Raw genomic sequence first — 230,686 nt, 5'->3', positions numbered from 1 at the left:
CTAGCTTGACGAAACCACTACCGTGATTCGCCTTCATCACAAAGCTTGTCGGCAGAGAATCGAACTCCTCGCGGGTGAACCTCTCTGGTGTGGCGATTATCTCGGTCAGGTATTGCTCACCGACCTTGCGCTGAACGTAGTCGCGCACGTTGAGCTTGTCCGCAAGGTCCGCATACCGGGGGTCCGGAAAAAGACACCGGTAAAGAATCTTCTCGTTGAACGTCTCGGGAGCGCGCACGTTGGGAAAACGTCCTACCTTGTGACGATGGTAGAGCATGAGATACGCGGTATCAGGGAGCCACCCCTTTGCACCGTTGAACAGTCTCCTCGGAAGCGACATCCCTCTCTCCTTAAGAATTTCTATGTAACGCTTGCTGTGATCCATCCATTCGAGCCCACAAGCCACTGCGTCACCTTACTCGGTGACCTCGTCTTGTGAATGCACGATCATGCAAGGAAGAACTCTCGAAACTTTCGATTGGTTGACCACAGTATGAACAGCTCGAATGCTCGACGTTGTGCGCTAACCAACAGACGTACGATCTGCGTTTTTAAGCACGACGTCCGGTCATTCTTTACTGGAAACGATATACGCGGCAGGGCAAAACGCCCGAAACAATTTCACCTATTTTGAGGATTCCCTTGCAATTCGTTGGCGGCCATCGAAGTGTTAGGTACACCACAAAAATTGGGATTTCTACCTAGGACCATAAGGCCTTAAGCCCAAGAAAGTCTCCTCATTCGTTTCTCTAAACGAGGGAAAACCGTGAAAATTGCGATTGTCCATGATTGGCTCGTGGTGTCTGGAGGCGCGGAAAAAGTTCTGCAGCAAATTATCGAGTGCTTTCCAGGCGCCGAGATTTACACCATCGTTGACTTTCTTAAAGACCGCGCTTGCGTCAAGGATTGCAAAGTACACCCGTCCTTCATTCAAAAAATGCCCTTTGCAAAAAAGCGCTACAGGTCTTATCTGGCGCTAATGCCTATAGCAATCGAACAGCTCGATCTTTCAAGTTACGATCTCATCATTTCCAGCTCTTACGCGGTTGCCAAGGGAGTAATTACCGGACCGGATCAGCTTCATGTCAGCTATGTTCACTCGCCGGTTCGTTATGCCTGGGACTTACAGCATCAATATCTCAACGAAGCGGGCCTGACCAAGGGGTTGAAGTCGGTCATGGCGCGGCTTTTGCTGCACTATATTCGCGTATGGGACGCACGCTCGACCAACGGCGTGGATTATCTGATCGCCAATTCGCACTTCATCGCGCGCCGTATCAGGAAGGCATACCAACGTGACTCGACTGTGATTTATCCTCCGGTCGATGTGCGTTCACTTCCCATGCGAACACAGAAAGATGACTTCTATTTAACCGCATCGCGACTTGTACCGTACAAGCGCATCGACCTTATCGTAAAGGCGTTTTCCCGCACGCCGGAGCGGCGTCTTGTCGTGATCGGGGACGGTCCCGACATGCAAAAGATTCGTGCGTCCGCAGGTCCGAACGTCGAGATCCTCGGCTATCAGTCATTCGAGGTCTTGCGTGACCACATGCAGCGCGCGCGCGCTTTCGTGTATGCGGCCGAGGAGGACTTCGGCATATCGATCATAGAAGCCCAAGCATGCGGCACGCCGGTCGTCACGTTCGGCAAAGGCGGCGCACTGGAGACGGTGATCGGCCTGCCACGCGAACGCCCCACAGGCCTCTTCTTCAAGGAGCCAACGTGTGAGTCGCTTATCGATGCCATCGAGCGCTTCGAGCGCAACGCGCATCTGTTCGATCCGCGCGCATGCCGCGAAAATGCCGAAAGATTTTCCACCGAAAAATTCAAGGCGTCGTTCTCGGCGTTCATCGAAGTCAGGCTAGCTCGTTTCCGTGCCGAAAAAGAAGTGGCTCCTGTACCAAGTCGAAGCAATGTAGCGGTGACCGAGTCGCAAGTGTGACCGAACACCTCGGATGCGAAAAAAGGCGTTGCGAGTAATCAACCCGCAACGCCTTTATCTTTTAGGGATTACTTCGGCTCAACCGTGGGCCGACCGATGGCCTCGTAGACAAAGCCCAGCTCCGCCATATTCTCGGGATCGAACAAGTTGCGCCCATCGAAGATTAACGGCTTCTTCAAACCAGCATGCAGCGCTGCGATATCGGGGCTCTTGAACGCTTTCCATTCGGTGACGATTACAAGCGCGTCGGCGTCCTTCACTCCTTCATACTGGTTGCTACAAAATTTAAGCCTTGCGCCGTACGAAGGGTCGTCTGCCAAGTCAAGCGCGAAAACCCGTTGCGCCTCCTCCGAAGAAACCGGATCGTATGCACGAACAGTCGCGCCTCGCTTGAGCAATTCGGCAATCAACCTGCGGCTCGGTGCTTCGCGCATGTCGTCGGTGTTCGGCTTGAAGGCCAGCCCCCAAACCGCAAGTGTTTTCCCCGTCAGGTCCTCACCAAGCCGCGCGCAGACCTTGCTGACAAGCACGTCCTTTTGCGCATGATTCACCGACTCCACCGAGTTCAGTATCTGCAGATCGCGGCCGTACTCATGCGCTGTTTGAATCAATGCACGCACATCCTTAGGGAAACACGAGCCACCGTAGCCGCAACCCGCATAAAGAAAATCGTAGCCGATGCGCGGGTCCGATCCTATGCCACGCCGCACTGCCTCGATGTCCGCGCCCACCATATCGGCGAGATTCGCCAACTCGTTCATGAACGAGATACGCGTCGCAAGCATTGCATTAGCAGCGTACTTCGTGAATTCGGCGGAGCGCACATCCATATACATCGTACGTTCGTGGTTCCGATTGAATGGCGCATAAAGACGCGTAAGCATGGCGCGCGCGCGTTCGCCCGAGGTATCGGACGCGCAGCCAAGTACGATCCGGTCCGGGCGCATGAAGTCGACAACGGCTGCGCCTTCCTTCAGAAACTCAGGATTAGACACGACCGAGAATTGATGATTTACGCCCCTGGCATCAAGCGCTTTTCGCACGGTGTCGGCGACTCTATCTGCTGTGCCGACCGGAACGGTCGACTTGTCGACGATCGTCTTGAAACCTTGCGCGTACTTGCCAATCTGCTCGGCAGCCGCTAATACGTATTGAAGGTCTGCGGAACCATCTTCATCAGGTGGCGTACCTACGCAAATGAACTGTACGTCTCCGTGCTCTACCGCCTTGGCGACGCTCGTCGTGAAGCTGATTCGTCCTGCCTTCACGTTGCCCTGAATCAGCTCCTTGAGTCCTGGCTCGTGAATGGGAATGCCGCCCCGGTTAAGCAAATCAATTTTTTCTTGGTCGACATCCATGCAAAGAACGCTGTTGCCCACTTCGGCCAGGCATGCGCCTGTAACAAGGCCAACATAGCCCGTACCAACGACGGTTACTTTCATAAGCCCGCTCACAATAGAAAAGTTAAAAGGGACCGTCTAAGCGGCGCGACGGTCAAAAGGCCTTACTAACCACTTCTTGAGACGTCGAGCATGAAATCGACGGTATGCTGGCTAAAGCGACCAATGAGCATGAGCCGACGCTGTGCTTCTTGACCGCCGTATGTTTTTGTTGCAACGATGATTACGGCCAGGCCGCTAGGCGGCTTTGCCTCATCGGCTGGAACACCACGCGTTTCGAAGTCGTCCGGCAATTCGACTCTCGTTGGCCACGCCCTCGCGAGTATCACGCGCTTTATTACCGATCCTGCCTCGTTCCGTATCTCGACCGGCACGGTTAGATCGTTGTCGGCGGTGTCCGTCGATGACGCAGCAAGATTGAGAATGAGCACACGGGCCATCACAGCATCTCCTGTTCGGTGTCTGAAGCTCGTTGATGCACCTGCTCTTTTGCAAGCGACAAGCTCATTCTCTTTACGGGGTCGTGATCGTCGCCGGTAGCAAGCGATTGAACTCCGCCTTGATAAGACCGTAGCATTCGCAAGCACGCGCTTCGAGCGCCTTGCGATCAAGAACGCGAATGCAGCCGCGCGTCTGATACACGACGCCGTGCGAGTGCAATCTTCCGACTGCTTCGGTGACGCCTTCGCGACGCACCCCCAGCAAGTCGGCGATGTGCTGCTGCGTGACGCGCAATTGATTCGATGAAGCCCGGTCGAGCCCGACCAGAAGCCATCGACAGAGTTGACTGCTTAGCGAGTGATACCGATTGCATGCCGCGTTCTGCGCGATCTGCGTGAAGAACGCATGGATATAAAGCATGGAAAGGCGATCAAGGAGCCGCGAGCGCTGCAAGTGTTCTCGCAGCAGATGCGCGTCCATGCGGTACGCGGTGCCGCTGCATTCCACTGTGACCATCGTGGGCATGGTGTCGCCTTCCGTTAAAACGGGCACGCCAACCATGCCTTCACGCCCTACCGTTGCAATCTCGACCGAGCAATTGCCGTCCAACGCATGTGACAGCGAGATGACCGCGGACGCCGGAAAGTACACATGAAGAAACGAGTCATGTGCATTGCAAAGCACCTGTCCCGCTCGCAACTCGATGATCTCGAGATCGGGTGCGAGCGCCTGCCATTCTTCCAGTGGCAACGCTCGCAACAAATGATTTCCGTGCAGATCCGATTGAAGATTCAGCATAAACTCGCTCTCGTTTTTTTGGGGCGCGTAACAACACGCGCTCTAGAAGGTGAATCAGCTATTCGTTCGAATCTCGTAGCTTTCCGCTAGCGGGCACGGTGGAGGGGTTTGCGCCCATCGGATGTCGATTCTTCCGGTCTTGGCGGAATTTCGACAACCTTTCCGATCGCTGCTCCAACTTGCTGAAAAGCGACATGAGAACGACCAAAAAAACAAATGTGCACAACACCCAGACAACTGAAGCCGCACGAGCGATGAGAGCGAAGAATGCGCGCGCTCGGTCGATGATCCACATAGACGACTCCGTGAACGAAGGTTCGTAGTCCAAATCCCTTCAAGTCGAGATTAGCCAACCGCGTGCCTCTGTAGGGAGACCGTCGGCATCTCGTACTGGCGGGACGGCGGACACACGGTGGAGCGTTCGCACCGACGCGTTGTCCAATAGGGCTGTTGACTTTTCGCATGATCGTCCTTAGACGAGCGGCGCCCTACTTTGCTCTAAAGATGTTGTCGAATGCTGCGTATCAGTCGAATGCACCTCCAGAGAACAGGTCCTAGGCCTACTAACTATCGTAGATTGCTTACGAGGTTCAATGTGGACTAGGGCACCAAAGTCCAAAGCGCTCGAAATTTCAATGCTCACATTCCATCAAAACGAAAAAAGTCTTGTTCAACCAATGAGGAGTACGATAAAACGCGTGCCTGCTGCGAAGTGCCTTATGCGATCAAGTAACTCAGGTATTAGGTGCCCAGTTAGCTAGCGGAAATCGGGTCTGCTTAGAGCAAAAAACAGCAAATACGCTCCGTCTTATTCATCAGACTAATCGGCCGACTTGTTTGATTGAGCTACATGTCTTCCATCTGATGAATTTCGCGCAAACCTTTGCGCGAAAACGTTAGTTGGGACCACCAATTTTAAGATGTCAAGCACATGTAAGGATGGAGCCGATTTTATCAGTGGATTTCGCCAGGCGTAAAGGTGAAGCGCGGGCTCATTAAAGAGTGAACGTACGATCTAAAAATCGGCAACGTTTTTCAATTTTGAAACAAAAGGATTCTTAATGCTTGCTTTTTTGTACGGCATGTACGTCAGTGTTTTCCCGCACAGAGCCAAATATAGCGGCAAGAAAAACTTCTTGTGTGTCTTCATCACACCAATGCGCGTGTACCACTGACGTTGACTGCACGTGTCGCTGGGCCGGGATCCTCCTTCTCGGACTAATTTGTCCGGGACTCGCCTTCCTCGTCGTTGAGCAATGGGTATCTTCCTCGGAGAGCTTTCCATGAAAGCAGTGCAATTTGCGCTGGAGCGAATTAGGAAGTCGATTAACACCGCTGATGCCTTGAACATGCGGTCATCCGCCGTTCTCGTGTCGGACTTACGGCTTCTAATTGAAGTAGCTGAGACGGCCGAATTGGAACGTCTGACAAATGCAAGTTCACAAATTCCCGTGGCCGAACGATAAGCCTTCGTACCACGTCGTAGCCGGTACGCACCGGAATAATTCGCAGTATTGACGGGGGGTCCATGGGGTTTACCATTAATGGCAAATTTGCATCTCAACGCATCACAGGCGTGCAACGCGTTGCATTTGAATTGACGCGGGCGTTGCAGGCGCAGGCTTCGACTCCGAACGATCTGCCGCTCGTGGTGCCACCCGACGCCAAAGACCTTGGACTAGCCAGCCGCAAAGGGCGTTTGCCGCAGCTGCTCAAGGGAAACCTATGGGAGCAAGTCGTTTTGCCGCTCGAATCGGCGCAGGACACACTGATCAGCTTGTGCAATACCGGGCCGCTGCTCAAACGTCGTCAACTGGTGATGATTCACGATATGGCGGTTTACGACGTCCCTCAAGCATTCTCGAAGAGGTTTTCTTTTTGGTACCGATTCAAGTTTTCAGTTCTCGCTAAGCAGACCCGACTGATTCTCACCGTATCGGACTTCTCCAAACGGCGCATTTGCCACCATCTAGGCTTAGCGGAATCGCATGTCGAGGTCATTCGTCCCGGCGCGGATCACATGGATCGCATAGAGCCTGATCCAGCTATTCTCACTCGTCTATCGCTTGAGAAAGGGAAATTCTGTGTTCTGGTCGGGAGCCTGGATCCTCGCAAGAATCTGCAGCGCGTGCTCGATGCTACGAAGCTGCTCGAAAAAAAATCCGACATCAAGTTCGTCGTGGCGGGAGGAGCAAATCCGCGTGTTTTCGCCGCACAAGACGTGCAGGGCGTCGCGCAATCAGATAAGGTGACTTGGGCAGGTTTTGTATCGGACGGCGAATTGAAGGCGCTGTATGGAAGCGCTGCTTGCCTCGTTTTCCCATCTCTGTACGAGGGTTACGGACTTCCGCCGCTAGAGGCCATGCGTTGCGGGTGTCCGGTCATTACGTCTTCGGAAGCTTCGCTTCCCGAGGTCTGTGGCGACGCGGCCATGTACTGTGATCCGCTTTCAGCCACTGATATTGCTGCGAAGATCGAAGTGATGACCACACAACACGATGTCCGCGAGTGGCATCGTCAACGCGGATACGCGCGAGCCAACCAGTTCAGGTGGGACCGCGCTGCGTATGCGCTTGCGCAAATTCTCTATGGCGAACGCCACGAAAGTGCGCTTTACTTAAAGACGCAACCTACCAAGGATTAAATAAATACCGTAGTATTACAGATGACTTGCGGAACGCTTCCTGGATCAGCGATAACACCAACTACTGCGGATGCCGTGAAAATACTCATCGCGAACACTTTGTATCATCCGGATTCCGTCGGCGGGGCAGAGATATCGACGCGACTCCTTGCGGAGGGCCTTGTCAAGGCCGGAATGGAAGTGTGCGTAGTTTGCGCTACAGGCGCCGGCGTGGATCGGATCAGCAGACTTAACGGCGTAAAGGTCTACCATCTTCGCTCGGTCAATGTTTATTGGCCGCACAAACCGAAAAAGCATTCGTCTGTCGTCAAGCTTATCTGGCACGCCATCGATCTGCACAACGTGATCATGTCGCGCAAGCTCAAAAATATCATTGCGCGGGAAAGGCCCGACATAGTCAACACGAGCAACCTTTCCTGCCTCTCAATTGACATCTGGCGCGTGGCTCGTAATGCCAACGTGCCTATAGTGCATACGGCTCGCGACTACTATCTCATGTGCCCGACGTCCACCATGTTTTCCGGTGCGAAGCCTTGTGAGCGTCAATGCGGCATGTGCTCGTTGTATGCGGGACCGAAGCGTGCCGCATCCGCGAGTGTGGACGTGGCCGTCGGCGTAAGCAGATTTGTCTTGCAGAAGCACGTCGATAATGGCTTCTTCCCAAGCGCAATGCGCACCGAGGTCATCAGCAATTGTTATGTTCCGCTGGACGATGCTGTTCCCATGAAGCGCGCTTCAAAGTACGAAAGCGGCCCTGTACGGCTTGGCGTGCTCGGACGCGTTTCGCCGGAAAAAGGACTTGAGGTTTTGTTCGAGCAGCTTCTTGCGGATCATTCGCTCGAATGGACGCTTGCCATCGGTGGTAAGGGCGATGCGGAATATCTGGGGGAGCTGAAAGAGAACTATGCCGACCCGCGCGTCGAATTCCTGGGGCAAGTGAAGCCTGGCGAATTTCTGGAAGCTATCGACATTCTCATCGTGCCATCGAAATGGAATGAGCCCTTTGGACGCGTGACGGTCGAAGCTTACTCACACGGCGTGCCGGTCGTGGCTGCAAACACAGGTGGAATTCCGGAAGTAATCGAGCCGGGCTCCAACCTTCTCTTCGATATGGAGCAGCCGCACACGCTTATAGACAAACTCCGCGATGCCGTGAAGCTCCTGCAGGACACGTCATTGCACGACCGCTTGCGCCAATACGCCGAAGGTTTTAGCGTTGCCGCGATGGTCGATGCCTATATCGACGTCTATCAAACTGCGTTGACTAAGCCTGTTCTCAAGAACGTCGCTTAAAGCAACCCCATCGCACAATCTATCTCGCCGAGGCGGCGCCTGCCGCTTCATTCGGGAACGCCCTGCTTCAAAAAGAACGGAACTCGCTGCATATAGAGCGTTGTCGCCATGGCGATCGCGACGTATGCCTGCACTGTGAGAAGCGCTGTAGCGGCGCCTAGTTCCGCAAAGAACGTGGATAGAACGGTCAGAAGCGCAACGTTGAGAACCGCCGCGCCCAAAAGCACGCGTCCAAACTGCGACTTCATTCCAAGAGGCAGCATGGTCTGCACGCCAAAGACATCTGCAATACCTGACAGGAACGGCACGAACGCCATGAGACGCAATACGTCGACTGTAGGCTGATAGTGCGGACCGTAAAGCAATTTCACCGCTAATGGCGCGGCTGTAAAGATGGTCAAAGAGATCAACGCAACAACCGTCCCTTGGAACGCTAGCATTTTTCTCAAGAAGGAAAAAGCCGCATCGCGCGAATGATGCATGAGATAGCTGATGCGCGGATATGCGGCGGTTTTGAGCGGGCTCATGATGCCTATGGCGGCGCGGATTAGCTTATCGCCCGCAGCGAAGTAGCCGGCGGCAACGTTCCCGGAGATAAGGGCTAGCAGCACCGTGTTGCTCGACGCGCTGTATTCATTGATGGCCGTCGCGAGGAAGACGCTCCAGCCGTCCTTGAGGGACTTTGCAATCGAATCCAGCGATACGGAAACAAAGTCGAGCTCACGACGAAAGTAAAGGTACGTCATGATGGTCAGACCCGACATCAAAGGTACGAGCGAATTGACGCCCATTGCCCAGTAGATGTCGTCTCGACTGTGCACGAGCAAGTACATCGCGGGAACGCTCAGCACGCGACTCGCAAAGACAATGGCGCCCGTGATGCGCAAGTCTTCGATGCCCTGGAAATACCACGTCGGAGTGAGCATCGCGCCAACGGCAAGGCCAAAGCCTAGGAGGAGAAGTTCGCGATCTTGTGCAAGGCGGTCAAACACGAAAGACAGGGTCAGCAAGATGGTAAAGCCGCCAATCGTGACCACACCCTGCGCGCAAAGCGTCGACCAGAAGACTCGAGAGCGCTCTTCGCGATTGGCGCGGTTGACGGAGATTTGCGGCGTAGCAGTTAAGCCAAAGCCGTAGTTCGTCAAGACAATAAAATAATTAATGAAGGCCAGCGCAAACGCGAGGCGCCCGTACCCCTCCGGTGTAAGCACGCGGGTGAGCAGGGGAAGCGTGAGCAGTGGAACCGCGTAGGTCGATACCTGAAGAAGCAACAAAACCGCAAAATTCTTCCGGAACGAAGAAGCCATATATGTACTCGAGCGTGAAGGGTTTCACGTGTCGCATTCCAGTCACGGGCGAGCACACGCGATGAGTGCGGCAAACAGCGACAGACACAGCCGCGCTAAGCAGCGCTCGAAAGATCGCATGAAAGACCATTAAGTCCTTCAAACTATCGCACTGCGTCATTTGCAAAGGTGCGCTTAGCCGGTTAAGAACACAAGTTCGAAAAATTCAAGCCCTACTAAGCGGGCTTACGGGCGGGGCTGCAGCGGTATAAATTCGTTCGTGTCGAAAGCTCGGTGAAAAGACTTTGTCGTGTGCGAGACCGTACGATCAGAACGGCATCGAATGCAGTAGAACTTCATATCAACACGTCAATTCCTCGGCTACGCGAACGTTCGAAGTCGCCACCCGCCTGAAGCAGGCTGATCGAGCCCTTGGCTCGTCCGATCCGCCCTTGCCTGAACCTCTTCCGACACGAAAAAGCGCACCAAGATCGCGCTTCGACGGACCCGCATTACTTAGGCAAACTACGTTATGGAGCGCTGATGTCGTATCTCAAACTTGACCGTCGCACTTTCCTGGGCGCCTCTGCGTCCGCATTACTTGTGGCTCCCTTTCCACAAAACGCACTGGCTACAACGACATACGTACGCCTTGAATGGGAGCAATTCAAGCTGACGCCACAATATGGATCGTTCATCAACGCTCTGCAGACCATGATGGCAAACAAGACGGCTAGCAGTCCCAATTCCTGGCTGTACTGGGCGAACGTGCATGCTAATTACTGTCCGCATAAGATGCCATATTTTTTGGCTTGGCATCGCGGATATCTTTATTACCTGGAGAAGCAGTTGCGGATCGTGTCCGGTGATAACGCTCTGACGCTGCCGTACTGGGATTGGTTTCACACACCAAGCATCCCACCAGAATTCACCGATTCAGCTAGCGGCAACCCGCTTTTCTGCCCGCGGCTAAATAACAATGTGTACTCGTCGCTGGACCTGTCGCCATTCGCCGCCACGACCGTGAATTTTCAGCGCGGGACCGCTAACTCCTTCGAGGAAAAATTCGAAACCGCGCCTCACAATCCGGTGCACAACCTGATCGGCAACGTCATGGCAACAATGCAATCGCCGCGCGATCCTATTTTTTACCTGCATCATGCAAACGTGGATCGCCTCTGGCATGCGTGGGCCTTGCCTGATGGCAGAACCATGCCTGTTCCGACTGCAGCTTACTGGGCAGGCACGTTCACCTATGCAACGGGATTAACCATCAAAAAGTCCGACTGTTATTCGAACCGTCGCACGCTTGGCTACGATTACGCCAACACCAATCGCCCTACCGCGCTTCCGCCGCAGGCAAATGCAGCGCACATTATTCGCGTCCAGGCGCAAATCACACCGCTTCGCTCGCGCCCGGCACTCGTGAGCCTTGCCGCCACACCCGCACGCACGCTTGCCACCGGACGACGCGCGATAGGCGGCGTGAAAGGCTTGGCACTACGAGAAGCATCGGTCAGCGTTCGCGTAACGACGGAAGCGAGTTCGACGCAAGACCTTCAGGATTTACTATCCGCAACGTCGATTGCCTCGTCCACGGACGCTAAGAGCTCATCGGCAACGCAGGCGCTAGCCGTCCCTGCAAGTCGTTATCGGTCGGTCAAGATTGTCTTCGACGGACTCGCCTTGACGCGCGCAGGCGCTGCTGGCGGATACTTCTATAACGTCTATCTCAACTTGCCAGATAAGGTCGACGCCGAAACCGCCAAATCCACCTATTTTATTGGCACGCTCGGTCCATTCGAGATAGCCGGGGCTGCGCATCACGGCGACGTCGAGCTTGAATTTCCCGCAACCGAGGCGCTTGCCAAGATGGGCGCTGGCGCGACCCGAGAGTATGTCGTTTCCTTAGTGCGCGTGAACGGGTCCGAGACGGCAAAAGGCGAGGTCATGACAGTAGGCGAAGTTCGCGTCGAATTAACCAACGACGCGCCGTTTATCGTTCAGCCCGCAGTTTCGCGCAAACCGGGCGATGCATATTAAATGCTTATGAGGCGTCGTGTTTATCGTTCTATTTTTTTAGATGAAGACGCCTCACTTATCCCTTTTTGGGCCGGTTCAGAACCGCCTGGCATGCGTTTGCCGTATGCGCGCAAATTTTGTCAATGCAACTTGCGCGAAGCGCGCTTCCGTACGTGTGTGAGGAGGACCACATTTCCAAAAAACTCTCCCAAGGTAAATTGGGTTCAGCCTCTTCAAAGGCACGATAGGCGTTAAAGCCTGGCTCTGATGTGACATTTAGAGTTCTTTATTTCGAAGGTCACTAATTTGAAAGAAAGATCGTCTAAGACGCGGCGACCAACTAAGGTCAAACGTGTCTTCGTTTGCGCGGTTCCACCGTGCTTAGCCTCGTCTTGCGATTGATCGCCGCTCACGCGTAGCGCGTTTGTGATAGTGCGGCCCGGTTTTAACCGGGCATTCGTAAGCTTTCTATCCTGTTCCACGCTCCGGGAAATACACGTGAAAGACTCCGTCGCCACACATATGCCTGATTTTAGCCACGAGCGCGGCCAGTTATCTGTGCGCGCCATGTTGGCTCTCATGAGAGATCATTACAAGGAAATTCTCCTTGTGGCGCTTGGCGTCACATTGATCGCGGTCGCGTATGCATTTCTCGCCACGCCTCAATATCAGGGCGATGCGGTGGTCAGAGTCGATCCAACGGAGCCCAATGCGCTTGGCATCGCCCTGCAGAATCAGGATGCGCAAGTATTGATGAACCCGTCTCCTGGCGCCGAAATGGCGGTCATGACGAGCCGATCCGTGCTTCAGCCGGTCATCGAAAAATATCGATTCGATGTCGCCGTGATTCCGAAGCAGATCCCTATTATCGGGTCGCTCGCAAATAAATTGGCTACGCCGGGAAGGCCCGCGTCTCCTTGGCTTGGGCTCAGCTCATTCGCGTGGGGTGGCGAGCAACTGCAGGTTGCTTCGTTCGACGTGCCGCATGAACTGGAAGAAGAGAAATTCACTTTGACGGCAGGTGCTGATGGGCATTATCAGCTTTCGGGTCCCTCCGGCGAATTGCTCATTGCGGGCGTCGCTGGCAAGCCGGCCAGCGCCAACGGTGTATCGCTCGATATCAAGAAGATCGTCGCTCGCCCGGGTACCGACTTCACTTTGATCCGCTATAACTCGCGCGATGCCGTAGCGCGTTTCACCGACCTGCTGCAAGTGCAGGACATGGCTAAAGACACGGGCGTCATCGAATTTACATTCCTCGACAGCAACCCTTGGAAAGCGGCTCAAGTGACGAACTCACTTGTCGATCAGTACATTGCCACCGCGGTGGCCGCGAAGCAACGCTCGGACAGCGCCACGTTGGAGTTCATCAATCAGGAATTGCCGAGATTGAAGGCGGATCTCAAGCGCTCGGAACTGGCGCTCAACGAATACCGTTCCAAAGCCAAGGCATTGCAACCGACCGCAGAGTCGCAAGCGTATCTTCAAGGTGGCATCGAACTGCAAAAGCAATATGCAGCTTTGCAGATGGAGAGGACTCAGCTCCTGAATCGTTTCCAGCCGAGCAGCCGCTGGATAGTGAATATCGACGATCAGCTCAACGATCTCAAGCGCGCAATGTCGACGCTGGACACGCGCTTCTCCGAGATGCCGTCCTCCGAGCGCCAGAGCCTCGATCTTGAACGTGACGCCAAAGTTGCCGAAACGATTTACCTTGGAATGGTGCAGAAGTCGGAGCAGCTCTCCGTGCGGCGTGCGAGCTCGACAGGTGGCGCGCATATTGTCGACTACGCCATCACGCCTTTGCATCAGGTCAAACCTAATCGGCTTCTCGTGATTGGTGGCGGTGTGTTTGTCGGGCTCATCTTTGGCGTGTTCTCGGTCTTCATCCGCAAGCACGTCATGACTGGCGTGACTGACCCGTCATACATCGAAGAGCTTAGCGTACCGCTCATCGGTGCTGTCTATTTCAGCCAGCATCAGATGATGTATTCGAAGAGCGCTGCCCAACGGCTCGCCTTGCCTTCCGGCTCATCGAGAATTCCGGGCAAGCGTTCAACTGGCATTGCGGCGCCCTACCGGTCCAAACGTAGAAGCGCTGATCCGTTCCGTGATGATCATCTGGCGTTGCTTGCCGCGCAATACCCGCAAGACCCGGCGGTCGAAGCGATCAGAGAGGTGTGCTCGCCCCTACTCAATGACCTCAGTCATATCCCAAACAAAGTCATCTGTCTGACCGGACCGACACCAGGCGCTGGCAAGAGCTTTATCGCGGCTAATCTCGCGGCAGTGCTTGCGGAGATCGGTCATCGCGTGCTTCTCATCGATGGCGACATGCGTCGTGGACGTCTTGCATCGCTATTCGGTCAAGGCAACGCTGGCGGCCTACATGAAGTACTGCGCGGCGATCGTGATCTACACTCGGTCGTACGTTCTGTAGGCGTGGATGGCCTTTCATTCATGTCATGCGGATCGCGCGGCGCAAATCCGGCCATGCTCTTGATGAAGACATCGTTCGATGATGTATTGAGGGACTTGAGACCGCTCTTTGACGTGATCGTCATCGACACGCCACCGATGCTCGCGGTGGGCGACGCTTCTATCGTTGCAACCAAGGCCGACGCCACTTTACTCGTGCTGCGTTCGGGCTTGCAGAGTGAGAAGGAAATTTCGGAGACGGTCAAGAAGCTTGAGAGATCCGACGCGCGCGTGCTCGGCGCGGTCTTCAACGCTATTCCGATACGCCGTAGCGACAAGAGCTATAGCTACATCATGGCGGACACCGCGGCGGCGGCACAACCGGGCTAAGCAGCGAAGCACATCGCGTTTCTTCTTGCAGCGAATGCTAGCCGCCTTAGCGACTAGCATTCGTCGCTGCCTTGCGCGGCTTGCCCGCGGCATTACAGTCTCTTTGCCTGAATACCTTGACTAACGATCCTTCGATCCCAGAAAGCGCATTTTCCAAGCTATTTGAAAAGCGACGCACGCTTTTGCGACTGGCGTGCCTTAGCGCAGCGCCGGCGCTAAGCGTTCACGCGTTGAATTCACAAGCGCAAGGCAATTGTCCAGCCCTTAGCACCGGACCGCGACGCATTACGGACCTCATCGGCTCGAATGGTTTTCCTCAGACGCCTACCGACATCTGTATGTGGCGCGAAATGGGATTGACTTGGGGCCGTGACTCGGTGGGACCTGGTCAGCCGAATTCTTCAAGCGACGCGATGAACGTCTCGAAGACGAGTCCGGGTTTCGACGTGGACTTGTCGAGCTGCATTTTAAGGAACAATCAAAACGGCGTGCATACGCTGCTCTATCTTGGCTATACGCCGAAGTGGAACGCGAGCGTTGACGGCGATTCGAAATCCGCGCCTAAGGACGTGAGCTATTGGCAGAAATATGTCGAAGCGGCCGTTAGCAAGTACAGCGCGCCTCCGTACAACGTGAAGTATTTCCAGATCTGGAATGAAGCGGCCGGGCGCTTGTCGGGGGGATCGCCGCAGGCGACTTTCTGGCACGGATCGGGATATAACAAGGACCGTAAGCTCTCGTCCAGCTATGACAGCGCCATGCAGGACTATGTAGACAAGATCCATCTCCCGGCGGCAGCCATCATTAGGAAGTACAAAGGCTATGTTGTTTATGGCGGCTGGCCCGATCAAGGCGGCGTGGATTCGTACGTGAAGTGGCTCGAATATCGCAGCGGCACTTACCAGACTCGCATGATCGACAATGTCGATTATCTCGACACTCACTACATGAGCGTCAAGGATCTGGACAGCCTTTACTCGCGTTACGTGCAGCCTGGGACGGTCCGAGGCATCTGGCAGACGGAGATCGGCGACCGCTACATGATCGATCCACATTACCTGCCTCAGTATTTTTTTTCCTTCGCGGTATGGGCGCTTAAGCGCGGATGGGACGATCCGAACAAATATGTCTCGATGATTTATCACTGGGACGGCTACGATCCATTCCGACTCACCAAGCGTGGCACGCCACGTACCTATAACGTCCCCGGCCGCACATTGATCGTTCTCTGCTCGACGCTTCGCGGCACGCTTTCGCCCTATACAGGCCAAGTCACGGCAAGCGACGACAAGAGTCCTCAGGCGCTGTACTCGGACAACGATCTGATCCTCCTGGTGGGCTCTTCCCCAGGACAATCGACCGTACAGTTGAGCGATGGTGGCAAGCTTGCAAGCGGCGGATTGGATGCATCGCTGGTAGATGCGGTTACCGGCGCCGTGTCGACGGCTCAGGTCGAAAAGCGTCAGGGCAGTCAGATCAACGTGAGCTTTTCTACGCCTGCCGCACTCGGCACCGGCGAAAAAAAGCATCTCAGCTATCTTGTTCTGCGGCGTAAGGCCTGAGCTCAAGCATTAAATCAAGGGGACTCAGCATGGTCTACATAACGCTGATTGCGTTGTTGCTGACAGTGACGAACTTCGTGCCGTTAAGCGCGATAGGATTTCTGCCGATCCTTCTTTACGGGTGGCGTTTCTTCGGACGCTCTTACCCTTCGTTCGTCACGCCGCTCGTGGCCTTTGCCGCGTTCGCGACGATATCGACCATATTTTATGATCCCGCTTCTCTCGTCGATTTCGAATTCTATCGTCGCGATGGCAACTTTTACATCTCTTACGCGCCGATACTCGCAGGCTTCTTATACACGCACGACCTCGATCTGAACAAGCTTCTACGCCGCTTCTATATCTTCGCGGTCTGCGTCAACGCTCCGCTTTACGCTTATTATCTGGCACACGCCGGACTGCTCTCGATTCTCAAGCATCCGAGCGATAGCTACGGGAGCTTGTTCATCGCACGAAATGCGGCGGGCGGCTTCCTTGCCATGCTGCTTTGCCTGGGCATTGCAAACTACATGCATAAACCCAGCAAGCCAATGCTTGCGCTCATGGGCGCGAACTTCTTGATGCTTTGGTCGACTTACAGCCGCGGCTCGTTGCTCGGCATCGTGATGATCGTGCCTTACATTGTGCTGGGTCGCAAACGCTGGGTGCTGGCGACCATGATCGCAGGGATGATCCTGGCGTCGCTAGCGGTGGCGCAGTGGCATACGTTACCGCACATCAATTACATGGGCTACACGTTCGCGATCAGCGATCCCGACGAGAAAGTGGCGAATCTTAACATCCGCTATGAATGGTTATGGCCTCGTGCGCTGGCGTACTTCGAGCAGAGTCCTATCGTGGGAATGGGCTTTGGATCGTTCGATGATCGAATAGCCTCATACATCAATTACTTTCACCTATTCGCCCAACCGCTGCGGATCACCACGCATCATAGCGACTCGCATGCGCACAACTCGTACCTCAACTTCCTCGCGGAACTCGGGATCGTTGGACTGGTGTTGATGTTGTCGTTCTACTGGAGACTGACGGGTTGGTGTCAGCGGAAGGCACAGGAATCGTTGCTCTTGAGAGGCTCGCGCGACTTCGTTGCACTTCGCTTCGTGGAGCTTTCTTCGGTCTGCCTGATGGTCATGGCGGCCACGGAACACCGCTTGACGTCGCCATCCAACGTGTTACCGCTGGCGCTTGTGCTGTCTCTCGTGGTGTCGTCTCGCGGACTTTCTATGCGCTTTCTTCGCTCGCGCACGGCGAGAGCGCCGGTCAGAAGCGCGCTCGCCGTCCGGCCGGAACCACAGTGAACTCGACCACTGTGTTTCCGGTCACTAGCGCGGGCAATCAAGCACCAGAGCGCGCTCGGGCGAAGTTGGTGTAGCTCGAGTACACCGGGTTGATAGGCACGCCGTTGGTCATGATGCCAAAGGTGTGATCGCCGCTATCGAGCACGTAGTACATGGTCGACTGGATGTTGTGCGTCTTGCGTGCGTTGTAGAACGACTGCAAGCGCGACTGGACAAACGTGGCGCGGTAAGCATCGGTCTGCTCGGGATTCGCGTTCCACTCGGTGATCATGAAAGGAACACCGTAGCGTGCCTTGCAGTACTGCGGTAAATCGAAGTGAGGTCCCGCGCCGTCCGAACCGATGTCAAACAAGTCGCCATACACCTCGTAGTTGTGCCATGTCGTAATGTCCCAGCGAACCTTGGGATGCCCGCTCGTACCGTCGGGCTGCATGCCGTCCCAAAGTGCATCCGATGCACCGATGTCCGCCACGCAGAAGTTGATGCCGCATTTCGCGTCCGGCTGAATGGCCTTCACACCAGCCATCAGGCCCCGCATGACGCCGCGCATGACGGGCCAGTTCGCGTTGTTGAAATCCACTACGTCCGTACCCGCACGGTTCGAATGCAGCACGGTCTGCGAGCGACGGGTGAGTTCGTTGCCACACTCGTACATGGTCACACCGTGCGGCTTGAGCGCGGCGGCCACAGTCATGCCGGTGTTGTAGGCCGTAGCGTAAGCCGCTGCCTCGCTACCGAACAGATTGCCCGAAGCGTCGGTCAAGCCTTGCTGAACGAGCGCGAGGATTTTGATACCGGTCCCATTCATGGCCGAAGCCATTTTGGCTACGGCGTTGTTCTGCTGCGTGGTGCCGTTACTGCCGAGGCGATACATGGTACAGCCCAAGGCCTTCAGAATAGAGATGGTCTCGGCGGGCGTGTAGCGGTAGTCCCAGTGACCATTCATGCCGAAGAAGGTGCCTGCCGGTGCGGCGACGTCGACGCGCGGGTCGTTACATGCGAGCCACTTGTTCGACCAGACATAGAACTGATTGCTCTTGTTTTTCTGGTAGATCTTGCCGCCCGACCAAAGGAGCATGACGACGTTTGCAATCGACACAGAGGTCTTGTTCTTGTAGACCATACCGCCTGAGAGCGTCCACACGGCTCCCGTCTTATCGATGATCGACGTTCCGTTAGGGATGGTCGTGCCATCCGCTGACGCGTTCGCTGCTGCCTTGGCAGTCGAATCCGGCAAGGCGGAGTCATCCGAAGCCTTTGCCGACGACTCCGGCAGTTCGCCCACACCTCCGCCACCACAAGCGGACAGCATATAGGTTCCGGGCAGCGCGGTCATGCTAGCTAGAAATTTCCGTCGATTAATCATCGTTTCGTACTTCCGCCAAGTCGGGCGGAAAACTCCCTGAGGTTAGAGATGGATGTCTTCGTGCCCCCTTTAAAGAGGACTGCTAACGGATGAACCAAGGTACTTACGCTATCTGACAGCGTGTCGACCTTGGAAGCTCTAAGGATGGTGATCACCGATGCGCGATGCCGGAAATAACGGCCGTTGCGCGGTGACTAACCCTTGCTGCATCAAAAAACTAAGGAACTTCTGACGACTCCGAGAGACACAGTGGTTCCGCGATTTGCAGAAGACATGGCAGATACGCACCTTGTGGAACGCAAACGCTTGCCTTAGAGGTCATACGATAAGAGGATATTACCTAAAATGACACGCCTCGTGAACCCTCGTTCGGTACTTTCTGGAAGAAAAGCAAGAAAAGGGCTGTTCGAATTAGTCTGAGCGGAACAAATGACGCTAGTCAATCGCCGCTTAAGGGCAAATTGTACCTTTTTAATTTTGATGTCGTTGTTGCTAAGTAGATCTTACCTTTTGTTAATTTATTTGGCGTAAGGCCATGTCGGACGGTGGCCTCAGGCGTGAACTCTCATATCGTGGAATCATCGCATCAAAAATTTATCCGAGATTCGACTGTTTATACGAACGTGCGTACGCCAAAATCTGCCTTCATAAACGCGGTTTTTTCCGCTTCTATTTTTTCTTAGCTCAAGCGCTGCATGAGAAATAAAGCGCTCCTCCGTATGGCAAACCCGCATTTCGTTCAATCGAAGCCCTCACGCCCCTAAGTGACCGCCCTATCGAATCGTTACCGACGCATTGATCGGTTCGATGCATTGCGCATCTGTCTCCAGTCCCTGATTGCAAGCGCGCTCGCTTATGCGTGCATGAAGCTGATGGGCTCGACGAGCTTGACTTGGGCCGTCTTCTCTAGTCTGTTCACCCTTCAGGCTAATTTCGACCGCAGTCTCAAACATGGCATCGGTCAGATGATTGGCGCGGTGGCCGGTACGGTTGTCGGTCTGGCGACCCTGCATGTCTTCCCGGATGCCGGCGACGCGATACTGCGGTTAGGCGTCGCCACGCTCGCAACATGCCTGATGTCGTCGATCTTCCCGACGACCAATTACAGCATCGTGGTCGCTGCCGCAATCGCGCTCGAGCCTTCGGCAGGCTTCGCGGGCGCCATGTCGCGTGCGGAGGCCATCGTGTTGGGATCTGCCATCGGCATCGTGGTGTCGGTGAGCGTCTGGCCGCAACTGGCGCGCTCGCGTGCGTTCGGCATCATGGGGGATCTCATCGACGATTGCCGCGCATTGCTGCATGCCTTGCCGATCTTGAGCGCCGTAGAGAACCGCGCATCCGTCGACGCCTTGCATGAGCGCTTTTTACGCCATCTCGTGGACGCTCGCGCGGTCAGTAGCGATGCTCGCGTCAAGGCGCGCTTTCGCGCAGGACCGACGCTCAGTGCGGCGCTGACAGCGTTCGAAACCTTGTGGCATGGGCTGGTACTGCTCGATCGTGTTGGGGAATCGCAATGCAAGGTGCTTCCCGAAGATGAGCGCAAGCTGCTGCGCGAAAGCGTCAACGCAGTAGGCGAATGCGCGAGCGGCTACTTGGAACAACTCGCCGCGTACCTGCGCGACGGCGCCGCGCTTCCACCCAGCGAGCATTTTCTAAAGCCGCTCGGCGATGCATCCGCATCCGTCAAAGCGCGCTTCGTAGAGGCCGCCGAACGTCGTGATGAGGCGTCGCAACAACTGCAGGCGCTGGCTACGCTGTTATTCGCTCTCGAGCAAATCGAGGCGAACCTCAGGAACATAGGGTGGCTTTTGGAAACGAGATTCTAGAACGGCTGTCGAAGCGACCGCTCGATACGAATGCCGTGCCGCTTCATCTTCGCGTAAAGCGCGGGCTTCGATACGCGCAGCAACTTCGCGCAGGTCGTAACATTGAAGCGACATGCTTCGAGCGCATTCTCGATCGCAATACGCTCGGCCTCCTGAAGCGACACTGGCTCTTGACGTGAAGCGTTGCGCGTATCGCTGCCTGGCTGCGCGCTCGTCGTACTGCGCAAAAAAGGCGATACATCCGCAATGCAATCGCCTTCGTTCAAATTCACCATCTTCTCGACGAGATTTTCCAGCTCGCGCACGTTACCGGGCCAAGCGTGAACTTCGAGCTGTTGCAGCGCATGCTTCGAGAGCGATGGCGTCGGCTTGTGCATCCGCGTGCAGTATCGTTCGAGGAAGAATGCCGTCATTGCCGCGATGTCTTCGCGCCGCTCGCGCAACGGCGCAATCGTGATCTCGATTACGTTGCATCGATAAAACAGGTCTTCGCGGAAGGTTTTTTCCCGCACCATGGCCGCAAGATCACGGTTGCTCGCGCAGACGATGCGAACGTCCACCGGAATGCCGCGTGTATCGCCAATACGCGTGACCTCGCGTTCCTGCAACACGCGAAGCAGTTTCGCCTGCACGTCGATAGGCAACTCCGAAATCTCGTCGAGGAATACCGTGCCGCCATCGGCGGATTCGAACTTGCCTGGACGACCATCTCGCGCCGCGCCCGTGAAGCTGCCAGGCGCATGTCCGAAGAGTTCGCTCTCGATGAGCGCATGAGGAAGCGCCGCGCAATTGATTGCGATGAACGGCAGCGTGCTGCGCACACTCGCATTGTGAATGGCCTGCGCGAAAACCTCCTTGCCGACACCGCTTTCGCCCGAGAGTAGGACGTTGGACGCGCCGCGCGCCGCCTTCTTCGCCGCATCGAGCGCGCGCTTCAAAGCGGCACTCGAACCGATCACGCTGTCGAAGGTAAAGCGCGCATGGTTGCCCGCATAGCGTCCCGCCATCTTCCGCACACGACGCATCTCACGGAACGTGTTGACGACAGACACCACTTCCCCGCAGCGGTTCTTGATGGGAATAGCCGTATCCAGTAGATGAAGATGGCGCGCTGGAGAGTCGATGATCAACTCGCGATCCACATAGCCCACGCCGGTGCGAAAGATCGGGCCAATAATCGGCTCGAAGTCGATCACCTCGTTGAGCGTCTTGCCGATACTCGCTTTCGGATCGATGCCGAGAATACGCCCCGCCACCGAGTTGACGTGGCGTAGCACATGGCCCTGCCCGATCACCATCAAGCCATCGCCGATATGGTCGATGATCGCGCGTTGCTCTTCGACGAGCGTGTCGTACACGGCGAGATCAAAGGCGCTTTGGAGAAGCACGTCGAGCGTTGCACCCAGCAGCGTGATGAGGCTTGCAGGCAAGCCCTTGCCGTTGCCGCTTGCGTCAAGCACACGCAATGCAACGAGGAAAACACGTCGCCCATGCGTCTCGACTCGCAGCGCGAACGCTTGCGCAAACGATGCGGCGTGTCCCGCGAGCGTCAGCATCACGCAGCGTCCATCCGACATCGACGTGGCCGCTTCCGCCAACGCGGCAAGCTGCGCGGACGGACAATGCGCAAAGAACGTATCGCGTGTCGCCGCGTCCGCTTTCGTGAATTCGTCGATGCTTTCCAGCACGTGCCCCGCGCGATCCAGCGTGAACAGGCATACCCGTGCTTCGTTTGCGGCAAGCACGCGCGCGCTCGTCCATCTCGTGCTGGCGAGTGCCCCTTCGAGCGTGACGGTATCGGGATCGAGCGCGACGGTGGCCATGTCTTCCTGCAAGCGGTCGGGCAACGTCATCGAATATAGCAGTTCAAAATCCCGCCGCCGCACTGCGATTTTTCAGAGCGGACGCGTCAATCCTTCTGCGCAATCGCAGTGAGCGCGCCGCTGTTCAACTGATACACCGTGACCGGCGCATCGACCCAATCGCCGTTTGCATCGAAGCGCACGGGGCCGAGAATGCTCGTGAACGCCTGCTCGCGCAGCGCTTTGACGTATACCTCGGGCTTCGACGATCCCGTTTTCTGCATCGCGTCCGCGACGACGAGCGTTGCGGCATAGAACGCGGGCGCATAGGTATCGACATCGGCGCTGAACGCACTCTTGAACTTCGTGCGAAAGGTCTTGCCGTCCGGTAACGAGTCGAGCGGCGCGCCGCCTTGCGCACAGAACATGCGCTTGTCGGCGGCTCCGGCCGATAGCTTGTCGAATTCAGGCGAGCAAATACCGTCGCCGCCTACGAGCGTTGCGTTGATGCCGAGTTCGCCCATCTGCCGCGCAAGCGTCGCGGCCTGCGCATAGTAGCCGCCATAAAACACGACCTGCGGATTACGCGACTTGATCTGCGTGAGAATGGCCTTGAAGTCGGTTGCCTTGTCCGTGCTGTATTCACGCGCGACGACCTGCAAGCCCGCCTTCTTTGCGCTGTCGACGAATACATCGGCGACGCCAACGCCATAAGCGGTGCGGTCATCGATTACCGCGGCGCGTTGTGCATTCAACACTTTCGCCGAATAAAGCGCCATGCGGCCACCCATGACGTTGTCGTTGGTCGCGAGCCGGAAGACATAGGGATAGCCGAGGTGCGTGAGTTGCGGGTTCGATGACGCGCCGGTCATCATCACCACGTGCGCATCGTTGTAGATGCGCGCGGCGGGAATGCTCACGCCCGAGTTGTAATGGCCAATGACGGCGGATACGCCATCGTCCACGAGCTTTTGCGCTACGCTCACGCCTACTTTCGGATCGCCCTGGTCGTCCATCGAGATCAGTTCGAAGCGCACGGGCTTGCCTGCAATTGTGAAAGCCTTCGCATTGAGTTCGTCGATGGCAAGCCGTACACCGCGCTCATCGTCCTTGCCGCTTTGCGCCGCGCTGCCGGTGAGCGGCCCTGCCACACCGATCTTAATCACTTCCTGCGCGTATGCCGCGCGCGTTGCGCCGACCACTGTCAATGCGCATGCCATGAACGCCATCGCCAAGTTGAATCGTTTCATATCGTTTCCCCAGTCGCAGTCAATGACAGACCTTCAAGAACGTCCCGTACCGGCGACAGCGTGTCGAATTCGAATCGGGACGTGGCTGCCACGTTCCGAGCGTCTCTCGCGTGCGATTGATCCAGGCCACCGCCATACCAAGAGGCTTTGCTCCGTCGATATCGGCCCAGCTCGCGAGCGAACAATGCAGCACGTCGTGCGCGTTTACCGCCAGGCGGTCGAGCGCGAGCGCAAAGATCGCCTGCGATGGCTTGTAGGCCTGCGCCATCTCCGCTGTCGTCACATGCTCGAAATAGCGTGTGAGCCGCGTGCGCCGCCATAGATCGCTGTCCATGTTGGTGATCGGCATGAGCGGATAGCGCGCCGCAGCCCAATCGAGGAACGGCTCAGCATCGGCGTGTGCCGGCGATGCTTCGACCAGATGCGAGAGGAACACGTCGTTCAGCGTTTCCATCGCATGGCCTTTACGCGCGCCGGGCCAGTGCGTATCGAGGCAATCGGCGAGTGCTTGTTGCGCAACATCGCGATAGCGCGCGTAGGCCTGGCCTCGATAAAGACGCACGTTGCGGATGTCCCAATCGAGATAGATCTGGGAGACAGGTTCGTCTGCCTCGACCGAGATGCGCCGCAGGACTTCCGCCATGCCGAGCGTGCCGCCTTGATCCACATCGACGAGCGTGCCGAAGTAATCGAACGTAAGGGCTTTGGGACTCATTGCGACGTCTTCCTGTTCGCGAAGGCCTTCACGCGCTCGGCGGCATCCGGCAGCGCGAATGCCTCGATGGTGACGGCACTCTCGAGTTCGAGACTGCGAGCCAGCAAGCCCGACAGGTCGCTCGTCACCAGTTTCTTTAGCTTCGATACGGACGTCGATGAGCGTTGTGCGATACGTGCTGCAAGTTCGAGCGCGGTTTCCAGTACGGCATCGCGCGGAACCACGCGATTGACCAAACCCATCGATAGCAGCGTCTGCGCGCTCTGCCTTTCGCCGAGCAACCAAAGCTCCATCGCGCGTTGATGCCCTATCGCCTGAGGCAGCAGATGCGTGACGCCGCCCGTCACGAATTGTCCCCACTCCATCTCGGGAAAGAAGCACACGAGATCGTCCGATGCGACCACGATGTCGCAATTGAGCATCCACTCGAAGCCGCCGCCGACGGCATAACCATGCACCGCGCCGACCACGGGCTTGGCACCGAACATCAGATCGCGTGTGATGCGCTGAATGCGCCCGATATGACTGCGGATACTTTCATCGCTTTCGCTTTGGGCGTCGAACTCCTTGAGGTCGTCGCCCGCGCAAAACGCGCGTCCCGCACCGGTGAGCACGATGACGCGGCATGATGCATCGCCGAGCGCGCCTTGCAGCGCGTCGTGTAGATCGTCGAGCAACGCACCGCCGATTGCGTTCATGCGCTCTGGTCGATTCAACGTGACGATGGCAACCGGTCCTTCCATGTGTAGCGTTACGTCGCTCATGCGAGCTCCTTGTCGATCCAGCGCGTCTTGCCTTCGGTACGCGGAAAATGTTCGAATGGCACCATCGTGACCGTTGCGCTCGCGCCTATGCGATTGCGTACGGCCGCCTCGATGTGATGCGCGGCATCGCCCCAGCGAGCGATATCGAGACCGCTCGCCGCTTCCACAGTCATCGCAATGCGGTCGTAAGGGCCATCGCCCTTGAGCACGATGCGAAACTGTCCCGAGGCCCATTGCGGCAGCGCTTCCACAGCGAGCCGGACGGCACCCGGAAAGACGTTGATGCCGCGCACGTTGAACATGTCGTCGGTGCGACCCGTCACGCGAAAACGCCATGCCGTGCGTCCATCCTCGCCGGCATCGACGGCAGTCACCGTCACCACGTCGCGGGTGCGATAACGCACGAGTGGCTGACATTGCTTGCGCAAATGCGTGCACACGAGCTCGCCCGTGACGCCCTCTTCCATGGGCAAACGCGCGAGTGTCTCCGGATCGATGATCTCCGCGAACACGACATCCGCCGCATGAAACAAGAGGTCGTTGGTCCAGTCCGTCTGTCCGCCAAGAATGCTCAGAACTTCCGATAAGCCGAAGTTCGCATTGCGCACCTTGAAGCCCCACTTGTCTTCCATCGTCGCGCGTAACTCGGGGTTGTCGAGACCTGCTTCGCCGCCGAACAGTCCGAGCTTCAGGCCGAGTTCGCGCGGTGTAGGTCCGCCTGTTTCGCGCAACACTTGCTCGATAAGCGCGGGATACGAAGGCGTACAAGAAATCGCGTTGATGCCGAGACTCAGAATGGAGTCGATCAACATCCGGGTGTTGCCGACGCCGAACGGCGCCACCGTCGCGCCAGTGGCTTCGAGAATGGTGTGATCGGTGAAGCCGCCGGTCCACATGCAATAGTTGAGACAGTGGATCACGCGATCATCGGGGCGCAGACCCGCCGCCCACATCGAGCGTGCGCCGACGCGTGCAATGTCCAATGCATCGCGTGTGCTGTTCGCGAGAATCAAAGGGCGCCCGGTCGTGCCCGACGTGCGATGCAAGCGCGCAATGGCGCTTTCCGCGCAGGCCACGTGATCGCCGAATGGCGACGCACCCTCCTGACTCACGCGCAACTCGTCCTTCTCCGTGAAGGGCAGGTCCTGCAGCGAATCGAGCGTGATGTCGTCGCGTTCGATCCAGCGTGCAAGCTTCGAACGATAGAACGCCGACATCGCACGCAGATACGTCCATTGCGTCGACCAGAGCGCGTCCTGATGACGACGCACGCCGGCTGACGGCAGCGTTTCGAAGGCTTCGTCGAAGTACACGCCATGCGTTGGGGCAGTCACAGCCACGTCCATGTCTTTCCTCGGTTGAGCGGCCTTTGCCGCGAATTCTTCGTTATGGCGGGCACGCTCATGACGAACGGCGCTTCGCGGCGCGCGCCTCGATGACGCTTCTCTCGACGATGGCCCGTGCATGGCTCGCGCTGCCGACGGGGCCGCCGTTATCGGCTGCGACAACGTCGAACCAGTACAGCGCGCCTTCGATTGCACGAAACGTCGCGGTGGCGGAGACATCGGCGCCATGTGGTGTCGGTGCGAGATGATTGAGATGCGTGGTGACGCCCACGGAGAGCTGCCCGTCGCGCAGGGAGTCGCGCATGAGTTCCGCGCAGGCGCGCTCGATAAGGGACAACAATGCGGGCGTGGATAGCACGTCGGGATAGCGCTCATCCGCTTCATGCGCGTGAGCAGAGGCGAGATCGGCGGATGAGACGGTATGCGTAAGCGTGGCGGTTCGGCCTGCTTCGATCATGGACGGCTCCGGTTTGTTATCGGAGCTATCAATGCAAGGGCTGGGCCAATCATGCGAAAGCCCCGGCTGGCGGGACTCGCCGCAAATCGCTGAATGGTCGAAAGGGCTGACCGTAAAGATTCTTAAGTTGCGAATCGAAACGGTCGTCGGCTTTGCTTAACGGGTTTCGATGCGAGATTGTGCGTATCAACGAAGCGGCAGCATCGTCAGTCCGACGATAACCAACGCAGCACCGCCGCCGCGCCGAATCATCATGAGACGGCTGTGGCTCGTGATACGCCGATGCACGGCATGTGTGACGAACGCGTAAGTCGACATCACAGTGAGCACCACGGTTGTATCGATCGCGATGAGCGTGGCGAGTTGCGGCAGTATCGGCGTATGCAGATCGACTAGCTGAGGCACGGCGGCCGCGAAGAAGCCGAGCGTGTTCGGATTGACGAGCGATACCGTAGCGGCCTCAAGAAAGATGCGCAGACAAGGCTGCCTCACGTGCGGCGTCACATGCGTGACCGCGGCTTGTGGGCCTTGTCCACGCATGGCGCGTATGCCGAGCCAGATCAGATAGAGCGCGCCCGCTAGCCGCAGACCGATGACAAGCCACGGCGATGCGTTGAGCAAGGCGCTCAAGCCGAGCATGACGCCGCTTGCCATGACGAAGCGCGAACACAGATTGCCCGAGACCGTGAAGAGCGCGGCATACAGTCCGTGACGCACGGTATTGCGCACGACGAGCATGGCATTGGGGCCCGGGGAGCCCGTGGCGGCGAGCGTTGCAATGGAAAAGGCAAGCCAGGTGGCGGTAGTCACGGCTAGCTCCCACGCGTGGCGTATGCGTCGACGGAAGAGGCTTGAATACGTGCTGACATGCTGGCTCCCGAAACGTTTGCGATGGAAGCCATTGTTGTTCATGCGGATGCGCGCAGACACCCTCCTTGCGTTGGCATCGGATTGGCGGGAGCTGACTCACGACGCGCACTGAAGGCTTTAGCCGCCTTTCTTGCGTGCCGCGACGGTCTTTTTAACCGCGGGCTTACGCGTCGCACGCTTGGGCGTCGTCTTATCGATATCACGCATCGACTTGAGCTCGTCTTTCAACGACGCATGCGCCGTTTCCAGCGCGGCCAGTTTGCCTTGGAGCACGCCGGCATGATGACGGCCGTCGCCAACTTGCGCTTGCAAGACATCGACGGCACGGCGATGGTCCACATCGCGCTTGTCGGCCCGTTTGACCGCCTCGGCCAGTTCCTTTTGAAGCTTGGCCGTGGCGCTGCGTTCGCGATCGATTTCGAGCAGCGCGCGTTTCTCCGATGCTCTCAAACGCTCCTCGGCGCGGCTCGCCGTTTCGCGCAGCTTCTCGAGATCGCGCGAAAAGCCTTCGCGCACCTTGTCCAGTTCTCGGGCGCGTGCGCTTGCTTCGTCGTTGAGCCGTTTGATTTCGGCATCGACTGCCTTTCGCGTGGCCGCGTCTTCGGCGCGTTGCCGCTCCAACTCGCGAATCTCCGCCTGTGCGGCCGACAATGCAACCGTGCGCTGTTCCAGCGTCGTTTCCATGCGCCCCAGTTCCTCGCGCGCCGCAACTACCTTCTGCTCGGCCTCGGCGCGTTGCGCGTCAAGCTCTTCGCGTTGCGTGTTGAGTTCGGCCTGTGCCGACGTAGTTGCGCGCGTCCAAAGCGTGCCGATGAGTTCGCCAGCGGCATCGCTCAAATCCGGCGGCAGGTCCGGATGCTCGATGCGTACCCGGCTCTTCTCTCGCAACTCGGCCCAGAACTCGCCCAGCACCGATGCCGGCGTGCTCATGGTGCCGCGCCGAACCAGGCTGTAAAGGCGATTGGCCGTTGGCGGCACGCCGAATCGAAAGAACAGGAGCGTGCAGACTTCCCGGTAGAGCTCGCGCGTTTTCGGGAATTCGACTTTCAGGCGGTCAATGGCGGCGGCCAGTCGTGTGTCATCGGAGAGCGGTTCGGACATTGCGGTTTGGTCAGTTCTTGGAGGAGCAAGAATATAGCGTAGAGCGGCCGATAATTAACGCTCGCTCGACTGCTTGGCCATATGGACGACCCCGTACTTACCCGCGCCAGCGTTCACACGCCGGTCCGCATTGTTATAATCCTTTCAACCCACGACTAAAACCTAACACCGCACAATAGCCGTAAATCGATGGCCAAACCCGAACGCCTGCGCGTGCTCTCAAGCGCGCTCGAAAAGCAGAACGTGATGCGCTTGCGCGATGCAGCCGCCTTGCTCGGCGTCTCCGAGATGACCGTTCGCCGCGATATCGCAGCGCATCCCGGTCAATTCACTTACCTCGGCGGCTATATCGTCAGCGCGGCGGATTTGCCCAATGCAGCGGGCTATACCATCGAGGAAGAAAAGGACCACTTCGCTCAGGCCAAGGCGATTGCATCGAGCCATGCCGCGCATCTGCTTACCGATAGCGAGACCATCTTCATCGATTGCGGCACCACGCTCACCACGCTCGCGCGGCAGATTCCCACGGACATGCACCTCACCGTCGTGTGCTATTCGCTCAACGTGGCCGAGATTCTGCGCCGCAAGCCCAATGTCCGGCTGATCCTTCTTGGTGGCGTCTATGTGCCGTCATCCGAATCGTTTGCGAGCGATGAAAGCGTCGAGACGCTGAGGCGCATGGGCATCAACAAGGCGTTCATGTCGGCGGGTGGCGTAGATGAAGCGCGCGGTGTGACGTGCTGGAACTTTCACGAAGTGGCCATCAAGCAGGCGGCCATGGCAAGCGCGGTGGAGCGCCATCTCGTCGTCGATGCAAGCAAGCTCGGCAAGGTCAAGGCCGTGCGCTTTTCGCAGATTTCCGAGTTCGACTCGGTCATCACCGAGGAAGGGCAGCGCAGACGCAAGCACGCGTAAAAAAGCCCGCAAAACGCTATGCGGGCTCTCTGCGGCTTCCGAACGACCAACCCACTACTGCCGTCGTCCGAGCGCGAACAACGTCCCTGCGACGAGAATGAATGCGCCGATGATCACCTTCTGCCAAGTGCTCGGCACGCCCACTAGAATCAGCACGCTGTTGATGAGCGTCACGAGCACGACGCCGAGCAACGTGCCCACCACCGTTCCCGTACCACCGGTTATACGTGCGCCGCCCAAAATCACGGCGGCGATCACATCGAGTTCCGTGCCGACCAAGTCGAAAGGATTGGCAAGCCGGTTGGTCGATACATGCAGAATGCCCGCGACGCCCGCAAGCAATCCCGTATAGCCGAACACGAACAGATGGATCGCGCGCAGGTTGTAACCGAGCCGTTCGGCGATGGTGAGACTACCGCCCATCGCGTAGACGCCGCGGCCCATCATCGTGCGATTGAGCAGCCACCATGTGACGACCGCCGCGATCACGAGCGCGAGCACGGAGACCGGCAACACGGCACGCAAACCATCGGACGTGTGATAGAAGAAGAGCGGCAGGCGTCCGAACGTATCCATGCTGTGCGGAATGTTCATGAAGAACTGCGTGCCCACGAAAGTCAGCAACAAGCCGCGATACAAATACTGCGTGCCGATCGTCACGATCAGCGAAGGCGCCTTCAACCGATGCACGAGCATGCCATTGATGATGCCAAGCACGACGCCGCCCAGCGCGCCCGCAATCAGTATCAACGCGAACGGACACTCCGGCCACCATGCGAAGACGGCCTTGGTGATCGAATACATCGTGAGTGCCGCTATCGCCGTGAACGACACGTCGATACCACCCGAAGCCAGCACGACGAGCGTACCCAGCGCAAAGAGCGATACGGTGGTCGCCGAATGCAACAAGTCGAACAACGTGGCGAATTGGAAGAACCGCGGGTTCAGGCCACCCACGATCAGACACGTCACGAGAATCAGACCTAGGGTGAACCACTCGGGATTGCGCATCAGCCGCGCATAAAGACTGCCCTTGCGCACGCGCGGCGCGACGTCGCTCACGGCTTGCGGAACCGGCTCGCTTCCCGTGCGGCGGATGGATTCGCTCATACTCATGCTGCCTCTGAAAGTAACGCGTGATAAAGCTCGGCCTCGCTCAGACGATCCGCGCGATACTCGCTCGAGATCCGGCCCTTCTTCATCATCAAGATACGGTCGCAGTTTTGCAGCAGTTCGGGCAAGTCGTCGCTGATCAAAATGATGCCGATGCCCTCCTTCGAAAGCCGCTGCATGATGCGGTAAATGATGTCCTTCGATCCCACGTCGACACCGACAGTCGGCCCGTGCAGGATCAGCACGCGCGGATCGATGGCAAGCCACCGCCCGATCAACACGCGTTGCTGATTGCCGCCCGAAAGAGATTGCACGGGCTTGTCGACGTCGGGCGTGGCGATCTGCAAGTCCTTCACGGTGCGCTCGGCAAGCTCCTGCGCGCGCTTGCGATCGATCTGACCGAAGCGGTCCCGCAGGCTCGAAATCATCGCGGTCACGACGTTATCGCGAATCGGTTTGTCGAGAAAAAGCCCTTCGTTCAGGCGGTCTTCCGGGACATAGCCTATGCGTTGCGTCTTCGCATCCGCCGGCGTTTGCAGGCGCACGCGCATGCCGTCGAGCGTGACCGTGCCCATGTCGGCGGGCGCGACACCTGCCAGTGCGCGCGCGAGTTCGTTACGGCCCGAATCGAGCAGCCCCGTCACACCGAGTATCTCGCCCTTGTGCAGCTTGAACGATACATCGGCGAACTGGCCTTTGCGTCCGAGCGCCTGCACGTCGAGCACGATCTGCGATGCGCCTTCTTCCCCTTGCGCGCGATAACGCTCGGTTGAAAGATGCTTGCCCGTCATGAGCTCGCTGATCTGCGCCTTCGTATAGTTTTCGATAGGACCTTGCGCCATTTTCTGACCATCGCGCAGCACGATCACTTCGCCGCCGATTGCGTAGCACTCGTCGAGCTTGTGACTCACGAACAGCACGGCGACGCCGTCGGCACGCAAACGCGCGAGCACGGCGATGAGATTGTCCACTTCCTTTTGCGTGAGCGACGTGGTGGGCTCGTCCATGATGACGAACTTCGCTTCGCTGGCAATGGCGCGTGCGATTGCCACGAGCTGCCGCGTGGCGAGCGGCAATTGCTCGATCAAGGTCTTCTGAAAATCCGCATCGCCCGGCAAGCCCACGGCTTCCAGCGCCCGTGCAGCGGTTTCGGCAAGCGCGCGGCGATCGAACGTGCGCGCGAGCTTGCCGTTGTGTTCGGCAAGCTCGGATGTGAGCGCGACATTCTCCGCCACGTTCATGTTCGGCAGCAGCGACAAGTCTTGATAAACGGTCTCGATACCCGCGGAAAGCGATTCGAGCGGCGATAGCCGCGCATGTCTCACGCCTTCGATCACGAGTTCGCCTTCATCGGGCGGTTGCGCACCCGAGATGATCTTGATGAGCGTGCTCTTGCCGCAGCCGTTCTCGCCGAGCAGATGATAGATCTGCCCGCGTTCAAACGAGAGGCTCACGCCACGCAGCGCATAAACGCCTGTGAAACGCTTATGAATATCGACGACTTCGAGGAGCGGTGTCTCTTTGGTCATGGCTTATAGAAAGCAGGCAGCGCGCGGCAATGAACCACGCGCCGCGTACGTCACATCAGAACGGATACTGCTTGTAGTTGGTCTTGTCGACATCAACCCAACCGGTACCGCGCACGATCACACCCTTGCCCGGGCCCTTGCTCACGGTGACTTTGTTGTATCCGGTAATGCCGAGGTCCGTACCGTTGTCGATGGTCTTGCCTTCCACCAACATCTGCGCGACCTTGTTCATTGCGAGACCGGCGAGCTTCGGGTCCCAGAACGCGATGCCGTTGACCGCTCCGCTTTCGAGGAACTTGCCTGCTTCAGTCGGCAGGCCCGTGCCATACACGCAGATCTTGCCGACCTTGCCCGCTTCTTCCACTGCACGGCCAATGCCGATCACATCCAGCGACGACGAGCCCTGAAAGCCCGTCAGATCCGGATGCTTGCGCAGCACTTCCTTCGCGACCTGATAAGCACGCTCGCCGTCGTTATTCGTTTCAAGCTTCGGCTCGACCAGATCCATTTTCGGATACTTGGCCTTTGCATTGCCGATACCGCCATCGGCCCATTGCACTTGCGAGCGGCTGCCGAGCGAGCCCACCAGCACGGCCCACTTACCTTGGCTTCCCATGCACTTCGCAAGACGTTCGTTCAAGCCCGCACCGTAGGCGGTGTTATCGAACGCTTCGATGTCCACCATGGTGTTCTTCGCGTTGTCCGCTTCATGCGTGACGACCTTGATGCCGCGATCCATCGCCTTCTTGAGCGCGGGTTCGAGCGTCGGCGGATCATACGGCACGACTGCAATCGCCGTGACCTTCTTCGCGATCAAGTCTTCGATGATCTTCAACTGTTGCGCGGCATCGGCACGCCCCGGCCCTGTCTGATACACGGAGATGTTCGGATTGTCCTTGCCGAACTGCTTTACGCCTTCGTCCATGCGATTGAACCAGTTGATGCCGGTCACTTTCACGACCGTCACGATGGTCTCGTTGTTCGCAGCTTGCGCGGCTGCAATGGCTCCTGCTGCAAGCGCGATTGCCGTGAGCGCGGTGGTGATTTTCTTGAGTTTCATTGTGCTGTCTCCTTTGCCTCTGTCACTTGGTCTCTTTATGAATCACGGGGAAATACAAGCGTTTCAACGTCCGGTCGATGCGGGCGGTTGCGGCACTTTGCTAGAAGGCTTCGCGCCGCCTATACCGAAGATTGCGCGCACGCGTTCACCACCTGCGAATGCAAGCGATGCAAGCAGCAAGAAGCCCCACGCGCAGTCACCGAAGAATTGCGACACGCCGAGCAGATTGAACAGGCTCGACAGAAACTGCAAGACGGTCGCGGCAAGAAACACGCAGACTATACGTCCATAGCCGCCAGCGGGATTCACGCCGCCCATGACCGCGATGAGGATTGCGATCAGCAAATACGAATTGCCGTAATCCCATTTCGCGCTCGACGTATGCGTCGCGCTGATGAGTCCGGCAAGCGATGCAAGCACGCCGCAAAGACCATACGTGACGATCAGCATGCGTGTGCGCGGAATGCCCGCATAAAACGCGGCCTTCGGATTCGTGCCCATGAGATACAGCCGCAGACCGAACGGCGTGCGCTTCAATATCCAACCGAGCAACAAGACGGCGGCGACGAAAATCCACAACGATATGGGTACTTGCAGGAAGGTGCCGTTACCGATGTTGGAAAGCGGATCGACATATTCCACCCGCACCGAAGCACCGTTACTCAGCACCACCGCGATACCCGTGAATAGCAGTTGCGTGCCGAGCGTGCAGAGAATGGGCGTGAGTCTCAGCTTCGCGATCACCACGCCATTTAGGATACCGCCAAGCGCACCCATTGCCACGACGATGCATACGAACACGCCGGTATAGAGCGCCGGTGAATCGTCGCCCGAGACCATTTGCGGCAGCAACATTGCCGCGACCATGCCGGACAGATTCGCGAGCCCCACTCCGGACAGATCGATCCCGCCATTGCCCGACACCATCGACAGCATGATGCCGAGTGCGAGCAGCCCGAGTTCGGGCAACTGTCCGCCCATCGACTGAAGATTGTCGATGTCGAGAAACTGTCCTTTGGAAAGCCATGTCGCGATGATCACGACCAGCAAGTTCACGCCGACCAGAAAGTTCAGCTGGCGATCGGCGAGCCACTTCGATCCCTTCATCGCACCTCGCTCCTTTCGCCGAGCACAGCGTTGATTTCATCGAGACGCGGCATCGACGGAGCGGTGCCCGCGCGTGTCACCGAAAGGCTCGCCAGCGCGCAACCGAAGCGCACGGCAGCCAGCGCCGAATCGCCGCGTGCAAGCGCCGCTGCGAAGCCGCCTGTGAAGCCATCGCCCGCGCCTGCGGTCTCGACTACACGGCCGCAGTCGAAGGCCGGCACGAGTTCGGATTTGCCGCCCGACGTATGCAGCAATGCGCCCTTTTCTCCGAGCGTGACGATCACCGCACGCGCGCCCTTCTTGAGCAAGACATCCGCTGCGCGGCGAGCGTCATCGACCGATTCGATCGCCACGCCTGTGAGCGCGGTTGCTTCCGTTTCATTGGGCGTGATGTAGTCGCAGAGCGGATAGATGTCGTCGGTGAGCGGAAGCGCTGGCGCGGGATTGAACACCGTTGTCACGCCATGCTTGCGCGCGAGTTCGAGACCACGACGCGCAGCAGGCAGCGGCTGTTCGAGTTGTGTGACGAACACGGATGCACGCGCGATATCCGCTTCGATCGCTTCGACGTCTTCGGGTCCAAGCGTGCCCGCAGCGCCGGCCGCCACGATGATCGCGTTGCCGCCCGTGTTTTCGTCGACGTAAATATGCGCGGCACCCGTGGCGATGTCGTCCAGCACGGTCGCACGCGATGCGATGCCTTCAGCCGCCCACGTTGCCTGTGCGATTTGGCCGAACGCGTCGTTGCCAATGCGCGTGCAGAAGATCACGTCGGCGCCCGCGCGCGCGGCCGCCACGGCTTGATTCGAGCCCTTGCCACCCGGACCCATTGCAAACGCCGAGCCTGCCACGGTTTCGCCAAGCAAGGGCATGCGTTGTGCACGGAACGCGAGGTCGGTGACGTAGATGCCGAGAATGACCACGCTCATCGCGCTTCTCCTTCAGACGCGTCGGCAGCGAGCTGCACGCCCTTCTTGAAGATGAAGCAGCCATAACCGCGCGCTTCGCCCGTGGCTATCACGCAATACGCATTCTTGGCGCGTTCGTAGAACGCAAAACGTTCGATCGGCGCGAAAGCCTGTGCACGCCCTTCTGCGTCGTCCACTTCGCGTTGCGCCTCGCGTTGCACGGCAGGCAAAGTAGTTGCATTGCCAACTACTTCCATGCGGCCTGCCGGATCTTCGACGAACGTATCGAGCGGCAACACCGAAAGCACGGCACGCACCGCACGCGGCGCGCTCGCGCCATCCATGCGCAGCACCTTGCCTAACACCGTTTTCCGGGCCACCGAGTCAGCGGGAAAATGAGCGTCGCAGATCACCACTTCGTCGCCATGTCCCATCGCGGCAAGCGCGTACAGGATGTCGGCATTCAATAGTGGATCGATATTCTTCAGCACAGCGTCTCCTCCATGCATGGGCGCGCTTCGTCCCGAAGTCTTCGCCCTTCAATTCTCACATGCGTACCGTCGATCAATCGCCGTACGGCACCCAGATATTCTTCACCTGCACGGCCTGCCGCAAGAACGGCAAGCCTTCGCTCGATGCATCGTGCCAGTCGAACACGCGACCGTTGTCGACGAACGTGCGTTTCAGATTACCCACCGACTCACGTTCGGCCAGCGTCGAAAGGGCCGCGCCGTGGAAGCACCAGAGCGCGTCGACATCGTCGTGCTGCGCGAGCGTTTGAGCTAGCGAGCGTACATCGCCCGTGACGATATTGAGCGCACCGCCTGGCACATCCGACGTTTCCGCGATCTGATAGAAGTCCGTCGCCATCAGCGGACACGTCTCGCTCGGCACCGCGACCACGCGATTACCCAGCGCAAGCGCAGGCGCCACCAGCGACACGAAGCCGAGCAACGGCGCTTCGTCGGGGCACACCACGCCGATCACGCCGAGCGCTTCGTGCATGGCGAGCGCCACACCGTGCAAAGGCGGCGCATGCACCGCACCGTCGAATTTGTCGGACCATGCCGCATACGTAAAGAAACGCGCAATGGATGCTTCGACTTCGCGCTTCGCATCGCGTTCGCTGGACCCGGCACGCGTGACGAGTTGCCTTGCGAACTCATCGGCGCGCGCACTGAGATTCTCGGCCATGTAATACAGCACCTGCGCGCGATTATGCGCGCTTGCGGCCGTCCACTTCGTCATGCTGCGCGCAGCGGCCACCGCGTTGCGAATGTCCTTGCGATTGCCCTCGCCCACTTCGCCGACAATCTCGCCCAACGGCGAACGCACGAGCCGCGAATAGCCGCTATCGGGCCGCGCTTGCTTGCCGCCGATAAAGAGCTTCGCCGTGCGGTCGATGGTGCTGACATTGCCCGTATCGAGCAACGCATCGGGCTGTGCCGGTGTTGCCTTCGTTTCACCGCGAACCGGCAGCTTCGCCCAGGCACGCGGTTTCAGGTACTCGTAGATGCCTTCGCGTCCACCTTCGCGACCAAAGCCCGACTCGCGATATCCGCCGAAGCCCACGGCTGCGTCGAAGAGATTGGTTGCATTGATCCACACGACGCCGCATTGCAGGCGCGGCGCAACGTCCAGCGCGCGGCTGATGTTCTCGCTCCACACGCTGGCCGCGAGACCATAGCGCGTGTTGTTGGCCAGTGCGACGGCTTCCTCGGGCGTGCGAAAACTCATCGTCACGAGCACCGGACCGAAGATCTCCTCCTGTGCAAGCGTGCTTGCAGGCGCCACGTTGGTCACGAGCGTCGGCGGAAAAAACGCGCCGCCTTCGGGCAACGTGAGACGCGACGGTTGGAAGATGGCGCAGCCTTCGCTTTCGCCCTTGGCGACGAGCGAACGAATACGTTCGAGTTGCACGTCATCGACGATAGCGCTCATGTCGATGCCTTTATCGAGCGACGTCCCGACCCGCAGCGTCTCCATGCGGCGCTTGAGCTTGTCGACGAAAGCCGCTTCGATGCCTTCCTGCACGAGCAAACGCGAACCCGCGCAGCACACTTGTCCTTGATTGAACCAGATGGCGTCGACCACGCCTTCGACCGCGCTATCGAGATCGGCATCGTCGAATACGATGAAGGGCGACTTGCCGCCCAGTTCGAGCGTGAGCGATTTTCCCGAGCCCGCCGTCGTCGCGCGAATCTGCCGACCCACTTCGGTCGATCCCGTGAACGCAATCTTCGCGACACGTGGATGCTCGACGAGCGCCGCACCCGTGCGGCCATCGCCCGTCACGACATTGAGCACGCCTGCCGGCAAGCCCGCGCGATGCGCCAGTTCGGCGAAGAGCAACGCGGTAAGCGGCGTGTATTCGGCCGGCTTGAGCACCACGCAATTGCCGAGCGCGATAGCAGGCGCGATCTTCCAAGAAAGCATCAGCAGCGGAAAATTCCACGGCACGATTTGCCCGATGACACCGAGCGGCGCCCAGTCGGCGAACTCGCGATCCTGCAACTGCGCCCAACCCGCGTGATGCAGAAAATGCCTTGAAACAAGGGGGATATCGATGTCGCGCGACTCGCGAATCGGCTTGCCGTTGTCCAGCGATTCGAGCACGGCGAAGAGCCGCGCATGTCGCTGCACCATGCGCGAAAGCGCATAGAGATGCCGCGCGCGTCCCGCACCGCCAATCGCTTGCCAGCCTTCGAGCGCGGCTTGCGCGGCTGCCACGGCAGCCGCAACATCGGCATCGGTGCCTTGCGCGATGGACGCAAGTACGCGCCCTGTCGCCGGCTCGCGCGATTCGAAACGCTCGGCGTTGTCGTCATCGCGCCATGCGCCGTTGATGAAATGACCGAAACGGCCGGCGTGTTGATCGAGCCACGCGCGCACGGCGCGATCGTCTTCCGGTGCGGGTCCGTATTCCATCGAAGAAAAATATTCGGCTACGCTCATGAGGGCTGTCTGTTGGATGCGTGATGCGTGATTCAGGCGACGGGATGGCGATTGAACGACGAATACCGTCCGCTCACGTGATGTTCGAGTTGCCGCTCGATATCGGCGAGAAGGCTCGACGCGCCGATGCGGAACAACTCCGGTTCGAGCCATTCACGCCCGAGTTCTTCCTTCATGAGGATCTGATATTCGAGCGCGGTCTTGGCCGTCGAAACGCCGCCCGCAGGCTTGAAGCCGATGGCAACGCCGGTGCGCGCCAGATATTCGCGGATCATGCGCACCATGACGAGCGAGACGTCGAGCGTGGCGTTGACGCTTTCCTTCCCCGTCGATGTCTTGATGAAATCCGCGCCGGCCATCATGCAGATCATCGATGCCTTGGCGATGTTCGACAGCGTGCGGATGTCGCCCGTGCCGAGAATCGCCTTGACGTGCGCATTGCCGCAAGCGGCGCGGAAGTCGCGCATCTCGTCGTAGAGCGCCTTCCAGTTACCGGTCAACACGTACTCACGGGTGACGACGATATCGATCTCTGCCGCGCCGTCCTTCACCGAGGCCTCTATCTCGCGCAACTTGAGTTCGTGCGGATTGAGACCAGCGGGAAAACCCGTGGAGACGGCCGCGACCGGAATGCCGCTCCCGTCCAGCGCGTTCACGGCGGCTTTGACATAGCGGTGATACACGCAAACCGCGCCTGTCCTGATCGATCCAGGCGTCATGCCGAGCGCTTCGAGCAAATCGTCTCGCACCGGGCGACGCGCCTTTGCGCAAAGACGTTCGACGCGCGCGGTGGTGTCGTCGCCGCTCAACGTGGTGAGGTCGATGCAGGTGATCGCCTTGAGCAGCCACGCGGCCTGCGCGTCCTTCTTGACTGCGCGACGCGTGCCAAGCGTGGACGCGCGGCGCAGCACGGCGGACTGATTCACGCGCAAGCCATCGAGCCACGAGAGGTCGAAGGGTACGCCAGAATTACGATCGCTCACATGCCCGGCTTGAACTTTCCCGGGCCACGCGACGACGGACTTCGTTGCAGTTTCCAGCATGAGATCGGAGTGCTGCGGTCTTGTGCGACGCACAACATGTTTTGATAGATTGATCTCATTCTAAATCACATTTGTGAAGATCGTAACATAGGGAAAGTTCGGAGGCGCTATGGGAGGATTTAGGGCATGGGGCTTGCGGACGGTTTGCTTTCTCATACGCTGGAGCCCTCATGCATATCATTTGCCACATGATGTCCTCGCTCGATGGCCGCAGCCTTACCGACGGCTGGCATCTCGACTTTGCATCGCCGTGTTATGAAGAAACCGCCGCGACCTTCAAGGCCGATGCCTGGGCGTGCGGCCGCGTCACCATGCAGGAAATCTCGCACGGCAAGGACAAGGATTATCCGCGTGGCCTCGCCAAAGGTCCTATCGAACGCACGGACCATTTCGCCAAACGCGACGCAAGCCAGTACGCAATTTCAATCGACCCTAAGGGCCGCGTGACGTGGAAGACGAACACGGCACTCGACTCGCATATCGTCGAAGTGCTCGCGGAAGATGTCGATGACGACTACCTCGCCTATCTGCAATCCATCGGCGCGTCCTACGTGTTCGGCGGAAAGAAGGATATCGAGCTCGCGCGCGTCGTGGAAACGCTTGAGCGCGAGTTGAAGATTGGCACGTTGATAGTCGAAGGCGGCGGGCATGTATCGGGCGCGTTCGTCAATGCGCAACTCGTCGATGAAGTCAGCGTGCTGATCGTGCCGCTCGTCGACGGCCGCGAGGCGCATCCCTCTTCATTCGAAGTGGCGACGGACAAATGGCAAAAGCCCGCTTATCTCAAGCTCGATTCGGCGAGGACGCTCGATAACGACATGGTGTGGCTGCGTTATAAGCGCAAGGACTAGGCTAACGCATCCACGCGCGCGAGGAACGCCAGCAATTCGCCGACAATCGCTTCGGGCGCATCTTCCTGCATGAGATGCCCCGAGCACGCCACTCGGGTGAACCGCGCGCCCGGAATGCGCGAAGCCAATTCGACGCCGCGTTTCGCTGGAATCCACTGGTCTTCCTCGCCCCAAAGAACCGTCACGGGGCAACGCAAATCGCCAAAGCGTGCTTCGATTTCATCGGTATAACGCTGGTCCATCTGCGCGATCTGTCTGTAGAAAGCCGCCTGTCCCGGTTCGCCGATCCACGGCCGCGTGTAGATGCGCAGCACGTCTTCCGAAAGCGGCCGATGCGCCGCGCCTTGCACATAAGCATCGACCATGGCCCGATGTATGTAGGGCGGCACGCCCGCGAACGCACTCTCATGCTCACGAACGTGCAGCACGAAGGGCGATCCCCACGGCGACAGCGCGACAGGGTCGATCAGCATCAAGGAACGATAAACGCAGCCGTTCAGTAGCGCGGCCCGCAACGAAGTGGCGCCACCGAAGTCGTGCGCGAGCACGTCGGGCAACGCGCCCTTCCAGTCACGCTTCCAGTGATCGAGCAATGCCGCGAGCACGCGATTCTGCACGCCGAGCGATACGTCCTGCCCCTCGCGCTTGTCCGACTCGCCGTATCCCAGAAGATCGAAGTAATGCACGCGATGCGTCCGCGCCATCACCGGCGCAATCCGCCGCCATACCTGCGATGAGAACGGCGTGCCGTGCACCATCACGAGCGGCGCGCCCTCGCCTATCGCGCCATAACGGATAGCCTGACCTTCGAAGTCGAAAACCTGGTCGAGCGGCAATGCGCCCGCTGATGAATCGCTCATGGCTCGCTGTCTGCGTTGGATGTGGTCCGACAGCATAAACCACGAACGCGAAATCGGCCGCAACTCTGTTTGCAACTCGTTTTGATGATACGAGTTGCGGCCGATTAGTTTGCTTAACGCAGATTTGTGCGCGCCAGCTCGACGATTTCGTCGCCACGGCCGCTCAAGATAGCGCGCAGCATGTAGAGACTGAAGCCCTTCGCTTGCGATAGCTCGATGGTCGGCGGCATCGCCAATTCATGCTTGGCGGTGACGACATCGACGAGCGCGGGGCCGTCGTGCGCGAAGGCATCGCGCAATGCGCCCTCCAGTTGCTCCGACTCTTCCACGCGCACCGACCATATGCCCGCGCCCTTCGCAATCTGCGAGAAGTCGGTCTTGCTGAGATCGACATTGGTGTCGAGATAACCGCCCGCCTTGAGCTCCATCGACACGAAGCCGAGCAAGCTGTTATTGAACACGACGACCTTGATCGGCAGCTTCAACTGAATGGCGCTCAAGAGATCGCCTAGCAACATGGACAAACCGCCATCGCCCGACAGTGAGACCACTTGCCGTTGCGGATGCGCCGCTTGCACGCCGAGCGACTGCGGCATTGCGTTCGCCATGGAACCGTGATTGAACGAGCCATGCAACTGACGCTTGCCGTTCATCGTGAGGTAGCGCGCGGCCCACAACGTGGGCGTGCCGACATCGACGGTAAAGATGGCATCCTCGGCGGCGATGTCATCGACCAGCTTCGTGAGATATTGCGGATGAATCGGACGGCCAGGCGCCGAAGGTGTCGCGTAGTGATCGAGATCCTTGCGTGCATCTGCATAGTGCTTGAGCGCGTTGTCGAGGAAGCGTCGTTCCGTCTTGCGCGTGAGCTTGGGCAAGAGCGCCGTGAGCGTCTCCTTGATGGTGCCGACAATACCCATGTCGAGCGGCGTGCGCTTGCCGAGCTGCGCCCCGCGCCAGTCTATCTGCACGACCTTCGCGTGCGGCGGATAGAACGGCCGATAAGGGAAGTCGCAACCGAGCAGCACGAGCGTATCGCAGGACATCATGGCGTGATAGCCCGAGCTGAAGCCGATCAAGCCCGTCATGCCGACATCGAACGGATTGTCGTATTCGATGAATTGCTTGCCGCGCAACGCATGCACGACCGGCGCTCCGAGTGTATCGGCAAGCGCGACCACTTCGTCGTGCGAGCCCGCTACACCGCTGCCGCACATGATGGTCACGGCTTCGCAGCCGTTGAGCATGGCCGCGAGTGTGTCGAGTTGCGATTCGGCTGGAACGATTGCGCTCGGTTCGCTTGCGGTCCACCGTGGTTCGACTCCGGGTCCGTCGCTCAAGGCAACATCGCCCGGCAGCACGATTACCGCGACGCCGCGTTGATCGAGCGCCGCGCGCATCGCACGTTCGAGCACGCGCGGGAACTGCGATGCGTTCGACACCAGTTCGACGAAGTGACTGCATTCCTTGAAGAGCTCTTGCGGATGCGTTTCCTGAAAGTATCCGAGGCCGATTTCCGTCGATGGAATATGCGCGGCAATGGCCAGCACGGGCTGTTGGTTACGATGACAGTCGTAAAGCCCGTTGATGAGATGCAGATTGCCGGGACCGCAACTGCCCGCGCAGACGGCGAGCTTGCCGGAAGAAGCTGCGTCCGCGCCCGCGGCAAAGGCCGCAGCTTCTTCGTGGCGAGTATGCATCCAACGGATAGACCCGACTTTATCGAGGCTGTAGGCAAGCCCGTTGAGGCTGTCGCCCGTCACGCCCCAGATGCGTTCGACGCCCGCAGCGGCAAGCGTCTTTGCCAGATAATCGGCGATGGTGCTTTTGGCCATGTTCACTCCAATGACATACAGGTTCGTTGGACGGTTGCACGTGTACTTAGACAGAAGAAATATCACAGTGCACGCTGACACGTCGTAAACCGTGCTGTCATACCAAGGGCCCGGTCCGAAGACCAGGCCCCTGGTGAAGCGTTTTCAAAGGTCGTCGAACGTTATTTCATCGACATCAGATGCGGCAGAAACTGCGGAATATGCGGGAAGAAAATGATCAGCAGTAAGTCGATCACGAGCGCGAGAATGAAAGGCAGAATCGCACGCGTCGCCTTTTCGACCGATACACCACCAATGGACGCCGCCGTGAAGAGGCAGAAGCCAATAGGTGGAAGATTGATGCCGATAGCCGAATTGATCAGCACGATCACGCCGAATACGACGGGATCGATATGCATCTGCACGACGAGCGGCAGGAACACCGGGATTATCACCGCGATACTCGAAATGGTTTCGAGCACCGTATGCGCCGCGATCAGAAACAGGTTGATGAGAATGAGCAGGATGATCGCGCTCGTCGTGATCGCAAGGAAACTGTTCGCCACATGCAAGGGAATTTGCGCTTCGATCAGATACCGGCCGAGCACGAAGGCAAGACCCAACAGGAACGACACGCGCGTCGTGTTCACCGACGTCTTGACGAGAATCTCCTTGAAATGCGAGAGCTTCAAGGTGCGGAAGATGAACGCGCTCACCAGCGTGACGTACACCGCCGCAACCACGCCTGCCTCGACCGGCGTGAAGATGCCGCCAAGAATGCCGCCCAGAATGATGATCGGCGTGAGCAAGGCCCAGAATGCTTCGCGAAACGTAGTCCACAACTTGCGTGCGCTGAACGGCTCGACCGCGCTGTAGTCGTTGCGCACGGCGGTCACGTAGTTCACGATCATGAACGAAGCGACCACTAGGAGCATCGGCAAGATACCGGCAATAAACATCGTGCCTACCGATACATTCGCCGTGTAAGCATAGACGAGCATGCTCATCGATACCGGCGAAAGCAGCCCGAGCGATCCCGCCGCCGATTGCAATGCCACCGCGAACGCACGCGAATAGCCCTTCTTCACCATGCCCGGAATCATCACGGAGCCGATCGCCGCCGTATCCGCCGTGGCCGATCCCGAGAGGTCCGCGAAGAACATGCTCGCAACAATCGTGACCTGTCCGATACCGCCACGCATGAAGCCGACGAGCGCTTGCGAAAACTCGATGATGCGTCGCGAAACGCCGCCCGAATCCATGATCGCGCCCGTGAGCATGAAGAACGGAATCGCGAGCAGACCCACGTTATTGAGGTTCGAGAAGAGCTGTTGCGGAATGACGAGCAGCGGCGTGCCATTGATCGACAACGCCAGCGTCGCCGCGATACCAATACAGATGGCCACCGGTACACCGAGGCCAAGCAGCCCTGCGCCTAGAGCGATTGCCCACATGATGTCTTTATCCTAGAGATGGTCGGACACGCCTTCGATCAAAGTGGCGTTGGTCTGCGTCTGCGGCGCGAGGTGCGACACGACGATGCGCACCAGCGAATGAAACACGAGCAACGCGCCGCACACGGGAATGGAAAGATACGGATAGACCATCGAGATGGGAATCGATGCGGCCGTCTCCGTGCCCATCAACGCGAGCATGTCCGAGCCATACGCGACGAACACGGCGCCGAGCGCGAGAATCGCGCAGTCCGTGAAGTCCTTGAGCAAGGGCGCGATCGCCGCCGGCACGCGATCGGCCAGCACGCGCACTTCGGGATGTGCGCGTAACTTGACGCCTGCCGCCGCACCCAGGCACGTGAGCCAGACGAAGAGATACGCCGCAGCTTCGTCGGACCACGAAAGCGAGTCGTGCAGCACGAAGCGGAACACGACCCCGAGACCGGCGACGATCACCGCTGCCAGCAAGAGGCAACTGCTGACGAACAGGTTCAGCTTCAGAACCATGTCGTCGATGAACATCAAGCCACGCGCGAGCTTTTCCATACGGGTTTCCTCCGGCACTTCCGGTGACAAAGGCGTCATTTGGATGCCACGGACGAGGCCTGCTTGGCCGCGTTCATCTCAGCGTAGAGCGCGGCGCCATCCGGAATCTTCGCAACGAGTTCGTCACGCGCGGACTTCGTGGCTTCGGCCCACGGCGCAGTGTCGACCATCGTCACTTGAATGCCCTTGGCCTTCATCGTCGCGAGTGCTGCGTCGTATTCGCGCTTGTACTCCTTCAGGTCGAAATCGGCGGCGACCGCGGCTGACTCTTGAAAAGCCTTCTGGTCAGCAGGCGACAGCTTGGTCCAGGCGCTCTTGCTCCTCGCGAGCACGACGGGCAGGTAGTTCACGTGCGTCACATAGAAATGCTTGGCGACGTCGGAGAACTTGTCCTGCACGAATTGCTCGGGCGATGTGTCCGCGCCATCGACGAGGCCTTGCGACAGCGCGAGGAACAACTGGTTATAGGCGAGCGGCGTGGGGTTCGCGCCGAGCGCCTTATAGCCCGCGATATAGCCGGGGCTTTGCATCACGCGCACCTTCAGGTCCTTCATGTCGGCAAGCGACGTGACCGGACGCTTGGTCGTGAAGAGATTGCGTTCGCCGACAGCAAGCCACGTGAGACCGACCATGTTGACCGGCTGCATCATGTCGAGATACTTGCGGCCGACGGGTCCTTGCAGCACCTTGTTCGCCTCATCCATGCTGCTGAAGAGATAAGGCATGTCGAAAATTTGCCATTGCTTGATCGTATTGTCGATAGGCGCTTGCGCGGAAATCATGAGTTCCTGCGTGCCGGTGCGCAACGCCTGCGCCATCTGCACTTCGCCCCCGAGTTGCGATTGGGGAAAGAGCTGAATCTCGACATGCCCGTGCGTGCGTTGCGCGACTTCCTTGGCGAAGACCTGCGCGGTCAGTTGATAGTGATTGTCCGGTGCGAGCGTATGGCCAAGCTTCATCACGACCTTGTCCTGCGCCATCGCACTGCCTGTTGCGGCGACGCACAATGCGGCGAGCACGGCGCTCATCGTTACGCGCAACGAGCGATGCGCCTTGAAAAGCGAATTCATGTTGTCTCCTTCCCACGTTCTTTCACGATATGGACACCGCCTTCTGCCTCTTCTTATGCCTCATGTGTCGTGCATGTCGAAGAGCGACGGGTTGACGCAAGTATTTGTGATCGCGTCAACGGTGCGTTAGGACCAGGCTCCAGATTTCTTGTACTTTTTAACGCTGGTTTCCATGCAAACGCGACGTGACGCTAAAAAGTCCAAAAGATCGCGCGAACCGTCCTACCGCGTGAACCAAGCGCATCTTTAAAGTGACTTCCACGTTGACGGTGTGTCGCTCGCAAGCGATACGCCGTGTTTACCCCACCTAATACACTGGTTTGTCAACATGGCCAAACGCCCGCACATGGACTGTTATGCAATCGGCGATACCGCCGATTTCGCAAAAACCGTATCCGAATACGACATCTATGGATTTGCCGGGATAGTCGGCGACTTCTACGCCGTGCATCTGAACGAGGAGTTCGCCAAGACCACGCGCTTCGAGAAGCGCATTGCGCAAGGCTGTCTCTCGGTCGGCTTTCTTTCGACAGTGATGGGCCATATGGCGGCGAAGGCGCCGAGTCCGGGCGCGGTGTCGTATCGCTATGACATCACGTTCAATGCGCCGGTGTTTATAGGCGATACGGTCACTGCGCGTCTCACGCTCGAAGAGAAGGATGAAGAGCGCAACGTGTGCGTATTCGTCGCCGATGTCACGCGGCAAGACGGCGTGGTCGTGGCATCGGGCAAGACTTACCTCAAGGTGCTGTGACACGATGCTGATGAACACTTCGCCCGTCATAGCGGAACAGCACGGCGCACTGCGTCTCCTGACGCTCAACCGCGCCGATAAACTCAATGCCTTCACGCCGGAAATGCTCGCGGCGCTCGAAGCAGGACTCGACGATGCACTCGCCGACGATGCAACGCGCGTCATCGCCATCACGGGTAGCGGTCCCAAGGCCTTCGCTGCCGGCAACGATATCGAGCGGCTGGTCACGCTCGACAGCGCGGGCGCGTATCGTGACATGGTAGCCGGGCAGCGCGCGTTGTTGCGCCTACATGAAAGCGCCAAGCCGACCATCGCAATGGTCAATGGCTTCGCGCTAGGCGGCGGTTTCGAATTGGCGCTTGCCTGCGACTTCGTGATTGCATCGACGAAAGCGAGCTTCGGGTTTCCCGAGATCACGCTCAATACCATGCCCGGCTGGGGTGGCACGCAACTCGCCGTCGCCAAGATGGGGCTCGCCTGCGCCAAGCGATTCGTGTTGAGCGGGCGGCGTCATACGGCTCAGGAATGCGCGTCGTTCGGCTTTCTGCACGAGATCGTCGAACACGATGCATTGTTCGATACAGTGCGCGAATTCGCCGAAACACTCGCCGTCTACGACCCCTTCGCAATGGAAATGGCGAAGCGCGCGCTCAATCGCGCGAACGAAATGCCCTTGTCCGCAGGACTCGACTTTGAAGCAGCGCAATATGCGGTGAATTTCACGAGTGAAGGCGCGCGCGCGGGCTTGAGGCAGTTCATGGAAAAGCGCCTTGCACGGCGCGCCTCGACCGTGACGGTGACCGAATGAGCACGATACATCGTTTGCCTCACTGGCTCGGCGAAGAGCACGCCATGATTCGTGAAGCCGTTCGCCGCTTTGCCGACAAAGAGATTGCACCGCATTCCGAGGAGCTCTGGGAGCAAGAAACCTTTCCCTACGATATCTGGCGTCAAGCCGGCGAGCTTGGTTTCACCGGCCTGCCCTATGCGGAGCAATGGGGCGGTGGCGGTGGCGACTGGCTTTCGTTTGTCATCGTGCTCGAAGAACTGGCGCGCGTGGATTGCGCGGTCGCGAACGCCTTGATGGCCAATTCGACTGTCGCGAGTCTCTTGTCGAACTACGGCACATCGACGCAAAAGGACCTTTATTTAAGGCCTATTCTCGAAGGCCGCCAGATCGGTTCGATCGGGTTGTCCGAGCCCGATGCGGGATCGGATGCGGCCAACATCGCCACACGTGCGCGCTTCGATGGCGAGCGCTGGGTCATCGATGGTGCGAAGACTTTCATCAGCAACTCGGGCACTGAACTCGGCGGGCCGGTGGTAATCGCGGCTGTGACCGGTACGCGTGCCGATGGCAAGAAAGAGATTTCGAACTTCATCGTGCCTTCGGACACTACTGGCTATCAAACGGGCCGCAAGCTGCGCAAGATCGGCTGGCGCGCTTCGATCACGCACGAGTTGTTCTTCGAAAACTGCGCGATTCCCGCAGAGAATCTGCTTGGCGAACGCGGCGCGGGTTTGCGTCAGACGCTCGCGCAGATCAGCACAGGCCGCATTTTAATCGGCGCGCTTGCGCTCGGCATCTTGCAAGGCTCGCTCGAACGGTCCGTCGAATACATGAAGACGCGCCGCGCGTTCGGCCGCGCGATAGCGGAGTTTCAAGGCCTGCAATTCAAGGTCGCCGACATGGCGACGCACGCGCATGCCGCACGTCTCATGCTTTACGACGCCGCCACATTGAAGGACAGCGGCGTGCCGTTCGACATGCAGGCATCGCAAGCCAAGCTCTTCGCCTCGGAACAGGCGATGCAAGCAGCGCATCAGGCTTTGCAGATACACGGCGGCTACGGCGTGATGGCGGAGTATCCGGTAGCGCGCGCATTCGGCGACGCCAAGGTGCTCGAGATCGTCGAAGGGACATCCGAAATACAACGCATGATCATCGCGCGTGCGGCGCTTGCCTGATAACGCGCGGACGAAGGGGGAGTTTATGCTGGAAGGCATCAAGGTACTGAGTTTCACCCATTTTCTGCAAGGGCCCGCCGCCGTGCAGATGCTCGCCGATGTCGGTGCGGATGTCATCAAGATCGAGCCACCGGGCGGCGCGTTCGAGCGAAGCTGGACCGGCGCGGACGCTTTCGTCGAAGGCGTGAGCGTGTTCTTTCTGCTGGGCAATCGCAATCAGCGCAGCATCTCGCTCGACTTGCGTGAGGAAGCCGCGCGTGAAATCGTATGGCGTCTGATCCGCGAAGCCGACGTATTGATAGAGAACTACCGCCCCGGTGTGCTCGACAAGATGAGCTTCGGCTATGCGCAAGTGCACGAGGTCAACCCGCGTCTCGTGTATTGCTCGTGCACGGGTTATGGATCGTCGGGTCCCTATCTCAAGCGCCCGGGACAAGACCTGCTATTACAAGCGATGAGCGGCATGACCATGCTTTCAGGTGAAGCCGATTCGCCGCCGACGCCTGTAGGCTCCGCTATCGTCGATCAACATGCAGCGGTGCTGGCAGCGTTTGGCGTGGTTGCTGCACTTCAGTCGCGCGAACGCACGGGTGTGGGTACGCGTGTCGAGAGCAATTTGCTGAACGCGGCACTGGATTTGCAGATCGAGCCTTTCACGTACTACATGAACAAGGGACCGCTCTGGCAGCGCACCCAGCCGCCAACGGGTAGCCGCTTTCATCCTGCGCCCTATGGCGTCTATAAAACGCTCGACGGTTATATCGCGATCTCGCTTACACCGACGCAGAAGCTCTCCAATGCGCTCGATGTCCCCGCGCTCGCCGAGTTCACGCATCCGAAAGACAACGTGCGACGTCGCGATGAAATCAATCGACTGGTCTATGACGCGTTGACCAGGCGCACGACAGAAACATGGATGCGCGTCTTCGAGGAGCACGATATCTGGTTCGCGCCGGTCAACGACTACGAGCAGGTCGAGGTCGACCCTCAAGTCGCGCATAACCAGATGATCATGTCGTTCGAACACGAAGAGGCGGGACCGATACGCGTACTTGCGCATCCGGTGCGCTATGACGGCGAGGCGCCGCCCATGCGACGGCATCCGCCGCGACAGGGCGAGCACACACGTGAGGTGCTGGCCGAACTGGGTTATGACACTACGCGGATCGACGAACTAGTCGATGCCGGCATCGCGCTGACTTCGAGGAGAAATGCATGAGCGCCCAACTACACGCTGCTCCCGCAGCACCCGAACTGCTGCGCTTCGACGATGTGGAAATCGGCCGCTCGCAGGTGGACGTCCACACCGTGGTCGAATCGGCGGTCAATGCGTTCGGTCATCTGTCGGGCGATCTGAATCCCCTGCACATGGAGCAAGCGTTTGCGGAGCGCTCACCGTTCGGAAGACGCGTCGTGCACGGCCTGTTGACGGCCTCGCTCGTCTCGGCCGCACACACGCGACTGACCGGTCCGGGCTTCGCTTATGTCGGACAAGAACTGCGTTTTCTGGGGCCAGTGTTCATCGACGACACCATCACCATCAACGTGACTGTGGTGGAGAAGAAGGACGCCAAGCGAATTCTCGTGATGGACACCATGGTTCGCAATCAACGCGGCAAGGTCGTGCTGAGCGGGCTTTCCGCGCTAAAAGAACTCAAGTTCGAATGAGACGCGTCGGGGAATCCGCCAGTTACGGGCGGCGCAAGCATTCGTTAGACTTCGATGTAGCGCCGCGAAAACGAGCGCAGCACGAATGAAGCGCCGCCCGCAGGAGACGAAAGTTGAGTACCGCATGTGGTTGCCACGTTCCGGTCATCAAGATCGAGAACTACGAATATGGCGCGCACGTCAAGTCGATGGACTTCCACTTTGCGCCGCTCGAAGTCATGAAGTCGACACTGCCTTATCCGCATCGGCATGACTTCTATCACATCGCCTGGGTGGTGACGGGCACGGGTCATCATGTCATCGACTCGGTGCGTTACGAGGTGCGTCCGCAGTCGCTGTTCTTCATGGCACCAGGCCAGATACACGACTTCGTTCTATCCCCCGATACGGTCGGCTGGTCGATCAGCTTCTCATCCGAGTTCTTTTCGTTTCGCGTGCAGAACCGGCATTCGGAAACCGAAGTGCCGGTGCACGACTTCGATCAGCTTGCCGCAGCGGTCTATCTGAACGACGCGCAAGCGCATGAAATGATGCGTCTCATCGACGGCATGATGGACGAGTATCGCTCGGAACTGCACGGCCATCAGGATGCAATCTGGGCTTATCTGCGTATCTTTTTGCTCAAGGCCGCGCGCATGAGCAGCGCGGCAGCGGTCACGGAGTCGGGCACGTCGCGTAACGTGTTGTTGTCGCGCCGCTTCAAAAGCCTTCTGGAGAAGCATTTTCGCTCGATGAACGATGCCGCCGACTATGCGCGTCTGCTCAACGTGACCGAGCGCGCGCTCAACGAAGCCACGCGCGCGGCGCTCGGCAGCACGGCTGCAAAGCTGATACGCGAACGCGTCATGCTCGAAGCCAAGCGCTTGCTGCTGCATTCCGAAGTGAACGTCGCGGAGATCGCATCGCAACTCTCTTTCGACGACCCCGCTTATTTCAGCCGGTGCTTTCGCAAGCACACAGGCCGCTCACCGATCGACTATCGCCGCAGCCTCGACAAGTTGCATATTTGAACGCGCATTCGGTATTCCATGCAGAAATGTCCAACAGATCCCGCGTTTCATCCTAACGTCGCGTGAGCATGGGTTTTTAGAATCGACGTGCGTGTTCAACGTATTCTGCAACCCACTTGCATGAGACAAGCGCGAATTAAGCGCGTCCGCTCTCGTCCACAGGAGACAAAGTGTCGAACGCTACAACCCCGCTTTCCGATATCTATTCACTCACGCAGGACCAGACACGGCTCTTTCGCGAAACGCTCGACCGCACGGCTGTAAAAGTCGCGGCCGATGAATTGAGTTTCGGTGTCGAGTTTCCGCAAGTCACGGGTCCCGATGGCGAATGGGTGCGTCTGCCCGCTTCGCTATCCGCCGGCTATGACGGCGACGCCTGGAGTCACGGCAACTGGTTCTGTGGCTTCTGGGTAGGCCTTTTGCTCACGTCGCATCTTCATACCGGCGACGCGAAATTTCTCGAATGGGCTCGTGCGCGCATGCTGCTGGTCGAACAACGCGCGGACGATCCGAACACGCATGACATCGGCTTCATCTTCGACAGCAGCGCGGTGCCCGGCCATCACATCACGGGCGATGCACGCTTTGCCGATATCGCGTTGAAGGCGGCGGACAAACTGCGCGCCCGCCTCGTCACCACGCGCGATGGCGCTTATCTCGCGTCATGGGGACCGCTCGCCGATCCGCGCGGCAGAAGTGCATCCGCAATCGATACGATGGCCAATCTCTCGCTGCTCTACTGGGCGGCGAATCATGCCGATGACGGCAGCTATCGGCATGCAGCGGACGCGCATGCCGCGATGACTGCACGCGCCTTCGTGCGTCCCGACGACTCGACGTATCACGCCGTCGAATACGATCTCGAAACGGGCGCGCGCAAACGTGGCTACACTTTTCAAGGCGCATTCGACGAGTCTGCATGGAGCCGCGGTCAGGCCTGGGCGATCTACGGGTATGCGAATTCCGCGCGCGAAACGGGCAAGCTCGCGTATATTGAACTCGCCGAGCGTCTGGCCGAATACTATCTGCGCCGTCTCGATGGCCGTCAAATTCCCCCTTGGGACTTCGACGCAACCGGCAGCGATGCCGACATCAAGGACACGGCCGCCGCCGCTATCGTCGCATCGGCTTTGCTCGAACTGGCGCGCATTCATCCATCGGCGGATGCCGCTGCAAAATGGAGCCGTCACGGAGTCGCGATGCTCGAAGCGTTGTGCCGCGATGAGTTCACCAAAGACGGCGAACACGGCCTGCTGCACAACTCCTGCTATTCGAAGCCGCACGACATTGGCGTGGATGGCGCGACCATGTTCGGCGACTTCTTCTTTGTCGAAGCCTTGTGTCGTGTCGTGCATCCGGGCAAGCTGCGCCCGCTCGACGCACCGCGCATTCCTCTAGCGTAAAGAACAATGCCGGCGACATACGCATGTCGCCGGCATTCGTTCAGCCCTTGCGGACGGCGTCGGGCAAATCGCGTCCGTGGAACTTCTTGTAGATCGCGTTGAGGTTGCCGTTCTTCTGGTTCGTGCTGACCCACTTGTCCACCCACTCTTTCAGAGCCGGTTGATCCTTGTTCATCGCAATGCCGAGATCGAAGTTCTTCTGTTCGAACTTGAGTTCGATATTGCGTGCGGGCGCACGTTTCTGCATTTCCTGAAGGTTCGACGGCGTGCTGGAGAAGATGTCGATCTGACCCGCGACCATCGACGTGATGAGCGTGGCGTCGTCTTCATAGCGCTGAATTTGCGCGCCCTTCGCTTGCTGCGTCGTCAGCGTGTCGTTGACCGTTGCACGCGTGAGCCCGATGGTCTTGCCATCGAGGTCCGCATAGTCCTTCACCTTGATGCTCTTAAGCCCACCCACGATGATGGTGATCACCGCATAGGGAATCGAGAAATCGACGACCTTTGCGCGCTCCGGCGTGATCGACAAGTCGGCGATCACGAGGTCGGCCCGCTTTGCCTGCAAGGTCGGAATGCGCGCGGCGTTAGTGATCTGCACGAGTTCGAGCTTGACGCCGAGATCTTTTGCGAGCGCGGCGGCGGTATCGACATCCGAGCCTGCGGGCTTGAGGTTCTCGTCGGCGTAGCTGAAGAGCGGCGTGCCCATTGCGATGGCAACGCGCACGACGCCGGCCTTCTTGATGTCATCGAGCTGATCGGCCATTGCGCTGTGAATGGCGCCTGCCATCATCAATGCCGCCACGCATGCGCGTGCAATGTGTTTCTGTGCTTTCAAGTGATGTCTCCGTCTTCTTGGATTGAAAAAATGCCGTTTAAAGGCCGTTGTTCAGAAACGCTCGCAATTCGGGCGTGCGTGGCGCATCGAGCATGCTGCCATCGCCCACTTCCCACACCTTGCCCTGATGCATATAGATGATGCGGTCCGCCACGCGCTTGGCGAACGCCATTTCATGCGTGACGAGCAGCATGGTCATGCCATCGGCCGCGAGGTCTTCCATGACACGCAGCACTTCTCCCGTGAGTTGCGGATCGAGCGCGGAGGTCACTTCGTCGAACAACATGACCTTGGGGTTCATCGCGAGCGATCGTGCGATCGCCACGCGTTGCTGTTGTCCGCCCGACAATTGCTCAGGATAGGCATCGGCCTTCTGTCCAAGCCCGACTTGTTCGAGCACGTTGAGCGCGACGCGTCTCGCTTCGTCACGCGATAACTTCTTCACGTGCCGCAATGCGAGCATGATGTTTTCTTCGACCGTTAGGTGCGGAAAGAGGTTATAGCTTTGAAACACGATGCCGACTTCGCGCCTCAAGAGATGCAGATCCACCTTCGGATCGTCCACGCGAATGCCGCATACCTCTATCTGCCCTTGGTCGATAGTTTCCAACCGATCGATACAGCGTAACGCCGTGCTCTTGCCGGAACCGCTCGCACCGATCACGGCGATCATCTCGCCCTTGTTGACATCGAACGAGACGCCTTTCAGCACCTGATTGGAGCCGAAGCTCTTGTAGACCTCGTCGACCTTAACGATTGCTGACATTGAGCTTATTCTCCATCGATTGGCTCCAGCGCGAAAGCGGATAGCACAGGACGAAATAGAAAGCGCCGACCAGTCCGAAGATGAGGAACGGCTGAAAGATCGAGTTGTTGATGATCTGCCCTGCGCGCGTGAGTTCGATAAAGCCGATCACGGAGGCGAGCGAAGTCATCTTGATGATCTGCACGAGAAAGCCCACCGTGGGCGGCAAGGCAAGCCGCATCGCCTGCGGGATGATGACGAGCCTCAGACTCTGCCAGCGCGACAGCGACAGGCACTCGGCGGCTTCCCATTGCGGCTTGGGCATGGCTTCGACGCAGCCGCGCCAGATGTCGCCGAGATACGCGCTCGAATAAACCATCAGCGCAAGACCCGCCGCAACGAGCGCGGGTACCTGATAGCCATACACGGATAACCCGAAGTACACGATGAAGAGCAGGATCAGCAACGGAATGCCCTGAATCGCCTCGATAAACACGATGGCTGTGCGCGCGAGCCAGAGGCGCGGCGAGATGCGCGCCAGCATGACGAGGAGTCCGCCGATACCGCCGAGCACGAGCGCAAGCATGGAGAGCACCAGCGTCCAGCCGATCGATTGCACGAGGTACACAAAATGCGATGCCGTGAATCCGCCGCTCATGCCGCACCTCCGGGAATGACGGTATCGATGCGCGGGGAGTCCGGCGGCGTCTTGCCCGCGCGTTTTGCGGCAAGACGGATGGCGCGGCGCCGCTTGAACAGATGCTCACCGACAGCCCATGCAATGAGCTTGATGATGAGCGACAGCCCGAGATAGAGCAGCGCGACGACGATATAGGTTTCAAGCGAGCGGAAGGTATCCGACTGCACGGTGTTGGCAACGGCGGTCAGTTCCTCGGCGGAGATTTGCGAAGCGATCGCCGAGGCTTGCATCATCAACAGGAACTGGCTCGTGAGCGCCGGATAGACCTTCTCGATAGAGGGCTGCAACATCACGTTCCAGCCGATGCGCCAGCGCGAAAGACCCAGGCACTCTGCTGCTTCGATCTGCCCGCGTGGCACCGATTCCAGACCCGCGCGAATGATCTCGGCGGCATAAGCGCCGATGTTGATGGTCATGGCGAGCGCAGCCGCGGCAAAGGTCGGCATGCGCAAGCCTATACTCGCCAGCCCGAAATACAGCAGGAAGATCTGCACGAGAAACGGCGTGTTGCGCACCGCCTCGATATAGATGATGCAGAGGCGCGTCAGCACCGGCACCTTCGCGCGCTTGGCAAATGCCACGAGCATGCCGAGGATAAGGCCAAAGAACACCGCCACGCACGTCATCTTGAGCGTGAGCCACGCGCCTAAAAGGAACGTCGGCCAGTACGGCAACAACGGAGCAAAGTCGAGAGAGAACATGGCGGTCGTGCCTCAGTTCGAAGGAGCGAGTCAGACACTTCTGGATGTATGACGACTGACTACGCGAGTTCGGCATTCTTCATGCCACATGCATTACACCGGATCGAAAGGACCCGTCACCGTGAACACGCCGCCCTGATACACCGCAACTGGATCGGTCGGTGCGGGCGCCGGCGTGGCTTCGACCTTGTCGCGAAACCGCTCGGACGAGTCGCGCGGCTCGAAGCCGAGTACCGACGCGTCACGGTTGTCCCACCAGGTATGCGCATTTGCCGACATGCCGAAAACGATCGTGTGTCCTACGCCCGGCGTGAACAGCGCGCGGCGCAGCAGATCATGGAAGTCGTCGTAGCTCATCCAGCTCGCCATCATGCGGCGGTCCTTGGCCTCGGGAAAAACGGAGCCGATGCGGATGCTCACCGTCTCGATGCCATAGCGGTCGAAGTACAACTGCGCCATGTCCTCGCCGAACGACTTCGACAAGCCGTAGTAGCCATCGGGACGCTTGCGCGCGCTGGCATCGATTCGTTCGTCTTGCCGATAAAAGCCTGTGACGTGATTCGAGCTCGCGAATACGATGCGCTTTACGCCGTTGAGCCGCGCCGCTTCGTAGAGGTTGAAGACGCCCTTGATGTTGGCTTCGAGGATCTCTTCGAACGGACGCTCCACCGATACGCCGCCGAGATGGACAATGGCGTCGCAATCGGCGGCGAGTGCATCGACTGCTTGACGGTCTGCCAGATCGCACGGCGCGATTTCTTCGTGAGGCGCTGCATCGCCCGACAATACGCCGGGCAGATCCGCCACTCGCACATGCTCTGCAAACTCCGCGACACGATGCCGAATGGCTTTACCGATACCGCCCGCCGCACCCGTGAGCAGCAAGCGGTCGAAGCGCAATTCGGGTTCGAGGGTGCCCTGCAACTGCAATGCGTCCGTCTGTGATTCCATGAATTTTGTCTCCTGCATGCAATGCTAGGGATTACCCTGCGCGCATTTCTTGTACGTTGTCATATCACTCTATGCCGCATATCATCATTTGCAGAATGATTTGTCAACGTGTTGAAAGACCGATTCCCAGAACCTCTGGAAAACACTAAGAGAGCGCTGTGACACTAACGCCTGAACCTTCCGTCGACGTGTTCAATGTATCCGCATCCACGGATGTCGCCGCCCCTTCTCACGGCACACGCCGCAGTCTGACCACACAGCTCGTCGATGCACTGCGCGCACAGATCGACGCGCGGGAATTGCGCGCCGGTTGCCGAATCGCGACCGAGGCGGAGATGGTGCAACGCTTCGGCGTGAGCCGCACCGTGGTGCGCGAGGCGTTATCGCGACTGCAGGCTGCGGGCCTCGTCGAGACGCGTCATGGCATCGGTACGTTCGTGTGCGAAGCAAGTACCTCGTCGCTATTGCAGCTCGACCCCGCCGACGTCGCCGGCTCCATGGATGCGCTCGCGATCCTCGAATTGCGCATTAGTCTGGAAACCGAATCGGCGGGCCTTGCTGCCATGCGTTGCGATGCCGGCAGATTAGCGACCATGCGCACGGCGCTCGCGGAGTTTGCGCACGGCGTGGGTCAGGAAGATGGCACCGTATCGCCGGACTTTCGCTTTCATCTGGAAATTGCGCATGCCACGGGAAATCGCTATTTCGTCGAGATCATGGAGCATCTTGGTTTAAGGATGTTTCCAAGGACACGGCTAACCGCGACCGCCATTCCACACGACCATTACGCCGATTATCTGGTTCGCGTGAATCGCGAGCACGAGCAGATTGCCGATGCGATCGAACGCGGCGATGCGGACTCGGCGCGCACGGCAATGCGCTTGCACTTGATCAACAGCAGGGAGAGATTGCGAAGAGCTCAGGCCACGGCGTGAATCCAGCCGCAAAATCAAAAAGGGCCGCCGAAAATTCAGGCGGCCCTTAAGCGTTTTACCTTGCCAGATTCGGCTCGGCATCGACTTCGTCGTGCGGATCGATACTCTCAAGCGCCGGGTCGTGATGCAGCAGCAATACCGCCGCGACGCCCACCATCCCCGCGCCGGCCAGGCAAAGCAGACCTGCACCAAAGCCGCCCGTGCTGTCCTTGATCCAGCCCATTGCATAGGGCCCGAAGAAGCCCGCGAGATTGCCAAGCGAGTTGATTGCGGCAATACCGCCAGCCGCCGCCGCGCCCGAAAGGAACGAAGCGGGCAAGGTCCAGATAATCGGCAGACAGCCGAAGATACCGAAGCCGGCGATGGAAAGCGCAATCATCTTTGCTACCGGATTATCCAGGCCAGCTGAAGCCGCGATACCGCCTGCCGCTACCATCAATGCAATGGCCACGTGCCAGCGACGCTCGAGCTTGCGGTCCGAGTGGCGACCCCACAGCACCATGCTGATCACACCGACCGCGTAAGGCATGGCCGTGACAAAGCCAGTCTGCAAATTCGTCAAGCCGAATGCCTTGACGATCTGCGGCAAGAAGAAGCTCAAGCCGTAATTGGTTGCGTTGGCGCCGAAGTAAATCAAGGCAATGGCAAGCACGCGCGGATTAAAGATCGCTTCCTTCACGCTAAACGCATGAACCGACTCGCGATGCGCGCGCTCATGCGCCTGACGTTCGACGAGCCACTTGCGCTCGTCTTCAGCGAGCCAATGAGCGTCGGAGGGCTTGTCGGTCAGATAGAAGAACACCACGAATGCAAGCACCAATGCGGGCAGCGCTTCGATCAGGTAAAGCCATTGCCAGCCTTGCATGCCGGCCAAGCCATCCATTTGCAGCAAGGCGCCGGAGATAGGCCCGCCGATCACGGTCGAAAGCGGAATCGCGGCCATGAAGTAGCCCACCACTCGCCCGCGATACTTAGCCGGAAACCAAAGCGTTAGCAGGAAAATAATGCCGGGGAAAAAGCCCGCTTCGGCGATGCCAAGCAAAATGCGCAAGCCATAGAACACATAAGCGTTCGACAAGCCCGTTGCTTGAGCGATGTGCGGAATCCACGCCATCAAGGCCGCAAGAATGCCCCACGTGAACATGATGCGCGCGATCCAGCGGCGTGCGCCGAAACGTTCGAGCAGCAGGTTGGAAGGGACCTCGAAGAAAAAATAGGCAATGAAAAAGATACCGGCGCCAAAGCCAAACATACTCGCCGAAAAGCCGAGCGCCTTGTTCATCTGCAAGGCGGCAAAACCGACATTGACGCGATCGAGGTAAGCGATGAAGTAACACAGAATCAGGAACGGCACGAGACGAAACATCACGCGCTTCATGGTGCGAGTTTCAAGCTCCATCTATGTCTCCTCCGAATTGAATAACCGGTAGTTGGCTGGCATACGTTGGGATACTCGCGCAGCCTACTCTTTAAGCGGAGACGACAGAAGTGGTGTTTAGCCTGCCTCACGAACTTTCGTTCGCTTTAGCGCTAAATATTTGCGCGCCATTGCGGTGCGGCGCGCATTGCTGAAGGTGCGGAGCGGACTTGCCGCTCCTTGAGGCCGTCGTTATGCGACCGGTAACATCGCACCGTATGCCAGTTCGGGCAGGCCTTTGACGCCGGGATTCAGCGCGAAGACGCAGCCGTCGTCTTCGGTGGCGTTCGCACCGGGGCGAATCGACGTTACGTAGAGCGTCGAGAGGTCGCTGCCGCCGAACGCGCACATCGACGGCTTGCTGGCCGGCAATGCGATTTCACGGTCGAGTTCGCCTCGCGGCGTGAAGCGCAAAAGGCGGCCGGCGTCGTTGGCACAAGTCCAGTAACAGCCGTCGGCGTCCACGGCCGCGCCGTCGGGACGGCCCGCATAGTCATGCAGATCGGCGAAGACGCGGCGGTTACGCGGTGTGCCCGTGTCGGGATCGAAATCGAATGCCCATATCACGCGCTTGGTTGGATGCGAATCCGACAGATACATCGTGCGGCCATCCGGCGACCAGGCGAGACCATTCTGGGTGACGAGGCCATCGACGATAGGCTCCGACAGCACGCCGTCCGTATCGAACCGGAACAGCGCGCCAGCCGGACTTGCGAGCGACATGTCCTGCACCATCGTGCCGGCCCAGAAGCGGCCCTGACGGTCGCAGCGGCCGTCGTTGAAGCGCATGCCCGGCGCGGGAAAACTCGGTGCGGCCAGCTTCGATGGTCGAATGTCTTTTGTCGACTGCATGCCGAATGCAAACAGGCCGCTCTCCATGCCCGCCACGACAGTGCCCGACGGATCGAATGCAAAACACGCGATCTGCTCGGGCAACGTCCACTCGCTGCGCTCGCCGCTCGCGACGACGAGACGCACGAACTTGCGCGCTGGAATATCCACCCAGTAAAGCGCGCCCTCTTCCGCGCGCCACACCGGGCACTCGCCGACCGCCGCGTGTCCCGCCGCTTCGAGGCGCTCCACGCTCGCCATTACTTGCGCTCCAGCGGTTCGCCGAGGACGTATGGACCGCCTTGAAAGCGTTGCGCGGGGTCGTCGCGGTCGGCTGTCGGCGCGGTTGTGGGGAAGAGTCCGTTGAACTGTTCCGAACTGTCTTGCGGACGGAAGCCCAGAAACGCCGCGCCCGAGTTGTCCCACCACTTCACCGGATTGTTGGATGCGCCGTACACCACCGCATGGCCGACGCGGTTGGCGAAGAGCGAGCAACGCACGAGCTCGATGAAGTCGCGGTAGCTCAGATAAGTCACCAGCATGCGCGGATTCTTCGGCTCCTCGAACGACGAGCCAATGCGCAAGTTGACCGTCTCGATGCCGAAGCGATCGAAGTAGTAGCGCGACAGCGACTCGCCGAAACACTTGGTCACGCCATAGAGACTGTCCGGGCGATGCGGCGAATCCGTGTCGAGCACCTCGGTGACCGGATGAAAACCGATCGCATGATTCGAACTCGCGAACACGACGCGCTTCACGCCATGCCGGCGCGCCGCTTCGTAGATGTTGTAAGTGCCGCGAATGTTCGCTTCGATCAGATCGTCGAAGGGCGCGTCGATGGAGATGCCGCCGAGATGCACGATCGCATCGACGCCTTCCACCATGCGCATTACCGCGTCGCGGTCCGCGAGATCGACCGCGCTGACTTCCTCGTGGGAGGCTGCGTCATCGAGCGGTGCGATGTCCGAAACGCGCACGACATCGGCCCACTGCGCAAGCGCGGGCCGCAACTGGCGCCCGAGATTGCCGGCCCCGCCGGTCAGAAGCAGACGCTTGAACGGTTTGCCCGTTGCGGATGGCTGGTTCATCGAAACTCCTTGAGATACGTGAGATAAATTGAAAGCTCTATGGAAGAAAACGTTTTCGGCTTTATAGTGATGCCGATACGGCCACAGCGAAGGCGCCCCTCATCGATTTTATCGATGCGACGTTTCCCGAACCGACGTCAAAATCCGTTAACATTGGAAAAAGCCAAAGTAAACGTTACCCTCCGAATGAAGAAAACTTCTACAACCATTCGCGATGTCGCCGCCGCAGCGGGCGTCTCGGTCGCGACGGTGTCCAAATACATCAACGGCGCGCAGCGCTTTTCGGCACCGGTCGAGGCCAAGCTCAAGGCGGCGATCGAAACGCTTGGCTATCGTTCGAACCCGCTTGCGCGCTCGATGATCACCGGCCGCACGCGCACTATCGGCCTCACGATTCTCGACATCAGCAATCCGCACTTCACCAACGTCGTGAAAGGCGCGAACCGCATTGCGCTCCGGCACGACTACACGCTCTTGCTCGTCGATATCGACGAAACCCAGGCCCGCGAACGTCCGCTGATCGAAGCCCTCGCGCAACGCGTGGACGGTCTGATCGTCAGTTCGCGGCTACCCGACGAAGAAGCACACTGGATGCTCGATCTCGGCAAGCCCGTCGTGCTTCTGCGCAACGCGGAAGCGCTGCCGATTCCAAGCGTCGGTATCGACAACCGCCTCGCCGCCCATATGCTCGCGCGGCACCTGCTCAACCTCGGGCACCGGCGCATTGCATACCTCGGCTTCGGCCAGGCGCGCATCAACGACGAGCGGATTCGCGGCGTGCGCGAGTGTCTCGAAGACGTGGGCCTCGAACTCGATGTCCACGACGCCCACGCGCCCACTTCGCTTGCCGGCGAACACGCCTGCTCGCGCGTGATGCTCGGCCCGAGGCGTCCCCAGGCGGTCATCTGCTACAACGACCTGATCGCGCTCGGCTTCATGAAGGAAGCCGCAACCCTCGGCATTCGCGTGCCGGAGGACGTCTCCGTCACCGGCATCGACAACGTGCCGTACGGCGCTTACGCCGCGCCCGGACTCACCACCGTCGATATCCAGAGCGAGAAGATGGGCGAACTCGCAATGCAGAAGCTCATCGATTCCCTCGCCGGTCATCCTGACCCGGGTAATTCCATGTTCGAGCCGCGCCTGATCGTGCGTGAATCGACGGCTGCGGTGACTGCTACTGCATGATGTATTCATAACGCAATATGCCGCCGGCATCTTTCGAGTGTCGGCGGCATTTTGCATGCGATCAGGATTCCAGCTTGGCCGGCGTCATTTTCGGCGTGAGCACGTGCATGATGGCGAACGCGATCAGGTAAGCCGATGCGCCGATGGCGAACAGCGCCCAATATTGACCGGTGCGTTGGAGCACTTGGCCGATCACTTCCGAGAACAGCACGCCGCCGATCGAGCCGGCCATGCCGCCGATACCGACCACTGCACCGACCGCGCGCTTCGGGAACAGGTCCGACGCCGTGGTGAACAGGTTTGCCGACCAGCCCTGGTGCGCCGCTGCAGCGAGACCGACGATAGCGACCGCGACCCACAGATTCTGCGCCAGCGAAACGAATGCAATCGGCAAAACACAACATGCACAGATGAACATGGCCGTCTTGCGCGCCGCGTTCACGCTCCAGCCCGCGCGCATCAGCGCCGATGAAATCCAGCCGCCGCCGATACTGCCCACCGTGGTGATCGCGTAGATCACGACGAGCGGCAGACCGATATGCTGCATGTCCATGCCGCGCGATTCGTTGAGCCACTTCGGCAGCCAGAACAGGTAGAACCACCACACTGGATCGGTCAGGAACTTGCCGATCAGAAACGCCCAGGTTTCACGCTTCTTGATGAGCACCTTGAAGCCGGGAGCGCCTGCGTGAGCGTTGGCAGCATCGGCGATTTCGGTGTCGTCGCGTTCGATATCGTCGTCATGCGCGCTCGCGTCCGGTTGGCGATACATCACGAACCACACCACGAGCCACACGAGACCGATCGCACCGATCATCACGAACGCCGCGCGCCAGCCGAAAGCAACGGCGAGCGCCGGGATGATCGCCGGTGCGAACACCGCACCGATGTTCGCGCCGGAATTAAAAATACCAGTAGCGAGCGCGCGTTCGCGACGCGGGAACCATTCGGCCGTCGTCTTGATGGCCGCCGGAAAGTTGCCGCCTTCGCCGATACCGAGCAGCGCGCGCACCATGGCAAAGCCCATGACCGAGCCGACCGCCGCGTGCAGCATGGCGGCGATGCTCCAGACGAACATGGCGAGGCCGTAGGAGATGCGCGTACCGAGCCAGTCGACGATACGCCCGAAGCACAACAGTCCGATTGCATAGAACGCCGAGAATGCGATCACGATGCGCCCGTACTGAACCTGCGTCCAGCCGATGTCATGCTGCAGAACCGGTGCGAGCAGACCGAGAATCTGCCGGTCCATGTAGTTGATGACGGTGGCGAAGAAGAGCAGCGCACACACGGTCCAGCGATAACGGCTGGCTGCGCGCACGACGCCTACGACGGCTGTTTGCATGAATGTCTCCGTACGCGGCGGCGCTCGTCGTGCCGCGTGACTTGTTGCATTGACGGCGACGAGCGCCGTGGGCTTCGGCTTATCGCGTGACTAGAACGCGCTTGTCGGCCAGGTCTTGGAAAACGTTTTTTGAAGGATAATGGCTTCAGTGCGTGTTGCCTATCCCTGTACTTTCCCTAATGCCGCCAGAGCCGCTCCCCATAAGGCCCCGCCGCTAAACGAAATGTAGTTGAAAGATTGAGTTAATCGTTTTCTGCGTTGTTTCCAACAAAGCTTGGCTCCCACGCCGGTTGAATCTGGTGTTTTGCATTCAACCATGCGGCATCTTGTGTTTTGCATGCCAAACGCGCCGCGAAACGCTAAAGGCTGGTGGCTTCGCTGCCGATAACCGTCACTTACGTCTTTCACATCGCCCAGTGCTCCCCATGCTTCGTATTCGTCTAGCCCGCTTGAACGTCGGCACCAAATTCGCCGCGCTGGCGTGTTCTCTCGCGGCCGTCGTCGTCGCCACCCTCACACTTGTCGTCACCCGCTCGGCCGGCGAGCAAGTCGATGCGCACGCGCTCGCACGCGTCGAAAGTGAGAATCGCTCGATCGCATCGATGATCGGCCTCTACAACACGGCCGTGAGCGCCGAAGTCTCGCGCTTCATGACGATGTTCTCGAATCGCCTGCCTGCTGCCTTCTCACTCGACGAATCGCATACGGTCGACATCGGCGGCGTTGCGACGCCTGCGATCAACGCGGGCGACAAGCCACTCAATGGCGACTTCGCCATTCCCGATGCGTTTCTCGCGGAAAGCGGCGCAATCGCGACCGTTTTTGCGCGCACCGGCGACGACTTCGTGCGTGTGACGACCTCGCTCAAGAAGCAGGACGGCACGCGCGCCATCGGCACGCTGCTGGATCGCAAGGGACCGGCTTATGCACCGATTCTCGCGGGCAAGTCGTACATAGGCGTGGCGGCGCTGTTCGGCAAGCAGTACATCACCGAATACAAGCCCGTGACGGATACATCGGGCCGCGTCGTCGGTGCGCTGTTCGTGGGCGTCGATGTTTCCGCGGAAATCGCGGCGTTGCAGGACAACATCCGCAAGCTCACGATCGGTGCGACCGGCTATCACTTCGTCGTCGACGCTTCGAATGGTGCGAACCGCGGCAAGCTTCTGGTGCATCCGGACGCGCAAGGCGAGATGGCCGATGAACGCGTTGCGCCGTTCAAGGCGATGCTCGACAAACAGGAAGGCCAGCTCGATTTCGAAGGCGCCAAAATTGTGGGCGCGGATGCGCGCGTGCATGGCGGCGCGAAGGAAATCGTCTTTATGACCGTGCCGCAATGGAACTGGATGATCGGTGGCATTGCATATCGCGATGAACTGCTCGCCGATGTGCACGCAAGTCGCAACCGCTTCTTGCTGATCGGCCTCGTGGTGATCGCGGCGCTAGTCGGCGTGTTGCTCTATGCCGTGGCGAAGCTCGTCAGCCGGCCGCTCGACGACGTCACGCATGCCTCGGAACGTATCGCCGCTGGCGATCTGACCGTTCGTATCGATACTACGCGCGAAGACGATATCGGCCGCCTGATGCGCGCCATCGACGGCGTTGCGCGCGGACTGGCGGGCATCGTCGCACAGGTTCGCAGCGCATCGTCCGACATGAGCGATGGCACCGCTCGCATCGCATCCGGCAGCACGGATATCGCATCGCGCATCGCGACGCAGGCTGCAAGCGTCGAGGAAACGGCCGCGAGCATGGAACAGATCACCTCGACCGTGCAGCAGAACGCGGCAAATACGGCGCAGGCGGGCACGCTGGTCGCGTCGGCATCCGAAGCTGCACGTGCGGGCGGCGAAGCCGTGGGCCGCGTGGTTTCGACGATGGGCGAGATCGATGCATCGTCACGACGTATCGCCGATATCACGGCGACCATCGAAGGCATCGCGTTTCAGACGAATATCCTTGCGCTCAATGCTGCCGTCGAAGCGGCGCGCGCGGGTGAGCATGGCAGAGGCTTCGCCGTGGTGGCATCGGAAGTGCGCGCGCTTGCGCAACGCAGTGCGGGCGCGGTGAAGGAAATCGAAGTGTTGATCAGCGAATCGGCGGGCAAGGTATCGCACGGCTACAGAATCGCCGAGGAAGCCAGCAGCACGATGAACGGCATCGTCGAACAGGTGACGCGCGTGAACGCTATCGTTGATGAGATCGGCGTGGCATCGCGGGAACAGGCGAGCGGCATCGAGCAGGTAAACATGGCCGTTATGCAGATTGGCGAAGCCACACAGCAGAATGCGGCGCTCGTCAGCGAAGCGGAACACTCGACCGTCGAGTTGCGCGATCAGGCCGAGCGCCTTGCACGCGTGGTCAGCATGTTCCGCATTTGAGGCATCGGCGCTTCAGATCTCCACGAAGATGCGTCCGTCCTGCACTTTCGCGGGGTATGTCTGCAAGTTGATGCACACGGGCGCACCGAGCGCGCGGCCGTCGCGGATATCGAATTGCCCGTTGTGCTTCGGGCATTCGATCACATGGTCGAACAAGAAGCCCTCGCTCAGATGAACCTGTTCGTGCGTGCAGAGGCCGTCGCTTGCAAACACCTCGTCGTTCACTCGATAGATCGCGAACGTGCGGCCATCGTGATCGAAGCGTTTGACGTCTTCATCGTCGATGTCGTCCAACGCGGCGGCGTCGATCCATTGCGTCATGGGGCATGTCTCCTTTTTATACTCAGCTTTGCGTGGCGATGGGCACCGGCCTCTCGACGTGATACGACGGGTCCCGCGTCTGCCGCATGAGCGCCGGGATGATCTCGGCATAAGCCGCGATGGAACTCGTGTAAGGCGGCGGCATGTCGTGCTTGACGGCATCGTGCAGATCCGGCAGCGCGTGATACGGCACCATCGGGAACATGTGATGTTCGACGTGATAGTTCATGTTCAGATAAAGAAAACGAAACACGGGATTCATCATCACGGTGCGGCAATTCTTGCGATGGTCGAGCACGTTCTCCGGCATGCCTGCGTGTTGTGTGAGCCCGAAGTACAGATAAAGCCATGCGCCGTAAAGACTCGGCAAGCCGATATAAAGCAGCGGCAACACACTGCGAAACGCAATGCATGTCACGATCACTGCTGCATAGATCGCGAGCCAGATGCGCGCCTCGCGCACGACCTTCGGCCATTCCGTCTCAGGCACGAAGGTCTTTTCTTCTTCACCGATATTGCCGAACGCAGACGCCACGACCTTGGGCAATTCGTTCGCCACGTGCTTCAGCGCGAAGACGTTCAGCACCAGCGCAAGCCAGTCCGTCGGCAATTGCACACCGATTTCGGGATCGCGGCCCACTACCAAGGTATCGGTGTGATGGCGCGCATGACTCCAGCGCCATACGGTCGGTCGCCGAAACACCTGAAAGGACGCCACTTGATAAAGCGCCTTGTTCATCCACGCGGTCTTGAATGCGGTGCCGTGTCCGCTCTCATGCCAGCGCGAATCGGCGGGGCCGCAGTAAAGCGTCCCGTAGAGCAGAAACGCGGGGATGGCCCACAGCGAATGCGCCTGCCATGCGAACCAGGCAAGGACGCCGCTCGCGACGATGGCTGCGTACCAAAGAACGGTGTCGCGAATGGCTCTTGCATCACTGCGTTGCGTGAGTTGCTTGAGCACGGGGCGCGGCAAAGGGCATCTATACCAGGTGCCATTGGCAAGGCCCGCGGCTTTCGCCTCTTCGCCTGCCCCGCCTATCAGCCGATAGCGCCGCCGCTGCGTCTCCTCCGATTCCATCATGTCACCTCATCCGATGATTGGAATACATCATTTATTTTTATTTAAGTCGATGATATGAGCGAGCCCGGGCGAGCGCAAGGAACGTATGAATTTGCTATCTTTAAGCATCATTGCGTGCCCTCGCAAATCCATCATTTCCATCAAAATGACCAAGCGTCCCACGCTTCAGTCGGTGGCGGAAGCCGCTGGCGTCAGTTCGGCCACGGTGGATCGCGTGTTCAACGGACGCCTGACCGTGCGCGAAGGCACCGCGTTGCGCGTGATAGAAGCGGCAGAGCGCATCGGCTATCACGGTGCTCAACTGATGCGCGAACGCATGCGCGCTCAACTCGGAGCCATCGATGCCCCGCGCACGCTCGGCTTCTGTCTGCAGAAACGCGCCGACCCGTTTTATCAGGCGTTCGCGCGCATTCTGACGGAGACGGTCACGCGTCACGAACCCGAACGTTGCAAGGCAGTGATCGCGTATATGGACGAACTCGATCCCGCGTCCATCGCGCGTACGTTGCTGTCGCTTGGAGAAGAAGCGGATGCGCTCGGCGTCGTGGCGGTCGATCATCCGCATGTGACCGCGGCCATCGAAACCTTGCATGCAGCGGGCAAGCCAACGGTCACGCTATTGTCCGACCTGAGCGCGCCATTGCGTGCAGGTTATATCGGCGTGGACCCACGCAAGAGCGGCCGCACTGCGGCGTGGGCCGTGAGCAGGCTCACGCATCGCAAGGCAGGTACGGTTGGCGTATTCGTCGGCACGCCCCGCTATATGGGACAAGAAAGCTGCGAAATCAGTTTTCGCTCTTATTTGCGTGAACATGCACCCGGGCTGCGAGTGCTCGACACGCAAATCAATCTCGAAGACAAGCAACTGGCCTATGAAGCGACGCTTGCCATGCTTGCGCGGCATGACGATCTCGCTGGTCTTTACATTCCTGGCGGCGGCGTGGGTGGCGTGATACGCGCACTGCGCGAGGAAGCAATAGGACGACACATCGTCACCGTTTGCTCCGATCTCATGCCCGACCGTCACGACGCGCTCGTGGACGGCATCATCGATCTGGTCATCGATACGCCATTGCAACAGATCGCTCAGACCGCAGTGCTTGCCATGCTTCGCGCGTTGAATACCTTGCCTGGAGAGACAGCGCAAGCAAGCCAATATCCACTTCCGGCGCAACTTTTTACGTCCGAGAACGTCTGACCGTCCTTGCATGGCATTCGCCTTGCTGAAGAGGTCATGCTTAGTGACCTTCTCAGAGCGTTCGCCAAGCGCCGAATCTTTCAATCTGCTTGAGGTTACTTAAACAAGCGGTATCGCATGGGCGCATACGCGTTTCATAGACGCATCAACTTATATTTTGATGTGCTTAAGCGCACGGAGCGCAGCAATATGAAGGACAAACATCGATGAGATTGCAAACGAATGAGATGACTAGCGCTAAAGCGCCTGAACAAAACCGACAGGTAATCGCTGCAGCTTCTTTGAAGAATGCATCGCAAGTCTGTTGGAGTCGCTGCGTCGACTAACCGACATGTCATTGTCATTACATTGTTTTTTTGACCCGGTAATATGCAGCAGAACCCGGTCCGAAACTTGGGCCTTCCTCTCTGCCCAAGCCGACAATCACAGCTTGCGGGAACCTGCTTCAATCAATCTGATCTACTGCGATTGCTCTTCGCATCGCGCACAGCAAGCCGAAGCCAATGAGCCTCGGCAGTCCGGCCAAACAGGCGTGCAAATCGACACGCCGGCCGCCAGAAGGAGACCGCGTAATCAGGCCAGCGCATTGGCATGCACTGGCACGCCCCTGAGCCCCTTCATCCGACGGAGCATCCGATATGCCGTTTGAAAGTGACTCTTTGCGAGACACAGAACCGCTACTGACCATCGTGGTCGCGGCGTACAACATCGAGGGATACATCGAGGAAGCACTCGAGTCCCTACTGTCGCAACCCCATATCGACGCCATGCGCATCATCGTGGTGGACGACGGTTCTCGCGACGAGACCTATGCGGCCGCGGAAGCGATCGTGGAGCGCGATGGCGGCCGTCATATTCAGCTCATCAAGCAGCGCAATGGCGGTCTGAGCGCGGCACGCAATACCGGGCTTGCGGCAGTGCGAACACCCTACGTCGGCTTCCTTGACGGCGACGACATCTATCTCGAGAATTTTTCGAGCAGCGTTATTCCCGCGCTCAAGGAACGCGTGTGGGACCTCGTCGAATACAACGTGAAGATCATCGACGACGACGGCCGCCATATCGACGGCATCGATCTCGTCATGCATCACGCAAGCGGCGGTCACGCGATGAACCGCGCCGCGCTTCAGCACTTCGCGGACGGCTTCCATACCTTCGTCTGGGCGCGTATCTATCGCACGGACATGTTCAACGGCACGCAGTTCCCAGTGGGCCGGCACTACGAAGACATGGCGGTCGTGCCGTCCATGTACCTTCGCGCAAGCAGTATCTATCGCATTGCAGACCCGTTGATCGGTTATCGCCGACGTTTTGGCAGCATCACGCAGAAAGCGACGCTCACCGACATGAAGGACCTCCGCACGAACGGGCTCGAAGCGCTCGCGCGTTGCGACGGCGGCGAGATGGACGATTACTGGCTCACGATCTTCGACAAGGCGTTTCATCGCGCATGTCATGTGTGCGCGCGGGTGGATCGGGGACAATTCAAGGCGGCATCGGAAACACTGGCGGCAATGGCGGTGGATCATCGCAGAACTCGCGCCAAGCTCTCGGAACGCAACGGTCGCGAAGTCGTCGCACTCAAGCCGTTCGATTTCAACGTGCGCGCCGATCGCTCGATCTACTTCATCAAGGGCCTGCTGAAGAAGATGCTGCGCCGCAGTCTCGACCATCATCAGCGCGAGCGCCGGCATAGTCCGACGAATCAGTTTAGCGGCTAGAAACACGCGCCCAGGCCCGCCCGCGAAGCGCTTTGCGTTTCGCGGTAAACTGTTTGCATGGAAAAATGTCCTTACTGCGAGCGAATTCGCGATGAGTGGGACTGCCATGGACAGACCTGTCGCACGTTCATCGCGCGTGCCCTGCGCCGCCAGCGCCTGGGTCTGCCCATGGTGCCCAAGGTCATTCGCAACGAGATTCCGGCCGGCGCGAGCACGGGCGAGGTCATCACGCAGCTGTCGAAGCAGCGACTGCGTGCACGCCGCGCCAACGAAGCGCGACGCGAACGCAAGGCCGCAGACGATCTCGACGCAGGCGCTTGAATCTCAGGCGTTTGCAGGCGGGTCCATCGACGAAGAGCCTTCATGCCGCCATTGACGCCGCGATTGCCGCATCTTCGCTATCGCCATGCGCGCCACCTTGAGCCAGCCATACGGACGTGGATCGGCAACCATGCTAAGCGCACGCGCATAGTCGAGCGTGAGGCCAGGTGTCCAGGCCATCGTCACTGCACGCTTTCGGATCTGCGCGGCCACCCATAGTTCAGGCGTCACCAGCATACGAAACAGCGCGCCCCAGCCCGCCCGCGCGCCATAGAGCCGCCCAGCCGCCCCTTCGAGCGCCGCCTCCAGTGCGCGCGAGACGCTGCTCGAACAATTGCGATGCGTGAGGTTGTACGTCGTGTCCTCGCGATACGTGCTCCAGAAGCGCGCTAGCCGCGTTGGATCGTAATTGCGAATGCGCACTCGCGTGGTCGAAGGACACCATGTCTTCGACTCGATCGGGTAGCTCGGCTGAAACACGCCTGGCACGTCGTTATCGCTCGTGGCACGCAAGAGGCGCGCAAAGTCATCGGGCGAGCGGTCTATCTCGACTGCCGGATAAAGGCTCACATATACGCCCTCAGGCGATTCGAGCGCGGCATGTCCCGTCGATATCACGCCATTGCGATCCACCGCCGCAATGTACCGGTCGACGATCAGATACCGTTGCACCTCGCCCTTCGATGTACCCACGGGCGTCCACACATGCACGGTCAATGCGGGCTCGTTGTCCGCGGGCGGCCCGTCCCATTCGCTTGCCGGCAAGACGACTGGCGTACCGTCTTTCGTATCACTCGCTGCGCTCGCGGCCTCGGCGCTTGCATCGCCCCAGACTGCCGGATTGCTGTTCAGCTTGCGTACGCGCGACGCGATCATCACGAGATTCCAACCTGCGAACATGAAGAGCACGCCCACGCAATACACCACGGTGCTCTTGTAATGCGTCGGGTACGGTTGAATGACGAAGACCGCCAGCAATATCTCGAAGATCGCAAAACCAAGCGCCACGCGCCAACGTCGATATCGCACGACAACAGCGGATGCGGCTTGCAAGAGGCCATCCGAGAGAAAGGCCGCGCCAATGAACAACGAAAGAATGAAGTTGGCGTGATGACGCGGCCCCTGAAGCACCAGCACGGCCGCAAGGACGAACACGATACCCTTCGAATAGCGCAACCTGCGTTGCCCGCCGACGCCGGCCCATGCAACCGCAAGCGTCAGCGCGCCTTCGATCAACAACAGCCAGCCAACGAGTGGAATCGGAAAGCCGAGCGAACCGTCGAGTGCATCGATGAATATGCCCAAGCCAACGACCAGCAGCAGCCATCCTGTCACCATCAGACTGCGCCAGCGTCCGCGCAAATAGTCCACGCCCAGCAGGATCATCATTAACTTGACCATGGATTTGCCTTTCGTGTCGTTGCATGAGCGCAGAGAAGCCTCGCGCATTCATGTTAGTGCAGTGCGGGCCTTAAATGAAATCGCTCTGTCCGCTTCGTTAAGTACGACCATTCGATTCGGCATGCACGATGTGCCATACTGCCAACGCCCTTTCCACGTAGCGAGGCTGCCATGTTCGACCAATGTCAGTGGATCAACGAGCCCGCGCAATGGCGCATTGAAGACGGCACGCTGTTCGTCACCACGGACGCCAGCACGGACTTCTGGCGCAAGACGCACTACGGTTTCATCCGCGATAACGGCCATGTTTTCGCCGCGAGTGCGAACGGTGACTTCAGCGCCGAAGTCACCGTCGATGGCGATTTCTCCGCGCTCTACGACCAAGCGGGCCTGATGGTGCGCGAGAGCGCCGAGCGCTGGGTCAAGGCAGGCGCGGAGTACAACGACGGCGCGCTGACCTTCAGCACCGTGCTGACCAATGATTTCTCCGACTGGTCGCTTGGTTCGCCCGCCAGCGGCAACCGCTTCAGGCTGCGCATGACCGTCGCCGATGGCGTGCTCAAGATGCAGTGCAGCGCGGACGAGCGTCATTGGACCCTCATGCGTATCGCGCCCTTCGCGTCGACTACCGCGTCGCCGCACTGGCTCGTCGGACCCATGTGTTGCACGCCCGAACGCGGCGGCCTCACCGTGAGCTTCTCCGACTTCAAGATCGGGCCGCCTATCGTAAAGGACCTGCACGATACCTCTCTGTAGCGCGGTAGCGTGCTCCGTACAAGTACTCACTTGCCCCGTTTGCGAACGCTTTCTAGAATTCTGAAACGTTTCAAAAAAAAAGACGGCAAAAGCACTCGTGGACTCACGTAAAAAGACTGCCAGCACCTTGAAGGATGTCGCCAGTGCGGCGGGCGTCTCGCTTGGCACGGCGTCGAAAGTGCTGGCAGGCGCCGAAGGCGTAAGCGAACTGCGACGGCAGCAAGTATGGGAAGCCGCGCGAGCGCTGGGTTATCGGCGCAACAGTCTTGCGGCGGAATTGCGCAGCAATCGTTCGACGTCCATCGGCTTCGTCGTGCCGGATCTCACGAACTCGTTCTTTATCGAACTGCTATGCGTGGTGGAAGATCATGCGCTGGCAAGCGGTTATCGGCTGCTGCTCGCGCATGCGCAGGAAGACCCCGAGCGCGAGGCCGAGCGCATACGTTTCGTGTTGTCGCGTCAGGTGGCGGGCATGATCATCATTCCGTGTCATGGCTATGCACATGCCATCGACGAATTGCGCGAATGCGACGTGCCGCTCGTGATGGCGGACCGCGTGGACAACAGCTTTCCGGCGAACACGGTGACGACGGACAGCCGCCGCGCCGCGAGCGATGGCACGGAACATCTCATCGCGCTCGGGCATCGGCGCATTACATTCATCGTCAATGCGCTCGATCTCGTGAATAGCCGCGAACGCGCGGACGGCTATCTCGACGCCATGAAACGCGCCGGTCTTACGCGACATGCGCGCGTGGTGGTATGCGGCATGACGGATACGGAAAGCCACGCGGCGACGCTCGGGCTTTTGTCTGCAAGCGAACGCCCCACCGCGCTTTTTACCGGTGCGAACGTGGCCACGCTTGGCGCACTGCGTGCCATACGCGATGCCGAATTGCGCCTGCCTGGAGAGGTTTCCTTGCTCTCTTTCGACGACGCCCCGTGGATGTCGGTGCTTCATCCGCGTATCAGTTCGATACATCAGCCGGTAGAAGCCGTGGGGCGTGCGATCTGGCAGTTGCTCCACAAGCAGTTGCAAGGTGAAACCGGCGAGCATGTGCATCTGCGCATGAAGGCCGATCTGCTCGTGCGTGAAAGCACGGCGCCTCCGATGAAAGCCATCGATCAAGCTGCTCGAAAGCGAACGCGCAAATCCGCCACGCTATAACGTTTTATTCGCCAATGCAGGGCCCGCAACCATAAGACGAAGGAGAGAGACAAAATGGACAGCAAACGACGCATCGTTACCGCAAGTCTTCTCGCTATACCGCTTGCCGGCGCAGTGGGAACGTTCTCCGCACTCTTCACGCAAACCGCATTCGCGCAGCAGAAGAAGTACCGTTTCGGCTTTTCTCAGGTCACGACCGTCGAGCCGTGGCGCGTGCAGTTCAACAAGGACATGCGAGCCGAAGCGGCAAAGCATCCGGAAGTCGAACTCATCATTGCCGACGCGGGGGACCGTACCGATAAGCAAAACGCCGACATGGAGAACTTCATCGCGCAGAAGATGGACGCGATCTTCATTTCGCCGAAGGAGTCCGCGGGGCTGACGGGCGTCGTCGAAAAAGCCTTCAAGGCGGGCATTCCCGTGTTCGTGCTGGACCGCGAAGTGAACGGCGATCAATACACGGAGTTCATCGGTGGTGACAACGTACAGATCGGTCAGGAAGCGGGCAACTTCATCGTCAAGGTGATGGGCGGGTCTGGCAAGGCGCAAGGCAATCTCGTCGAGATATGGGGCGGCTTCGGTGCGCAGCCCGCGCACGATCGTCACGATGGCGCGGATAAGGCCATCGCGCCGGAGAAAGGCATCAAGCGCGTGGGCGAACGCGTGGATTGCGACTGGAAGCAGGACAAGGCGTACGACTACATGAAGACCGTGTTGCGCGTGCAGCCGAAGATCGACGTGGTCTATGCGCATAACGACCCGATGGCCTACGGCGCATATCTCGCCGCGAAGGATGCGGGACGCGAGAAGAACATCAAGTTCGTGGGTATCGACGGCTTGCCGCAAGAAGGCGCGACGTGGGTCGAACAAGGCCTGCTCGCGGGCACCTTCATGTATCCGACGCCAGGCGCGGAAGGCATCCGTCAATCGCTCAAGGTGCTGAAAGGCGAGAAGGTGGAAAAGAAGCTTACGTTGCCGACGCAAGGCATCTTCAAGGACAACGCGAAGCAATATATCGCCACTCACTGAGTTCGATCGATGGCCACCGTAGCCACGCCGCTCATCGAAGCCGAAGGCCTGTCGATATCCTTTAACGGCAGCGCCGCGCTGTCGGGCGTCGACTTCGATGTCGCGGCGGGCGAGATACACGCGCTCGTCGGCGAAAACGGCGCGGGCAAGTCGAGCTTGATGAAGATCCTGGGCGGCCTCTATACGCCGGACGCGGGCAGCATCCGCGTGCGCGGCGAAGCAACGCGTCTTGCCAGCGTGAACGATGCGGCGCTCGCGGGCGTCGCCATCATTCATCAGGAATTGAATCTGGTCGACACCTTGTCGGCGGTCGACAACATCTTTCTTGGCAAGGAACTGCGTACACGTTTCGGCTTTCCGGATCGGCGCGCGATGCACGCGGCGGCAACTAAGGTCCTCGCGCAACTTGGCTTTCGTGTGCCGCCGAGTGCGCTCGTGGGCACGCTGCGCGTAGGCGAGAAGCAACTCGTCGAGATTGCGAAGGCTTTGCTTGCCGATGCTCGCGTGCTCATCATGGACGAGCCCACGTCCGCGCTATCCGATACCGAGACGCAGGCGCTGCTCACCCTCACACGCGATCTGCGCGAGCGCGGCATGGGTATCGTGCTGATCAGCCATCGGCTTGGCGAAGTATTCGCGGTGGCGGATCGAGTGACCGTATTGCGCGATGGCCGGCGCATCGCGACCTTGCAGATGCCACAGGTCGAATCGTCGGCGGCGCTGGTCTCGATGATGATCGGCAAGGACTTCGCGCCGCCCGAGCGCAGCGAAGCCGAAGCGCCGCGTGAGCGCGCGTGCGCCCTCGATGTGTGCAACCTGACGCTCTGGAATGCGGCTCGTGCGCTCGTGGCAGACGCGTCGTTCGCGGTGCAGGAAGGCGAGGTGTTCGGCATCTCGGGGCTGCTCGGCGCGGGCAAGACCGAGATACTGGAAGCGATCTTTGGTGTGTCGCCGTATCGTCGCGATGGAGAGATACGCGCAGCCGGTCATGCGCATGCATTCTATTCACCCGATCGCGCGGTCGCGGCGGGGCTGGCCTTCGTCACCGAAGACCGCAAGAAAGACGGCCTCGTGCTCGATCAGTCGCTCGAGGCGAACCTGCTATTGCCTTCGCTTTCGCGCGCGCCGGGCTTTCCGTTTTATCGACGCGGCAAGCTACATGCATGGGCCGATGCGCAAGCGCACGCTTCGAACGTCAAGCATCGCAGTCTCGCGCAGGATGCGAGCACCTTGTCGGGCGGCAATCAGCAGAAGCTCATCATCGGTAAATGGCTGATGACGAAGCCGCGTCTTCTTTTGCTCGATGAACCGACGCGCGGCGTCGATGTAGCGGCGAAGGCCGAGATCTATCGCCAGATTCTCGCTGCCGCGCGCGAAGGCGTCACGGTGATCGTGGCGAGTTCGGAGATCGACGAACTCATGCTGCTTAGCGACCGCATTCTCGTCATGTGCGAAGGACGCGCTCGCGGAATTTTGCCGCGCGAGCAATTTTCAGTCGATGCACTCGTCAGAATGGCGTCGCCCTGACGGCATTTTGAATGCCGAATGCTGGGATGCCGAATGCAAAACGCAACATGCAAAACGGAGAAGGACACCATGCTGCACGCCCGGGACCAACTCGCCGAGCCGGTGACCACCGCGCGCCAGCGGCGCCTGAGCGCATTGCTGACTTACCTCAAATATTACCTCGGTTTGATTGTGTTGCTCGTGGTCGGTGCGTTCACGTCGCCTCACGCGGCCGATGGCAGCAATATCTTTTTGTCCAGCGCGAACATCTCCGACGTGTTTCGCCAGGTGGCGAACGTAGGCGTGATTTCCATCGGCATGACGCTCGTCATCATCACGGCGGGAATCGATCTCTCGGTGGGCGCGATCATGGGTCTCGGCAGCGTGCTCACGGCCATGCTGCTCACCACGGACGCCTGGAATCGCGCGGTGTCGGCATCCATAATTTTGAATGCAATCGCGGTCTTTGCGATCGCGCTCGCCGCGATGAACGTCGTCCGCGGCTTCAGGCGTGCTCGCGGCGCGCCCGCCACGCAGGCACCGCTCACGATGGACCTCGGCATAGCGCTCGTCGTGGCGGCTTTTGCATGCGCCTATATTGCGTTACATGGCGGGCATCGCATGCCGCTTATAGCCGTGCTCTGGATCGTGCCGCTCGCGGGCTTCACGCTCGGCGCGCTCAATGGCTGGATCATCACGCGTGGCCGCATGCAGCCTTTCATCGTCACGCTCGCCGCGATGGTCGGTGTGCTAGGCGCGGCGCGGCTTATCGCCGGGCAGGACACCGCCGTGTATTCGATTTACAGCGGCAGCAATGCCACCACCGATATCGAAGCGCTGCGCGCGCTGCTCTTCGACATCGTTCCCGTGCCCGCGCTGTTTTTTTTGGCGATCGCGCTGGTCGTCGGCTTCGTGATGAATCGCACGATCTTCGGCAAGTATTTGTATGCAATCGGCGGCAACGAGAAGTGCGCCGTCGTCTCCGGCCTGAACGTGGGACGCCACAAGATGGCGGCGTATGCCATCTCGGGCATGCTCTCGGCGCTCGTTGGCGTTTTGTATGCAGCGCAGTATCGACAGGGCAAGGCCGATGCCGGAATGGGCTGGGAACTGGATGCAATCGCCGCCGTTGTGATAGGCGGGACGAGTCTTTCGGGCGGCGTAGGACGCGTCTCGGGCACCGTGGCGGGCGTGCTGATCTTCGGCTTTTTGAGCAACATCCTTCTGCTCAATAGCATCGACAGCAACACGCAGCTTGTGCTGAAGGGCTTGATTATCGTGATCGCGGTATTTTTACAACAGACCGACGTCGGGCGGCGGCGCGGCTGGCTTAAGCGCCTCGTGCGCCGGTCTTGAATACTGCGCTCAGATGTCGAACGCGATACCCCGCGCCCGCAATTGTCGCATGCCGCTCGCCAGATGCGCCCGCGCGCTCTGCGCGTCGCCCGCGCGCATTTGCTCGTAGGCGGCCTGCGCTACCTCATGCGGCACGGGCTTGAGCGGGCGCTGCGTGTTCATCGCACGGAGCTGCACTTCGGCCGCGCGCTCGAGGTAGTAGAGATCGTCCCAGGCCTCGGCGATGCTCGCGCCCGCCACCATCACGCCATGATTCTTGAGGAAGAGTATGTCCGCGTTGCCCATTGCCGCCGCGATACGGTCGCCCTCCGTTGCATCGAGCGCGAGGCCGTTGTAGTGCTCATCCACGGCCGTGCGGCCGTAGAACTTCAGCGCCGTCTGCCCAAGCCACAGGAGCGGGGGCCCTTCGAGCAGGCAGAGCGCGGTCGCGCTCGGCATATGTGTGTGGAATGCGGCCTTCACGCGCGGCATCAGCCGATGCAGCCTCGCATGAATAAAGAATGCAGTTGCCTCGGGCTGGCCTTCACCTTCGATCACGTTGCCGTCGAAGTCGCAGATCAGCAGATGCGACGCCGTGATCTCGCTAAAGGCATAACCATAGGGATTAACCAGAAAAAGGTCGTCGTGCCCTGGCACTGTCGCGGAAAAATGATTGCATACGCCCTCCTCCAGCCCATGCAGCGCGGCTAAGCGGAAACACGCCGCGAGTTCGCAGCGAGCTTCGGCGATAGCGGGTGCATCGAGCCGATGCGCAGACGCTAAAGCGGCTGTACCGGTGACAAGCGTATGAGCCATTGCGTGTGGTCTTCTGTCTGAACGTTTTCTGCCTATAAAAACGGCAGTTCCTTAAGCAACATCGGCAAATTGATCCGTATTCGAAGGGCGATCAGGAAAAATCGCCCGTTATGACGCGCGTATGACCATAACCTTAGCAAAAACGCGTATTGGAAAAAAACTCTTTGGCGTGGTAAAAATCTATGCCGCTCGAAATTAAGGGCGCATTTTCAACGTAACTTGTCTCAATAGGGTTTGGACAAATGGCAACAGGTACTGTTAAGTGGTTCAACGATGCAAAGGGTTTTGGTTTCATCACGCCGGATGACGGCGGCGAAGACCTGTTTGCACATTTCTCCGAAATCCAGTCAAAGGGTTTCAAGTCGCTCCAGGAGAACCAGAAGGTGAGCTTCGAAGTCAAGCAAGGCCCTAAGGGCAAGCAAGCTTCGACGATCCAGCCGCTGTAGTAGCTGCTGATCTCGCCTTAGCGCAGGAACGGCCCTTCGGGGCCGTTTTTCATTGGAAACGCCACAAAATCTTAGGCGCGTCGCCGTCAGTTTTCTTAATAACTCAGTAGAATCAGCGCCAGCCGACGCGAGCCTTCGAAGTTCGCCTCATCTGCCCAAAAAACCATCCTCGTACTTGCGTGAACTCGCGAAGCAATCGACAAATCGGCCGCGTATCGACGCGGTACACAACAAATGCATTGCTCGCGCTGCTGTGGTTTTTGACCGCAAGCGCCTACGCCGAAGGCTATGTGCCAAACGCTCGCGCCGCGCGCTTCGTCAATGCAATCGTCATGAACGACTTCCATACCGCGCAGGCAGGCGGCGGATATGTGTTTTCTTACGACAAGCAGGACACGGAAGCCACGCTCGAAGCAAAGCTCGACCGATGGCTGTCGGGCGCCGATCCCAATGCCATCGGCATGGAACCGGCCGAGAAACAGACGCTCTTCAGCTTCTATTGGGCCGCAAGCATGATGCCCGCGAACGGTGCCTGCTTCACCGACATGGCAAACCCCGCCTGCGGCACGGATTTGTCGAAGTGGATGGCGCGCGAACTCGGCGACGATCCGCGCTTCGTGCGCGCTTATGAAGCCGCGAAGAAACCGCTCGGCCTGCCGCCGCTTCAAACCGGCGGGCATTGAGCGGCTTTGACGGCGCTGATCGCAAAGCGTGCACGCGCGCATCACCCGCCCACGCGATTTTTGCCGCCACGCTGGCCAGCACCGAAAGCGCACCCAGGGTTTCGAGCAAGGCATCGATCATGGCGGCTCAGGCCCGATGCGCCAACATCGGGCCGTACGTTCGTATAAAGAATGCGATCGTGATGCCAGCGCTCACCAGCATCGTACCGGCGCGAATCACAGCGGGCGGCGCGCGGCGTCCCACTTGCGCGCCGCCGTATCCACCTGCAATGGCAGCGACGAGCATCGCGATCGTTTCCGGCCAACGCACCGCTTGTGCCGCCGCGAAGGTCAGCACCGCGACCGAATTCGCCGCGCTCACGAGCAAAGTGCGTGGCGCGTTGAGGCTTTTGAGGTCGCGCGAGTCGAAAAGGCCCCACACAGCCATCATCATGATCCCCACTGCGCCGCCAAAGTAGCCGCCATAGACGCCAAGCACGAATTGAATCGACAACACCGCACCCGCGCCGATACGAAACCGCTGCCGCAATACCTCACCGAATTTGCGGCCGAATGCCAGCGCAAGGCTCGCGCACAACAAGAGCCACGGCAGGACAAACGAAAAGGTTTTGGAAGAGGTACAGAGCAAGAGCGCCGCGCCCGCCAAGCCGCCGATAAGCGTCACGACGAGCATCTTGCGGATCGCGACCGAGCCGACTGGCGCGAGGCCATCACGATAGGCCCACGCGCTCACCAGGCCGCCTGGAAACAGCGCGACCGTGGACGACGCATTCGCCTGAACCGGTGGCAAGCCCGCGGCGATCAGGGCGGGCAAACTGACGAACGATCCGCCACCGGCAAGCGCGTTCATCGCTCCCGCCAGAAAGCCCGCACCAATGACGATGAGAAGAGGTTCCATCGCCCGATGCTAGCGTTGCGTGAGCGCGCATACAATCTGGCTTTTCCAATGAGAGACTTCGGCTCAACCGAAGCGACCGGAGACAAACATGCGCTTCGACCTGACCGACATGCGGCTTTTTCTGACCGTGATCGAGCGTGGCAGCATTACGGCGGGCGCGCAGGCCATGCATCTCGCGCTGGCATCGGCGAGTGAGCGCATCGCGGGCATGGAGTCCGCGCTCGGCGCGTCACTCTTCGAACGCAATCGACGCGGCGTGCAGACCACTGCCGCAGGCGATGCCTTCGCGCGCCATGCACGGATGATCCTTGCTCAAGTCGAGCAGATGCGCGGCGAGTTGCGCACTTATGCAACAGGTCTCAAAGGACGCATCAGGTTGCTGTCGAATACCGCTGCGCTCGCGGCGTTTCTGCCGCCGCAGCTTGCGCACTTCCTTGCGGCTTATCCCGATCTATCCATCGATCTCGATGAACGGCCTAGCGCCGACATCGTGCAAGCCATAGCGGAAGGACGTGCGGATTTAGGCATCGTCGCGGACTTCACGGACCTCGGCAATCTGCAGACGCATCTCGTGGCGGAAGATCAGCTTGTGGTGATGATGAACCGTGCGCATCGCATGGCGAATGAGCACGCAGTGGCCTTTGCGGAGATTGTCGGCGATGCATTTGTCGGTCTTGCCGATGCCGCGCTCGAAATGCATCTTGCCGAACGCGCGTCGCGGCTCGGACGCCAGCTTGAATACCGCATTCATATGCGCAGTATCGACAACGTGGCGACGCTAGTGGAAGCGGGCATTGGCTTGGCGATTCTGTCGCAAGCATCCGCAGAGCTCGTTCGAAGGCCGGGTCTTGCCGTCGTGCCGCTTTCCGAACCGTGGGCAACGCGGCGCCTGCATCTGTGCGCACGCGCCTTCGATGCGCTCACGCCGCACGCGTCACTTCTCGCGCAGCAACTGATGTTGCATACGTAATGCATCATGCTGGGCGCAATCCTTGCGCATGCTAGCAGTAGGTTGTCTGATTCTTGCAGACAGCCGCTTGAAGGAGGTCATCATGAGAAATCATCGCAACGGTATGCCATGGCGCATTGCAATGGCGTTTGTCGTCGGCACGGCAAGCCTTGCCGTCACCACAGCCGCGCAGGCCGACAATCGCGCGGCGCAGAAGCTCGGGCAGATCGGCGTTATCAATCAGTCGCTTCAGCCGAAGCAGCCGAAGTCGTCGCCGGGATACTCGAACGGGCAAGCGAATTCCGCGAATGCCGCAAACGCGGCAAATACCGCTAATACGCCCACTCCTGTCACAGGCGGACCACATGTTCTGCCGGGTACGGGTGGCACGCCGCCGTCCAGATAATTGCAAGGCACATTTCCCGGGCCCTCAATGCGGCTCCCCTTTATCATGAGCGATGCCATCAATCGGAAGCGGGAGCCTGGGGAGCCTTTTTGCAATGAATCTACGGGGACTGCAATGCTTCATCGTGCTGGCTGAAGAACTGAACTTCAGCCGCGCGGCCGAGCGTTTGCATATCGCGCAGCCTGCGTTAAGCCAGCAGATTCGCGCGCTAGAGGAACGCCTTGGCAGTCAGCTCGTCGATCGTGGAAGCCGTCCCTTGCGGCTTACCGAAGCGGGCAGTTATTTTTATACCGAAGCGCGCCAAATTCTCGACCATTGCGAACAAGCGACGCAAGGCGTGCGGGCGATCGATGCCGGCACGCATGGCTGGCTCTCCGTCGGCTTTACGCGTTCGGCGATGTACAGCGTCTTGCCGCCCGCGTTGAAGGCCTTCCATGCGGCTTATCCGAAAGTCGAACTCAAGCTCTTCGAGATGCTCACCGAGGAGCAAGCCGATGCACTGCGCGATGCACGCATTCATATCGGCATTGGCAGACAAGCACCCAAACGTCCTGGCTGCACGAGACGCATCCTGCTGCATGAGCGCGTGATGGCGGTTCTGCCCGTCGATCATGCGCTTGCCGCACGTGACAGCGTGCGCGTGGATGACCTCGCGACATCGCCGCTCATTGTCTATCCGAAGCATCCGGCTGCGCAGTTTCCGCGCTTCATCGCCACGCTCTATCGCGACGCCGGCATCACGCCCATTGTCGGACATGAAGCCTACGAGATACAGACCGCGATTGCACTCGTGGCCGCGGGCCTTGGCGTAACGTATGTCGGTGAATCGGTGGCGCGGCATGGGCGCGCCGACGTCGTCTGCAAGCATCTCACGGGACCGGGCGCGAGTCAGATCACATCGTTGACAGCGAGCTTTCGTGAAGATGACAGCTCGCCGCATCTGCAAGCGTTTCTCGCTTGCCTGCCGAACGAAGCTCACGCTGACAGCGCGCTATAAGCTAAAACGCATAGAAGCATGCGCAATCCGTGTTGGACGGAGGACGGCTCACGTCCCTATCATGTCCCTTGCGCTCTGCAAACAGGAGCGCGGATTGCAAAGACGCCTGCATCGAGCAAGCGCGGCATGGAGACGACATGATTCAGCCAACGAACGCAGCAATAGCCACGAGCGACTCCCCTATAGCGAAAGCGACCATGGCCAAGGTGTATCGCCGCCTGATGCCGTTGCTCTTCGCGATGATGTTCTTCAACTATCTCGACCGCATCAACATCGGCTTTGCAGCGCTCGATATGAATCGCGCGCTGAACTTCAGTCCAGCGGTTTTCGGCTTTGCGGGCAGCGTGTTCTTCGTCGGCTACATGCTGCTCGAAGTGCCAAGCAACTTGCTCCTGCATAAGGTCGGCGCGCGACGCTGGCTTGCACGTATTCTGATCACATGGGGCGCGGTCGCGGCGGCCACTGCGTTCGTCTTCAACGATACGACCTTCTACACCGTACGTTTTCTGCTCGGCGTGATGGAAGCAGGTTTTTTGCCGGGCGTCGCCGTGTATTTGACCAAGTGGTTCCCCGAACGTTATCGGGCGCGTGCAGTGGGCGGCTATATCATCGCAGGCTCGTTTTCAGCGGTGCTGGGTGGACCGATCTCGACGACGCTCATGACCTACGGCAACGACATTCTCGGTCTGCAAGGCTGGCAGTGGATGTTCATTTGCGAAGGCGTGCCCGCCATTCTTCTCGGCATCATCACGTTGCGCGTGATGCAGGAACGTCCCGCCGATGCCGACTGGCTCACCGCTGAAGAAAAGCACTGGCTCGAAGGCACGCTCGAAACGGAACGCGCGGCGCTTGGTGGCAGCGGTCATGTTTCGATGTGGCGTGTAGCCGCCGATATTCGCGTGTGGAGCCTTGCATGTCTCTTCGGCTGCGCGCTCGTTGGCATCTATGGACTCTTTCTTTGGCTGCCGCAAATCGTGAAGAGCCTCGGCCATCTGTCGAATATCGAAGTGGGGTTTCTTTCTGCTGCACCTCCGCTCTTCGGCGTGCTCGGCACCTTTCTCATCAGCCGCAGTTCTGACCGCACGGGCGACCGCAAGAAGCATCTGGCCTTCGTCTATGGCATGAGCGCCGTCGCTATTGCAGGGAGCGCTTACGCGCCCTCGCCGATCATTGCTTATGCGCTTCTGTGCGTGACTGGCCTCTTCATCTATGCGGGCAATCCGTTGTTCTGGAGTCTTGCTGCCTCGTTTCGCACGGGTGCGGCAGGTGCGGCGACCATTGCGCTCATCAATACCATCGCGCAGTTTGGCGGTCTCGTGGGACCGTGGAGCATCGGGCTCGTGCGCAACGCAACGGGCAGCTTCAAGTTCGCGCTTGTCACCATCGCCGCGTTTCTCGTGGTCGCGACGATCATCGCGCTCGTGATGCGTGTACGTCCGCCAGAAGACGAAGCCAGTACCACGCCTCGCCGCGCCCAACAAACGCTTTAAACATCGCGAGACTCATTCCATGATCATCGATTGTCACGGTCACTACACCACGTCACCGCCAGAACACGAAGCCTGGCGTACGAAGCAGATCGCCGCGCTGAAGGACGGCGTGCCCGTGCCGCCTCGTCCATCGATCAGCGACGACCAGATACGCGAAACCATCCAAAACGGGCAATTACGCGTGCAGAGCGGACGCGGTATAGACCTCACGATCTTCTCGCCGCGTGCGGCCGGCATGGGCCACCATCTCGGCGATGCAAGCGCCAACGAAGCATGGTCGAAGGAATGCAACGACCTCATTCATCGCGTGGTGTCGCTGTTCCCGCGGCAATTCATCGGCGTATGTCAGTTGCCTCAGGCACCGGGCGTCGATCCTGCAAATTGCATTGCCGAGTTGCGACGCTGTGTCGAAGAGATGGGCTTCATCGGCTGCAATCTCAATCCCGATCCTTCGGGCGGTCACTGGTCCGGTTTGCCGATGACCGACCGCCACTGGTATCCGCTCTACGAAGCGCTCGTCGAACTCGACGTGCCTGCGATGATCCACGTGTCGTCATCGTGCAATCCCAACTTTCATGCGACGGGCGCGCACTACATCAACGGCGATACCTCGGTGTTCATGCAGTTGCTGGCGGGTAATCTCTTCAAGGACTTTCCGACGCTGAAGTTCATCATTCCGCACGGCGGCGGCGCGGTGCCGTATCACTGGGGACGTTATCGCGGGCTGGCGCAAGACATGAAGCAGCCGCGTCTCGATGAGCATTTGCTCAACAACGTGTTCTTCGATACCTGCGTTTATCACCAGCCTGGCGCCGAGCTGCTTGCCAAGGTCATTCCGGCGAAGAACATCCTTTTCGCTTCGGAGACGATCGGCGCGGTGCAGGGTATCGATCCAGAAACGGGTCATCACTACGACGATACGCGCCGCTATATCGACGGCATTACATGGCTCGCGGATGAAGACCGGCAGCGTATCTTTGAGCACAACGCGCGCATTGTTTATGCGCGTCTCGATTCACAAATCGCACGTCAAAGCTCACGGCAAGGAGTCTCGCAATGAACGCCCCCGGATGGCGGCAGAATGAATCTGCCGCGCAGGCAAGTCCCGAAGTGCTCGCGGCATTGAAGTCGCTTGCGGTATCGCTTCTCTCCGACAGCATGGCTCGCAGTTCGGGCACGATAGGACTCACGCCTTATCATCGGCCAAACACGCTGGCGGGCACGGCTGTCACGGTGCGCACGCGGCCCGGCGACAATCTGATGATTCATCGCGCGTTCGACTTTTGCCGCCCCGGCGACGTCCTCGTGATCGACGGCGGCGGAGAACTCACGCAAGCGTTGATGGGCGACATCATGTCGAGCTATGCAGAGAGCATCGGCATTGTGGGCCTCGTCATCGACGGCGCGATCCGCGATGTCGCTTCATTGCGTTCGCGCGATTTTCCAGTGTATGCACGCGGCGTTACGCATCGTGGGCCTTATAAGAACGGACCCGGTGAGATCAACGTGCCGGTGACGGTGGGCGGCATGGTCGTGTATCCGGGCGATATCATCGTCGGCGATGAAGACGGCGTGCTCGCCATCGCACAAGCCGATGCAGCCGATGTGATCGAGCGCGCGCGTCAGACCGAGCAAAAAGAAGCACAGGCTTTGCGATCCATCGCTGAAGGCACGTTCGACCGAAGCTGGATTGCCGCGCAACTCGAACGGTCGATGAAGGGCTGAAGTAACCGGTCGCGATCTTCTATACTCGGGCTCAAGGCCGCGCCTCATCGCGAAGGCGTCACGTCATGAGTCCATGAAAAAGATCAAACCCGCACTAGCACTGGAACTCGTCGCCAACCTGCTGCTGCCGTGGGCTGCATATCGCCTCGCCCTGCCGCATTGGGGCAACGTCGGCGCGCTCTATGCGTCCGCCGCGCCACCACTTGCATGGAGCCTATTCGAGTTCACACGCTCACGGCGCGTCGATGCTGTCTCCGCGCTGGTGCTGTTCGGCATTGCTCTCTCTATCGTTTTGCTCGCGCTCGGCGGTAGTCCGCGCATCCTGCTCGTGCGCGAATCGCTTGCGTCGGGCGCGACGGGCGTCGTATTTCTCGTGTCGATGCTGTTCGGGCGTCCACTGATCTTCTATCTCGCGCGCGCAACCGTCGCACGCCAACAGAAAGGCGGTGCCGAGCGTTTCGAGGGTTACTGGCGCGACAGCGCAGCGCTGCGCGACTCATTGCGACTCATGACGCTCGTCTGGGGCGTTGGACTGTCCATCGAAACGGCGTTGCGGTTCTGGTTAGCGTGGAACTGGCCCGTCGAACGCTACCTCGTCGTCTCGCCTTTCATCAGCTACGCAATCTACGGCGGTCTGCTTGCATGGACGTTCTGGTTTCGGGGACGACTCGTCAACCGGCAGCGCGGAGGCGATCCGTCGCGGGATGGCTTGCTTGGCTGAACGTGCTCGCGCCTGGAATTTTGCATGCCGAATGCAGCATGCCGGTACCATGCATGCTGCATGCAAAACACGATTCCTCCTTTTTACCGATGCCCGGACAAACCGCCATCAAGATTTTTCCTGTGGCTGCCGTAAACATGTCGGATAACCGCGCACGACCCCGTACACGCCAGGCCCGCCCCTCGACGGTCTCCTCCGAAATGGCACGATAAGATACGGCAGCGTTCAGAACAGAACCCCGGCCTGCGCCATTGGCACTCGCTTAAACGGAGATTCCGGCGTGTCCAGTCGCCAATCCCTCACTTTCAGGATGACGGCCTTCATCGTGGCCGTCTGTGTCCTGCTGATCGGCACCGACGTGTGGCGCAGCATTGCCGCACGGCGCGTGCAGCTCGAAGAAATGACCACGGCCACGGCCAACCTCGCGCGCGCCATGGCGCAGCATGCAAACGACACCTTCAAGGAAGCCGATACCACGCTCATTGGCATGGTCGAACGTGTCGAGCAGGAAGGCACCGAACCGGCCGCGCTCGAACGGCTGCATCGCTCGCTCGTGACGCGGGTCGAACAGTTGCCTCAACTCAACGGTCTTTTCATCTACGACAAAAACGGCGCGTGGCTCGTCAACTCGCGCCCGGCGCTCAGCCAACGTTTCAACAATGCCGACCGCGAGTATTTTGAATACCATCGCACGCACACCGGGCGCGGGCCGCATATCGGCTTGCCGGTGAAGAGCCGCTCGTCCGGCAAGTGGATCGTGCCGATATCTCGGCGCATCGATGCGCCCGACGGCAGCTTCGCCGGCGTGGCGCTCGCCACCATCGACGTGGCCTTCTTCTCGCGCTTCTACGACAGTCTCGACCTCGGCCAGGGCGGCGCGGCGGCGCTGGTTTCGAATGACGGCGCGATGATCGTGCGCCGACCGTTCGAGGACCGTTTCGTCGGTAAGAGCATGGTCGACACGACGCTCTTTCGCATGCATCGCGCCGATAGCCGCTCAGGAAGCTTCATAACCAGTTCGTCGCAGGATGGCGTCACGCGTCTGAACAGTTACCGCGAGCTCGAGGATTACCCGCTTTTCGTGGCGGCGGCGCTCTCGCGTGACGAGATCATCGCGCCGTGGTGGCGCGACACGCTTTGGCACGCGGCGGTCACCGCATTGCTGGCACTTGCGCTCGCGCTGTTCGGCTTCAAGATCGTGCGGCAGATTACGAGCCGCATCAAGATCGAGCAGGAGCTCGCGCGCAGTCTTGCCACTACCCGCACCGTACTCGATACGGCGATAAACCCGATCATCACCGTCGACGAACGCGGCGCGATTCGCTCGTTCAACACGGCGGGAGAGAAGGTCTTCGGCTATGCCGCGAGCGAACTGATCGGACAGAACATCCGCTTGCTCGTGCCGCCGGCCTGGATCGAAACGTATAACGAATACATAACGCAATTCACTACTGGCACCGGCGTGCCCACGGCGAACGGCGAACTCGCCGGGCTTCGCAAGGACGGCACGTCGTTCCCCGCTCATGTCTCCACGGGCGCGATGCAACTAGATGGCGCTTTGCATTTTGTATGCGTCATTACGGACATCTCGCGGCAAAAGAAGGAGCGCAGTGAACTCGCCGATGCGCGCGACCAACTGTTGCTCGCGGCCGATATCGCCGAACTCGGTATCTGGTCATGGGACATCGTTACCGGGCGGCTGCATTGGACGCCGCGCATGTTCGAGATTTACGGCTATCCGCCCGAACTACTCGACCATGGATTGAATATCGAGCACTGGCAGCAGCGCATCCACCCTGACGATCGCGACGCGACGCTGCAAAGTCTGCAGGCGGCCATCGACGGAGCGCCTGTCGTCATGCCGCCCTTTCGCATCGTTCTGGCGAATGGCGCGATCCGGCGCATTCAGAGCGGACTGCGCATTCAACGCGATGCGAGCGGCCGCGCCGTCTCGATGACCGGCGTGAATTACGACGTCACCGATCAATACGAACTCGAATACCACCTGCGTCACGCGAAGGAACAGGCCGATGCAGCGAGCGCGGCCAAATCCACCTTCCTCGCCAACATGAGCCACGAGATCCGTACGCCGATGAATGCGGTCCTCGGCATGCTGCATCTGGTGCAACTGACTTCGCTCAATCGTCGTCAGCAAGACTACGTGAGCAAAGCCGAAACCGCGGCCAAGTCGCTCCTCAACCTGCTCAACGACATTCTCGATTATTCGAAGATCGAAGCAGGCAAGCTGCAACTCGACAGTCATCCGTTCGAGCCTGAAAAGCTGATGGAAGAACTCGGCGTCGTACTCTCCGGTAATCAAGGCACGAAGGACGTGGAAGTACTGTTCGACCTCGACCCGGAATTGCCCGACACGCTCTTGGGCGACGGCTTTCGCCTGCAGCAGGTGCTCATCAACCTTGCGGGCAACGCGCTCAAGTTCACGACGGCCGGGCAGATCGTCGTGAGCGTGCACGGCATCGAAGCGGTCAAAGACGCGTCGGTGCGCGTGCGCGTGGCGGTTAGCGATAGCGGCATCGGCATCAGCGCGCTTCAGCTCGAACGCATTTTCGAAGGCTTCACGCAGGCGGAAGCATCGACTACACGCCGTTTCGGCGGCTCCGGGCTCGGACTCGTGATCTGCAAACGGCTCGTCGCGATGATGGGCGGCGAACTGCAGGTAGAGAGCGAAGTGGGCGTGGGCAGCCGCTTCTGGTTCGATATTGAATTCGGCATTCAATCGGATGTACACAAAATACAAACGGATGACATCGACTTCGATCATCCGGTGCGCCTCCTGATCGCCGACGACAACCCCATCGCGGGCGAAATCCTGTTGCGCACGGTGCGCTCGCTGGGATGGCACGCCGATGTGGTCGAGAGCGGCATCGAAGCCGTGGAACGCATCGGCGATGCGGCACGCGACAACCATCCTTACGACATCGCCCTGATGGACTGGCGCATGCCAGGGCTCGACGGTTTGAATGCCGCACGCCTGATCCACACGATGAAAGGCCGCGCCGCGCCGCCGCTCGTGTTGCTCGTCACCGCTTTCGGACGCGAAGTGCTGAGGGAAACGCAAGAAGGCGGCGCGCCGCCCTTCGCCGGCTTTTTGACCAAGCCGGTCACGCCCAAGCAACTCGTCGCCGCGATTCGCGTGGCAAGATCGAATGCAAACGACAAAGAGGCACCGCCTGTCCCGGCAAGCGCACCGCGCAAGCGGCGTCTCGCCGGACTCGAACTGCTCGTAGTCGAAGACAATGCGCTCAACCGGCAAGTCGCGGAAGGTTTGTTGCGCGCGGAAGGCGCCACCGTGACGCTTGCGGAAAGCGGACGTGAAGGCGTGCATGCCGTGCTCCAGGGCAACGCGCGCTTCGACGCCGTTCTGATGGACGTGCAGATGCCCGACCTCGATGGACTCGAAGCCACCCGACTGATACGTGCGGATGGCCGCTTCGGCGCGTTGCCGATCATCGCGATGACGGCGAATGCATCGAATGCGGATCGCGACACCTGTCTCGCTGCGGGCATGAACGATCACGTCGGCAAGCCGATCGATGTCGAGCGGCTGGTGGCAGTGCTCAGTGCACGAGCCGTCGTGGAAGACGCGGCATCGAGTCATGCGGAAGACGATGACATCGTCGAGCCATCCGCGTCGCTGCTCGCGCGATTCGGCGGCAATCATGATCTGATTCGTAACGCGATTGATGGCTTTGGACCACAGACCGCCAAGCATTTGACGCGGCTTGTTGCACGGCTTGCCGCGCGCGATGTTCAGGGCGTGGCATCGGTACTGCATACGCTTAAGGGTAGCGCGGGCACTGTTGGCGCATCGGCATTGGCGAAGCTCGCTGCGCGGCTCGAAAACGATCTCAAAGCCTCGGACGATACGGCGCGCGCGCTCGCCTCCATCGACGCACAACTCGCGCGCATGCAGCAGTTGCTTGCAACGAGCGTCGAGCGCCTCACGCAGGCATTCCCGCAAAGGCATGCAAGTACGCAAGAGAAGCCGCAAATACAGCCTCTTGCCGACGAAGACTGGCGCGCGCGCCTCAACGACATTGTTGCGTTGCTCGATTCATCGAATCTTCAAGCGATTGCAATGTCCGAGAGTTTGTGGCCGCAAGCGCCGGATGACCAGCGCGTTGCCTTTGAACAATTGCTTGCGCGTGTACGCGCTCTCGACTTTGAGCGCGCATCAAGACTTGCGCGCGACATGCTGGAGCAAAACTGATATGGAAGAGCTTGAGCAATGGCTCATGCATGCGCACCGTCGTCCCAAGCTTGTAATCGCGGACGATCAGCCTGTCAATATTCGCGTGCTGTATGAACTCTTTCGCGACACGTGCGACATCTTCATGGCGACGAGCGGCGCGCAAGCTATTCAAGTCGCGCAAAACGAACTGCCCGATTTGATTCTGCTCGATGTCGTGATGGACGATCTCGACGGACACGAAGTATGCCGCCGCCTCAAGTCCGATCCATTGACGCGCGATACACCCATTATCTTTATCACCTCGCAGGATCACGAAGACGACGAAGTCAAAGCGCTCGAACTCGGCGCCGTTGATTTCATCACTAAGCCGATCAATCCTGTCATCACGCGAGCACGAGTGCGCACGCATCTGACGCTCAAGCTGCAAGGCGACCGCTTGCGCGCAAGCGCCCTGCTGGACGGTCTTACCGGTGTCGCTAATCGACGCAAGTTCGATGAAGACTTGCTTGCGGACTGGCGGCATTGCGCACGTGAGAATTCACCGCTTTCGTTGATCCTGTTGGATGTGGATTACTTCAAGCGCTTCAACGATCACTATGGCCATCAGGCCGGCGATGCTTGTTTAAAGACGATTGCCAAGACTTTGGGGAAGAGTCTGCGCAGGCCCTATGACAAGATTGCGCGCTATGGTGGCGAGGAGTTCGCGTGCCTCTTGCCGAATACGAATGTCGATGGTGCCAAACTGGTCGCGCAGAAGATGCTGGACGCCGTGCGTGCGTTGGCCATTGCGCATCGCCTTTCGGACGTCGATGAGCATGTGACCTTGTCGGCGGGTGTGGCCGCGGTTTTGCCATCGCGCGAACTGCTGACCTCCGCTGTGCTCATCAAGGCCGCAGACGACGCTCTTTACGAAGCAAAGCGCGCCGGACGTGCGCGCTTCGCTCTTGCACCTTTAGAATAAATCGCAGCGATCACGCATCACGGCCTTCGCGCGAAGCCGCTGGAAACGAATGCACGCTCGCGCCGCCCGGCGATTCACGAAGCGCATTGATTTCCTCTTCGACTTTGCGCGCCGCCGTCAATGCGTTGAGCACGCGAGCCTGCAATACTGCGGGCTTTGCCGGCTTGGCGATGACATCCGCCGCACCGCTATCCAGCGTGCGCTGCTCGATTGCGACATCGCATGCTTCGACAAGTACGACTATCGGCACATGCGGATGCAAGGCTTCCAATTGGCTCAAAGTTTCGTCGATACCATGTTCGCAGCAACGTGAATCGAGCACGATCGCGGCGGGCGCATGGCGGCTTGCAAGAGCCAGCGCGGCTTCGCAATCGGCCACGATATCCAGCGCGCCGATCGCTTCGAGCGCGTCGCGATGCGCATCGGCTGTATCGTCCGCAAGAATGCCCACGACATAGATGCTCGCTGCCTTGCGTTGAACCTGCGGCGTTGTGTCTGCGCTCACAGCTTGCGTCCGTGCTTCCGTGACTCGGCGGCGCAAGCGCAGTTGAGCACGCACACGTGCCTGCAGTCGTGCAGCAACCAGCGGCTTGATAACGTAGTCGGCCGCGCCCATGCGAAAAGCATCGACCTCTAACGCGGGCGCGTCATGACTCGTCACGAAGATGACGGGCACGTGTGCAAGCTTAGGGTCGCGCTTAAGAACCTCGCAAACGTCGAAGCCCGTCATGTTTGGCAGATTGGCGTCGAGCAAAATCAGGTCGGGGATTGATTGGCGAGCGAGCGTCAAGGCCGCTTCGCCTGTCATGGCAAAGCGCTGATCAGGAAATTCCGCAAGCATTTCGCCCACGATGCGAATCATGGCCGGATCGTCCTCGACGAACAGCAAACGCGGCTGGCGAGAGGATGCAAGGGTGCTGAGCTGATCCATTTTCTGACTGGTATTCATCGGGCGGGCACACTCCACGACGTTACGCCTTGCCTTCAAAAATTCTGGTGTCTGGCAGACGAGTTCAATTGAGAATACAAATTATCCGATATTTCCGCTAAGGCTCAAACCAGCGCTAAAAATTGTTCACCCGATGCGGTTCTTGAAACCAGTAAGTAAAATGTACGGCGTGTTTTCAACGTTTGCCCTTGCTCCGACAGGGCCGATCGGCAGTGCGTAAGCGTACAGACACAGATCGCAAACCGCATCCGCAAATTTTTCTCTTTCGTTTTTAATCGATTTATACAGATCAATGCAAACATTCAAAAACGCGTTATCGTTTGCGGGGCGTTTAAGCTCTTAGGAATAAAGCGCATACTAGCGGCATATACAAATAAGATGAGAAAAGCCATGCACGGGGAAAACAGGACGCTTTATTATGCCGGGCGCACCGTATCGGAAGAACTTTCCGAGCGTTTGCATGCTCGCGGCTGGACGATTGAGCAAATCGATCCCGCCAAGCCACCAAAAGCCGCCCGTCATGGCAAGCGCGCTGCCGCCGGCATTGTCGACCTGACTAAACGCGGGCTCGCAAAAGATACGGCCGTTGTCGCCGAATTGCTTGCACTCTGCCAGATTGGCTGGGTTGCAACGGTCGACGCCGAGCATGTCGAGAATCCCGAGATCTGTCGGCTTATCCGCGACTTCTGCTTCGATTACGTGACCGTGCCTTCATCGGCGGATCGCATAGTCGATGCAGTCGGTCATGCGTATGGCATGGTCGCCTTGCACGATACGGCAAGCAGCGCGACCGGCAACGAATCGCGTAAGGACGATGGCAAGGAAGGCAGCATGGTCGGTTCATGTGACGCCATGCAGGCGCTTTATCGATCAATCCGTAAAGTCGCCATGACGGACGCACCGGTGTTCATTTCCGGCGAATCAGGCACCGGCAAGGAATTAACGGCGGTTGCAATTCATGAACGCTCGGTACGTCGCGATCAACCATTCGTCGCAATCAACTGCGGCGCCATACCACCGCATCTGCTTCAATCCGAATTGTTCGGCTACGAGCGCGGCGCATTTACGGGCGCAAATCAACGCAAGATCGGCCGTGTGGAGGCCGCGGATGGCGGTACGCTCTTTCTCGATGAAATCGGCGATCTGCCGCTCGAGAGTCAAGCGAGTCTCTTGCGCTTTCTTCAAGAACGCAAAATCGAACGTCTTGGCGGCCAAACCTCGACGGACGTGGATGTGCGCATCATTTCGGCCACGCACGTCGATATGCAAACCGCGATGATCGAAGGCCGTTTTCGCGCGGACTTATACCACCGTTTGTGCGTCTTGCAGATCGACGAGCCCCCTTTGCGCGTACGCGGCAAGGATATCGAACTGCTCGCCAATCATATGCTCGATCGCTATAGAAAAGATGCGAGCCGACGCTTGCGTGGCTTCTCGCCGTGCGCCATCGCGGCGCTTCACAATTACGGCTGGCCGGGCAATGTGCGTGAATTGATTAATCGCGTGCGTCGCGCCATTGTCATGGCGGAAGGACGTCAGATTCTCGCTAGCGATCTCGAACTCGGCGAATACGCCGAAGCTGCGCCGACGACGCTTGCGCAAGCACGCGAAGCCGCAGAGCGGCAAGCCATTGAAGTCGCACTCTTGCGTCATCGCGGCCGCCTGGGTGAAGCGGCCGATGAGCTGGGCATTTCGCGAGTCACGCTTTATCGTATGTTGACGGCTTATGGTCTGCGCGCTAAAGCAGATCGCACGCTTGAGGCATCGAGCGCTTAAGACGCACGAGGCGAAGACTAATTAAAGTGTCGGTCGAGCGCTGCCAGTAAGTGCTGCGAGAGCCGCGTCGCGCGGCCCTGAATCGCTCGATCCGATAATCTCGACAACGCATACGACGCAGCCAGCACCGCAGTCAGCGTGGCGCCATATAGCGCCAACGCTGTCTCGTCGCTTGTCTCCTTGAATCTTCCCTCAAAGAAATGGAAGGTCACGTAGACACAAATGAAATGCCAAAGATAAATGCCGTAGCTCTCACGGCCTAACGCGGCGGCACAGCGGCGGATCATCGACAGGCTTTGTGTCTTGCGCATGATAGGCGGCGCACTTGCTTTGTGCGCGCTGCGCGTGCAAACGAACAGCAGGAAAGCTACGGCGCTACATGCCGCGAACAACGGTGCGAGGGCATGAGCTTTAGCGAGCCATACGCCGAGCATCGCGGTCACGATGGCAAAGCCAAGCGCCAGCGAAGCGTAGAGGTACGACTTAAGTCGCGTCACTCTTTCGTCGCCCGTCAAGTGCGAACGAAAGGCATACCACGCCCACATGCCAACGATGAAGCACGGTCCCTGCACGGGCGGCCAGAAGTAACTGTACGAGTTGTTCGTCACATCGCAATCGAGCACGCCGTGGCATTCGCTCATCGATGTAATGGCAAAGGAAAGCGCCAGCAGTATTACGGTGGCGAGGAGCAGACGCTTGCGATTCATCGCCAGGAAAAACAATAGCGGTGCAATCAAGTAGAAGAGCATTTCGACGCCAATAGACCATCCTCCCGGGACCACGTTATTGATGGCCGTTGGCGAGAGCGCATGCAGGAAAAGCATGTTGAGGAGGATATCGACCGGGCCATGCACGCCGAGCACCCAAGCGTGTTCGTAACCGGAGCGCGTCGCCCCGTAACTGATAAGGCCGTAGATGACGATGGCCGCATAGTAAAGCGGAGCGATGCGAAAAAAGCGCTTGATGTAGAAGCGTAGCGCGACGTGGCGCGCGTCGACACATCGCGCATGGTCCATCTCGAGGGTCATGAAGATCGTGATTGCGCTGATGACGAAGAACAACTGCACGCCGTACTGCCCCATGTGCGTCAGCAGCGTCACCGCTCCCGGCAGATTGGGGAACTGAAACGATAGATGTACTGCGACAACCCCGACAATCGCGAGCGCACGACCAGCGTCGAGTGCGGCAACGCGTCCTTGCTGCATCGATATCCTCCTTGCATGCATAGCGGCCTTCACAGCCGCGAGGTGCGTGGACATAGATGACTTCAACGAGTTCCCTGATTTCTCCAGCGCGCGCAATTCGATACATGCCGAAACACCTTTGCGTAAATGTGGCCGGCGTCGTTGTTGACGGAAAACTGTTCGAGTTGAATATGTCTTAGCGGCATGTCTGCGATTCGCAACAATATTAAAAAAAATGATCGAGATGACATGGCAATTAAATCGTTGCAACCGCTTAACAGTAAAACGTTTAAGCGGGAAATGTTGCTGGCTGATTGCCGCTCTCAGCCAGGCTTTGTCCGCCAATGCCGCTCGAATCCGCCAGATGGGTGCGTTGCAAGCGACTGTAACGCGCCAACGAATGAAAGCATGATGTATGCTCCACCACGTAGACTAAGGTTGGCGGCTAGCACATTTGATGGACCTCGGCGCGATTGCTAGCGATTTCTTCAAGATTAGCGTCAATTTGGTATCGCTTGTTGTTCTCTCAGTAAGCGGCAGCGAACAAAGGTGAAAGCATCTTTCGCGTAAAGTTCAACCGTGTGCTGCGTGCTAAAGACTTCAAAAAAATCAAAGTCGGCAAGTTCAGCCAGACGTCGAGGGCCATGGGGGCGCTTTGTGCGAGACCGTACAGAACGCTGTTTTGTGTGCTGTTTCACTGTTGAAGCTTTATTCCAGTGATATGCATTTCTTTCTTTGAGCGGGGCGACAAGGGAGATGACATCGTTATCCCAAGCGCAATGCGAGGGCTTTTGGAAGGACGGATTTCTTCGTCTTGAGAAAGTTGCGGAGCATGCGGAAATTAAGACCTTGCGTACAATTGGCGACCGCCTGCTGCGCGAAAAGGCGGGATTCAAGCAAGGCATGCTGTTCGACTTTTATCCGGAAGGTGAGGGTCCGGACAAGCCTAAGCTCGCGCAATTGCATGGTCCGTCGCATTTCGAGCGAAGCCTCATGGAGAGTGAGCTGAATCGGCGCGTGCAACGTGTCGCCATGCAACTGCTCGGCCCCAAGGCACGCTTCGTGAGCGACAGCTTTTTTCATAAGCCCGCTCATACCGAGGCCGTGACACCCTGGCATCAGGATGAAGCATTCACCGACCCGCGCATCGAACATCGAGAGGTGAACTTCTGGTTCCCCTTGCAGCCGGTGTCGCTGACCAACGGGTGCATGCAGTTCATCGCCGGCGTCGCATATTGGACCCGTGCTTCCGCATGGCCCCATTGGCGGCGATCCGAGCACGCATGGCCTTGAATGCGTCACGGGCTTCAATGCTGGCGAGGCGGTCGTTTGTCCGCTCGAACTCGGCGACTGCACCATTCATGCGGGACGTACGCTGCATTTCGCGGGTCCGAATCATTCGGATGCACCGCGTTATGCGTATTCGATGGTGTTTGGCTTGCCGCGACGGGCATCGAAAGAAGTCCGCAGCTTTCCCTGGAACGACAATCGCCGTCTCTCACGGCAGGCGCGTGTGAACGACTCCAGGACGCGAGACAGCTTTTGGCCATATTTGTCCCGCAAGGTGCGCGAGTTCGACTACACGAATCCTTATGAATGGCGGCTCGGCGCCGAACGCGTAGCGCGTCTTATCAAGGGTAAGCGCACCGCCGGTTGAGTATTAGAAGCATCAGGGAAAGAGGACGCGTGCGGCAGTCTAAAAGCCGAACGCGTCCTGCCTGAGAAATCGCAGAATTCGGTTAGCCACCGTGACCGGCTGTTCTTGCTGCACCCAATGCCCGGCACCTTCAATCATATGCACCGCGCGGAAATTGCTGCATGCGCGCATGCGCATCGCTTCGTATTGGCCAGGCCGCTGATACATGCCCCAGTCGCTACTTCCAGCAATGAAACATGCAGGCACGTCTATCGTGCTGCCTGACCATGTCTTAAGCGCGGCCGTGTGAGCGTCGCTAGTCGCGCAGCGATACCAGTTAAGCCCGCCTTGAAAACCGGTGCGCGAATATTCCCCCGCATAGACGTCGAGATCGCGTTCCGGCATCCATGCGCATGATGCGATCTGCTCCTCCGAAGGCATATGCGGTGCGACCGTCTCATGCATGCTCTTATCTTTCTCCATCACATAGTAAGTCGGCAACGTAGCGAGTTCTTCCGCGCTCAACGCCGCTAAAGGATGAGGATGATTTTCCGGCCAGTCCGCACTCTTCACGTGAAAATAAGCGCGCAGAAATGCGGCCATGCCTTGCGGCGCGTGCCACATGTCTTCATTCGCATCGGCACCCGAGTAATACCATTGATAGTGCTTACGGGGCGGGTCGAGCGCGTCTAGCGCCGCCAAGACAGTGGCCATCTCGTTCAATGCCGTATCGCCCGCCTCATGCAGCGCATGTTCCGATGCGGTGCCAAATGGAAATGTCGGCGGCCCCGCAAACGGCGCGCTAAGCATGACCACCGACCTGAAGACATCCGGCCTGATCAACGCGCACCAAGCTGCTACGGGCGAACCAAAATCATGGCCGATGACCGCTGCCACGCTGTGATAGCCCAAGGCACTTATAAGCCCAAGCACGTCCCGCACGAGATTTGGAAAATTGAAGTCGTCGAGATCCGTATCGAGTATAGCAGCCGCGCCCGTGGTACGCCCGTAGCCGCGCTGATCGGGCGCGACGACATGATAGCCGCCATTGGCAAGCGCCGGCATCACCTTGCGCCAGCTGAAAGCAAGCTCGGGAAAGCCATGCAAGAGCACGATGCATGGTCTGCCCGGCGTTTCGAAACCTGCTTCCAGCACGTGCATGGAGAGGCCATTGCCGTTGTCGATCAGACGTGAGCGGATGCCATCGGGCAACGGCAGATCCTTCAACGTTTCGGTCATGCATGGCTCCTGTCGAGTTCGGAGCCATTATGCTTCATGCCGCGAGGGCCGCGTTGGCGTCAGCGCTAGAGGATCGAATTACGTTTGCCGAGCTGCTCGAGCGGAACGTCATAAGTCTCCCGCATAGAAAAGATGGACACTGCGGACAACAGACACACCAGCACCGCGAATGCAGCCGGCATGACCCACGACGCCGTACTGTATTTACCTATGAGCGCGGATTCCACTAGCGGCGCAAACCCGGCCACGGCGAAGCCAAACTGCGTGCCGATCGCCATGCCGGAAAGGCGGACTTGCGTCGGAAAGCGTTCCGCGTATGTCGCCGGCCACACTGCATTCGTGATGCTATAAGCGAAGCCGCCGAGCACTACTCCCGCTGCAAAAACGAGCGCATTGCTCCCCGTCGTGATTGACCACAAAAAGATCACGACGCTAACTGCGCACAGCAAGTTTCCCGCGATAAATACAGGTCGTCGGCCGATACGGTCGGATAGCGTGGCCCATAACGGAATGGTGAAGACCGCGATGAAGTTAGCGACGATAGCCGTCCACAGCATGACCGAAGTGCTGATGGGTTGCGCCTGTGCGCGCGAAAACGAAAGCGCAAACACGGCGAACGTCGTGCCTATAGACGCAATGAGCGCGGCAAAGAAAACCTGTAGCAATTCCTTGCGATAACCCGTAAGCAGCGTCTTGAGCGGCATATTCGGCACCTCGCCATGCGAGGCTTCGCTTTCGAAGGCGGGCGTCTCTTCGAGTCGGCTACGCACGATAAAGCCGACGATCACCACCGCCACACTCAACCAGAAAGGCAAGCGCCAGCCCCACGACAGCAATTGATCTTCGGGTAACAAAGCCGCAAGCGGCAAGACTACAGCGGGCGCAAGCACCTGACCGCCCTGCGTCCCGCTTAAAGTCCAACTCGTGTAATAACCCCGACGATGCGCTGGCGCGTGCTCGAACGACATTGAATTCGCTCCGGCTTGTTCCCCTGCTGCGGAGATGCCCTGCAAGATTCGCATCAACACGAGTAGCGCAGGTGAGAGCAGTCCCGCGGTCTGATAAGTCGGCAGGCATCCCACTAAGAACGTCGAGAGCCCCATCAAGAGCAAGGTGCCGACCATCACGACCTTTCTGCCGAGCCTGTCACCGTAGTGGCCCATGAGGAACGAGCCTAAAGGACGTGCGGCATAAGCCACGCCAAAGGTCGCCATCGATGCAAGCGTCGCGGCGGTCATGTCGCCGGGCGGGAAGAATATCTTTGGAAAGACGAGCGCGGCGACAGTGCCGTAGATGAAGAAGTCGTAGTATTCGAGCGCGCTGCCGATCCACGCCGCGATTGCGGCCTTTCTGGCATGCTTGCCGCCTGGCACGCCCGATGATGTCGTCTCCGAGGTTCGACCAATCGTTTCTGTCGTCATGTTGTCTCCGTGTTTTTTTATGGAAGTCGAAGCTTCTATCGTGTTACGCGAGCGCTCGTCTCAAGAAGGCTTTGACTAGCATGTTGTACGAGTATCGCGCGTTTAAGCGGATTGGTTTCGCGCTTAAGCGGCACTTCGACTGCTAGCGGAAGGTTATCGGGCAACACGGCAAGCAGGGCGCGCAAGGGCAACTCCCCTTCCCCGGGCAACAACCGATCTCCACGTGCCTCTGCAACGATGTCAGCGGGAGACGCCATTGGCGCATCACAAAGCTGAACGCTGCCGATGATTTGCGGATCAAGCGCCGCGACCTCTTCCACCGTTCCGCCTGAACGAATGAGATGAAGTGCGTCGATCAGAACAAACGCATTGGGCTTGCCAGAGGACAGCACGATATTCACAGCATCGGCTAGACGCGCAACAGGACGCCATAGCATGAACTCGACATCGAGCGACAAACCGAATGGCGCCGCGAGATCGCATAATGCGCTGAAGCGATCGATGACGCGTGCGCGGTCGGTATCGTCGATATTCACGCATGCACGGTGTGCTCCAAGTTCCGCGCCTGCCTCGAATGTGCTTTCATAGTTACCAATGGAACTATTGGCCGCAAGACTAATCACTTCGATATCGGTCACCTTCACGTCGAGCTCATGCAGCAAGCGCTTGATCGAACGCAATTCAGGTGACCTCGCAAGCAATGGATACTCGATACCGCCGTGCACGGGTGAGCAAAGACGAATGCTGATTGCTCGAAAGCCAGCGCTCGCCGCCAGTTCGATAAGATCTGGCGGGCCTACGTCCAGTACCGTGAGATGAGCGAGCGATAGGGGTTTCATCAATACGTTGCCCTTCCACCCGTCAAATCGAACGCCGCGCCGGTGGAAAACGAGCATTCCTCCGTGGCGAGCCATGTCACCATCGACGCAACTTCGTCTAGACGGCCCGCGCGTCCTAGCGGAATCTTGGCGAGCACGAAGTTGCGTGCATTCTCGGTCATGCCGCGCAGCATGTCGGATTCGATTGCCGCGGGCGTCACGCAGTTGACGCGAATCTCGGTATCCGCGAGCTCCTTGCCAAGCGACTTCGTCAATGCGATCACGCCTGCCTTCGACGCGCCATAAGCACCCTGGTTCGGGTTGCCCTCCTTGCCCCCGACCGACGACAGACTCACGATACGTCCATGCCGCGCGCGACGCAGATAAGGCAGCACTTCGCGGCAACAAATAAAAACGCCCGTAAGATTGATGTCGAGTACGCGCCGCCATGCGTCGATCGAATATGTCTCTACTGGACCGATATCTCCATTGATACCCGCAGCGTTGATCAACACATCGATTGATCCTAAGCGCTTGTGTGCTTCCTGCGCCGCGTTGGCTACACTGGCGGCATTCGTCACATCTACTTGAGAAGCGAAAGCCGCGTGAGCCTGCTTGGCCTTGGAAAAGGCAGCCTCGCTGTCGATATCCCAAAGCACGACCTTCGCACCCGACGCAACGAAGCGCTCAGCAATCGCATACCCGATACCACCGGAGCCGCCGGTGATGACACATACACGGTCCTGCAAATCCAGTTTGTTCATGGTCCCTTTGCGATAGAAATCACTCGAACCGATACTAAGGACAAACGCTGGCTTTGTCGTATGCTGAATTTCCTTTAAGCTATAACTTTTAGTTAAGCTGTACGGCGAACCGATGCGCTTCAAACTCCGCCATATGGAAGTCTTTCGTGCGGTCATGCTCACAGGCTCCATCAACGCGGCAGCCAAGTTGCTCTACGTATCGCAGCCTGCAGTGAGCAAGCTCGTGTCTCACATCGAGACGACATTGGACCTGCGCTTATTCGAGCGCTCCAAGAGCCGCCTCATTCCCACGGCCGAGGCACATGCGTTATTCAGGGAAATCGAGCAGGTTTATCAGGCTGCCGTGCGCGTGGATGAATTCGCGCGCGCGCTTTCGCTAGGGCCGTCGAGCCTTTTGCGCGTCACTTGCAGTGCATCGCTCGCAATGAGCGTCGTGGCTCCCGCGCTCGTCGATATCAAGGCCAAGCTGCCTGCACTGACCGTAGGCTGGCAGACCACACTAATGGCGGACATGCCGATGGAAATCTTGAGCAAGGAAGCAGAGGTCGCCGTTGCCGCAATGCCGGTCACGCACGAACATCTGGAAAACGTTTCGTTCATGTACGGCAGCATGGTTTGCGCCTTGCCAAGGGGGCACAGACTTGAAGCGGCATCGGTCGTGTCGCTTGCAGACCTGGTAAGCGAACCCGTGGTGCTGTTCAAGCGAGACATTCCGTTTGGAACCGTGATCGCACAGACGTGCCAGCAAGCGGGCGTCGAACTCAAGTCGACGATCGACGTGATGCGCGCCGATCAGGCACTGGCGCTCGTCGAAGGCGGGCTCGGCGTGACCATCGTCGATGATTTCGCCACGGCAGGCACAGCTCTCACCATACGCCCGCTACGCGAACACATACATTTGACGGCAAGCTTCGTTTATTCGCGCTTTGCGCCGCCATCGCGCAACGCGGTTCTATTCATGCAGGCAGTCTATAAGAATGCGCAGCGCCTAGGCCGCGCCATTCCCGATGCGCGTGTTCCCGGTTAAGCGACGACGCGCTTGACGCCAAGCGCCAAACCGCTGCACGCTTTAACATGAACCAAACACAAAAATCTCTTACTTACGGAATCAAGCCATGACCACGTCATCCTCTCGCCGCCGCGCCGCCTTTCGCGAATTGGTCAACGCGCGCCGCGCACTGCTGTTACCGGGCGCTTTCAACGCGATGAGCGCACGCGTGGCCGTCGACCTCGGCTTCGAAGCAATTTATATAACCGGCGCAGGCGTTACGAATATGTCGCTAGGACTGCCCGATCTTGGTTTCATCAGCCTCGCGGAAGTCGCGGAACATACCTCTCGTATTCGCGATGCCGTCGATGTTCCGCTCATCGTCGATGCGGATACCGGCTTCGGCAATGCACTCAATGTGCGCCACACCGTACGCACGCTCGAGCGCGCTGGCGCGGACGCCATTCAACTCGAAGATCAGGTGATGCCTAAGAAATGCGGCCATTTCGCGGGTAAGAACGTGGTCTCGACCAGCGAAATGGTCGGCAAGATCCACGCCGCGGTCGACGCACGCGAGGACGCGAATTTCCAGATCATTGCACGCACGGATGCCTGCGCGGTGGAAGGCTTCGACCGCGCCATAGAGCGGTCGCGCGCATTTGTCGAAGCCGGGGCCGACATTCTTTTCATCGAAGCCATCGAGACGCCAGAGCAAATTGCCTCGCTAACCGAACTCGTCGAAGCGCCGCAACTCATCAATCTCGTCATCGGCGGAAAGACGCCGGTAACAGCGCGAGAGGACCTCGAGCGCCTTGGCTTTAGCCTCGTCCTTTATGCCAACGCCGCGTTGCAAGGCGCCGTGCGTGGTATGCAGACGGCGTTGTCGGCACTAAAGACACAAGGCCGTCTCGATGAAGATCCAGGCATAGTTGCACCTTTTTCGGAACGTCAGCGGCTCGTGAACAAGCCGCTGTACGACGAGCTGGACCGCAAATACGCAGCCGATTAAAGGCTGCTCTTAGCGCTCGCATGCCTCAAGCGAGAGTTTGCTATGCTGCCTTCGAACCGGACGAGTCGCACGTGACGAAGTCCGGCGCTCAATCACTCAGGTAACAAAACGGAGATAGAGATGGCAAAGGGATATTGGGTCAGCGCATACCGCAAGATCATCAACGCTGATCAGGCCGCGGAGTACGCGAAGCAGGCGACGGTTGCGATCAAGGAAGGCGGCGGACGCCCTCTCGCGCGCGGCGTGGCGTCGTTCATTCAGGGCGATGGCGTTAAGGAACGCACGGTAATCATCGAGTTCGACTCACTCGATGCTGCTAAAGCCGCTTACGACAGCAAGACCTATCAGGACGCGCTCGTTACGTTAGGCGATTCAGTGGAGCGTGATTTCCGCATTGTCGAAGGCGTTGAATAACGTCCTGCGCTTTGTTCGACAGGCGATGACGTCCCCTCGTCATCGCCTTGAGTCACCATTCAAGCGCCGGCTGCATCGGCCAGTTCGTTCAAGTCGTTCACGATGAAGTCCCAATCGCTTTCTGCTTTGAGGTCTGTGGCTTGTCGCGCACCGTGCTCATAAGGCCGAGCGATAAACGCAGTCTTCAGGCCGCACGCCCTTGCCGCGACGAGATCGCTATTATGGGCCGCCGCCATGCACACCTCTTCAGGCTTGAGCATGAGCGCATCGACCGCACGCAGATAAGCCTGCGGCGTTGGCTTATAAGCCTGCGCTGTTTCCGCGCCGAGAATCGCATCCCATGGCAGACCACCGTGTTTCGCCATGTCCACCATTAACTTGATATTGCCGTTCGATAACGGCGCAATGATGTAGCGCGTCTTGAGGCGCGCAAGTCCTTTTACGGAATCGGGCCAAGGGTCCAGACGATGCCACGCGAGATTCAACTCATCGAGCACATGCGTTGGAACGGCATCTTTGTCGATGCCGAATTCGGGCAACACGTCGTCCAGATTTTCTCGATGCAAGACATCCAGCCTTACGAACGGTCTTTCGCCACTGCGGACTTTCTGCATTGCGGGCGCATAGCGACTGCGCCATGCATCGGCAAACGCTTCCGGCGATGCGTTCGCTTGACCGTAAGCGTTTAGAAACGACGCAGCCTCCCGCGCTATGCCGCCGCGCCAGTCCACCACGGTACCGAAAACGTCGAATACGAAAGCCTTTACTAAGGGCTGGGTCACGAGACTTCTCCGTTGGCTTCAATTCTCAAAGCTAGTCTAGCAAGGCCACAGCTCCCTGCGCTTGGTTCTACCGCGTAAGACTGTTCGCAGTATGGCCAAAGCGCGTTGAATGACACTGCATTTTGTCGATTGCATGCATCATGCAAGACACCGAATGCAAAACGTGACGACGCCATATTTTGACCATCGCGAAAAAAAATGCTATTACGACGAGGCCTCGCGTCTGCTCAAGAGCGGACGAAAGCAAACCGTAAGCGCTCCGGCATGCCGCCGCCGCGCGCCAGCACAAAGTCACTGTGAACCCAACGACAACTCTTGCTTCGTGGTCAGCCCACGATACTCAGCTTCTGATCGCCTGCGCGCTCGGCCTTGCGGTCATCATCCTCTCAATCGGCGTTCTCAAGCTCGCGCCGTTCCTGTCTATCCTAGTGGGTACATTCGTTGCCGGTTTCGCTGCGCATCAACCGTTGGAAGCCATTGCGCAGGCCTTTAGCAAGGGTGCGGGAGCGTTGCTCGGCGATGTCGGCATCATCATCGCGCTCGGCGCCATGCTCGGTGCGCTGATGGCCGAGTCGGGGGCAGCGGATCGGTTGGTGACGACCCTGCTCGATCTTTCCACGCCCCGCAGTCTGCCGTGGATGATGGCGCTCGTCGCGATCATCGTGGGCCTGCCGCTCTTCTTCGAAGTAGGCCTTGTAATGATGGTGCCGATCATCTTCGTGATGGCACGGCGCTCCAAGCAGCCGATCCTGCGCATCGCGATCCCCGCGCTCGCCGGCATGACGACTTTGCATGCATTATTACCGCCGCATCCAGGGCCGCTCATTGCCGTGAGCGCATTGCATGCAGATCTTGGACTGACGCTCGGGCTCGGTTTGATCGTCGCGCTGCCGGCCGTGATTCTGGCGGGTCCGCTCTACGGCATCTGGCTTTCGAAGCGCATGCACGTCGAAGAGCCAGAAGAGATGGGCATACTCTTTACCGAGCATGCGGATGGCGCAGCGACACCGGGCTTCGCAATCTCGCTTATCACGATACTTCTACCCGTCGTGATGATGCTCGGCCGCACTATCGCCAAGCTCGCGCTTACCAAGGACATGCTGCTTTACGACACGCTCGACTTCGTAGGCGAACCGTTGATTGCGCTTGCTCTAACGGTACTCTTCGCCATCGTGATGCTCGGTTGGTCGCGCGGCATGGCGCGCGATCGCGTAGGCGGCATCTTGCGCAAGAGCCTGCCGCCAATCGCGGCGCTTCTGCTCACCATCGGCGCAGGCGGTGGACTCAAGCAGACACTCGTCGCCGCAGGCATCAGCACGACCATCGGCAAGATCGCCGTGGGCGCGCATCTGCCGCTGGTCTTGCTTGCGTGGCTGATCGCAGTGGCGCTCAGGCAAGCCACCGGATCGGCAACAGTCGCCACGACGACGACAGCCGGTATCGTGGCGCCCGTGGTCAGCGGCTTGTCTGCCACGCACAACTCGTTGATGGCGCTTGCCATCGGCGCCGGGTCCGTGTTCTTCTGTCACGTCAACGACGCGGGCTTCTGGATGGTGCGCGAATATTTCGGCTTAACGCTCAAGCGCACGGTAGCCGTTTGGTCGGTCTTGCAGACCATCGTGTCGGTCGTCGGACTCGTGCTGACCCTCGCCTTGTGGACGCTGCTCAACTAGCGATGTCTTTTATCTTTACGAGGTCGCAAAGTGCTTCTCGACTTCCATCGCTTTGTCGAGCCCGACAAAGCGGTTGTATTCCTCGAAGGTCGTGAGCCGGTCTGCAATGGCATCTGTCGTGCCTTCGCGCATGAAGTCGATCATGACTTCCTTGACAGCTTTATGCATGGCAAGCATCGACTCGATTGGGGCGAGGGTGTAATCGAAGCCTATTTCGTAGGCCTCTTTCATCGAGACGAACGGACTCTTTCCCGTTCGCGCCTGATTGAAAAGAATCGGCTTGCCTAACGGCTTGAGACGACGCGTGAGCTCGCGCATGTGTTCGAGGCTTTCGGGCGCATCGGCATAGAGGCCATCCGCGCCTGCTTCGGCGTAGGCTTCGAGCCGCGCGATCGCATCGTCGATTCCGGTTACTGCAATCGCATCCGTACGGGCCACGATGAAGAAGTTCGGATCGGTGCGCGCCTCGATCATTGCGCGCAACTTGAGCACCATCTCGTCCTTCGATACGAGCTGCTTGCCCGCATAGTGTCCACATTTCTTGGGCAATGCTTGATCTTCGAGATGCAGCACCGATGCGCCCGCTTCTTCCCATAGACGGATCGTGCGCTGCACGTCGAGGATGCCGCCGTAGCCCGTATCGGCATCCGCGAATATGGGCACTGTCGTCACGCGGCAAATGCGGCGGATATGCTCGAACATTTCCGTCTGCGAGAGTACGCCGATATCCGCCTGCCCTGCAATCACGCCGGATGCAACGAAACCGCTAACGTATAGCGACTTGGCGCCGGCCTGTTCCGCCAGCATCGCGGTCAACGCATCGTGCGCGCCCATGCAAACGAATGGGCCCTCTTTGAACAATTCGCGAAAACGGGCTGAACGGGTCAAGATGATTCTCCGGCAAGTTGAATGATGTCGATGTGTCAAGCGAAGTAAGCCCAACTGCGCGCTTTTCGATCCCTCAAAAGAAAGCGCGCAATATCGTCTGCAAGAAGGCGCGTCTGATCGATCTCGTCGAGTCCTTCCAGAAGCGCTCGCTGCTGTGCCGGATCGAATTCGAAGTGAATCGTTTCCAACCCATGGGCGCGAATTTCGAGCGCACCGAGATCGACCTCGATGGGCGTTCCATCGCTAGCAGCAACCGCTATGCACTCGATCTCGGCAGCGTCGAGTCGCACAGGAAGCAGTCCGTTCTGAAGACAGTTGTTATAGAAGATGTCGCCGAACGATGAAGCGATGACGCATCGAATGCCCGCTTCCTCAAGCGCCCACACCGCCATTTCGCGCGAGCTGCCACAACCGAAGTTGCTACCACCGAGGACTGTGCATGCGCTTCTGAATGCGGGCTGATTGAGAACGAAGTCCTCACGTTCACCACTTTGCGGACCGTCGCCGCAATAACGCAAGGTCTCGAGCAGATAGGGTCCCAACTGTCCGCGCACGAGTTGCGAAATTCTTTCGATGCGGATGATGAGATCCGTATCGACGTTGTCTCGCATGAGCGGAGCCGCTGCTCCGGAGATGATCGTCACCGCTTTCATTGCGACGCCCCTTCCGTTTGACGCACACGTGGCGCGGCGATATGCCCCGCAATGGCGCTAGCTGCGGCAACTGCAGGGCTAGCCAGATGCGTACGCGCACCGGGACCTTGCCTGCCAATGAAATTGCGATTCGAGGTCGATACGCAACGTTCGCCACGCCCAACCACGTCGCCATTTGCGCCCACGCACATCGAACAGCCCGGCTCGCGCCATTCGAAGCCAGCGGCACGGAAGATCGCATCGAGCCCTTCCTGCTCGGCTTGACGCGCCACCGTGAGCGATCCCGGCACGACCCAAGCCTTCACGTTGCTGGCGACATGCTGACCATGGACCACATGTGCTGCCGCACGCAAGTCTTCGATCCGGCTATTCGTACACGAGCCTATGAATACGCGGTCCACGCTTAGTTCATCCAGATGCTGTCCGGCACGCACGCCCATGTAGTCGATCGCATTTTCGGCGGCATGACGGCGCGATTCATCATCGAGCGATGCGGGGTCGGGTATGACATCGTCCAGCGCAATCACGTGTTCGGGACTCGTGCCCCACGTGACCTGTACGCCGATGGACGACGCATCGATACCGATCTCGCGATCGAACTGTGCCTCCGAATCGCTTGCAAGCATCTTCCAGTCGGCGACAGCCTGGTCGAACTGCTCGCCTTGCGGTGCATAAGGCTTGTCGCGCAGATAAGCGAACGTGGTTTCATCGGGCGCGACGAGGCCAAACTTGGACCCTAGCTCGATGCTTAGATTGCACAGTGTGAGGCGGCCTTCCATGCTCAATGCTTCGACCGCATCGCCCGCGTATTCGACGGCATAGCCCGTGCCGCCAGCCGCGCCGATCTTTCCGATGAGATACAGAATCATGTCCTTTGCGGTCACGCCTTCGCGCAGCTTGCCATTGAAGCGCACACGCATCGTCTTTGGGCGCTTTTGTCGAATGGTTTGCGTCGCAAGCACATGCACGACCTCCGTCGAACCGATACCGAAGGCAAGCGCGCCCATTGCACCATGCGTGCATGTATGACTATCCGCGCAAACGATGGACGTTCCTGGCAAAGAAAGGCCGAGCTCCGGTCCGATCACATGCACGATGCCCTGAAGGCCTGCCTGGCCTATGTCGAAGATGGGAATCGCGTGATGCGTCATCTGCGTGCGCATCGATTCGACCATCTCGGTGCTCCAGTCGGCATCGCCTGCGCGGCGTCCTGGGGCCGTCGAAATCACATGATCGACGGTGGCGAAGGTAAGCGCGGGACTATCCACGCCAAGGCCGCGCTTTTCAAGCACGCGGACCGCTTCCACGCCGGTGAGCTCGTGCATCAGATGACGATCCACGTGCAGCAGATCGGCGCCTCCTGCGAGATGGGAAATAGTATGGCTGTCCCACAACTTGTCGAAGAGCGTGTGCATGATCAATCGCTATGCGTGAGATGACGCTGCCATTTAAGGAACATGAGATTCACCAGTGTGGCGAACACGAAAAGCATGAGCGCAAGCGCCATGATCGTGCTCGTTTCGTTGCGGTTCATGGCGATCATCAACATGCGGCCGATACCGCTTTGCGACGCGAACATCTCGCCGATAAGCGTGCCAAGCAAGGTAAGCGAAAAGCCGATGCGCAGTCCCGCTACGACTTCAGGCACGCATGCGGGCAGCAACACATGACGCGCGAAATCCATCGGGTTCATGCGGTAAGTGCGGGCCGCGCGTGCGTAGATAGGCGGCATATTCTTTACCGCATTCATGGTGAAGAGCGTAATCGGAACGATCCCGTGTATCACACCGAATACGATCTTGGCCCATAACCCGAGACCGCAAGCGAGCAGCACGACCGGATAAAGCGTGACCTTGGGAATGGAATAAAAGCCCATCATTAGCGGCTCCATCACCTCACCGGCCAAGCGTCGCACGCCAAGAAACAGACCGAGAAAAACGCCTGCTACGGCAGAGATGGCGAACGCCGAAGCAAAGGCAAGCGATGTGACATAGAGGCTTTCCGGAAAATCCGGGTCGCTGACTATATGCATTGCACGTTGGACGGTATGCAGCGGCGTGGTCAGCACATCGGGGCCAAGCCACCCGCTTGCGCCTTGCCAAAGCCCGACCAGCACCACGACGAGCACGAGCGCGTCCATCCATCGCCGCGTGTGTCGCGGCCTTGCCGTATGCGTGACGACGACAGTGCTCATGCGGCCTCCCTTCTGATGCGCCGATAGAGACGCGTTTCCGCTGTGCGTAAAAGGGCATTGAGCGTGGCAACGAAAATCAGCATCAGGAGCATGAGGCCGTACATCGTCGAATTGTCGAACGCGTTGTAGGCGAATGCGATTTGATAACCGAAGCCCGACCCGGACAACACGAATTCACCCGCTACCACCGCGATGAACGCGTAGACCACGGTGAGCTTGATGCCTGTAAATACGAACGGAAGACTCGCGGGCAAGGTGATGAGGCGCACCTCGTCTAGCGTATTTAAGCGGCATACGCGCGCCGTGCGCAACAGCACACGAGGCACACGTTCAAGACCATTCAAAGTATTTACGGCCATGGCGACGACCGCAAAGAGAAACCCGATGCCAACCAGAGGCCAGCGGTTCAAGCCGAAGATCACGATCAAGATCGGATACAGCACGAAGACGGGCACCGCATAGTAGGAAAGCAGCAAGGGGTCCAGCACACGCCTTGCGCGCGGCAATCTGAACAGCAACACGCCGCCGATAAAGCCCACTACCACCGCAAGCGCGACAGCCAGCAATGCGCTGCTAAGCGTCTGCACGATATCCACGGTGTATTGCCCTGACGCGAGAATGTCCCAGGCGCTCACCGCCATACGCGAAGGCGGAATGAATGAGACAGGATTGATCCATGCAAAACGAGTCGCTATCTCCAGCAACAAAATGAAGCCGATGACTATTCCCACGCGCCAGCGTGCGGCAACGCTCATGACTGGCTCCCTAGCGCTTTCATGGCCTCTTCGCGCAACAGCCCCCACACTTGCGCGGTCAGTTCGCCGAAGCGCGCATCGAGTGCGATCTTGCTGTCGCGAAGACGCGGCCAGCCGGTTTCAATGGTCGATATGAAGCGTCCCGGACACGCCGACATCACACCAATGCGATCGGACAGCAGCACCGCTTCGTCGATCGAATGCGTAATGAGCATGATGGTCGCGCCCGTATCGCGCCAAAGCTTGAGCATCTCATCGCCCATGAGGAGACGTGTCTGCTGATCTAATGCGCCGAATGGTTCGTCGAGCAACATGAGACGCGGACGCACGACCATGGCGCGCGCGATGCAAACGCGTTGCCGCATTCCGCCCGAGAGTTGCGCGGGATAAACACGCGCGAAAGACTTGAGACCCATGAAAGACAATGCATGATCGACGCGCGCCTTTACTTCGTTCTCTGCCACGCCTGCGCGACGCGCCGCAAAGGCTGCGTTGTCAAAGACGTTGAGCCATGGAAAGCTCGCGTCTTCCTGAAACACGACGGCCACGCCATCCGGAACCTCGCGTCCCACTGCATGCCCTTCGAATTCGACAGTGCCGCCGCTTGCGGGATTAAGGCCTGCGAGCACATCCAGCAAAGTGGACTTACCGCAACCGGAAGGGCCGACAACCGAAAAGAATTCACCCGCGCGCAATTCCAAACTTACGGGGCCGAGCGCATGAAAAGGAGGCTTGCCTGCAATGCCGGGATAAATGCGCGTGACATCGGTCACGCGCGCTTGCACACGATCCCCCGCCTGTGTCGCAGCGTCTGTGGAAACAACGGAAATTCGCGTGCGACGTGACAATACGCTCATCGCGTGCCTCACTTTTTCGTTTGCAGATCGGCGGGAAGCAGAGACTCGTCGACGATCTTCGACCAATCGAACGGGCCTTCCGGAATGGCCTTGACGAGTATCAGGCCCTTGAGCACTTCTTCCATGCCTTTGCGATCGAAGCTTCCTTCGCTCCAGTACTTCGGATCGGACTCGAGCACGTTATTGACCGCCGACGTCGCGACAGCGGGGTCCATCTTGTATTGCTTCGCCAGAATCTGCGCCGATTCTTCACGGTGCGCGGCAATGTACTGCACCGCCTTGCGACGCGCATTGATAATTCCGCGTATCACCTCGGGATGCGACTTGAGATAGTCGGTGCGCACGATGCCCACGGTCTGTGTCTCGTTAGGCACGATATCGGAAGAGCGAAAAGCTATGCGCAACTGATCTTTTTTCCCGCTATAGGAAGGCTCCGTCATGTAAGCGACATCGACAGCGCCTTGTTGCAGCGAAGTCAGCATACCGCTAGAACTACCGACCGGCTTGCGCTGCACTTGGCCTGCGAGACCTGCACGGTCTAACGCAATCGTCACGACCGTATCCGTAGTCGACTTCGGGCTGCTATAGCCGATAGTCTTGCCCTTCATTTGTTTGATGTTGGTGATGGTGCCGTTCTTTAGTTCCACCCAGACAAGGTCGGCGAGACTCTGCACGCCGCCATGCACAATTGTCAGGTCGACACCTTGTTTGACTGCGGAAATGGCGGCCGGCAGGGCGACCTCGCCATAAGGAATCTCGGAAGCCATCGCATTGCGCACGGTGGTGCCGCCGCCTTCCGATGTGATGAAGCCTGTTACGTCCACGTTGGCTTCCTTGAAGAAGCCTTTTTCCATGGCGACCGCAAAAGGCACGCCATACATGCCGTCACCCCAATGCGTCACGGTAAGCGGCGCGGCCTGAACATGCGTCGCGCAAATGGACGCGGCAGCGAGAGGCATTAAAAGAACACTACGGGCGATTCTCCGTATTCCAGACATGTAGGCGTCTCCATCCATGTTGGGCGGTCTCGCATCGTGCTTGGCGCATGCGGCCGCACTATGTTTTTAAGCTTCCTGACTAAGCGGACTATTCAGCCGCGCGCGAAATCGAGCTCGCACGTCTGCCTTAACCGTGCAAGTTAATGTATGCATTAAATTCTTTAAAGTCCAGAAATGCCGGGGGCGGACATACCCGTGTTCGAGCTGGCTCGACTCTTGTCGCGTGCCTTAAGGAAGGCGCTGCTTCAGGCCTGTTGAATGCCGAATTGTTGCAGTACGCTCGTTTGGTCGCGCCAGCCGCGCTCTCGATGTGCACGATATAGCGCGCTTGCCGTTGCCGCATCGCCGCATTGCATCGCGTCGATGATGCCGTAATGCTCTTGCACGGATTTCACGGGTTGCGGATGCGGTTTGACCATTTGGGTAAAGCGTCGCACGCGATGCACTTGATCGCGACAATTCATGACCACGCTTTGCAATCGGGCATTCCCGCTAAGCGCGACAAGCGTTTCGTGAAAGACTTCGTCCGCGGCAGCCCAAGCCAACATGTCGCCGCGTTCGTATGCCGCGCTCATCGCCTCGCACGCGGTGACAAGGGGTGTGATGTCCACGCCCTTCTTCGACGCAATAAGGCTGGCAGCCGTCGATTCCAGGCTGATGAGGACCTGGTAGATGTTCCTGATGTCGGAGATGGAAGTTGGCACGATACGAATGCCATGCCTAGGCACGATCTGCACGAGTCCCTCGCCCTGCAGACGAATTGCGGCTTCGCGAATCGGCGTGCGGCTGAAGCCCAGCATCAAACCGAGTTCCTGTTCGAGCATGTAGGAACCAGGCGTCAATTCGCTTTCGATGATTCTGCGGCGTAATTCGGCATATGCAAGCTCGGTCGTGTTGCGCTTGACGGGTTTCGTTCCGTTAGCGGTTGCGACCGGTGGCTCGTCCTGCACGATCTTTACGCGCGTGGCGCTCATGATTTGCGTCTCCTTAGCCGATGTTAGCACCGGCAATGACGTTATACGGCTGCCAGATGCGCGACGAGTTTTCTGCAGGCTTCGGGCAGGGCATCGAGCGAGCGCATTCCTATCAGGAGTTCACGCGCGGCCCATTTATCCGTTAAAGCGACGACGCAGAGTCCCGAGGACCTTGCATGTTGGCGTGCGACTGCATCGGGCATGACACCAAGACCAAGGCCTGCACCGATCATCAGACATTGGGCATCGTAGACTGTCACCTGAATGCGCACGTTGACGGCGCGGCCATCTTCGTTTGCGGCTCGCGTAAGACATTGGCTTATAGCGGTATCGGCCGGCAAGACGACGAATTCGAAGTCTAGTGCTTCGGCGAAAGCTATCGAATTTCTTAGCGAAAGCGCGTGACCCGGCGGCGTGACGAGCACGAGATTGTCGGTACGATAGGGAAGCGTCTGAATAGCACGACCATGCGGCACGGCTGTAAAGACGCCTATGTCGGCCGCGTTATCGGCGATCGCGCGCACGACTTGCATACTGGGCTTTTCGTCCACTTGCAAGCGAACATTGGGATAACTGGCCGCGAAAGACTGAATATCCTGAGGCAGGAATTGCACGATGGACGAGTTGTTCGCCGCGATGCGCACCATACCGCTAAGGCCATTGGTGAAGTCGCGCATTTGCAGGGCAATATCGTCGAAATGATGCAGCGCGCTAAGCGCCAAAGCGACGAGCCGTTCCCCCGCTTCGGTCGGCACTACGCCTTTATTCGTGCGATGCAATAAAGGCACGCCGAACATGGCTTCAATCTCGCTGATACGTCGACTTACCGCGGCAGCCGCAATGTGTTCACGTTCAGCCGCGGCGGCAATGGTGCCCGCCTCGGCAACCGCGACGAAGAGTCTCAGCGAAAGCGGATCGATCGAATGCATAGGGCTTGTTCAGGCCGTTGATGATCGTTAAGAGCGGCAATCGCAGTGTACTGAAAATTGACTCGTCATCGCATATCGCGATGGCGGCATGACGAAGCGTTGCTTTGCGACACTCACCGCATCAAACAGAATTAGCTCCAGGACGTCGTTGAAGGCCTTGACCTTAGGAGCATGAAAATGGAAGCCGAAGTCGCTCAAGCCACGCGTATTCGCGTGTTCTGGCAACCGGGATGTTCGTCGTGTTTGCGGACCAAGGAATTTCTTACGCGTCAGGGGATCGAATACGAATCGATTGACGTGCATAACGATCCGGAAGGCCGCGCGGCGCTCTTGGCGCTTGGTGCACGTAGCGTTCCGGTGGTCGCGCTCGGACAGAGATACACGTTTTGCCAATCCATCAACGACGTCATCCGTTTTCTCGATCTCAAGACCACGGCAGCGCCGCCGTTGCCTCCCGAACAGCTCGTCGCAAAGCTCGCGCACGTACTCGAGTCGAACGCGCGCTATGCGAGGCAGTTCGGTCTTGAGCATTTTCGAAAGCCGTTTCGTAATCGCAATCGCACGCCGGCTGGTTTGACGTTTCACGTATTCCGCGTCGCCGAAATGGGTGTGCAAGCCGCGCATCAGATTGAATTGCGCTTCGAGGGCTTTGACGATGTGCCGCCTGACAATTGGACCGCAGAAGACATCGCGCGTTGGGGAGAAAGCGTGCGCGTCGAACTACTAAAGTGGTGGGAACAGGAAACCGATCGCACGCTTGCCTATGACGTGCCGACTTACTACGGCCGCCGCTCAATGCACGAAGTGCTTGAACGCACCGCATGGCATAGCGCGCAACACACCCGGCAGGTAATGCTCATGCTTGAAAGCGAAGGAGTCACTGTGGACCGACCCTTGAGCGCGGACGACCTCGGGGGCCTGCCTTTGCCGGACGAAGTCTGGGACAGATAACTTCAGGCCAAGACGGAAGCGAGCAGGCCCATTCAGCCGCCCGCCTAGGGCGGCTTTTTTTAGTCTGATGCTAAGCAAATCATCCGCCTTTTCGCTGCGGCATAACGTATACGTTGAGCGATACAAGGCGCTTCTTCTCTTATAATGTAAGGCATTCCGTCCGTCTTCCAAGGCGGATTTTCGTCCATGCCCGGGCGATAACGCATCTGGAATGCCCATCATGGCTGAAGCCCGGACCGCCGAAGCGATCAGCAAGCCGCGAGAAAAATCGACCGCTACGGTCTATCAGAGAATTCGCGAGATGATCCTGCGCAACGAGCTGCGCCCGGGTACGCAATTGCTCGAGCAAGAACTGGTGCAGATGTTCGGCGTAAGCCGCACACCCGTTCGCGAGGCGCTCATCAGACTGCAAAACGAACATCTCGTACAGATCATTCCACGTCACGGTGTGCGCGTGCGCAATGTGTCGATGGCGGATCTCGAAGAAGTTTTCCAGGTGCAGACAAGTCTCGAAGCAACTGCGGTGGCAGCAGTAGCTTCGCGCAAACCAAGCGCGCGTGATATCAAACTACTCGAAAAATCCTGCGCGGATATGGAGCGCGCTTTTGCTAAAGACGATCGCGATGCGTGGGCGGCGGCATGCGAGCTTTTCTATGCGCACCTCGTCGAAATGAGCGACAACCCGAGGCTGGCGCAAATAGTCGGTGAATGTGCCGATCAAGTGCGCCGCGTGCGCGAACTCACGTTAAAGCTCATCAAGCTTGACGACGCAAGCACCAGCGTCCTGCGCGATGTCATCACCGCGTTGCGAAATGGCGATGCCACGAATGCCGAAATGCTTTGCCGTGAACATCGCGCACGGAGCCTTCAAACGCAGATCGAAGCCCTGCAACGCTACCGGATTCTCGACGTGTGAGACCGATTACGCGTGACTTGCTTCCCACACCGTGCGTGACAGAGTTTCAGTGCAAGCCCGCTCATTCGCGCGCTCCGACGCAATCAGCACTTCACGGTCGGTATGACGGCACACCACATGGCTTACGCGTCGCACGCCGATGCCAAAGAGACTGCGCTTGCCGCCACCGAGCACGATGAGATTCGCTTCGAGCTCGTCTGCAGCCTCTGCGATGATACGCCCGACGTTGTGTCCATCGGCAGGCGTTCTGCGCGTCTCCCAGTGAGCTTCGACCCCTGCCTCCTCCAGCATCTTGGTGCTACTGCGATAGACGACGAGCGCAAGCTGGTTGACGAGATCGACCGTATCGCAGCAAATCACATCGGCTTGTGATGCCGTCCACCACGGAGCGCTGTCGATGACATGCAGCATGGTCAGCCGGGCATTGCTTTCACGTGAACGCGCGATCGCGACGGACAACGCGGCTTCGCTGAAGCCAGGACCCACGGCGACGAGAATGTGTTGGTACATGGCGCTAGCTCCTGTCGATACGTTTGTTGGTTGGTGCATGTCGTCATCATCGTCGTCAAGAATTAGCAAACAGTGAGGAAATTGCATTCTGCATGCACCACGTCGGGGCGATAAATTAAACTGATAGGCTTCTACCCTCATTGCGGCTCGAATGGACCACCGCGAACTGCTCAATCTCGCCTATCTGCGCGCTTTCCGGCTCGTTGCGCAGACGGGCAGCGCCACGCGCGCCGCCGTCGCTTTGTTCCGCGCTCAGTCGGCAGTCACGCGCTCGCTACAGGAACTTGAAGCCGCCGTTGGCGAGACGCTGCTCGAACGCCGGTCATCGGGCATGCTTCCTACGCCGGCCGGCCGCGCCGTTCTTCTGCGTTGCGAACGCATCTTCACGGAGCTGGAAACCCTTGCACAGTGGTGTGCAGCGCGCCAGTCACGGCGCCGCGCCAGCAGCGGCGACGGCCTGCCGGCGTTTCTGCTGAACACGCGGCGCCTCCAGTTGTTTTCCGCGCTGGCGCGTCATCGACATATGCCGAGCGCGGCGCAGACGCTCGGACTTAGTCAGCCCGCGGTGTCTAGCGCCATTCGCATCATGGAAACGGGCGCGGGCATGCAGCTTTTTTATCGCAGCCCGCGCGGCTTGCTGCTCACGAGCGAAGGCGAAACTTTTGTCTTGCACGTGCGTCGCGCGCTTAACGAACTGCGCCATATTCCCGACGATATCGCCGCATTGCGCGGGACGATTCAGGGCTTCGTCACGGTCGGTTCGCTGCCGCTCGGGCGTACGTTGATCCTGCCGGGCGCGATAGCGAGAGTGGCCGCGCAATATCCGGGCGTGCGCATCATCACCGACGAAAGCGCCTATGAGACGCTCGTTGCCGGCCTGCGGGCGGGCGATATCGATTTCGTGCTCGGCGCGCTTCGGCAGAACGATGCATCGAGCGGTTTGACTAACGAACGTTTCATGTCGGAGGACATGGTCGTGATCGGGCGGCGTGGTCATCCGCTTGCCGAAATCGACGGACTCACTCTTAAGGAACTCGTCTCGGCACAATGGATTTTGCCGCGCAGCCACGCCCCCGCGCGTGGCATGTTCGAGGCGCAGTTCAAGCGATGGAAAATGAAGCCGCCCATGCCGACCGTCGAAACCGCCGACCTCGCGGTCATTCGCGGTTTGCTGATGAACACCGATATGCTCGCAGCGGTCTCAGCGCAGCAATTGCATTATGAATGCGAGTCGGGCCAACTCATGGTGCTCGACATAGCGATGCAAAATACAAAACGCGATATCGGTCTGACCTTGCGCGCCGGTAGCACTCCCTCGCCAGCTGCCCGAGCGCTGATCGACGCCATTCGGCTGACGGTGGACGAGGTCGGCCATACATTGCGGCGTGAAACGGCTCGGAAAGAGACCGGCACGACGCATCGTGTTTGAAATTTTGAATGCCACCGCGTGGTTTTTTGCATGCATGTCGGCCGGCGGAGTATCGTGGCAGTTCGCTCAAGACGAGGATTTCGGATGGACCAGCAGCAATGGGATGCCATGGACGCCTACCTGTGCCAGCAAACCCAGGCACACGACGAGGTACTCGAAGCAGCGCTCGCGGCGAGCAGTGCGTCGGGACTGCCTCCCATCAATGTCGCACCGAATCAGGGCAAGCTGCTGAACCTGCTCGCACGCCTGCGTGGCGCACGCCATATCCTTGAAATAGGCACGCTAGGCGGCTACAGCACCATCTGGCTCGCACGCGCCCTGCCACCTGACGGCACGCTGCTTTCGCTTGAGGCCAATCCCGACTACGCCGAGGTGGCGCGCAAGAATCTCGAACGCGCTGGACTTGCTTCGGTTGCAACAGTCGTGGTCGGCGCGGCGGCCGCATCGCTTGAAGGGTTCGTGCGCGAAGGCATGCGCCCTTTCGACTTCATATTCATCGATGCCGACAAGAAAAGCTATCCCGAATATCTGCGTCTCGCGTTGAGCCTTAGCAAGCCGGGCACGGCGATCGTTGGCGACAACATCATCCGTCGTGGCCGTATCGCCGATGCTGACAGCACCGAGCCCGATGTGATCGGATTGCGCGCCTATTTCGACATGCTCGCAACCGATCCACGGCTCTCCTCCACTGCCGTGCAAACGGTGGGCAGCAAGGGATGGGACGGATTCTCGCTGTCCATCGTAACGAGCTAGCAAGCTTTATTAGAAGCTCAAGCCGGGCGCCTTCTCCACTGCTGCCAGCGGGAACGCATGCGCGGCATGGCAAGCCGCGCTTCTGCAAGCGGCATTTGCCTGCACTCGACATGCATTCCTCTGGCGGGTGCTTCGCTCACGAAGTCATCGATGATCTCGCGTACGTCCGGGTCGATATGGTCCGCACGCGAAGCATCGAGAATGACAGTCGCGTTGTCAGGAATGGAGCGCAGAAGATGCTTTAGCGTGACCTTGCCGAGAAACGACACGTCCTTTCGAAACGAGAGCAGGTAATGATCGTCGTGCTGCGTCATCGTGATTGGCCGCTTGAGATTAGCGCGCACGGCAAGCACGAGACTACATGCGATGCCAAGCACAATACCCATGAGCAGATCGGTCAGCAACACGCCAGCAATTGTCACGACGAAGGGTGCAAATCGCTCGAAGCCTTGTCTGGCGATGGCGACAAACAGCGACGGCTTGGCAAGCTTGAGCCCGGTGAAAATCAATATCGCAGCCAGACATGCAAGCGGAATGAGGTTGATCACGCTCGTCAACGCAAAGACGCTTGCAAGCAGCAAGACACCATGTACGAATGAAGACCAGCGACTTTGCGCGCCGGCGTGAACGTTTGCCGAGCTGCGCACGATGACCGATGTAATTGGCAATGCGCCGATAGCGCCCGCCATCATGTTGCCAATGCCTTGCGCTTTCAATTCGCGATCGGGATGTGCACTACGTCTCTTGGGATCGAGTTGCTCGACCGCCTCCAGGCTCAACAAAGTTTCAAGGCTCGCGACGATGGCAAGCGTGAATGCGAGACGCCAGACATCCGGGTTGACGAATTGCGAGAAGTTGGGCAATTCAAGCGCATTCGTGAATGCTGCGAACGTTTCAAGCGAAGGCAATGCCACGCGATGTTGCGCGGGCGGCGCCAAGCCCGGCGCGAACATGTCGAGTAAAAGCGTTACGCCAATACCGAACGTCACCACGGCAAGCGGCGCGGGCACGGCGCGCACCACGGCAAAACGTCGCATGGCGCGCGTTTCCCAGCCAGCGAGCATGGCAAGGGACATCACGGCTACGGCAAAAGCAGCGAAAGATACCGGACCGAAAGGCGTATCGAGCAAGCCCGGTCCGCTCGCGGCTGGTGCGCCTGCATTGGCGAAGCCCGCGGCCAGGGGTATCTGCTTGATGACGAGCAATAGGCCAATGGCCGCAAGCATGCCCTTGATCACCGACGACGGCACATACGCTGCAAAACGTCCCGCCTTAAGCAAGCCAAAGCCGAATTGAATTGCGCCCGACAAAAGCACCGCGAGTAGAAATGCAGAAAAACTGCCTAGTCCCGCGATGCCATCGACCACGATGACGATAAGCCCCGCTGCCGGTCCGCTTACGCTCAATTGCGAGCCGCTAAGCAATGCCACGACAATGCCGCCTATGATTCCGGACAAAAGCCCCGCAAAGGGCTCCACGCCCGATGCATTGGCAATGCCAAGACACAGAGGCATCGCTACGAGAAATACGACTGTGCCGGCGAACAGGTCGCGCGGGAACTGGCTTAGACGATTGCTAAGGTTCATAAGGATTTAGCCATGTGGGTGCCTGCTACGTTTAACGAATTCACGCAGCATGAAATGAGCGACGATCGAATCAGCGTCCGGCGGCTTCGACGACTTCCGCGTACAACGGCACCATACGGGGCGCGTCATAGCCGGAGGCAAGCACTTTGATAAGCCCGTCGTGCAGGCCGAAAATCCAGCCGTGCACGAGCGGCGGCTCATCGCGATCGATTACGATCCGCGTCTGACGCAGAAGCCGCACTTGTTCGAGCACATTGAGTTCCGCAAGGCGATCAGCGCGCGCATCGAACTCTTCCAAGTCGTCGAGTTCACGTCGATGCCGCTCGCCTAAAGCGCACACCGGGGCAATACGGCGATTGACGTGCGGTATTTCATTCGAGAGCGGCAACAACGATGCTCGCACACCGCCGCATCCATAATGCCCGCATACGATCACATGATCGACCTTCAGCACTCGCACCGCATATTCAAGGACGCTCATGGTGTTGTCGTCCGACGGCGAGAACAAGTTCGCGATGTTGCGATGAACGAAAAGATCGCCTGGGTTAGCGTTCGTGATCGTTTCGGCAGGCACGCGACTATCAGAACACCCGATCCACAACACCTTGGGGTTTTGCCCCTCTGCAAGGCGTGGGAAAAATTGCGTGTCCGCCTGCGCGGTTTCGCGAGCCCAGGCAATGTTTTCCAGAAGCATGCGTTTCGGTCGATTCATGGCGTTCTCATGACGAGCATTCGATGGATTGCACCCGCGTTGCAGTGCAGCGAATCCTTACGAATCACTTTCGCCGAGAAAGTTCAGCGCCGTCCAAGAGAAAATAATTCGCCTCGCTATTTATTTCTCTTGAGATTTTCCTTGGACGACGCTAACACACGCTCAAGAAAAATCGGTCGAGCGCGACAAATGCTCCCACTTGTCGATTTCTTCGTTGAGCGCCACTAGCTTCGTTTTGACAAGAGAGATTGCATCGCTCCCAAGAAGAAGATGCGCAGGTGGATCATGGGCTTCGATGAGGCTTAGCAAGGCTTGGCCGGCCTTGGCTGGATCGCCCAATTGCTTGCCGCTCTTGGCCTCACGCGCCGCGCGGATCGGGTCGAACAGCGCGTCATAGTCTGCGATGCTGCGCTCCGTTCTGACCATCGAGCGGCCAGCCCAATCGGTACGAAACGATCCGGGCGCAACGGCCGTTACTCTTACGTTGAAGTCCTTGACCTCTTTGGCCAACGTCTCTGAAATGCCTTCCAGCGCGAATTTGCTGCCGCAATAGTATGCAATGCCCGGCATCGTGATGAAGCCGCCCATGGACGTGATGTTGATGATGTGGCCGGCACGGCGCTCCCGCATGGAAGGCAATACGGCTTTGATCATGGCGACCGCACCGAATACGTTGACATCGAACTGCCGGCGCATTTCCTCCAGCGGCGATTCTTCAAGTGTGCCTTCGTGGCCATAGCCAGCGTTATTGACGAGCACATCGATCGGGCCGTATGTGCGCATTACTTCCTCGACAACAGGGCCTATGCGGTCAAACGCCGTCACGTCGAGCACGACTCCATGTGCCGATCGGGGCTTGATAGCCTCGAATTCCTTGAGGGCGTCACCATTGCGAACTGTGCCGATAACCGTGTGTCCTGCATCGAGCGCGCTTTGCGCGAAAGCGCGTCCAAAACCCGAACTCACGCCGGTGATGATAAACGTCTTGCCGTTTGTGTTTTCCATGTGAACCTCTCCTATTCGACTCGTCGCGCGCACCATGCCGCAACACCTGTCCAATATTAGAGAGCGCGCATCGTTCTTGATACGCCGGTTCTTCTCGCATGTTTGCCTAAAGCTATTGGCGTATGGATTCGCGGCTGCAAAGCTGGCAAATTAAGGGCTGTCGACACATCTTGCGGAGCCACCGTGATCACCCGCCGAACGCTAGCCACCGAAACCAGACGCCGCATGATCGAGCTGCTGATGCGGCTTGCCCCTTTGGAAGGCTATAACCTCACAGCATTGCCAGACGTGCGTTTTCTGCGTTCGAACAGACCACTGCGTCGCACGCCGGTACTTTATGACCCGGGCATCGTTATCGTCTGTCAGGGCCGCAAGCGTGGCTATTTCGGCGAGCAAGTTTATCTATACGATGAGCAGCATTACCTGGCCGTGTCGGTGCCCGTACCCTTTTCAATGGAGACGGATGCCAGCGCGCAAAAACCTTTGCTTGCCATCTATTTCCGGCTAGATCTCAACGTTGCAGCAGAGTTGATCATGCAACTCGATGAACACGGCGCAACCGTAACGTCCGAACCTCACGGCATGATCTCAACGCCGCTGGACAAACAACTCGGCGCGACGGTTCTCCGCTTTCTCGAAACCATGAGTGACCCGCTCGAAGGTCCGGTTCTCGGGCCGGCTCTCGTGCGCGAGATTTATTTTCGAGTGTTGACGGGCGAACAAGGTCCTTCGGTGCGCGCGGCTTTGACACGGCAAGGTCAGTTCGGGAAAGTCGCGCGAGCATTGCGCAAGATCCATCAAAGTTTCGATGAGCCGCTCGATGTTGCGCTGCTTGCAAGCGAAGCCAACATGAGCGTGCCCGCGTTCCATTTGCATTTCAAGACCGTGACCAACACGTCACCAATGCAATATTTGAAGTCAACCCGGCTGCATCAGGCGCGGCTGCTCATGGTGCGGAACGATGTCACGGCAGCCGTCGCATCGGCGCAAGTGGGCTACGAAAGTGCTTCGCAATTCAGCCGCGAATTCAAGCGTTTGTTTGGGCGCAGTCCCGTCGATGAAGCCCAGCGTCTCAAAGACAGTTTCGCGCTGCCAGATCCCGGACCGGGTTCGGGCTACGTGTCATCGCATTGATGCGTGGATCGTCTGTTAATCTTCCACGCAGAACAAACCTGCTACCAAACGCATGAACGAAGCCTTCGTCGAACTGAACTGCGGACCCTATCCGTTGCGCATCGAATATAAGTGGATCAATCCTTCGCGCATCGATGCTCCAATCGCGGTATTTGTGCATGAGGGGCTGGGTTCAGTTGCATTGTGGAAAGACTGGCCGCAGCGGCTATGCGACCGAATGAACTGCCGTGGTCTCGTCTATTCGCGTCCTGGCTATGGACGGTCGACGCCGCGCCCTCCGCATGAAAAGTGGCCTGTGACCTTCATGCATCGTCAGGCGACGAAGATATTGCCTGCGCTTCTAGATGCGCTCAAGGTAAATGCGTTCGAACGTTCTCGCATGTGGCTCGTAGGCCATAGCGATGGCGGGACAATCGCACTGCTTTACGCAAGCACCTTTCTCGAAGCGCTTGCCGGACTGATCGTGCTTGCACCACATGTGTTCGTGGAAGCGATCACAGTCAAAGCCATAATGGAAGTGCGAAGCGCCTATGAGCACGGTGCGTTGCGAGCGAAACTCGCTGGCTACCATGAGGACGCAGATTCCGCCTTTTATGGCTGGAACGACGCATGGCTCAATCCGGAATTTCTGCGTTGGGACATTACAGACGAAATTCGCTCGATCAAACGGCCATTGCTCGCAATACAAGGCCACGACGATGAATACGCGTCGATGCTTCAGATCGACAAGATCAAGGCGTCCGTGAATCACACTCATCTCGTCAAGCTATCGGCTTGCGGACATTCACCGCATAGGGATGCCACTCAGGCGGTCAATGATGCAATTGCAGATTTCGTTACCCGCTCGTCTCTGCCGTGAAGCCGAGCGATCAACCGACAGGCCGTCTGCGCCATGATGCCATCGCGCAAGCCCGCACGGCGATTAAGTGACCGTGCCGCGCGTTTGGGCAGATGATCGCAGTCGGTCCAATGCATCTTTTATTGCGGTTAAATCGACGTTGTTCGTCTCGAGCGAGCGAACCCTTAGGGGCTGACTGCTTAAACAAACCATTCGCCCGAAGGACGAAATGCGGCTCAAGCCTCCGCAGGCTTAACCGCTGTTTCTTGTGACCGCCGCAAGCGTTCGCGGCTATTCGACAAATGCATGCGCATGGCTGCGCGGGCAGCTTCCGGATCACGCCGCTCGATGGCGTCGTAGATATCCTCGTGTTCGCGGTTCACGCGATCGAGGTAACTGCCGGGATCGTTATGCGCAAGCGCAGCGGAATTTACACGCGTGCGTGGAATGATCGTGTTGCCCAACTGGCTAAGGATGCTGTGGAAATAACGGTTGCCCGTAGCCTTGGCAAGCTCGAGGTGAAATGCGACGTCCGCGGCAACCGCGTTGCCCGTGCCTTCTGCAATGTGCCGCTCGAACTCGTCCAGAGCATGACGCATGTGCTTCAGATTCTCTTCGCTTCGCCGCATTGCCGCGAGACCTGCGGCCTCGGCTTCGAGACTGATGCGTAGTTCGAGGATGGCCATGACGTCGCGCACGGTGAGATCGCCCGCAGCTTCGATCTGGAAGCGATCGTGATCGGTCGCTGCGAGTACAAAAGTGCCAATGCCATGACGCGTTTGAACCAGGCGCCCCGCCTGAAGGCGCGATATCGATTCTCGTACGACCGTACGGCTAACGCCCAGTTGCGCCATGATCTCCGATTCGGTCGGAAGCTTGTCGCCAGGCTGAAGCGCGCCGCTGCGAATCCGTTCCGAAAGTTCGGCGACAACTTCCTCGGTCAGATTGCGAGAGCGGCGAAGACCGCCGGCTGCGAGAGCTGGTGACATAGGGCGATTGAAAAAGGTAGACGAGCCATTATAGGGGCGCAGACTTGCTTGTACGACGACTGATGCCTGATCGAATACAAAATGCCTTAAGCCCTCAATGCAAAACACAAAAAACCGTTATGGTTCAGGCAACTAAAAATGTAACAAACTGTTGATCAACCATTTCACCGAGCGTAAAGTTCAAGTACCGCTTGAAGTCAAAGCGCGTGTGTCATGTTTTGCAAGGCATGTAAGCATTCAAGGCGCGCGCCTCGCTTTCAAGAGGTCGACTTCCGATCGAAGGCTCGCGAATCCTCGTCCGCATCCGTTGGATTCGCCATCACCTCGCGCACTCGCGAGCCTCCCTGAAGCGGTTCACCGGCTTACCGCGTCGCGCCTCTCACTCTCCGATTACGCGGCAAACCGGTGTGCTTAGAGCCTCCAAGTTGCGTTCGTGCGAACGCCTTCGTGGAGCGCGGCACCACGTGGGCAGCAAGGAGACAAACAATGATGCGTGAAGTGACCGGAGCTTTTTTTGGCTCCCGCAAGTTGGACGAAGCACTGGAAGACCTCAAGGCAGAGGGCATCACGAGCGACCGCGTTCGCGTCGCGAGCATGTCCGGGTTCGCCGATTTCACCGCCAGCATGGAACTGAGCACCAGTTCACCGACCCAGTGGATCACCGCCGAATTTGCAGGCTATGCCGATCTAGCCGCCACCGACGGCGGGTATGGGATTGCATCGACCGGCAGCGACGACATCCTACCTGGCTTCGATAACGATGAATCCGCTGCATACGGTATAACCCGAGTATTCGTCAGCATTCGCGACGAAGCCGAAATGCGCGCCGTATGCGATATCTTCTCGCGCCTGGGCACTGATGATATCGACGCGGAAGTCGCGGCGGCCTGACCCGCCGCGATTGCATTCAATCGTTTGTATGCAATAAACGTTTGCTTGATTATTGCGCTGGTGCGGTCACGGGCTTCGCTTTCTTCTTGTGCTTGAAGTGAAAACCCTTGCTCGTACCAGTGGCAGCCGAAGTATTGTCACCGCCTGCCGTCGGCGCGGCCGTCGCTGCGCCGTGCGCGTTGCCGCCGCCAGCGCCGCCATTACCGTTGCCACCTTGCGCCATCGCCGCGCCCGACGCGCCCAGCATCAAACCCGCAGTGAGGGCGATAAGTGCTGCCAATCCATTCGTCTTCATGTCGTTCCTTTTTGCGTAAAGTCAGTCGAGTGTGTATTCACCGTGCAGGCTTTTGAATGCCGAATACAATCGGCGAGCGGCTTGGCATGAGACCTGCTCGCCAGACGTATTCGCCTGCAAAAAGCCAAAAGCCATAAGATGGATGCGCCCAAAGTCAAAAGCCCAGCCAAGCCGCCTCGGCGCAATAAAGCCGAAACGCCAACTGTCTCTCCAGCAGGTTTCGTGCGCGTTCGCGGCGCGCGGGAGCATAACCTCAAAAATGTCGATGTAGACGTCCCGCGCGATGCGCTGGTCGTGTTCACAGGCGTGTCCGGATCGGGAAAGTCGTCACTTGCATTCGGAACTTTGTATGCAGAAGCGCAGCGGCGGTATTTTGAATCCGTTGCGCCCTACGCGCGGCGCCTGATCGAGCAGGTCGGCGTACCGGAAGTCGATTCCATCGAAGGATTGCCGCCCGCCGTCGCCTTGCAGCAGCAGCGTGGCACGCCCAACGCACGTTCGTCGGTGGGAAGCGTGACCACGCTTTCCAGTCTCGTTCGCATGCTGTATTCACGCACGGGTAGCTATCCGCCGAAGCAGCCCATGCTCTACGCGGAAGACTTTTCTCCCAACACGGTTCAGGGCGCGTGCCCCGTCTGCCATGGTCTCGGCCGCGTCTACGAAGTGACCGAGAAGTCGATGGTCCCCGACGACTCGCTCACCATCCGCGAACGCGCCATCGCCGCATGGCCGCCAGCGTGGCACGGTCAGAATCTGCGCGACATACTCGTCACGCTGGGCTACGACGTCGACACGCCCTGGCGCGATCTGCCGAAGAAAGACCGCGACTGGATTCTCTTCACCGACGATACGCCCACCGTGCCGGTCTACGCGGGCCTCACACCCGCCGAGACACGTGCCGCACTCAAGCGTCGCGCGGAGCCGAGTTATCAAGGCACCTTTACGGGCGCGCGCCGTTATGTGCTTCATACCTTCGCCCACACGCAAAGCGCGCTCATGAAGAAGCGCGTGTCGCGCTATATGGTCGGGAGCGACTGTTCGTCGTGTCACGGCAAGCGACTGAAGCAGGAAGCGTTATCGGTGACCTTCGCGGGACTGGATATCGCGGAGTTCTCGCGTCTGCCGCTTACGCGGCTTGCGCAGGTGCTCGCGCCCATTGCGCGCGGCGAATGGCCCGATCATGAAGAAGCACGCGAGCAAGACGTGCTTGCCAGGGACGTGCGGCAGGCGGCAATTGCGAAGCGTGTCGCGGCGGGTGGATCGGCGCATAAAGCATCGCCCGATGTACGGCGCACGCCCAACTTGTCCAATGAGAAGCGCGCCGCCGCCGAGCGCATAGCAGCCGATCTCGAAGAACGTCTTGCCACGTTGATCGATCTCGGCCTCGGCTATCTTGCTTTGGATCGCGCGACGCCCACCTTGTCGTCAGGCGAATTGCAGCGCTTGCGGCTAGCCACGCAACTGGCCTCGCAACTCTTCGGCGTGGTGTATGTGCTCGATGAACCCTCCGCCGGTTTGCATCCCGCTGACAACGAAGCGCTCTTTGACGCGCTGCAACGGCTCAAGGCTGCCGGCAATTCGCTCTTCGTGATCGAGCATGACATGGAGACGATGCGTCGCGCAGACTGGCTCGTCGATGTCGGTCCCGCTGCGGGCGAAGCCGGTGGACATGTGCTTTATAGCGGCCCGCCCGCGGGTCTCGCATCGGTGGAGGCGTCACAAACGCGTCTGCATCTGTTCGCGTCCCATTCGAACACCGACCGCGCGCCACGCACGCCGCGCGGCTGGCTGAAGCTCGCGGGCATCACGCGAAACAATCTGCATGAGATCGACGCTGCGTTTCCGCTCGGTTGCTTCACGGCGGTGACGGGTATATCGGGCTCGGGCAAGTCGAGTCTCGTCAGTCAGGCATTGCCCGAACTCGTGGCGCAGCATCTGGGAAGAGCGCTCGATGAGCCCGACGAAGACGAAGCCGATCCGCTCTTCACGGTCGTCGAAGCGCCTGCGGAAGGCTCCATCGTCGAAGGCATGGACGCTATACGGCGCCTAGTGCGCGTCGATCAGAAGCCGATTGGCCGCACCCCACGTTCGAATCTTGCGACTTACACGGGACTTTTCGATCACGTGCGCAAGCACTACGCCGATACGCCGCTCGCGCGCAAACGCCATTACAGTGCCGGCCGATTTTCCTTCAATGTCGCGCAGGGGCGTTGCCCGACTTGCGAAGGCGAAGGCTTCGTGAGCGTCGAACTGTTATTTTTGCCGAGCGTGTACACGTCGTGTTCGACGTGTCACGGTTCGCGTTATAACGCCGAGACACTCGAAGTCACGTGGAATGGCAAAAACATCGCCGAGGTGCTGGCGATGAGCGTCGATGACGCCTGTCTCTTCTTCGCGGATGAGCCCAATGTGATGCGCGCGCTTGCCGTGCTGCGCGATATCGGCCTCGGTTATCTGCGGCTCGGTCAGCCTGCCACCGAACTCTCGGGCGGCGAAGCGCAGCGCATCAAGCTGGCAACCGAACTGCAGCGCGCGCATCGCGGCGACACGCTCTATATCCTCGACGAGCCCACGACCGGACTACATCCCGCCGATGTCGATCGTCTGATGGCGCAACTTCAAGGACTCGTCGACGCAGGCAATACGGTCGTGGTCGTCGAACACGACATGCGCGTCGCGGCCCAGAGCGACTGGGTCATCGATATCGGTCCGGGCGCGGGAGAAGATGGCGGCAAGATAGTCGCGGCCGGCGTGCCTGCGAGTGTGGCGACGCTGGCCGCAAGCCGCACGGCGCCTTATCTGCAAGACGCATTGACCTGAGCAATCAATACAAGCCCAGCCAGCGCCACACGTGAAACTTCAACGTGCCGAGCATCTCGTGCAATCCGCTGTCGGAATCGATCCAACCTTCCGGGTGCGGCACGAGCCATGACTTTGGATTGCGCACGAATGCAACCGCAGGCTGCGGGTGTAGGTCGAAAGCATCGAATGCGAGCAACGCGCGACGCATGTGCAGTGAGGACGTGATGAGGATGGTCGTGTCGTATTGACGCGAGCGTAGGATTTTGTACGTATTGCGCGCGTTCTCGTAAGTGTCGAGACTCTGATCTTCGAGGATGAGATCCGCAGGCTTCACGCCACGATCCACGAGCAGACCGCCGTATAGTTGCGCTTCGGTTTGTTCGTGATGCTGCGGATTTCCGCCGCTCATGATGACCTGACACTGCTTGTCCGTTTCGACACAGGTTTTGTACAGGGCGGCAGCAAGGTCGACGCGATAGATGGAATCGGCCAGTGGAACGAGATGTTTGTTGCGATCGTATTCGGTCCCACCGCCCAGCACGATGATCGCCGTACGGTCCGCGAGCCGGGGCGCCTGCTTCGACCCATAGCCGATCTGCGCGAGGCTTATCATCGGCCCTGCAAGCCAGCTACCGAAGAGCCAGAACACGGTTCCGGCCACGAGGAAGATCACGAGGCGGCGTTTGCGCCACACGATGAACAAGGCGACGAAGACAAGCAGCAGGCAGAGTAGATCCAATTACGTTTCCCGTCGTTTTAAGGTTTCAAATACCTTGCATCACGCGCATGAAACTTGCAAGGCGAGGCTATGCAGTACGAATACCGTCGTAACGCCGCGACAAGTATCAGTCTGAACGATTTGCGTGACATCAAGCGTGGTCGATATCGCACACGCAACGCGTTGTCTTCCGGGCCTCACCGTGCGCCATCGCACGGACGATCACCCCCCGTAATTCGTTAAATACGATCAAACAAGATTCGACGGTGTTGCGAGTGCTCTTGAGTCGTTTGACCAGCGATTCACCGAGTGCACCACCGCCCGTTAGCAACGGGACTGAGCACGGTCCAAAAAATCGAATATTCGTTTGATACCCGCTTCAGTCCGTTTGCACCGTTGGCCATGGTTCAAGGGAAACCAGAGAAAATGAAAACTGAATTGCGCCGCATCCTTGCCGAGTCCGCACGCCTCGACGTGTCGATCGACACTCTCTCCGACAGCGACGACCTGTACGCAGCCGGCCTCTCCTCGCTCGCAACCGTGCACGTCATGCTCGCGATCGAAGACGAGTTCGGCATCGAAATTCCGGATCAAATGCTTACGCGACGTCTGTTCTCGAGCGTCGATTCGCTCGCGGCCGCCGTCAAGGAGCTGCAAGGTTCGCAGGCGGACGCATGAACGCCGCCACGCAAGAACTCGAAGCAGCAGGACACGTTGAAGGCGACGGCGTGATCGCGCCGCGCAGCGAAGGCGAGTTGCTCGAAGCCGCGCGTCGCGTCTCGGCCATCGCCGGCAAGCATGCGGCAGCGGTCGACAAGGATGCACGCTTCCCCGCTGAAGCCGTGGCCGCAATGCGTACCGAGCGTCTCTTCTCCGCAATGGTGCCGGCAAGCTTCGGCGGCGACGGGCTCTCGCTCACGGGCGTGGCCCGCTTGTGCGAAACGCTCGCGCAAGGCTGCGCATCTGCCGCGATGATCTACGCCATGCATCAGAGCCAGGTCGTCTGCATCGTCGATCACGGCGCGAATGTGCCCTGGCAGCGCGCGTTTCTCACGCGCATGGTGAACGAGCAACTGCTGTTGGCATCGGCGACATCGGAAGAAAATATCGGCGGCAACATGCGCACGAGCGCATGTGCGGTCGATCTTGCCGATGACGCCTTCAACATCGAAAAGCTCGCGCCGACGATTTCGTATGGCACGTATGCCGATTGCATTCTCGTAACCGCACGCCGTCATCCCGACGCGCCGCCGTCCGATCAGGTGCTGATCGTCGCGCCTCGTTCGACGTGCACGCTCGAATCGCGCGGTACGTGGGACACGCTCGGCATGCGCGGCACCTGCAGTCAGGGGCATCGTCTCACTGCAAGCGGCAAGGCCGAACAGATTCTGCCCTCGCCTTTCTCGAAGATCGCCGATGAAAGCATGCTGCCGGTTTCGCATACCTTGTGGTCCGCGGTGTGGATCGGTATTGCGTCGGATGCCGTGAATCGCGCGCATCAGTTCTTCCGTAATCAGGCGCGTGGCAAGCCGGGCGCATTGCCGCCTTCGGCCGCGCGTCTTTCGCAAGCCGTCACGCTCGTGCGCATGATGCAGGCGCGTCTGCGCGAATCGCTCGCCTCGGTCGAGGCTGCGCAAGCGGAACGGCTCGCAAGGCAGGCATTGCAAACCGACGACAGCGACGCACCGTTGACCGCGTCTATCGGCATTGCCTCCGATCTGAACATGCTGAAGCTCGCCATTTCGCAATCGGCCGTGCACGTCGTGCAAGAGACGCTGATGATCTGCGGCATGGCGGGTTACAAGAACGATACGCCCTTCAGCGTGGGGCGGCACTTGCGCGATCTGCACTCGGCGCCGCTCATGATCAGCAATGACCGCATCGAACTGAACACCGCGAATCTGCTGCTCGCGCAGCGTTCCGCAACCGGGACCCTATAACGATTATGAACATGCCGAACGAACAGGCCGCGCTCATGCAGGCCGAAGAACAAGCACATAACGAGACCAGTCAAGTGCCCTACGATAAATCGGATTTGACCTTGCGCGACCGGCTGATGGCCGCCGGCATTCTCATCGATACGGGCGAAGACGGCCTCTATGGCCGCAGCGCGGTGTTCGAGGATGTGGTGGACCGTCTCAACAACGTGATCACGTTGCTTGGCGCCGACCAGCACGCGGAATCGTTGCGCTTTCCGCCGGCCATGCGCCGCCGCGACTTCGAAGACAGTGAGTACCTGAAGAGCTTCCCGAACCTTGCCGGCACGATTCACTCGTTCCAGGGCAATGATCGCGGCCATCATCGTCTGCTCGAAGCGCTCGACAAGATCGTGCATATCGGCGAAGAAGAAGAGCGTTCCGATGACTGGATGGATCAGCAAAAGCCGACGCGTCTCGTGCTCACGCCTGCGGCCTGTTATCCGATCTATCCGCTCGTTGCCAAGCGCGGCAACCTCGCCGAAGACGGCGCGATCTTCGATGCGTTCTCGTATTGCTTCCGTCACGAACCGTCCATCGATCCGGGCCGCATGCAGATGTTCCGCATGCGCGAGTACATTCGCGTGGGCAGCCCCGAGCAAGTAATGGCGTTCCGTCAGAAGTGGATCGAGCGTGGCTCGCTGCTCGTGAATCTGCTGCAACTGCCGTTCGAAATCGATCTGGCTAACGACCCGTTCTTCGGACGCGGCGGCAAGATCGTGGCCGACAGCCAGCGTGCGCAAGAACTCAAGTTCGAACTGCTCGTGCCGGTTGCAACGCCCGACCGTCCGACCGCATGTTTGTCGTTCAACTATCACATGGACCACTTCGGCGAGTTGTGGAAGATCCGTCAGGGCAATGGCGAAGTGGCGCATACCGCATGCGTGGGCTTCGGCATGGAACGTACGACGCTTGCGCTCTTCCGTCATCACGGTCTCGATGTGAACGCGTGGCCCGCCGCAGTGCGTGAACTGCTGTGGGGCAATGCGGCGCCGCTCGTCGCCGATGGCTTCGGCACACTGGGCAAAGACGCATGAACGCACGCTCGCCCGAGCACGCCGTGACTGGCGCGTCCAACGAACAGTCTGCCGCTCAAGACGAAGCGAGCCGCCATGCGTTGCATCGCGGCGAGCGCGTCTGGCTGGAGACCAACTGTTACGTCGATCTGTGGATCGAGCTCTTGCACCACTACGGCTGCGATCCGCACGCCGCATTGAGCTTCACCGTGACGCAGGCGTTCGAAGGCGATCAGTTCACGTTCCCCAAGTTCTCGCTCGACGACATCTCGCGGCTTTACGGCTTGCAGGCCCAGGAGCTCGCGATTTTCGACACGCTCGAAGCTCACGTGCGCGAGCAGACCAAACGCGGTCACGTAGTGGTCGCCGAAGTGGATGCGTTCTATCTGCCCGACACGCGTGCAACCGCGTACAAGCAGTCGCATTCGAAGACGACCATTGCAGTCGACTCCATCGATGCAGCGGCAAAGCGCATCACGTACTTCCATAACGCGGGCTATTTCGCGTTATCGGGCGAGGACTATGACGGCGTGTTTCGCCTGATGCCAGACCTTGCAAGCGACGTGCATGCGCTCTTTCCGTACGTGGAGTTCGTCAAGCGCGCGCGTGCGCCGCTCGAAGGTCAGGCGCTGGTGCAACGTTCGGTCGATCTGCTCAAGCTGCGCTTGCTCGATCGTCCGACATCGAACCCCGTCTCGCAGTGGCGCGCGGAGTTTCCCGAGCATCTACGTGCATTGCTCGAACGGGATGTGTCTTACTACCATCTCTACACGTTCAACGTGATGCGCCAGCTCGGTTCGAACTTCGAGTTGCTGTCGAAGTATCTGGTGTGGCTCAATGCGCACGGCGTCGAAGTGCCTGACGCAATCCAGACGAGCGCGCAATCCATGGCGAACGAAGCGATGGTCATGCAGTTCCGCCTTGCGCGGGCGCGCATGCGTTCACGGCTCGACACGTGTACCGACTGCCTCGATTCGCTCGAAGCATCTTACGAGAAGGTCATCGAACCGCTCGCCGCGCGTTTTCTTTGAAGCACCGGGGCCACGCTGCTCGCGTGGCCCGTGCTTCGTTCATCATGTTCATCTTCGCCCATAGAAGGAAGGAACATGCATTCCATGTCCGATATGTCCAACGCTTGCCTGCCGCAACGCCTCTCCGAAGGGTGGACGTGCACGAGCACGGCTGCGGGCGCTTGTGCGACGCCTGCATCGCTCGATGAAAGCGCGCATTGGATCGATGCGCCCGTGCCCGGCACGATTGCATCGGCGCAACGTGCAAACGGCGTTGGCGAAGATGCGCTCGCGCAGCCCTACGCGATGTCGGATCACTGGTATCGCGTGCGCTTGCAGGGTGAAGGCAAGCGGCGCGTGCGCTTCAATGGCCTCGCGACAATTGCCGAAGTGTGGCTCGATAACGACAAGCTGCTCGACTCCGATTCTATGTTCGTCGCGCACGATGTCGATCTGAATCTGCAAGGCGACGCGACGCTTTATCTGTGCTTTCGTTCCATTCAGCCTGCACTTGCCGCAAAACGCGGCCGTGCGCGCTGGCGTCCGAAGCTCGCTCAGCCAGCGACGCTGCGCAACGTACGCACGACCTTGCTTGGACACATGCCCGGATGGTGCCCGCCGATTCAGCCAGTGGGTCCGTGGCGCGCAGTGGAACTGATCGGCGAAGCGCGCAATGGCATCGAGCGTATCGAGCTTGCGCCTTCAATCGATCGTGCCGATGGTCTGCTCGACGTCACTGTACATTTCTATCATCCGCAAGAGCCGGAGGAAATGCATGTCGAATGTGGCGATGGCGAGGCCACGGCGCCGCTGCAATGGCGTGACGCGCATACGCTCACGGGACAAGTGCGCGTGCCGCAAGCGCGGCTCTGGTGGCCGCATACGCATGGCGCGCCATCGCTCTATGCCGTGACCTTGACGAGCGAAACGCTTGGTCGTATCGCGCTTGGTCAGATTGGCTTTCGAAATATCGTAGTGGATCGCGGTGCGGACAAGACGGGCTTTCAGATCATCGTCAACGGCGTGCCGGTGTTCGCGCGCGGCGCATGCTGGACTTCCGCCGATATCGTCGCGCTCGACGCATCGCGCGACAAGCTCGCGGCCATCTTCACCCTGTGCCGCGATGCGGGGCTCAACATCATTCGCGTGAGCGGCATCACGCTTTATGAATCCGATACCTTCTACGAACTCGCGGACGAATTGGGCATTCTGATCTGGCAAGACTTTGCGTTTGCCAACTTCGACTATCCCTCGGACGAGGCATTCAACCGAAGCGTGCAACTCGAAGCAGAACAGTTTCTTGCGCGCACGCGGCGTTTTGCATCGCTTGCAGTGCTATGCGGCGGCAGCGAAGTGCATCAGCAAGCGGCCATGCTGGGTCTGCCGTTCGATGCCTATCAACAAGGCCTTTTCACGCAACTGCTTCCGGAAGTCATCGCCAAGCATCGCGCCGATGTGGCGTATGTCGTGAACTCACCGAGCGCCGCGCCCGGCGACAGCGTCTCGATGCCCTTCGGCACGCGCGGCGGCATCACGCATTACTACGGCGTCGGCGCATATCAGCGCCCCTTCGACGACGCGCGTCGTGCGCAAGTACGTTTCGCTTCCGAATGCCTTGCGTTCGCGAATGTCCCCGACGATGTCACGCTGCGCTCTGTACCCAATGCGGCGCGCGCGCATGAGCCCCGCTGGAAGACAAGCGTGCCGCGCGATCCCGGTTCCGCATGGGACTTCGACGATGTGCGCGAGCACTATCTGCGCGAACTGTATCGCGTCGACGTGGCGCGTCTGCGTTATGAAGACCCCGAGCGCTATCTCGAACTGTCTCGCGCCGTCGTCGCCGATGTGATCGGCGCTGTGTTTTCCGAATGGCGTCGCGAAGGTTCGACCTGCGCGGGCGGCATCGTATGGAATCTGCTGGATCTGCGTCCGGGCGCGGGCTGGGGTGTGATCGATGCGCGTCACAAGCCCAAAAGCGCGCTGCATGGGCTTGCGCGCGTGCTTCAGCCTATTCAGGCGCTGATTACCGATGAAGGCCTCGACGGCCTCGATGTGCATCTCGTCAACGAGACGGCTCGCGAGATACGCGCACGCGTGGAACTGTCGTGCTTGCGCGATGGCGCGGTGAAGGTCGCAGGCGGTGCGAGCGATGTCGTGCTATCTCCGCGCAGCGTGCAGCGTATCAAATCGTCTTCGCTGCTGGGCGCGTTCTTCGACATCGCCTATGCATATCGCTTCGGTCCTCGCGCGCACGATGTCACGCATGTGCTTCTGCGCGATCAGGATACCGGCGCGGTATTGTCAGAAGCTTTCCATTTTCCCGATCCTTCCATCGGCGAGCGACGTGATGTCGGATTGAACGCGACCATCGGTCAGGATGACAAAGGCTGGTTCCTCGACATTGCAACGACACAGCTTGCACGATGGGTGCATGTGGTCGATCCGGACTATTACGCGAGCATCGACTGGTTCCACCTTGCGCCCGGCGTGCCGCGTCGCGTGCCACTCGTTGCGCGAAGCGCACATGTTCGCGCGGCGCCCGAAGGCGATGTGTTCGCGGTCAATGGATCGAAAGGTGCGGTGTATCGCGGTTGAGCAGTCTCGCGATTATCGGGCTCGCAACGCATCTACGATACTCAGCCTCGCAGCACGTACGGCAGGCAGAAAGCCACCGACGAACCCCATGATCATCGAGAATAAAACCGTTTGAATAACGACCGATGGCGTGAGCACGAACCGGAACGATAGGTCCGCGAACGTCTGAAAATTGGTCGTCGAAAACGAAGCGAACTGCATGAGTGCCGCGCAGCCGAGGCCGACGAGTCCACCGGCAAGTCCCAAAAGCAGCGCTTCGAGCAGAAACGCAATCAACACATCGAAGCGCTTGAAACCTAACGCGCGAAGCGTTCCAATCTCCGCGACCCGGTTCGCGACCGAGGCATACATGGTGATCATCGCGCCGATCATCGCTGCTATCGAAAAGATAATCGAAAGCGTGATGCCGAGAATATTGATGAACGTGGATAGCGCCTTCGACTGATCGCCGTAGAACACTTGCTCGCGCTTGGCTTCATCGGCAAGACGAGGATCGACGTCGATATCCGCGCGAAAGCGGTCGAAGGCATCGCTGCGGGCAAGCCTCACGACCATCGACGAATAACTCGTGCGGCGAAACGACTGCATGAGTTGATCGACATCGCCCCATATCTCCGAATCGAAGCCGCTGCCGCCTGCATCGAAGTGGCCCACCACGGTCCAATCGCGCTGAGCGAAGCGCAAATGATCGCCAATGCGCGTGCCCGCAAAGCCCTTGGCGATACTGCTGCCGACGATGATCTCCGATGACCCGTGACTGAACATGCGCCCCGCCGTAAGCCTCACTTGCGGCCGCAGTTCGACGCCAGTCGGCGATACGCCGCGTATCACCACATTCGCTGGCGTATTCGAACCGAGCTTATAGAGCGAGATGAGCACCACGGTCTCTTTGGATGCGAAGGGCTCACCCTCGCCATTCATCGCGACAGACGGATGCATCTCCATCACGTTCGCCTGACTGCGGTCGATCGAGCTTTGAATCTCCGTTTCCGCGCCTTTGCGAATGACCACGACGTTATCGCGTTCGCCCGTGGATACGAGCGTTTTCTTGAGTCCCGCATCGAGCATGAGCACGGTCGAGAACACGAAGACGACGAGCGCGAGACCGCCGGCGGTCAACATCGTCGTGAGACGGCGAGCCCATAGATTGCGCGCGATGTATGAAACGGGAATGGCCATATGCTCGCCTTATCCGATCGCTCGCAAGCCTTCGACGATCCGCACGCGGCTCGCCTGCACCGCCGGTACGATCGCCGCCGCCAGCGCGATGACGAACGCGCAGGCAGCTTGCAGCATCATCGTTTCGTGCGAGACGCGAAAGACCGGAAACACCACCTGTCGCATTCTTGAAGAAATCGGCGACCGGCGGTGTCGCGAGTATGCCGATTGCACCGCCCATCGTGCAAATCGCCAGCGACTCGCCGAAGACGAGCACGCTAAGAAACGTGGGTCCGAATCCAAGCGCCTTGAGCGTGGCGTATTCGACGGTGCGTTCGCGTGCGCTCATGGCCATTGCATTGGCCATCACGGCCATGATGATGAGAATCACCACGTAAGAGACGACACGTATGGCCGCAATGATCTGATTAGACATCGCGACGAAGCCCAGCTGAAACGCTTGCTCGGTTTCGGTAAGCGTCTCCGCAAGCGAGTTCTTGAAGACGTTATCGACATTGCGCGATACGGTGGCCGCCTGATCCGGATTTCCGATGCCCACGACATACACGCCGACCTGATCCACTTGACGCTTGGTGGTCTTGCGAATCGTCTCGTTGAGATACTCCCAGTGAAAGATGAGTTGCCGCGTGATGGTCGATTCGTCGCGCCCTTCCATGATGCCGCGCACCACGAAGTCCCACGTTCCTGGATAGATCGTCCCCTTGAGAGGAATGACGTCGCCCACTTTGAAGCCGTATTGCGTCGCAAGCTGTCGCCCGATGAGCACGCCCTTGCGATCGCGCTGGTAATCGGAGCGCGCTTGCGGCGTGACGATGTACTCGGGATAGAGATCCAGATAGTTGTCCGATACCGCGAATTGCGCGAAAAAATTCTTGGGGTCGCGATAGATGCCGCCGAACCAGTTCGAGCGTGCAACCAGCGTCACACCATCCACGCCGCGAATGCGATTCTCGTATGCAAGAGGCAGCGGAAACACCAGCGAGATCGCATTGCGAGTGACCAGGCGCGCGTTGGATGCCGCAGCCGCGCCCGCGTACCACGCATCCACGACCGTATGCAGCAGGCCGTATGCAAGCACCGCAATCGTGAGGCCCAGCACGGTCAGCGCCGTGCGGAGCTTGTGACGCGTGGCATTGCGCAGAATGAGCTTGAAGACGAACATGATTCAGCGCACCGCGCCGTCGATCAACTCGCCCTTCTCAAGATGCACCAGCGCCTTCGCGGCATTGGCGGCATGCGCGTCGTGCGTGACCATGATGATGGTCTTGCCAACGCGTTCATTCAGGCGTTGCAGCATCGTTAGGACTTCGGCCGCGGAGGTGCGGTCGAGATCGCCCGTGGGTTCATCGGCGACGATCAGCTTTGGGTCGGTAATCAAGGCGCGTGCAATCGCCACGCGCTGCTGCTGGCCGCCGGATAGCTCCGACGGATAGTGAGTCGTGCGCTCGCTCATGTTGACCATGTCCAGCACCATCGCGACACGTTCACGCCGTTCGGCGCGCGAGAGGCGCGTGAGCATCAGCGGCAATTCGACGTTCTCGAATGCGGTGAGCACCGGCATCAGGTTATAGAACTGGAAGATGAAGCCAACGTGAGCCGCGCGCCAGTCGGCAAGCGCGGACTCCGGCAAACGCGTGATATCGAGCCCGCCGACAAGAAGCTCGCCGCTGTCCGGTCGGTCGATGCCCGCGATCAGATTGAGCAACGTGCTCTTGCCCGAGCCGGACGGTCCCATCAACGCGACGAAGTCCCCTTCGGCGATGGACAACGAGATGTCGGTCAGCACGGGCACCGTCTGCACGCCGCGCCGGTATGACTTCACGACGTGACTGATCTGGACCAGAGGTGCAGTGCTCACGTTACTTCTTCGCCAGCGTAACGCTGGTGCCGTCTTTGATCTTGTCGTTTGGCGCGAGTACCAGCGTATCGCCTGGCTTGACGCCTTGCACCGCGAGCAGGTCGCCGATATGTTCGCCCGTTGTCACGGGCCTCCGAAGCGCCTTGTCGTTCTCGACGATGAACACGACCTGCTTGCCATCGCGCGTGACCACTGCTGCGGGCTGAACGGCCACCAGCGCCTTCTTCTGTTCGGGCGGTACGGGCTTCGAAAGGAACGCGACCTTCGCGCTCATGTCGGGCAGCACGCGTGGATCGTGTTCGACGAAGCGCACTTTCACGAGGACCGTGGCCTTCGAACGATCGACCGTTGGCACGATGCGCGATACACGTCCCGAGAAGCGAACATCGGGCAGCGCGTCGAGCTGCATTTCGCATGGTTGATCGACCATGATCTTGCCAATGTTCGACTCCGCGACATCCGCCTCGACTTCGAGCGTCTTCATGTCCGCAATCGTCACGACCGCACCCTTGCTGTCCGATGCCGACGAGAACGGCGTGATGTTATCGCCCACGTTCGCATGCTTTTCGAGGACAACGCCATCGAAAGGCGCACGAATGATGGTCTGGTCGACGGCTACGCGCGCCGCGAGCGCATTGGCTTGTGCCGACACGATCGTGGCTGCGTCGCTATTCACGGCTGCCTTGGCCTTGTCGAAGCGGGCGCGGTCGCTGTCGTGCTGAGACGCGGGAATCGCGCCTTGGGGAGCGAGGATATCCGAGCGCTTGAGACTGATCTCTGCGTCCCTCAACTCGGCGCGTTGCAACTCGAGGTTGGCTTGAGCGACTTTAACTTGCGCCTCGGCTTGTGCAAGCGAAGCGGACACATCATCGCGTTCGAGCCGCGCAATCACCTGGCCTTCCTTTACAGGCGTACCTTCGAGTACACCAAGCCATTCCACGCGGCCCTGTCCCTTCGATGCGACCGCCGCCTTGCGTTGCGGCACGACGTAGCCGGTCGCGTTGAGAAGCGTATAGCTTTGCGATGGATAAACCGACGTGACCGTAGCGGTCTCTACCGTTTGCGGCCCGGCAAAACGCAAGCCGATGCCCACGAGTACGAGAATGATCGCTGCGACGAGCACATAGCGAAGCCACGGACGCCTGCGTCGCGGGACGACGGCAGCGGGACTGCGGTCGATCTTGAGTTTGTCTAAATCGTGTTCAGCCAATTTATCTGGAGTCGCGCCGCAGGTGACCTTGGAGCCGCTTGAGGACGGCTATCCGGTCGTGGGTCGTCATGCAATGGACAGGCAACCAGTATAGCGCCCGCAGGCCGCCCGCTTTCATTGCCTTTACTGGGTCGACGGAACTTTGCATGCGGTATGCCGACTACAAAATGCCATGCCTTCAACGATAGTCGGAAATTCAAGTGCCGCGCGCATGCTTGAGATCAAGCGCAATGAAATCGACGAAAGCCCTTATGCGCGCGGACATCTGATGCCGTCCGGAGTACACGGCGTAGATGTCCGCATTGGGCGTCTCGTAATCGGGCAATACGGCGACGAGCCGGCCATCCGCCAGATAGTCTGCAATGTCCCATTCAGCTCGCATCAGAATGCCGTGTCCTTCGAGCGCCCATTTGACGGCGATTTCGCCATCGTTGGTCGTGAGATTGCCCTTGATGCGCACCGCCTCCGTCTTCTGCGCAGCACCCCGCCCGCTCGTCAGCCGCCAAACGCCGTACGCTTCGTCGCCCTGCCGGATGCCGATGCAGTTATGCCGCGTGAGATCGTGCGGCGTCGCAGGCAAACCGTGCGTGGCGATATAGCCCGGCGCCGCGCATAGCAGCCGACGATTCGACGCGAGACGCCGCGCGACTACACGCGTATCCGGTGGCTCGCCGAAGCGAATGCAAACGTCGAACGTGTCGTCCGTGAGCGGCGGCGGCGCGACCGACAACTGCAATTGCACCGACACTTGGCGGTGCCGCGCAACGAATCGAGAAATGGCGGGCGCCACATGACTGCGCCCGAAGCCGAGCGTCGCATTCACGCGAAGCAGGCCTTTTGGACTCTTCTTCGCGCTGCCAAGCAGCTCCGCAAGTTCGTCGATTTCGTCGAGAATGCGCCGCGCGCGCTCCAGATAAAGCTCGCCCTCTGGCGTGAGCATCATGCGGCGCGTCGTGCGATTGACGAGTGGCACGCCTGCCCGCGCCTCCATTTGTGTCAGGCGCTTGCTTACTGCCGCTGCCGTGAGGCCCAGTTCCCGCGCCGCTGCGCTCAGGCTGCCCGATGTCGCGAGCGTCGAGAAAAAGCTCAGATCGGCCGGCTGAACGGTCTCGGCCATGCGCCCTCACTTTTGAATCAAAGTTAAAGATGCTTTGAGTTTAGCACCGGTTTCTTATCCTTAAGTTGGGTAGAGTGAGCTCACACACCCACATCGAGGAACGGAGACATGAAAACTTATCGCATCGCAACCATCCCCGGCGACGGCATCGGCAAGGAAGTCATCCCCGCTGGCCAGCAAGTGCTCGAAGCGCTTGCCAAGACGTCGCGTAATTTTGCATTCGAATTCGAGAGCTTCGACTGGGGCGCGGACTATTACCGTCAGCACGGTTCGATGATGCCCGCCGATGGCCTCGATGCCATCCGCGACAAGGACGCAATTCTCTTCGGTTCGGCAGGCGACCCCGGCGTGCCCGATCACATCACGCTGTGGGGCCTGCGCCTGAAGATCTGCCAGGGCTTCGATCAATACGCCAACGTGCGCCCGACGCGCATTCTTCCCGGCATCGACGGGCCGCTCAAGCGTTGCAAGCCCGAGGACCTCAATTGGGTGATCGTGCGCGAGAATTCCGAGGGCGAATATGCGGGTGTGGGTGGCCGCGTGCATCAGGGTCATCCGATCGAGGCGGCAACCGACGTCTCCATCCTCACGCGTGCCGGTGTCGAACGCATTATGCGTTTTGCATTCAAACTCGCGCAGTCGCGTCCGCGCAAACTGCTTACGGTCATCACCAAGAGCAATGCGCAGCGCCATGCCATGGTGATGTGGGACGAAATCGCGCTGCAGATTTCAAAAGAATTCCCGGACGTGAAGTGGGACAAGGAACTGGTCGATGCCGCCACCGCGCGCATGGTCAACCGTCCCGCCACGCTCGATACGATCGTCGCGACCAATCTGCATGCCGACATCCTGAGCGACCTGGCCGCCGCGCTCGCGGGCAGCCTCGGCATTGCGCCGACCGGCAACATCGACCCGGAACGCCGTTATCCGTCGATGTTCGAGCCGATCCACGGTTCCGCTTTCGACATCATGGGCAAGGGGCTTGCCAACCCGATCGGCACGTTCTGGTCGCTCGTCATGTTGCTCGAACATCTGGGCGAAACGGAAGCCGCCAAGCGTGTGATGGATGCCGTCGAAGCCGTGACAGCCGATGAATCGCTGCATACCGGCGATCTCGGCGGCAAGGCGACGACAGCGCAAGTGACGGCTGCCGTGTGCGCGTTTGTCGAACGCGTGGAAGCCGCAGCCGCCTGAATCCGCATTTTGTATGCGATGGACCCCGGCCGCGTGCCGGGGCGCTTGACCGCGATGCAACGCACATCGCGGCAACAGGACGCTCGCGCCTAACGCCTGAGTCTTTCCGCACCGTTCCTTAGAAGAGCACCGCTCGCCTCCCAAGGAGGAGACACATGCATACCCCATCCGAGTCCGGCGTGGAAGCCCGCGTCAATCGCAAGCTGGCATTGCGCATCATTCCGTTCGTGATGCTGCTTTACTTCATCAGCTTTCTCGACCGCGTCAACGTCGGTTTTGCCGCCATGACGATGAACAAGGCCATCGGCCTCTCGCCCACCGCCTTCGGACTGGGCGGCGGATTGTTTTTCATCGGCTACTTTCTGTTCGAAGTTCCGTCGAATCTAATTTTGCATAAAGTCGGCGCGCGCATCTGGATTGCACGCGTGATGGTCACGTGGGGCATCGTCTCCGTTGCATCCGCATTCGTGGCAGGTCCGACGAGCTTCTACGTCCTGCGCTTCCTGCTCGGCGTCGCGGAAGCCGGATTCTTCCCCGGCGTGATTCTTTATCTCAGCCTCTGGTTTCCGGCCAAGCAGCGCGCCGTGGCCGCCGCATGGTTCATGGCAGCCGCGCCGATCTCGACCGCCATCGGCTCGCCGTTGTCTGGCGCGATCATGCAGATGCCGCCGATCTTCGGGCTCGCAGACTGGCAGCTGCTCTACATCATCGAAGCGATTCCGGCTATCGTGCTCGGCTTCGTCGTCCTCAAATATCTGACCGACACGCCCGCCCAGGCACATTGGCTCGCGAGCGAAGAGCGCGAATGGCTCATTGCAAGGCTGAAAAGCGAAGCCGACGCGAAGCAAGCGAATGCGGGGCATACGGAAGGCGCTTTGAATGCATTACGCGATCCGCGTGTGCTAGCGCTAGCGCTCATTTATTTCGGCACGTCGGCGGGTCTTTATACGCTCGGGTTGTGGGCGCCGCTCATCATCCGTCAGTACGGTTTCAGCGCGCTGGAGACGGGGCTCATCAACGGCATTCCGAGCGTGATCGCCGTCATCGCGATGATCCTGTGGGCCCGGCATTCGGACCGCACGCAGGAACGCACGTGGCACGTGGTCATTCCATGTGCGTTGGCTTGCGTCGGCTTCTTCTTTGCAGGTCAGGCGACGACGGCGCTCTTTATCGTACTCGCGCTCATCGTGGTCAACGTGGGCATCAGCGCCGCCAAGGCTCCGCTCTGGGCCATGCCGAGCATGTTCCTTTCCGGTGCAGGCGCGGCGGCAGGCATTGCGATGATCAACTCCATCGGCAACTTGGGTGGCTTCGTGGGACCGTTCGCCATCGGCTGGCTAAAGAATTCAACCGGTAGCTATGCCGCGGGCCTGTACGTCGTGGGCGCGACGCTCGCCATGTCGGCGGTCATCACGCTAATGTTGAGCCGCAAGGCGAAGAGCGAGCGGGAGCATGCGGCGGCCGCGCGAATGTGAAGCTGCGCGGCTTTTATTTTAAGATAGCCGCTTCATCAGACTCAGCGCGTGCGCCAGAGGAAGCGAAGTGCTTTTATCGAAGAGAAAGAGTAAGACGGCTATCGGCGCGGCTGGCATGCTGCTAAGTGTATTCATTATTTTGCATGCACCTTGCGCGTGGAGTGCTTCGGCCGATGCAGGCGTTGCGAGCGGCGCGGGCATTTTGTCGGCGGACGCACTCCCTGCCGACTTCACCGGCGACGATCCTCAACACGTCAGAGACGCGCTTAGCGGCAAGCCGTCGGCCAGCCAGCCGCCTTCCATTACTAGCCGCCTGCGCGGCTTTCTGGACCGTCCGCTGCAACGCTTGCGCAAGTCCACGCAATCCGCATCCGCGACGCAGACAGCGGCGCAAGCACAGGCAAATGCGCAAGCCGATCCCACTTTTGCATTCGTTATTCCAGCGTCTTACGGCGTCCGATACCAGACGAAAAAGAAGCTGCTTAGTGTGAACGTCTCCCTTGCCGCGCCCACGCAACCGGACGCCATCCTGCTCAAGGAGACGGTGAAGGGCCAGAGCGGTCGCAAACTGGTCGTGGCGCCCGAGGCCAAGGCTAAAGGCTTCGTCCAGACTTTCGACGTGATACAGCTTGGCGTTGAAGGCCGCGCAAGAACGAACGTGCGCGGCGGTGCAATCCTGGCCGATTTCGATAAGACGCACGGCGACGGCGACTTTGCGATTCTGCTGATCTGCACGCTAGAGCCGCCATATCTCATCGACCGCGTCGAACATAACGACCCCACGGATGAAGAGCCGACCGACATCACGCGTAGGACATCCACGCTGCATGGTCGCGTCGACGCCGTCTGGCTCATCGATCGCAAGACGGGAACCATCGTCACCAAGCGGCTCAATCTCGTGAAATGACGCTCAAGCGTCGAACGTCGCGTTCGAATCCAATGGATAAACCGGCCGCTTGAGATTGCTGAACGAGAAGAGCTCATAGTCCGAGCTCGTGACGCCCCGGCTGTCGCACTCCACCAGACCACCGGCAATCGGCACGAACACCGGCCGGCAATACATGCGCGACTTGAGGATAAGAAAGCGCGCGCCGCGTGGATCGATACCGACGCTCTCGAATACACCGAGATCCCAAGGCTCATGCGTGCGTTCGGTGACAAGAATCCGCGCGGCCGGTGTCTCGATGACGGCGGCGCGGCCCATATAAGCGCGTTGGCCGGTATAAGTCGGACCGCTGATGATGTACTCGCCATTCGTCAGGGCACGCACCACGCCTGTCACCTCGAGCGGAGGCTTGCCGCGCGATGCGACGCTCGGGAGCTTGTTGCCTATGCCGACTGTGACCGTCGCGCCGATGCCAGCATCGAATAAGGTTGCCACTGCTTGCGGGTCGCATAGCGGGCCGACGACGATGCCATCGAGCCCTTGTACAAGGGCTTCTTCGAATGCGTCGGTGGTGTCGCACGTGCCGCCCGACATGCAGTTGTCGCCGTGATCGAGCAGCAAGACGGGCTTGTCGGCTTCTTGCGCCAGCTTCACGCCTTCCGCGATAGATGCTGCAAGCGGTGCGCTGCGATAAACGAAGGCCTCGCGTTCATTCCAGATCTGCTGCGCGATCTGGTTCGCGACTTTTTGCGCTTTGTCGATGTCGCCGTTTGTAACCACGACTACGCTAATGCAAGGCGACGCGATATCCGCGAGAGAAAAGCCCGACAGCACCGAGACTGCGAGCACTCCTTCCTCTCCCTCCGCTGCGCGTGCCGCTTCGATGGCGCGCTTCATCGCACCGCTTGCCGTCGCGCTTCTCAACGTATGCGTGAGGAGCGGCGGTTGGGCCCACGCGATGACAGGGGTCACCTTTTCATCGATGAGATTGAAAAGCAGGCGGGCCGCGTGCTCGCCGCTTTCATACATATCCACGTGCGGATAGGTCTTGAAACTCACGATCACATTTGCATTGTCGATGATCTTCTGCGTGACGTTCGCGTGCAGATCGAGCGAGACTGCAATGGGCGCGTGCGGCAATGCCTTGCGTACACGTCCGAGCAAATCGCCTTCGCCGTCCGACGAATTTTCCGCAACCATGGCGCCGTGCAGGTCGAGCATCACTGCGTCGCATCCTTGCGCGGCTTGGACGATAGATGCGCATATCGCGTCGTAAGCTGCTGCGGCGACCGGGCCGCTAGGATTCGCCGATGCGGAGATAGGCGTGACGATCTCCGCTTTTACGCGTTCGGCGGCGTCGATGAAAGCAGACATCGCGGTGCGCATACCCGCGTTTTCCTGATATGCGGCTTCGTTATAGCAAGGGCCGTCGCGACCGAATGCTTCGAGCGGTGTCGCCACAGGCGAGAAAGTATTGGTCTCGTGATTCATCCGGGCGATCAGAATTTTCATGCTTACGCTCCTTCTTGAGCCGGTGCATTTGCGGCACGCAGCATGACTTGAAGCAGCACGTTACAGCCTGCTTCGAGATGATCGGCCTGCGCATCCTCTATTTCATTGTGGCTGATGCCATCCTTGCACGGCACGAAGATCATTGCAGCGGGAGCGACGCGCGCAAGGTACACCGCATCGTGACCCGCGCCGCTTACCGCATCCATCGACGTATAGGCTAGTGCGTTGGCGCTGTCACGCACCGAATCGACCAGCGATGCATCGAACGGTTGCGGTGCAAAGTAGACCACTTCGTCTACCGCTACAGGCAACGACGACTTGGCGCACATGTCACGCAGGGCGGCATCCATCTCATCGAGCGTGGCGTCGTCGGCAGCGCGGAAGTCGACGGTTAGCCTCACACGGCCCGGGATCACATTGCGCGAATTCGGATGTACGTCCACCCAACCGACCGTACCGCGTCCATGCGGAGCATGCGAGATCGCAATGCGATTGACCTCGCGGATAAGATCGGCTGCCACGAGCAACGCGTCACGGCGCAGTTCCATCGGCGTAGGTCCTGCATGCGCCTCCATCCCCTCAATGATCACGTCGTACCATCGTTGACCGAGCGCTCCCTGCACCACGCCGATCACTTTGTCATTCGCTTCGAGCACTGGCCCTTGCTCGATATGCGCTTCGAAATAAGCACCGACGCGATGCGCCGCGACGTGTTCACCCTTATAACCGATCGACGCGAGCGCATCGCGCACGGAGATGCCTTCGCGATCCTTTTGCATCAGCGCGTAATCGAGCGTGAACGCGCCAGCAAAGACGCCTGAGCCCATCATGACTGGAACGAAGCGCGACCCTTCCTCATTGGTCCAGACCGCGACTTCGAGCGGCGCGACAGTGCGTACATCGTTGTCGTTCAAGGTGCGCAGGACTTCGAGGCCGGCGAGTACGCCATAGTTGCCATCGAACTTTCCGCCTGTCGGTTGTGTGTCGATATGACTGCCGGTCATAACAGGAGGCAGGTCGTCACGCAAGCCCGCACGACGCGCGAAGATGTTGCCGATTGCATCGATGCGCACCGTACATCCAACTCCCTTCGCCCAAGCGACGAAGAGATCGCGCCCTTTCTTGTCGAGTTCGGTTAGCGCCAGGCGACACACGCCACCTTTATGCGTCGCGCCGATGCGCGCGAGTTCCATCAGGCTGTTCCAAAGTCGCGCGCCGTCGACGCGCAAGCCAGCATGCGCTGGCAGATCGAGCACTTGCATCGGAATTCCTTCGATAGTTGCAGATGAAAATTGTCAGCCTTCGATGCACTCAAACGACGCCGACACCTAGATAGCGGTCTTTAACGGAGTCCTCGGAAATGAAGACGTCGTTGCTGGCTTCGTACACGATACGGCCTTGCTCGATGATGTAATGGCGATCTGCAAGCTGAGTACAGACCTCGAGATTCTGTTCGACCAGCAGGATTGCCACGCCCGCTTCCCGAATCAGCTTGAGTTGCGCCACGATCTCTTCGACGATCACGGGGGCAAGGCCTTCGACGGGTTCATCGAGCATCAGAAGCCGCGGATGATTCATGAGCGCACGGCCGATTGCCAGCATCTGCTGCTCACCACCCGACAGTTGACCACCGCCATTCGTGCGGCGTTCCTTCAGACGAGGAAAGATGCGATAGATGTCCGTCAACTGCCAAGGCGATTGCTTACGGGCGCCAAGACGAAGATTCTCTTCCACTGAAAGCAGCTTGAAGATACCGCGATGCTCCGGAACAAAACATATCCCGCGCGCGGCAATCTTGTGCGGCTGCATTTTCGCTACTTCAATGCCTTTGAACTTCACACTGCCCCGTTGCGGGGTTACGACGCCGGCAATACTCTTTAACGTCGTCGACTTTCCCGCGCCATTGCGGCCAAGCAAAGTGACAGTCTCGCCGTCCCGAACACTAAGCGTCACGCCTTGCAAGACGTGACTTTTCCCATAGTATCCGTGGATATTCTGTGCTTCGAGCATCAGGCACGGCCTCCGGTAATCATGTTGCCGAGATATGCGGTACGCACGCGCTCGTCGCCGCGAATATCGGCAGGCTTGCCTTCGACCAGGACACGCCCCTGCTGCATGACCGTGATCGTGTCGGAGATATCCATCACGATATCCATGTTGTGCTCGATGAGAACGACGGTATAGTCGTCGCGCAAACTGCGGATCAGTTGCTTCATGTCGTCGAGATCGTCGATTCCCATCCCGGAAGTCGGCTCATCGAGAAAAATTGCCTTAGGACGAGCCGCGCGCGCCATGCCTACTTCAAGTCGCCGCTGCTGACCATGCGAAAGCGCGCTTGCGAACGTCGACGCGAAACGTTGCAAAGAAAGGCGCTCAAGCACGGCATCCACTGTCTCGCGATGCTCAAGCGCACCACGCGGCGGCGTCCACGCATTGAGCGCGCGCTTTGCGTCCACGCCTTGAGCCGCGAGGCGAAGATTTTCGCGCACGGTCAGATTGGCGAAGAGACTCGTTACCTGGAACGATCGCGCGATGCCACGCTTCACGCGCCGATGATCGGGCTCATGTGTGACATCGTGTCCGTCGAACATGATATTGCCTGCCGTGATGGGCACGGTGCCCGTGAGCACGTGGAATAGCGTTGTCTTGCCCGCGCCATTCGGACCGATGACCGAATGGACCGTATGGCTCGCTATACGCAAGTTCACCTCGGTCAAGGCGGCGAATTTCCCATAACGCTTGACGACATTCCTTGCTTCGAGAAGGGCCGTGCTCATGTTGCCTCTCCCTGATTGCGCCTGACGGCGCGCCAGACGCGTTCGCCAAGGCCCCACAAGCCACGCTGCATGAAAAGACTTACAGCGATCAACACGAGCCCAAGCAGGAGCAGCCAGCGCGGCCAAAGCGTGCTCAACCAATCAGCGAACAGCACATAGAAGGCCGCACCGAGAACCGATGAGAACAGATTGCCCGTACCGCCGATCACCGTCATCACGAGAATCATCTCGCTCGTGTGATAGTCGATGTTAGACAGCGGCGCGATACCGGTCATCATGGCGTGCAGCGCGCCCGCCAAACCCGTGACCGCACCGGAGATGACAAAGGCCGCGAGCTTGAAGCGCCTGACGTCGTACCCAACCGCGGCCGCTCGGGCTTCGTTGTCGCGAATAGCCAGCAATGTGCGACCGAATATCGAATGCGAGACACGCATCATCAGCCAGAATGCCAGCAAGAAAAGCACCGCCACGAACGCGTAATACTGCCAGGGTGAGGTTATCGAAAAGAGCGTCTTGCCGAAGATGGACAAAGCGGGACGGGGGATATCGAGAAGACCGTTGTCACCGCCAGTTAGATCGGGCGTCGTGTAGGCGAGAAAGTAAAACATCTGGCCGAATGCGAGCGTCAACATCACGAAATAGGCACCGCGCTGACGGATGGAAAACCATCCGACGATGGCTGCGGCAACCGCTCCGGCAAGCACCGCCCCTAATAAGGCGACGGGAGCCTGTAGACCGAATTTCGTCAGGATGAGACCCGCGCTATAGCTGCCTAGTCCAAAGAAAATGCCTTGTCCAAAAGAGAGCAACCCTGTGTGTCCCAGGAGCAGATTGCACCCCAAGGCCGCAAGCGCGTAGACAAGTACTTCGGTCGCAAGCGAACCCGAACGTATCGTCATGGGCAATATGCAAACGACCAATAAGGCAAGGAGCGAGAAGCGATAGCGATGAAGCGCTTGCCGGGGCGACGAGCTTTGCGGCGCGTCGACGTCCAGCGCGTTCGAATCCTGTTTGGAAATCAAACTGCCCTCCCGAGCAATCCATTCGGACGCAGCAATAGGACAGCGGCCATCGCGACATAGATCATGAGCCGCGCGCCTTCGGGCCATAACGTGCTCATCACGCTCTGAACAATACCGACCAACAAGCCGCCAACAAGCGCGCCAAGGAAATTACCCATGCCGCCCACCACGACAACCACGAAGGCCACGCCCAAAGCTTCGATACCCATGAATGGATCGACGCCGCGTATGGGTGCGGCAAGGACGCCTGCAAGCGCTGCCGTGCCCGCGCCGAGCGCGAACACGAGACTGAAGACCCGCGTCACATTGATACCGAGCAAGGACACCATCTCACTGGATTCACTGCCCGCGCGAACGGCGCTACCGAGCCGCGTGCCTTCGAGTACCCACCAGAGAATGGCCGCGAGCACAGCCGTGAATCCGATCACGAAAAGGCGGTATTTCGGATAGACGAAGCTGCCCCAGATCACGACGCCATTCAGCACATCCGGCACCGCTACGTTGTCGCCGAGCGGTCCCCATAGGATGATTGCGCACTCCTGCAGCACGAGTGCGAGGCCCACTGTCGCGAGAATATGAAACTCGTGCTGCTGCGCATAGACGTGCCGCAATACGATCTTTTCTACTATCCACGCAAGCACGCCTACTACAACCGGCACGACGATGAGCGCCATCCAGAAGCTCATTGACCACTGCATCGCCTGATAGCAAAAATACGCACCAAGAAGGTAGAACGCGCCGTGCGCGAAATTCACGAAGCGCAGGAGCCCGAATACGATCGACAAGCCGACCGCGAGCAGAAAATACAGCATCCCCACGCCGATGCCGTTCACGACCTGCAACAGATAAACGTTCATGGCCTTGGCTCAAAAGAGAAACGGCGCGAACGCGCTTCAGGCGCATTCGCTTCCAGCTTGTGCCTAAGCATTGTCAAGCCATCTTGCATTGCGTCTTGTCGAGCGGAAGGAACGATTGTCCTGAACTGACGATATCGGCGTAGTCGTCCTTGTCTTTCATCTTGCTCTTTGGCTTACCCTTGAGCAAATAATAATTCTTGAGCACCTGATGGTCGCCTGCGCGGATTTCCTCAGGGCCCGTCAGACCTGAATACTTCATTCCTTCCAGCGTCGCGATGACTTTCTTGGGGTCTGCCGTACCTGCCTTCACGATGCCGTCCAGCAAAATCTTGGTACAGGTATACGATCCCGCAAGACTGTAGTTCGGGTTCGCCTTGAAGGCCGCATTGGCGCGCTTGACGAGATCCTGATTGAGCGGGGAATCAATTGCGTGCCAGTACTGCGCGCCGAAATACACCCCTTCGCAGATGTCCGGACCCAGCGCTTCGAACTGCTCCAGACCGGACGCCCAGGCCATGAGAATCGTGCAGTTGTTCTTCATGCCGAAGCTCACGGCTTGTCGCAACGTATCCGACGACTGTGAGCCAAAGTTCAGAATAAGCAGGACGTCCGGCTTGGCCGCGACAGCGTTGGTCAGATATCCGCTGAATTCTTTTTCGTTTAGCGAGTGATAGCTGTTGCCCACATGCTCGATGCCCTTTTCCTTGAAGATGGCTTTAGCAGCGGATAAAAGACCATCGCCAAAGACGTATTGTGGCGTGATGGTGTACCAACGCTTGGCCTTGGGGAACGTCTGAATGAGCGGTCGAACCGTCTGCTCTATTGCGCCGAAGGTCGGCACCGACCACCGAAACGTCGCGCTATTGCAGTCTTTCCCCGTGAGCTCGTCGGCGCCCGCCGTAGTGATGAAAACGCCGCCGGCCTTCTCCACTTCCTTACCCATTGCAAGCGCTTCGGACGAAAGAATGCCGCCTGCAAAATAGCGCGCGTTTTTCTGTTGGGCTATTTCCTGAACGCGACGCACCGCGGTCGCGGGCTTGCCTTCGGTATCGAGCGTGGTATATGCGAGCGGCTGACCGAGCACCTTGCCATACTGTTCGATCGCGAGCTTCATGCCGAGATCGGCGTATTTGCCGTTTGCCGCAAAGGGTCCGGACATCGGCACCGGGCAGGCAAACTGAATCGGCGAACCTTGAGCGAGCGCGCTGCGCGACATGAGCGCCTCAAACGATCCGGGAACGGCCGACAGCGCGGCCAGCTTCAACATATTTCGGCGATTCAAAATTGACGCTCCTTGAGAAGAAGACCTGCGCGGCCACCTTGCGTTTTTTTCGTGGTACGTTCATGCGTCGGTTTAGCTTCATCCTATTTATCATGATAAATAGAACGAATCCGATGCTAGGTACAATAAATTCGGGTGTCAATAAGGCAATATTCCGGGGTGTGTAAAGGAGCATCGATATGGTGATGGACCGTGCTAAGCGCGCCAGCGCGGCGGCCGGAGTCGACCCGACTCAACAGGAAGTCTCAAGGCAGCCGCTTGCCAAGCCCATCAAGCAACCCAAGCGCGCGGACCTCGTCGCTGAGGAAATCAAACGGCTCATTACGGAAAAGGATCTCAAGCCGGGCGACAAGCTGCCGCGCGAAGTCGAGTTGCAGCAGTTGTTTTCCGTTAGCAAGAGCACGATTCGCGAAGCGCTCAAGTCTCTCGAAGTGCAAGGGCTTATCAAGGTCACGACCGGTCCTTCGGGCGGCGGCACCATCGTTGAAGTGCCGCTGGATAGAACCCTTCAGCTCTTGCAAAATTATTTGTTCTTTAAGGACGTAAGCATCGACGACATCTATACGGTGCGTCAGTTGCTCGAACCCGAACTTGCTGCAGGGGCAGTGCCGCATTTGACGGAAGAGGATTTGGCCGCGCTCGAGGAAAATATAGCGAGTTGCGACGAACCCGCTTGCGCGCACGAGAGCCGGGATATCGTCAGGCAACGTCAGGAAGACGTGAATTTCCACGACATTCTCGCTGCGGCCAATCCCAATCCGTTCTTGCGGTTTAGCTGCGAGCTGATCAACGAGATGATCCGGCAACTGATCGAATTTCGAAACGATACACCGCAAGCGGAGCACGAACGTTTCGGCCGTGCAAACGTCAAGATTCACAAGGCCATCACCGAAGCAGCACGTGCGCGCGACGCTGAAAAAGTACGCGAACTGATGGTGATACACATGACGGAAGCGCCGCGCTACGTCAAACGCATGAAGGGCAAAATTCGCGGCAGGCTCATACTCGATTCAGAGATTCGCAAGCGCGTCATTAAGCGCGGCGGTAAAGCTTAAGCGAATTTCTTCTTCCGATTACAATCCTGTTGACGAGCGCGCCGCTCTCCAAGCGCGTATTTGAACCCTGTTTTTGTGGGGTTTTCGAAAGTTTCACGCTGGCAGCGTCGTGCTAATGGCGTCGCCTGAGCGAAGCGTGTCTCATGCGGAGAGATGAATGTCCCCGAGATTCGACGTCGTGCGCAAAACGGGCCGTGTGGTCCGGCGTCGGCTAGTCCGACGCAATAGCAGCGCCACGATGCGCGTGGCAGATGCCTTCTCGCGCTTTCCCTTGCTTGCCGGCCTAATCGGCACGGCTATCGCTATTTCCATGGCGGTGCTTTCCTTTGCCGCGCTTTGGCAAGGCCGTGCGCAGGCGTTGCAGAACGCACATGAGGCGTCCGCCAATGTTGTTGCGACGCTCACTGCCGATATTTCACGCAATATCGAATCCATCGATCTTTCGTTGCGCACCATCGTAAGTGGAATGGAAAATCCGGCCGTGATGGCCTTGTCCGACGACTTGCGCAAGCTCGTCCTATTCGATGGCGCAACCGCAACGAATTACATAGGCGGCGCATTCGTGATGGACGGGCAAGGACGTATCGTAGTCGAGCGCGATGCATCCGTTCCTAACGAATTGCGCTTTAAAGACCGCGACTATTTCACGGCGCACGCAGCAAGAGCCGACGTCGGGCTCTATATTTCAAAGCCGTATCAATCGCGCTTGCGCAACGGCGCATATTCGCTCGCGCTAAGCCGCCGCATTAACGCACCGGATGGCTCGTTTGCGGGCGTGGCGGTGATCGCGCTCAATATCGACTATCTCAAGGCATTACTCTCGCGCGTCAATGTCGGCCGAGCGGGCTCCGTTTTCATCGTGCAGCCAGACGGCCTGATGCTTGCCCGCAAGCCTCCCTTGCCCGCTGGCGCCTCCAGCACCGTGGTTCGCTCGCCTACCTTTTCGTCGATGACGGATCAACTCAACGGCTCTTATATTTCGACTTCGCCCCTGGACGGCGTGCGCCGCATCTATACCTTTGCGCATGTGCCGGGCACGCAACTCATCGCAGCGGTCGCGCCTGCGGAAGATGATGTACTTCAAGGCTGGCGCGAACGCAGCACGATGATCGGCGGCCTGACTCTCATGTTCGGCGCTGGCTTCATCGTTCTGTCGTGGCTGCTTGCAATCTCGCTGCGTTCGCGCGCCATCGCTCAGGAAAAGTTGCAAAGGCTCGCAGGGACCGATTCACTCACCGGTCTCGCTAACCGGCGTGCGTTGGATCGCCGTCTCGACGAGGAATGGCGACGTGCGCGGCGCGCGGATCAGCCGCTTTCCGCATTGTTCGTCGATGTCGACCACTTCAAGCTCTACAACGACACCTACGGTCATGCGATGGGCGACGATGCGCTCGTCGCCGTGGCCGATTGCATACAGCATTCAGTCAAGCGACCGGGCGATATCGTCGCGCGCTACGGCGGTGAGGAATTCGTGATCGTGCTGCCTTCAGCGGCGGAGGAAGGCGCAGTGACTTTTGCTGAACGTCTTCGGATGATGGTCGAAGCGCTCGAGATTCCGAACAGCGGTTCGCCGAGAGGCTTCCTTACCGTGAGCATTGGCTGCGCGACGGCCCATCCGCGTCATAGCGATGACGCGCTCAAGTTGCTGAACAACGCGGATGCGGCGCTCTACCGTGCGAAACGCGCAGGCCGGAACCGGGCTGTCCACGAAAATAGCGCAGCGGGCGGCGGCTGACGCGCTCGAATCCTCTCTCGAGATCAATCGACCAGTCGCGCTCCATTGGCATAATGCATACAAAATATCGTCGTCCAGGGACCGCATGAACGCGTTGACCTTCATCCGTCGCGGACCTCGCGGCATGTTCAGCGTCCCCGAGGGGCGCCGGCTTGCACGTACGCTCCTGGGCTGCGCGATTAGTTACGGCGCCGCAAAACTGATCGCGCTTCCCGAAGGTTATTGGGCGCTCATCACCACGCTCGTCGTGGTCACTCAGCCCAGCCTCACGCAGGCGCTGGGAGCCGCGCGCGATCAGATCGTCGGCGCTTGCATCGGCGCGGTGGCGGGGGTGATCGGGCTCATCGCCATCGAGCATGGCGCCGCGCCGCTCGCCGTATTCGCGATCGAACTCGTGCCGCTCGCCACGCTTGCTGCGGCGCGGCCCGCGTTGCGGCTTGCATGCATCACGCTTGTCATTGTCGTGCTGATTCCGACAGGCGGTGGGCCCTTGTTTCAGCGGCCGCTGCATCGCGTGCTGGAGATTCTCATCGGCGCGGCGTCCGCGTTCATCGTCGCGGCTATCTTGCCGAACCGCTCGCTTACGACCGCGCATCGCTGCGTAGCCGACACGCTGAAGTGTCTTGGCCAGTTAGTCGCCTTGCATCTTTCCGACGACGCAGACGACCATGAAGCCCGAGCGGCGCAGCTCGAAAAGAAGAGCGCTCAGGCGCAGCAAGCGCTCGACGATGCCCTCGAGGAAGCGGAGCGCGAGCACATCATCGTGCCCCTGCAAAGCCGCCGCGCGGATGCCATCGACAAGGCCGCGCCCTTTCTGCGGCGACTGCACAGCGACACCCTCTTTCTCGCCAAGGCAGTCTCGCGTGACCCGCAAGCGGCACGAAGCGATCATCTGCAAGAAAGCGCTGCCGCGCTGCAGACCCTCTTCGACAAGCTCGCGCAAGTGCTCGGCAACGTGCATCGGGATGACGCCGAACTCGACCACGTGCGTGCAACGTTGGAGTCGCTGAAGGACGCGTGCATGAGAAGCAAAGGCTCGCACGATGTCGCGCAGTTCGTCATCAAGCTGATCGTGTCGGATGTCGATGCGTTGATCTCGGCCATCTATCCCGCCGCGCCGTCCGCGCCGGCTTAGCGCGAAAGGCCGCGGGCATCCACCGGCCACAGGTCGACGACGCGATCACCGCGATAGCACACGTATTGATCGTAGAGGTTCACGGTGGGATCGCAATGGCCGGGCGGCAGAAGCAGACGCGCGCCGATAGCATCGCTTATGTTCACAGTCGTGCCGGCTTCCAGCATGCCGTGCTCGTCGTTGGCCGATGTGTATGCCAAAGCGGGTGCATCGTCCGATGCATGCAACCAACGCACGCTGCGCGGTAAGCCGGAATCGACCGCCAGCCCCTTCAGGCCGACATCGCAGACAGCCATGCCGGGCCGCGTCGCGCTCATGATGGTCGACAAAATGAATAACGCATGCCGCCAGCGAAGTGCGCCGTCCCAAGCGAGGCGCCCATAATCCCCGTCGATGAAGAGGTAGGAACCGGGCTGCACTTCGGTATAGACGCCGCTGGCCGCGTCGAACTCGACTGTACCGGTGCCTCCGCCGGTCACGATGCCGCATGCGATTCCGCGCGCTTCGATGGCATGAACATAGGCTGCCGTGCGCTCGGCGGCGCGCTGCGCTTCTTCCTTGCGGGCGCTCCACTGCACAATGTGCTGAGCGCCGCCGTGGTATGCCTGAATGCCAGTGAAGCACAGCGCGGCTTGCGCATGAATCGCGTCGATGAGCGCGAGAAGGGCATCTTCATTGGTGACGCCGCACCGATGCTGGCCTGCATCGACTTCCGGCAGCACGTCGATCTCGACGCCCGCGCGTGCGGCGGCATCGCCGAGCGCTGCGACTTGCGGCAACGCGTCGACGCAAACGGAAAGCCGTACATGCGCGGCGAGTTCCACTGCCATCGCCAGTTTGTCGGCGCCCACGAATTCGTTGCTGATATGAATGCTTCGAACGCCCGCCGCCGCGAAGGGATAAGCCTCGGAGAGCTTCTGGCAGCATACGCCAACGGCACCCGCCTCGATCTGCTTGCGGGCAATGACGCTCGATTTATGCGCCTTCGCATGCGGTCGGAGCGCGACACCCTTCTGTTTTGCAAACGCCGCCATGGCGGCGAGATTGACGTCGAAAGCATCCAGGTCGAGAAGCAACGACGGCGTGGCAACGGCGTCGAGCGTATCGCCCGGACGGGCAGCGGGAGGAGGAGCGAACGTCATGCGGTGATCGGCCGGATTGGTAGACAAAATGCATGATAGCGCCCGACGGTGCTTTGCATATTGCATGCAAGCAGTACACACCCGCCTTCTGCCGCTTCGAAACATGCAAACGCGAAACCCGGCCACCGTGAATGCGCACGGCACCAGGTTTCACTTACAAGGTCGGCCCGGCGCGCTCAAACGTACTTTCGCGCCGGTGTTGTGCCCGGCTTCTCCTCGTCGACTTCGAGCGCTCGGTCCGGACGCATCGTGAACGAGAGGATGATGCCCGCCGCCATCAGAATCATCGACACGGTGAAAGGCAGATTCCAGTTGCCGGTGCGGTCGATCAGCCAGCCGCCCACCACCGGACTGATGATCGCCGCGAGCGCCGAACCTGAATTCATAATGCCGGATGCCGTTCCCGAGTGCTTTGGCGCGATGTCCATTGGCACGGACCACATTGGACCGATCGTCATCTCATTGAAGAAGAAGCCGGCCGAGAGGCAGACCGCGGCAAGCGTGATCGAGATGTCGGACACGAGCATGATCGGCGCAAGCGAAAGAAGCGTGAGCAGCATGCAGACGCCGACCATCACGTTACGAGCCATGCGCACGTTGCCGCTCTTGCGAAGGATACGGTCCGTGAGAGAGCCGCCGAGCCAGTCGCCCAGCACGCCCGCGAAGAACACGCCTGACGCGAATAGCGCCGACTTGCCGAGTTGCATGTGATAGCTGTGCAGGAAGTATTGCGGAATCCAGCCAAGGAAGAGCCAGAGCACCCATCCGTAGCAAAAGTAGACGGCGGTCACGGGTGCCATGCGGCCGAGCAGAATGCGCCACGGCACCGGCGAGCGCTGTTTCACGCCGGAATAGCTCGAAAGCGTCGCACACTCCCCTTCGGTGATACGCGGATGATCGCGCGGATTATCGCGGAAGTAGAAGACCCACACGAGCGCCCAGATGAAGCTGATGATCCCCGTGATGATGAACGCGCCACGCCAGCTGGTCGCGACCATGAGCCACACGATCAATGGCGGCGCGACTGCATTACCAATGCGTGATGCTGCATGCGTAATACCTTGTGCAAACCCGCGCTGATCGGCCGGCATCCAGTTGGACATGGCACGCGTTGCGGTGGGAAAGGTCGCGCCTTCGCCGAGGCCGAGCAGCACGCGCGCGACGATCAGCGAAAGAAAGCCGCCGGACAAGCCGGTGAGCACTGTCGCTCCCGCCCAGATGATCGCGCAGAGCGTGAGCGTGCGGCGCGGACCGAAGCGGTCGCCCACCCATCCGCCGATGATCTGAAACACGAGATACGGATAGGCGAATGCCGAAAACACGAAGCCTACCTGCGTGTGCGACAAGCCCAGTTCGGCGCCGAACTGGCTTGCCGCGGTGCTTACATTGACACGGTCGATATAGGTGATGAAATACATCGCGCATAGCAGCAGCAGCACGCGTGTGGTGGCTCGACGGAACATCATCGTCTCCTTGAGTAGTGGCGAGCGTGTCCGAGGCGTGTGGCACGATGCCAGATGCCCTTGAACGTGGCCTGCAAATCTGATCTCGGTACGTCTATGAACTGCTTCGATCGATGGCGAACGGATACGCCATGAGCGTGTTATTCCGTGCGGTCATGGAACCGTCGGATGCGTGGCTTACGCGGCGTTGTCATTGCGTGTCTCCTTTCGCGGGTCGTCGATGGCCCGTTGTCATGTTGTCGATGGTTCAACTCATATGCACGTCGTTTTGCGGGCTCAGGCGACCTCATGCAAGCGCATTGGCAAGCACCCGCGCCACGTGCAACGCTTCGGTCTGTGCACCATCCGCGATCTGATGACGGCAGCTCGTGCCATCCGCGACGATCACGGCATCGCGTGCATCTCTTGCCTTGCGTACCGCCGGCAGCAGCGACAGTTCCGCCATCGCCTGCGAGGCTTCGTAATGCTCCGCTTCGTAACCGAAGCTGCCCGCCATGCCGCAGCATGACGATTCGATCGTCTTCACTTCCAGACCGGGAATCCACTTGAGCACGGTTTCGACCGGACGCAGGGCATCGAATGCCTTTTGATGGCAATGGCCATGCAGCAACGCGCGACTGTGATCTAGCGGCTTGAGGTCGATATCGAGTCGTCCCGCAACGCGCTCGCGAACCAAAAATTCCTCGAAGAGAAAGGATGCCTCCGCGAGCTTGCGCGCGGCATCGCCGTAGCCGTAGCCGAGGAACTCGTCGCGCAGCGAGAGAAGACACGAAGGCTCGAGGCCGACAATTGCCACGCCGCGTTCGACATATGGCAGAAGCGTATCGAGCGTGCGCCGTGCTTCAGTCTTGGCTTCGTCGACGAGCCCGGCGGAAAGCAACGTCCGTCCGCAACACAACGGCCGTTCTCCCGCTTTCGTATTGAGATGAACCGTGTAGCCCGCCGCCTCGAGCACGCGCTGTGCGGCACGCGCATTGGCCGGCTCCATGTAGTTGTTGAAGGTATCGACGAAGAGCAAAACCTCCTTAGTTGCATTTGCAACTATTGTCGTCGACGCATCCGACAGAAAGGCTTTTTCAAAACGGGGAAATGCGCGTTGCGGCGCCAGGCCGAGTTTTGTCTTTAGCCAGCGCGCCAAGACCGGCATACGCGCTTCGATAGCGCCGCTCATGAACGGCCAGCGGCTTGCATAGGGCGCATAACGCGGCAGATAAGCGACAAGACGTTCACGCACGCTCACACCGTGACGTGCGGTGCGCGCAGCACGCGTTTCGATCTTGATGCGCGCCATATCGACGCCTGTCGGACAATCGCGTTTGCAGCCCTTGCACGACACGCACAGATCGAGCACGTCCTTCACGTCCTGACTCGCAAGGCCCTCTTCACCCAATTGTCCCGAGAGCGCGAGACGCAAAGTGTTGGCGCGTCCACGCGTGACATGTTGCTCGTCTTTCGTAATGCGATAGCTCGGGCACATGGTTCCCGCATCGAACTTGCGGCAATGGCCATTGTTGTTGCACATCTCGACTGCCTTGGCCAGTCCGTTCGAAAGATCATCGCCAGAGCCCGGCGCACCCTCCAGGCCTGTCAACGGATCACGCGTCACGTTCCAAGCCGACCAGTCGAGTTGCGGCTCGAATGCACGTTCACGATACGACGGCGGAAAGCGGAAATTCACCGTATCGTCCATTTTCGGGGGCGCCACGATTCGGTCCGGGCTCAGGCGATTGTCCGGATCGAAGAGCTGCTTGATCTCGCGAAACGCCTCGTTGATGCGCGGCCCATATTGCCACGCAACCCATTCACCACGGCATAGTCCATCGCCGTGCTCGCCCGAGAATGCGCCTTTGTATTCGCGCACCATCGCAGCGGCTTCTTCGGCGATAGCTCGCATCTTTGATCCGCCATCGCGACGCATATCGAGGATCGGACGCACATGCAACGTGCCGACGCTCGCGTGGGCATACCAAGTGCCTTCGGTGCCATGCTTTCTGAAGACATCGGTAAGACGGCTCGTGTATTGCGCCAGATGTTCGAGCGGCACCGCGCAGTCTTCGATAAAGGACACGGGCTTGCCATCGCCCTTCATGCTCATCATGATGTTGAAGGCCGGCCTTACGCACTTCCCACAGCGCTTTCTGCGGGCCGGCGTCGGGCATCTGCACGACCGAATCGGACAGGCCGAGATCGCTCATCAGATCGACAAGGCTTGCAAGTTTCGTCACTTGTTCAGCGCGATCGGCGCCCGCGAACTCGACCAGCAAGACTGCTTCTGGCTCACCCACCAGCGCCTTTTCGATGACAGGGCGAAACGCCTGATTCGACATTGCTAGATCGATCATGGTGCGATCGACCAGTTCCACGGCAACAGGTCCGAGCTTGACGATGTGTTGCGTCATCTCCATTGCATCGTAGAAGCTCGGAAAGTTCACCACGCCAAGCGTCTTGTGCTCGGGCAAAGGCGCGAGCTTCAACGTAAGTTGCCGGCTAAAGGCAAGCGTGCCTTCCGATCCCACCAGCAGGTTCGCCAGATTCGGCTCGCCGTCTTCGCTGAAGGGCAACGGGCTTTGGCAATCGAACAGATCGAGGTTATAACCAGCCACGCGGCGCAGAACCTTGGGTATGCGTTCACGCATTTCATCGCGTTCGCGCAATGCAACGTCGCGCACGCTTTCTACGAGCTCACGCATGCGGGCATCGAGCTTCATTGCCGAGAGCTTACCGAAGCTGCCCTCGTATCCGTCAGCAAGAATCGCGTCGATGGCGAGCACGTTATGCACCATGATGCCGTATGCCATGGAGCGCGAACCGCACGAGTTATTGCCCGCCATGCCACCGATCGTGCATTGCGCGCTCGTCGAGACATCGACAGGAAACCACAAGCCATGCGGCTTGAGCCATGCATTCAGGTGATCGAGCACGACGCCCGGCTCGACTGTCACCGTTCGAGCGTCCTTGTCGAAGTGCACGATGTTGTTGAGCCACTTGCTCGTGTCGATGACGAGCGCCTCGCCTATCGTCTGACCGCACTGACTCGTCCCGGCGCCGCGCGCGAGCACGCTTGCCTTTGCCTCGCGCGCGATCTCCAAAGCAAGCCGCAAGTCTTCCTGATCCCTCGGCACGACCACACCTTGCGGCATGATCTGATAGATCGACGCGTCGGTTGCATAGCGTCCGCGCGACGCGCGATCGAACAGCACATCACCCTTCAGCTCGCGTTGCAGACGCATCTGCAAAGGGGTCGGCGCCGCTGCGCGACCGGCGCGCCCGGACGCTGGCATCAAATGGATCGGCTTGACGAGTCGGTCTGTGGGTGTATTGAGCATCGTCGCTATCGGTTAGTGCGGGAGGCCTGCTTGGGCTTTTGCATGCTGAATGCTTTATGCCGGCACACCGCATGCATTATTCGAAATGCAATTCGACGGTAGGCAGGCCGTCGATCGAGCCCACGGCGTGGCCCGCCCCATCCGGGAAGGCAAGTCCGGTGTAAGAGCCCGCCGTGATCACCGTGCCCGCGGCGAACGCGATGCCATGCGAGACCGCGTGATTGACCGTCCACGCAAGCAGACGACGCGGATCGCCCGCCGGGTTCGCCGGTGGGCCTTCGAACAGCGGTTTGCCGTCGCATTCAAAGCTCATCGCCGGGGCGACGAACGGGAACGCTTCGTCGTAAGGCACGCCCGCGCCGACGAGTAGCGCGCCGTGATTCTGCAGATCCGCGAGTTGCCACGGCTTCTCGACGTCGGGCCACGCAGCGAAGCGACTCGCCACCACTTCGATCGCCGCATGCACGGAACCGATCGCGCCGATGATTTCGGTATCGCTATACGGTCCGCTGCCTGCCTCGAATGCGCGATTGAATACAAAAGCCACTTCGAGTTCGAGCCCTGCTCGTCCGAAAGCCGACATCGATAGCCGCGCGCCCGAGGCATGCATGCCATCGGCCGGGAGCAACGCAGCCTGGATCGGACCATCGGGCGTCTTCGCGCCGACCTTCCACCCGCCGACGCTCGCGCCGAGTGCATGCAAAGTCGCCTTTTGCGCGGCGTAGGCTTCTTCCGCGTTCGATGGCCGCGCGTCTTCCGGCAATGCTTCGAGCTTCGCGCGATGCGCACGCGCTTCCATGAAGAGCCGCGCGAGCGCGTCGGCGTCGAAGGCCGCGCTCATGCCGCCGCCTTGAGTTCGGGTTTCGCAACGTGGCTCGTCAGATAGTCCATCGCCGCGGCCACGCCGCTCCCTTCGAGTTTGATGCCCGCGAGCTTCAGTCCCATCTCGCAGCCGGTGAGCGCGGCCATCAACGTGAGATCGTTGCAATCGCCCAGATGCCCGATGCGGAACATGCGGCCCTTCACCTTGCCGAGACCCGTGCCCAGCGACATATCGAAGTGCTCGTAGATGAGCTTGCGTACCGCATCCGCATCGACACCTTCGGGCGTCATCACACCGGTCAGCACCGGCGAATACACGGACGAATCCGCGCACTGGATTTCGAGCCCCCACGCGGTGACTGCCGCACGGCAGGCGGCCGCGAGCCGCTGATGGCGCGCGAACACGTTGTCGAGCCCTTCGCCGAGAATCATGTCGAGCGCTTCGGACAGGCCGTACAACAAGTTGGTGTTCGGCGTGTAGGGCCAGTAGCCCTGCTTGTTCATTTCGATGATCTCTTTCCAGTCCCAGAAAGCACGCGGCAGCTTCGCCTCTTTCGATGCCTCGATCGCCTTCTGCGACACCGCGTTGAAGCTGATTCCCGGCGGCAGCATCAAGCCCTTCTGCGAGCCGGACACGGTCACGTCCACGCCCCATTCGTCATGACGATAGTCGGCGGATGCGAGACCGGAGATCGTGTCGACCATCAGAAGCGCCGGGTGGCCAGCCGCGTCGATGGCGCGCCGCACTGCTGCGATGTCCGAGGTCACGCCCGTGGACGTCTCGTTGTGAACGACGCATACCGCCTTGATCGTGCGCTGCTTGTCTTCGGCAAGGCGCGCTTCGATCATGTCGGCCTGCACGCCGCGGCGCCAGCCCTCAATGCCGGGCAAGCCCAGGAACTCCGGCTTCAGTCCGAGGTTGACCGCCATCTTTTGCCATAGGGTCGCGAAGTGGCCGGTTTCGTACATGAGGACCGTGTCGCCAGGGCTGAGCGTATTGGCGAGCGCCGCTTCCCATGCACCGGTGCCGGAAGCCGGATAAATCACCACCGGCTGGCTCGTCTTGAAGATTTTCTTGATGCCATCGAGCGCCTTCAGGCCGAGTGCACCGAACTCCGCCCCGCGATGGTCGATGGTCGGATAACTCATCGCACGCAAAATGCGATCGGGCACCGGGCTGGGTCCCGGAATCTGCAGGAAGTGACGGCCAGAGGGGTGGTAATCGAGCTTCAGCATGGATGCGCATCCTCTTAAATTGAATTTTGCATGCAAAATACTGTAGCGCAGCGACGCGGCCGCGGAAAGGTTTAAATAGGCCAAATGGCCTAGGGATAACCCGCTGGAGGTTTTTTCCGGCAAGCTAGGGTTAAAATTGCCGCAAACAAATTCGAGGTATTGAATGCAAAATCGCGACCTGCCCGACGCCAGTCTTTCGCCGCTCCTACAGAAGGTCGAGCGCATGCGTTTGCACGACACGGTGGTTGATCACTTGCGTGAATTCATCGTGGAAGGCCTGCTTGCGCCGGGCGTGAAGCTAAACGAGCGCAAGCTTTGCGAGACGCTCGGCATTTCGCGCACGCCCTTGCGTGAAGCGCTGAAGGTGCTGGCCGCGGAAGGGTTGATCGAGATATCGCCGAACAGGGGTGCATCGGTCTCGCAGATGAGCGAACTCGAAATCCGCGAGATGTTCGAACTGATGAGCGGACTGGAGGCGTTCTCCGGCGAACTGGCTTGCGAGCGAATCACGCCGCAGGAGATCGCGGACATCAAGGCGCTTCACGCGGTCATGCTGGAATGCCGCGCGCGCAATGATTTGTCGGGCTATTACAGCCGGAATCAGGCTATTCACGACAAGATCAATGAAGCCGCGCGCAACACGGCGCTACGGCAAACCTACGTGTCGATCAACCGGCGCTTGCAGGCCATGCGCTTTCGATCGAACTTCCAGACGCCCAAGTGGGATAGCGCGATACGAGAGCATGAAGAGATGATCGAAGCGCTGGAAACGCGCGATGGCAGGCGCATGTCGACCATTCTTCGTCATCACCTGCTCGGCAAACGCGATGCCGTTCTCGCCGAGCGCACGCTGACCACGGTGAAGGCGCCGGTTGCCAGGAAGCGGACGCACACCGGCGACGCTGGCTGAAAACGCCATACTCAAGCGCATCGAACGCTGCGTTCCCCCGCGCACAGTTCGATCGGCCGAATCCTCGCAAGCTTCGCTACGATTCGCGCCAATGGCCGAAGAGCCTGACATCGGGGGACATGTTGAACACAATAAGAGGTACATGCCTGGCGCTTGGGGCGGCGCTCGTCGTTGGCGGCTTCACGCTCTATTACGACGATCAGGACGTGAGCGTCGCGCAAGCCGATACGGACCGCGCAACGGTCGATTGCCTCACGCAGCAGCTCACGCATGATGAGAAGGTCAGCATTGCCCGCCTGACCGTCGATCACGATAACGCGAACATGCGTCGCGTCTACACCGATGTTCTGTCGCGCTGCGTACTACGCGCCGATCAGTGGGACCGGCGCTCGCAACTCGTCGCGAGCGCGCGTCAAATTCTCGCCTACGATACCGAGTTCCGGCGCATGCTCAGCGAAAGCACGATGCGCATTGCACAGCGACCCTGACATCGCCTTCTCGAAGCACGACGTTGGTCGAACGACATAGGCCGCGAGGCGATGGAGTAACATCGGCCATTGCGCGGCAATCGCATGCATCATTCGGCATTCAGAATGCAATCCACATCTCACGGCAATTCGACGACGATCGAGTTGCCCTTCAAGCGGCCCTTCGACTGGACTCGCCTGCTCGCCTTCATAGGCGGCCGGGCGGCGGCGGGCGTCGAGTCGGTGGAAGGCGGCGTTTATCGACGCGCGATCGAATGGCATGGCGATGAAGGCACCGTCGAAGTCAGGCCGCATGAGCGCAAACATCGCCTTGTCGTGACCGTCGACGGCAATGCGCAGCGGCATGCCGATGAACTTGCCGAACCGCTCGCTCGTATGTTCGATCTGCATGCCGATCCCCGCCGGATTGCAAGCGTGTTGTCACGCGACCCGTTGTTGGCGCCGCTACTCGATGCCTCGCCGGGGCTACGCGTGCCGGGCGCATGGTCCGGGTTCGAGTTGGTGGTCAGAACCATCGTGGGCCAGCAAGTGAGCGTGAAAGGCGCTTCGACGATCATGGGACGAATCGTGCAGCGCGCGGGACGAATGATCGATGGGCATTCGCACGAGGCCACTGCCTGGCGGTTCCCGACGCCCGCCGAGCTTGCCGCCGCGGACCTGGATAAGATCGGCATGCCCACGAAACGTGTCGAAGCCGTGCAGCGGTTTGCGAATGCGGTGTCAACAGGCGCGTTGCCGCTCGACGAACCGGACGCTGATGCCGAGGCGTTGAAGCGCGATCTGCTGGCGCTGCCGGGTATCGGTCCGTGGACAGTCGGTTATGTCGCGATGCGCGCCCTGCGCGATCCAGACGCATGGCCCGATGCCGATCTCGTGTTGATGCAGGCCATCGCGCGGCGCAATCCGGCCCTGCTCAAGCCCGCGCAGCAACGAGCGCATATCGAGCGTTGGCGGCCTTGGCGCGCTTATGCCGCAGTACATCTGTGGAATGGAGTGGCGATGGAGACTGGGGCAGCGCGAGGCGGGTAGATTGAATACCAGACGAATGTATGCGGTCGACTGCATGCAATGCCACCGGCCAAACGAAGCTCCAGGGAACCTGAATTTCACCAAGCCACCAGACGCCATCAGGTTTGAACAAAATCGCATTCGGTCGATTGAATACCACGCAAATGCATACGGTCGACTGCATGCAAAAGTCGCGTGCGAGCCAGATTTCAAGAAACTGACCCGCCTTCGACCGAAAGGCCTAAGCCCCTGCCGCACCCCGTCTTCCCGCAGCAATCGCAAGCTCGATCGAAACCAGCAACCCCTCTTCATCGAAAGGCTTGCGCAGAAAACCCACCGCGCCACGCTGCATGGCTCGCTGAACCGTATCGTCGTCACCGTGCGCGGACATGAACACCACCGGAATGCCCCGATGCTCGGCGTTCAATCGACGTTGCACATCGAGCCCCTGCATCCCTCGCATTTTGATATCGAGCAGAACGCACATGGCATCGTCGACGGCCGACGATGCAAGGAACTCCTCGCCCGACGAGAACATCGCGGTCGCGTAGCCAACGGCCTTGAGCAAATTGCCGACGCCGCGTCTTACCGAGGCGTCGTCATCGACGATGCAGACAAAGCTCATGTATGCCAATGCTCCCGTGGCTCGCGTCGCGGCAGATTCATCGGGAAGCGGCCGATACCAACACGAGCCTGCCGCCGCGCGCCGCAGCACCTAGCGTTCGCATGCGCGGCTCAGTGCGTGCAGACGTCACGACGCCAGCATCGTCGGACTCGCCCGACTTGCGCAACGCATAGTCGCGCGTCGTCTCCAGCAGGAAATAGTCACGAGTCGTGCTGTCGAACGAAGTCATCAGAAGACACTTCGAGGCGAGGCCGACGATCGCCTCCATGACCTCGTTTCGCGATAACCATTCGCACGCGGCGACTGTACAAGCCTCATCCAGCGAAAAGCGGTCGGGGAATACGGCGAGCCGTCGCAGCACTACGCGTTCGGCCGCGCCGAGCAGTTTGTAGCTCCAGTCGAGCGAAGCGGCCAAGGTCTGCTGCCGAGGCGGCGCAGTCCTGCGCCCGCCCGTCAGCGACTGGAACCGATCATCGAGTTCCGCGGCCAGCCTGCGTATGCCGAACACAGCCGCCCGCGCTGCGGCGAGTTCGAGTGCCAACGGAATGCCGTCGAGCCGGCGGCAGATCGTCGCGAGCATGTCGAGACTGCCGCGGTCCCGTTCGACCGACACATTTAGCGCGCTCATCTGCGCGAGAAACATCCGCACCGAGGCGCTGGCGAGAATCGCTTGCGAGGTGGACTCGACATCGGGCATGTCGAGCGGCGCGACCCGGTAGCACTTTTCGTCGTGCGTGCGCAGTGGCTCACGGCTCGTCGCCAAAATTCGCAGCGCCGCGCATGCTTCCACGAGTTGTTGGGCGAGCGACGCGGCTGCCTCGATTACATGCTCGCAGTTGTCCAGCAACAGCAGTATCTTGCGGCTCTGAAGAACCGTGATGAGCGCTTTGATCGAACCATCGCTCATGGAACGGTCGATGCCAAGTGCTTCGGCGATGGTGTCCGCGACCATGCGCGCATCGTTCACGGCCGCGAGCGAAACGAAGCACACATCGATCTTTGCGTTAGCCGCAATCGAACGCGCCGCCGCGATGCCAAGCTGCGTCTTGCCAATACCGCCCGAGCCCAGCAACGTGACGAGATGCGCTTCCTGCAAGGCACCGACGATCTCTGCAAGCGCGCTCTCGCGTCCGATCAAAGCCGCGCGATGATGCGGCAGGGCATCGAGATGCGTCGCTTTCGGATCCATTGAATCGGCAGGCGCGGACACGTCGACCGCATTCGCCAGCCGATAACCTCGACCGGACACGGTATGGATAGCCTGACCGTCAGCGCCGAGGACACGCCTGAGCGTCGAAAGCTGCACATGGATGTTGTTCTCGCCGACCACCGATTTCGGCCACACGTGGCGCAGAATCTCATCCTTCGTGACCGTTTTGCCATTTGCGCGAATCAGCAATTCGAGGATGTCGAACGCGCGCGAGCCGACCTCGAGCAGTCGCCCATCCAGACGCGCCTCGCGCATTTCCAGCGACACTACGATTCGACCGATCTTGATCATGCCGCACCCACGCCTGGTTGATTAACGGAACCGCCACGTTGCGCGCAAGCGCGATCAGTCGTCGTACGGACGAGCATCCGCGGATACGAGACACACGAAGGCGCTCGCCTTCAGCACGCATTCCACCGAAGACAGCAGAAACAGCAGCGGCGACACGCGGAACTCGACCGGCAGCCCGAATGACATTGCCATCAGACCGATCGTGCAGAGCAACGCATAGACGATGCGCGCGACGCGGCTGCCAGTCAGCACGAACCCAACGAGCGCCAGCCACAAGAGTTTGCCGACGATGCATGCAAGCGCATCGCGCGCCGAGAGACTGATCCATAACTCGAACGGCAACTCGACGAGCGCCCACAGACCGGTCGCGAGAATCAAGCGGCGCGTCCACGCCCCAAGCGCGATGCGGCCGCTCAAGAACGTATCGGCAGAACTGGCTCGTCGTGAGGAGACTGGATCGTCGAGAAAGCGCATGACAGTGGTTCCTTGGCGGACTTCCGCGCGTAACGACGCGGCCTTTATCGAACAACACGCATTACCCGGCGACGTTCGTCTTCGTCTTCCAGCAGTACGGGGTATCGCCGACCATTCGCTTGAATACGGTCGTGAAGTGAGCCTGCGAGCGGAAGCCGCAACTCAGGGCGACATCGAGCATGTTTTGCTTCGACTCACGCAGCAGGCGCTGCGCGTATTCCACGCGGCGGCGCAGGAGAAACTCGTGCGGCGGCATGCCCGTCGCGCGGCGAAACTGCGAGGCGAAATGCATGCGCGTGAGCCCTGTGCTACCGGCGATATCCGCGAGGCCGATCGAATCGGCGAGATGGGCATCGATAAATTCGATCGCGCGATTGAGCCGCCACGCGGGCAAGGCGCTGGCCTCGCGCTTTTGCCGGTCGGCCAGAGTGAAGTGCCGTGCGACCAGGCGCGACACGATGGCGAAGCTGACGCTATCGGTGAACACCTTGCCCACCGCCGCGTCCTCCGATTGCGATACCGCGAGCGCCTGTCCGAGCCGTTCCAGCGCGGGGTCGCGCACGAGCTTGGGATCGTCGATACGAATATCGCCTGCATGCGGCCGCCCGAACATGTCCTCGAAGCATTCGCTCAAGACCTGTTGCCCGACGAAAAGATGCAGCACGTCGGCAGGCGACTCGAACACTGCGCTGCAGCGCACGTCGGGCGCCGTGATCTGCACGGCTCCGGCGGCGACGCGTCCGCGCACGAGCGTCTTGCCTGCATGAGAAAACGTGAGTGACGTGCACTTGAGACTCAGTGCAATGCAATGATGCGTCGCGCTCTCGACACTCGCGACTTCCACCGGCGACTTATCGTTGCAGGTCCATCGCGAGAGGAGAATGCCGCCGCGCGGACGGCTGCTGGCAGCGTCGTCGGGAGGTGTGCGCCATGCATGTTCCATTCCGATTCCGTTCGCCCGGCTCTTCTGCGCGACCTCGATTACGGGTTCGGGATACGACATCGACGAAATGGTCATGACCGGTCATCCAGTGAAGTTGTTTGAGCGACTTTGCATGGACTCCACGGTATCGCACGGCAATTCGTACAGCCAGTCGTACGTTGGGGTGGCTTGAATGACCGATGGTTGGTTCAGATCATACGGAGGTTTAGTCGGGGTTCGATGCGGCGCGGGCGGGTTGACTAGCGCGAGGTCTAACGCGGTGCGGTTGTTCAGACGGAGGCGGCAGGCGAGTTATACGTGGGTATAGGGTGTGAGCGGTTCGTCGTCGCGTGATTCAATAAGCACGCTGCGCAGTGCCAATCGCCCTCGCCCAAGGCCAACCATCTCAAACCCCACCCCGCGCGCGCCTCACCGGCAATGCGACTCCCAACGCCTCCGCCTTCCTCACGAAATCAGCAAGGGAGCGCGCCCCCATCTTCCGCATGGCCTGCCCACGATAGATTTTCACGGTGATCTCGCTCAGGCCCATCTCCGCCGCGATCTGCTTGTTCATGAGGCCCGAGGCGACGAATGCCATGACCTCACGCTCACGTGCCGTCAACGTGTCGTAGCAATGCCGCAAATCCGCTACCGAACGGTTCGTCGCGCGACGCTGCGCATCGTTGGCCAGCGCCTGTTCCACTGCATCGAGCATGTCCTGATCGCGGAACGGCTTGGCCAGGAAGTCCTGCGCGCCGGCCTTCATCGCCTTGACCGTCATCGCGATATCGCCATGCCCCGTCATGAAGATGATCGGCAGACTCAGTTCGCTCGATGCAATCTGCTCCTGCACCGCAAGTCCGCTTTGTCCCTTGAGACGCACGTCGAGGATCAGGCAACTCGGCACATCCGGCATGTCGAACGCCAGAAACTCCTGCGCGGAGCCGAAGGTTTCGACTTTGAGGCCCACCGAACGCAGGAGATTGCTGACGGCTTGGCGCATCGATTCGTCGTCGTCCACCACGTACACCATGGCGCTCGCGGTGTTGTTGCTGGCGTCAGCGCTCGCATCGCTGCGCGGATGACTGCTCATCACATCTCCCTTCGTGAGCGGACAGAAGAAGATGCAAAGGCGCGCGGCCTTTTACATCGCCGAAAGCGCGCTGGAAGGAGCGGTCGAAGTGACGCGCTCCAGGAAAAGCGTGCTTCCCAAGCGATGATGCGCGAGGCCATCCACGCGACGGTACTTATTTTTCCTTAATCGTTCAAAAGGCGGCGCCGCGACGCTCACCCACGACCGCTCCCATGCGGCTGCAATGTCACCGTGCAAGTCATCCCCATCGCGAGCCTCATTCCCTCGGGAACACGATCGATATGAATCCGCACCGGCACTCGCTGCGCGAGCCGCACCCACGTAAAAATCGGGTTGACGTCGGCGAGCAAATCGCCGCTCGTCGGATTGTCACGGTCGGCGATCCCGCTTGCGAGACTATCCACGTGACCTTGAATGTCTTCACCGCCCGATAGCAGTCTGATCGTCGCCCGATCGCCCACTTTCACGTGCGGCAGCTTCGTTTCCTCGAAGTAGCCGTAGACCCAGAACGAGTGCGAGTCGATCAGCGCCATGCGCGCGGTCCCGGCCGTGGCGAAATCGCCCGGATAAAGGTTCAGGTTCGTGATGAAACCATCGGACGGCGCGCGCACCTCGCTGCGCGTCAGGTTCAGCGCGGCCGTCTCTTGCGCCACTACCGCTGCCTTCACGGCTGCCTCGGCCGCGTTGTAGGCGGCGACATCGGCGGCATGATCCGACGCCGATTGCCTGGCGAGCGATGCCGAATCCAGCCGGCTTTCGTCCGATATCACGTCGCCCGCAAGATTGGCGCGGCGCGCCGCCTGAGCGCGTTTCATCGCAAAACCGGATTCGCTCGCGGCCATGCGCGCCTTCGCCTGCGCCATTTGCGCCTGCGCACGCGCGAGATCGGCATCGGCCTGCGCCACGGCGTAATGGAAGCGAGCCGGATCGAGCACGAACAGAATGTCGCCCTTGCGCACGAGCTGGTTGTCCTTCACGCGTACGTCGCTGACGAGGCCGGAAACATCCGTCGCGACTTGCACGACCTGCGCGCGCACGCGCCCGTCGCGCGTCCACGGCGAGTACATGTAGTCGAGCCACAGCATGCGAACCAGCACGATCGCCACGACCAGTATCGTGAGCGTGAACCCCGCGCGCAGGATGGATTGCGTTTTCATCTTGATGTCATTGGGTGGTTTCATCGCCATGAGAGCAGCGAAGCGCCGCTGAACATCGCAGCGAAGAGCGCGACGCGAAAGAGGCTCGCGTGCCACGTAAAGCGATAAAACCCGAGCCGCGCCAGCACGAGATCGAGAACGACGAACAGCAGCACGCAGCCAGCAAGTATCGGCAGCAAGCCGGGCATGAGAAGCGAGAAGACGTCAATCTCGCGTGGCATCGGCGACTCCTTGCGTTGCTTCCCGCGGCATGGACGATGCAAAGCCGCCGCCCAGTTCCTTCATCAATAACGCCCAGGCATCGAGACGTTTCGCCCGAATCGTCGCGAGGCTTTGTTCCTGCTGCAACTGCGCATCCTGCGCGGCCAGCACGTTCAAAAACTCGGTGATGCCGCTGCGATACCCCGTGTCGGCAAGCTGAAACGACTTGCGCGCCGAATCGAGCGTGTCCTCGATCGACGCCTGCTGCTCGCCGAGCGAACGCAAGGTTACGACTTGCGTGGCAACGCCCTGCATCGCGCCGATCACGCTCTGGTTGTAGGCGTCGACGGCGGCATCGCGCGACGACACCGCGACGCCGTAGTTGCCGCGCCGCCGTCCGCCGTCGAAGATCGGCAGCGAGATCGCCGCGCCCACGCCGTGGCCCATGCCGTTGCTATCGACGAAGTTGAAGAAGCCGCCGAAAGTCGCCGCCGATCCCAGCGATGCCGTCGCCAGCAAGTTGATGTCCGGATAGAAATCCGCATGCGCCGCGTCGATGCCCTTGTCCGCTTGCAACACGCGCCAGCGCCCGGCCACCACGTCCGCGCGATGCCCGACGAGCTCGGCCGGCAGCGTCGCCGGCAGATCGACCGGCACGCTCAGCGCGAGGCCGGGACGGCGCAAGGCATCGGCATAACCCGGCCCCTTGCCCGCCAGCCCCGCAATGCCGATGCGCGAAAGCGCGAGTTGTTGCTGCGCTTCCTGCACGCGTGTCGTGCTCATGGCAAGTTGCGTCTGCGCCTGACTGACTTCGAGACCGCTGCCGACGCCCGCATGCCAGCGGCGCGTGGCGATATCGAGCGTGCGCTGCTGTTCGTTCTGCACGTCGCGATAGACATCGAGCAATGCGTATTGCAGCGACAACTGCACATAGCTGCGCACCACGGCCGTCTGCAGCTCGACTTCGGCGAAGCGCGCGTCGGCCGCCACCGCTTGCACGTTGTCGAGCGCGGCTTCGCGGATCGCGCGATTCTTGCCCCACAGATCGAGATCGTATGAAAGGTCAGCCTCGACGTTGTTGCTCCACACGGTCGTGCCGCCAGGCGGCGCGGGCGTGGTGTAGCGGGCATAACGTCTGCGCTCGAAGCTGCCGTTCGCGCTGACTTGCGGCAACTCGGCCGCGCCTGCGATCTGCGCCTGAAAACGCGCCGCGTCAATTCGCTCTTGCACCGCGCGCAGCCCGGGATTGCCTGCGGTCGCGTCCTGCACCAGCGTATCCAACTGCGGGTCGTTCCATTGACGCCACCACGCGTCGGCGGGCCATTTCGCATCGGCTTGGGTCGCGCGCAGAGCGGCACCGGCGTCGAGCGTGGCGGGGTCGATCATCGACTCGTGTGGGTGGATGCCGCCGCTCGTGATGCAGGCGGAAAGAAGCAGCGCGCAGCCGCTCGACGACAAGACCCACGACAGGCGGCGCGTGTTCATGCCGGCGTCTCCTTCGTTTGCCATAACGCGAGGCTGTCATCGCGCAAGGTCAGCTCGGTGAAATGCAGCAACGCGCGCATGCGATACCGCTTGAGCGTCGCCGTATCGGTCGCGATGTTGTCTCCGAGCGGCAGCATGTCGAGCGCCCGGCGCGTCGCTATGAGCGCGTTCTGCGCGGCTTCGGGCGTCGTGTTCGAGAACACGCTCGCCAGCGCCGCAAGCCATGCGTCCTGTTCCGCCGCCCAGCCTTCCGGCAAGGTCGCGCCGAGTTGCGCGGTGTCGAGACGAATCTGAATCATCGAGCGGCCGATCTCGAGCGCCGCGAACGCCCAGCCGATCAGACGGTCACGATTCACGCGGGCATCTACCGGCGCGGATGCAATCTGCAAGATGAAATCGCGCAAGCTCAGTTCGAATGTATAGAGCAGGTCGGCGAGGTCGCCATTGCGCGCGTCATGCACGATCAACCCGCGAATCTGCTTCATGTACCGCGCGGAGATCCAGTCGCCCGCGCGCGGAACGAGCACCGAGAACGCGACCGCCGCCACCGCGATTCCGCCTAGCAGCGCGAAGCCGGTGTCGAGATAAGCGCTCGGGTTATAGACCGTCGGGTTCGTAATGCCGACGATGAAGCAGAAGTACAAGCTGAAGCCGAGCCCGAGAATCGCCGTCTTCGGGAACGTGTTTAGATAGCTGCCGATCATCACCACGATCGCCATCGACGCCGCCAGCAACTCGAACGTCTCGATGCGCGGCAGCACGAAGAAATTAAACGCGAAGCCTGCAAGCCATCCTCCAAGACAGCCGCCGAAAATTTGCCAGCTCGCGACCGTCGGGTTCGGTGCAAGCGCGAACAACGCGCTCGTGATCGCCACCGCGACGATGGCGGTTGCGCCTCCGACCCAGCCCGAGGCGATCCACGCCGCGCCGACCGCGAGCACGGCGACGGCGGCGCGCGCACCGGCGATGGTCGCGGCCGTGCGATTAGCCGTGGCCCGCGTCCTGCCGATGCGGCCGATTGCCTGCAGCACCGACTGCGACCACGGCAAGCGGCCGATGGTGCGCGCGTCGATATAGCTTCGGCACATCAGGCGCAGATCGGCCATCGAAAAGAACAGTGCCGCGCCCGTCGTCGATACGAACTGACGCTGATGCGCCGACAGATCCGCGAGCGCCTGCAACAGCTTGCCGAGGCGCGTGGGCAAGGCATCCTCGAAGGCATCGAGATCGCGCATCAGCGTTTCCACCGCTTCGAGCGTGACGAGTTGCGCGTCTGCCTCGTTCGGCACGACGGCGAGCAACGCGTCGATGAGATCGTAAGCGGCCGCGAGCGCGCGCGGGTCAGCTTCGGCGGCGGCACGTAACTTCAGTTGATGCAGCGCGTGAATCCACGCGACGGTATCGAGAAAACCGCGGTCGAGATCGAGATAGACATGGTTGTGAAGACGGATAGCCGGGTCTTCGAACACGGCGCCGCTGCGCAGGCTTTCCACTTCCACACGCTCGCGAATCAGCGCGAGGAAGGTGTCGAAACCGGTAAGCGTCGCGGTGCGGTCGAGCATCGCGTGCATGGCGTTGAGCAAGTCCGTGAAGTTCTTGCGGCTGGCCGCATAGAGCGCGGGCGTGACAGAGCGCGGAAAGATCACCGCGCTGACCACGCTCGCGCAGACCACGCCGATCACCACCTCGCTCACGGTGAATACGACGTTGTCGTACACGCCATAAGGATTGGACCACGCCGGTATGGCCGTGATGGCGGTGCCGTATCCTGTCAGCACGAAACCATACGACTGAAAATTGCGGTAGTAGGACGCGCCGAACACGCACACGCCGATCCACACCGCGAGCGCGATCAAAAAAAGCCACGGCTGCTGCGGAAACAGCGCGATGAGCACGAGCCCCGCAAAGCTGCCGCACACCATGCCGAGCCCGCGATAGAAGCCACGCGCGATCACCATGCCGCTTTGCTGATGCATCATCACGATGATGCACGAGACCATGGCGGTGGCCGGCGTGCGCAGTTCGAGCCGCATGCACACGCCCATTGCAAGCGACATGGCAAGCGCCACTTTCGCGATATGCCTGAAGCGGGGTCCGTCGTCGTTCCAGTATGTCTTCAGCTCTTCCCGCCATCGAGGCAGGGCCGCGCTGCCGGCATCGGCTTGCAGGGTCATGGGGCGCTCGTCGCTTGTTCGTGCGGATATTCGCGTGGTATGGAGTCTGCTGCGAACGCGGACCAGGCAATTGCACAATCGCACGCTTTTTGCGCATGCGCTGCATGAAATGACCGGCCATGAGACGTGCTCGCGTAGTCAGGTCCGGCTAATCTTTGTATGATGCGTCCCAACACAACAGGTACCAGCCAGCCATGCCGAGAAAAGCGCGGAACAGCGAAACCCCGCCGAAGATCGAAGACGTCGAACAGGAAAAGCTCGTCACGCGCCGCTTGGCGCCGGAGGTTCGCGAACGGCAGATCGTGCTCAAGGCCGTCGATCATTTCGCCACGCATGGATTCTCCGGCAGCACGCGTGAACTCGCGCGTCAACTCGACATCACGCAGCCGCTTCTGTACCGCTATTTTCCGAGCAAGGAAGCGTTGATCGACCGCGTGTACGAAGAGGTCTATCAGTGGGACACGAGCTGGGAGAACCTCATCAAGGACCGCGACCTGCCCATTCAGGAACGCATGGTGCGGTTCTATTCGGCGTATTCGGTGGTGATCCTGCGGCGCGAGTGGATTCGCATCTTCATCTTCGCGGGACTGACGCGCGAAGGCATCAACTCGAAATATCTGACGCGTCTGCGTGAGCGCGTGTTTCTTCCGGTGATGGCGGAGATTCGTCTTGCCTATGGACTGCCCGCGCCCGCCAGCGCGCGTCAGCGGGAGATCGACCTCGAACTGATCTGGAGCCTGCACGCCAGCATTTTCTATCTCGGCGTGCGCAAGTGGATCTACGGTCTGCCTGTCACCGACGACGTCGAAGATCACATCGCGCGTCAGGTCGACGCCTTCTTGAACGGCGTGCCCGCCGCGCTCAAACACGCAACCAAGCAGCCCGCGCGCATCAAACCGGGCGCCAAAGCCTGAGTCCGCTTCCAGGCCGGCAAACGCGCCGGCCGTTCGTCTTATTCCCATCGCATCACTCCCGCCTCGTGGTTTTTCAGGGTAAACACCGGCGATGCGCCGCTTTATCCCGCTCCCCGCTTCACCTACAATTTATCAAACGATCACTAATCGATCGATAAATAATTTGTCAGGAGCCGAAGATGCCTGTTACGAAACTTGCCCACTACTCGATCCGCACGACCGATCTCGAACAGTCGTGCCACTTCTATGAACGCATCCTCGGCTTCAAGCGCGGCTATCGTCCGCCCTTCGACTTTCCCGGCGCGTGGCTCTACAAAGGCGGCGACGAAGTGGACTTCGGCACGGTTCATATCATTGGCGTGGATCCGAACAATCCCGAAGGACTCACCGCATATCTCGGCGACAAGGCCTTGCCCGCGAGCGGAACGGGCACGGTCGATCACATTGCGTTTCTCGCGACGGGCGTCGAAGAGATGTGGCAGACGCTGACAAGCGAAGGCATCGCGTGGCGCGATCGCACGGTGCCAAGCCTCGGCTTGCATCAAGTGTTCATCGAAGATCCGTCGGGCGTGACTATCGAACTCAACTTCCCCGCCGAAGAACTTAGCCGCCTCACGCATGCACGACCGTCGAGCAAGCAAAACCCCGTCAGCGAAGGAGAATGAGCATGGTCCAGAGTTCCAAACGATCCAGAGCGATCATCGTCGGCGGTTCGCTCGGCGGGCTTTTCGCAGCGAACCTGCTGGTGCGTAACGGCTGGGATGTAGACGTGTTCGAGCGCGTGCCGGATGAACTCGCCGGACGCGGCGCGGGCATCGTAACGCATCCCGAACTTTTCGATGCACTCGGCGCAGCCGGCATTCAAATCGACGATGGCATCGGCGTGAAGGTGCGTTCACGCGTGACCTTCGCGCAGGACGGCGCGGTGCTGTCCGAACGCGATCTGCCGCAAACGCTGACCGCGTGGGGCAAGATGTATCACGTGCTGCGCGCTGCGCTTCCCGACGTGCACTATCACGCTGGAGTAACGGTGGCATCGGTGGAAGATGACGGCGATCGTGCAACCGTCACGCTCGGCGACGGGGCGATATTGCACGCCGATCTCGTCATCGCGGCGGATGGCTTCAAATCGGCTATTCGCGAGCGCTTGATGCCCGAAGTGAAGCTGCAATATGCCGGTTATATTGCGTGGCGCGGTCTTGTCGATGAAGCCTCGCTGTCGCGTGAAACTCGCGACGCGCTCTTCGACAAGTTCGCGTTCTGCCTGCCGCCGCGCGAACAAATTCTCGGCTATCCCGTGGCCGGCCAGGGCAATAGCACGACGCCCGGCGAGCGCCGCTACAACTTCGTGTGGTATCGCGCAACGAGCGAAGATGTCCAGCTTCCCGATTTGCTGACCGATGCATCGGGCAAGCGCTGGACCGGCGGCATTCCGCCGACGCTCATTCGCGCCGACGTGCTCGCCGACATGGAAGACGCCGCGCTCACGCTGCTCGCACCGCAATTCGGCGAAGTCGTGACGCGCGCGACGCAACCGCTCTTTCAGCCTATCTTCGATCTCGAAGTGCCGCGCATGGCGATCGGCCGTATCGCGCTGCTGGGCGATGCCGCGTTCGTTGCGCGTCCGCATTGCGGAATGGGCGTGACCAAGGCAGCCAGCGACGCCATGACGCTCGTCAAGGCACTGAAGACGCATGGCGATGTGCAAGACGCGCTTGCCGGCTACAGCCTCGAACGCACGCAAGTGGGCACGGCTATCGTGCAGCACGCGCGCCATCTCGGCGCATACATGCAGGCGCAGTTGAAGACGGAAGTCGATCGCGAGATGGCCGAGCGCTACCGCACGCCCGATGCCGTCATGCGCGAGACCGCCGTTCCCGCGCGGTTCTGATGACAAAGGAGACGACGTGGATCACAGCGCCCCAACCTATGCGATGAACGCGCACGTCATCGCCGAAGACCCGCCGCCGCCCATGGCGAACCCGTTGCTCGACGACCCGCGCTTTCAGGCGCTCGTGCAAAAACGCCGCGCCTTCTCGTGGATGCTCACGCTCCTCATGCTCACGGTGTACTTCGCCTTCATCCTCACGCTGGCATTCGCGCCCGCGTTGCTCGGCCGGCCGATTGTCGCCGGTTATCCCGCGACGTGGGGCATTCCAGTCGGCTTCGGCATGTTCGTCTTCACGTTCGGCATCGTGGCGGTGTATGTCGCGCGAGCCAACACTTTCCATGACCGCGCCGTGAACGAAATCCGGCAAGGAGCACGGCAATGAAACGTATCTCTCTTTCGCTCGGCGCGTTGATCTGCGCTGTCACTTCGATCTCTGCCAATGCCGCCGAAGTCGCGTCGGCGTCACGCTCGCATAATCCGATAGCGATCGGCATGTTCCTCGTTTTCGTCGCATCGACATTGTTCATCACGCGCTGGGCGGCAAGAAAGAACCACAGCGTGTCCGATCACTACGCTGCGGGCGGCAAGATCACCGCCTTCCAGAATGGCTGGGCGATAGCGGGCGATTACATGTCGGCCGCGTCGCTGCTAGGCATTTCCGCGCTGGTCTTCACGAGCGGCTACGACGGCCTCATCTATTCCATCGGCTTTCTCGCGAGCTGGCCGATCATCCTCTTTCTGATCGCCGAACCGTTGCGCAACCTCGGCCGTTATACGCTCGCCGACGTGGTGTCCTATCGCCTGCAACAACGGCCGATTCGTGCGTTCGCCGCGTCGAGCTCCATCGTGATCGTGCTGCTATACCTCGTCTCGCAGATGGTCGGCGCGGGCAAACTCGTCGAATTGCTGTTCGGCTTCGACTACACGGCGGCGGTCGTGCTGGTCGGCGTGCTGATGGTGGTGTACGTGTTCTTCGGCGGCATGCTCGCCACCACATGGATTCAGATCATCAAGGCAGCGCTTCTACTGGCGGGCGCGGCTTTCATGGCGTTCATGGTGTTGAGCCGCTTCGGCTTCAGCATGAACGCGCTCTTTGCACAGGCGATCCTCGCGCATCCGAAACACGCCGCGATCATGAGCCCTGGCGGTTTGGTATCCGATCCCGTCTCCGCCGTTTCGCTCGGCCTCGCGCTGATCTTCGGCACGGCCGGACTGCCGCATATCCTGATGCGCTTCTTCACGGTCGGCGACGCCCGCGCCGCGCGCAAGAGCATTCTGTACGCGACGGGCATCGTGGGAATCGGCTATGCGCTCATCATCGTCATCGGCTTCGGCACGATTGCGCTCGTGGCGACCGATCCGCTCTATCACAGCGCATCCGGCGGCGTGATCGGCGGCGTGAACATGGTGGCCCTGCATCTGGCGCATGCGGTGGGCGGCAACGTGTTCCTCGGCTTCATGTGCGCGGTCGCGTTCTCGACGATCCTGGCCGTGGTCGCGGGCCTGACGCTCGCCGGTTCCTCGGCGGTATCGCACGACCTGTATGCGAACGTGCTGCGCCGCGGACGCGCGACGGACCGCGAGGAAATGCGCGTGTCGCGGCTCACCACGCTCGTGCTCGGCGTGCTGGCCATCTTGCTTGGCATTGCGTTCGAGAAGCAGAACATCGCGTTTATCGTGAGTCTCACGTTCTCGATCGCGGCAAGCTCCAATTTTCCGGTGCTGTTGCTGTCGATCTACTGGCGCGGCCTCACCACGCGCGGCGCGGTGATAGGCGGTTCGCTCGGTCTGATCTCGGCCGTCACGCTCACCATCCTGAGCCCGACCGTCTGGGTCCAGGTGCTTGGTCACGCGCACGCCATCTATCCGTACGAATATCCCGCGCTCTTTTCCATGCTCGTCGCCTTCGTGAGCGTGGTCTTCTTCTCGATCACCGATCACTCGGCCCGCGCCGTGCGCGAACGTGCGCTCTATGGCAATCAGCTCGTGGACTGCGAGCTCGGCATGATCAAAAACGGGTGAGACAGGCCGATCGAAATCCATCACGGAGACATGACTCATGGATTGCACTTGCTGCATCTCGCCGAAGCGCCGTCGTCTGCTTGGAACCATGGCCGCGCTCGCGGGCGGCTTCGCTTCGGGCCTTCCGAACGCATCCGCCCGAGCCAATGCGACAGTCAAAGGCGAATCGATCGACATTCACGCGCACTATTACCCCGAAAGCTATTGCGAACTCGTCGGCAGCGACGGCGATAAATTCGGCGGCAAGTTCACCTGCGATGCGAGCACCTTCAGCTTTCAGACGCCTGCTGGCGGCCTCGGTCCGCTGCCGCTCAAATTCATCCGTATCGACGAACGGCTTGCCGATATGGACGCGTTCGGCGTCGACGTACAGGCGCTCTCGCTCAGCGTGCCGATGGCCTATTGGGCCGACCGCGCCTTCAACGCGAAGCTGGCAACGACATGGAACACGGCGGCATCCGCGGTGCAGGTGCAGCATCCGACGCGCTTCGTCGTCCTCGCGACGCTGCCGATGCTGAATGCGCACGACGCCATCGACGAACTCGAACGTGCGTCCGAATTGCCGGGCGTACGCGGCGTCTATATGGGCACGAACATCAACAACCGCGATCTCGACGATCCGTTGTTCGAGCCGGTCTTCGCGCGCATCGAACAACTCGATTTGCCGGTGTTCCTGCATCCGCAACAGACGGTCGGCGGCGCGCGGCTCACCGACTTCTATCTGAGCAATCTGCTCGGCAATCCATTCGATACCGCCATTGCCGGATCGCATTTGATTCTCGGTGGCGTCATGGACAGGCATCCGCGACTCAACGTCACCTTGCCGCACGCGGGCGGCGCGTTGCCTATCCTCATGGGCCGTATCGATGCGGGCTGGAACGTGCGGCCCGAAACGCGGAGGCTTGCGCAGAAGCCGAGCAGCTATCTGCGCCGCTTCAATTACGACACGGTGTCGCATTCCGGGCCGGTGCTCGATTTCCTGATACAGAACATCGGCATAGACAGGCTCGTGCTCGGCAGCGACTACTGCTTCGATATGGGTTATGAACAGCCGGTGACGTTTCTGGACCGCCTCGAGCTGCCGCCCGAGCAGAAGAACCTGATCCTCGGCGGCAACGCGGCGCAATTGCTCAAGATATGAGATTGGCGCCCGGCGACTGAACGAAAATTAATATTTGTCGCGGACAATTTCCAAGATAATCCACGGATTCCGCCGGTTATGACCATCGCTTGATTATGGCAACGCAAACGCCGCATGCGTGAGTGCAGCGTGACGAGCAAGGGTGACGGACCATGTTCAACCAGACAGATATTTCCAGCACCACGGCGCCGCGTCAGAAAGACTCGCTCGGCTGTCTTTCGACGCAGCTGCACAAGGACCTCGAACTGCGCGCGGGCGACTTCACGTTCTATCGCAAATGCAGGCGCGAGGAAAAGACGAGCGAAGTCGTCACGCCCGCGTCCGATCGCGGCTTTCTCATCGGTGTCTCGCTCGCGGCGGGACATCGCCGGCGCATCATCACGGGTAGCCGTTCGGCGCTGCACGAGTTCAGGAAGGACTCGGTCTATATCCGCAATTTCGAGGACGACTACCGCGCCGATCTGCATGGCGCGTTCGACTTCGTGCTGATGGAATTTTCGCGGTCGTTCATCGTGAACACGGGCTATGAGCGAAACGGCACGACCATTTCCGGCTTCTCGGTGCCGCCCGGACGCGAGGACGCCATCTTCGGCCAGCTCGCGCAGGTGCTCGCGCTGACGCTGGATCGTTCGTCCGAGACCAGTGCGCTTTTCCTCGAACAACTCGGCGTCACCATCGGCACGCATCTCGTGGATCGATACGGCGACGCGACCGTGAAAGCGCTCAAGCCGGGGCCGCGTCTTTCGAGTATTCAGGAAGCGCGCGCCAAGGAGATGCTGCTCGCCAAAACCGATGACAACGTATCGCTCGAAGCCATCGCGAGTGCATGCAACTTGTCGCGCAGCTACTTCATCCGCGCGTTTCGCGAGACCACGCAGCGCACGCCGCATCAATGGGTGCTGGAGCAACGCATCGAACATGCGCGCATGCTGCTTAGCAAATCGACGTGGTCGCTTGCGGAGATCGCCATTGCATGCGGCTTCTCCGATCAAAGCCACTTCAGCCGCACGTTCTCGCAACTGGTCGGCACGCCGCCCGGAAACTGGCGCAGGCAAGCGGGTAATTGACACAGCCTTTCTTCAGTCGATACCTCGCGTCGTCACATCCATAGACTTTCATACAAAGCATCGCACTTACGTGCAATACGCATGAACGGCGCTGCGCTAACTTGATCGTGCCGAGGCTGCGCACGCCACTTTCTTATCCCGCGCCGACCTTAGCTTCTCCCTCGCGTTTCGCTCCCTTTCCCCAACCTGGAAACGTCACGATGCAAATAGGCGGATTTCAGATCGATCTGGAGATGCGCGCCTTATGGCGAAACGGCGAACTCGTGCGTCTCGGCTCGCGCGCTTTCGATATCCTCGCCGTGGTCGCGGCGGCTGGCGGCCGTCTCGTCTCGAAGGACGAGGTGATGAACGCCGTATGGCCCGACACCGTCGTCGAGGAGAACAATATTCATGTTCATCTCTCGGCGTTGCGCAAGGTGCTCGGCGCGGACCGCGACCTGATTCTCACCGTGCCTGGCCGTGGCTATCAACTCCTGCAACGCAAGCCGAGCACGCCATCCGATGAAGCGCGGCTCAAGCCCGCTTGCGGCCGCCGTCTTCCGCCGCAAAAATCCGCGTTGCTCGGACGCGATACGGAAATCGCCACGATCCGCGCCATGCTGCGCAACTCGCACGTGTTGACGGTGACGGGCGCGGGCGGCATCGGCAAGACGCGGCTCGCTATCGAGGCGGCCCGTCATAGTGCCGAAGACTTTCCAGAACCGGTGTGCTTCGTCGAACTCGCCGCGTTGACGACGCGCGAGGGCGTGTTGTGCGCCATCGCGGAGAGTTGCGGCATTGCCTTGCCCGATACGCATATCGATGTAGCGCGCGTGGCCGCGACACTCGCCGGCCAGTCGAAACTCCTGCTGCTCGATAACGCCGAACATGTGGTCGGCGCCGTGGCGCAGATCGTCGATGCACTCGTCGCCGGCAACGAAAAGCTGCGCGTGCTGGTGACGAGCCGTGAGCCGTTGCGCGTGATGGCAGAGAGCATCTTCCGAGTGGAGCCGCTCGACGTGCCTCCCGCCGATGCCGCGGACGCCGATATTCTCCGATGCTCCGCCGTGAGCCTCTTCATCCTGCGCGCCGATTCGTTGCAGGAAAGCGTGGCGACCGACAGCGCGGAGATCCGGCTCGTCGGTGAAATCTGCCGGCGTCTGGACGGCCTCCCGCTTGCCATCGAACTGGCCGCCGCGCGCGTCGCCGCGCTCGGCGTGGAAGGCGTCTGCCGCAGGCTGGACGACCGCATGGCGATTCTCGCGGGCGGTTACCGCACCGCGCTGCCGCGTCATCAAACCTTGCGCGCCACTTTCGACTGGAGCTTCGCGCTGCTGGACCGCGACACGCAATCCGTGTTCTGGCGGCTCGCGCTTTTTAGCGGCAGGTTCTCTTTCGAGTCGATGTGCGCGGCAGTCTGCGACGAAGAGCACACGACAGCGGACGCCATCGGCGGCATCACCGAACTGGTCGCGAAGTCGCTCGTGAGCGTCGAATTCGAGCGCGCCACCGCGCGCTATCGTCTGTCGGAATCGACGCGCGCCTATGCGCTGGAAAAGCTGCGCGCCAACGGCGAATTGCGCGAGATCATCCGCCGCAATGCGCGTCATGTTGCACGACAGATCGCGGCCACAGCCTGCGGCCTCGACGACCATCCGGCCGCCTTCCAGCACACGCTGGACGATGCGCGCGTCGCGCTCGACTGGGCGATGTCCGTGGACGGCGATGTCCGCGTGGGTATCGAACTGGCGTCGCATCTCGTCGGCGCACTAAGCGACGCGCATCTGTTCGACGAGTGCCGCATGCGCGCCGCGCTCGCCGTCGATGCCATCGCGAAGCTGCCGGCGGGAACGGCAGACGCAGCGATCGAGAAGCGGCTGCGCGCGGCGTTGACAGCGGCGGCGCCCGTGGTCCACGAGACGCCGCCGCTGCCTGCGCGACCCGCCCGCTGGCCGCTTTCCAGGCGCTTGCACAAGCCTGCGCTGACCGCCACGCCGCTTACGACTGGATGAACTCCAGCAGGTCCGCGTTGACGCGATCCGCGTGCGTGGTGCACATGCCATGCGGCGCGCCTTCGTAAATCTTCAGCTTCGCGTTCGGCATGAGCTTCGACGAGAGCTTGCCGGAATCGTCGAGCGGAACGATCTGATCGGCGTCGCCTTGCAGCACGAGCGCGGGCACCGTGACCTGCTTCAGGTCTTCGGTGAAGTCCGTCTCCGAGAACGCCTTGATGCAGTCGTACATGCCTTTGATCGAACCCAGCATGCCGAGCAGCCAGAACGAATCGATCGTGCCTTGCGACACTTTCGCGCCGGGCTTGTTGAAGCCGTAGAACGGCATCGCGAGGTCCTTGAAGAACTGCGCGCGGTTATGGTGCACGCCTTTGCGAATGTCGTCGAACACGGATAGCGGCAGGCCGCCCGGGTTCGCTTCGGTCTTGAGCATGATCGGCGGCACGGCCGAAACCAGCACGACCTTCGACACGCGCTTTGCGCCATGACGCGCGATATAGCGCACCACTTCTCCGCCGCCGGTCGAATGGCCGACCATCATGATGTCTTGCAGATCGAGCGCTTCGATCAGCTCGGCAAGATCGTCGGCATAAGCGTTCATCTCGTTGCCGTTCCACGGTTGCGATGAACGGCCGTGGCCGCGACGGTCATGCGCGATCACGCGATAACCGCGTTCGGCGAGGAACATCATCTGCGCGTCCCACGCGTCGGCATCGAGCGGCCAGCCGTGAGAAAACGTGATCGCCGGGCCCGTGCCCCAGTCCTTGTAATAGATTTCCGTGCCGTCCTTGGTCGTGATGTAAGCCATGTCCGCTACTCCTTCTCGATTGATTGACCGGCCCGTGCCGGTGTGTCATGCGTGAAGGGAGTATTCGCGATTCGTGGCACGGCACGCTTGGTTATCGCCCGGCTTTTGTGGATTTGCACGATAGCTTCACGCAACGACTTCAAGCGACCGCCGACAGCGTGAAGACGAACACCGTCCCACGCGGATACGCCGGTCCCGCGGTGAGCGTCCCGCCATGCGCCTCGATGATCGACCTGCAAATGGCGAGCCCCATGCCCATGCCGGTGTCCTTCGTGGTGAAGAACGCGTCGAAGATGCGCTCGGCAATGTCTTCGCGAATGCCATCGCCGTTGTCCTGCACGGACACGATCACGGTGCCCCTGTCGTCGATGCAGGACGTGACGGCGAGCAGGCGCTGACGCGCATCGAGATGGCTCATGGCATCGGCGGCGTTCATGACGAGATTGAACAGCACCTGTTGCAGTTGCACGCGATCAGCCGTTACCGAACAACGCGCAGCCAGATCGAGCCGCACGAGGACTCCGCGTTGTTCTATTTCCGCCGCCGCCAGTTCGAACACTTCGCGCACGACGTAATCGATATAGACCGGCGCGAAAATAGGCTTGGTTTCCTTCGCAAGCGTCTGCAATGCGCGGATGATATCGCCCGCCCGCTTGCCGTCCTTGACGATCTCGCGCAGGCCGCTCGATGCCTCGGCCAGATCCGGCTCGGGCCGGTTGAGCCAGCGCACGGACGCACTCGCGTTCGACACGATGGAAGCGAGCGGCTGATTGATCTCGTGCGCGATCGAAGCGGCGAGTTCGCCCATCGTCGATGCGCGCGATGCCTTCGCCAGTTCGCTCTTCGCGTTCTGCAAGGCGAGTTCGGTCATGTGCCTTTCGGTCAGGTCGGTGACCACGCCGACGAAGCTGCTCACGCCGGACGGTTCGCCCAGCACTTCGAGATGCTTGATGGCGCCGTCCGGCGCGACCACGCGAAACTTCTGCCGGAAGGGCACGCGCTTGTGCGCGGCACGCTCGACCATCTCCCGATAAAACGCGACGTCCTCGGGATGAATGCGCTCCATGATCGCGCGTGTCGCGGGACCGCTCGCTTCTATTGGCAAGCAAAACACGTTGTAGAGTTCTTTCGACCAATAGCGTTCGCCCGTCAGCGTGTTCCAGATATAGCTTCCCGAGCGGCCTATCCGCTGCCCGAGCGCGAGCGCTTCCTCGCTCATGCGCAGGGCCGCTTCCGTTTCCTTGCGACGCTTGTTTTCTTCGAGCAACTCGGCATAAAGACGCGCCGTTTCGAGCGATATGGCCGCCTGCGACGCGAGCAATTCGAGCACCGACGTGCGGCTCTCCGTGAACACGCCCGTCGTCAGATCGTTTTCCAGGTAAAGCGCGCCGACGGCATGCCCTTGCTTCACGAGCGGCAGACAGCATACGGAACGAACCGGCCTGCTGGACAAGGCTGCATCGAAGGAAAATCGCGGATCGTGCTGCGCGTCTTCCACCACCACGGGCTTACGCGTGCGCAGCGCCGTGTACAGGACCGAAGCGGGCAAATCCTCGCGCACGGGCGCTTCGCCGGCCAGCTGAACCTGTACGCCCTCGGGCGTCTCCTGTCCGCGCGCTTCGGCCACGGGCACGTTGCCTTGCATGAGAATCAGGATGCCGCTGCGCGCGCCGGCGTGAACGATAGCGAGCGTGACGAGCGTGCGGATCAGCTTGTCGAGCACGATCTCCTCGGAGAGCGCTTGCGACGACTTCAGCGCCGACAGCAAATCGAAGCGATGCTGCGCATCCTCGATTTCGACCGATGGACGGGACGCCACCGGAACCTCGGGGAGCGCTTGACGCACGGCCGTCGCACGTGCCGGACCCGCATCGCGTTCGAGTCGGCCGACGAGCGCATGCGCGCCCCAGCGCGCATAACCGTCGATCGCGCGCCGCCGATGTTCCCGCGCGGCCGTGAAGAGCCCGTTCGCTACGCAGCACGCGCACGCCAGCCGATGCGCGAGTGCATCGATATGACTGAAGCCGCTTTCGGACGCTGCGGCTGCCGCTTCCTCATAACGCGCCAGCGCTTCGAGCGGCTTGGCGAGCAGACGAGCGATTTCGGCTTCGACCAGCAACAGCTTGTCGAGAAACGTCGCCGGATTGAGTTTCGCCCAGACCGTAAGCTTCGCGAGATGCGGTTCGATGCGCGCAATGGCTTCGTCCGCTTCGTACATTTGCGCGAGATTGAGCGCCGAATAGAAGTGGTAGTCCAGTTGATGCACGTGCGCGGGCGTCGCCCACGTCAGCTCGCCGGCTTCAGCGAGGCAATACGACGCGTTGCGGTAATCGCCATGAAAGTAGCAGGACATGCCCTTTAGCAGCCAGATCCAGAAACGCAGCGTCGTCATCTGCGTGTCGAGCAGATCGGCGTCGAAGGTCATGCGTCCGTCCACCACCGAGCCGAAATTGCCCGGCAGTCCCGGCCCGCCCGTCAGGCTGTGTACGTAGCGCTTTTGCAGTTCCAAGATGTCCTCGACATCCCGGAATCTCACGCGTCGCGCGAACGACAAACCCAGGTCGATTTCGCGATCGACCTGTTCGAGCGGTGCGCCCATCGTCAGCAGATCGGAGACGATGTGATTGCATGCGTAACAACTCATCGTGAGGTCGCCGCTCGGCCTGGCGGATTCGAACGCATCGCGCGCGCAGGCCAGCACGTAGGGCAGCGGCTGGGTCCAGACGGCGACCGTATCGAGCGCCACCAGCGTGCTCGTGGCGACCGTGTTGAAGCCGCGCGATTCGACCAGCGTGCGCGCCAGCCGCGAGAACTCGAAGCCTTCCTCGTAGCGCCCGAAGAACTCGGCGACATAAACGCCGAACCACGACAGACAGTGCGCCGATGCTGCCGTGATGCCGTGGTCGATGGTCATCTGCACCATGTGGCACAGATGCAGAAAACCGAGCCGTTCGTCGACGAACGATGCGGGCGCGTAGACGCTCGCGAGCAGGTTCATCTCGGACTCGATCTTCTCGTCGCGCAACGTCGGCAGGTTCGCGAGCGAGGCGATGCTTCGCGATGCAAGCGACGCGTTGAGCTTGCCATACGCGGCTTCGACATCGGCGGCTTGCGGAAAGCGCGGCAGAACCGTGCCGAACAGCCGAACGCCTTCGAGCGCGGTTTCGACGGCGGCTTCATAGTCCGACAGATGCTGCTGCATGTCGACCTTGAGTTTGTAGACCGACGCGCGCGCGACGACAGACAGGTCCTCGCGCAAGAGCGTGGCGATCTCTTTACCGGCAGCGTCGAAATCGGCGTTCAGGATGTGACACTGCACGCGCAACACGCCCATTTCATAGCTTGCGGCGTGGGCCTGCGCCGCGCCGTTCGCGTGCAGCAGCGCCTGCACGACGTCCAGATAATTCAGCGCGGAACGGATAGCGATCGCTTCTTTCGCCTGACGCGCCGCTTGCAAACAAACCGTGGCGAACACGTCGGTCTCGTCTGCATCGAGTTCGAGAAGCGCGCCCGCCGCCTGAGCGCGTTCGATATGGTGCGCCACGTCGAACGCCGATTGCAGCGTCCGCGCATTGAAGTCTCGCAGCAAAATGCGCGCGATGCGGGCGTGTTCGACACCGCGCTCGTGCTCGGGCGTCAATGCATACGCCGCCTCTTGCACGCGGTCGTGAGCGAAGGCAAAGCCCGTGCGGTCGGATACGACGAGCCCTGCTTCGAGCGCGGGCTGCAGACGCCGCGCCGACTCGACGCCATCGCCGGGATCGATCAGCATGAGTGTCGAACGGTCGAGCCGTCGTCCCATGAACGCGAGCAGCCTGAGCACCGCCTGCGCCGCTGGCGGCAGGCGCGAAAGCCGCGTCACCATCAGATCGACGACGTTATCCGACGATTCGTACTCGCCGATACGTTCCAGGTCCCACGTCCAGCGACGCGCCTCGCCGTCGTAGACGATCATCCGATGTTCCGCCAGCACGAGCAGCAGTTGCTTGATGAAGAACGGGTTGCCGCCGGTTTTTTCGTGCACCACCGCCGCGAGCGGAAAGACATGCGCGGCATCGGAATGAAGTGCGTCGGCGAGCAAGGCCACGACATTCGCCGGATCGAGCGGCCCGACAGCCAGCGAACTCACGCGCGCGCCGGCATCGGGCAACGGATCGAGGAACGCCTTGAACCGTGGCGAGCGATCCACTTCGTTATCGCGATACGCGCAGATCAGGAGCACATGACGCATATCGGCATGCGCCACGAAAGCGGCGATGAAGTTCAGCGTGGCCTCGTCGAACCAGTGAACGTCGTCGAAGAAGAGAATCAGCGGATGCGCTTCTGTCGCGAACACGGACAAGAGCCGCGAGATCAACGCCTGAAAGCGCAACTGCGCTTCCACGGGCGGCAACTCCGCTACGTCGGGCGGCTCGCCGAGCACGAGTTCCAGCTCGGGAATGAAGTTCACGATGAGTTTTCCCTGCAAACCGACCGCCTCGCAAAGCACGGCGCGCCAGCGGTCGAGTTCGCTGTCGCTCTCACCGAGAATGCGCTGAAAGAGCGAACGGATGGCCTGCATCAACGGCGCATAAGGCGCGTTCTGACCGTACTGTTCGAGCTTGCCGGAGGCGAAGAGCGCGGCACTCTGCGCGGTCGCGCGATGCACGCTGCGCACGAGCTCCGACTTGCCCGCGCCCGAATAGCCGGACACGAGGATGAGTTCGGCGGCGCCCTGTCGCGCGTTACGATCGAAGGCGTCCCGCAGCGCCTGATATTCATGCACACGTCCAAACAGACGATGCGTGAAGGCGAGATTCTTGACGTTGTCTTTCGCGGCCGGTTCGAACGGGACGATATGCTGCATCTCGTTCCAGTCGGCAAGACAGTGCCGCAAATCGGCTTCGAGACTCGACGCACTTTGATAGCGTTCCGCAGGACTCTTGGCAAGCAACTTGAGTACGATTGAACCCAGCACATCGGGCAATGACGCGCGGTAGCTGCGCGGATCGGCGGGTTGCCGCGCGACGTGATTGAAGATCCATTCAACCGCATCCGCCGCTTCGAACGGCAAGTGGCCGGTCAATAGCTCGTACAGGGTCACGCCGAGAGAATAGAGATCGCTGCGCTCGTCGGCCTGTTCTTCCGCGCGTCTCGCCTGCTCCGGCGACATATACGCCAGCGTGCCGCTCAAGGTATCGGCGTGGTCGATAGACTCTGCAGCTTCGCTCGTCGAAGCGCGAAAGCCGAGCAAGCGCACCGTGCCATCGGCGCCTTCCAGCAGATTCGAAGGCTTGATGTCGCCGTGCAGAACGCCGCGTTCGTGCGCGAGCGCGAGCGACTGCGCCGCGCCCACGGCAATGCGCAGAAAGCGGCCGAGTGCAATCGTGCCGTCGGCGCGTGGAAGGATCGGCGCGCCACCCTGGTCTTCATAGACGAGCACCGGCCCGCGTTCGAGCCTCAAGAGCGCGAGCGGCCGCACGGCCCACGCGGAATCGAGCTTCCCGGCCGGCGCAAACTCTTGCCCGAGACGCCGCAACACGGCATCGGAAGAAGGACCGGCAGGCGCCGCGACGAGCCAGGACCGCGCGCCGTCTTGCGTTCTCGCGCGATGCCGCACGATCTCGCCATCCACGAGCAGCGCTTCGAGTACGAGCTGATCGAACCAGAGCTGATCGAAATGCACGGCGATGCCGGAGCCAGACGACGCCTTGCGCGTCCCGTCGATGAATGCCTCGGTGCTCAATTCATCTCTCCTTCGGCCATGTGCAATTTCCTTCGATTTCAGTTCGGCCAGTCCGATCCCAACACCAGCCCGCAGAAGTTCAGTCGCCGGTAGTTCGGGTCCCAGCGATCGAGCACGTCGGCGTTCACCGTGCCGAAGGTCGTATCCGGCCGATGCTCCATGCCGCGCGCATACGCTTCGATCAACTTCTTCTTGAAGCCGGTTTCCCGCGGATACGCCTGCACGATCTCATCGCGCTCAGGCTCGCTGAACTGGTCGTAACGCGCGCCCGTCACGTCCATCTGCACGCCGGCGGCGATGAGCGCGACCAGCGTCGAAAGATGTTCCGGAATGCCGGGCGTCGTATGCAGCGCGATGCCGAGCCACACCTCTTCGATCTGACGCTCGGCCACGCCGTGCTGACGCATGAAGTCGCGTGCGGCATCGGCGCTGTCCACTTCGAAACGGTTCGGCGAGTGCTGGAAGCGCGTGTTCAGTCCGACATCGTGAAACAGCGCGCCGAGGTAGAGCAGTTCGGCATCGAAGGGCCTGTTCTCGCGGTGGCCGGTCAGTGCGCCGAACAGGAACGAGCGAAGCGCGTGATGAAACATCAGGACGGATTGCGTGGCGCTGATCAGATTCGTGGCGGCCTGAGCCATCGCGGTATCGGGAATCGCCACGCCTGCAATCGTCAGCTTCATGCCCGCTCCTGTGTGTCGAGACATGGCGAGCGGTCCGTCACGACGCGCTGCATTCGCATGACGTCGAGGACCGTTCGCAGTCCGCGTTCTTTGTCAGAGGGTAGCGAAACGAATCTTTAAAGGCTTTGGCGGGTTCTAAAAAAGCCTTAAGCGCTGCGATGCGGATTGGCGCCAAGAACCGTGAACGACGGTGAATACGCGAGATGCCAGGCAGTCTCAACGCACCACGCCCGAACCACGCGCCAACTAACTGCCAACTAGGCGCGACGGTCCTTAAAACTTCTTAATCCGATGCGCGGCGAAGCATGTCGTTCAAGCGTCTTTCCCGCGCCCACGCGCCGCCTCAGAACATTTCACGTTTTTTGCAGGACTTTAGCCGCGCGGCGTTCCTACACTGCACTCAGTTCAAGAGCCTCGGTCTTCGCCCGAAGCGCGCAGACGCGTTTCGAGAAACTGCACGAGCGCGCGCACCTTGCTGGATTGCCGGCGATTGGACAGATACGCGGCGTAGACCACGGCATCGCCCGAGTGAGGACTGGCGTCGAACTGTTCGAAGAGACGCACCACGCGGCCCGTGCGAATGTCGGGCGCGACTTGCCATTCGGGCAGCAACGCAATGCCTCGTCCGGACACGACGCTTTCGAGAAGGATGTCGAGATTATTCGACAGCAGATGACCGCGCACATCGACACGCTGTTCGTCGCCATCGCGCCGGAAGGTCCAGACCTGGCGCGTGCGATAGCCGCCGCCGTACGCGAAGCGCAGGCACTCGTGCGCGTCGAGGTCCTGCGGTGTCTGCGGCGTGCCGTTGCGGGCGAGATACGCGTGGCTTGCCACGACATGGCGCGGATTGTCCGCGAGCTTTTTGACGATGAGATTGGCGTCGCGGTCGGCGCGGCCGATGCGGATCGCAACATCGATTCGATCGAGCGCGAGGTCCGTGAAGTGATCGGCGATGACGACATCGAGAAACACGCGCGGATGCTCCGCGAGGAACGTCGCAAGATGCGGTGCGAGGCACAGGCGGCTGTACGTGGACGGCGCGGAGATCCTAAGCGTGCCCACGGGCGCCGCGCCGCTGTCGAATACGCTTTCGTCGGCTTCGGCGAGGTCGTCGAGCACTTTCGAAACCTGCTCGACATACGCGATTCCGGCATCCGTGAGGCTGACTTTGCGCGGCGTGCGCGTGAGCAGCGCGGCGCCAAGCGAGTCTTCGAGCGAATCCATGAGACGCGTGACCGATGACGTGGCTACGCCCAGACGTTGCGCTGCCTTCGAGAAGCCGCCAGCGTCCGCGACTTCCAGCAGCGTCCTGACCGCGAGGAGCTTGTCCATGTTCGCCCGTAATCCACATTTCGTTGCGCCCGACGCAACGCGAACTTGCATTCTATCCATATTCAACAATCGCGACGCAACGCATAAGCTGCGTGCATCGGCTCCAGAAGGGTTCATCACCGCGCGGCGTTTAGCGGCGCAAAGGAAAGCAGCATGAACGCGTTCGATAAACCGCGTGCCGTCGTCATCGGCGGATCGCTTGGCGGCTTGCTCACGGCCAACGCCCTGCGTGCGGCAGGCTGGCATGCCGATGTTTTCGAAACTTCGCCGAACCAGCTCGAAAGCCGGGGTGGCGGAGTCGTGTTGCAGCCGGATGTGCTGGAAGCGCTCGCATTTGCGGGCGTCGCGGTGCCGAATCCGCCGGGCGTGAATTCGGGCGATCGCATCTATCTGGATCGCGAAGACCGCGTGCTCGAACAGTTCCACATGCCGCAGATGCAGACGTCGTGGAGCCTGCTCTATCGCGCGATGAAAAACGCCTTGCCCGCGCAGGCGCTTCATGCGGGCGAGACCTTCGTCGATTTCGATCAGGACGGCGAGCGCGTCGTCGCGCGCTTCGAAAGCGGCCGCAGCGTCGAGGCCGATCTGCTGATCGGCGCGGACGGTATCCGCTCGACACTCAGGCGGCGGCTCTTGCCCGAGATCGTGCCGGTCTATGCAGGTTACGTGGCGTGGCGCGGACTCGTCGAGGAACCCGACCTGCCGATTTTCGCCGCGAACATGCTGCGCGACCGCTTCGCGTTTCAGGACGGCGACGGGCACTCGGGACTTTCATACCTCATTCCCGGCGATGACGATTCGACCGTGCCCGGCGAGCGTCGCTGGAACTGGGTCTGGTATCGCAAGTACGGCGCCGAACGGCTCGGTGAACTGCTCGTCGATCGTCATGGCGAGAAGCGCGCGTTTTCGTTGCCGCCGGGTTCGACCAAGAACGCCGACATCGTTCAGTTGCGCGACGAAGCGCGGACCATGCTTGGCCCGACTTTCCGCGCACTCGTCGAATCCACGGACGATCCGTTCATGCAGCCGATCGTCGATCTGCGCTCGCCGCAAATGGTGTTCGGCCGTGCGCTGCTGCTGGGCGATGCGGCGTCCGTGCCACGGCCGCATACGGCGGGCAGCACCGCCAAGGCGGCGGCCAACGCACATGCGCTGGCGCTGGCGTTGTCGGCGGTGGCGGATGGCGGCGAGACCATCGATACCGCTTTGCGACGCTGGGAGCATCAGCAATTGCAACTCGGCCGGCGCATGACCGATCTAGGAATTTCGCTCGGCAACCGCCTGATGAAGGTCGGGCATTGAGCGCGCCGCTTTCTTCTTTTTGATTCGAGGAGTCGTCATGTCGACCCAGGCATCCACCACGACGGGCAGTAGCAGCCCCGTCAAGCTGACACGCGGGCTCATTGCGTTGTTCGCGTTCTGTTGCGGCGCTATCGTCGCGAATCTCTACTATGCGCAGCCGATCACCGAGCTGATTGCACCGGACATCCATATGTCGGGCGGCGCGGCGAGCATGATCGTGTCGCTCACGCAGATCGGCTATGCAATCGGCCTGTTCTTTCTCGTACCGCTCGGCGACCTGCTGGAAAACCGCAAGTTGATGATCATCACCGCGCTGGTGTCGATCGCGAGCCTTGCCGCCGCGGCGTTCACGCATCAGGCGGGCTTGTTTCTCGGCGTCTCGCTCCTGGTCGGCTTCAGTTCGGTTGCCGTGCAGATTCTGATTCCGCTTGCCGCGCATCTCGCGCCCGACGAGTCGCGCGGCAAGGTGGTCGGCACCATCATGAGCGGACTCTTGCTCGGCATTTTGCTGTCGCGTCCCATATCGAGCGTGGCCGCCGGTCACTTCGGCTGGCGCGCGGTATTCGGCTGCGCGGCCGTGTTGATGGCGGTCGTCACGAGCGTGCTCGCGTTGACCATTCCGCGTCGCCAGCCGGATCACAAGGCCACGTATTTCGAACTCATCGGCTCGCTTGGACACTTGATTCGCACGATGCCCGTCTTGCGGCATCGTTCGTTTTATCAGGCGCTGATGTTCGCCTCGTTCAGCCTTTTCTGGACCGCGATTCCCGTCGAGTTGACGCGTCACTTCGGATTGTCGCAAACGCAGATCGGCATCTTCGCGCTGGTCGGCGCGATAGGCGCGACGTCGGCACCGGTAGCGGGACGGCTCGCGGATGCGGGCCACACGGTGCGCGCGACGCTCATCGCGCTGGTGGTGGGCGCGCTGGCATACGCGCCGGCGTTGATTCATCCGGCGTGGGGCGTGATCGGATTGGTGGCGACAGGCATCGTGCTCGACTTCGGCGTGCAGATGAACATGGTGCTCGGCCAGCGCGAGATCTATGCGCTGCACGCGGCGAGCCGCAATCGTCTCAACGCGCTTTACATGACGAGCATCTTCGTGGGCGGCGCGGTCGGATCGGCGCTGGCGAGTCCGCTTTACGAGCATGGCGGCTGGCCGCTGGTGGCAACGGTGGCAACGGCGTTTCCGTTGATCGCGCTCACGCACTATCTCGCCATCGGACGGGGACATGCGGCTCGTCACGCTTAATGAAAGCTCGTTTGCCTTAACAAGATTTCAGCGCCGCTTCAGGACATTTGCGCGGGCGGTCGATACTTTGACCGGTAGTTGCATGACCACTTCCAAAGGTGCGTGAATGACTCGCAAGTCCCGATTGCTGGCGGGCGTAAGCGTGGTGGTCGCCGCCGCGCTGATGATCGCCGCATGGCTGATGTGGCAACCGGCCATCGCACCGGTCACGCCACCCGCGCCGGCGTCGTTCGACGCAAACACGCGGCTCGCGGGCGCGCGCGTCGTCGCGTTGGGCGACTGCATCGTGTGTCACACGGCCAAGGGCGGCAAGCCGTTCGCGGGCGGCCTGCCGCTCGCCACGCCCTTCGGCACGATCTACGCGACCAACATCACGCCGGACGTTGCGACAGGCATCGGCGACTGGTCGCTCGAAGCCTTCACGCGCGCGTTGCGCCATGGAATCGCGCGCGACGGGCACTTGCTGTATCCCGCGTTTCCGTATATCCACTTCACGCGTATGCCTGACAGCGATATCGCGGCAGCCTATGCCTACCTGATGACGCGCGAACCCGTGAAAGCAAGCGCGCCCGCCAATCGGCTCATCTTTCCGTTGAACTTCCGGCCCTTGCTCGCCTTCTGGAACGTGCTCTTCTTGCGGCCGGGCCCGGAGCACCCGGATGCATCCAAAGATGCCGAATGGAATCGCGGCAAGCTGCTCGTGGATGGCCTCGGTCACTGTGCATCATGTCATTCGCCGCTCAATCCGATTGGCGGAGAAAAGGCCGGGCATGCGTTCGATGGCGGCATCGTCGACGGCTGGGAAGCGCCCGCGCTCAACGCACTGTATGCAGCGCCGAAGCCGTGGACGCGCGAGCAACTCGTGACGTATCTGCGTACCGGTCGCGCGAGCGAACACGGCGCGGCCGCCGGCCCCATGCTGCCCGTCACGCGCGATCTCGCAACCGTGCCCGAAGAAGACGTGCAGGCAATCGCCGCGTATCTCATGTCGATACAGAAAGCACGGCCCGCCATCGCCGATAGCGTCGCGCCGGAAGACACATCGCCCGCGATACGACGTGGCGCGACGCTCTTCGCCGCATCGTGCGCGCAATGCCACGGCCCGGCCGCGCCGATGCAGTCTATCGGCGAGCGCCCCACGCTCGCGTTCAGCAGCGCCGCCAATGCCGCGACGCCGCGCAACGCAATCCAGATGATGTTGAGCGGCAACGGCTGGCATGGCGAAGACAGCACGAACTACATGCCCGGCTTCGGCCAGATCTACGACGACCGGCAGATCGCCGATCTCGCGTCCTACATTCGGGCGACGTACTCGCAACGCGATCCGTGGACCGGCATCGACTCCATGGCGGCCAGCATCAGAAAGGAGAATCACGCGCGATGATCAACCTCACCGTCAACGGCGCGCAGCACGCGCTCGACATCGATCCTTCGACACCGCTGCTCTATGCCCTGCGCGAGAACCTGCAACTACATGGCGCGAAGTTCGGCTGCGGCCTCGGGCAATGCGGCGCTTGCACCGTGATCGTGGATGGCGAAGCCGTGTTCTCATGCCTGATTCCTGTCGCGGCCATCGGCAAGCGGCCCGTGCGGACCATCGAGAGTCTCGGCACGATCCAGCATCCCGGCGCGCTGCAAAAAGCGTTCATCGATCATCAGGCCGCGCAGTGCGGCTACTGCATCGCCGGCATGATCATGCGCGCGCAGGCGCTCATCGACCGCAATCCGCATCCGACCGAGAGCGAACTGCTCGAACACATGGAGCCGAACCTTTGCCGGTGCGGCACGCACATGCGGATTCTCGCCGCGATCCGCGAAGTCGCGCATCTGAGCGCACCGAACGGAGGCGCGCAATGAGCGTCGCGGAAGACAGGTTCGACGAGAAACGACGGCGCTTTCTCATGTCCGGCGCGCTCGTCGTGAGCTTCAGCATGCTTCCCGGCGTGAGCGCCATGGCTCAGGAAGTGATTGCCGACGAAGGCGCCGAAGTGCACATCGGCCGGGCGACGCAGGCCTTGGCGGGCAGCCTCAAGACCAATCCGTATCTCGATTCGTGGATCAAGATCGAACGTACGGGCAAGGTCACCGTCTACACCGGCAAGGTCGAGCTAGGCACGGGCGTGCGAACCGCGCTCCTGCAGATCGCCGCCGAGGAATTGGACATGGCGCCCGCGCTCATCGACTTCCTCACCGCCGATACGGGCGCCTCGCCGGACGAAGGCCTCACCGCGGGCAGTCACACCGTTGCCGACAGCGGCAGCGCGTTCCTGAACGCATCGGCACAAGTGCGCGGGCTTCTCGTCGATGCGGCCGCTCGTCATTTCGGCGTCGCCAGCAATGTGCTCCGCACGCACGATGCGGTCATCGAAGCGCCAGACGGACGAAGCATGACGTACGGCGAAGCGGTCGGCATGATCGATCTGCATCGCGTGGCGTCGGCGGTCTCGCCGCTCAAGAATCCCGCGAGCTTCGACATGATCGGCACGTCGTTGCCGCGCGTGGATATTCCGCGCAAGGTCACGGGCGGCGTGAGCTATGTTCAGGACATGACGATGCCCGGCATGGTCCACGCCCGCGTGGTGATGCCGCCCGTGTACGAGGCGCGGCTCATGGAAACCGACACGCCCGCCATCATGAAGATGCCGGGCGTCATCAAGGTCATCAGAAACGGCAGCATGCTTGCCGTGGTGGCCAAAGGCGAATGGCAAGCGGTGCAGGCGCAACGCGCGCTCGCTGCGGGAAGCCAGTGGAGCGCGGGGCGTGCGTTACCTGATCCGGCCACCGTGCATCGCGATTTGAAGACGGTCTCGACGCAGCATATCGAGATCGCCGATACACACGGCGCGGCCGGCGCGCCTGCAAAGACGCTCGACGCTCGCTACACGCGCCGCTACATGATGCACGGCTCGATCGGACCATCCTGCGCCGTCGCTATGTTCGAGCACGGCGCGATGACTGTATGGACGCATTCGCAAGGCGTGTATCCGTTACGCGACGGCCTCGCCGAGATGCTGTCCATGCCGAAGGAAAAGGTACGTTGCATCCATGTCGAAGGATCGGGCTGCTACGGTCACAACGGCGCGGACGATGTCGCCGCGCACGCCGCGCTCATCGCACGGGAACTGGAAGGCCAGCCCGTGCGCGTGCAATGGATGCGCGAACAGGAGCACACGTGGGACCACTACACGCCCGCGATGGTCACTGAAGTGAGCGCGTCGCTCGACGCTGGCGGGAATATCGTCGACTGGAATTATGCGCTTTGGAGCAGCTCGCATAACGAGCGGATCGTGAACGCGGGCCGGTTGATTCCGGCGCAGATGCTGGAACATCCGTTCGCGCCCGCGCCTTCGACGCCGATGGTGCAGCCTGAAGGCGGCGGCGACCGCAACGCCATTCCGCTCTACACGTTCCCCAATCTTCACGTGATGAACAACTTCTCGCCGACGATGCCGCTGCATACGTCAGCCATGCGTTCGCTCGGCGCGCATATGAACGTGTTCACCATCGAGATGTTCATGGACGAACTGGCGGCGGCCGCGAACGCGGACCCCGTCGCGTTCCGGCTGAAGCATATGCACGACCCGCGCGCCCGCGATGTCATCGCGCTTGCGGCGGAGAAGTTCGGCTGGCCGCGTGCGCCGCGCAAGCGCAATCACGGCGTCGGCTTCGCATTCGCCAAATACAAGAATCTGATGGCTTATGTGGCGATAGCGGTCGAGGTGTCCGTGGTTCCCGAAACCGGTCAGGTGGTGCTGGAACATGCCGAGGTCGCGGTGGATTCCGGGCAGATCGTGAATCCCGACGGTATTCGCAATCAGATCGAGGGCGGCGTGCTGCAGTCGGCGAGCTGGACGCTGTACGAGGAATTGCAGTTCGATACGAAGCGCATCCGCAGCTTCGACTGGAGCAGTTACCCGATCCTGCGATTTTCCGCCGTGCCCCGCGCGGTCAACGTGCATCTGATCGATAGACCGGGCGCGCCGTTTCTCGGTGCAGCGGAAGCGTCGATGGGACCAACCGCGGGCGCGCTCGGTAACGCCCTCTTCGACGCCACGGGGAAGAGGCTGCGTGACATGCCGCTAGCGGGCGACGAGCTGCGGCGGCGGTTGGACTAGCCGCCGCGCACGAATGCAGCGGGTTGGAACACATGCCGCTGACTGACGAGAACTCACGCGAGGCAGCGCCCCCTGGAGACTTGAGGCGCTCGTGCTTCGGTTATTGCACGCGATCGAGCACCGCCCGCAACGCTTCGAGCAAGCTCGCCGCATCGCGCTCGCCGTCATAGCGATGCCCGTTGATGAACAACGTCGGCGTGCCATTCACGCCGCTTCGCAAGCCGCCATCGAAGTCTTGCTGGATGCGCGCGTCGAAGGCGCCATCGAACGCATTCGAAAGCGCGTGCGCGGGCACGCCGAGTTGCGCCGCGTATTGCGCGAGCGCGCGATCGCCAAGCGACGCCTGGTGCTCATACAACACATCGTGCGCTTCCCAGAACTTGCCGATGCTCGCCGCGGCTTCCGCGAACTCGGCCGCATGAAGCGCATGCGCGTGCATGTCGGTCAACGGAAAATGCCGGAAGACGAACCGCAATTGCGCGCCCATGGCCGCCTGCACGGCCTTGATTACGCCGTACTCGGCGCCGCAATAGGGGCATTCGAAATCGCCGTATTCGACGAGCGTCACGGGTGCTTCGGCGTCGCCCTGAATGTGATCGAGCGGGCCGACCGGCGGAGAAAGATGGCTCATTGCGCGTCCTGTTTCGTGGATGAGTTCAATTGCTCGAGCGCGTCGAGAATTCCATCGACGCCCGGATTCACGGTGATCGGAGAAACGTAGGCCCAGCGCACCACGCCGTTGGCATCGAGCACGAACAACGCGCGCTCGGCGACGCCTTCGGCCACGCGATACACGCCGTAGCGTCGCGCCACTTCGCCTTTCGGCTCGAAGTCGGCGAGCAGCGGAAAGTGCAGCTTGCGTTGCGATGCGAACGCCGCGTGCGACCACGCGCTATCCACGGAGATGCCGACGAGCTGCGCACGCAGCCGATGGATCGACGATAGCGCGGCGTTGAAGAGACCGAGTTCATCGCCGCAAACTGGACTCCAGTCCGCCGGATAAAACGCGATGACTACCGGCGTGCCGCGCAATTCGGAGAGCGAGATTTTCTGATCCGGCGTGGCCTGCAAGGTGAAGTCCGGCGCGCTCATGCCAATCTGAACGATGGGTGCCGCGTGAGAAAGCGAGGTGGTCATGGCCGGCTTGTTTCCTCCAATGTGGGTGAACCGCCCTGCCGCAGCGGTCGTCGTGTAGAGGAGGATAGGCCGGATGGCGCTGCGTAAAAAGCTATCCGTGGGGATTGCCGGATCACGACTGAGGTGGATTTTTATAGACCTTCGTATAGTCGGCGACGCTGCCGTGCGTTTCGGAACAGTTTTTCAAAAAATGGGTGAGTGGGCGATGCTTGAGTTGCCGCCGCGACTCCGTCTTTTCTCTTCACGTCCATATTCTGCCGGCGTTGGCGGGCCCGCTTCGGCGCCGCTTCCCCCTCTCTGCATGGCAGCGAATGCAATGCTGCGTTGCCTTGAAGCCCCGTTTATCAATTTTTTTGGCATCAATAAGCTACATAACAAGTGGAGATACACCGGTGTCCTCTGGTTCAAGTGGAATCGTGAGTTCTGTTCCATCTTGAGCTGTCTGCCTTGCTGAACGCTCAACGCTGCGCACATTTACGCGTCGTGCCGAACTTCTATTGATCAACCGATAATTGGCGATTGCTTCCATGAATGTTTCAACGAACACACCAGGCGAATTCAGACGCGGATGGGCGCAGTTGATCGGCTCGACCGTCGGCCTTGGAATTGGCGTAATCGGCCTGGGCTCCTACAATCTCGGCCTGTTCGCCAAAGACCTGCAAAGTGCGGTCGGCCTGACGAAGACGCAATACGGCGCGGGCTATCTGGCATTCACGCTCGGACTCGCCATTGGCCTGCAAATGTGGGGACGGCTGCTTTCGCGTTTCGGCGCCGCCCGCACCGCAGCAGGCAGCGCCCTCGCTCTGGCTGCGTGCTTCGCAGGGATGGCGGCGTTCATCTCCACGCCCATCGCGTATATCGTGCTCGTGGGCCTGGCCGGATTCTTCGGCGGCGGCACGAGCGGCCTCACGTTCACACGGGTAATCAGCGGCTGGTTCGACCGCAGTCGCGGATTCGCGCTGGGTCTGACACAAGTCGGGCTGGGACTGTGCGGAGCCATTTTGCCGCCGATCATCGCCATGACGATCGCCCGATCCGGCTGGCATGCCGGTTATCTGATGCTCGCGGTGATCGCGGCTATTGGTGCACCCGTCTCGCTCCTGATCCTTCGGGACAATCAGCAAGACATCTCGAACGCTTCAAACAATCCCGAAGTCGCCGATCCGAAAGCGCTGGCGAAGGAGTTTGCCGCGGTCAAGCGAAGCCGGACTTTTTGGCTCATGTTCGTGGCCTTCACGTTGTCGACGCTATTCGTTGCAGGCAGCGCGCAGCACATGGCGCCGATGCTTCGTGAACTCGGTGCGACACCGACCTCGGCGGCGAAGTATATGAGCCTGATCGGCGTGGGCACGATCTGCGTGCGCCTGATCGTCGGTTGGCTCTCCGACCACGTGCATGCGCCGCGCCTCATGGCGTTCTCCTGCCTCGTCGGGATGGGCGGCGTCCTGTCGCTCAAACTGGGCGGCCTCGCCTTTGCACCGCTCTATGCCTTCACGGTCGGCTGGGCATTCGGCGGAGAGATCGATTTGGTCGCTTATATGTGCACTCGCTACTTCGGGTTGCGCATGTTTCCACGCGCTTATGCATGGCAGTACGGCTCGCTGTGCATCGCGGCCGGTGTGGGCCCGCTTGGTATCGGCTGGCTCGCGGATCGTCTCGGCAGCTATCAACCGGCGCTCGTGCTGTGCGCCGCGCTGGCCGCTGGCGCCGCCTTCACTTTCCTCTTGCTGCCACGTTACGACGGCACCGCTGGCGACGCGCACCGGCAAGAGAACTTCGGACTGACCTCGACCGATTGAGCAGTCACATAACGAGTACGTATTACTTCATCAGGAATGACGCAATGATCCACTTCGACCATGTCTGCCTTGCAGCGCTCAACGTCTATGAAGCCACGTTCCGGCTCAGCCGTGAAACCGGCTTAGGCAACTACGACGGCGGCTTCTTTCCACTCTACGGCATCGGCCATAAAGTCGTACCGCTCGCGCCGGATATCTATATCGAAGTGGAAGGAATCGTCGATCACACCGTTCTCCAGCGCGATCAACCTCTGCCAAGGTTTTTCGAGCAACAAACACGAAATGGCGACTGTTTCGTCGGATGGTGCCTGCGGACCGATTCGCTCGATGAACTGAAAGCGTTCGCCCGGCATCACGGAACAGTGATCGATGAAAGCACGACCGGCAAGGATGCCGGGCGCCAGATGATGAACGGCAATCGCGGCTTTGCGCTGCAAACGCCCAGCGCGATGACAGCGTGGCCTATTGGCAAGCCAAATTTGTACTTCAAGCCCGGTAACGCTCCGCATACCGCGAGTCTGCCCGTGGAACCGGGAACTGGAAGCGTACGCGGCGAAGGTCTCGACTGGATCGAGATCGGCGAAGACGAAAGCGCGCTGGCCAAGTGGCTCGGCGAGATTGCACGACCTTCCGATTTCCCGTTCGAGATTCGTTACAACGGCAAGACCTCGGGACTCTATGCGCTCGGCGTGAGAACGAGCGACGGAGAACGGGAGATCCGCCGCGCGTCCGTGCAGCTTTGAGCTTCCCGACATCGCAAACGGCGCAAAGGCAGTGACCGGCCTTTAGCCCGACGCCCACGTCCGTCTCACCGTGACGGGTGGGACAACCGCATCGACCCATTTCGTATTGCCGATATCGATCGTCGCGACCATGACGAGCCCGTTTGTCGCGCCAAAATCATGGAGTATCACGTGAAGTTCAAGCACCTCGCTGTTGCTGCAGGACTTTTGACTGGCCTGCAAGTCCCGATTGCGCATGCGCAAAGCAGCGTTACGTTGTACGGGTTGATATCGGTGGGCGTCGCTTATTCGCCGAATCAATCCGGTCATCATACGTATCAGGCCATCACCGGACAAAATCAGAGCCCGCGCTGGGGACTGCGCGGGATCGAAGATCTCGGCTCGGGCCTGAAGGCAGTATTCACGCTAGAAAACGGCTTCAATGCGTTGAACGGCGCATTGAGCAACAACGGCCGCGAGTTCGGCAGACAGGCTTTTGTCGGCCTTTCGAGCGACGCGTGGGGTACGCTTACCGCTGGCCGTCAGTACGATGCCGTCGTCGACTATCTGGGACCCAATACGGCATGGAGCTGGCTCGGGAGTATTGGCGATAGCGACAACACCTTCAACAATATTCGCATCCAAAATTCGTTGAAGTATGCGAGCCCGGACTTCCACGGTATCAAGGCCACTGCCTTGTATGGCTTCAGCAACTCATCCGGCAGCTTTGCGGACAATCGTGCCTTCAGCCTCGGCCTCCGATACGACCACGGTCCCTTCAACTGGAACGTTGCGTATGCGGAGTACGACTCGCCCTACAGCAACACCAACCAAACGGGCGCCGTCGACAACGATTACTCGCCCACGTACCTGCTATTCACGCACAGCGCGTTGCCTTCGAAGGCCTATGCCAGCAAACAAAGAATTCTCGGCACCGGCGGCTTCTATGTAGCAGGCCCGCTTCGCTTAGGCGCAATGTTCACGAACGTGGATTACAGCTATCTCGACCAGAGTCACCTGAATCTGAAAAACTTCAACGTGAGCGTTAACTACAACATTCGGCCCGACTTGCTGATCGGCACCGCCTACGTTTTCACGCGCGGAAAATACGACAATCCCGACCAGTCGCCGATGTGGCACGAACTGAACGTCACGGTCGATTACATTCTTTCGAAGCGCACGGATATCGCCATGCTCGCCTTCGCCCAGCAAGCTGCGGGCGATGCCACGCACGCCACCGTGCTCGGCTACGGACCGTCGAGCAGCAAGCGTCAGCTCGTGGTGACGCTCGGCATTCGTCACAAGTTCTGAACGCGATCATTCGATGCACCGAGTCTGCCCTCCTCTTTCTGGATGAGTACACTGTCAGCGACGCTCGAAGGTCGCGGCGTCGAACTCATAGAGAGCACATGGACAAGCTGTTGGCATTGAGAACCTTGCTGGCGGTAGCGGAATCCGGCGGCTTCACGGCAGCCGCGCATGAACTCGGCAAGACGACGTCTTCCGTCATGCGACTGATGGACGGACTCGAAGCGTCGCTCGGCACGTCGCTTCTGACACGCACGACGCGCAGCGTCACGCTCACCGACGCCGGTGTGACCTACGTCGAGCAAGTGCGCCAGGTGCTGGCCGATCTGGCGGGCGCCGACGATAGCGTCATCGACACCGGTATCGATCCTATGGGCTCGCTGCGCGTGAGCGTATCGGCAACTTATAGCCGGCTGCATATCGCCCCGCATATCGCGACGTTTCTACGGCAGCATCCGCGCGTGAATCTGGAACTGGTCGTGTCTGACAGTCACATGGATCTGGTCAGCGAGAAGATCGATCTGGCCTTGCGCGTTGGCGTGCCGACCGCCGACCCTCGTCTCATCGTGAAGCGGCTCGGCCACAGTGCGCGATGCGTCGTGGCAAGTCCGGCGTACTTGCAGAGGCGAGGCCATCCACACGCAGCTTCGGAACTCGTTGCACACGACTGTCTGCGGTTTGCGTATAAGCCCGGCAACCGGCAGAAGTGGGTATTCCGCTACCCTGACAGAAGCGAATCCGTCGATGTCGGCGGTCAATTGTTGACGAACAATCTCGACATGCTCGCGGGCGCGGCGCTCGGCGGGCTGGGCATCGCTCTGCTGCCGCAATGGCTCATCGGGGCGTCGGTACGCGACGGATCGTTGACTGCCTTGTTCGACGGCGCGCAGGTCACGCCGGAAGGCGGCGACGCGTTCGTCTATGCGACTTACCTGCCTAACCGGCGTCACTCGCGAAAGGTGCATGCGTTCATAGACTTCGCACAGCGCGCGATTGCGGCGCCGGGTCATGCGGTCAGAACCGGGCCTTAGTCCGTCGATACCGCATCAAACAAACCGCGCCAGCATCGGCAACAACACCGGCACGACGAACGCCGTGAACACACCGTTCAGCCCCATTCCAAGCCCGGCAAACGCGCCCATCTCCTCGCTCACCTGAAACGCGCGCGCCGTTCCGATGCCGTGCGACGCCACGCCGAGCGCAAACCCGCGCGCTTCGACTTCGTTCACACGGAGAAGGTTGAGGATGCCCCGCGCGGCAACCGCACCGAAGACGCCCGTCGATATCACCAGCACCGCCGTGAGCGACGGCACACCGCCGACCTGTTTGGCAACCGCCATGGCGATAGGCGTCGTAGCCGACTTCGGCGCAAGCGATGCCACCGTCTGGCGCGATGCGCCCATGAGCGCGCCCACCGACACCGCCGAGACGATCGCCGTCAACGAGCCCGCCGCAAGGCTTACGATGATCGGCAATGCGAGCCGCCGCAGATTCGCGAGCTGCCGGTAAAGCGGCAACGCGAGCGCGACGGTCGCGGGTCCGAGCAGAAAATGCACGAACTGCGCGCCATCGAAGTACGTGTCGTACGGCGTGTTGCTGGTCTTTAGCACGACGACGACGATCGCCACCGCGATCAACACCGGGTTTGCCAGCGGATTGAATTTGAAGGCTGCGTAGATGCGCTGCGCAATGAGGTAAGCGAGCAGCGTGATCGTGAGCCCGAGCAGCGGCGTGGCCGCCAGATAGACCCAAATACCTCCGAGGCGTGGGATCGCGGTCATGCGGCGCCTTTCGTATTGTTGGAGAGGCGGCGCTGTCGGCGCAGCATCGCGCGCATGACGAGCGCGGTGACCGCAATTGCCAGCGTCGTGCTAACCGCGATGGCCACGACGACCGCGACGAGGTCGCCACTCAGCGCTTTCGCCGACACCATGATGCCGACGCCTGCAGGCACGAACAGTAGCGAAAGATGACGGAGTATTTCGAGCGCGGTGGGTTCGAGCGCGTTGGCTGCCTGCGGACGTATCGCGAGAAAGCCGAGCAGCATGAGCATGCCGACGACAGGGCCAGGAACGGGAATGCTGAACAAATAGGAGACGCCTTCGCCCAGACACTGGAAGACGAGCAAGGTGGCTAGCGCTGCGAGCATGGAGTCTGTGTGATTCGATTGAGAGTACGCGATGCGCCCGTATTCTAGTCAATCGAACTCCGATGCGCCGCGTGACGCATCGGATGCCTTGGCTGCGAAGAGACGTTATTTGCCTTGCGTGGCGCTGGCCGTGGCAGGTTCTTCGCTCGTGGAGCTATCCGGGTCCTCGGCTTCCAGTTGAGTGCGTGCCTGCTCCCAGAATTCTTCGGCACGTCCATCGGGGCTGCCTTCTCGCTCCCATAGTTCATAGGCGCGGCGGCGAATGCGGTCCTGTTCCTTATGATCTTCCATGTCTTCTCCATGATTGGCTACGAACCGGCGCCGACGCGCTACCTAAAGTCGAAGCCCCGGCAATTGTGATTACCCTCAACAACGCTTATTGCCGCTATACCAGTCCGACCAACGAGGTCTTGTCATAGATCGCCACTTTCCAGCACGACGAAGCCGGATCGGCTGCGCGCCTGCTTGATCATCGCCGCCCGGCCAATTGCCGGCGCATGCCTGATGAACAGAGCGAGTTCGGGCTCGGATACACCTGGCACGCCGTGACGATCGCGCAAGGCGTCGTGCGTGACGGCTCCGCGGTGTTCCACGCCACGCACATTGAAGCGAAAGTTGACCGCTTCGGAAAAGCTGTCGTCGACCGCGCCGAATACGTCGGCGGAATCGATGTTCCTTTGGGCAGCGCTTTCCTCATCGACCAGACCTTTTCCCTTCAGAAACTGGGAAAACTGGCGACCCATGTCGAAGGACACGCGTTCGAAGTCCACGTTCTGAAGAAATGCGAATCTCATGGCTCTCTCCGTTGCAGCATTTGAGTTACGACAAGCAGGCGGCGTGCCGGGACGGACTTTCTCTCCGACGACTGTGCGCAAGCGCACGGCCGCGGTGCGTTTCACATGCATCGGAAGACTGTGGATCGGGCTGCGAGCGACTACCGCTGTCGCTAGGCATGGCCATTGCAGAGCCGAGCCGTAACCGTCGCGTACGCTAAATCCAGAATAAGCGCCCTGAAATGACGCCGCGAACACTCATCCCTTTTTGCAAGTAAGGAACGAAACGATGACCGCAACGAAGAACCAGTACACGATGCAGGACCCGCTCAAGCAGTACCCCGGTCCCGACTTCGCGCGCCAGCCGCAGTCCGCGCCCGGCCTCGCTCGGGACATGAAGCCGCGTCCCGATCACGGCGAGGAAAGCTATCACGGGTTCGGCCGTCTCAAGGGCCGTCGCGCACTGATCACGGGCGCCGACAGCGGTATTGGCCGCGCCGTGGCGATTGCCTTCGCGCGTGAGGGCGCGGACCTCGTCCTCAATTATTTGCCGTCCGAGGAGCCGGACGCGCGCGAAGTGCTTGAACTCGTGCAGGCGGCAGGCGTGAAGGCCGTGGCGCTGCCAGGCGACATCGGCAGCGAAACCTTCTGCGGCGATCTCGTCAGCCGCACGGTTGCCGGACTGGGTGGACTGGATATTCTCGTCAACGTGGCGGGCAAGCAAACGTCGGTGGAAACCATCGCCGAACTGACGACGGAGCAATTCGAAGCCACTTTCCGCACGAACGTCTTCGCGATGTTTTGGCTGTGCAAGGCGGCGCTCCCGCATATGCCGCCGGGCGGGACCATCATCAATACGACGTCCATCCAGAGCTATCAGCCGAGCCCGTCCTTGCTCGATTATGCGCCTTCGAAGGCCGCGATCACTGCGTTCACGCATGCGCTCGCCAAACAGGTCGCATCGAAGGGCGTGCGCGTGAATGCGGTGGCGCCGGGCCCGGTGTGGACGCCGTTGCAATCGAGCGGCGGCCAGCCGCAGGACAAGATCGAGGTATTCGGTTCCGAAGTGCCGATGAAGCGGCCCGGTCAGCCCGCCGAACTCGCGCCCATTTACGTGCTGCTTGCATCGCAAGAGTCTAGTTTCGTGACTGGAGAAGTCTATGGTGTGACAGGCGGCAATCACTTGCCTTGATGCCTCGGTGCGGGCGGGCGCGATTGGCGATCAACATTTATGATGCTCGTCATGGCTCTGGCGCCTCGACGCCAGAGCCGAACCGAACCATGCTCCCTTAGGCGAAGAAACCATGACCGAGATGCCCTACCGCAACGCGTTGATCATCGGAGCGGGCTCCGGCATCAGCGGATCGCTCACCCGGCTTTTGCGCGACGCCGGTCTGCCGGTCGTGATTGCCGCGCGCAACATCGACAAGCTGAAGCCGCTCGTCGATGAAACCGGCGCCATCGCCCTGACCGTCGATGCCGCCGATCCCGCTCAGGTCGAGCGGCTCTTTGCGGAAACCGAAGCGCGCATCGGCGCGCCGGAGATCGTCGTGTACAACGCGAGCGGGCGAGTGCGCGGTCCCATCGCGGAACTCGATCCGGCGGAGGTCGGGAAAGCGCTCGGCGTCACGGCGTTGGGCGCGTTCTACGCGGTGCAGGCAGCGGCGAAGCGCATGACGCCGGCGGGCAAAGGCGCCATTCTGCTGACGGGCGCGACAGCGGGTATCAAGGGCTTTGCGCTGTCCGCGCCTTTCGCGATGGGCAAGTTCGCGCTACGCGGTCTTGCGCAGAGCGCGGCGCGCGAACTGGCGCCGAAGGGCATTCATGTCGCGCATATCGTCGTCGATGGCGGCGTGCGGGCGGAGCATCGGCCTGATCCCGTGGACAAGCCCGACAGCACGCTCGATCCGGATGCCATCGCGCAAACTTATCTGGATTTGCTGCGACAGCATCGCAGTGCGTGGTCCTGGGAGATCGAGGTTCGGCCTTGGGTGGAGACGTTTTGAGGGGATTTTCCTTTCGATACCGACGCTCCCCATGAACCTCTCCTTCGAAGTCCTCCAAGCCCTCGACGCCATCGACCGCACCGGAACCTTCGCAAAAGCGGCGGAAGCGCTTCACAAAGTCCCCTCGTCGCTGACGTATCTCGTTCAGAAGCTGGAGCTCGATCTCGGTGTGACGCTCTTCGACCGCACCGGGCGGCGCGCGACGCTCACGCAGGCAGGACGCCTCGTCGTCGATGAAGGCCGCCGTTTGCTCGAAGCCGCCGCCGATCTCGAACGCAAAGCCAAACGCGTGCAGCACGGCTGGGAAACGGAACTGCGGCTCGGCATCGACGAAATCATTCCGTTCGACATGTTGTGGAAGCCCGTCAGCGCCTTCTACAGTCTCAAGCTCGACACGCGCCTCGTGCTCTCCAAGGAAGTGCTCGGCGGTTCGTGGGACGCGCTGCTCACGCGCCGCGCGGATCTCGTCGTCGGCGCGGCAGGCGAGCCGCCGCTCATTCCCGATCTCATCGCCAAGCCAATCGGCTCGCTCAAGCATGTGTTCGTGGTCGCGCCCAATCATCCGCTCGCGTCGGCAAAAGGGCCGCTTTCCGCCGATACCGTCGCGCAGCACCGCGCCGTTGCCATCGGCGATACCTCGCGTGAACTCGCGCCGCGCACCATCGCCATCGGGCCGAATCAGGAAGTGCTCACCGTGCCGTCGCTCGAAGCCAAACTGCACGCGCAGTTGCAAGGCATCGCGGCCGGCACCATTCCCGAATGTCTCGCCGATGAACACCTCCGGCGCGGCACGCTCGTCAGCAAGGAAGTCATCGGCATGCGAGATATCACGTACTTCTATCTCGCGTGGCGCAGCGATCGCGTCGGACGCGCGCTGCAATGGTGGGTCGATCAGCTCGATCGCCCGGACCTGATCGATGAAGCGCGCATCAACGCATCGCGGCCGCGTGATGGCGATGCGGTTCTGAAAGGCGTGCGGCGGACGCATCGCCGCATGGCGCTCGCGTGAGATCGGCTCAACGCCGCCTTCCATCGAATGCGCCGAATCGAACGCGTTCTTAGCGTATTCAGAGGGCACGGAGCCGCGCACAAGTTTGTCCAACTCGCGCGCCAGAGCAAGCAGATGACTCAGCGCCGCGCTTCCCTCGAATCCGCTGAATCGCACGCGGTCTTGAGCGTGTTCAAAAGGCGCAACGCCGCGCGAAAATCGTCCCACTCGCGCCATTGCGAAAAGCGCGCGCACGCCGTTTCCAGCACCGTCATCGCCTGCGCGTTGCGCCCGCTCACATGCAAGTGACGCGCGTAGCTCGTGGCCGCGGTCAGATAGAACGAATCGCTACCCTGCATCGACGCCGTTTCCAGCGCGGACGCAAAGCAGACTTCCGCATCGAGCGACACGGCCTCGCCCGGCGGCCCCATCAGCAGAAGTTCGCCCTGCGTGCGCAAGAGTTCGCTCGCATACCACGCGTCGCCATTGTCGTTGCAACGCTTGAGCGCGCGCACGGTCGTGTCGATGGCTTCGCCGTGCCGTCCCGCCTGCCCGAGCGCACGCGCATATTGCGCGGCAAGCATGGAGCGCGGCGCGTTGAAGCCGAGCGTATCGAGTTCCTTCAACGCCGCGACGAACGCTTGAAGGACGTCGGGCGTGATGTCATCGAGCGAAATCAGGTACGCGTCGAATGCCGCGCCGCACGCCTGCGCAACGTTCAAACCCGTGCGCATCGAAATCCGAAGCAGCATGTCGATAGCCTGCCGCGCCGCCTCCCGTTCGCGCGAGAGCAACGCCAGCGGGATGCGCGCTTCGATCAGCACATAAGCGGTCACGATAGCCTGCTCGGCGGCGCATGCATCCACGACGCACGCTTCGGCCAACCGCCGCGCCTCGTCGCGCGCGCCTTGCAGCCAGAGCACGCGCGCAAGCGTGGCCTCCCCGACGATCCGCTGATCGACCGATCTCCCAAGCGGCATACGCGTCTGCAAGCGCGCCGCATGCTGCAGAAAGTGTTCGAGCGATGCCCGCGCCTTCGCCTGTTCGCCCGCATAGTGGGAAGCAATGCCGAGCAGCCGGTAGCCGAGCAGCACATCGGTCGATTCCGGCTCGGCGTCGGTGGTCTGCGAATCGGCGGCGAGTGCCGCGAAGCGCCGGGCGAACGACAACGCGCTGCGCACTTCGCCCGCGCTTTGGCTCGCGTTCCACATACCCCAGAGCGCGCGTGCCTCGAAGACGCGATCCGCCAGCGCCAGCGACAACGCCAGCACCTCCGACCACAACGCGCGAGTCTCCTTGTCCGGACCATGCACATAGACGAGCGCGGCAGCAAGCGCCGCCTGCAGACGCATCCGCACGCGCATGCAGCGATGCGAGAAAGCTTCCGCCTCGCGTCCGGTTTGCAGCGCGGCAAGCGAGCGCCGCGCCCACACGCAGCATTCCTCGACGAGCGAAAGTTCGAACAGCAGCGAGACGAATTTCACGCACAGCGTTTCCGCCAAAATGGCATCGCCTTTGGGCGAAAGCGTCCATGTCAGCGCGGCGCGCAGGTCGCCGAGCATGTCGCGCATGCGCCGCTGCCAGCCTTCGGAGTGATGTCTGCCGCCATGCTGCGCGTCGTCGTTCAAAAGGCTCGCGAAATGGTTGGCGTGACCGAGCGATACGCGTTGCCGCTCGCCGTTGTCATCGAGTTTTTGCAAGGCGTAGGCGCGCGTCGATTCCAGGAGACGATACGCCGCGCGGCCATTCCCCGTCTGCCGCGCGACGAGCGATTTCTCCACGAGTCCCGATACCGCCGCGATCACATCGAACTCGCGCAATGCATCGTCGCCGACGATGGCGACCGCCGCTTCCATCGAAAAGTCCGCCACGAAAATGCCGAGGCGGCGCAGGGTCGTGCGTTCGGCGTCATCGAGTAAGGCGTGGCTCCAGTCGAGCGTCGCGCGCAAGGTCTGATGCCGTGGCAGCGCCGTGCGATTGCCGCCCGTGAGCATGCGAAAGCGGTCATCGAGATGCGCCGCAAGGGTTTCGACACCGAGTATGGTGGCGCGCGATGCAGCCAGTTCGATGGCGAGCGGTATGCCGTCCAGCCGCCGGCAAACGGTGCCAATGAGTTCCATACTGCGTTCATCGCACGAAAAGCGCAGGTCGATGGCGCGCGCGCGAGCCAGAAACAGTTGCACGGCGCTGCATCGCTTTATGTCGACGCCCGAGGCGCTTGGCGCGGGCACGCTGAGTGGCGCGACCCAGTAAAGATGCTCGCTCACCACCTTGAGCGGTTCGCGGCTCGTGGCCAGCACGCGAATGGAATCGCTCACCGTGCAAAGCGCATCGGCGAGACTCGCCGCAGGCGTGAGAACGTGTTCGCAGTTATCGAGCAGGACGAGCATGCGGCGCTCGCGCAATTCCTGCGCGATGACGGCAAGCGAGCGCGACCCCGCCGCCGGATTGATGCCGAGCGTGCCGGTGAACGCCGCCAGCACGCTTGGCAAATCTTGCGCGGGCGAAAGCGAAACGAGATACACGCCGTCGGGGAAGCGGTCGAGCGAGCGCCGTCCGGCTTCGATGGCAAGCCGCGTCTTGCCGATCCCGCCCGCGCCGATCAGCGTCACATGCCGCGCCGCTTCGAGCGCGAGCAGGATATCGGCGATGGCGGTATCGCGTCCGACGAGCGGAGACGTATTCGAAGGCAGGTTGTGTGCAACGCCGGCGTTGGCGACGCTCGTGGGCGCATCGGCCGGTTGCCTCGTCCTGACGAGACGGTAACCGCGTCCCGAGACGGTCTGGATCAGCACGCGGTTCGCGCCCAGCACCTTGCGCAGCGCCGACATGTGCACCTGCAGATTGTTCTCTTCGACGAGCGTATCCGGCCATACCGCCGCGAGCAGGTCGTTCTTCGAGACGAGCGCGCCGTCGGCGGCCACGAGCACGGCGAGAATATCGAACGCACGGCTTCCGAGTCGAACAGGTTCGTCATCGAGCAGCAATTGCCGACGCTCGAGATCCACCTGAAGCGGTCCGATGCGAATCATGCGCAATGGTCCAGCATATGAAGGTTTGAACGTAGCCCCGGCGCCGCACCCAAATTCTGGCGCCCGGAAAGTGCCCCCGAAGCATAGAGCACCCGCCTTCTCCCATGTTTGGAAAAAACCGGGCTTATCGTTCAATAATTTTGCACATGCGTTTTGCACATGCGGCGCAGTGTCGAACCTAGTCGGGCAACGCGGAAGCCAAGATCATGGCGCGTGCATTGCCCAACGAAGCGCTGCGCCGTTGCGGCTTGTAGACGATATCGCCACGCACGATCCCCGCGCCCGTGAGCGCGCAACGGCCAATCTTGCGCGCCTGGCAACGCACCCAGACCTGATCCGCATAGCGGCAACGCGTCGCGTCCTGCCAGAGAATCGCGATGGTTCTCGACGACAGCCGCTCCAGCACCTCGATGCGCGCATGGTCCGCAAACGGCTGCGTCTCGCGTCCGCGCATGCGCTTCAAAGCTTCCAGCGCCGCACGATGCGCCATGTCGTTGCCGCCTTGCAGCGCATCGATCACATGCGTCCAGACCGCGCCGCGCGTGAGATTCGCGATCACCTCCGCCCCTCTTGCGGCACGCGGCGGCAGGGTTCTACGTTCTGCTACGAGGGCTTCTGGCATCGCGCATCTCCGCGTGGTCAGGCGCCGGGCGCGTCAATGGCCCGGATCGCCTTCGTAGTTGACGGGCACCCACTCGTAGCGGGCGCCCTCCTTTCTCACATGTCCCAAACCCGGAAACGCGATGTGCGCCGCCGCCACGAGATCGCCCTCGCGCGCCACGAGATCGAGCGCGGCGCGACGCGAACGGCGCGCGGCCGGTGCATCGGTGTCGTACTCGACGGACGCCTGCGGATTGCGCAACTGAATGCTCGCCACGTGGATCACGTCGCCCCACGCGAGCATCGTCTTGCCGCCGCTTTCGATGCGATACGTCGTGTGTCCCGGCGTATGACCCGGCGTCGCGATGGCGCGAATGCCGGGTTCGAGTTCGACATCGCCCGAGAACGGCACGAAACGGCCCGCCGCCACGTAAGGCGCGACGGATGCGCTCGCGGCATCGAAGAAAGTCGAGAGGAACGCAGGCGCCTTCGGCTTGTTCGCGGCATCGAGCCAGTAGTCCGCCTCGGTCCGGTTCACGCGCAGCACGGCGTTTGGAAACGCCATCGCGCCATCGACGATGACGCCGCCCACGTGATCCTTATGCAGATGCGTGAGCAGAATCTCGTCGACGTCTTCCGGCCGATACCCCGCCGCCCGCAGGTTCGCCATCATCCGGCCGCAGCACGCGCCGTACAATACGCCCGCGCCGGAGTCGATCAGAATCAGCTTCGCGCCCGTGTTGACGAGGAACGCGTTGATCGAGCCTTGAACCGGCGCATCGAGGAAATCGCGCTGCAAGTCCTCGGCGATTTCCTTCTTCGATACACCCTCCACCACCGTATCGATGGGAAACGGATGCGTGCCGTCGGACAGCGCCGTGACTTCGAATCGCCCGAGCATCAGGCGATAAAAGCCCGGCCCTTGCGCGCCGACCATCGGCGCGCGGGCGAATGCCGCGTCCGTCGTCATGAAGGCGCTGACGCAAAGCACGAGGCATCCGAGACTTCTCCACTTCGACATGAGCGTTTCCCTTGCACGCACCGGTTCTCACGAAGCATAGCCACGCATAAATCGGCAGACGCGCTAATCGTCCTTAAATGTTATTAATCGGCGGTGACCGACAAGCTCAGGTACGCATGAATCTGACTGACCACCGCCGCGCCGTCGCCGACCGCGGAAGCCACGCGCTTGGCCGATTCCGAGCGCACGTCGCCAACCGCGAAGATGCCCGGCACGCTCGTCTCCAGCGCGAAGCGCAGCCGCGTGCCGTGTTCCGTGCGACCCGATCCCGTCATCACGAAGCCGCGGTTGTCGAGCGCGACGCCGCTCGCCGCGAGCCAGCGCGTCTCCGGGTCCGCGCCGATGAAGAGGAATAGATGCCGCGTCGCGATGGCCTCGTCACGCGCCTCGTCCGCATGATGGACGCGAACGTGCGTGAGGCCCGCCTCGTCGCCTTCGAGGCCGCTCAACGTGCAGCGCGTGCAGAGCATCACGTTCGGCAGGGAAGCAATGCGGTCGATCAGATACCGCGACATGCTCGCGCTCAGGCTTTCGCCGCGCACGAGCACCCGCACGCTGCGCGCGAAGTTGGCAAGAAAGACGATCGCCTGACCGGCCGAATTGCCGCCGCCGATCAACACGATGTCCTGCCCCTTGACGAGCCGCGCCTCGATGGTCGACGCCCAGTAGTACGTGCCGCGCCCTTCGAAGCGGTCGAAGTCCTCGACGTCCGGCTTGCGATACGCCGCGCCGCTCGCCGCCACGATCGTGCGTGCGCTCACGCGCTGGCCATCGGTGAGCGTGACGACGAAGACGTCGTTCTCGGGCGTGACGCACGTCACCTTGCCTGGAATGGCGAGGTGCGCGCCGAACTTGAGCGCCTGCTGAAACGCGCGGGCCGCCAACGCCTGGCCCGAGATGCCGGTGGGAAAGCCGAGATAGTTTTCGATCCGCGCGCTCGCGCCCGCCTGACCGCCGGGCGCGCGCTGATCGAACACGGCCACCGAAAGCCCTTCGGTGGCCGCATACACCGACGCCGCGAGCCCGGCCGGTCCCGCGCCGACGATAGCGACATCGTAGATATGCGAAGGCTCGAACGCCGGCACGAGTCCCAGGCACGACGCGAGTTGCGCCTCGTCCGGGGCGCGCAACACGTAGCCGTTCGGGCAGAAGACGAGCGGGAAGTCGTCCGGACCGGTCGTCATGCCGGAGAGCAGCGTCACCGCTTCGGGATCGGTGCGGGCATCGACCACGGTTGCCGGGTGCGCGTTGCGGCGCAGGAAGCCTTGCAGACGGATCAGCCGCGCATCGTCTCCATTGCCGACGATGATCGGCCCGAGCCCCTGCTCGATCAATCCGAGCCGCCGCAGGATCAGCGCACGCATGATGTGCTCGCCGAGTTGCGCGTCGGCGACGATCAGCGCGCGCAGCTTGTCGGGTTCGATGACGAGCGTTTCGGCGTCGGTGAGCGCGACGCCGTCGATCAGCGCGGGCTTGCCCGAGAGTTGCGCCATCTCGGCCATGAAATGCCCGTCGTCGTGTTCGGTGACGAGCGTGGAGCGCCCGAAGCTGTCGCGCGAAGAGATGCGCACGCGCCCCTTCAGCAACACGAAAAGACCGAGCGCCACCTTGCCCGTTTCGAAGATCATGTCGCCTTTTTTGAACGACATGGGTCGCGCGAAACGCCGCACGCTTTCGATCTCGGTGTCCGAAAGACGCGGAAACATCTGGTGCTGACGAAATTCAAGCGAGGAAAAAGGCACTTCGAGTTCGGATGGCGTCGCGGCACGCCCGAACGGCCTCGGTAGATCGGAATCGCTCATGATTCAGGCTCCATCGAATGCTTTACCAGCCGAACTTGAGTTCGGCGCCCACGTAGTCGGCATTGCTCGCGCCGAGATCGCGCAAGGACGAGCCGACTTGAAAATGCACGGCCTCGACCGAGGCCACGAGATTCGCCGCGACGTTATAGTCCGCGCGCACTTGCGTATAGAAGCCGGTCCAGCGCGAGCCGCGCCCGGCTGTTCCCGGCACGACCGCCGAGCCTTGTCCATAGACGGCGTCCGCGGTGGTCTCACGCCATTGCAAGCCGACGCCCGCGAGCAGCGAGAGCTTGCTTTTGGGCTTGAGCGTGAGCGACGGCTTGATATGAATCAGGTTGGTGTATCCCGTGTAGCCCGCGAGCGTGAAGTAATAGCCGTTCGGAAAGAGCGGATTGAACGTGCCGACGCGCCCATCGCCCGGATGACGGTCGCCCGAGGCGGCATCGATCTGAATGCCCAGACGCGGGGTCCAGGGCGCCGCCGCCAACGTGTAACCGGCGAGCGAACCCACGGCCCATGCGCTGATCGTCTTCTCGCCGACATGACCGCTTTGATACATGCCTTCCACGTCCCAGTCGATATGCGAGACATTGCCCGCGTATCGCATGTCGAAGACATCGCGATGCTCGTCGCCGCTGGCATCGAGAAAGCGCGCATTGCTGCGGTTATAGCGCGAGTAATACGCGGACAGATCGCCCGGCCCCACGCCCTGACGTTCGACGCGCGCGCCGCTGAAGGTGAGATGACGATTGGAGACATCGTCGAAATCCGTGTTGAAGCGATACTGCACCGGCTGCGTTGCATAGGCGATCCAGCGCCACGGACCGGTCTCGTAGTCGCCCCAGAAACCGTCGAAAGCCTGCCGCACGTTCGGGCCGTCGCGCACCGATACGAAGCGCTGCAAGTCGAACGCCATCTCCTGCCGCCCCGCGCGAAACTTGACGAGCCCGCCCGCGAGCGGATGCGTGAACGTAATGAACGCCTGACGCAGATCGAGCGGATTCTTGTCGACGGAGGTCACGTTGTCCTTGCCATACGGACGCGCGTCTTCCAGTTGCGTGAACACTTGCACATAGGGGCCGAGATGCACATCGGCGTGGACTTCGAGACGTTGCAGCACGTAGGTATCGTCGCGGCCGGAGCCTAAGCCGAAGAGCGGCGCGTCGTTCATCTCGACGCGTTCCCGCAGCACCGCTCCGAGCGACACATACGCATCCGGATTGCCGAACAGCGGAATGTACTTGAGCGCGTCGAGCGGGCGTTTCGGCACGCAAGGCAGACCGAGCACGGACCAGTCTTCCTGCCAGCGATTGAACTTGATCGCCGGCCGCGCGCACGATGCCCCCGGCGCGGCGCTGGCGTTGGTATCGTCGCCTGCGCTGCCGAGCGCCGTATCCGCCGCGGATACGGGCAGCGCCGCCGCGATCCCCGTGCCGATCAAGAACATACGCAGCGAACGCAGCGCACGGCAGCGTCTGGAACGATCAGCGGCCATCGTGGATTTCGGCGATATATCCGCCCGGGAACTCGACCATCGCCGTCTTGTAGCTTGCGCTCGCATAAGGCGGGACCAGCACCTTCGCGCCTGCCGCTTGCGCACGTTGCAGGGTCGCGGCGAGGTCATCGACGCCATAGCCGGTCGTTTCCTTGCCGAACGGAAACGGCAGCTTGCCATCGGTTACGAAGACGACCATGCGCCCAAAGTTCGAGTCGATGCGAATCTGCCGGAACGTCTCGCCCGGTTTGCCGATCACGCCCGCATCGGCACGCGCATTGTCCGAGACCACCTTGCCGTGAGAAAAGCGCAGCCAGCGGCGCACGAAGTTATTCGCTTCGTAACGCGAGACATAAACGCGGTTGTCGGGCACGCTTTGCAGCGGCGCGTAGTTCGGCGCCTTGGTGTGCCAGTAGAGCTGCATGACGAGGCCGCCCGGCCACTGGATGATCGCGTCCTTGCCGATGGGGTCGTCGAACGGTTCGACGATCACGTCCGCGCCCGCCGCGCGCGCGGCCTTCACGGCGTCGTCGATATCGGTCACGAGATAGCCCGTGCGCTCGTTGCCGAACGGATAAGGCACGGGCGTTTCGAAGCCGAACACGGACAGCATGCCCACGGGCGTCTGCACGTATTGCGAAGCCGTCTTGCTCGGCGTGGGCGTCACGGTGAAAACCGCCTTCTGCGATGCCTTGCCGCCGAAGGTCGCGAGAAAGCTCTGCACGAAGGTATCGACATCGGCGGATGCGACGTAGACGTGGGTCGTATCGTATTGCGGACCGACCGCGACTCGACCCTTGATGGCGGACGCGGCGGTAGCGTCATGCGGACCGGCATCCGCGAACGATGCGAGAGGCGCAATGCCGATGAAAATTGCCGCCGCGATGGCGCTTGAGCGAACGAGCTTGATCATGTCGATACTCATTGATGTTTAAAGTGAGCGAACCGTAAGTCACGCCGTCCGGGCAACGCGCGGCGGCCATGCGAGCAACAGAAGCAGCGCGATGGGCAAGATCAGGCCGTAGAACGAGAGATGCACGAAGGCGAGCGCGCCGCCCACCGCGCCGATGGCAAAGGCAAGCATGGCCGTGAGCGTGGCGCGCAAACGCGTGAGCACTTGCGGCCCTTCTGCATGATGCGAACCGCGATGCGCGAGATCGACCAGATCGAGCACGATCTGCGTGACATTGCCGGTCATCACTGTGTTGGGCAGCCCGGGCTTCTGCAAGACTTTCGGGCGCGCGTTCTGCACGCCCATTGCGGTGGCGCCCAACACGCCGCAGAGCAGCACCATGCCCGATGATGCGTCATCGATAGGCAACGCGAGCAGTCCTGTGCCGAAGAACGCGAACAACAGCAACGCTTGCCACAGATGCAATGCTGCGGCGATGTAGGCGTCGCCACGTGCCTTCATGATCTTTGCCGCCACGCTCGCCGATCCCACGCCGACGATGAACGCCGGAAACGCCAGCAGCTTGAGCAGCACGCCTTGCCCCACGCCCGCGACCTCCGCGCCGATCAGCACGAAGTTGCCCGTCACATGTGCCGTGAAGAGGCCGAACAACGCGACGAATCCCAGCGTATCGACGTATCCCGCTATGAACGCGAGCACCGTCTCTTCATGCTCTTTCAAGGGAATTCTCCGGTGAAACCTCAGCCGCCTTCACGCGACGTGCCTGCCTTGTCCTTCGATACGACGTTCACGCTTTCGGTTTGCGCGAAGAACTGCGACTTCACGACCGGTATTGCGTGTTCGCCGAGTACCATGCCGAGCAGTCCCGCTAGCGCGATCAAAGGCGGCGCGGGCGACTGCACGCGCAAGAGCCAGTAGAGCAGGCCGACCGCGAAGCCCACACCGAGTGAAATGACATAGCCCATGTTCTCTGTTCCATCCTTTCCTAAAGAAGAAACGCTGTCTCTCCCTTAAGGGAAAGCCTAGCAAGCCGATTGATAATTGGCCTTGGATAAAGCTTAAAAAACCTTAAGACCTCAAAAGGTCAATTGATGAAAACGCTTCACGCTCTCGCGAATCCATCCGAAAAGACTGCTATGTTCCGATGCCTGCCCGGCAGGCGCCGCGCGCAACATCTGGTCGCTCGCACGATGCTCGGAAAGCAGCCTGCACATCTCGCTCGTGACCTCGGGACGTCGCGCGAGGATGGGCGTGAGCGCCTCCTTGTCGAGCCGGTACACGACGACGCGCGTCGTCGCACGCACGGTCACATCGCTTTGCACGCCCGCGAGAATGCCGGATTGACCGATGGAATCGCCGGGTGCAAGTCTTCGCACTTCGAGATCGTGCGATGCTTTCGGCACCGTCACGCTTGCCACGCCACGCGCAATGATGTGCAACGCCTGACCTTCGTCGCTGCCCGCTGCAAACACCGTTTCGCCCACTTCGAAAACATGACGTGTGAGGCGTTTGGAGAGCTCGTTCAGTTCGTCCGCATCGAGCGTATGAAAGATTGTCACGTCGCGCAACAACACGAGCTTCTCGTCGATGGCTTGCGTCGTCTGCCGTGGCGCCGACAACGGACGCAACACGACCGCACGCGAACCTAGATGCCGATGCGCCAGATCGAAGAGATCGCTGCGCACCGAAACTTTCTTGTCGAGCGAATCGACGTAACAAAGAATCTCGTATTCGATGGCGTCTTCGGTCGCGCGCCGCACACTTACGACCGGCGCGGGACGGCCGATAACGTCGATGCAACTCGCTGCGGCATCGCCGAGCGCATCGAGCACGACAGCGGGACGCACCGATGGATCCACCGAGAGCACGACGCTGATGCCGTTCGTATCGAACGGCTGATTCGAATTAACGATGTTCGTGCGCGCCGCGACGCTGTTCGGGATCACGACGATGTTGCCCTGCCCGTTGAGCAGGCTTGTCGCGCGCCAGTTGCTCTCGACGACCTTGCCTTCGGCATCGCCGATAGTGATCCAGTCGCCCAGACGAAACGGCTGCGTCGCGTTGAGCACGATGCCCGAGAACACATCGTTGAGCGTGCTTTGAATTGCAAGTCCGATGACAATGGCCACCGCGCCCGAGGTCGCCAGCAACCCGCGCACGGGCAGCTGCAACACGAACGCAACGGCCGCGACCGCGGCAGCCAGATAGACGAGCGCACCGAGCACGTCCTGAAAGAGCCGCTCCTTGTGCCACGCTTCGGGCAGCACGATGCGGTCGAGCATGATCGTGACGAGCCGCGCGCCTTGCAGCCACCACATCAACTCCAGCACTTGCGCAAGCAGATGCCGCAGCGGTTCGTTGGGCCAGGGCGCCGCAAAGAGCGGATTCATGCCGTGCGCGAACAACACCCACGTCGATAACGCGAACATGGACGCACGAAACGCAAGCCGCATAGGCTCGCTTCTTCGGTCCATGAAGCGCCACGCGAGGAAGTCTACGACGAGTATCGCGATGCCGAAGAGCAGGCCGTCGGTCAGGGTCGGCATCGCGTCAGTCGCCCTTGTTCAAAACGCGAAACAACTGCATCCCAGCGCGCCCCAGAAGCCGTTCGAGTCGCTGACAGGTACGTTCTTGCGCCACGCGAAACCGTGCGCATGCGCATGCACGTTGCAAAGATTCACGCAACCGTCCACGCAGGCAACCGCGGTCGGCTTGTAACGGCTATAACCGCCGAACTCCGCAACCGGCGACCATGACGGACTCACCGGCAAGTCCGGGGGACCGTATGGGGTGAACTCGTCGCTCGCATAGACGACCTTGCCGCCCACCACGGTCATGACCGAATCGAGAAACTTGATGCGGCTTTCATCGACGGTGAAGAAGTCTTCCGATAGCACCGCGAAGTCCGCGAACTGCCCCGCGACGAGCGCGCCCTTGCGATCGTCCTCGCTTGAAAACCACGCGCTGCCAACGGTATAACGGCGCAACGCTTCCATGCGGTCGAGTTTGTTCGCGCCGTTGTACATGGCCGTGCCGCCGACCGTCTTGCCCGACACCATCCAATAAAGCGAGACGAACGGGTTGAAGCTCGCCACGCGCGTGGCATCGGTGCCCGCGCCCACGGGCAGACCGGCATCGAGCATGTGGCGGATAGGCGGCGTGCGCTTCACGGCTTCCTCGCCGTATCGTGCGATGAAATACTCGCCTTGATACGCCATGCGATGCTGGATTGCGATACCGCCGCCAAGCGCCTTTACACGGTCGATATTTTTCTGCGTGATGGTCTCGCAATGATCGAAAAACCAGCGCAAGCCATCGAAGGGAATGTCGGCATTCACACGTTCGAACACATTGAGGAAGCGTTCGATCGATTCGTTATAGGTGGCATGCAGACGGAACGGCCAGCGGTTTGCAACGAGCAGACGCACTACCGCTTCGAGTTCGGTTTCGAGCGTGTCGGGCAGGTCGGGGCGCGGTTCCAGAAAGTCTTCGAAATCAGCCGCCGAGAACACCAGCATTTCGCCTGCGCCGTTCACGCGCAGGAAGTCGTCGCCTTCGCCGGGCTTCGTCATCTTCACCCACTTCGCGAAGTCTTCAATCTCCTTCTTCGCGTTCTGCGTGAAGAGGTTGTACGCGATACGCACGGTCAATTCGTTGTGCTTCGCCAAGTCCATGATGACCGCGTAATCGTCGGGATAAGCCTGATATCCGCCGCCTGCATCGATCGCGCTCGTCACGCCAAGACGATTCAACTCGCGCATGAAGTGGCGCGTGGAATTGCGCTGCTCGTCGGGCGGCAGCTTCGGACCCTTGGCGAGCGTCGCGTAAAGAAGGCCCGCGTTGGGCCGCGCAATCAGCATGCCGGTCGGATTGCCGCGCTTGTCGCGCTGAATTTCGCCGCCGGGCGGATCGGCTGTTTCCTTCGTATAGCCGACCGCGCGCAAGGCCGCCGCGTTGAGCAATGCGCTGTCATACAGATGCAGGATGAACACCGGCGTGTCCGGTGCAATCGCGTTGATCTCTTCGAGCGTCGGACCACGGCGCTCCGCAAACTGAAATTCGTTCCAGCCGCCGACCACGCGCACCCATTGCGGGGCGGGCGTGCGTGCAACCTGCTTCCTCAGCATGTCGAGCGCGTCCGCAAGCGACGGAACGCCATCCCAACGCAACTCCATGTTGAAGTTGAGGCCGCCGCGTATGACATGCAGATGCGAATCGTTGAGGCCGGGAATCACGGTGCGCCCGTTGAGATCGATGAGGCGCGTCGCGTCGTTCGCATGACGCATCACGACTTCACGCGATCCTGCTTCGATGACCTTGCCATCGGCAACCGCGAGTGCATCCGCGAACGAACGCTTGTCGTCCTGCGTGGCAATCTTGCCGTTGAAGAATACGGTATCGGCGCGCGCGGGCGTGCCTGAACCCGTGCCTGAGCTCGTGCTTGAATTCATGGGCGTTCTCGTGTGAGGCGTGCCGCGACGCGGCGCTTGCTGGAAGCCGGCGCGATGAACTTCGCGCCAGCCTTTTCGATACGACTGCGAGCCGATTCAGCCCGCTTCGCTTGCGTGTTCGCCGAGAATCGATTTCGCATAACGCACGCCGATGCCATACGCGCTATGCGACTTGAGAATGTCCATGCAACCTTCGTAAGTCTCGGTGCGGCCCCAGTCGCGTTGCAGTTCGAACATGAACTGAAGCGACGTCATTGGCACCGCGCCGGCCTGGATGATTCGCTGCACGGCGCGTTCGTGCGCTTCGTGCGTGATGTCGCCACAAGCATCGGTCGGGACGTAGATTTGATAGCCTTCCGCGATCATCTGCACGGTCGGAAACGTCACGCATACTTCCGTCCAAAGACCCGCGAGCACGATCTTCTTGCGGCCCGTCGCTTCGATTGCTCGGCGAAAGCCCGCGTCTTCCCACGAGTTCATCGAGGTACGGTCGACCGGCTGCTGCTCCGGAAACACGTCTTGCACTTCGGGCACCATGTCGCCGCTAAAGGTTTTGGCGGCAACGGTAGTGAGAATGGTCGGCACCTTGAACAACTTCGCCGCCTTGGCGATAGCCTGCACGTTATGCAGGATGGTGGTGCGTTCATGCGAGGTCGTGCCAAAAAACATCTGCGGCTGATAGTCGATCAGCGCAACCGCGCAGGTATCCGGGGTCAATAGTTCTTGCGGCATTTGCAGGCTCCGTTGGAAAAGATGCGGCAGTCAGGACGAACATGCCGTGCTCGGGTGAGCGGCTGGAAGGATTGAGATGGATGATAGCCACGCGTCTTCGCCGAGTCCTTGAAAAATCCCTTAATTGTTCTTAACGAATATTCGCTAAGAAAATGCACTTCAATCTTTAGCGCGTGGGATTTTCAGGAAATGAATTTCAGGACTTCGCCTTTCGCTGGCGGGAGCATGCACCGCGATTAAACCGCCTTAAGAACAATTAATCTTTTCTCAAGTTCAGGCGTCTTCCACGCGGCTAAGATTCGGTCCACGCGTCGCGCTCAAGGAATGATTCTTAGCGCACGCGCTCGACCAACATCGCTAAAGGACACGCCATGAGCACCGTAAAGACCAAGGACGGCACGAATATTTTTTATAAGGACTGGGGCAGCGGCAAGCCGGTGGTCTTCTCGCATGGCTGGCCGCTTTGCGCGGATGCATGGGACCCGCAAATGCTGTTTCTGGCGCAGAAGGGATACCGCGTCATTGCGCATGACCGTCGCGGTCATGGCCGCTCCGACCAGACTTCGGAAGGCAACGACATGGACACGTATGCGGACGATCTCGCCGCCGTGCTCGACGCGCTCGATCTGAGGGACGCCATGCTCGTCGGCCATTCGACGGGCGGCGGCGAGGTTGCGCATTACATCGGACGTCATGGCAGCGCGCGCGTCTCGAAGGCCGTGCTGATCGGAGCGGTGCCGCCGATGATGCTCAAGTCCGAGAGTAATCCGCTCGGCTTGCCGATGTCGGTGTTCGACGGCATCCGCGACAATACGGCTTCGAATCGCTCGCAATTCTTCAAGGATCTGGCCGTACCGTTCTTGGGCTACAACCGTGACGGCGCGAAGGTCATACAAGGCAACATCGACGAGTTCTGGCGGCAGGGCATGATGGGTTCGATCAAAGGCCAGTACGAGTGCATCAAGCAATTCTCGGAAGTGAACTACACCGATGATCTGAAGAAAATCGACATTCCCACGCTCGTTTTGCATGGCGACGACGATCAAATCGTGCCGATAGAAGCGTCGGGACGACGCACGGCGGAGATCGTGAAGAACGCGACGCTAAAGGTTTATGCTGGCGCGCCGCACGGCATGTGCACGACGGAAGCCGATCGCGTGAATGCGGATCTGCTGGCGTTCTTGCAAAGCTGATGCTGCACGTGACATGCTCGCTACGAAGCGAGCATGTCAGCCGACCGAATAGTCAGTACCGCGCTTAATCCCGGATGCTTATCGGCGAATTCGATTTTGCCGTGATGCAACGTCGCCACCGCCTTGACGAGCGCGAGCCCAAGTCCCACACCGGGCGTCCCACGGCTCGCGTCGCCGCGATAGAACCGCTCGGTGACCTTGTGCTTTTCCGCGTCGGGAATACCGGGGCCATCGTCGGATACGGATAACTCTATGCCGTCATCGCGCGCCAGGAGCGACACTTCGACCTCGCCATTTTCACGCGCGAACTTGATAGCGTTATCGATCAGATTGCCGATAGCCTGCGCCAGCAGCAAGGGATCAACCACAGCATACAGTTCGTCCGCCTGCGTCATGGAAAGCGTCACGCCACGCAGTTCCGCCACGGGCTGATAGAACTCGACTGCATCCGAGACAATGGCGAGCAAATCGCTGGACTCGAAACCCGAGCGACGCACGCCCGCATCGATTTCGGCGAGCCGCAAGAGCGCATTGAAGATGCCGATCACGCGATCGACATCCGCAAGCGCGGGCTCCAGTTGCGCGAGCGTGGCTTCATTCCCTTCCTTGCGCAAGCCGATCATCAGCACTTCGAGACGCGAACGCAGTTCGGCAAGCGGCGTACGCAAATCATGGGCGATTGCATTCGACACGTTGCGCACGCCGTTGATGACTTCGATCAGCGCTTCCTGCGCCTGCTTGCGCGTGTTGACCTCTTCCTGAAGCCGCAAATTCTGCTCGCGCTGCAACTTCTGCAAGGCCCGCAACTTGAGATGCGTATGCACTCTCGCGGCGACTTCCTCCATGTGCAGTGGCTTGGTGACGAAGTCCACGGCGCCAGCGCTGAAGCCCGTGATCTTGTCCTCGGTCTGCGTGAGCGAGGTCATGAAGATGACCGGAATGTCGCGCGTGTTCGGGTTGGCCTTGAGCTGACGGCAGGTCTCGAAACCGTCGAGACCGGGCATCATCACGTCGAGCAGAATCAGATCGGGCTGCACGAGTTCGGCGCGGCCCAGCGCCTCGCGGCCATCGCGCGCAACGGTCACGCGCAGGTTGTTTCCTTCGAGCGCATCGACCACGAGGCCGAGATTCGTTGCGGTATCGTCGACAACGAGAACGACTGGCGTGGCGGTATCGGGTAAGTCTTGCGTACTCACGAGCTTGGGTCCAGATGTTCTTCGATCAGGGACAACAGCGCTTGCGATTCGTACCCGGCGGCAAGACATCGCAGACGCGTTGCGAAAATTTCATAGCGCTTGTCGAGTACCGTCAGATGCTCGGCCCGCTCAATGATGTCGCGCATCGAACCGAGCAGCGCAAAGCGATGCAGCAGCGCCATTTCCTCGGGCGGTGGCACGACGAGCGCTTCGTCGGCCCGAGCATGTCTTCCCGTGCGCGGCGCCCATTGCAACGCCAGAAGGCCGGTGATTTCCTTGAGCAGCACATGCAGGTTCAGCGGCTTTTCGATGAACACATTGGCGCCCGCCGCGAGATTGGCCTGCGCATTGCCGCGCGACGCATCGGCCGATACGGCGATCACCGGCACGTCGCGTAACGCTTCCAGCGCGCGCAGACGCTCCAGCATCTCGATGCCACCCATCACCGGCATGAGCGTATCGACGACGATCAGATCGGGCCGGTCCTCGCTCGCCATCGCAAGTCCCTCGCGGCCGTTTTCTCCTTGCGATACGCGAAAGCCGCTACGTTGCAAGGTATCGACGAGCAGGATGCGATTGGCCGCGACATCGTCGAGCACGAGTATGTGACGTTCGCGGCCTTCATAGCGCGTGACACCCACCGGCAGAATCGCGGGCACGGGTTGCGCCGTGGCGCCGGGCGCGTCGAGTTCGAACCAGAACGCGCTGCCTCGGCCAAGCGAACTCGCGACGTGGATATCGCTTCCCATCATGCGCACGAGTTGCCGGCTGATGGCAAGACCGAGTCCCGCGCCGCCGCTCCGACGCGTGAGTTCGCCCGCCTGCTCGAAGGGCTGAAAGATCACATCGAGCCGGTCGGGGCTGATACCTATTCCCGTGTCCTTCACTTCGAAGCGCAGACGTCCGGGCCATATTTCCGAAACCGCGAGACTGACTTCGCCCTGATCCGTGAACTTCACTGCATTGACGAGCAGATTGAGCAACACCTGACGCAAGCGCTTTTCATCGACGCTGATCGCGCGCGGCAGATTCGGCGCCGCATGATAGTGGAGTTGCAGGCCCTTTTGCTGGGCGCGCACGCCGACGATCTCCGCGATGACATCGAGAAACGGACCGAGTGGCACATCGCGCACCTGCATTTCGAGCTTGCCCGCACCGATGCGCGCGAAGTCCAGCAAATCGTTGATGAGCATGAGAAGATGCTCGCCACTCTGTTCGATCACGCCAAGACTAGACAACTGTCTGCGGCTCAACGTTTCATCGCGTCGCAAGATTTGCGCATAGCCGAGAATGCCGTTGAGCGGCGTGCGCAATTCGTGGCTGATATTCGCGAGAAACTGATCCTTCGCCTTGTTGGCCGCTTCGGCGGCGTCGCGCGCCACGCGCACCGCATCTTCCAGTGCCTTGCGCGCCGAGATGTCCTGAATGATGGCGATGGTGTGACTCGTGTGCCCGGAAGAGTCGTATTGCAGCGCCACCGATAAATTGACCCACACG

At 60.2% G+C, this 230,686-nt stretch carries 199 protein-coding genes and 3 pseudogenes (2 of these 202 cut by a window edge); 89 read left to right on the top strand and 113 right to left on the bottom strand.

The features are described 5' to 3' along the window. Window positions 1-340 carry the 5' portion of an ATP-grasp fold amidoligase family protein gene (locus P9292_RS39100; RefSeq protein ID WP_309847876.1) on the bottom strand. Its footprint begins 542 nt before the window's first position, so the window shows 340 of its 882 coding nt (coding positions 1-340); the start codon lies at window positions 338-340; its stop codon lies off the left edge, out of view. 426 nt (window positions 341-766) lie between these two features. Between P9292_RS39100 and P9292_RS39095 the strand changes: the two genes are divergently transcribed. Then, window positions 767-1,945, top strand: coding sequence for a glycosyltransferase family 4 protein (locus P9292_RS39095; protein ID WP_250527296.1), 1,179 nt, complete (start codon window positions 767-769; stop codon window positions 1,943-1,945). A 68-nt stretch (window positions 1,946-2,013) separates the two neighbouring features. On the opposite strand, the gene P9292_RS39090 is transcribed toward P9292_RS39095, so the two are convergent. The 3 genes from P9292_RS39090 to P9292_RS39080 form a co-directional block, all read right to left on the bottom strand. Then, the gene (locus P9292_RS39090) at window positions 2,014-3,387 is read right to left on the bottom strand and encodes a UDP-glucose/GDP-mannose dehydrogenase family protein (protein WP_250527295.1); all 1,374 of its coding nucleotides are present in this window, start codon (window positions 3,385-3,387) and stop codon (window positions 2,014-2,016) included. A gap of 65 nt (window positions 3,388-3,452) precedes the next feature. After that, window positions 3,453-3,785, bottom strand: a complete 333-nt coding sequence (locus P9292_RS39085) for a hypothetical protein (protein WP_250510583.1) — start codon at window positions 3,783-3,785, stop codon at window positions 3,453-3,455. 73 nt (window positions 3,786-3,858) lie between these two features. Next, window positions 3,859-4,584 (bottom strand): Crp/Fnr family transcriptional regulator, encoded by a 726-nt coding sequence (locus tag P9292_RS39080; protein WP_244831387.1) that lies wholly within the window; start codon window positions 4,582-4,584, stop codon window positions 3,859-3,861. A gap of 1,528 nt (window positions 4,585-6,112) precedes the next feature. Between P9292_RS39080 and P9292_RS39075 the strand changes: the two genes are divergently transcribed. Next, window positions 6,113-7,228: a glycosyltransferase family 1 protein gene (locus P9292_RS39075; protein ID WP_309964922.1), complete on the top strand. Its 1,116-nt coding sequence runs from the start codon at window positions 6,113-6,115 to the stop codon at window positions 7,226-7,228. A 75-nt stretch (window positions 7,229-7,303) separates the two neighbouring features. Beyond that, window positions 7,304-8,521, top strand: a complete 1,218-nt coding sequence (locus P9292_RS39070) for a glycosyltransferase family 4 protein (protein WP_309964920.1) — start codon at window positions 7,304-7,306, stop codon at window positions 8,519-8,521. A 47-nt stretch (window positions 8,522-8,568) separates the two neighbouring features. On the opposite strand, the gene P9292_RS39065 is transcribed toward P9292_RS39070, so the two are convergent. Further along, window positions 8,569-9,828: an oligosaccharide flippase family protein gene (locus P9292_RS39065; protein WP_250468026.1), complete on the bottom strand. Its 1,260-nt coding sequence runs from the start codon at window positions 9,826-9,828 to the stop codon at window positions 8,569-8,571. 522 nt (window positions 9,829-10,350) lie between these two features. Between P9292_RS39065 and P9292_RS39060 the strand changes: the two genes are divergently transcribed. The 4 genes from P9292_RS39060 to P9292_RS39045 all read left to right on the top strand — a co-directional run bounded on the left by P9292_RS39060 (window position 10,351) and on the right by P9292_RS39045 (window position 17,497). After that, complete coding sequence (locus tag P9292_RS39060) at window positions 10,351-11,850, top strand: tyrosinase family protein (RefSeq protein ID WP_244831383.1); 1,500 nt, start codon at window positions 10,351-10,353, stop codon at window positions 11,848-11,850. Window positions 11,851-12,327: 477 nt separating this feature from the next. Further along, entirely contained in the window at window positions 12,328-14,637 is a 2,310-nt protein-coding gene (locus tag P9292_RS39055) for a polysaccharide biosynthesis tyrosine autokinase (RefSeq protein ID WP_244831382.1), read from the top strand. Between the two features lie 71 nt (window positions 14,638-14,708). After that, on the top strand, window positions 14,709-16,199 hold the full coding sequence (locus tag P9292_RS39050; protein ID WP_309847860.1) for a hypothetical protein: 1,491 nt from the start codon (window positions 14,709-14,711) through the stop codon (window positions 16,197-16,199). Window positions 16,200-16,228: 29 nt separating this feature from the next. Continuing rightward, on the top strand, window positions 16,229-17,497 hold the full coding sequence (locus P9292_RS39045) for an O-antigen ligase (protein ID WP_244831380.1): 1,269 nt from the start codon (window positions 16,229-16,231) through the stop codon (window positions 17,495-17,497). Between the two features lie 37 nt (window positions 17,498-17,534). Here P9292_RS39045 and P9292_RS39040 read toward each other — a convergent pair whose 3' ends face one another. Further along, window positions 17,535-18,863 carry a hypothetical protein gene (locus tag P9292_RS39040; protein ID WP_250495270.1) on the bottom strand — a complete coding sequence of 443 codons (1,329 nt, stop codon included), beginning with the start codon at window positions 18,861-18,863 and terminating at the stop codon, window positions 17,535-17,537. Window positions 18,864-19,627: 764 nt separating this feature from the next. On the opposite strand from P9292_RS39040, the gene P9292_RS39035 reads away from it, so the two are divergent. Continuing rightward, the gene (locus P9292_RS39035; protein ID WP_309964918.1) at window positions 19,628-20,689 is read left to right on the top strand and encodes an FUSC family protein; all 1,062 of its coding nucleotides are present in this window, start codon (window positions 19,628-19,630) and stop codon (window positions 20,687-20,689) included. Here P9292_RS39035 and P9292_RS39030 read toward each other — a convergent pair. The 8 genes and pseudogenes from P9292_RS39030 to P9292_RS38995 all read right to left on the bottom strand — a co-directional run bounded on the left by P9292_RS39030 (window position 20,686) and on the right by P9292_RS38995 (window position 28,994). Beyond that, complete coding sequence (locus P9292_RS39030) at window positions 20,686-22,512, bottom strand: sigma 54-interacting transcriptional regulator (RefSeq protein ID WP_309965413.1); 1,827 nt, start codon at window positions 22,510-22,512, stop codon at window positions 20,686-20,688. The two genes, P9292_RS39035 and P9292_RS39030, sit on opposite strands and share 4 nt — an antisense overlap. A gap of 86 nt (window positions 22,513-22,598) precedes the next feature. Continuing rightward, window positions 22,599-23,741, bottom strand: a complete 1,143-nt coding sequence (locus tag P9292_RS39025; protein WP_309847851.1) for a branched-chain amino acid ABC transporter substrate-binding protein — start codon at window positions 23,739-23,741, stop codon at window positions 22,599-22,601. Continuing rightward, window positions 23,738-24,456 (bottom strand): annotated as a pseudogene (locus tag P9292_RS39020) (HAD family hydrolase). Before P9292_RS39020 ends, P9292_RS39025 begins: the two are co-directional and overlap by 4 nt. Further along, window positions 24,453-25,220, bottom strand: coding sequence for an enoyl-CoA hydratase/isomerase family protein (locus P9292_RS39015; RefSeq protein WP_250495267.1), 768 nt, complete (start codon window positions 25,218-25,220; stop codon window positions 24,453-24,455). Before P9292_RS39015 ends, P9292_RS39020 begins: the two are co-directional and overlap by 4 nt. Then, the gene (locus tag P9292_RS39010; RefSeq protein WP_309964916.1) at window positions 25,217-26,566 is read right to left on the bottom strand and encodes an AMP-binding protein; all 1,350 of its coding nucleotides are present in this window, start codon (window positions 26,564-26,566) and stop codon (window positions 25,217-25,219) included. Before P9292_RS39010 ends, P9292_RS39015 begins: the two co-directional genes overlap by 4 nt. A gap of 55 nt (window positions 26,567-26,621) precedes the next feature. Further along, a complete protein-coding gene (locus P9292_RS39005; RefSeq protein ID WP_244831373.1) occupies window positions 26,622-27,023 on the bottom strand; it encodes a thioesterase family protein in 402 nt (133 codons plus the stop codon). A 186-nt stretch (window positions 27,024-27,209) separates the two neighbouring features. After that, complete coding sequence (locus tag P9292_RS39000; RefSeq protein WP_250468015.1) at window positions 27,210-27,833, bottom strand: LysE family translocator; 624 nt, start codon at window positions 27,831-27,833, stop codon at window positions 27,210-27,212. A 177-nt stretch (window positions 27,834-28,010) separates the two neighbouring features. After that, on the bottom strand, window positions 28,011-28,994 hold the full coding sequence (locus P9292_RS38995; protein ID WP_250510577.1) for a DNA-binding protein: 984 nt from the start codon (window positions 28,992-28,994) through the stop codon (window positions 28,011-28,013). Between the two features lie 189 nt (window positions 28,995-29,183). On the opposite strand from P9292_RS38995, the gene P9292_RS38990 reads away from it, so the two are divergent. Further along, window positions 29,184-29,909 (top strand): DeoR/GlpR family DNA-binding transcription regulator, encoded by a 726-nt coding sequence (locus P9292_RS38990; RefSeq protein WP_244831370.1) that lies wholly within the window; start codon window positions 29,184-29,186, stop codon window positions 29,907-29,909. A gap of 54 nt (window positions 29,910-29,963) precedes the next feature. Here the strand turns inward: P9292_RS38990 and P9292_RS38985 are convergent, their stop codons facing one another. The 8 genes from P9292_RS38985 to deoC form a co-directional block, all read right to left on the bottom strand. Continuing rightward, on the bottom strand, window positions 29,964-31,025 hold the full coding sequence (locus tag P9292_RS38985) for an ABC transporter permease (RefSeq protein ID WP_309964913.1): 1,062 nt from the start codon (window positions 31,023-31,025) through the stop codon (window positions 29,964-29,966). Further along, the gene (locus P9292_RS38980) at window positions 31,022-32,551 is read right to left on the bottom strand and encodes a sugar ABC transporter ATP-binding protein (protein ID WP_244831368.1); all 1,530 of its coding nucleotides are present in this window, start codon (window positions 32,549-32,551) and stop codon (window positions 31,022-31,024) included. Before P9292_RS38980 ends, P9292_RS38985 begins: the two co-directional genes overlap by 4 nt. Before the next feature lie 55 nt (window positions 32,552-32,606). Next, window positions 32,607-33,611, bottom strand: coding sequence for an autoinducer 2 ABC transporter substrate-binding protein (locus P9292_RS38975; RefSeq protein ID WP_250468013.1), 1,005 nt, complete (start codon window positions 33,609-33,611; stop codon window positions 32,607-32,609). Window positions 33,612-33,674: 63 nt separating this feature from the next. Continuing rightward, window positions 33,675-34,718, bottom strand: coding sequence for an ABC transporter permease (locus tag P9292_RS38970; protein WP_250494051.1), 1,044 nt, complete (start codon window positions 34,716-34,718; stop codon window positions 33,675-33,677). Continuing rightward, entirely contained in the window at window positions 34,715-35,647 is a 933-nt protein-coding gene (gene rbsK / locus P9292_RS38965) for a ribokinase (protein WP_250527282.1), read from the bottom strand. The genes P9292_RS38970 and rbsK overlap by 4 nt, the downstream gene beginning before the upstream one ends. Further along, the gene (locus P9292_RS38960; protein WP_244831365.1) at window positions 35,644-36,117 is read right to left on the bottom strand and encodes an RbsD/FucU family protein; all 474 of its coding nucleotides are present in this window, start codon (window positions 36,115-36,117) and stop codon (window positions 35,644-35,646) included. The genes rbsK and P9292_RS38960 overlap by 4 nt, the downstream gene beginning before the upstream one ends. A gap of 73 nt (window positions 36,118-36,190) precedes the next feature. Further along, entirely contained in the window at window positions 36,191-38,581 is a 2,391-nt protein-coding gene (locus tag P9292_RS38955; RefSeq protein WP_309964910.1) for an aldehyde dehydrogenase family protein, read from the bottom strand. A gap of 32 nt (window positions 38,582-38,613) precedes the next feature. Continuing rightward, window positions 38,614-39,624 (bottom strand): deoxyribose-phosphate aldolase, encoded by a 1,011-nt coding sequence (deoC, locus tag P9292_RS38950; protein ID WP_309964908.1) that lies wholly within the window; start codon window positions 39,622-39,624, stop codon window positions 38,614-38,616. 170 nt (window positions 39,625-39,794) lie between these two features. Between deoC and P9292_RS38945 the strand changes: the two genes are divergently transcribed. Further along, window positions 39,795-40,475 carry a dihydrofolate reductase family protein gene (locus tag P9292_RS38945; protein WP_309964906.1) on the top strand — a complete coding sequence of 227 codons (681 nt, stop codon included), beginning with the start codon at window positions 39,795-39,797 and terminating at the stop codon, window positions 40,473-40,475. Here the strand turns inward: P9292_RS38945 and P9292_RS38940 are convergent. From P9292_RS38940 to P9292_RS38920, 5 genes are all read right to left on the bottom strand, one after another. Continuing rightward, a complete protein-coding gene (locus tag P9292_RS38940; RefSeq protein ID WP_244831361.1) occupies window positions 40,472-41,335 on the bottom strand; it encodes an alpha/beta fold hydrolase in 864 nt (287 codons plus the stop codon). The two genes, P9292_RS38945 and P9292_RS38940, sit on opposite strands and share 4 nt — an antisense overlap. A gap of 113 nt (window positions 41,336-41,448) precedes the next feature. Then, the gene (gene poxB, locus P9292_RS38935) at window positions 41,449-43,170 is read right to left on the bottom strand and encodes a ubiquinone-dependent pyruvate dehydrogenase (protein ID WP_250510572.1); all 1,722 of its coding nucleotides are present in this window, start codon (window positions 43,168-43,170) and stop codon (window positions 41,449-41,451) included. Between the two features lie 161 nt (window positions 43,171-43,331). Then, window positions 43,332-44,603: a TRAP transporter large permease gene (locus tag P9292_RS38930; protein ID WP_244831359.1), complete on the bottom strand. Its 1,272-nt coding sequence runs from the start codon at window positions 44,601-44,603 to the stop codon at window positions 43,332-43,334. A 12-nt stretch (window positions 44,604-44,615) separates the two neighbouring features. Then, window positions 44,616-45,188, bottom strand: a complete 573-nt coding sequence (locus P9292_RS38925; RefSeq protein WP_250494045.1) for a TRAP transporter small permease — start codon at window positions 45,186-45,188, stop codon at window positions 44,616-44,618. Beyond that, window positions 45,185-46,219, bottom strand: a complete 1,035-nt coding sequence (locus P9292_RS38920) for a TRAP transporter substrate-binding protein (RefSeq protein ID WP_309964903.1) — start codon at window positions 46,217-46,219, stop codon at window positions 45,185-45,187. Before P9292_RS38920 ends, P9292_RS38925 begins: the two co-directional genes overlap by 4 nt. 328 nt (window positions 46,220-46,547) lie before the next feature. Here P9292_RS38920 and P9292_RS38915 point away from each other — a divergent pair, with 328 nt between their 5' ends. The 7 genes from P9292_RS38915 to P9292_RS38885 all read left to right on the top strand — a co-directional run bounded on the left by P9292_RS38915 (window position 46,548) and on the right by P9292_RS38885 (window position 53,022). Further along, window positions 46,548-46,973, top strand: a complete 426-nt coding sequence (locus P9292_RS38915; RefSeq protein WP_244831356.1) for a MaoC family dehydratase — start codon at window positions 46,548-46,550, stop codon at window positions 46,971-46,973. Between the two features lie 10 nt (window positions 46,974-46,983). Next, complete coding sequence (locus tag P9292_RS38910) at window positions 46,984-47,781, top strand: enoyl-CoA hydratase/isomerase family protein (protein WP_309964900.1); 798 nt, start codon at window positions 46,984-46,986, stop codon at window positions 47,779-47,781. After that, window positions 47,778-48,941 (top strand): acyl-CoA dehydrogenase family protein, encoded by a 1,164-nt coding sequence (locus P9292_RS38905; protein WP_309964897.1) that lies wholly within the window; start codon window positions 47,778-47,780, stop codon window positions 48,939-48,941. The genes P9292_RS38910 and P9292_RS38905 overlap by 4 nt, the downstream gene beginning before the upstream one ends. 25 nt (window positions 48,942-48,966) lie before the next feature. Further along, window positions 48,967-50,160 (top strand): CoA transferase, encoded by a 1,194-nt coding sequence (locus P9292_RS38900; RefSeq protein ID WP_309964895.1) that lies wholly within the window; start codon window positions 48,967-48,969, stop codon window positions 50,158-50,160. Next, window positions 50,157-50,609, top strand: coding sequence for a MaoC family dehydratase (locus tag P9292_RS38895; protein ID WP_244831352.1), 453 nt, complete (start codon window positions 50,157-50,159; stop codon window positions 50,607-50,609). Before P9292_RS38900 ends, P9292_RS38895 begins: the two co-directional genes overlap by 4 nt. A gap of 113 nt (window positions 50,610-50,722) precedes the next feature. Beyond that, on the top strand, window positions 50,723-51,619 hold the full coding sequence (locus P9292_RS38890; protein ID WP_244831351.1) for a helix-turn-helix domain-containing protein: 897 nt from the start codon (window positions 50,723-50,725) through the stop codon (window positions 51,617-51,619). Between the two features lie 170 nt (window positions 51,620-51,789). Then, window positions 51,790-53,022, top strand: coding sequence for a glycosyl hydrolase (locus tag P9292_RS38885; protein WP_309964893.1), 1,233 nt, complete (start codon window positions 51,790-51,792; stop codon window positions 53,020-53,022). Between the two features lie 40 nt (window positions 53,023-53,062). Here P9292_RS38885 and P9292_RS38880 read toward each other — a convergent pair whose 3' ends face one another. From P9292_RS38880 to P9292_RS38860, 5 genes are all read right to left on the bottom strand, one after another. Further along, window positions 53,063-53,857: a transporter substrate-binding domain-containing protein gene (locus P9292_RS38880; protein ID WP_244831349.1), complete on the bottom strand. Its 795-nt coding sequence runs from the start codon at window positions 53,855-53,857 to the stop codon at window positions 53,063-53,065. A gap of 37 nt (window positions 53,858-53,894) precedes the next feature. Further along, window positions 53,895-54,623 (bottom strand): amino acid ABC transporter ATP-binding protein, encoded by a 729-nt coding sequence (locus tag P9292_RS38875; protein ID WP_244831348.1) that lies wholly within the window; start codon window positions 54,621-54,623, stop codon window positions 53,895-53,897. After that, window positions 54,607-55,260, bottom strand: a complete 654-nt coding sequence (locus P9292_RS38870) for an amino acid ABC transporter permease (RefSeq protein WP_309964891.1) — start codon at window positions 55,258-55,260, stop codon at window positions 54,607-54,609. Before P9292_RS38870 ends, P9292_RS38875 begins: the two co-directional genes overlap by 17 nt. After that, entirely contained in the window at window positions 55,257-56,003 is a 747-nt protein-coding gene (locus tag P9292_RS38865; protein ID WP_250468002.1) for an amino acid ABC transporter permease, read from the bottom strand. Before P9292_RS38865 ends, P9292_RS38870 begins: the two co-directional genes overlap by 4 nt. A gap of 93 nt (window positions 56,004-56,096) precedes the next feature. Continuing rightward, entirely contained in the window at window positions 56,097-56,954 is an 858-nt protein-coding gene (locus P9292_RS38860) for an NAD(P)-dependent oxidoreductase (protein ID WP_309964889.1), read from the bottom strand. 158 nt (window positions 56,955-57,112) lie between these two features. On the opposite strand from P9292_RS38860, the gene P9292_RS38855 reads away from it, so the two are divergent. Then, window positions 57,113-57,889, top strand: coding sequence for a FadR/GntR family transcriptional regulator (locus P9292_RS38855; RefSeq protein ID WP_309964888.1), 777 nt, complete (start codon window positions 57,113-57,115; stop codon window positions 57,887-57,889). A gap of 55 nt (window positions 57,890-57,944) precedes the next feature. Here P9292_RS38855 and P9292_RS38850 read toward each other — a convergent pair whose 3' ends face one another. The 3 genes from P9292_RS38850 to P9292_RS38840 all read right to left on the bottom strand — a co-directional run bounded on the left by P9292_RS38850 (window position 57,945) and on the right by P9292_RS38840 (window position 61,225). Continuing rightward, window positions 57,945-59,288: an MFS transporter gene (locus tag P9292_RS38850; protein ID WP_244831343.1), complete on the bottom strand. Its 1,344-nt coding sequence runs from the start codon at window positions 59,286-59,288 to the stop codon at window positions 57,945-57,947. Between the two features lie 210 nt (window positions 59,289-59,498). Next, window positions 59,499-60,398: an SMP-30/gluconolactonase/LRE family protein gene (locus P9292_RS38845; protein ID WP_309964887.1), complete on the bottom strand. Its 900-nt coding sequence runs from the start codon at window positions 60,396-60,398 to the stop codon at window positions 59,499-59,501. Continuing rightward, entirely contained in the window at window positions 60,398-61,225 is an 828-nt protein-coding gene (locus P9292_RS38840) for an NAD(P)-dependent oxidoreductase (protein ID WP_244831341.1), read from the bottom strand. The genes P9292_RS38845 and P9292_RS38840 overlap by 1 nt, the downstream gene beginning before the upstream one ends. Before the next feature lie 186 nt (window positions 61,226-61,411). Between P9292_RS38840 and P9292_RS38835 the strand changes: the two genes are divergently transcribed. After that, window positions 61,412-62,413 (top strand): LacI family DNA-binding transcriptional regulator, encoded by a 1,002-nt coding sequence (locus P9292_RS38835; RefSeq protein ID WP_309847794.1) that lies wholly within the window; start codon window positions 61,412-61,414, stop codon window positions 62,411-62,413. 61 nt (window positions 62,414-62,474) lie between these two features. Here the strand turns inward: P9292_RS38835 and P9292_RS38830 are convergent, their stop codons facing one another. Next, a complete protein-coding gene (locus P9292_RS38830; RefSeq protein ID WP_244831339.1) occupies window positions 62,475-63,758 on the bottom strand; it encodes an MFS transporter in 1,284 nt (427 codons plus the stop codon). Window positions 63,759-64,183: 425 nt separating this feature from the next. On the opposite strand from P9292_RS38830, the gene P9292_RS38825 reads away from it, so the two are divergent. Beyond that, a complete protein-coding gene (locus tag P9292_RS38825; protein ID WP_309964885.1) occupies window positions 64,184-66,139 on the top strand; it encodes a Cache 3/Cache 2 fusion domain-containing protein in 1,956 nt (651 codons plus the stop codon). 12 nt (window positions 66,140-66,151) lie between these two features. Here P9292_RS38825 and P9292_RS38820 read toward each other — a convergent pair whose 3' ends face one another. Together P9292_RS38820 and P9292_RS38815 are read right to left on the bottom strand one after the other, a co-directional pair. After that, a complete protein-coding gene (locus P9292_RS38820; protein ID WP_244831337.1) occupies window positions 66,152-66,460 on the bottom strand; it encodes a non-heme iron oxygenase ferredoxin subunit in 309 nt (102 codons plus the stop codon). Window positions 66,461-66,482: 22 nt separating this feature from the next. Beyond that, window positions 66,483-67,541 (bottom strand): fatty acid desaturase family protein, encoded by a 1,059-nt coding sequence (locus tag P9292_RS38815; protein ID WP_409015514.1) that lies wholly within the window; start codon window positions 67,539-67,541, stop codon window positions 66,483-66,485. Between the two features lie 145 nt (window positions 67,542-67,686). On the opposite strand from P9292_RS38815, the gene P9292_RS38810 reads away from it, so the two are divergent. From P9292_RS38810 to P9292_RS38800, 3 genes are all read left to right on the top strand, one after another. Further along, window positions 67,687-68,739, top strand: a complete 1,053-nt coding sequence (locus P9292_RS38810) for a LacI family DNA-binding transcriptional regulator (RefSeq protein WP_309964883.1) — start codon at window positions 67,687-67,689, stop codon at window positions 68,737-68,739. Window positions 68,740-69,377: 638 nt separating this feature from the next. Next, complete coding sequence (locus P9292_RS38805; protein ID WP_244831334.1) at window positions 69,378-70,460, top strand: glycosyltransferase family 2 protein; 1,083 nt, start codon at window positions 69,378-69,380, stop codon at window positions 70,458-70,460. Window positions 70,461-70,517: 57 nt separating this feature from the next. Then, complete coding sequence (locus P9292_RS38800; RefSeq protein WP_309964881.1) at window positions 70,518-70,781, top strand: hypothetical protein; 264 nt, start codon at window positions 70,518-70,520, stop codon at window positions 70,779-70,781. A 3-nt stretch (window positions 70,782-70,784) separates the two neighbouring features. Here P9292_RS38800 and P9292_RS38795 read toward each other — a convergent pair whose 3' ends face one another. Next, complete coding sequence (locus tag P9292_RS38795) at window positions 70,785-72,182, bottom strand: DUF308 domain-containing protein (RefSeq protein ID WP_309964879.1); 1,398 nt, start codon at window positions 72,180-72,182, stop codon at window positions 70,785-70,787. A 171-nt stretch (window positions 72,183-72,353) separates the two neighbouring features. On the opposite strand from P9292_RS38795, the gene P9292_RS38790 reads away from it, so the two are divergent. From P9292_RS38790 to P9292_RS38770, 5 genes are all read left to right on the top strand, one after another. After that, window positions 72,354-72,938, top strand: a complete 585-nt coding sequence (locus P9292_RS38790) for a DUF1349 domain-containing protein (RefSeq protein ID WP_250510563.1) — start codon at window positions 72,354-72,356, stop codon at window positions 72,936-72,938. 97 nt (window positions 72,939-73,035) lie between these two features. Continuing rightward, entirely contained in the window at window positions 73,036-74,106 is a 1,071-nt protein-coding gene (locus P9292_RS38785) for a LacI family DNA-binding transcriptional regulator (RefSeq protein WP_244831330.1), read from the top strand. A 54-nt stretch (window positions 74,107-74,160) separates the two neighbouring features. Beyond that, complete coding sequence (locus P9292_RS38780) at window positions 74,161-75,135, top strand: substrate-binding domain-containing protein (protein ID WP_250467991.1); 975 nt, start codon at window positions 74,161-74,163, stop codon at window positions 75,133-75,135. 9 nt (window positions 75,136-75,144) lie between these two features. Beyond that, window positions 75,145-76,662: a sugar ABC transporter ATP-binding protein gene (locus P9292_RS38775; RefSeq protein WP_309964876.1), complete on the top strand. Its 1,518-nt coding sequence runs from the start codon at window positions 75,145-75,147 to the stop codon at window positions 76,660-76,662. Between the two features lie 69 nt (window positions 76,663-76,731). Continuing rightward, window positions 76,732-77,997 carry an ABC transporter permease gene (locus P9292_RS38770; protein ID WP_250494032.1) on the top strand — a complete coding sequence of 422 codons (1,266 nt, stop codon included), beginning with the start codon at window positions 76,732-76,734 and terminating at the stop codon, window positions 77,995-77,997. Window positions 77,998-78,006: 9 nt separating this feature from the next. On the opposite strand, the gene P9292_RS38765 is transcribed toward P9292_RS38770, so the two are convergent. Continuing rightward, window positions 78,007-78,792, bottom strand: a complete 786-nt coding sequence (locus P9292_RS38765) for an aldolase (RefSeq protein WP_250494031.1) — start codon at window positions 78,790-78,792, stop codon at window positions 78,007-78,009. Window positions 78,793-79,034: 242 nt separating this feature from the next. Here P9292_RS38765 and P9292_RS38760 point away from each other — a divergent pair, with 242 nt between their 5' ends. Together P9292_RS38760 and P9292_RS38755 are read left to right on the top strand one after the other, a co-directional pair. Then, window positions 79,035-79,238, top strand: a complete 204-nt coding sequence (locus tag P9292_RS38760) for a cold-shock protein (RefSeq protein WP_008347993.1) — start codon at window positions 79,035-79,037, stop codon at window positions 79,236-79,238. A gap of 179 nt (window positions 79,239-79,417) precedes the next feature. Beyond that, complete coding sequence (locus P9292_RS38755) at window positions 79,418-79,921, top strand: hypothetical protein (RefSeq protein ID WP_244831325.1); 504 nt, start codon at window positions 79,418-79,420, stop codon at window positions 79,919-79,921. A gap of 127 nt (window positions 79,922-80,048) precedes the next feature. Here P9292_RS38755 and P9292_RS38750 read toward each other — a convergent pair whose 3' ends face one another. Beyond that, window positions 80,049-80,819 carry a sulfite exporter TauE/SafE family protein gene (locus P9292_RS38750; RefSeq protein WP_309964873.1) on the bottom strand — a complete coding sequence of 257 codons (771 nt, stop codon included), beginning with the start codon at window positions 80,817-80,819 and terminating at the stop codon, window positions 80,049-80,051. An 88-nt stretch (window positions 80,820-80,907) separates the two neighbouring features. On the opposite strand from P9292_RS38750, the gene P9292_RS38745 reads away from it, so the two are divergent. From P9292_RS38745 to P9292_RS38705, 9 genes are all read left to right on the top strand, one after another. Beyond that, entirely contained in the window at window positions 80,908-81,789 is an 882-nt protein-coding gene (locus P9292_RS38745) for a LysR substrate-binding domain-containing protein (RefSeq protein ID WP_309964871.1), read from the top strand. 82 nt (window positions 81,790-81,871) lie between these two features. Then, complete coding sequence (locus P9292_RS38740) at window positions 81,872-82,174, top strand: hypothetical protein (protein ID WP_309847759.1); 303 nt, start codon at window positions 81,872-81,874, stop codon at window positions 82,172-82,174. Between the two features lie 94 nt (window positions 82,175-82,268). Then, the gene (locus P9292_RS38735) at window positions 82,269-83,171 is read left to right on the top strand and encodes a LysR family transcriptional regulator (protein ID WP_309964869.1); all 903 of its coding nucleotides are present in this window, start codon (window positions 82,269-82,271) and stop codon (window positions 83,169-83,171) included. 137 nt (window positions 83,172-83,308) lie between these two features. Then, window positions 83,309-84,661 carry an MFS transporter gene (locus tag P9292_RS38730; RefSeq protein WP_244831320.1) on the top strand — a complete coding sequence of 451 codons (1,353 nt, stop codon included), beginning with the start codon at window positions 83,309-83,311 and terminating at the stop codon, window positions 84,659-84,661. Window positions 84,662-84,680: 19 nt separating this feature from the next. Beyond that, window positions 84,681-85,721 carry an amidohydrolase family protein gene (locus tag P9292_RS38725; RefSeq protein ID WP_309964866.1) on the top strand — a complete coding sequence of 347 codons (1,041 nt, stop codon included), beginning with the start codon at window positions 84,681-84,683 and terminating at the stop codon, window positions 85,719-85,721. Beyond that, window positions 85,718-86,386, top strand: coding sequence for an RraA family protein (locus P9292_RS38720; protein WP_250467980.1), 669 nt, complete (start codon window positions 85,718-85,720; stop codon window positions 86,384-86,386). The genes P9292_RS38725 and P9292_RS38720 overlap by 4 nt, the downstream gene beginning before the upstream one ends. A 73-nt stretch (window positions 86,387-86,459) precedes the next feature. Continuing rightward, window positions 86,460-87,107: a VC0807 family protein gene (locus P9292_RS38715; RefSeq protein ID WP_309964864.1), complete on the top strand. Its 648-nt coding sequence runs from the start codon at window positions 86,460-86,462 to the stop codon at window positions 87,105-87,107. 280 nt (window positions 87,108-87,387) lie between these two features. After that, window positions 87,388-91,338, top strand: coding sequence for a response regulator (locus tag P9292_RS38710; protein WP_309964863.1), 3,951 nt, complete (start codon window positions 87,388-87,390; stop codon window positions 91,336-91,338). 1 nt (window position 91,339) lies between these two features. Then, window positions 91,340-92,281 (top strand): diguanylate cyclase domain-containing protein, encoded by a 942-nt coding sequence (locus tag P9292_RS38705; protein ID WP_309964861.1) that lies wholly within the window; start codon window positions 91,340-91,342, stop codon window positions 92,279-92,281. A gap of 10 nt (window positions 92,282-92,291) precedes the next feature. Here the strand turns inward: P9292_RS38705 and P9292_RS38700 are convergent, their stop codons facing one another. After that, entirely contained in the window at window positions 92,292-93,212 is a 921-nt protein-coding gene (locus P9292_RS38700; protein WP_309964859.1) for a response regulator, read from the bottom strand. A gap of 408 nt (window positions 93,213-93,620) precedes the next feature. On the opposite strand from P9292_RS38700, the gene P9292_RS38695 reads away from it, so the two are divergent. Next, entirely contained in the window at window positions 93,621-95,006 is a 1,386-nt protein-coding gene (locus P9292_RS38695; protein ID WP_250510551.1) for a sigma-54 dependent transcriptional regulator, read from the top strand. A 17-nt stretch (window positions 95,007-95,023) separates the two neighbouring features. Here P9292_RS38695 and P9292_RS38690 read toward each other — a convergent pair whose 3' ends face one another. Continuing rightward, window positions 95,024-96,211, bottom strand: a complete 1,188-nt coding sequence (locus P9292_RS38690) for an acyltransferase family protein (RefSeq protein WP_409015563.1) — start codon at window positions 96,209-96,211, stop codon at window positions 95,024-95,026. A gap of 714 nt (window positions 96,212-96,925) precedes the next feature. Between P9292_RS38690 and P9292_RS38685 the strand changes: the two genes are divergently transcribed. Then, window positions 96,926-97,483: a phytanoyl-CoA dioxygenase family protein gene (locus tag P9292_RS38685; RefSeq protein ID WP_309964855.1), complete on the top strand. Its 558-nt coding sequence runs from the start codon at window positions 96,926-96,928 to the stop codon at window positions 97,481-97,483. Further along, on the top strand, window positions 97,434-97,847 hold the full coding sequence (locus P9292_RS38680; protein WP_309964853.1) for a phytanoyl-CoA dioxygenase family protein: 414 nt from the start codon (window positions 97,434-97,436) through the stop codon (window positions 97,845-97,847). Before P9292_RS38685 ends, P9292_RS38680 begins: the two co-directional genes overlap by 50 nt. A 39-nt stretch (window positions 97,848-97,886) precedes the next feature. Here the strand turns inward: P9292_RS38680 and P9292_RS38675 are convergent, their stop codons facing one another. From P9292_RS38675 to P9292_RS38660, 4 genes are all read right to left on the bottom strand, one after another. After that, window positions 97,887-99,065, bottom strand: a complete 1,179-nt coding sequence (locus P9292_RS38675; protein ID WP_309964851.1) for an alpha/beta fold hydrolase — start codon at window positions 99,063-99,065, stop codon at window positions 97,887-97,889. A gap of 65 nt (window positions 99,066-99,130) precedes the next feature. Next, window positions 99,131-100,486: an MFS transporter gene (locus P9292_RS38670; protein ID WP_309964849.1), complete on the bottom strand. Its 1,356-nt coding sequence runs from the start codon at window positions 100,484-100,486 to the stop codon at window positions 99,131-99,133. Window positions 100,487-100,521: 35 nt separating this feature from the next. Then, a complete protein-coding gene (locus P9292_RS38665; protein ID WP_309964847.1) occupies window positions 100,522-101,325 on the bottom strand; it encodes a TIM barrel protein in 804 nt (267 codons plus the stop codon). Continuing rightward, window positions 101,325-102,068: an SDR family NAD(P)-dependent oxidoreductase gene (locus P9292_RS38660; RefSeq protein ID WP_309964845.1), complete on the bottom strand. Its 744-nt coding sequence runs from the start codon at window positions 102,066-102,068 to the stop codon at window positions 101,325-101,327. The genes P9292_RS38665 and P9292_RS38660 overlap by 1 nt, the downstream gene beginning before the upstream one ends. A gap of 112 nt (window positions 102,069-102,180) precedes the next feature. Between P9292_RS38660 and P9292_RS38655 the strand changes: the two genes are divergently transcribed. From P9292_RS38655 to P9292_RS38645, 3 genes are all read left to right on the top strand, one after another. Continuing rightward, window positions 102,181-103,095 carry a LysR family transcriptional regulator gene (locus P9292_RS38655; RefSeq protein ID WP_250467971.1) on the top strand — a complete coding sequence of 305 codons (915 nt, stop codon included), beginning with the start codon at window positions 102,181-102,183 and terminating at the stop codon, window positions 103,093-103,095. Window positions 103,096-103,183: 88 nt separating this feature from the next. Beyond that, window positions 103,184-104,065: an oxaloacetate decarboxylase gene (locus tag P9292_RS38650; protein ID WP_309964843.1), complete on the top strand. Its 882-nt coding sequence runs from the start codon at window positions 103,184-103,186 to the stop codon at window positions 104,063-104,065. A 120-nt stretch (window positions 104,066-104,185) separates the two neighbouring features. Then, window positions 104,186-104,479, top strand: a complete 294-nt coding sequence (locus P9292_RS38645) for a DUF1330 domain-containing protein (protein WP_244831306.1) — start codon at window positions 104,186-104,188, stop codon at window positions 104,477-104,479. A 59-nt stretch (window positions 104,480-104,538) separates the two neighbouring features. Here P9292_RS38645 and P9292_RS38640 read toward each other — a convergent pair whose 3' ends face one another. Then, window positions 104,539-105,261, bottom strand: a complete 723-nt coding sequence (locus P9292_RS38640; RefSeq protein ID WP_309964841.1) for a haloacid dehalogenase type II — start codon at window positions 105,259-105,261, stop codon at window positions 104,539-104,541. Between the two features lie 296 nt (window positions 105,262-105,557). Here P9292_RS38640 and P9292_RS38635 point away from each other — a divergent pair, with 296 nt between their 5' ends. Further along, complete coding sequence (locus P9292_RS38635; protein ID WP_309964839.1) at window positions 105,558-106,934, top strand: gluconate:H+ symporter; 1,377 nt, start codon at window positions 105,558-105,560, stop codon at window positions 106,932-106,934. Between the two features lie 15 nt (window positions 106,935-106,949). Here the strand turns inward: P9292_RS38635 and P9292_RS38630 are convergent, their stop codons facing one another. The 9 genes from P9292_RS38630 to P9292_RS38590 all read right to left on the bottom strand — a co-directional run bounded on the left by P9292_RS38630 (window position 106,950) and on the right by P9292_RS38590 (window position 115,182). Next, window positions 106,950-107,822 (bottom strand): isocitrate lyase/PEP mutase family protein, encoded by an 873-nt coding sequence (locus P9292_RS38630; protein WP_309964837.1) that lies wholly within the window; start codon window positions 107,820-107,822, stop codon window positions 106,950-106,952. Window positions 107,823-107,857: 35 nt separating this feature from the next. Next, window positions 107,858-108,475, bottom strand: coding sequence for a 3-isopropylmalate dehydratase small subunit (leuD, locus tag P9292_RS38625; protein WP_309964835.1), 618 nt, complete (start codon window positions 108,473-108,475; stop codon window positions 107,858-107,860). Next, window positions 108,472-109,890, bottom strand: coding sequence for a 3-isopropylmalate dehydratase large subunit (leuC, locus tag P9292_RS38620; protein ID WP_309964832.1), 1,419 nt, complete (start codon window positions 109,888-109,890; stop codon window positions 108,472-108,474). Before leuC ends, leuD begins: the two co-directional genes overlap by 4 nt. 2 nt (window positions 109,891-109,892) lie before the next feature. Further along, window positions 109,893-110,669, bottom strand: a complete 777-nt coding sequence (locus tag P9292_RS38615) for an ABC transporter permease (protein WP_244831300.1) — start codon at window positions 110,667-110,669, stop codon at window positions 109,893-109,895. Next, window positions 110,666-111,424 carry an ABC transporter permease gene (locus P9292_RS38610; protein WP_250467965.1) on the bottom strand — a complete coding sequence of 253 codons (759 nt, stop codon included), beginning with the start codon at window positions 111,422-111,424 and terminating at the stop codon, window positions 110,666-110,668. Before P9292_RS38610 ends, P9292_RS38615 begins: the two co-directional genes overlap by 4 nt. Further along, window positions 111,421-112,209: an ABC transporter ATP-binding protein gene (locus P9292_RS38605; protein WP_309847713.1), complete on the bottom strand. Its 789-nt coding sequence runs from the start codon at window positions 112,207-112,209 to the stop codon at window positions 111,421-111,423. The genes P9292_RS38610 and P9292_RS38605 overlap by 4 nt, the downstream gene beginning before the upstream one ends. Window positions 112,210-112,289: 80 nt before the next feature. Further along, on the bottom strand, window positions 112,290-113,240 hold the full coding sequence (locus P9292_RS38600) for an ABC transporter substrate-binding protein (RefSeq protein WP_309964830.1): 951 nt from the start codon (window positions 113,238-113,240) through the stop codon (window positions 112,290-112,292). 284 nt (window positions 113,241-113,524) lie between these two features. After that, on the bottom strand, window positions 113,525-114,253 hold the full coding sequence (locus tag P9292_RS38595; protein ID WP_250510541.1) for a GntR family transcriptional regulator: 729 nt from the start codon (window positions 114,251-114,253) through the stop codon (window positions 113,525-113,527). 41 nt (window positions 114,254-114,294) lie between these two features. Then, window positions 114,295-115,182 (bottom strand): LysR substrate-binding domain-containing protein, encoded by an 888-nt coding sequence (locus tag P9292_RS38590; protein WP_309964827.1) that lies wholly within the window; start codon window positions 115,180-115,182, stop codon window positions 114,295-114,297. Window positions 115,183-115,359: 177 nt separating this feature from the next. On the opposite strand from P9292_RS38590, the gene P9292_RS38585 reads away from it, so the two are divergent. After that, a complete protein-coding gene (locus P9292_RS38585) occupies window positions 115,360-116,133 on the top strand; it encodes a glutaredoxin domain-containing protein (RefSeq protein ID WP_250510539.1) in 774 nt (257 codons plus the stop codon). A 220-nt stretch (window positions 116,134-116,353) separates the two neighbouring features. Further along, window positions 116,354-117,049, top strand: a complete 696-nt coding sequence (locus P9292_RS38580) for a GntR family transcriptional regulator (RefSeq protein WP_309964825.1) — start codon at window positions 116,354-116,356, stop codon at window positions 117,047-117,049. Window positions 117,050-117,055: 6 nt separating this feature from the next. On the opposite strand, the gene P9292_RS38575 is transcribed toward P9292_RS38580, so the two are convergent. Continuing rightward, window positions 117,056-117,559, bottom strand: a complete 504-nt coding sequence (locus tag P9292_RS38575; RefSeq protein WP_309964823.1) for a universal stress protein — start codon at window positions 117,557-117,559, stop codon at window positions 117,056-117,058. Between the two features lie 151 nt (window positions 117,560-117,710). Here P9292_RS38575 and P9292_RS38570 point away from each other — a divergent pair, with 151 nt between their 5' ends. Both P9292_RS38570 and P9292_RS38565 read left to right on the top strand, forming a co-directional pair. Then, window positions 117,711-118,988: a LysR family transcriptional regulator gene (locus tag P9292_RS38570; RefSeq protein WP_250527243.1), complete on the top strand. Its 1,278-nt coding sequence runs from the start codon at window positions 117,711-117,713 to the stop codon at window positions 118,986-118,988. Between the two features lie 84 nt (window positions 118,989-119,072). Beyond that, complete coding sequence (locus P9292_RS38565) at window positions 119,073-119,741, top strand: O-methyltransferase (protein WP_309964820.1); 669 nt, start codon at window positions 119,073-119,075, stop codon at window positions 119,739-119,741. A gap of 17 nt (window positions 119,742-119,758) precedes the next feature. On the opposite strand, the gene P9292_RS38560 is transcribed toward P9292_RS38565, so the two are convergent. The 3 genes from P9292_RS38560 to P9292_RS38550 all read right to left on the bottom strand — a co-directional run bounded on the left by P9292_RS38560 (window position 119,759) and on the right by P9292_RS38550 (window position 123,044). Further along, window positions 119,759-121,327 carry a SulP family inorganic anion transporter gene (locus P9292_RS38560; RefSeq protein ID WP_309964818.1) on the bottom strand — a complete coding sequence of 523 codons (1,569 nt, stop codon included), beginning with the start codon at window positions 121,325-121,327 and terminating at the stop codon, window positions 119,759-119,761. 70 nt (window positions 121,328-121,397) lie between these two features. Next, window positions 121,398-122,039: a carbonic anhydrase gene (locus P9292_RS38555; RefSeq protein ID WP_309964816.1), complete on the bottom strand. Its 642-nt coding sequence runs from the start codon at window positions 122,037-122,039 to the stop codon at window positions 121,398-121,400. 162 nt (window positions 122,040-122,201) lie between these two features. Next, window positions 122,202-123,044: an oxidoreductase gene (locus P9292_RS38550; RefSeq protein WP_250467954.1), complete on the bottom strand. Its 843-nt coding sequence runs from the start codon at window positions 123,042-123,044 to the stop codon at window positions 122,202-122,204. Window positions 123,045-123,269: 225 nt separating this feature from the next. On the opposite strand from P9292_RS38550, the gene P9292_RS38545 reads away from it, so the two are divergent. Continuing rightward, entirely contained in the window at window positions 123,270-124,178 is a 909-nt protein-coding gene (locus P9292_RS38545; protein WP_244831287.1) for an AraC family transcriptional regulator, read from the top strand. A gap of 52 nt (window positions 124,179-124,230) precedes the next feature. Next, window positions 124,231-125,037 carry an alpha/beta hydrolase gene (locus P9292_RS38540; RefSeq protein ID WP_309964814.1) on the top strand — a complete coding sequence of 269 codons (807 nt, stop codon included), beginning with the start codon at window positions 124,231-124,233 and terminating at the stop codon, window positions 125,035-125,037. Window positions 125,038-125,252: 215 nt separating this feature from the next. Here the strand turns inward: P9292_RS38540 and P9292_RS38535 are convergent, their stop codons facing one another. Then, complete coding sequence (locus P9292_RS38535; protein ID WP_309847685.1) at window positions 125,253-126,005, bottom strand: FadR/GntR family transcriptional regulator; 753 nt, start codon at window positions 126,003-126,005, stop codon at window positions 125,253-125,255. 486 nt (window positions 126,006-126,491) lie between these two features. On the opposite strand from P9292_RS38535, the gene P9292_RS38530 reads away from it, so the two are divergent. Then, window positions 126,492-126,896 (top strand): hypothetical protein, encoded by a 405-nt coding sequence (locus P9292_RS38530; protein WP_250527237.1) that lies wholly within the window; start codon window positions 126,492-126,494, stop codon window positions 126,894-126,896. A 49-nt stretch (window positions 126,897-126,945) separates the two neighbouring features. Here P9292_RS38530 and P9292_RS38525 read toward each other — a convergent pair whose 3' ends face one another. Further along, window positions 126,946-127,191 (bottom strand): hypothetical protein, encoded by a 246-nt coding sequence (locus P9292_RS38525; RefSeq protein ID WP_250510533.1) that lies wholly within the window; start codon window positions 127,189-127,191, stop codon window positions 126,946-126,948. A gap of 138 nt (window positions 127,192-127,329) precedes the next feature. On the opposite strand from P9292_RS38525, the gene P9292_RS38520 reads away from it, so the two are divergent. After that, the gene (locus P9292_RS38520; RefSeq protein ID WP_309964809.1) at window positions 127,330-130,011 is read left to right on the top strand and encodes an excinuclease ABC subunit UvrA; all 2,682 of its coding nucleotides are present in this window, start codon (window positions 127,330-127,332) and stop codon (window positions 130,009-130,011) included. Between the two features lie 4 nt (window positions 130,012-130,015). On the opposite strand, the gene P9292_RS38515 is transcribed toward P9292_RS38520, so the two are convergent. Continuing rightward, window positions 130,016-130,732, bottom strand: a complete 717-nt coding sequence (locus tag P9292_RS38515; RefSeq protein WP_244831281.1) for a YdcF family protein — start codon at window positions 130,730-130,732, stop codon at window positions 130,016-130,018. A gap of 405 nt (window positions 130,733-131,137) precedes the next feature. Between P9292_RS38515 and P9292_RS38510 the strand changes: the two genes are divergently transcribed. The 5 genes from P9292_RS38510 (at window position 131,138) to P9292_RS38490 (ending at window position 137,308) form a co-directional block, all read left to right on the top strand. Beyond that, the gene (locus P9292_RS38510; protein ID WP_244831941.1) at window positions 131,138-131,389 is read left to right on the top strand and encodes an acyl carrier protein; all 252 of its coding nucleotides are present in this window, start codon (window positions 131,138-131,140) and stop codon (window positions 131,387-131,389) included. After that, window positions 131,386-132,651 carry an acyl-CoA dehydrogenase family protein gene (locus P9292_RS38505; RefSeq protein ID WP_250510531.1) on the top strand — a complete coding sequence of 422 codons (1,266 nt, stop codon included), beginning with the start codon at window positions 131,386-131,388 and terminating at the stop codon, window positions 132,649-132,651. The genes P9292_RS38510 and P9292_RS38505 overlap by 4 nt, the downstream gene beginning before the upstream one ends. A gap of 5 nt (window positions 132,652-132,656) precedes the next feature. After that, window positions 132,657-133,724, top strand: coding sequence for an amino acid--[acyl-carrier-protein] ligase (locus P9292_RS38500; RefSeq protein WP_409015506.1), 1,068 nt, complete (start codon window positions 132,657-132,659; stop codon window positions 133,722-133,724). Beyond that, complete coding sequence (locus tag P9292_RS38495; RefSeq protein WP_309964805.1) at window positions 133,721-134,734, top strand: DUF1839 family protein; 1,014 nt, start codon at window positions 133,721-133,723, stop codon at window positions 134,732-134,734. The genes P9292_RS38500 and P9292_RS38495 overlap by 4 nt, the downstream gene beginning before the upstream one ends. Window positions 134,735-134,818: 84 nt before the next feature. Then, entirely contained in the window at window positions 134,819-137,308 is a 2,490-nt protein-coding gene (locus tag P9292_RS38490) for a glycosyl hydrolase 2 galactose-binding domain-containing protein (RefSeq protein WP_409015504.1), read from the top strand. A gap of 12 nt (window positions 137,309-137,320) precedes the next feature. Here the strand turns inward: P9292_RS38490 and P9292_RS38485 are convergent, their stop codons facing one another. The 5 genes and pseudogenes from P9292_RS38485 to P9292_RS38465 all read right to left on the bottom strand — a co-directional run bounded on the left by P9292_RS38485 (window position 137,321) and on the right by P9292_RS38465 (window position 142,672). Further along, a complete protein-coding gene (locus P9292_RS38485; protein ID WP_244831277.1) occupies window positions 137,321-138,487 on the bottom strand; it encodes an ABC transporter permease in 1,167 nt (388 codons plus the stop codon). 9 nt (window positions 138,488-138,496) lie between these two features. Continuing rightward, window positions 138,497-139,649 (bottom strand): annotated as a pseudogene (locus P9292_RS38480) (ABC transporter permease). A gap of 3 nt (window positions 139,650-139,652) precedes the next feature. Continuing rightward, window positions 139,653-140,345: an ABC transporter ATP-binding protein gene (locus P9292_RS38475; protein ID WP_244831275.1), complete on the bottom strand. Its 693-nt coding sequence runs from the start codon at window positions 140,343-140,345 to the stop codon at window positions 139,653-139,655. Between the two features lies 1 nt (window position 140,346). Beyond that, window positions 140,347-141,555, bottom strand: coding sequence for an efflux RND transporter periplasmic adaptor subunit (locus tag P9292_RS38470; RefSeq protein ID WP_309964801.1), 1,209 nt, complete (start codon window positions 141,553-141,555; stop codon window positions 140,347-140,349). A gap of 196 nt (window positions 141,556-141,751) precedes the next feature. After that, on the bottom strand, window positions 141,752-142,672 hold the full coding sequence (locus tag P9292_RS38465; RefSeq protein WP_250493987.1) for a LysR family transcriptional regulator: 921 nt from the start codon (window positions 142,670-142,672) through the stop codon (window positions 141,752-141,754). Window positions 142,673-142,780: 108 nt separating this feature from the next. On the opposite strand from P9292_RS38465, the gene P9292_RS38460 reads away from it, so the two are divergent. From P9292_RS38460 to P9292_RS38450, 3 genes are all read left to right on the top strand, one after another. Then, on the top strand, window positions 142,781-143,866 hold the full coding sequence (locus P9292_RS38460) for a tartrate dehydrogenase (RefSeq protein WP_244831272.1): 1,086 nt from the start codon (window positions 142,781-142,783) through the stop codon (window positions 143,864-143,866). Window positions 143,867-144,021: 155 nt separating this feature from the next. After that, window positions 144,022-145,341 carry an MFS transporter gene (locus tag P9292_RS38455; protein ID WP_250493986.1) on the top strand — a complete coding sequence of 440 codons (1,320 nt, stop codon included), beginning with the start codon at window positions 144,022-144,024 and terminating at the stop codon, window positions 145,339-145,341. A 115-nt stretch (window positions 145,342-145,456) separates the two neighbouring features. Then, on the top strand, window positions 145,457-146,248 hold the full coding sequence (locus P9292_RS38450; protein ID WP_309847649.1) for a hypothetical protein: 792 nt from the start codon (window positions 145,457-145,459) through the stop codon (window positions 146,246-146,248). A 3-nt stretch (window positions 146,249-146,251) separates the two neighbouring features. On the opposite strand, the gene P9292_RS38445 is transcribed toward P9292_RS38450, so the two are convergent. The 7 genes from P9292_RS38445 to P9292_RS38415 all read right to left on the bottom strand — a co-directional run bounded on the left by P9292_RS38445 (window position 146,252) and on the right by P9292_RS38415 (window position 153,677). Then, complete coding sequence (locus P9292_RS38445) at window positions 146,252-147,739, bottom strand: M81 family metallopeptidase (protein ID WP_309964798.1); 1,488 nt, start codon at window positions 147,737-147,739, stop codon at window positions 146,252-146,254. A 2-nt stretch (window positions 147,740-147,741) separates the two neighbouring features. Continuing rightward, window positions 147,742-149,001 carry a Zn-dependent hydrolase gene (locus P9292_RS38440; protein ID WP_309964796.1) on the bottom strand — a complete coding sequence of 420 codons (1,260 nt, stop codon included), beginning with the start codon at window positions 148,999-149,001 and terminating at the stop codon, window positions 147,742-147,744. Window positions 149,002-149,050: 49 nt separating this feature from the next. Further along, on the bottom strand, window positions 149,051-149,749 hold the full coding sequence (locus tag P9292_RS38435) for an ABC transporter ATP-binding protein (RefSeq protein WP_409015502.1): 699 nt from the start codon (window positions 149,747-149,749) through the stop codon (window positions 149,051-149,053). Next, window positions 149,749-150,516: an ABC transporter ATP-binding protein gene (locus P9292_RS38430; protein ID WP_309964795.1), complete on the bottom strand. Its 768-nt coding sequence runs from the start codon at window positions 150,514-150,516 to the stop codon at window positions 149,749-149,751. The genes P9292_RS38435 and P9292_RS38430 overlap by 1 nt, the downstream gene beginning before the upstream one ends. After that, window positions 150,513-151,511: a branched-chain amino acid ABC transporter permease gene (locus P9292_RS38425; protein ID WP_309965403.1), complete on the bottom strand. Its 999-nt coding sequence runs from the start codon at window positions 151,509-151,511 to the stop codon at window positions 150,513-150,515. The genes P9292_RS38430 and P9292_RS38425 overlap by 4 nt, the downstream gene beginning before the upstream one ends. A 23-nt stretch (window positions 151,512-151,534) precedes the next feature. Then, window positions 151,535-152,395, bottom strand: coding sequence for a branched-chain amino acid ABC transporter permease (locus P9292_RS38420; protein ID WP_244831266.1), 861 nt, complete (start codon window positions 152,393-152,395; stop codon window positions 151,535-151,537). Between the two features lie 73 nt (window positions 152,396-152,468). Then, window positions 152,469-153,677 carry an ABC transporter substrate-binding protein gene (locus P9292_RS38415; protein ID WP_309964791.1) on the bottom strand — a complete coding sequence of 403 codons (1,209 nt, stop codon included), beginning with the start codon at window positions 153,675-153,677 and terminating at the stop codon, window positions 152,469-152,471. Between the two features lie 179 nt (window positions 153,678-153,856). Between P9292_RS38415 and P9292_RS38410 the strand changes: the two genes are divergently transcribed. From P9292_RS38410 to P9292_RS38400, 3 genes are all read left to right on the top strand, one after another. Further along, on the top strand, window positions 153,857-154,732 hold the full coding sequence (locus P9292_RS38410) for a FadR/GntR family transcriptional regulator (RefSeq protein WP_250467937.1): 876 nt from the start codon (window positions 153,857-153,859) through the stop codon (window positions 154,730-154,732). 157 nt (window positions 154,733-154,889) lie between these two features. Continuing rightward, on the top strand, window positions 154,890-156,467 hold the full coding sequence (locus tag P9292_RS38405) for a sensor domain-containing diguanylate cyclase (protein ID WP_309964789.1): 1,578 nt from the start codon (window positions 154,890-154,892) through the stop codon (window positions 156,465-156,467). Between the two features lie 85 nt (window positions 156,468-156,552). Beyond that, window positions 156,553-157,602, top strand: a complete 1,050-nt coding sequence (locus P9292_RS38400; RefSeq protein ID WP_309964787.1) for an FUSC family protein — start codon at window positions 156,553-156,555, stop codon at window positions 157,600-157,602. Here P9292_RS38400 and P9292_RS38395 read toward each other — a convergent pair. The 5 genes and pseudogenes from P9292_RS38395 to P9292_RS38375 form a co-directional block, all read right to left on the bottom strand. Beyond that, window positions 157,599-158,744 carry a DSD1 family PLP-dependent enzyme gene (locus P9292_RS38395; RefSeq protein ID WP_309964785.1) on the bottom strand — a complete coding sequence of 382 codons (1,146 nt, stop codon included), beginning with the start codon at window positions 158,742-158,744 and terminating at the stop codon, window positions 157,599-157,601. The two genes, P9292_RS38400 and P9292_RS38395, sit on opposite strands and share 4 nt — an antisense overlap. A 176-nt stretch (window positions 158,745-158,920) precedes the next feature. Continuing rightward, a complete protein-coding gene (locus tag P9292_RS38390; protein ID WP_250510517.1) occupies window positions 158,921-160,210 on the bottom strand; it encodes an MFS transporter in 1,290 nt (429 codons plus the stop codon). A gap of 283 nt (window positions 160,211-160,493) precedes the next feature. Beyond that, a pseudogene (locus P9292_RS38385) lies at window positions 160,494-163,533 on the bottom strand (FAD-binding and (Fe-S)-binding domain-containing protein). Window positions 163,534-163,609: 76 nt separating this feature from the next. Beyond that, on the bottom strand, window positions 163,610-164,374 hold the full coding sequence (locus P9292_RS38380; protein ID WP_309964783.1) for a 2-keto-4-pentenoate hydratase: 765 nt from the start codon (window positions 164,372-164,374) through the stop codon (window positions 163,610-163,612). Further along, window positions 164,371-165,591, bottom strand: a complete 1,221-nt coding sequence (locus P9292_RS38375; protein ID WP_309964780.1) for an aminotransferase class V-fold PLP-dependent enzyme — start codon at window positions 165,589-165,591, stop codon at window positions 164,371-164,373. The genes P9292_RS38380 and P9292_RS38375 overlap by 4 nt, the downstream gene beginning before the upstream one ends. 163 nt (window positions 165,592-165,754) lie before the next feature. On the opposite strand from P9292_RS38375, the gene P9292_RS38370 reads away from it, so the two are divergent. The 3 genes from P9292_RS38370 (at window position 165,755) to P9292_RS38360 (ending at window position 168,018) form a co-directional block, all read left to right on the top strand. Next, complete coding sequence (locus P9292_RS38370) at window positions 165,755-166,501, top strand: GntR family transcriptional regulator (RefSeq protein ID WP_244831257.1); 747 nt, start codon at window positions 165,755-165,757, stop codon at window positions 166,499-166,501. A 119-nt stretch (window positions 166,502-166,620) separates the two neighbouring features. Next, a complete protein-coding gene (locus P9292_RS38365) occupies window positions 166,621-166,989 on the top strand; it encodes a hypothetical protein (protein WP_309964779.1) in 369 nt (122 codons plus the stop codon). 105 nt (window positions 166,990-167,094) lie between these two features. Continuing rightward, entirely contained in the window at window positions 167,095-168,018 is a 924-nt protein-coding gene (locus tag P9292_RS38360) for an AlkA N-terminal domain-containing protein (RefSeq protein ID WP_309847619.1), read from the top strand. Window positions 168,019-168,238: 220 nt separating this feature from the next. Here the strand turns inward: P9292_RS38360 and P9292_RS38355 are convergent, their stop codons facing one another. The 9 genes from P9292_RS38355 to P9292_RS38315 form a co-directional block, all read right to left on the bottom strand. Then, window positions 168,239-168,622: a response regulator transcription factor gene (locus tag P9292_RS38355; RefSeq protein ID WP_244831254.1), complete on the bottom strand. Its 384-nt coding sequence runs from the start codon at window positions 168,620-168,622 to the stop codon at window positions 168,239-168,241. Window positions 168,623-168,659: 37 nt separating this feature from the next. Then, window positions 168,660-170,123, bottom strand: a complete 1,464-nt coding sequence (locus P9292_RS38350; protein ID WP_309964777.1) for a winged helix-turn-helix domain-containing protein — start codon at window positions 170,121-170,123, stop codon at window positions 168,660-168,662. A gap of 54 nt (window positions 170,124-170,177) precedes the next feature. Then, the gene (locus tag P9292_RS38345) at window positions 170,178-170,597 is read right to left on the bottom strand and encodes a hypothetical protein (protein WP_309964775.1); all 420 of its coding nucleotides are present in this window, start codon (window positions 170,595-170,597) and stop codon (window positions 170,178-170,180) included. A gap of 61 nt (window positions 170,598-170,658) precedes the next feature. Further along, on the bottom strand, window positions 170,659-171,615 hold the full coding sequence (locus P9292_RS38340; RefSeq protein ID WP_250467926.1) for a helix-turn-helix domain-containing protein: 957 nt from the start codon (window positions 171,613-171,615) through the stop codon (window positions 170,659-170,661). A gap of 310 nt (window positions 171,616-171,925) precedes the next feature. Then, a complete protein-coding gene (locus P9292_RS38335) occupies window positions 171,926-172,612 on the bottom strand; it encodes a response regulator transcription factor (protein ID WP_244831250.1) in 687 nt (228 codons plus the stop codon). A 194-nt stretch (window positions 172,613-172,806) separates the two neighbouring features. Continuing rightward, window positions 172,807-173,769 (bottom strand): HlyD family secretion protein, encoded by a 963-nt coding sequence (locus P9292_RS38330; RefSeq protein WP_309964772.1) that lies wholly within the window; start codon window positions 173,767-173,769, stop codon window positions 172,807-172,809. A gap of 20 nt (window positions 173,770-173,789) precedes the next feature. Next, a complete protein-coding gene (locus tag P9292_RS38325; protein WP_244831248.1) occupies window positions 173,790-173,990 on the bottom strand; it encodes a DUF1656 domain-containing protein in 201 nt (66 codons plus the stop codon). Then, on the bottom strand, window positions 173,974-175,455 hold the full coding sequence (locus tag P9292_RS38320) for an efflux transporter outer membrane subunit (RefSeq protein WP_250467924.1): 1,482 nt from the start codon (window positions 175,453-175,455) through the stop codon (window positions 173,974-173,976). Before P9292_RS38320 ends, P9292_RS38325 begins: the two co-directional genes overlap by 17 nt. Next, window positions 175,452-177,629, bottom strand: coding sequence for an FUSC family protein (locus P9292_RS38315; RefSeq protein ID WP_309964769.1), 2,178 nt, complete (start codon window positions 177,627-177,629; stop codon window positions 175,452-175,454). The genes P9292_RS38320 and P9292_RS38315 overlap by 4 nt, the downstream gene beginning before the upstream one ends. Before the next feature lie 194 nt (window positions 177,630-177,823). Between P9292_RS38315 and P9292_RS38310 the strand changes: the two genes are divergently transcribed. The 8 genes from P9292_RS38310 (at window position 177,824) to P9292_RS38275 (ending at window position 186,655) form a co-directional block, all read left to right on the top strand. After that, on the top strand, window positions 177,824-178,543 hold the full coding sequence (locus P9292_RS38310) for a TetR/AcrR family transcriptional regulator (RefSeq protein WP_250467922.1): 720 nt from the start codon (window positions 177,824-177,826) through the stop codon (window positions 178,541-178,543). 179 nt (window positions 178,544-178,722) lie between these two features. Then, on the top strand, window positions 178,723-179,208 hold the full coding sequence (locus P9292_RS38305) for a VOC family protein (protein ID WP_244831244.1): 486 nt from the start codon (window positions 178,723-178,725) through the stop codon (window positions 179,206-179,208). Next, window positions 179,205-180,434 (top strand): FAD binding domain-containing protein, encoded by a 1,230-nt coding sequence (locus P9292_RS38300; protein ID WP_309964766.1) that lies wholly within the window; start codon window positions 179,205-179,207, stop codon window positions 180,432-180,434. Before P9292_RS38305 ends, P9292_RS38300 begins: the two co-directional genes overlap by 4 nt. 16 nt (window positions 180,435-180,450) lie before the next feature. Continuing rightward, entirely contained in the window at window positions 180,451-180,816 is a 366-nt protein-coding gene (locus tag P9292_RS38295; protein ID WP_309964764.1) for a DUF485 domain-containing protein, read from the top strand. Continuing rightward, a complete protein-coding gene (gene actP, locus P9292_RS38290) occupies window positions 180,813-182,456 on the top strand; it encodes a cation/acetate symporter ActP (RefSeq protein WP_309964762.1) in 1,644 nt (547 codons plus the stop codon). The genes P9292_RS38295 and actP overlap by 4 nt, the downstream gene beginning before the upstream one ends. A gap of 37 nt (window positions 182,457-182,493) precedes the next feature. After that, a complete protein-coding gene (locus tag P9292_RS38285; RefSeq protein WP_309964760.1) occupies window positions 182,494-183,597 on the top strand; it encodes an amidohydrolase family protein in 1,104 nt (367 codons plus the stop codon). A gap of 152 nt (window positions 183,598-183,749) precedes the next feature. Continuing rightward, window positions 183,750-184,664: an AraC family transcriptional regulator gene (locus P9292_RS38280; RefSeq protein ID WP_309964758.1), complete on the top strand. Its 915-nt coding sequence runs from the start codon at window positions 183,750-183,752 to the stop codon at window positions 184,662-184,664. Window positions 184,665-184,864: 200 nt separating this feature from the next. Next, complete coding sequence (locus P9292_RS38275; protein ID WP_309964756.1) at window positions 184,865-186,655, top strand: winged helix-turn-helix domain-containing protein; 1,791 nt, start codon at window positions 184,865-184,867, stop codon at window positions 186,653-186,655. Here the strand turns inward: P9292_RS38275 and P9292_RS38270 are convergent. The 4 genes from P9292_RS38270 to P9292_RS38255 form a co-directional block, all read right to left on the bottom strand. After that, window positions 186,642-187,463, bottom strand: a complete 822-nt coding sequence (locus tag P9292_RS38270; RefSeq protein WP_309964753.1) for an alpha/beta hydrolase — start codon at window positions 187,461-187,463, stop codon at window positions 186,642-186,644. The genes P9292_RS38275 and P9292_RS38270 overlap by 14 nt on opposite strands. A gap of 139 nt (window positions 187,464-187,602) precedes the next feature. Then, window positions 187,603-193,188 (bottom strand): AAA family ATPase, encoded by a 5,586-nt coding sequence (locus P9292_RS38265; RefSeq protein WP_309964751.1) that lies wholly within the window; start codon window positions 193,186-193,188, stop codon window positions 187,603-187,605. A gap of 38 nt (window positions 193,189-193,226) precedes the next feature. After that, window positions 193,227-193,868, bottom strand: coding sequence for an HD domain-containing protein (locus P9292_RS38260; RefSeq protein WP_244831936.1), 642 nt, complete (start codon window positions 193,866-193,868; stop codon window positions 193,227-193,229). A gap of 405 nt (window positions 193,869-194,273) precedes the next feature. Continuing rightward, a complete protein-coding gene (locus tag P9292_RS38255; RefSeq protein WP_250467913.1) occupies window positions 194,274-195,203 on the bottom strand; it encodes a LysR family transcriptional regulator in 930 nt (309 codons plus the stop codon). A 153-nt stretch (window positions 195,204-195,356) separates the two neighbouring features. Here P9292_RS38255 and P9292_RS38250 point away from each other — a divergent pair, with 153 nt between their 5' ends. From P9292_RS38250 to P9292_RS38230, 5 genes are all read left to right on the top strand, one after another. Continuing rightward, entirely contained in the window at window positions 195,357-196,505 is a 1,149-nt protein-coding gene (locus tag P9292_RS38250; protein WP_244831234.1) for an FAD binding domain-containing protein, read from the top strand. Window positions 196,506-196,542: 37 nt separating this feature from the next. Then, window positions 196,543-197,757, top strand: coding sequence for an MFS transporter (locus P9292_RS38245; protein ID WP_250510501.1), 1,215 nt, complete (start codon window positions 196,543-196,545; stop codon window positions 197,755-197,757). Between the two features lie 106 nt (window positions 197,758-197,863). Then, window positions 197,864-199,141, top strand: coding sequence for a c-type cytochrome (locus P9292_RS38240; protein ID WP_309964749.1), 1,278 nt, complete (start codon window positions 197,864-197,866; stop codon window positions 199,139-199,141). Next, on the top strand, window positions 199,138-199,614 hold the full coding sequence (locus tag P9292_RS38235) for a (2Fe-2S)-binding protein (RefSeq protein WP_244831231.1): 477 nt from the start codon (window positions 199,138-199,140) through the stop codon (window positions 199,612-199,614). Before P9292_RS38240 ends, P9292_RS38235 begins: the two co-directional genes overlap by 4 nt. Next, entirely contained in the window at window positions 199,611-201,872 is a 2,262-nt protein-coding gene (locus P9292_RS38230) for a molybdopterin cofactor-binding domain-containing protein (protein WP_309964747.1), read from the top strand. The genes P9292_RS38235 and P9292_RS38230 overlap by 4 nt, the downstream gene beginning before the upstream one ends. 100 nt (window positions 201,873-201,972) lie before the next feature. Here P9292_RS38230 and P9292_RS38225 read toward each other — a convergent pair whose 3' ends face one another. After that, window positions 201,973-202,503 (bottom strand): DsbA family protein, encoded by a 531-nt coding sequence (locus P9292_RS38225; RefSeq protein ID WP_244831229.1) that lies wholly within the window; start codon window positions 202,501-202,503, stop codon window positions 201,973-201,975. Next, window positions 202,500-203,009: a redoxin domain-containing protein gene (locus P9292_RS38220; RefSeq protein ID WP_309964745.1), complete on the bottom strand. Its 510-nt coding sequence runs from the start codon at window positions 203,007-203,009 to the stop codon at window positions 202,500-202,502. The genes P9292_RS38225 and P9292_RS38220 overlap by 4 nt, the downstream gene beginning before the upstream one ends. Before the next feature lie 527 nt (window positions 203,010-203,536). On the opposite strand from P9292_RS38220, the gene P9292_RS38215 reads away from it, so the two are divergent. The 4 genes from P9292_RS38215 (at window position 203,537) to P9292_RS38200 (ending at window position 207,869) form a co-directional block, all read left to right on the top strand. After that, complete coding sequence (locus tag P9292_RS38215) at window positions 203,537-204,808, top strand: MFS transporter (RefSeq protein ID WP_309964742.1); 1,272 nt, start codon at window positions 203,537-203,539, stop codon at window positions 204,806-204,808. A gap of 44 nt (window positions 204,809-204,852) precedes the next feature. After that, entirely contained in the window at window positions 204,853-205,551 is a 699-nt protein-coding gene (locus P9292_RS38210; RefSeq protein WP_250527203.1) for a VOC family protein, read from the top strand. 171 nt (window positions 205,552-205,722) lie between these two features. After that, a complete protein-coding gene (locus P9292_RS38205; protein WP_309964740.1) occupies window positions 205,723-206,841 on the top strand; it encodes a porin in 1,119 nt (372 codons plus the stop codon). 98 nt (window positions 206,842-206,939) lie between these two features. Continuing rightward, window positions 206,940-207,869 carry a LysR substrate-binding domain-containing protein gene (locus P9292_RS38200; RefSeq protein ID WP_309964738.1) on the top strand — a complete coding sequence of 310 codons (930 nt, stop codon included), beginning with the start codon at window positions 206,940-206,942 and terminating at the stop codon, window positions 207,867-207,869. A 15-nt stretch (window positions 207,870-207,884) separates the two neighbouring features. Here the strand turns inward: P9292_RS38200 and P9292_RS38195 are convergent, their stop codons facing one another. The 4 genes from P9292_RS38195 to P9292_RS38180 all read right to left on the bottom strand — a co-directional run bounded on the left by P9292_RS38195 (window position 207,885) and on the right by P9292_RS38180 (window position 209,742). Next, complete coding sequence (locus tag P9292_RS38195) at window positions 207,885-208,619, bottom strand: LrgB family protein (protein WP_244831223.1); 735 nt, start codon at window positions 208,617-208,619, stop codon at window positions 207,885-207,887. Continuing rightward, the gene (locus P9292_RS38190; protein WP_309964737.1) at window positions 208,616-208,987 is read right to left on the bottom strand and encodes a CidA/LrgA family protein; all 372 of its coding nucleotides are present in this window, start codon (window positions 208,985-208,987) and stop codon (window positions 208,616-208,618) included. Before P9292_RS38190 ends, P9292_RS38195 begins: the two co-directional genes overlap by 4 nt. A 105-nt stretch (window positions 208,988-209,092) precedes the next feature. Further along, window positions 209,093-209,278, bottom strand: a complete 186-nt coding sequence (locus P9292_RS38185; protein WP_244831221.1) for a DUF2934 domain-containing protein — start codon at window positions 209,276-209,278, stop codon at window positions 209,093-209,095. A gap of 122 nt (window positions 209,279-209,400) precedes the next feature. Then, the gene (locus tag P9292_RS38180) at window positions 209,401-209,742 is read right to left on the bottom strand and encodes a hypothetical protein (protein WP_244831220.1); all 342 of its coding nucleotides are present in this window, start codon (window positions 209,740-209,742) and stop codon (window positions 209,401-209,403) included. Between the two features lie 307 nt (window positions 209,743-210,049). On the opposite strand from P9292_RS38180, the gene P9292_RS38175 reads away from it, so the two are divergent. The 3 genes from P9292_RS38175 (at window position 210,050) to P9292_RS38165 (ending at window position 212,775) form a co-directional block, all read left to right on the top strand. Next, complete coding sequence (locus P9292_RS38175) at window positions 210,050-210,952, top strand: SDR family oxidoreductase (RefSeq protein ID WP_309964735.1); 903 nt, start codon at window positions 210,050-210,052, stop codon at window positions 210,950-210,952. A gap of 112 nt (window positions 210,953-211,064) precedes the next feature. Further along, window positions 211,065-211,766, top strand: coding sequence for an SDR family NAD(P)-dependent oxidoreductase (locus P9292_RS38170; RefSeq protein ID WP_250467899.1), 702 nt, complete (start codon window positions 211,065-211,067; stop codon window positions 211,764-211,766). 31 nt (window positions 211,767-211,797) lie between these two features. Continuing rightward, window positions 211,798-212,775 (top strand): LysR family transcriptional regulator, encoded by a 978-nt coding sequence (locus tag P9292_RS38165; RefSeq protein ID WP_309964732.1) that lies wholly within the window; start codon window positions 211,798-211,800, stop codon window positions 212,773-212,775. A gap of 119 nt (window positions 212,776-212,894) precedes the next feature. Here the strand turns inward: P9292_RS38165 and P9292_RS38160 are convergent, their stop codons facing one another. The 11 genes from P9292_RS38160 to P9292_RS38110 form a co-directional block, all read right to left on the bottom strand. Then, a complete protein-coding gene (locus tag P9292_RS38160; RefSeq protein WP_309964729.1) occupies window positions 212,895-215,786 on the bottom strand; it encodes a winged helix-turn-helix domain-containing protein in 2,892 nt (963 codons plus the stop codon). 178 nt (window positions 215,787-215,964) lie between these two features. Continuing rightward, window positions 215,965-216,408, bottom strand: a complete 444-nt coding sequence (locus P9292_RS38155; protein WP_244831215.1) for a DUF3331 domain-containing protein — start codon at window positions 216,406-216,408, stop codon at window positions 215,965-215,967. Window positions 216,409-216,441: 33 nt separating this feature from the next. After that, a complete protein-coding gene (locus P9292_RS38150) occupies window positions 216,442-217,407 on the bottom strand; it encodes an MBL fold metallo-hydrolase (RefSeq protein ID WP_409015494.1) in 966 nt (321 codons plus the stop codon). A gap of 83 nt (window positions 217,408-217,490) precedes the next feature. Then, entirely contained in the window at window positions 217,491-219,209 is a 1,719-nt protein-coding gene (locus P9292_RS38145) for an FAD-dependent oxidoreductase (protein ID WP_244831214.1), read from the bottom strand. Window positions 219,210-219,231: 22 nt separating this feature from the next. Then, the gene (locus tag P9292_RS38140) at window positions 219,232-220,770 is read right to left on the bottom strand and encodes an alginate export family protein (protein ID WP_409015492.1); all 1,539 of its coding nucleotides are present in this window, start codon (window positions 220,768-220,770) and stop codon (window positions 219,232-219,234) included. Then, window positions 220,694-221,617, bottom strand: coding sequence for a glyoxalase (locus P9292_RS38135; RefSeq protein ID WP_309964727.1), 924 nt, complete (start codon window positions 221,615-221,617; stop codon window positions 220,694-220,696). Before P9292_RS38135 ends, P9292_RS38140 begins: the two co-directional genes overlap by 77 nt. A 39-nt stretch (window positions 221,618-221,656) precedes the next feature. After that, a complete protein-coding gene (locus P9292_RS38130; RefSeq protein ID WP_309964725.1) occupies window positions 221,657-222,337 on the bottom strand; it encodes a YoaK family protein in 681 nt (226 codons plus the stop codon). 20 nt (window positions 222,338-222,357) lie between these two features. Further along, window positions 222,358-222,582, bottom strand: coding sequence for a DUF1427 family protein (locus P9292_RS38125; protein ID WP_244831210.1), 225 nt, complete (start codon window positions 222,580-222,582; stop codon window positions 222,358-222,360). A 111-nt stretch (window positions 222,583-222,693) separates the two neighbouring features. Beyond that, on the bottom strand, window positions 222,694-224,163 hold the full coding sequence (locus tag P9292_RS38120; protein WP_250467891.1) for a mechanosensitive ion channel family protein: 1,470 nt from the start codon (window positions 224,161-224,163) through the stop codon (window positions 222,694-222,696). A gap of 18 nt (window positions 224,164-224,181) precedes the next feature. Continuing rightward, entirely contained in the window at window positions 224,182-226,068 is a 1,887-nt protein-coding gene (locus P9292_RS38115; RefSeq protein ID WP_250467890.1) for an amidohydrolase, read from the bottom strand. A 96-nt stretch (window positions 226,069-226,164) separates the two neighbouring features. After that, window positions 226,165-226,800, bottom strand: coding sequence for a hydrolase (locus tag P9292_RS38110; RefSeq protein WP_309964722.1), 636 nt, complete (start codon window positions 226,798-226,800; stop codon window positions 226,165-226,167). A 371-nt stretch (window positions 226,801-227,171) separates the two neighbouring features. Here P9292_RS38110 and P9292_RS38105 point away from each other — a divergent pair, with 371 nt between their 5' ends. Then, complete coding sequence (locus P9292_RS38105; RefSeq protein WP_309964720.1) at window positions 227,172-227,993, top strand: alpha/beta hydrolase; 822 nt, start codon at window positions 227,172-227,174, stop codon at window positions 227,991-227,993. Window positions 227,994-228,013: 20 nt separating this feature from the next. Here the strand turns inward: P9292_RS38105 and P9292_RS38100 are convergent, their stop codons facing one another. Both P9292_RS38100 and P9292_RS38095 read right to left on the bottom strand, forming a co-directional pair. Beyond that, complete coding sequence (locus P9292_RS38100; protein WP_250527193.1) at window positions 228,014-229,189, bottom strand: hybrid sensor histidine kinase/response regulator; 1,176 nt, start codon at window positions 229,187-229,189, stop codon at window positions 228,014-228,016. After that, window positions 229,186-230,686, bottom strand: the 3' portion of a protein-coding gene (locus P9292_RS38095) for a PAS domain S-box protein (RefSeq protein ID WP_309964718.1). The gene runs 1,442 nt beyond the window's last position; only the last 1,501 of its 2,943 coding nucleotides appear in the window; its start codon lies off the right edge, out of view; its stop codon occupies window positions 229,186-229,188. The genes P9292_RS38100 and P9292_RS38095 overlap by 4 nt, the downstream gene beginning before the upstream one ends.

The sequence above is a fragment of the Caballeronia sp. LZ001 genome, assembly GCF_031450875.1.
In the GTDB taxonomy this organism is placed as follows: domain Bacteria; phylum Pseudomonadota; class Gammaproteobacteria; order Burkholderiales; family Burkholderiaceae; genus Caballeronia.
Note: the sequence above shows the minus strand (reverse complement) of the source record. Positions and strands in the feature narration are given on the sequence as shown.

Excerpts from the sequence above, each read along its gene's own strand:
- P9292_RS38665 (WP_309964847.1), bottom strand. The coding sequence starts at position 101,325 with ATGAAACCCCTATCGCTCGCTCATCTCACGGTACTGGACGTAGGCCCG.
- P9292_RS38760 (WP_008347993.1), top strand. The coding sequence starts at position 79,035 with ATGGCAACAGGTACTGTTAAGTGGTTCAACGATGCAAAGGGTTTTGGT.
- P9292_RS38135 (WP_309964727.1), bottom strand. The coding sequence starts at position 221,617 with ATGATCAAGCTCGTTCGCTCAAGCGCCATCGCGGCGGCAATTTTCATC.
- P9292_RS38175 (WP_309964735.1), top strand. The coding sequence starts at position 210,050 with ATGACCGCAACGAAGAACCAGTACACGATGCAGGACCCGCTCAAGCAG.
- leuD (WP_309964835.1), bottom strand. The coding sequence starts at position 108,475 with ATGAAAGCGGTGACGATCATCTCCGGAGCAGCGGCTCCGCTCATGCGA.
- P9292_RS38910 (WP_309964900.1), top strand. The coding sequence starts at position 46,984 with ATGAACACTTCGCCCGTCATAGCGGAACAGCACGGCGCACTGCGTCTC.
- P9292_RS38835 (WP_309847794.1), top strand. The coding sequence starts at position 61,412 with ATGAAGAAAACTTCTACAACCATTCGCGATGTCGCCGCCGCAGCGGGC.
- P9292_RS39080 (WP_244831387.1), bottom strand. The coding sequence starts at position 4,584 with ATGCTGAATCTTCAATCGGATCTGCACGGAAATCATTTGTTGCGAGCG.
- P9292_RS38975 (WP_250468013.1), bottom strand. The coding sequence starts at position 33,611 with ATGAAACTCAAGAAAATCACCACCGCGCTCACGGCAATCGCGCTTGCA.
- P9292_RS38450 (WP_309847649.1), top strand. The coding sequence starts at position 145,457 with ATGCTGCTAAGTGTATTCATTATTTTGCATGCACCTTGCGCGTGGAGT.
- P9292_RS38720 (WP_250467980.1), top strand. The coding sequence starts at position 85,718 with ATGAACGCCCCCGGATGGCGGCAGAATGAATCTGCCGCGCAGGCAAGT.
- P9292_RS38770 (WP_250494032.1), top strand. The coding sequence starts at position 76,732 with ATGCTGCACGCCCGGGACCAACTCGCCGAGCCGGTGACCACCGCGCGC.
- P9292_RS38550 (WP_250467954.1), bottom strand. The coding sequence starts at position 123,044 with ATGGAAAACACAAACGGCAAGACGTTTATCATCACCGGCGTGAGTTCG.
- P9292_RS38820 (WP_244831337.1), bottom strand. The coding sequence starts at position 66,460 with ATGACGCAATGGATCGACGCCGCCGCGTTGGACGACATCGACGATGAA.
- P9292_RS38170 (WP_250467899.1), top strand. The coding sequence starts at position 211,065 with ATGACCGAGATGCCCTACCGCAACGCGTTGATCATCGGAGCGGGCTCC.
- P9292_RS38775 (WP_309964876.1), top strand. The coding sequence starts at position 75,145 with ATGGCCACCGTAGCCACGCCGCTCATCGAAGCCGAAGGCCTGTCGATA.
- P9292_RS39015 (WP_250495267.1), bottom strand. The coding sequence starts at position 25,220 with ATGAGCGACGTAACGCTACACATGGAAGGACCGGTTGCCATCGTCACG.
- P9292_RS38190 (WP_309964737.1), bottom strand. The coding sequence starts at position 208,987 with ATGCTCGCAGCGCTAGCCACCTTGCTCGTCTTCCAGTGTCTGGGCGAA.
- P9292_RS38250 (WP_244831234.1), top strand. The coding sequence starts at position 195,357 with ATGAACGCGTTCGATAAACCGCGTGCCGTCGTCATCGGCGGATCGCTT.
- P9292_RS38390 (WP_250510517.1), bottom strand. The coding sequence starts at position 160,210 with ATGATGTTCCGTCGAGCCACCACACGCGTGCTGCTGCTGCTATGCGCG.
- P9292_RS38310 (WP_250467922.1), top strand. The coding sequence starts at position 177,824 with ATGCCGAGAAAAGCGCGGAACAGCGAAACCCCGCCGAAGATCGAAGAC.
- P9292_RS38670 (WP_309964849.1), bottom strand. The coding sequence starts at position 100,486 with ATGACGACAGAAACGATTGGTCGAACCTCGGAGACGACATCATCGGGC.
- P9292_RS38500 (WP_409015506.1), top strand. The coding sequence starts at position 132,657 with ATGAACATGCCGAACGAACAGGCCGCGCTCATGCAGGCCGAAGAACAA.
- P9292_RS38690 (WP_409015563.1), bottom strand. The coding sequence starts at position 96,211 with ATGCAGCAAGGACGCGTTGCCGCACTCGACGCTGGTCGTGCGCTCGCG.
- rbsK (WP_250527282.1), bottom strand. The coding sequence starts at position 35,647 with ATGAGCGTGGTCATTCTCGGCATCTACGTCACCGACCTCGCGTTCCGT.
- P9292_RS38825 (WP_309964885.1), top strand. The coding sequence starts at position 64,184 with ATGCTTCGTATTCGTCTAGCCCGCTTGAACGTCGGCACCAAATTCGCC.
- P9292_RS38325 (WP_244831248.1), bottom strand. The coding sequence starts at position 173,990 with ATGCCACGCGAGATTGACGTCTTCTCGCTTCTCATGCCCGGCTTGCTG.
- P9292_RS38555 (WP_309964816.1), bottom strand. The coding sequence starts at position 122,039 with ATGAATCGACCGAAACGCATGCTTCTGGAAAACATTGCCTGGGCTCGC.
- P9292_RS38105 (WP_309964720.1), top strand. The coding sequence starts at position 227,172 with ATGAGCACCGTAAAGACCAAGGACGGCACGAATATTTTTTATAAGGAC.
- P9292_RS38360 (WP_309847619.1), top strand. The coding sequence starts at position 167,095 with ATGCAATCCACATCTCACGGCAATTCGACGACGATCGAGTTGCCCTTC.
- P9292_RS39075 (WP_309964922.1), top strand. The coding sequence starts at position 6,113 with ATGGGGTTTACCATTAATGGCAAATTTGCATCTCAACGCATCACAGGC.
- P9292_RS39085 (WP_250510583.1), bottom strand. The coding sequence starts at position 3,785 with ATGGCCCGTGTGCTCATTCTCAATCTTGCTGCGTCATCGACGGACACC.
- actP (WP_309964762.1), top strand. The coding sequence starts at position 180,813 with ATGAAACGTATCTCTCTTTCGCTCGGCGCGTTGATCTGCGCTGTCACT.
- P9292_RS38155 (WP_244831215.1), bottom strand. The coding sequence starts at position 216,408 with ATGCCAGAAGCCCTCGTAGCAGAACGTAGAACCCTGCCGCCGCGTGCC.
- poxB (WP_250510572.1), bottom strand. The coding sequence starts at position 43,170 with ATGGCCAAAAGCACCATCGCCGATTATCTGGCAAAGACGCTTGCCGCT.
- P9292_RS38900 (WP_309964895.1), top strand. The coding sequence starts at position 48,967 with ATGCTGGAAGGCATCAAGGTACTGAGTTTCACCCATTTTCTGCAAGGG.
- P9292_RS38245 (WP_250510501.1), top strand. The coding sequence starts at position 196,543 with ATGTCGACCCAGGCATCCACCACGACGGGCAGTAGCAGCCCCGTCAAG.
- P9292_RS39005 (WP_244831373.1), bottom strand. The coding sequence starts at position 27,023 with ATGATCGAAGCAGGCCGAACCGCCACGCTTACGCATACCGTCTCATCC.
- P9292_RS38370 (WP_244831257.1), top strand. The coding sequence starts at position 165,755 with ATGCAAAATCGCGACCTGCCCGACGCCAGTCTTTCGCCGCTCCTACAG.
- P9292_RS39065 (WP_250468026.1), bottom strand. The coding sequence starts at position 9,828 with ATGGCTTCTTCGTTCCGGAAGAATTTTGCGGTTTTGTTGCTTCTTCAG.
- P9292_RS38280 (WP_309964758.1), top strand. The coding sequence starts at position 183,750 with ATGTTCAACCAGACAGATATTTCCAGCACCACGGCGCCGCGTCAGAAA.
- P9292_RS38985 (WP_309964913.1), bottom strand. The coding sequence starts at position 31,025 with ATGAGTATGAGCGAATCCATCCGCCGCACGGGAAGCGAGCCGGTTCCG.
- P9292_RS38860 (WP_309964889.1), bottom strand. The coding sequence starts at position 56,954 with ATGGAATCACAGACGGACGCATTGCAGTTGCAGGGCACCCTCGAACCC.
- P9292_RS38345 (WP_309964775.1), bottom strand. The coding sequence starts at position 170,597 with ATGCGCTTTCTCGACGATCCAGTCTCCTCACGACGAGCCAGTTCTGCC.
- P9292_RS38545 (WP_244831287.1), top strand. The coding sequence starts at position 123,270 with ATGATCGAGCTGCTGATGCGGCTTGCCCCTTTGGAAGGCTATAACCTC.
- P9292_RS38530 (WP_250527237.1), top strand. The coding sequence starts at position 126,492 with ATGATGCGTGAAGTGACCGGAGCTTTTTTTGGCTCCCGCAAGTTGGAC.
- P9292_RS38970 (WP_250494051.1), bottom strand. The coding sequence starts at position 34,718 with ATGAAGGGATCGAAGTGGCTCGCCGATCGCCAGCTGAACTTTCTGGTC.
- P9292_RS38590 (WP_309964827.1), bottom strand. The coding sequence starts at position 115,182 with ATGCATTCGATCGATCCGCTTTCGCTGAGACTCTTCGTCGCGGTTGCC.
- P9292_RS38705 (WP_309964861.1), top strand. The coding sequence starts at position 91,340 with ATGGAAGAGCTTGAGCAATGGCTCATGCATGCGCACCGTCGTCCCAAG.
- P9292_RS38225 (WP_244831229.1), bottom strand. The coding sequence starts at position 202,503 with ATGAGCCATCTTTCTCCGCCGGTCGGCCCGCTCGATCACATTCAGGGC.
- P9292_RS38805 (WP_244831334.1), top strand. The coding sequence starts at position 69,378 with ATGCCGTTTGAAAGTGACTCTTTGCGAGACACAGAACCGCTACTGACC.
- P9292_RS38940 (WP_244831361.1), bottom strand. The coding sequence starts at position 41,335 with ATGAGCGATTCATCAGCGGGCGCATTGCCGCTCGACCAGGTTTTCGAC.
- P9292_RS38560 (WP_309964818.1), bottom strand. The coding sequence starts at position 121,327 with ATGAACCTTAGCAATCGTCTAAGCCAGTTCCCGCGCGACCTGTTCGCC.
- P9292_RS38445 (WP_309964798.1), bottom strand. The coding sequence starts at position 147,739 with ATGAAAATTCTGATCGCCCGGATGAATCACGAGACCAATACTTTCTCG.
- P9292_RS38615 (WP_244831300.1), bottom strand. The coding sequence starts at position 110,669 with ATGAGCACTGTCGTCGTCACGCATACGGCAAGGCCGCGACACACGCGG.
- P9292_RS38285 (WP_309964760.1), top strand. The coding sequence starts at position 182,494 with ATGGATTGCACTTGCTGCATCTCGCCGAAGCGCCGTCGTCTGCTTGGA.
- P9292_RS38735 (WP_309964869.1), top strand. The coding sequence starts at position 82,269 with ATGAATCTACGGGGACTGCAATGCTTCATCGTGCTGGCTGAAGAACTG.
- P9292_RS38120 (WP_250467891.1), bottom strand. The coding sequence starts at position 224,163 with ATGCCGACCCTGACCGACGGCCTGCTCTTCGGCATCGCGATACTCGTC.
- P9292_RS38585 (WP_250510539.1), top strand. The coding sequence starts at position 115,360 with ATGGAAGCCGAAGTCGCTCAAGCCACGCGTATTCGCGTGTTCTGGCAA.
- P9292_RS38905 (WP_309964897.1), top strand. The coding sequence starts at position 47,778 with ATGAGCACGATACATCGTTTGCCTCACTGGCTCGGCGAAGAGCACGCC.
- P9292_RS38240 (WP_309964749.1), top strand. The coding sequence starts at position 197,864 with ATGACTCGCAAGTCCCGATTGCTGGCGGGCGTAAGCGTGGTGGTCGCC.
- P9292_RS38435 (WP_409015502.1), bottom strand. The coding sequence starts at position 149,749 with ATGCTCGAAGCACAGAATATCCACGGATACTATGGGAAAAGTCACGTC.
- P9292_RS38875 (WP_244831348.1), bottom strand. The coding sequence starts at position 54,623 with ATGTCAGCAATCGTTAAGGTCGACGAGGTCTACAAGAGCTTCGGCTCC.
- P9292_RS38660 (WP_309964845.1), bottom strand. The coding sequence starts at position 102,068 with ATGAACAAACTGGATTTGCAGGACCGTGTATGTGTCATCACCGGCGGC.
- P9292_RS38215 (WP_309964742.1), top strand. The coding sequence starts at position 203,537 with ATGAATGTTTCAACGAACACACCAGGCGAATTCAGACGCGGATGGGCG.
- P9292_RS38520 (WP_309964809.1), top strand. The coding sequence starts at position 127,330 with ATGGATGCGCCCAAAGTCAAAAGCCCAGCCAAGCCGCCTCGGCGCAAT.
- P9292_RS38850 (WP_244831343.1), bottom strand. The coding sequence starts at position 59,288 with ATGGAGCTTGAAACTCGCACCATGAAGCGCGTGATGTTTCGTCTCGTG.
- P9292_RS38600 (WP_309964830.1), bottom strand. The coding sequence starts at position 113,240 with ATGCCTCTCGCTGCCGCGTCCATTTGCGCGACGCATGTTCAGGCCGCG.
- P9292_RS38230 (WP_309964747.1), top strand. The coding sequence starts at position 199,611 with ATGAGCGTCGCGGAAGACAGGTTCGACGAGAAACGACGGCGCTTTCTC.
- P9292_RS38565 (WP_309964820.1), top strand. The coding sequence starts at position 119,073 with ATGGACCAGCAGCAATGGGATGCCATGGACGCCTACCTGTGCCAGCAA.
- P9292_RS38920 (WP_309964903.1), bottom strand. The coding sequence starts at position 46,219 with ATGAATTCGCTTTTCAAGGCGCATCGCTCGTTGCGCGTAACGATGAGC.
- P9292_RS38790 (WP_250510563.1), top strand. The coding sequence starts at position 72,354 with ATGTTCGACCAATGTCAGTGGATCAACGAGCCCGCGCAATGGCGCATT.
- P9292_RS38220 (WP_309964745.1), bottom strand. The coding sequence starts at position 203,009 with ATGACCACCTCGCTTTCTCACGCGGCACCCATCGTTCAGATTGGCATG.
- P9292_RS38745 (WP_309964871.1), top strand. The coding sequence starts at position 80,908 with ATGCGCTTCGACCTGACCGACATGCGGCTTTTTCTGACCGTGATCGAG.
- P9292_RS38355 (WP_244831254.1), bottom strand. The coding sequence starts at position 168,622 with ATGAGCTTTGTCTGCATCGTCGATGACGACGCCTCGGTAAGACGCGGC.
- P9292_RS38650 (WP_309964843.1), top strand. The coding sequence starts at position 103,184 with ATGACCACGTCATCCTCTCGCCGCCGCGCCGCCTTTCGCGAATTGGTC.
- leuC (WP_309964832.1), bottom strand. The coding sequence starts at position 109,890 with ATGCACACGCTCTTCGACAAGTTGTGGGACAGCCATACTATTTCCCAT.
- P9292_RS39090 (WP_250527295.1), bottom strand. The coding sequence starts at position 3,387 with ATGAAAGTAACCGTCGTTGGTACGGGCTATGTTGGCCTTGTTACAGGC.
- P9292_RS38110 (WP_309964722.1), bottom strand. The coding sequence starts at position 226,800 with ATGCCGCAAGAACTATTGACCCCGGATACCTGCGCGGTTGCGCTGATC.
- P9292_RS38275 (WP_309964756.1), top strand. The coding sequence starts at position 184,865 with ATGCAAATAGGCGGATTTCAGATCGATCTGGAGATGCGCGCCTTATGG.
- P9292_RS38610 (WP_250467965.1), bottom strand. The coding sequence starts at position 111,424 with ATGAGCGTTGCCGCACGCTGGCGCGTGGGAATAGTCATCGGCTTCATT.
- P9292_RS39045 (WP_244831380.1), top strand. The coding sequence starts at position 16,229 with ATGGTCTACATAACGCTGATTGCGTTGTTGCTGACAGTGACGAACTTC.
- P9292_RS38740 (WP_309847759.1), top strand. The coding sequence starts at position 81,872 with ATGAGAAATCATCGCAACGGTATGCCATGGCGCATTGCAATGGCGTTT.
- P9292_RS38410 (WP_250467937.1), top strand. The coding sequence starts at position 153,857 with ATGGTGATGGACCGTGCTAAGCGCGCCAGCGCGGCGGCCGGAGTCGAC.
- P9292_RS38810 (WP_309964883.1), top strand. The coding sequence starts at position 67,687 with ATGACCAAGCGTCCCACGCTTCAGTCGGTGGCGGAAGCCGCTGGCGTC.
- P9292_RS38990 (WP_244831370.1), top strand. The coding sequence starts at position 29,184 with ATGGCCAAACCCGAACGCCTGCGCGTGCTCTCAAGCGCGCTCGAAAAG.
- P9292_RS38955 (WP_309964910.1), bottom strand. The coding sequence starts at position 38,581 with ATGAGCGTAGCCGAATATTTTTCTTCGATGGAATACGGACCCGCACCG.
- P9292_RS38430 (WP_309964795.1), bottom strand. The coding sequence starts at position 150,516 with ATGAGCACGGCCCTTCTCGAAGCAAGGAATGTCGTCAAGCGTTATGGG.
- P9292_RS38525 (WP_250510533.1), bottom strand. The coding sequence starts at position 127,191 with ATGAAGACGAATGGATTGGCAGCACTTATCGCCCTCACTGCGGGTTTG.
- P9292_RS38375 (WP_309964780.1), bottom strand. The coding sequence starts at position 165,591 with ATGCTGAAGCTCGATTACCACCCCTCTGGCCGTCACTTCCTGCAGATT.
- P9292_RS38465 (WP_250493987.1), bottom strand. The coding sequence starts at position 142,672 with ATGGCCGAGACCGTTCAGCCGGCCGATCTGAGCTTTTTCTCGACGCTC.
- P9292_RS38945 (WP_309964906.1), top strand. The coding sequence starts at position 39,795 with ATGCATATCATTTGCCACATGATGTCCTCGCTCGATGGCCGCAGCCTT.
- P9292_RS38460 (WP_244831272.1), top strand. The coding sequence starts at position 142,781 with ATGAAAACTTATCGCATCGCAACCATCCCCGGCGACGGCATCGGCAAG.
- P9292_RS38150 (WP_409015494.1), bottom strand. The coding sequence starts at position 217,407 with ATGTCGAAGTGGAGAAGTCTCGGATGCCTCGTGCTTTGCGTCAGCGCC.
- P9292_RS38125 (WP_244831210.1), bottom strand. The coding sequence starts at position 222,582 with ATGGGCTATGTCATTTCACTCGGTGTGGGCTTCGCGGTCGGCCTGCTC.
- P9292_RS38795 (WP_309964879.1), bottom strand. The coding sequence starts at position 72,182 with ATGGTCAAGTTAATGATGATCCTGCTGGGCGTGGACTATTTGCGCGGA.
- P9292_RS38540 (WP_309964814.1), top strand. The coding sequence starts at position 124,231 with ATGAACGAAGCCTTCGTCGAACTGAACTGCGGACCCTATCCGTTGCGC.
- P9292_RS38930 (WP_244831359.1), bottom strand. The coding sequence starts at position 44,603 with ATGTGGGCAATCGCTCTAGGCGCAGGGCTGCTTGGCCTCGGTGTACCG.
- P9292_RS38320 (WP_250467924.1), bottom strand. The coding sequence starts at position 175,455 with ATGAACACGCGCCGCCTGTCGTGGGTCTTGTCGTCGAGCGGCTGCGCG.
- P9292_RS38800 (WP_309964881.1), top strand. The coding sequence starts at position 70,518 with ATGGAAAAATGTCCTTACTGCGAGCGAATTCGCGATGAGTGGGACTGC.
- P9292_RS38330 (WP_309964772.1), bottom strand. The coding sequence starts at position 173,769 with ATGAAAACGCAATCCATCCTGCGCGCGGGGTTCACGCTCACGATACTG.
- P9292_RS38830 (WP_244831339.1), bottom strand. The coding sequence starts at position 63,758 with ATGCAAACAGCCGTCGTAGGCGTCGTGCGCGCAGCCAGCCGTTATCGC.
- P9292_RS38510 (WP_244831941.1), top strand. The coding sequence starts at position 131,138 with ATGAAAACTGAATTGCGCCGCATCCTTGCCGAGTCCGCACGCCTCGAC.
- P9292_RS38840 (WP_244831341.1), bottom strand. The coding sequence starts at position 61,225 with ATGAACCAGCCATCCGCAACGGGCAAACCGTTCAAGCGTCTGCTTCTG.
- P9292_RS38315 (WP_309964769.1), bottom strand. The coding sequence starts at position 177,629 with ATGACCCTGCAAGCCGATGCCGGCAGCGCGGCCCTGCCTCGATGGCGG.
- P9292_RS38725 (WP_309964866.1), top strand. The coding sequence starts at position 84,681 with ATGATCATCGATTGTCACGGTCACTACACCACGTCACCGCCAGAACAC.
- P9292_RS38255 (WP_250467913.1), bottom strand. The coding sequence starts at position 195,203 with ATGGACAAGCTCCTCGCGGTCAGGACGCTGCTGGAAGTCGCGGACGCT.
- P9292_RS38380 (WP_309964783.1), bottom strand. The coding sequence starts at position 164,374 with ATGAGCGCGGCCTTCGACGCCGACGCGCTCGCGCGGCTCTTCATGGAA.
- P9292_RS38340 (WP_250467926.1), bottom strand. The coding sequence starts at position 171,615 with ATGACCATTTCGTCGATGTCGTATCCCGAACCCGTAATCGAGGTCGCG.
- P9292_RS38575 (WP_309964823.1), bottom strand. The coding sequence starts at position 117,559 with ATGTACCAACACATTCTCGTCGCCGTGGGTCCTGGCTTCAGCGAAGCC.
- P9292_RS38235 (WP_244831231.1), top strand. The coding sequence starts at position 199,138 with ATGATCAACCTCACCGTCAACGGCGCGCAGCACGCGCTCGACATCGAT.
- P9292_RS38300 (WP_309964766.1), top strand. The coding sequence starts at position 179,205 with ATGAGCATGGTCCAGAGTTCCAAACGATCCAGAGCGATCATCGTCGGC.
- P9292_RS38730 (WP_244831320.1), top strand. The coding sequence starts at position 83,309 with ATGATTCAGCCAACGAACGCAGCAATAGCCACGAGCGACTCCCCTATA.
- P9292_RS38595 (WP_250510541.1), bottom strand. The coding sequence starts at position 114,253 with ATGAGCGCCACGCGCGTAAAGATCGTGCAGGACGAGCCACCGGTCGCA.
- P9292_RS39010 (WP_309964916.1), bottom strand. The coding sequence starts at position 26,566 with ATGGACGTGGCTGTGACTGCCCCAACGCATGGCGTGTACTTCGACGAA.
- P9292_RS38765 (WP_250494031.1), bottom strand. The coding sequence starts at position 78,792 with ATGGCTCATACGCTTGTCACCGGTACAGCCGCTTTAGCGTCTGCGCAT.
- P9292_RS38440 (WP_309964796.1), bottom strand. The coding sequence starts at position 149,001 with ATGCAAGTGCTCGATCTGCCAGCGCATGCTGGCTTGCGCGTCGACGGC.
- P9292_RS38350 (WP_309964777.1), bottom strand. The coding sequence starts at position 170,123 with ATGATCAAGATCGGTCGAATCGTAGTGTCGCTGGAAATGCGCGAGGCG.
- P9292_RS38995 (WP_250510577.1), bottom strand. The coding sequence starts at position 28,994 with ATGTCCGAACCGCTCTCCGATGACACACGACTGGCCGCCGCCATTGAC.
- P9292_RS38645 (WP_244831306.1), top strand. The coding sequence starts at position 104,186 with ATGGCAAAGGGATATTGGGTCAGCGCATACCGCAAGATCATCAACGCT.
- P9292_RS38145 (WP_244831214.1), bottom strand. The coding sequence starts at position 219,209 with ATGAGCGATTCCGATCTACCGAGGCCGTTCGGGCGTGCCGCGACGCCA.
- P9292_RS38270 (WP_309964753.1), bottom strand. The coding sequence starts at position 187,463 with ATGGCTTACATCACGACCAAGGACGGCACGGAAATCTATTACAAGGAC.
- P9292_RS38140 (WP_409015492.1), bottom strand. The coding sequence starts at position 220,770 with ATGCGAGCGCAAGCTACAAGACGGCGATGGTCGAGTTCCCGGGCGGAT.
- P9292_RS39060 (WP_244831383.1), top strand. The coding sequence starts at position 10,351 with ATGTCGTATCTCAAACTTGACCGTCGCACTTTCCTGGGCGCCTCTGCG.
- P9292_RS38895 (WP_244831352.1), top strand. The coding sequence starts at position 50,157 with ATGAGCGCCCAACTACACGCTGCTCCCGCAGCACCCGAACTGCTGCGC.
- P9292_RS38260 (WP_244831936.1), bottom strand. The coding sequence starts at position 193,868 with ATGAAGCTGACGATTGCAGGCGTGGCGATTCCCGATACCGCGATGGCT.
- P9292_RS38700 (WP_309964859.1), bottom strand. The coding sequence starts at position 93,212 with ATGGATCAGCTCAGCACCCTTGCATCCTCTCGCCAGCCGCGTTTGCTG.
- P9292_RS38695 (WP_250510551.1), top strand. The coding sequence starts at position 93,621 with ATGCACGGGGAAAACAGGACGCTTTATTATGCCGGGCGCACCGTATCG.
- P9292_RS38580 (WP_309964825.1), top strand. The coding sequence starts at position 116,354 with ATGGCTGAAGCCCGGACCGCCGAAGCGATCAGCAAGCCGCGAGAAAAA.
- P9292_RS38780 (WP_250467991.1), top strand. The coding sequence starts at position 74,161 with ATGGACAGCAAACGACGCATCGTTACCGCAAGTCTTCTCGCTATACCG.
- P9292_RS39040 (WP_250495270.1), bottom strand. The coding sequence starts at position 18,863 with ATGATTAATCGACGGAAATTTCTAGCTAGCATGACCGCGCTGCCCGGA.
- P9292_RS38395 (WP_309964785.1), bottom strand. The coding sequence starts at position 158,744 with ATGACGTTCGCTCCTCCTCCCGCTGCCCGTCCGGGCGATACGCTCGAC.
- P9292_RS38165 (WP_309964732.1), top strand. The coding sequence starts at position 211,798 with ATGAACCTCTCCTTCGAAGTCCTCCAAGCCCTCGACGCCATCGACCGC.
- P9292_RS38200 (WP_309964738.1), top strand. The coding sequence starts at position 206,940 with ATGGACAAGCTGTTGGCATTGAGAACCTTGCTGGCGGTAGCGGAATCC.
- P9292_RS38865 (WP_250468002.1), bottom strand. The coding sequence starts at position 56,003 with ATGTTCTCTCTCGACTTTGCTCCGTTGTTGCCGTACTGGCCGACGTTC.
- P9292_RS38115 (WP_250467890.1), bottom strand. The coding sequence starts at position 226,068 with ATGAATTCAAGCACGAGCTCAGGCACGGGTTCAGGCACGCCCGCGCGC.
- P9292_RS38485 (WP_244831277.1), bottom strand. The coding sequence starts at position 138,487 with ATGGCCATTCCCGTTTCATACATCGCGCGCAATCTATGGGCTCGCCGT.
- P9292_RS38405 (WP_309964789.1), top strand. The coding sequence starts at position 154,890 with ATGTCCCCGAGATTCGACGTCGTGCGCAAAACGGGCCGTGTGGTCCGG.
- P9292_RS38870 (WP_309964891.1), bottom strand. The coding sequence starts at position 55,260 with ATGAGCGGCGGATTCACGGCATCGCATTTTGTGTACCTCGTGCAATCG.
- P9292_RS38495 (WP_309964805.1), top strand. The coding sequence starts at position 133,721 with ATGAACGCACGCTCGCCCGAGCACGCCGTGACTGGCGCGTCCAACGAA.
- P9292_RS38160 (WP_309964729.1), bottom strand. The coding sequence starts at position 215,786 with ATGATTCGCATCGGACCGCTTCAGGTGGATCTCGAGCGTCGGCAATTG.
- deoC (WP_309964908.1), bottom strand. The coding sequence starts at position 39,624 with ATGCTGGAAACTGCAACGAAGTCCGTCGTCGCGTGGCCCGGGAAAGTT.
- P9292_RS38925 (WP_250494045.1), bottom strand. The coding sequence starts at position 45,188 with ATGACGCCTTTGTCACCGGAAGTGCCGGAGGAAACCCGTATGGAAAAG.
- P9292_RS38915 (WP_244831356.1), top strand. The coding sequence starts at position 46,548 with ATGGCCAAACGCCCGCACATGGACTGTTATGCAATCGGCGATACCGCC.
- P9292_RS38195 (WP_244831223.1), bottom strand. The coding sequence starts at position 208,619 with ATGACCGCGATCCCACGCCTCGGAGGTATTTGGGTCTATCTGGCGGCC.
- P9292_RS38400 (WP_309964787.1), top strand. The coding sequence starts at position 156,553 with ATGAACGCGTTGACCTTCATCCGTCGCGGACCTCGCGGCATGTTCAGC.
- P9292_RS38845 (WP_309964887.1), bottom strand. The coding sequence starts at position 60,398 with ATGGCGAGCGTGGAGCGCCTCGAAGCGGCGGGACACGCGGCGGTCGGC.
- P9292_RS38420 (WP_244831266.1), bottom strand. The coding sequence starts at position 152,395 with ATGAACGTTTATCTGTTGCAGGTCGTGAACGGCATCGGCGTGGGGATG.
- P9292_RS38570 (WP_250527243.1), top strand. The coding sequence starts at position 117,711 with ATGGACCACCGCGAACTGCTCAATCTCGCCTATCTGCGCGCTTTCCGG.
- P9292_RS38455 (WP_250493986.1), top strand. The coding sequence starts at position 144,022 with ATGCATACCCCATCCGAGTCCGGCGTGGAAGCCCGCGTCAATCGCAAG.
- P9292_RS39030 (WP_309965413.1), bottom strand. The coding sequence starts at position 22,512 with ATGGCCACCGTCGCGCTCGATCCCGATACCGTCACGCTCGAAGGGGCA.
- P9292_RS38210 (WP_250527203.1), top strand. The coding sequence starts at position 204,853 with ATGATCCACTTCGACCATGTCTGCCTTGCAGCGCTCAACGTCTATGAA.
- P9292_RS38535 (WP_309847685.1), bottom strand. The coding sequence starts at position 126,005 with ATGTCACCAGCTCTCGCAGCCGGCGGTCTTCGCCGCTCTCGCAATCTG.
- P9292_RS38675 (WP_309964851.1), bottom strand. The coding sequence starts at position 99,065 with ATGACCGAAACGTTGAAGGATCTGCCGTTGCCCGATGGCATCCGCTCA.
- P9292_RS39025 (WP_309847851.1), bottom strand. The coding sequence starts at position 23,741 with ATGAAACGATTCAACTTGGCGATGGCGTTCATGGCATGCGCATTGACA.
- P9292_RS38815 (WP_409015514.1), bottom strand. The coding sequence starts at position 67,541 with ATGATGGAATCGGAGGAGACGCAGCGGCGGCGCTATCGGCTGATAGGC.
- P9292_RS38335 (WP_244831250.1), bottom strand. The coding sequence starts at position 172,612 with ATGAGCAGTCATCCGCGCAGCGATGCGAGCGCTGACGCCAGCAACAAC.
- P9292_RS38980 (WP_244831368.1), bottom strand. The coding sequence starts at position 32,551 with ATGACCAAAGAGACACCGCTCCTCGAAGTCGTCGATATTCATAAGCGT.
- P9292_RS38750 (WP_309964873.1), bottom strand. The coding sequence starts at position 80,819 with ATGGAACCTCTTCTCATCGTCATTGGTGCGGGCTTTCTGGCGGGAGCG.
- P9292_RS38655 (WP_250467971.1), top strand. The coding sequence starts at position 102,181 with ATGCGCTTCAAACTCCGCCATATGGAAGTCTTTCGTGCGGTCATGCTC.
- P9292_RS38715 (WP_309964864.1), top strand. The coding sequence starts at position 86,460 with ATGAAAAAGATCAAACCCGCACTAGCACTGGAACTCGTCGCCAACCTG.
- P9292_RS38505 (WP_250510531.1), top strand. The coding sequence starts at position 131,386 with ATGAACGCCGCCACGCAAGAACTCGAAGCAGCAGGACACGTTGAAGGC.
- P9292_RS38365 (WP_309964779.1), top strand. The coding sequence starts at position 166,621 with ATGTTGAACACAATAAGAGGTACATGCCTGGCGCTTGGGGCGGCGCTC.
- P9292_RS38185 (WP_244831221.1), bottom strand. The coding sequence starts at position 209,278 with ATGGAAGATCATAAGGAACAGGACCGCATTCGCCGCCGCGCCTATGAA.
- P9292_RS38490 (WP_409015504.1), top strand. The coding sequence starts at position 134,819 with ATGTCCGATATGTCCAACGCTTGCCTGCCGCAACGCCTCTCCGAAGGG.
- P9292_RS38305 (WP_244831244.1), top strand. The coding sequence starts at position 178,723 with ATGCCTGTTACGAAACTTGCCCACTACTCGATCCGCACGACCGATCTC.